General features: G+C 72.7%; 210 protein-coding genes, 1 tRNA gene, 2 pseudogenes and 1 riboswitch (1 of these 214 cut by a window edge). Of the genes and pseudogenes, 111 read left to right on the top strand and 102 right to left on the bottom strand.

What is annotated here, in order from left to right:
• The 3 genes from NQU55_RS05290 to NQU55_RS05280 form a co-directional block, all read right to left on the bottom strand.
• Nucleotides 1-2918, bottom strand: the 5' portion of a protein-coding gene (locus tag NQU55_RS05290; protein WP_256789897.1) for a type VII secretion EssC family protein. It extends 1549 nt beyond the left edge of the window; only the first 2918 of its 4467 coding nucleotides appear in the window; its start codon is at nt 2916-2918; its stop codon lies off the left edge, out of view.
• A gap of 112 nt (nt 2919-3030) precedes the next feature.
• Nucleotides 3031-3897 (bottom strand): alpha/beta fold hydrolase, encoded by an 867-nt coding sequence (locus NQU55_RS05285; protein ID WP_256789896.1) that lies wholly within the window; start codon nt 3895-3897, stop codon nt 3031-3033.
• Between the two features lie 511 nt (nt 3898-4408).
• Nucleotides 4409-5101 carry an iron-dependent transcriptional repressor DtxR gene (locus tag NQU55_RS05280; RefSeq protein WP_030369085.1) on the bottom strand — a complete coding sequence of 231 codons (693 nt, stop codon included), beginning with the start codon at nt 5099-5101 and terminating at the stop codon, nt 4409-4411.
• A gap of 195 nt (nt 5102-5296) precedes the next feature.
• On the opposite strand from NQU55_RS05280, the gene NQU55_RS05275 reads away from it, so the two are divergent.
• Nucleotides 5297-6052 (top strand): SIS domain-containing protein, encoded by a 756-nt coding sequence (locus NQU55_RS05275; RefSeq protein WP_168090706.1) that lies wholly within the window; start codon nt 5297-5299, stop codon nt 6050-6052.
• Between the two features lie 34 nt (nt 6053-6086).
• On the opposite strand, the gene NQU55_RS05270 is transcribed toward NQU55_RS05275, so the two are convergent.
• Entirely contained in the window at nt 6087-7478 is a 1392-nt protein-coding gene (locus tag NQU55_RS05270) for a PAS domain-containing protein (RefSeq protein ID WP_372504631.1), read from the bottom strand.
• 411 nt (nt 7479-7889) lie between these two features.
• On the bottom strand, nt 7890-8600 hold the full coding sequence (gene pdxH / locus NQU55_RS05265; RefSeq protein WP_168090704.1) for a pyridoxamine 5'-phosphate oxidase: 711 nt from the start codon (nt 8598-8600) through the stop codon (nt 7890-7892).
• Between the two features lie 363 nt (nt 8601-8963).
• Between pdxH and NQU55_RS05260 the strand changes: the two genes are divergently transcribed.
• Entirely contained in the window at nt 8964-10082 is a 1119-nt protein-coding gene (locus NQU55_RS05260) for a citrate synthase 2 (RefSeq protein WP_058045831.1), read from the top strand.
• A 132-nt stretch (nt 10083-10214) separates the two neighbouring features.
• On the opposite strand, the gene NQU55_RS05255 is transcribed toward NQU55_RS05260, so the two are convergent.
• From NQU55_RS05255 to NQU55_RS05225, 7 genes are all read right to left on the bottom strand, one after another.
• Nucleotides 10215-10814: a TetR/AcrR family transcriptional regulator gene (locus NQU55_RS05255; RefSeq protein ID WP_168090703.1), complete on the bottom strand. Its 600-nt coding sequence runs from the start codon at nt 10812-10814 to the stop codon at nt 10215-10217.
• The gene (locus NQU55_RS05250) at nt 10802-11530 is read right to left on the bottom strand and encodes an enoyl-CoA hydratase family protein (protein WP_168090702.1); all 729 of its coding nucleotides are present in this window, start codon (nt 11528-11530) and stop codon (nt 10802-10804) included. The genes NQU55_RS05255 and NQU55_RS05250 overlap by 13 nt, the downstream gene beginning before the upstream one ends.
• A 14-nt stretch (nt 11531-11544) precedes the next feature.
• A complete protein-coding gene (locus tag NQU55_RS05245; protein WP_168090701.1) occupies nt 11545-12702 on the bottom strand; it encodes an acyl-CoA dehydrogenase family protein in 1158 nt (385 codons plus the stop codon).
• Complete coding sequence (locus tag NQU55_RS05240; protein WP_168090700.1) at nt 12699-14903, bottom strand: acetyl/propionyl/methylcrotonyl-CoA carboxylase subunit alpha; 2205 nt, start codon at nt 14901-14903, stop codon at nt 12699-12701. The genes NQU55_RS05245 and NQU55_RS05240 overlap by 4 nt, the downstream gene beginning before the upstream one ends.
• A 31-nt stretch (nt 14904-14934) precedes the next feature.
• The gene (locus tag NQU55_RS05235) at nt 14935-16533 is read right to left on the bottom strand and encodes an acyl-CoA carboxylase subunit beta (protein ID WP_168090699.1); all 1599 of its coding nucleotides are present in this window, start codon (nt 16531-16533) and stop codon (nt 14935-14937) included.
• A complete protein-coding gene (locus NQU55_RS05230) occupies nt 16530-18236 on the bottom strand; it encodes an acyclic terpene utilization AtuA family protein (RefSeq protein WP_168090698.1) in 1707 nt (568 codons plus the stop codon). The genes NQU55_RS05235 and NQU55_RS05230 overlap by 4 nt, the downstream gene beginning before the upstream one ends.
• 90 nt (nt 18237-18326) lie before the next feature.
• On the bottom strand, nt 18327-21500 hold the full coding sequence (locus NQU55_RS05225) for an FAD-binding and (Fe-S)-binding domain-containing protein (protein WP_372504640.1): 3174 nt from the start codon (nt 21498-21500) through the stop codon (nt 18327-18329).
• A gap of 263 nt (nt 21501-21763) precedes the next feature.
• On the opposite strand from NQU55_RS05225, the gene serC reads away from it, so the two are divergent.
• Entirely contained in the window at nt 21764-22882 is a 1119-nt protein-coding gene (gene serC, locus NQU55_RS05220; RefSeq protein WP_168090696.1) for a phosphoserine transaminase, read from the top strand.
• Nucleotides 22883-22949: 67 nt separating this feature from the next.
• Here the strand turns inward: serC and NQU55_RS05215 are convergent, their stop codons facing one another.
• Nucleotides 22950-24005, bottom strand: a complete 1056-nt coding sequence (locus NQU55_RS05215; RefSeq protein ID WP_168090695.1) for an esterase-like activity of phytase family protein — start codon at nt 24003-24005, stop codon at nt 22950-22952.
• A gap of 328 nt (nt 24006-24333) precedes the next feature.
• On the opposite strand from NQU55_RS05215, the gene NQU55_RS05210 reads away from it, so the two are divergent.
• The 3 genes from NQU55_RS05210 to NQU55_RS05200 all read left to right on the top strand — a co-directional run bounded on the left by NQU55_RS05210 (nt 24334) and on the right by NQU55_RS05200 (nt 26659).
• On the top strand, nt 24334-24645 hold the full coding sequence (locus tag NQU55_RS05210; RefSeq protein ID WP_240976063.1) for a hypothetical protein: 312 nt from the start codon (nt 24334-24336) through the stop codon (nt 24643-24645).
• A 222-nt stretch (nt 24646-24867) separates the two neighbouring features.
• Nucleotides 24868-25557 (top strand): GDSL-type esterase/lipase family protein, encoded by a 690-nt coding sequence (locus NQU55_RS05205; protein ID WP_240976062.1) that lies wholly within the window; start codon nt 24868-24870, stop codon nt 25555-25557.
• Between the two features lie 106 nt (nt 25558-25663).
• Nucleotides 25664-26659: an aldo/keto reductase gene (locus NQU55_RS05200; RefSeq protein WP_168090694.1), complete on the top strand. Its 996-nt coding sequence runs from the start codon at nt 25664-25666 to the stop codon at nt 26657-26659.
• A 292-nt stretch (nt 26660-26951) separates the two neighbouring features.
• On the opposite strand, the gene thpR is transcribed toward NQU55_RS05200, so the two are convergent.
• The 3 genes from thpR to NQU55_RS05185 form a co-directional block, all read right to left on the bottom strand.
• Nucleotides 26952-27515 (bottom strand): RNA 2',3'-cyclic phosphodiesterase, encoded by a 564-nt coding sequence (thpR, locus tag NQU55_RS05195; protein ID WP_168090693.1) that lies wholly within the window; start codon nt 27513-27515, stop codon nt 26952-26954.
• A gap of 119 nt (nt 27516-27634) precedes the next feature.
• A complete protein-coding gene (locus tag NQU55_RS05190; RefSeq protein WP_168090692.1) occupies nt 27635-29032 on the bottom strand; it encodes an MFS transporter in 1398 nt (465 codons plus the stop codon).
• 27 nt (nt 29033-29059) lie between these two features.
• On the bottom strand, nt 29060-29497 hold the full coding sequence (locus NQU55_RS05185) for a MarR family winged helix-turn-helix transcriptional regulator (RefSeq protein WP_168090691.1): 438 nt from the start codon (nt 29495-29497) through the stop codon (nt 29060-29062).
• Nucleotides 29498-29677: 180 nt separating this feature from the next.
• Here NQU55_RS05185 and NQU55_RS05180 point away from each other — a divergent pair, with 180 nt between their 5' ends.
• The 3 genes from NQU55_RS05180 to NQU55_RS05170 all read left to right on the top strand — a co-directional run bounded on the left by NQU55_RS05180 (nt 29678) and on the right by NQU55_RS05170 (nt 31825).
• Entirely contained in the window at nt 29678-30628 is a 951-nt protein-coding gene (locus NQU55_RS05180; RefSeq protein ID WP_240976061.1) for a ferritin-like domain-containing protein, read from the top strand.
• A gap of 175 nt (nt 30629-30803) precedes the next feature.
• On the top strand, nt 30804-31526 hold the full coding sequence (locus NQU55_RS05175) for a VC0807 family protein (protein WP_168090690.1): 723 nt from the start codon (nt 30804-30806) through the stop codon (nt 31524-31526).
• 107 nt (nt 31527-31633) lie between these two features.
• On the top strand, nt 31634-31825 hold the full coding sequence (locus NQU55_RS05170; RefSeq protein ID WP_168090689.1) for a DUF1059 domain-containing protein: 192 nt from the start codon (nt 31634-31636) through the stop codon (nt 31823-31825).
• Between the two features lie 42 nt (nt 31826-31867).
• Here the strand turns inward: NQU55_RS05170 and NQU55_RS05165 are convergent, their stop codons facing one another.
• Nucleotides 31868-34276 (bottom strand): HAD-IC family P-type ATPase, encoded by a 2409-nt coding sequence (locus tag NQU55_RS05165; protein WP_168090688.1) that lies wholly within the window; start codon nt 34274-34276, stop codon nt 31868-31870.
• A 113-nt stretch (nt 34277-34389) separates the two neighbouring features.
• On the bottom strand, nt 34390-34665 hold the full coding sequence (locus NQU55_RS05160) for a DUF2530 domain-containing protein (RefSeq protein ID WP_168090687.1): 276 nt from the start codon (nt 34663-34665) through the stop codon (nt 34390-34392).
• Nucleotides 34666-34966: 301 nt separating this feature from the next.
• Here NQU55_RS05160 and NQU55_RS05155 point away from each other — a divergent pair, with 301 nt between their 5' ends.
• Together NQU55_RS05155 and NQU55_RS05150 are read left to right on the top strand one after the other, a co-directional pair.
• Nucleotides 34967-36439 carry an NCS2 family permease gene (locus NQU55_RS05155; protein ID WP_168090686.1) on the top strand — a complete coding sequence of 491 codons (1473 nt, stop codon included), beginning with the start codon at nt 34967-34969 and terminating at the stop codon, nt 36437-36439.
• Nucleotides 36440-36547: 108 nt separating this feature from the next.
• Entirely contained in the window at nt 36548-37732 is a 1185-nt protein-coding gene (locus NQU55_RS05150; protein WP_168090685.1) for a DUF5937 family protein, read from the top strand.
• An 89-nt stretch (nt 37733-37821) separates the two neighbouring features.
• Here the strand turns inward: NQU55_RS05150 and NQU55_RS05145 are convergent, their stop codons facing one another.
• Complete coding sequence (locus NQU55_RS05145) at nt 37822-39099, bottom strand: DUF418 domain-containing protein (protein ID WP_168090684.1); 1278 nt, start codon at nt 39097-39099, stop codon at nt 37822-37824.
• A 194-nt stretch (nt 39100-39293) separates the two neighbouring features.
• On the opposite strand from NQU55_RS05145, the gene NQU55_RS05140 reads away from it, so the two are divergent.
• Both NQU55_RS05140 and NQU55_RS05135 read left to right on the top strand, forming a co-directional pair.
• Nucleotides 39294-39437 carry a hypothetical protein gene (locus NQU55_RS05140; protein ID WP_168090683.1) on the top strand — a complete coding sequence of 48 codons (144 nt, stop codon included), beginning with the start codon at nt 39294-39296 and terminating at the stop codon, nt 39435-39437.
• On the top strand, nt 39434-40195 hold the full coding sequence (locus tag NQU55_RS05135) for a 4'-phosphopantetheinyl transferase family protein (RefSeq protein ID WP_168090682.1): 762 nt from the start codon (nt 39434-39436) through the stop codon (nt 40193-40195). Before NQU55_RS05140 ends, NQU55_RS05135 begins: the two co-directional genes overlap by 4 nt.
• A gap of 82 nt (nt 40196-40277) precedes the next feature.
• On the opposite strand, the gene NQU55_RS37050 is transcribed toward NQU55_RS05135, so the two are convergent.
• Complete coding sequence (locus tag NQU55_RS37050; protein WP_372504629.1) at nt 40278-40520, bottom strand: DUF6255 family natural product biosynthesis protein; 243 nt, start codon at nt 40518-40520, stop codon at nt 40278-40280.
• Between the two features lie 469 nt (nt 40521-40989).
• Between NQU55_RS37050 and NQU55_RS05130 the strand changes: the two genes are divergently transcribed.
• The 4 genes from NQU55_RS05130 to NQU55_RS05115 all read left to right on the top strand — a co-directional run bounded on the left by NQU55_RS05130 (nt 40990) and on the right by NQU55_RS05115 (nt 44095).
• Nucleotides 40990-41763 (top strand): GntR family transcriptional regulator, encoded by a 774-nt coding sequence (locus tag NQU55_RS05130; protein WP_168090681.1) that lies wholly within the window; start codon nt 40990-40992, stop codon nt 41761-41763.
• Between the two features lie 33 nt (nt 41764-41796).
• Nucleotides 41797-42342 (top strand): GntR family transcriptional regulator, encoded by a 546-nt coding sequence (locus NQU55_RS05125; RefSeq protein ID WP_372504628.1) that lies wholly within the window; start codon nt 41797-41799, stop codon nt 42340-42342.
• A gap of 101 nt (nt 42343-42443) precedes the next feature.
• Nucleotides 42444-42968, top strand: a complete 525-nt coding sequence (locus NQU55_RS05120; protein WP_168090679.1) for a YceI family protein — start codon at nt 42444-42446, stop codon at nt 42966-42968.
• A 125-nt stretch (nt 42969-43093) separates the two neighbouring features.
• A complete protein-coding gene (locus NQU55_RS05115) occupies nt 43094-44095 on the top strand; it encodes a hypothetical protein (RefSeq protein ID WP_168090678.1) in 1002 nt (333 codons plus the stop codon).
• A 44-nt stretch (nt 44096-44139) separates the two neighbouring features.
• Here the strand turns inward: NQU55_RS05115 and NQU55_RS05110 are convergent, their stop codons facing one another.
• The 4 genes from NQU55_RS05110 to NQU55_RS05095 all read right to left on the bottom strand — a co-directional run bounded on the left by NQU55_RS05110 (nt 44140) and on the right by NQU55_RS05095 (nt 48264).
• Nucleotides 44140-45129, bottom strand: coding sequence for an ABC transporter substrate-binding protein (locus NQU55_RS05110; RefSeq protein ID WP_168090677.1), 990 nt, complete (start codon nt 45127-45129; stop codon nt 44140-44142).
• Nucleotides 45130-45179: 50 nt separating this feature from the next.
• A complete protein-coding gene (locus tag NQU55_RS05105) occupies nt 45180-46034 on the bottom strand; it encodes an ABC transporter ATP-binding protein (RefSeq protein ID WP_168090708.1) in 855 nt (284 codons plus the stop codon).
• Between the two features lie 92 nt (nt 46035-46126).
• A complete protein-coding gene (locus NQU55_RS05100; RefSeq protein WP_168090676.1) occupies nt 46127-47233 on the bottom strand; it encodes a FecCD family ABC transporter permease in 1107 nt (368 codons plus the stop codon).
• Nucleotides 47230-48264 carry a FecCD family ABC transporter permease gene (locus NQU55_RS05095; RefSeq protein WP_168090675.1) on the bottom strand — a complete coding sequence of 345 codons (1035 nt, stop codon included), beginning with the start codon at nt 48262-48264 and terminating at the stop codon, nt 47230-47232. Before NQU55_RS05095 ends, NQU55_RS05100 begins: the two co-directional genes overlap by 4 nt.
• A 139-nt stretch (nt 48265-48403) precedes the next feature.
• Between NQU55_RS05095 and NQU55_RS05090 the strand changes: the two genes are divergently transcribed.
• Entirely contained in the window at nt 48404-49063 is a 660-nt protein-coding gene (locus tag NQU55_RS05090; protein ID WP_240976060.1) for an HAD family hydrolase, read from the top strand.
• On the opposite strand, the gene NQU55_RS05085 is transcribed toward NQU55_RS05090, so the two are convergent.
• Entirely contained in the window at nt 49018-49278 is a 261-nt protein-coding gene (locus NQU55_RS05085; protein WP_168090673.1) for a hypothetical protein, read from the bottom strand. The genes NQU55_RS05090 and NQU55_RS05085 overlap by 46 nt on opposite strands.
• 212 nt (nt 49279-49490) lie before the next feature.
• On the opposite strand from NQU55_RS05085, the gene NQU55_RS36400 reads away from it, so the two are divergent.
• Nucleotides 49491-49874 carry a cold-shock protein gene (locus NQU55_RS36400; protein WP_168090672.1) on the top strand — a complete coding sequence of 128 codons (384 nt, stop codon included), beginning with the start codon at nt 49491-49493 and terminating at the stop codon, nt 49872-49874.
• A 46-nt stretch (nt 49875-49920) separates the two neighbouring features.
• On the opposite strand, the gene NQU55_RS05075 is transcribed toward NQU55_RS36400, so the two are convergent.
• Genes NQU55_RS05075 through NQU55_RS05060 form a run of 4 tightly spaced genes read right to left on the bottom strand, consistent with a single transcriptional unit; the run spans nt 49921 to nt 53582 of the window.
• A complete protein-coding gene (locus NQU55_RS05075; RefSeq protein WP_168090671.1) occupies nt 49921-50772 on the bottom strand; it encodes a 1,4-dihydroxy-6-naphtoate synthase in 852 nt (283 codons plus the stop codon).
• A gap of 26 nt (nt 50773-50798) precedes the next feature.
• A complete protein-coding gene (locus NQU55_RS05070; protein ID WP_168090670.1) occupies nt 50799-51593 on the bottom strand; it encodes a futalosine hydrolase in 795 nt (264 codons plus the stop codon).
• Between the two features lie 19 nt (nt 51594-51612).
• The gene (locus tag NQU55_RS05065; RefSeq protein WP_168090669.1) at nt 51613-52080 is read right to left on the bottom strand and encodes a DUF2771 domain-containing protein; all 468 of its coding nucleotides are present in this window, start codon (nt 52078-52080) and stop codon (nt 51613-51615) included.
• Between the two features lie 26 nt (nt 52081-52106).
• Nucleotides 52107-53582 (bottom strand): MFS transporter, encoded by a 1476-nt coding sequence (locus NQU55_RS05060; protein WP_168090668.1) that lies wholly within the window; start codon nt 53580-53582, stop codon nt 52107-52109.
• A gap of 350 nt (nt 53583-53932) precedes the next feature.
• On the opposite strand from NQU55_RS05060, the gene NQU55_RS05055 reads away from it, so the two are divergent.
• Both NQU55_RS05055 and NQU55_RS05050 read left to right on the top strand, forming a co-directional pair.
• Nucleotides 53933-54823 (top strand): DUF3027 domain-containing protein, encoded by an 891-nt coding sequence (locus NQU55_RS05055; protein WP_168090667.1) that lies wholly within the window; start codon nt 53933-53935, stop codon nt 54821-54823.
• A gap of 321 nt (nt 54824-55144) precedes the next feature.
• Complete coding sequence (locus NQU55_RS05050) at nt 55145-58441, top strand: sacsin N-terminal ATP-binding-like domain-containing protein (protein ID WP_256789967.1); 3297 nt, start codon at nt 55145-55147, stop codon at nt 58439-58441.
• A 51-nt stretch (nt 58442-58492) separates the two neighbouring features.
• Here the strand turns inward: NQU55_RS05050 and NQU55_RS05045 are convergent, their stop codons facing one another.
• The gene (locus tag NQU55_RS05045; protein WP_168095231.1) at nt 58493-58762 is read right to left on the bottom strand and encodes a hypothetical protein; all 270 of its coding nucleotides are present in this window, start codon (nt 58760-58762) and stop codon (nt 58493-58495) included.
• Between the two features lie 285 nt (nt 58763-59047).
• The gene (locus tag NQU55_RS05040) at nt 59048-59440 is read right to left on the bottom strand and encodes a DUF6415 family natural product biosynthesis protein (protein ID WP_168095232.1); all 393 of its coding nucleotides are present in this window, start codon (nt 59438-59440) and stop codon (nt 59048-59050) included.
• 275 nt (nt 59441-59715) lie between these two features.
• Here NQU55_RS05040 and NQU55_RS05035 point away from each other — a divergent pair, with 275 nt between their 5' ends.
• Genes NQU55_RS05035 through NQU55_RS05025 form a run of 3 tightly spaced genes read left to right on the top strand, consistent with a single transcriptional unit; the run spans nt 59716 to nt 61656 of the window.
• Entirely contained in the window at nt 59716-60594 is an 879-nt protein-coding gene (locus NQU55_RS05035) for a helix-turn-helix domain-containing protein (protein WP_168095233.1), read from the top strand.
• A complete protein-coding gene (locus NQU55_RS05030) occupies nt 60587-60799 on the top strand; it encodes a DUF397 domain-containing protein (RefSeq protein ID WP_168095234.1) in 213 nt (70 codons plus the stop codon). The genes NQU55_RS05035 and NQU55_RS05030 overlap by 8 nt, the downstream gene beginning before the upstream one ends.
• Before the next feature lie 41 nt (nt 60800-60840).
• Entirely contained in the window at nt 60841-61656 is an 816-nt protein-coding gene (locus tag NQU55_RS05025; protein WP_168095235.1) for a class I SAM-dependent methyltransferase, read from the top strand.
• Nucleotides 61657-61708: 52 nt separating this feature from the next.
• Here NQU55_RS05025 and NQU55_RS05020 read toward each other — a convergent pair whose 3' ends face one another.
• From NQU55_RS05020 to NQU55_RS05010, 3 genes are read right to left on the bottom strand one after another with little or no spacing between them, the layout of a single operon-like run.
• The gene (locus NQU55_RS05020; RefSeq protein WP_168095236.1) at nt 61709-62554 is read right to left on the bottom strand and encodes a helix-turn-helix domain-containing protein; all 846 of its coding nucleotides are present in this window, start codon (nt 62552-62554) and stop codon (nt 61709-61711) included.
• A gap of 7 nt (nt 62555-62561) precedes the next feature.
• Nucleotides 62562-63086 (bottom strand): DUF6879 family protein, encoded by a 525-nt coding sequence (locus NQU55_RS05015; protein WP_168095237.1) that lies wholly within the window; start codon nt 63084-63086, stop codon nt 62562-62564.
• Entirely contained in the window at nt 63058-63465 is a 408-nt protein-coding gene (locus NQU55_RS05010) for a hypothetical protein (protein ID WP_168095238.1), read from the bottom strand. The genes NQU55_RS05015 and NQU55_RS05010 overlap by 29 nt, the downstream gene beginning before the upstream one ends.
• 173 nt (nt 63466-63638) lie before the next feature.
• Here NQU55_RS05010 and NQU55_RS05005 point away from each other — a divergent pair, with 173 nt between their 5' ends.
• Both NQU55_RS05005 and NQU55_RS05000 read left to right on the top strand, forming a co-directional pair.
• A complete protein-coding gene (locus NQU55_RS05005; RefSeq protein WP_240976814.1) occupies nt 63639-64163 on the top strand; it encodes a glycine-rich domain-containing protein in 525 nt (174 codons plus the stop codon).
• 47 nt (nt 64164-64210) lie between these two features.
• Nucleotides 64211-64600 (top strand): hypothetical protein, encoded by a 390-nt coding sequence (locus NQU55_RS05000; RefSeq protein WP_168095239.1) that lies wholly within the window; start codon nt 64211-64213, stop codon nt 64598-64600.
• A 292-nt stretch (nt 64601-64892) separates the two neighbouring features.
• Here NQU55_RS05000 and NQU55_RS04995 read toward each other — a convergent pair whose 3' ends face one another.
• On the bottom strand, nt 64893-65420 hold the full coding sequence (locus tag NQU55_RS04995; RefSeq protein ID WP_168097144.1) for a DUF6879 family protein: 528 nt from the start codon (nt 65418-65420) through the stop codon (nt 64893-64895).
• A 399-nt stretch (nt 65421-65819) separates the two neighbouring features.
• Between NQU55_RS04995 and NQU55_RS04990 the strand changes: the two genes are divergently transcribed.
• The gene (locus tag NQU55_RS04990; protein WP_256789879.1) at nt 65820-68324 is read left to right on the top strand and encodes a helicase-associated domain-containing protein; all 2505 of its coding nucleotides are present in this window, start codon (nt 65820-65822) and stop codon (nt 68322-68324) included.
• Nucleotides 68325-68420: 96 nt separating this feature from the next.
• The gene (locus tag NQU55_RS04985) at nt 68421-70067 is read left to right on the top strand and encodes a DNA repair helicase XPB (protein ID WP_256789877.1); all 1647 of its coding nucleotides are present in this window, start codon (nt 68421-68423) and stop codon (nt 70065-70067) included.
• A gap of 82 nt (nt 70068-70149) precedes the next feature.
• Here the strand turns inward: NQU55_RS04985 and NQU55_RS04980 are convergent, their stop codons facing one another.
• Nucleotides 70150-70290, bottom strand: coding sequence for a hypothetical protein (locus NQU55_RS04980; protein ID WP_168096290.1), 141 nt, complete (start codon nt 70288-70290; stop codon nt 70150-70152).
• 364 nt (nt 70291-70654) lie between these two features.
• On the opposite strand from NQU55_RS04980, the gene NQU55_RS04975 reads away from it, so the two are divergent.
• Nucleotides 70655-72718, top strand: coding sequence for a HelD family protein (locus NQU55_RS04975; RefSeq protein WP_256789875.1), 2064 nt, complete (start codon nt 70655-70657; stop codon nt 72716-72718).
• Between the two features lie 55 nt (nt 72719-72773).
• Here NQU55_RS04975 and NQU55_RS04970 read toward each other — a convergent pair whose 3' ends face one another.
• Nucleotides 72774-73103 carry an ArsR/SmtB family transcription factor gene (locus NQU55_RS04970; protein WP_168091639.1) on the bottom strand — a complete coding sequence of 110 codons (330 nt, stop codon included), beginning with the start codon at nt 73101-73103 and terminating at the stop codon, nt 72774-72776.
• 97 nt (nt 73104-73200) lie between these two features.
• Here NQU55_RS04970 and NQU55_RS04965 point away from each other — a divergent pair, with 97 nt between their 5' ends.
• Nucleotides 73201-74409, top strand: a complete 1209-nt coding sequence (locus tag NQU55_RS04965) for an MFS transporter (protein WP_168091638.1) — start codon at nt 73201-73203, stop codon at nt 74407-74409.
• 87 nt (nt 74410-74496) lie between these two features.
• On the opposite strand, the gene NQU55_RS04960 is transcribed toward NQU55_RS04965, so the two are convergent.
• On the bottom strand, nt 74497-75195 hold the full coding sequence (locus NQU55_RS04960; protein WP_168091637.1) for a copper homeostasis protein CutC: 699 nt from the start codon (nt 75193-75195) through the stop codon (nt 74497-74499).
• 59 nt (nt 75196-75254) lie between these two features.
• On the opposite strand from NQU55_RS04960, the gene NQU55_RS04955 reads away from it, so the two are divergent.
• The gene (locus NQU55_RS04955) at nt 75255-75917 is read left to right on the top strand and encodes an HD domain-containing protein (protein WP_168091636.1); all 663 of its coding nucleotides are present in this window, start codon (nt 75255-75257) and stop codon (nt 75915-75917) included.
• Between the two features lie 89 nt (nt 75918-76006).
• Here NQU55_RS04955 and NQU55_RS04950 read toward each other — a convergent pair whose 3' ends face one another.
• Both NQU55_RS04950 and NQU55_RS04945 read right to left on the bottom strand, forming a co-directional pair.
• Complete coding sequence (locus NQU55_RS04950) at nt 76007-76273, bottom strand: DUF4031 domain-containing protein (protein WP_168091635.1); 267 nt, start codon at nt 76271-76273, stop codon at nt 76007-76009.
• A 10-nt stretch (nt 76274-76283) separates the two neighbouring features.
• The gene (locus tag NQU55_RS04945) at nt 76284-76652 is read right to left on the bottom strand and encodes a DUF8819 family protein (protein ID WP_168091641.1); all 369 of its coding nucleotides are present in this window, start codon (nt 76650-76652) and stop codon (nt 76284-76286) included.
• Between the two features lie 54 nt (nt 76653-76706).
• Here NQU55_RS04945 and NQU55_RS04940 point away from each other — a divergent pair, with 54 nt between their 5' ends.
• Genes NQU55_RS04940 through NQU55_RS04930 form a run of 3 tightly spaced genes read left to right on the top strand, consistent with a single transcriptional unit; the run spans nt 76707 to nt 80315 of the window.
• Entirely contained in the window at nt 76707-77675 is a 969-nt protein-coding gene (locus NQU55_RS04940) for a MurR/RpiR family transcriptional regulator (protein WP_168091634.1), read from the top strand.
• Nucleotides 77676-77719: 44 nt separating this feature from the next.
• Nucleotides 77720-78775, top strand: a complete 1056-nt coding sequence (gene murQ, locus NQU55_RS04935) for an N-acetylmuramic acid 6-phosphate etherase (protein WP_168091633.1) — start codon at nt 77720-77722, stop codon at nt 78773-78775.
• Between the two features lie 7 nt (nt 78776-78782).
• Entirely contained in the window at nt 78783-80315 is a 1533-nt protein-coding gene (locus NQU55_RS04930; protein ID WP_168091640.1) for a PTS transporter subunit EIIC, read from the top strand.
• A gap of 106 nt (nt 80316-80421) precedes the next feature.
• Here NQU55_RS04930 and groL read toward each other — a convergent pair whose 3' ends face one another.
• From groL to thrC, 4 genes are all read right to left on the bottom strand, one after another.
• Complete coding sequence (gene groL, locus NQU55_RS04925; RefSeq protein ID WP_058045776.1) at nt 80422-82044, bottom strand: chaperonin GroEL; 1623 nt, start codon at nt 82042-82044, stop codon at nt 80422-80424.
• Nucleotides 82045-82390: 346 nt separating this feature from the next.
• Nucleotides 82391-82597, bottom strand: coding sequence for a cold-shock protein (locus tag NQU55_RS04920; protein ID WP_030367227.1), 207 nt, complete (start codon nt 82595-82597; stop codon nt 82391-82393).
• A gap of 423 nt (nt 82598-83020) precedes the next feature.
• A complete protein-coding gene (locus tag NQU55_RS04915) occupies nt 83021-83296 on the bottom strand; it encodes a ubiquitin-like small modifier protein 1 (RefSeq protein ID WP_168091632.1) in 276 nt (91 codons plus the stop codon).
• Nucleotides 83297-83373: 77 nt separating this feature from the next.
• Nucleotides 83374-84657 (bottom strand): threonine synthase, encoded by a 1284-nt coding sequence (gene thrC / locus NQU55_RS04910; protein ID WP_206329035.1) that lies wholly within the window; start codon nt 84655-84657, stop codon nt 83374-83376.
• Between the two features lie 17 nt (nt 84658-84674).
• Nucleotides 84675-84818, bottom strand: a riboswitch (SAM riboswitch).
• Nucleotides 84819-84994: 176 nt separating this feature from the next.
• On the opposite strand from thrC, the gene NQU55_RS04905 reads away from it, so the two are divergent.
• From NQU55_RS04905 to NQU55_RS36750, 3 genes are all read left to right on the top strand, one after another.
• On the top strand, nt 84995-85942 hold the full coding sequence (locus tag NQU55_RS04905; RefSeq protein ID WP_168091630.1) for a glucosyl-3-phosphoglycerate synthase: 948 nt from the start codon (nt 84995-84997) through the stop codon (nt 85940-85942).
• A 41-nt stretch (nt 85943-85983) separates the two neighbouring features.
• Nucleotides 85984-87465, top strand: a complete 1482-nt coding sequence (locus tag NQU55_RS04900; RefSeq protein ID WP_168091629.1) for an alpha,alpha-trehalose-phosphate synthase (UDP-forming) — start codon at nt 85984-85986, stop codon at nt 87463-87465.
• Nucleotides 87466-87564: 99 nt separating this feature from the next.
• Nucleotides 87565-88482 (top strand): hypothetical protein, encoded by a 918-nt coding sequence (locus NQU55_RS36750; RefSeq protein WP_308402197.1) that lies wholly within the window; start codon nt 87565-87567, stop codon nt 88480-88482.
• 39 nt (nt 88483-88521) lie between these two features.
• On the opposite strand, the gene otsB is transcribed toward NQU55_RS36750, so the two are convergent.
• Genes otsB through NQU55_RS04880 form a run of 3 tightly spaced genes read right to left on the bottom strand, consistent with a single transcriptional unit; the run spans nt 88522 to nt 91016 of the window.
• A complete protein-coding gene (otsB, locus tag NQU55_RS04890) occupies nt 88522-89373 on the bottom strand; it encodes a trehalose-phosphatase (protein ID WP_168091628.1) in 852 nt (283 codons plus the stop codon).
• A gap of 31 nt (nt 89374-89404) precedes the next feature.
• Nucleotides 89405-89722 (bottom strand): DUF3263 domain-containing protein, encoded by a 318-nt coding sequence (locus NQU55_RS04885; RefSeq protein ID WP_168091627.1) that lies wholly within the window; start codon nt 89720-89722, stop codon nt 89405-89407.
• Nucleotides 89723-89732: 10 nt separating this feature from the next.
• Nucleotides 89733-91016, bottom strand: a complete 1284-nt coding sequence (locus NQU55_RS04880) for an extracellular solute-binding protein (protein ID WP_372504627.1) — start codon at nt 91014-91016, stop codon at nt 89733-89735.
• A 186-nt stretch (nt 91017-91202) separates the two neighbouring features.
• On the opposite strand from NQU55_RS04880, the gene NQU55_RS04875 reads away from it, so the two are divergent.
• From NQU55_RS04875 to NQU55_RS04855, 5 genes are all read left to right on the top strand, one after another.
• Nucleotides 91203-92174: an SIS domain-containing protein gene (locus tag NQU55_RS04875; protein WP_168091625.1), complete on the top strand. Its 972-nt coding sequence runs from the start codon at nt 91203-91205 to the stop codon at nt 92172-92174.
• Between the two features lie 317 nt (nt 92175-92491).
• Nucleotides 92492-93439, top strand: a complete 948-nt coding sequence (locus NQU55_RS04870; RefSeq protein ID WP_168091624.1) for an ROK family protein — start codon at nt 92492-92494, stop codon at nt 93437-93439.
• The gene (gene nagA, locus NQU55_RS04865) at nt 93439-94584 is read left to right on the top strand and encodes an N-acetylglucosamine-6-phosphate deacetylase (protein WP_168091623.1); all 1146 of its coding nucleotides are present in this window, start codon (nt 93439-93441) and stop codon (nt 94582-94584) included. Before NQU55_RS04870 ends, nagA begins: the two co-directional genes overlap by 1 nt.
• Before the next feature lie 148 nt (nt 94585-94732).
• The gene (locus NQU55_RS04860; protein ID WP_168091622.1) at nt 94733-95665 is read left to right on the top strand and encodes a 1-phosphofructokinase family hexose kinase; all 933 of its coding nucleotides are present in this window, start codon (nt 94733-94735) and stop codon (nt 95663-95665) included.
• 44 nt (nt 95666-95709) lie between these two features.
• Complete coding sequence (locus NQU55_RS04855) at nt 95710-96537, top strand: class II fructose-bisphosphate aldolase (protein WP_168091621.1); 828 nt, start codon at nt 95710-95712, stop codon at nt 96535-96537.
• A 2-nt stretch (nt 96538-96539) separates the two neighbouring features.
• On the opposite strand, the gene NQU55_RS04850 is transcribed toward NQU55_RS04855, so the two are convergent.
• Together NQU55_RS04850 and cdgB are read right to left on the bottom strand one after the other, a co-directional pair.
• Nucleotides 96540-97490 (bottom strand): carbohydrate-binding protein, encoded by a 951-nt coding sequence (locus tag NQU55_RS04850; protein WP_168091620.1) that lies wholly within the window; start codon nt 97488-97490, stop codon nt 96540-96542.
• A gap of 128 nt (nt 97491-97618) precedes the next feature.
• Nucleotides 97619-99430, bottom strand: a complete 1812-nt coding sequence (gene cdgB, locus NQU55_RS04845; protein ID WP_168091619.1) for a diguanylate cyclase CdgB — start codon at nt 99428-99430, stop codon at nt 97619-97621.
• A 340-nt stretch (nt 99431-99770) separates the two neighbouring features.
• Here cdgB and NQU55_RS04840 point away from each other — a divergent pair, with 340 nt between their 5' ends.
• Nucleotides 99771-100322, top strand: a complete 552-nt coding sequence (locus tag NQU55_RS04840) for a flavin reductase family protein (protein WP_256789860.1) — start codon at nt 99771-99773, stop codon at nt 100320-100322.
• 76 nt (nt 100323-100398) lie between these two features.
• Here NQU55_RS04840 and arfB read toward each other — a convergent pair whose 3' ends face one another.
• A complete protein-coding gene (gene arfB / locus NQU55_RS04835; protein WP_168091617.1) occupies nt 100399-100836 on the bottom strand; it encodes an alternative ribosome rescue aminoacyl-tRNA hydrolase ArfB in 438 nt (145 codons plus the stop codon).
• Nucleotides 100837-101032: 196 nt separating this feature from the next.
• Here arfB and NQU55_RS04830 point away from each other — a divergent pair, with 196 nt between their 5' ends.
• Entirely contained in the window at nt 101033-101608 is a 576-nt protein-coding gene (locus NQU55_RS04830; RefSeq protein WP_256789855.1) for a TerD family protein, read from the top strand.
• Between the two features lie 92 nt (nt 101609-101700).
• Here the strand turns inward: NQU55_RS04830 and NQU55_RS04825 are convergent, their stop codons facing one another.
• The gene (locus NQU55_RS04825; RefSeq protein WP_256789853.1) at nt 101701-102627 is read right to left on the bottom strand and encodes an FG-GAP repeat domain-containing protein; all 927 of its coding nucleotides are present in this window, start codon (nt 102625-102627) and stop codon (nt 101701-101703) included.
• A gap of 402 nt (nt 102628-103029) precedes the next feature.
• Between NQU55_RS04825 and NQU55_RS04820 the strand changes: the two genes are divergently transcribed.
• Together NQU55_RS04820 and NQU55_RS04815 are read left to right on the top strand one after the other, a co-directional pair.
• The gene (locus NQU55_RS04820; protein WP_168095827.1) at nt 103030-103230 is read left to right on the top strand and encodes a hypothetical protein; all 201 of its coding nucleotides are present in this window, start codon (nt 103030-103032) and stop codon (nt 103228-103230) included.
• Between the two features lie 405 nt (nt 103231-103635).
• Complete coding sequence (locus NQU55_RS04815; RefSeq protein WP_168095828.1) at nt 103636-103839, top strand: antitoxin; 204 nt, start codon at nt 103636-103638, stop codon at nt 103837-103839.
• 6 nt (nt 103840-103845) lie between these two features.
• On the opposite strand, the gene NQU55_RS04810 is transcribed toward NQU55_RS04815, so the two are convergent.
• Together NQU55_RS04810 and NQU55_RS04805 are read right to left on the bottom strand one after the other, a co-directional pair.
• The gene (locus NQU55_RS04810; RefSeq protein ID WP_256789849.1) at nt 103846-104460 is read right to left on the bottom strand and encodes a GNAT family N-acetyltransferase; all 615 of its coding nucleotides are present in this window, start codon (nt 104458-104460) and stop codon (nt 103846-103848) included.
• Between the two features lie 51 nt (nt 104461-104511).
• The gene (locus NQU55_RS04805; protein WP_168095829.1) at nt 104512-105069 is read right to left on the bottom strand and encodes a GlcG/HbpS family heme-binding protein; all 558 of its coding nucleotides are present in this window, start codon (nt 105067-105069) and stop codon (nt 104512-104514) included.
• Nucleotides 105070-105329: 260 nt separating this feature from the next.
• Here NQU55_RS04805 and NQU55_RS04800 point away from each other — a divergent pair, with 260 nt between their 5' ends.
• From NQU55_RS04800 to NQU55_RS04785, 4 genes are all read left to right on the top strand, one after another.
• Nucleotides 105330-106502, top strand: coding sequence for a sensor histidine kinase (locus NQU55_RS04800; protein WP_168095832.1), 1173 nt, complete (start codon nt 105330-105332; stop codon nt 106500-106502).
• Nucleotides 106499-107242 carry a response regulator gene (locus tag NQU55_RS04795; protein WP_168095830.1) on the top strand — a complete coding sequence of 248 codons (744 nt, stop codon included), beginning with the start codon at nt 106499-106501 and terminating at the stop codon, nt 107240-107242. The genes NQU55_RS04800 and NQU55_RS04795 overlap by 4 nt, the downstream gene beginning before the upstream one ends.
• A gap of 379 nt (nt 107243-107621) precedes the next feature.
• Nucleotides 107622-109244, top strand: coding sequence for a M4 family metallopeptidase (locus NQU55_RS04790; RefSeq protein ID WP_372504625.1), 1623 nt, complete (start codon nt 107622-107624; stop codon nt 109242-109244).
• Nucleotides 109245-109347: 103 nt separating this feature from the next.
• A complete protein-coding gene (locus NQU55_RS04785; protein WP_168095664.1) occupies nt 109348-109845 on the top strand; it encodes a hypothetical protein in 498 nt (165 codons plus the stop codon).
• A gap of 66 nt (nt 109846-109911) precedes the next feature.
• Here the strand turns inward: NQU55_RS04785 and NQU55_RS04780 are convergent, their stop codons facing one another.
• On the bottom strand, nt 109912-110604 hold the full coding sequence (locus NQU55_RS04780; RefSeq protein ID WP_240976882.1) for a pentapeptide repeat-containing protein: 693 nt from the start codon (nt 110602-110604) through the stop codon (nt 109912-109914).
• A gap of 167 nt (nt 110605-110771) precedes the next feature.
• Here NQU55_RS04780 and NQU55_RS04775 point away from each other — a divergent pair, with 167 nt between their 5' ends.
• Nucleotides 110772-111779, top strand: coding sequence for a zinc-binding dehydrogenase (locus tag NQU55_RS04775; protein ID WP_168095662.1), 1008 nt, complete (start codon nt 110772-110774; stop codon nt 111777-111779).
• Nucleotides 111780-112004: 225 nt separating this feature from the next.
• Nucleotides 112005-113672 (top strand): MFS transporter, encoded by a 1668-nt coding sequence (locus NQU55_RS04770; protein WP_168095661.1) that lies wholly within the window; start codon nt 112005-112007, stop codon nt 113670-113672.
• Nucleotides 113673-113739: 67 nt separating this feature from the next.
• Here NQU55_RS04770 and NQU55_RS04765 read toward each other — a convergent pair whose 3' ends face one another.
• Nucleotides 113740-114885: an aminopeptidase P family protein gene (locus NQU55_RS04765; protein ID WP_256789841.1), complete on the bottom strand. Its 1146-nt coding sequence runs from the start codon at nt 114883-114885 to the stop codon at nt 113740-113742.
• Nucleotides 114886-115101: 216 nt separating this feature from the next.
• Here NQU55_RS04765 and NQU55_RS04760 point away from each other — a divergent pair, with 216 nt between their 5' ends.
• A complete protein-coding gene (locus tag NQU55_RS04760) occupies nt 115102-117270 on the top strand; it encodes an MMPL family transporter (RefSeq protein ID WP_256789840.1) in 2169 nt (722 codons plus the stop codon).
• Between the two features lie 87 nt (nt 117271-117357).
• Here NQU55_RS04760 and NQU55_RS04755 read toward each other — a convergent pair.
• Nucleotides 117358-117431 (bottom strand) — tRNA-Thr (locus NQU55_RS04755).
• Between the two features lie 194 nt (nt 117432-117625).
• Here NQU55_RS04755 and NQU55_RS04750 point away from each other — a divergent pair.
• The 4 genes from NQU55_RS04750 to NQU55_RS04735 all read left to right on the top strand — a co-directional run bounded on the left by NQU55_RS04750 (nt 117626) and on the right by NQU55_RS04735 (nt 121812).
• The gene (locus tag NQU55_RS04750; RefSeq protein WP_206329821.1) at nt 117626-118900 is read left to right on the top strand and encodes an RNA-guided endonuclease InsQ/TnpB family protein; all 1275 of its coding nucleotides are present in this window, start codon (nt 117626-117628) and stop codon (nt 118898-118900) included.
• Between the two features lie 327 nt (nt 118901-119227).
• Nucleotides 119228-120361, top strand: a complete 1134-nt coding sequence (locus tag NQU55_RS04745) for an ABC transporter ATP-binding protein (RefSeq protein ID WP_168095066.1) — start codon at nt 119228-119230, stop codon at nt 120359-120361.
• A 239-nt stretch (nt 120362-120600) separates the two neighbouring features.
• Nucleotides 120601-121008 carry a hypothetical protein gene (locus NQU55_RS04740; protein WP_058045744.1) on the top strand — a complete coding sequence of 136 codons (408 nt, stop codon included), beginning with the start codon at nt 120601-120603 and terminating at the stop codon, nt 121006-121008.
• A 69-nt stretch (nt 121009-121077) separates the two neighbouring features.
• Complete coding sequence (locus NQU55_RS04735; RefSeq protein ID WP_168095065.1) at nt 121078-121812, top strand: nucleotidyltransferase family protein; 735 nt, start codon at nt 121078-121080, stop codon at nt 121810-121812.
• 107 nt (nt 121813-121919) lie between these two features.
• Here NQU55_RS04735 and NQU55_RS04730 read toward each other — a convergent pair whose 3' ends face one another.
• The 3 genes from NQU55_RS04730 to cysS all read right to left on the bottom strand — a co-directional run bounded on the left by NQU55_RS04730 (nt 121920) and on the right by cysS (nt 126180).
• Nucleotides 121920-123560 carry a DoxX family protein gene (locus NQU55_RS04730; protein WP_256789834.1) on the bottom strand — a complete coding sequence of 547 codons (1641 nt, stop codon included), beginning with the start codon at nt 123558-123560 and terminating at the stop codon, nt 121920-121922.
• Nucleotides 123561-123700: 140 nt separating this feature from the next.
• Entirely contained in the window at nt 123701-124654 is a 954-nt protein-coding gene (gene rlmB / locus NQU55_RS04725; RefSeq protein ID WP_168096036.1) for a 23S rRNA (guanosine(2251)-2'-O)-methyltransferase RlmB, read from the bottom strand.
• Nucleotides 124655-124782: 128 nt separating this feature from the next.
• Nucleotides 124783-126180: a cysteine--tRNA ligase gene (gene cysS / locus NQU55_RS04720; protein WP_168096037.1), complete on the bottom strand. Its 1398-nt coding sequence runs from the start codon at nt 126178-126180 to the stop codon at nt 124783-124785.
• Between the two features lie 178 nt (nt 126181-126358).
• Here cysS and NQU55_RS04715 point away from each other — a divergent pair, with 178 nt between their 5' ends.
• From NQU55_RS04715 to NQU55_RS04705, 3 genes are all read left to right on the top strand, one after another.
• Nucleotides 126359-127489 (top strand): acyltransferase family protein, encoded by a 1131-nt coding sequence (locus NQU55_RS04715; RefSeq protein ID WP_168096038.1) that lies wholly within the window; start codon nt 126359-126361, stop codon nt 127487-127489.
• Nucleotides 127490-127685: 196 nt separating this feature from the next.
• On the top strand, nt 127686-128999 hold the full coding sequence (locus tag NQU55_RS04710) for an acyltransferase family protein (RefSeq protein ID WP_168097026.1): 1314 nt from the start codon (nt 127686-127688) through the stop codon (nt 128997-128999).
• Between the two features lie 223 nt (nt 129000-129222).
• The gene (locus NQU55_RS04705; RefSeq protein ID WP_168096969.1) at nt 129223-129630 is read left to right on the top strand and encodes a TIGR03618 family F420-dependent PPOX class oxidoreductase; all 408 of its coding nucleotides are present in this window, start codon (nt 129223-129225) and stop codon (nt 129628-129630) included.
• A 24-nt stretch (nt 129631-129654) separates the two neighbouring features.
• Here the strand turns inward: NQU55_RS04705 and ispF are convergent, their stop codons facing one another.
• The 3 genes from ispF to NQU55_RS04690 form a co-directional block, all read right to left on the bottom strand.
• Complete coding sequence (gene ispF, locus NQU55_RS04700; protein WP_058045737.1) at nt 129655-130155, bottom strand: 2-C-methyl-D-erythritol 2,4-cyclodiphosphate synthase; 501 nt, start codon at nt 130153-130155, stop codon at nt 129655-129657.
• Nucleotides 130145-130918 carry a 2-C-methyl-D-erythritol 4-phosphate cytidylyltransferase gene (gene ispD, locus NQU55_RS04695; protein WP_058045736.1) on the bottom strand — a complete coding sequence of 258 codons (774 nt, stop codon included), beginning with the start codon at nt 130916-130918 and terminating at the stop codon, nt 130145-130147. Before ispD ends, ispF begins: the two co-directional genes overlap by 11 nt.
• A 299-nt stretch (nt 130919-131217) precedes the next feature.
• Nucleotides 131218-131700, bottom strand: a complete 483-nt coding sequence (locus NQU55_RS04690) for a CarD family transcriptional regulator (RefSeq protein WP_003953493.1) — start codon at nt 131698-131700, stop codon at nt 131218-131220.
• 545 nt (nt 131701-132245) lie between these two features.
• Here NQU55_RS04690 and NQU55_RS04685 point away from each other — a divergent pair.
• On the top strand, nt 132246-132959 hold the full coding sequence (locus NQU55_RS04685; protein WP_168095294.1) for a DUF461 domain-containing protein: 714 nt from the start codon (nt 132246-132248) through the stop codon (nt 132957-132959).
• A gap of 118 nt (nt 132960-133077) precedes the next feature.
• Here NQU55_RS04685 and phoP read toward each other — a convergent pair whose 3' ends face one another.
• Together phoP and phoR are read right to left on the bottom strand one after the other, a co-directional pair.
• The gene (gene phoP / locus NQU55_RS04680) at nt 133078-133749 is read right to left on the bottom strand and encodes a two-component system response regulator PhoP (protein WP_465269372.1); all 672 of its coding nucleotides are present in this window, start codon (nt 133747-133749) and stop codon (nt 133078-133080) included.
• 55 nt (nt 133750-133804) lie between these two features.
• A complete protein-coding gene (gene phoR / locus NQU55_RS04675; RefSeq protein WP_058045734.1) occupies nt 133805-135025 on the bottom strand; it encodes a two-component system sensor histidine kinase PhoR in 1221 nt (406 codons plus the stop codon).
• A 202-nt stretch (nt 135026-135227) separates the two neighbouring features.
• Between phoR and phoU the strand changes: the two genes are divergently transcribed.
• A complete protein-coding gene (gene phoU / locus NQU55_RS04670) occupies nt 135228-135917 on the top strand; it encodes a phosphate signaling complex protein PhoU (RefSeq protein ID WP_168095295.1) in 690 nt (229 codons plus the stop codon).
• A gap of 562 nt (nt 135918-136479) precedes the next feature.
• On the opposite strand, the pseudogene NQU55_RS04665 reads toward phoU, so the two are convergent.
• A pseudogene (locus tag NQU55_RS04665) lies at nt 136480-137148 on the bottom strand (class F sortase); the annotation flags it as partial.
• 181 nt (nt 137149-137329) lie between these two features.
• On the opposite strand from NQU55_RS04665, the gene NQU55_RS04660 reads away from it, so the two are divergent.
• Complete coding sequence (locus NQU55_RS04660; RefSeq protein WP_256789813.1) at nt 137330-137938, top strand: hypothetical protein; 609 nt, start codon at nt 137330-137332, stop codon at nt 137936-137938.
• Between the two features lie 192 nt (nt 137939-138130).
• Here NQU55_RS04660 and NQU55_RS04655 read toward each other — a convergent pair whose 3' ends face one another.
• Complete coding sequence (locus NQU55_RS04655; RefSeq protein WP_058047075.1) at nt 138131-138892, bottom strand: phosphoglyceromutase; 762 nt, start codon at nt 138890-138892, stop codon at nt 138131-138133.
• Nucleotides 138893-139046: 154 nt separating this feature from the next.
• On the opposite strand from NQU55_RS04655, the gene NQU55_RS04650 reads away from it, so the two are divergent.
• The gene (locus NQU55_RS04650; protein ID WP_168096171.1) at nt 139047-140360 is read left to right on the top strand and encodes an MDR family MFS transporter; all 1314 of its coding nucleotides are present in this window, start codon (nt 139047-139049) and stop codon (nt 140358-140360) included.
• Between the two features lie 53 nt (nt 140361-140413).
• On the opposite strand, the pseudogene NQU55_RS04645 reads toward NQU55_RS04650, so the two are convergent.
• Both NQU55_RS04645 and mshA read right to left on the bottom strand, forming a co-directional pair.
• A pseudogene (locus NQU55_RS04645) lies at nt 140414-140887 on the bottom strand (type III secretion system chaperone family protein); the annotation flags it as partial.
• A complete protein-coding gene (gene mshA, locus NQU55_RS04640) occupies nt 140880-142241 on the bottom strand; it encodes a D-inositol-3-phosphate glycosyltransferase (RefSeq protein ID WP_256789807.1) in 1362 nt (453 codons plus the stop codon). The gene mshA and the pseudogene NQU55_RS04645, both read right to left, overlap by 8 nt.
• Before the next feature lie 174 nt (nt 142242-142415).
• On the opposite strand from mshA, the gene NQU55_RS04635 reads away from it, so the two are divergent.
• Nucleotides 142416-143225 (top strand): class I SAM-dependent methyltransferase, encoded by an 810-nt coding sequence (locus tag NQU55_RS04635; protein ID WP_168096806.1) that lies wholly within the window; start codon nt 142416-142418, stop codon nt 143223-143225.
• On the opposite strand, the gene NQU55_RS04630 is transcribed toward NQU55_RS04635, so the two are convergent.
• From NQU55_RS04630 to NQU55_RS04610, 5 genes are all read right to left on the bottom strand, one after another.
• Nucleotides 143188-143625 carry an NUDIX hydrolase gene (locus NQU55_RS04630; RefSeq protein WP_168096807.1) on the bottom strand — a complete coding sequence of 146 codons (438 nt, stop codon included), beginning with the start codon at nt 143623-143625 and terminating at the stop codon, nt 143188-143190. The genes NQU55_RS04635 and NQU55_RS04630 overlap by 38 nt on opposite strands.
• On the bottom strand, nt 143622-144713 hold the full coding sequence (locus tag NQU55_RS04625) for a CHAD domain-containing protein (RefSeq protein ID WP_256789804.1): 1092 nt from the start codon (nt 144711-144713) through the stop codon (nt 143622-143624). The genes NQU55_RS04630 and NQU55_RS04625 overlap by 4 nt, the downstream gene beginning before the upstream one ends.
• Nucleotides 144714-144873: 160 nt before the next feature.
• Complete coding sequence (locus NQU55_RS04620) at nt 144874-147222, bottom strand: RNA degradosome polyphosphate kinase (RefSeq protein WP_240976742.1); 2349 nt, start codon at nt 147220-147222, stop codon at nt 144874-144876.
• Nucleotides 147223-147453: 231 nt separating this feature from the next.
• Nucleotides 147454-148446, bottom strand: a complete 993-nt coding sequence (locus NQU55_RS04615) for an ABC transporter ATP-binding protein (RefSeq protein ID WP_240976743.1) — start codon at nt 148444-148446, stop codon at nt 147454-147456.
• Nucleotides 148443-148850 (bottom strand): GntR family transcriptional regulator, encoded by a 408-nt coding sequence (locus NQU55_RS04610; RefSeq protein ID WP_256789801.1) that lies wholly within the window; start codon nt 148848-148850, stop codon nt 148443-148445. The genes NQU55_RS04615 and NQU55_RS04610 overlap by 4 nt, the downstream gene beginning before the upstream one ends.
• A 185-nt stretch (nt 148851-149035) precedes the next feature.
• Here NQU55_RS04610 and NQU55_RS04605 point away from each other — a divergent pair, with 185 nt between their 5' ends.
• The 3 genes from NQU55_RS04605 (at nt 149036) to NQU55_RS04595 (ending at nt 153300) form a co-directional block, all read left to right on the top strand.
• On the top strand, nt 149036-150124 hold the full coding sequence (locus NQU55_RS04605) for a Rieske 2Fe-2S domain-containing protein (RefSeq protein WP_168094830.1): 1089 nt from the start codon (nt 149036-149038) through the stop codon (nt 150122-150124).
• Nucleotides 150125-150387: 263 nt separating this feature from the next.
• Complete coding sequence (locus NQU55_RS04600) at nt 150388-151020, top strand: TetR/AcrR family transcriptional regulator (RefSeq protein WP_168094831.1); 633 nt, start codon at nt 150388-150390, stop codon at nt 151018-151020.
• Nucleotides 151021-151134: 114 nt separating this feature from the next.
• Nucleotides 151135-153300 carry an MMPL family transporter gene (locus tag NQU55_RS04595; RefSeq protein ID WP_256789797.1) on the top strand — a complete coding sequence of 722 codons (2166 nt, stop codon included), beginning with the start codon at nt 151135-151137 and terminating at the stop codon, nt 153298-153300.
• Nucleotides 153301-154569: 1269 nt separating this feature from the next.
• Here NQU55_RS04595 and NQU55_RS04590 read toward each other — a convergent pair.
• Together NQU55_RS04590 and NQU55_RS04585 are read right to left on the bottom strand one after the other, a co-directional pair.
• Complete coding sequence (locus NQU55_RS04590) at nt 154570-155124, bottom strand: flavoprotein (protein WP_168092801.1); 555 nt, start codon at nt 155122-155124, stop codon at nt 154570-154572.
• Complete coding sequence (locus NQU55_RS04585) at nt 155121-156458, bottom strand: hypothetical protein (RefSeq protein WP_168092800.1); 1338 nt, start codon at nt 156456-156458, stop codon at nt 155121-155123. Before NQU55_RS04585 ends, NQU55_RS04590 begins: the two co-directional genes overlap by 4 nt.
• Before the next feature lie 138 nt (nt 156459-156596).
• Between NQU55_RS04585 and NQU55_RS04580 the strand changes: the two genes are divergently transcribed.
• A complete protein-coding gene (locus NQU55_RS04580) occupies nt 156597-157103 on the top strand; it encodes a hypothetical protein (RefSeq protein ID WP_168092799.1) in 507 nt (168 codons plus the stop codon).
• On the opposite strand, the gene mshD is transcribed toward NQU55_RS04580, so the two are convergent.
• Nucleotides 157100-158023: a mycothiol synthase gene (gene mshD / locus NQU55_RS04575; protein ID WP_168092798.1), complete on the bottom strand. Its 924-nt coding sequence runs from the start codon at nt 158021-158023 to the stop codon at nt 157100-157102. The two genes, NQU55_RS04580 and mshD, sit on opposite strands and share 4 nt — an antisense overlap.
• Nucleotides 158024-158155: 132 nt before the next feature.
• On the opposite strand from mshD, the gene NQU55_RS04570 reads away from it, so the two are divergent.
• Nucleotides 158156-159961 carry a bifunctional metallophosphatase/5'-nucleotidase gene (locus NQU55_RS04570; protein ID WP_168092797.1) on the top strand — a complete coding sequence of 602 codons (1806 nt, stop codon included), beginning with the start codon at nt 158156-158158 and terminating at the stop codon, nt 159959-159961.
• 143 nt (nt 159962-160104) lie between these two features.
• Here NQU55_RS04570 and NQU55_RS04565 read toward each other — a convergent pair whose 3' ends face one another.
• Nucleotides 160105-160515 carry a YidB family protein gene (locus NQU55_RS04565; RefSeq protein WP_168092796.1) on the bottom strand — a complete coding sequence of 137 codons (411 nt, stop codon included), beginning with the start codon at nt 160513-160515 and terminating at the stop codon, nt 160105-160107.
• 85 nt (nt 160516-160600) lie between these two features.
• Complete coding sequence (locus tag NQU55_RS04560; protein WP_168092795.1) at nt 160601-161461, bottom strand: helix-turn-helix domain-containing protein; 861 nt, start codon at nt 161459-161461, stop codon at nt 160601-160603.
• A gap of 136 nt (nt 161462-161597) precedes the next feature.
• On the opposite strand from NQU55_RS04560, the gene NQU55_RS04555 reads away from it, so the two are divergent.
• Together NQU55_RS04555 and NQU55_RS04550 are read left to right on the top strand one after the other, a co-directional pair.
• Nucleotides 161598-162068, top strand: coding sequence for a hypothetical protein (locus NQU55_RS04555; RefSeq protein WP_168092794.1), 471 nt, complete (start codon nt 161598-161600; stop codon nt 162066-162068).
• Between the two features lie 162 nt (nt 162069-162230).
• Nucleotides 162231-163154 (top strand): ATP-grasp domain-containing protein, encoded by a 924-nt coding sequence (locus tag NQU55_RS04550; RefSeq protein ID WP_168092793.1) that lies wholly within the window; start codon nt 162231-162233, stop codon nt 163152-163154.
• Nucleotides 163155-163246: 92 nt separating this feature from the next.
• On the opposite strand, the gene NQU55_RS04545 is transcribed toward NQU55_RS04550, so the two are convergent.
• The 5 genes from NQU55_RS04545 to NQU55_RS04525 form a co-directional block, all read right to left on the bottom strand.
• The gene (locus NQU55_RS04545; protein WP_168092792.1) at nt 163247-164638 is read right to left on the bottom strand and encodes a sensor histidine kinase; all 1392 of its coding nucleotides are present in this window, start codon (nt 164636-164638) and stop codon (nt 163247-163249) included.
• A complete protein-coding gene (locus tag NQU55_RS04540; protein ID WP_168092791.1) occupies nt 164635-165360 on the bottom strand; it encodes a response regulator transcription factor in 726 nt (241 codons plus the stop codon). Before NQU55_RS04540 ends, NQU55_RS04545 begins: the two co-directional genes overlap by 4 nt.
• A 59-nt stretch (nt 165361-165419) precedes the next feature.
• Nucleotides 165420-166529, bottom strand: a complete 1110-nt coding sequence (locus tag NQU55_RS04535) for a S1C family serine protease (RefSeq protein WP_168092790.1) — start codon at nt 166527-166529, stop codon at nt 165420-165422.
• A 241-nt stretch (nt 166530-166770) separates the two neighbouring features.
• Entirely contained in the window at nt 166771-167298 is a 528-nt protein-coding gene (locus NQU55_RS04530; RefSeq protein WP_168092789.1) for a hypothetical protein, read from the bottom strand.
• Nucleotides 167299-167377: 79 nt separating this feature from the next.
• On the bottom strand, nt 167378-168445 hold the full coding sequence (locus tag NQU55_RS04525) for a helix-turn-helix transcriptional regulator (protein ID WP_240976347.1): 1068 nt from the start codon (nt 168443-168445) through the stop codon (nt 167378-167380).
• A gap of 129 nt (nt 168446-168574) precedes the next feature.
• On the opposite strand from NQU55_RS04525, the gene NQU55_RS04520 reads away from it, so the two are divergent.
• Together NQU55_RS04520 and NQU55_RS04515 are read left to right on the top strand one after the other, a co-directional pair.
• Nucleotides 168575-168805, top strand: a complete 231-nt coding sequence (locus tag NQU55_RS04520) for a hypothetical protein (RefSeq protein ID WP_168092788.1) — start codon at nt 168575-168577, stop codon at nt 168803-168805.
• Between the two features lie 58 nt (nt 168806-168863).
• Nucleotides 168864-169088 (top strand): response regulator transcription factor, encoded by a 225-nt coding sequence (locus NQU55_RS04515; RefSeq protein ID WP_168092787.1) that lies wholly within the window; start codon nt 168864-168866, stop codon nt 169086-169088.
• 31 nt (nt 169089-169119) lie between these two features.
• On the opposite strand, the gene NQU55_RS04510 is transcribed toward NQU55_RS04515, so the two are convergent.
• Together NQU55_RS04510 and NQU55_RS04505 are read right to left on the bottom strand one after the other, a co-directional pair.
• Nucleotides 169120-170145: a LacI family DNA-binding transcriptional regulator gene (locus NQU55_RS04510; RefSeq protein ID WP_168092786.1), complete on the bottom strand. Its 1026-nt coding sequence runs from the start codon at nt 170143-170145 to the stop codon at nt 169120-169122.
• A 24-nt stretch (nt 170146-170169) separates the two neighbouring features.
• The gene (locus NQU55_RS04505; protein WP_168092785.1) at nt 170170-170946 is read right to left on the bottom strand and encodes a response regulator transcription factor; all 777 of its coding nucleotides are present in this window, start codon (nt 170944-170946) and stop codon (nt 170170-170172) included.
• A 241-nt stretch (nt 170947-171187) separates the two neighbouring features.
• On the opposite strand from NQU55_RS04505, the gene NQU55_RS04500 reads away from it, so the two are divergent.
• Nucleotides 171188-172051, top strand: coding sequence for an alpha/beta hydrolase family protein (locus NQU55_RS04500; protein WP_168092784.1), 864 nt, complete (start codon nt 171188-171190; stop codon nt 172049-172051).
• A gap of 180 nt (nt 172052-172231) precedes the next feature.
• On the opposite strand, the gene NQU55_RS04495 is transcribed toward NQU55_RS04500, so the two are convergent.
• Entirely contained in the window at nt 172232-174133 is a 1902-nt protein-coding gene (locus NQU55_RS04495) for an ABC transporter ATP-binding protein (RefSeq protein WP_256789962.1), read from the bottom strand.
• 179 nt (nt 174134-174312) lie between these two features.
• Nucleotides 174313-176046, bottom strand: a complete 1734-nt coding sequence (locus NQU55_RS04490) for an ABC transporter ATP-binding protein (RefSeq protein ID WP_168096185.1) — start codon at nt 176044-176046, stop codon at nt 174313-174315.
• 184 nt (nt 176047-176230) lie between these two features.
• On the opposite strand from NQU55_RS04490, the gene NQU55_RS04485 reads away from it, so the two are divergent.
• The 7 genes from NQU55_RS04485 to NQU55_RS04460 all read left to right on the top strand — a co-directional run bounded on the left by NQU55_RS04485 (nt 176231) and on the right by NQU55_RS04460 (nt 180638).
• Nucleotides 176231-176476: a MoaD/ThiS family protein gene (locus NQU55_RS04485; protein WP_058047069.1), complete on the top strand. Its 246-nt coding sequence runs from the start codon at nt 176231-176233 to the stop codon at nt 176474-176476.
• A gap of 10 nt (nt 176477-176486) precedes the next feature.
• On the top strand, nt 176487-177830 hold the full coding sequence (locus tag NQU55_RS04480) for a chromosomal replication initiator protein DnaA (protein ID WP_256789792.1): 1344 nt from the start codon (nt 176487-176489) through the stop codon (nt 177828-177830).
• Nucleotides 177831-177927: 97 nt separating this feature from the next.
• Nucleotides 177928-178641, top strand: coding sequence for an LmeA family phospholipid-binding protein (locus NQU55_RS04475; protein WP_168096105.1), 714 nt, complete (start codon nt 177928-177930; stop codon nt 178639-178641).
• 218 nt (nt 178642-178859) lie between these two features.
• On the top strand, nt 178860-178940 hold the full coding sequence (locus NQU55_RS37045) for a putative leader peptide (protein WP_359104787.1): 81 nt from the start codon (nt 178860-178862) through the stop codon (nt 178938-178940).
• A gap of 141 nt (nt 178941-179081) precedes the next feature.
• Nucleotides 179082-179924, top strand: a complete 843-nt coding sequence (locus tag NQU55_RS04470; protein ID WP_168096106.1) for a sulfurtransferase — start codon at nt 179082-179084, stop codon at nt 179922-179924.
• A 45-nt stretch (nt 179925-179969) separates the two neighbouring features.
• The gene (locus NQU55_RS04465) at nt 179970-180257 is read left to right on the top strand and encodes a DUF1416 domain-containing protein (RefSeq protein WP_058045696.1); all 288 of its coding nucleotides are present in this window, start codon (nt 179970-179972) and stop codon (nt 180255-180257) included.
• A gap of 123 nt (nt 180258-180380) precedes the next feature.
• Nucleotides 180381-180638, top strand: coding sequence for a DUF3099 domain-containing protein (locus tag NQU55_RS04460; protein WP_168096107.1), 258 nt, complete (start codon nt 180381-180383; stop codon nt 180636-180638).
• A 22-nt stretch (nt 180639-180660) separates the two neighbouring features.
• Here the strand turns inward: NQU55_RS04460 and NQU55_RS04455 are convergent, their stop codons facing one another.
• Nucleotides 180661-181026 (bottom strand): DsrE family protein, encoded by a 366-nt coding sequence (locus NQU55_RS04455; protein WP_168096108.1) that lies wholly within the window; start codon nt 181024-181026, stop codon nt 180661-180663.
• A gap of 289 nt (nt 181027-181315) precedes the next feature.
• Here NQU55_RS04455 and NQU55_RS04450 point away from each other — a divergent pair, with 289 nt between their 5' ends.
• From NQU55_RS04450 to ygfZ, 6 genes are all read left to right on the top strand, one after another.
• Complete coding sequence (locus NQU55_RS04450; RefSeq protein WP_256789781.1) at nt 181316-181912, top strand: heme-binding beta-barrel domain-containing protein; 597 nt, start codon at nt 181316-181318, stop codon at nt 181910-181912.
• A gap of 359 nt (nt 181913-182271) precedes the next feature.
• The gene (locus NQU55_RS04445; RefSeq protein ID WP_168096015.1) at nt 182272-183300 is read left to right on the top strand and encodes a FecCD family ABC transporter permease; all 1029 of its coding nucleotides are present in this window, start codon (nt 182272-182274) and stop codon (nt 183298-183300) included.
• On the top strand, nt 183300-184088 hold the full coding sequence (locus NQU55_RS04440; protein WP_206330038.1) for an ABC transporter ATP-binding protein: 789 nt from the start codon (nt 183300-183302) through the stop codon (nt 184086-184088). Before NQU55_RS04445 ends, NQU55_RS04440 begins: the two co-directional genes overlap by 1 nt.
• Nucleotides 184089-184114: 26 nt before the next feature.
• The gene (locus NQU55_RS04435) at nt 184115-185161 is read left to right on the top strand and encodes an ABC transporter substrate-binding protein (protein WP_168096012.1); all 1047 of its coding nucleotides are present in this window, start codon (nt 184115-184117) and stop codon (nt 185159-185161) included.
• Between the two features lie 41 nt (nt 185162-185202).
• Entirely contained in the window at nt 185203-185652 is a 450-nt protein-coding gene (locus tag NQU55_RS04430) for a Fur family transcriptional regulator (protein WP_168096013.1), read from the top strand.
• Between the two features lie 10 nt (nt 185653-185662).
• Nucleotides 185663-186646: a CAF17-like 4Fe-4S cluster assembly/insertion protein YgfZ gene (gene ygfZ / locus NQU55_RS04425; protein ID WP_256789779.1), complete on the top strand. Its 984-nt coding sequence runs from the start codon at nt 185663-185665 to the stop codon at nt 186644-186646.
• Between the two features lie 45 nt (nt 186647-186691).
• On the opposite strand, the gene dtd is transcribed toward ygfZ, so the two are convergent.
• Nucleotides 186692-187117, bottom strand: a complete 426-nt coding sequence (dtd, locus tag NQU55_RS04420) for a D-aminoacyl-tRNA deacylase (protein WP_168096719.1) — start codon at nt 187115-187117, stop codon at nt 186692-186694.
• 152 nt (nt 187118-187269) lie between these two features.
• Between dtd and NQU55_RS04415 the strand changes: the two genes are divergently transcribed.
• From NQU55_RS04415 to NQU55_RS04385, 7 genes are all read left to right on the top strand, one after another.
• Nucleotides 187270-187860 carry an RsiG family protein gene (locus NQU55_RS04415; RefSeq protein ID WP_240977054.1) on the top strand — a complete coding sequence of 197 codons (591 nt, stop codon included), beginning with the start codon at nt 187270-187272 and terminating at the stop codon, nt 187858-187860.
• A gap of 147 nt (nt 187861-188007) precedes the next feature.
• Nucleotides 188008-189249 (top strand): GNAT family N-acetyltransferase, encoded by a 1242-nt coding sequence (locus NQU55_RS04410; protein ID WP_256789777.1) that lies wholly within the window; start codon nt 188008-188010, stop codon nt 189247-189249.
• Between the two features lie 230 nt (nt 189250-189479).
• Nucleotides 189480-190073, top strand: coding sequence for an NADPH-dependent FMN reductase (locus NQU55_RS04405; protein WP_168095161.1), 594 nt, complete (start codon nt 189480-189482; stop codon nt 190071-190073).
• A 269-nt stretch (nt 190074-190342) separates the two neighbouring features.
• Nucleotides 190343-190684 carry a winged helix-turn-helix transcriptional regulator gene (locus tag NQU55_RS04400; protein WP_168095162.1) on the top strand — a complete coding sequence of 114 codons (342 nt, stop codon included), beginning with the start codon at nt 190343-190345 and terminating at the stop codon, nt 190682-190684.
• Nucleotides 190685-190856: 172 nt separating this feature from the next.
• A complete protein-coding gene (locus NQU55_RS04395; protein WP_058045683.1) occupies nt 190857-191234 on the top strand; it encodes a helix-turn-helix domain-containing protein in 378 nt (125 codons plus the stop codon).
• A 17-nt stretch (nt 191235-191251) separates the two neighbouring features.
• Entirely contained in the window at nt 191252-191851 is a 600-nt protein-coding gene (locus tag NQU55_RS04390) for a hypothetical protein (RefSeq protein WP_168095163.1), read from the top strand.
• A 113-nt stretch (nt 191852-191964) separates the two neighbouring features.
• Entirely contained in the window at nt 191965-192312 is a 348-nt protein-coding gene (locus tag NQU55_RS04385; protein WP_168095164.1) for a DUF2516 family protein, read from the top strand.
• A 10-nt stretch (nt 192313-192322) separates the two neighbouring features.
• On the opposite strand, the gene NQU55_RS04380 is transcribed toward NQU55_RS04385, so the two are convergent.
• Both NQU55_RS04380 and NQU55_RS04375 read right to left on the bottom strand, forming a co-directional pair.
• Entirely contained in the window at nt 192323-193642 is a 1320-nt protein-coding gene (locus NQU55_RS04380) for a PP2C family protein-serine/threonine phosphatase (RefSeq protein WP_168095165.1), read from the bottom strand.
• A gap of 258 nt (nt 193643-193900) precedes the next feature.
• Nucleotides 193901-194974 (bottom strand): C40 family peptidase, encoded by a 1074-nt coding sequence (locus tag NQU55_RS04375; protein WP_168095166.1) that lies wholly within the window; start codon nt 194972-194974, stop codon nt 193901-193903.
• 355 nt (nt 194975-195329) lie between these two features.
• On the opposite strand from NQU55_RS04375, the gene pstS reads away from it, so the two are divergent.
• From pstS to pstB, 4 genes are all read left to right on the top strand, one after another.
• Nucleotides 195330-196460 carry a phosphate ABC transporter substrate-binding protein PstS gene (pstS, locus tag NQU55_RS04370; RefSeq protein WP_256789776.1) on the top strand — a complete coding sequence of 377 codons (1131 nt, stop codon included), beginning with the start codon at nt 195330-195332 and terminating at the stop codon, nt 196458-196460.
• Nucleotides 196461-196570: 110 nt separating this feature from the next.
• Nucleotides 196571-197551: a phosphate ABC transporter permease subunit PstC gene (gene pstC / locus NQU55_RS04365; RefSeq protein WP_168092822.1), complete on the top strand. Its 981-nt coding sequence runs from the start codon at nt 196571-196573 to the stop codon at nt 197549-197551.
• The gene (pstA, locus tag NQU55_RS04360) at nt 197548-198633 is read left to right on the top strand and encodes a phosphate ABC transporter permease PstA (RefSeq protein WP_168092823.1); all 1086 of its coding nucleotides are present in this window, start codon (nt 197548-197550) and stop codon (nt 198631-198633) included. The genes pstC and pstA overlap by 4 nt, the downstream gene beginning before the upstream one ends.
• Before the next feature lie 32 nt (nt 198634-198665).
• Complete coding sequence (gene pstB, locus NQU55_RS04355; RefSeq protein ID WP_168092824.1) at nt 198666-199445, top strand: phosphate ABC transporter ATP-binding protein PstB; 780 nt, start codon at nt 198666-198668, stop codon at nt 199443-199445.
• 238 nt (nt 199446-199683) lie between these two features.
• Here the strand turns inward: pstB and NQU55_RS04350 are convergent, their stop codons facing one another.
• Together NQU55_RS04350 and NQU55_RS04345 are read right to left on the bottom strand one after the other, a co-directional pair.
• Entirely contained in the window at nt 199684-200682 is a 999-nt protein-coding gene (locus NQU55_RS04350) for an inorganic phosphate transporter (RefSeq protein ID WP_168092825.1), read from the bottom strand.
• A gap of 6 nt (nt 200683-200688) precedes the next feature.
• Complete coding sequence (locus NQU55_RS04345; protein ID WP_106674591.1) at nt 200689-201309, bottom strand: DUF47 domain-containing protein; 621 nt, start codon at nt 201307-201309, stop codon at nt 200689-200691.
• A 239-nt stretch (nt 201310-201548) separates the two neighbouring features.
• Between NQU55_RS04345 and NQU55_RS04340 the strand changes: the two genes are divergently transcribed.
• Nucleotides 201549-201932, top strand: a complete 384-nt coding sequence (locus NQU55_RS04340; protein WP_168092835.1) for a metal-sensitive transcriptional regulator — start codon at nt 201549-201551, stop codon at nt 201930-201932.
• A gap of 87 nt (nt 201933-202019) precedes the next feature.
• Here the strand turns inward: NQU55_RS04340 and NQU55_RS04335 are convergent, their stop codons facing one another.
• Nucleotides 202020-202193, bottom strand: a complete 174-nt coding sequence (locus tag NQU55_RS04335; protein ID WP_168092826.1) for a hypothetical protein — start codon at nt 202191-202193, stop codon at nt 202020-202022.
• 135 nt (nt 202194-202328) lie between these two features.
• Nucleotides 202329-203282: an SCO4651 family lipoprotein gene (locus NQU55_RS04330; RefSeq protein ID WP_168092827.1), complete on the bottom strand. Its 954-nt coding sequence runs from the start codon at nt 203280-203282 to the stop codon at nt 202329-202331.
• 93 nt (nt 203283-203375) lie between these two features.
• On the opposite strand from NQU55_RS04330, the gene NQU55_RS04325 reads away from it, so the two are divergent.
• Both NQU55_RS04325 and NQU55_RS04320 read left to right on the top strand, forming a co-directional pair.
• Nucleotides 203376-203549 carry a hypothetical protein gene (locus NQU55_RS04325; RefSeq protein ID WP_168092828.1) on the top strand — a complete coding sequence of 58 codons (174 nt, stop codon included), beginning with the start codon at nt 203376-203378 and terminating at the stop codon, nt 203547-203549.
• A gap of 122 nt (nt 203550-203671) precedes the next feature.
• The gene (locus tag NQU55_RS04320; protein ID WP_168092829.1) at nt 203672-205348 is read left to right on the top strand and encodes an FAD-binding oxidoreductase; all 1677 of its coding nucleotides are present in this window, start codon (nt 203672-203674) and stop codon (nt 205346-205348) included.
• 50 nt (nt 205349-205398) lie between these two features.
• Here NQU55_RS04320 and NQU55_RS04315 read toward each other — a convergent pair whose 3' ends face one another.
• Both NQU55_RS04315 and NQU55_RS04310 read right to left on the bottom strand, forming a co-directional pair.
• Nucleotides 205399-206139 carry a phosphatase PAP2 family protein gene (locus tag NQU55_RS04315; protein ID WP_168092830.1) on the bottom strand — a complete coding sequence of 247 codons (741 nt, stop codon included), beginning with the start codon at nt 206137-206139 and terminating at the stop codon, nt 205399-205401.
• A 204-nt stretch (nt 206140-206343) separates the two neighbouring features.
• Nucleotides 206344-207354: a C40 family peptidase gene (locus tag NQU55_RS04310; protein WP_308402196.1), complete on the bottom strand. Its 1011-nt coding sequence runs from the start codon at nt 207352-207354 to the stop codon at nt 206344-206346.
• Between the two features lie 142 nt (nt 207355-207496).
• Here NQU55_RS04310 and NQU55_RS04305 point away from each other — a divergent pair, with 142 nt between their 5' ends.
• The gene (locus NQU55_RS04305) at nt 207497-207706 is read left to right on the top strand and encodes a DUF397 domain-containing protein (protein WP_168092832.1); all 210 of its coding nucleotides are present in this window, start codon (nt 207497-207499) and stop codon (nt 207704-207706) included.
• 43 nt (nt 207707-207749) lie between these two features.
• Here NQU55_RS04305 and NQU55_RS04300 read toward each other — a convergent pair whose 3' ends face one another.
• On the bottom strand, nt 207750-209237 hold the full coding sequence (locus tag NQU55_RS04300; protein WP_168092833.1) for a serine/threonine-protein kinase: 1488 nt from the start codon (nt 209235-209237) through the stop codon (nt 207750-207752).
• A gap of 375 nt (nt 209238-209612) precedes the next feature.
• Between NQU55_RS04300 and NQU55_RS04295 the strand changes: the two genes are divergently transcribed.
• The 7 genes from NQU55_RS04295 (at nt 209613) to NQU55_RS36745 (ending at nt 218411) form a co-directional block, all read left to right on the top strand.
• Nucleotides 209613-209921: a DUF8827 family protein gene (locus NQU55_RS04295; RefSeq protein ID WP_030367101.1), complete on the top strand. Its 309-nt coding sequence runs from the start codon at nt 209613-209615 to the stop codon at nt 209919-209921.
• 246 nt (nt 209922-210167) lie between these two features.
• Complete coding sequence (locus NQU55_RS04290) at nt 210168-211016, top strand: DUF8175 domain-containg protein (RefSeq protein ID WP_168092836.1); 849 nt, start codon at nt 210168-210170, stop codon at nt 211014-211016.
• Entirely contained in the window at nt 211006-212328 is a 1323-nt protein-coding gene (locus NQU55_RS04285; RefSeq protein ID WP_168092834.1) for a hypothetical protein, read from the top strand. Before NQU55_RS04290 ends, NQU55_RS04285 begins: the two co-directional genes overlap by 11 nt.
• Before the next feature lie 2 nt (nt 212329-212330).
• Nucleotides 212331-213884: an SCO6880 family protein gene (locus NQU55_RS04280; protein WP_058047063.1), complete on the top strand. Its 1554-nt coding sequence runs from the start codon at nt 212331-212333 to the stop codon at nt 213882-213884.
• 10 nt (nt 213885-213894) lie between these two features.
• Nucleotides 213895-215322 (top strand): ATP-binding protein, encoded by a 1428-nt coding sequence (locus NQU55_RS04275; protein ID WP_256789769.1) that lies wholly within the window; start codon nt 213895-213897, stop codon nt 215320-215322.
• Nucleotides 215323-215362: 40 nt separating this feature from the next.
• Nucleotides 215363-217000 (top strand): type VI secretion protein, encoded by a 1638-nt coding sequence (locus tag NQU55_RS04270; RefSeq protein WP_168094602.1) that lies wholly within the window; start codon nt 215363-215365, stop codon nt 216998-217000.
• Between the two features lie 127 nt (nt 217001-217127).
• Nucleotides 217128-218411: an amidohydrolase family protein gene (locus NQU55_RS36745; RefSeq protein WP_168094601.1), complete on the top strand. Its 1284-nt coding sequence runs from the start codon at nt 217128-217130 to the stop codon at nt 218409-218411.
• Between the two features lie 81 nt (nt 218412-218492).
• Here NQU55_RS36745 and NQU55_RS04260 read toward each other — a convergent pair whose 3' ends face one another.
• The 4 genes from NQU55_RS04260 to NQU55_RS04245 form a co-directional block, all read right to left on the bottom strand.
• Nucleotides 218493-219734, bottom strand: a complete 1242-nt coding sequence (locus tag NQU55_RS04260) for a serine hydrolase domain-containing protein (RefSeq protein WP_168094600.1) — start codon at nt 219732-219734, stop codon at nt 218493-218495.
• A gap of 209 nt (nt 219735-219943) precedes the next feature.
• Nucleotides 219944-220597, bottom strand: a complete 654-nt coding sequence (locus NQU55_RS04255) for a response regulator (RefSeq protein ID WP_168094599.1) — start codon at nt 220595-220597, stop codon at nt 219944-219946.
• Nucleotides 220594-221838 (bottom strand): sensor histidine kinase, encoded by a 1245-nt coding sequence (locus tag NQU55_RS04250; RefSeq protein ID WP_168094598.1) that lies wholly within the window; start codon nt 221836-221838, stop codon nt 220594-220596. The genes NQU55_RS04255 and NQU55_RS04250 overlap by 4 nt, the downstream gene beginning before the upstream one ends.
• Nucleotides 221839-221851: 13 nt before the next feature.
• Nucleotides 221852-222418 carry a GNAT family N-acetyltransferase gene (locus NQU55_RS04245; protein WP_168094597.1) on the bottom strand — a complete coding sequence of 189 codons (567 nt, stop codon included), beginning with the start codon at nt 222416-222418 and terminating at the stop codon, nt 221852-221854.
• Nucleotides 222419-222493: 75 nt separating this feature from the next.
• On the opposite strand from NQU55_RS04245, the gene NQU55_RS04240 reads away from it, so the two are divergent.
• Complete coding sequence (locus NQU55_RS04240; RefSeq protein WP_240976685.1) at nt 222494-223525, top strand: hydroxyacid dehydrogenase; 1032 nt, start codon at nt 222494-222496, stop codon at nt 223523-223525.
• The last annotated feature ends 18 nt before the right edge of the window (nt 223526-223543 follow it).

Raw genomic sequence — 223543 nt, 5'->3', positions numbered from 1 at the left:
AGCTCGGCCAGGGACACCTGCGCCGGCAGGGGCGGCAGCCACGGGCTGCGGGGTTCGCCGAAGCCCATCCTGGCCGAGCCGTCACGGACGGCGTCGACCAGGACGGCCAGGTCGGTGACCATCGTCCCGTCGTCGTCCGCGCCGGACTGCTTGGCCAGGGGGCGGCCGTACGTGCTCCCGGCCAGCAGGGCCAGGGTCGCCTTGGGGCCGGAGCGCCCGTCGCTCGGGCGTCTGCCTCCGATCCGCGCCGACTGCACGCCCACCAGCGACTGCGCCCCGGAACGGACGTACGCCCGGCCCGGGGTCGCCTTCGAGATGGCTCCGGCGTCCGCGGCGTCGATGACGTCGAGGGACTCGGAGGCGTCGGTGACGCGGAGGGCGATCCTCAGGTTGGTGTTGGCCCGGATGTCGGCGCTGACGACGCCTGCGGGGCGCTGGGTGGCGAGCACCAGGTGGACGCCGAGGGAGCGGCCCCGGCGGGCGATGTCGACGAGGCCGGCGATGAAGTCGGGGAGCTCGGCGACGAGGGAGGCGAACTCGTCGATGACGAGGACGAGCCGGGGCATCGGTTCGAGGTCGGGGCGCAGGGCCCGGGTGTCGTTGTAGTCCTCGATGTCCTTGGTGCCGGTGGCGAAGAGGATCTCCTCGCGGCGTTTGAGTTCGGCGGCGAGGGAGGCGAGGGCGCGTTCGGTGAGGTGGGCGTCGAGGTCGCTGACCATGCCGACGGTGTGCGGGAGGCGGGCGCAGTCCATGAAGGCGCTGCCGCCCTTGTAGTCGATGAGGACGAAGTTGAGGGCGTCGGGGCGGTTGGCGACGGCCAGGGAGGCGATCAGCGTCTGGAGGAGCTCGGACTTGCCCGCGCCGGTGGTGCCCGCGACGAGCGCGTGGGGGCCGTCCCGGCGGATGTCGAGGAGGAACGGGCCGTCCGCGGCGATGCCGATCGGTGCTTCGGTGGTCGATCCACCGGCGCGCCAGACACGCTCGATGTGATCGCCGGTGGGGTCCGGCATGCCGAGGAGGGTGAGGAGGCGGGCGGCGGTGGGCAGGGCGCTGTCGGCGTCGTCGCGGCTGACGTCGCGGACGGGGGCTAGCGAGCGGGCGACGAGTTCGCACCAGTCGGCGCCGACCTGGTCGACGAGGACCTCGCCGAGGGACTCGAGGCCGGAGCCGCGCACGTGGGCGCGGGCGCCCGGCTGGGGCGGCCAGCAGACGGCGGCCCGGCACTCCTCGGGCAGCAGGCGCTCGTCCTCGTCGAGGCAGAGGGCGAAGATGCCGTGGCGGGGGCCTTCCTGGAGCAGCTGGGGCACGCCGGGGACGCGGCGCAGCAGGCGGGCTCCGTCCAGGACGACGAGGACGGAGGGGTCGGGGCGCAGGGCGGTGCCCGTGCGGATGCGTTCGGCCGTGGCCTTGCGCCGCTCCAGTTCGTTCAGGAGTTCGTTGACGCGGCGCGCGATGGTCTCGGCGTCGGTGCCGAGCAGTGCGACGCAGTCCTGCCCCTGCTGGGGGGCGGTGTGCGGGAGCCAGTGGGCCCAGGACCAGGCGGCGGCCGCCTCGGGGGTGGCCGAGAGCAGGACGAGGGAGAGGTCGCGGGGGCTGTGCAGGGCTGCGGCCTGGGCGGCGAGCCAGCGCGCGGTGGCGGTCGTACGGGCGCGGTCGCCGGATATGCCGACGACGCCGAGCTCCGCGTAGGAGAGCGTCGCGGGGACGTCGGGCAGCACGGGCGGGGCGGGGGGCTCCTCCCCGTACAGACCGCCCTGGGCGGGGAGGATCTCGATGTCGGCGGGCAGGTTGCCCATGCCCAGGCGCAGCTGCATCGCGTCGGGGTCGGTGTTCCTGCGCTCCCACAGCCTGCGGCGCGGGCCGGTGGCGAAGAGGAGGATCTCCGCCGGGTCGGGGCAGGCGTTCCTGCGGGCGCGCTGGTCCTCGGCGCAGAGGGCGGCCAGCTCGGCCTCGTAGGCGGCCTTCTCTTTCTTGTACTGCTTCATCGACTTGCGGTGCTTCTGGCGGCCCTCGCGGAGGTCGCTGAGCCACTGACCCAGCATCATCATCGGGCTCATCAGGCAGAACAGCAGGGTGTAGAGCTGCTTGGTGACGAAGTACATCCCCAGGCCGAAGAGGAGGGGGATGAGCGAGGCGATGAGGTGGAGGCGGGCGCGTTCCCCGCGGCGCGGCTCGCCCGGCACGGCGATCCGGGGGCGGGGGCGCAGCGGGGAGAGGCGGGGCGGCCGGTTGTAGGCAAGGCCGCCTTCGCCGGTGGGGGCGAGGTGGGCGTCGGGTTCGCTGGGGAGGCCGAGGACGAAGAGCGACGCGCCGGCCTTCAGGAGCGCGCCCGCCGGCCAGTCCTGCTGCCCGGTCACGGGCTTGTCGGCCAGAACGGCCTGTACGCCTTCCTGCGGCGTTACGGTGACCTTCCCCGCCACGTCGGCGGTGACGCGGAAGGCGAGGGGCGGCAGCTGCGGGTCGGCAACGGCCAGCCCGCACGTGGGGGCCGAACCGACCGTCAGGGCGCCGGCTCCCAGCCGGATCACGCGGCCGGCTCCCGGCCCGCCCGCGACGCGCAGTTCGAGGCGGCCGACGGGCTCGCCGGTGCGCAGGAACGGGCCGAGGGCGTCGTCGACGGTCAGCCGCATGCCGTCGCGCAGGAGGCCGGTGGCCGGGGCGTGCGGCTCGCAGCGCATGCCGTCGGCCCACAGGCTGGGCGCGCCCGCACCGGCCGCGGGCTTGCCGAAGGGGCCGCGGAGGGGGATGACGACCCCGGCTCCCGGCCCGGCGGCCGGCGGAGGCGCGGACGCGGGGCGCGAACCGAGCGCCTCGGCCAGCGCCTGCGCCACATCGGCGGCGGTGGCCGCGTCGTCCACGTCCACCATCACATCCTGCGGCTCGGCCCCCTCCCGAACAGCCGTCACCAGGACTCGCATGACTGGCTTCCTCCCCCTCGTCCCCGGACGCCGGCCCGAACAGATTTTCTGGCGCGTCGAGGCTATCTCGCCGGGGGCGGGGCGGTACGGGGACGGTGGCGCCGGCCGCTCCTCAGCGCAGCGCCGCCTCCAGGAACCCCTCCACCGCCTGCCGCCAGCCCTCCGGCTGGTCGTAGTGGACCAAGTGGCCCGCGTCCTGGATTTCGGCGTAGGTGCCGCGGGGCAGGACGCGGACCATCTCCTGGGCTTCGGCGCGGCCCAGTTCGCCGTCGGGGCCGCGGACGACGAGGGTGGGGCACCGGACGAGGGCGAGTTCTTCCCAGTGGGCGTCGTGGGCGTAGGTCTCGCGGGCCTGGAGCATCTGGCGGCGGGAGAAGGCGGGGCGCCAGCCGTCGGCGCGCTCGGCCATGATCTCGGCGTAGTAGTCCCCGCGGGCCGGGCGGGGGCGCTCCAGGGTGGGGTCGCCCTCGGCGAACCACTTGCGGACGTCGGCGAGGGTGGCGAAGGGGACCGGCCAGGACCTGAACCACTCGCCCCACTCCCGCTGCGTGGCGGCTCCCAGGGCGGAGGCCCGCATGTCGCAGATGACCAGGGCCCGGACGAGGTCGGGGCGGCGGGCCGCGAGCTGCCAGGCGGTCAGGGCGCCCATGGCGTGGCCGATGAGGACGGCGGGCGCCAGGTCCAGGCTCTCGATCGCGGCCTGGGCGTCGGCGATGTAGGCGTCGCGGGTGTAGGGGCCGTCGGCGGGGCGCTCGCTGCGGCCGTGGCCCCGCTGGTCGAGGGCGACCGCGCGGTGGCGGCCGGAGAGCCAGCGGGCGGTCTCCGCCCAGTGCGCGGCGCGGCCCATCAGGCCGTGGAGCAGCAGCACCGCGCCGGGAACGCCCGCCCCCTCCCGGCAGGGATGCTTGGGCGGATCGGCGAACTCCCAGGCCGCGAGCCGCACTCCGCCGCTCCCACTCACGTCGATACGCCGAACCATGAGCCCTGGCACCCCCTACTCTCCCCCGAGCAGCTTCACGATATAGAACTTACATTCGAATGCATGCTCATCGCGCGCAACACCCCTCGTTCGAGTGACCTCGGGGAAGGGTTGGCCGGCGGCACCCAGGGGATTAATCGACCTGGGCGCGGACCGCTCGGGGAAGAAGGTCCGCGGGGCGGACCCTGAGAGCTCGGGGCTCCGGGTCGCCACGGGGGTATATGGGGAGGCAGGGCCCCGGCTGCCCGGAAGGGCGCCGGGGCCCTTGTCACGCCCCACCGGCCTCATCGCGCTCTCCCTCCCCGGGACGGCGGCGTGCCGCGCATATGCGCGCCAGCGCCAGCGTGGCACGGCCGGGCCGCCCGCGGGTCCGTTACGCGGACTCCAGCCAGATTCAAGGGAGTTGACGCAGCACAAGGCGACCGGCACAGCAGGACGCCCCGCCGCGGGCCGCGGAGGCGGCCGTGTGCGACGGGGCGTCAGGCGAAACGGGGAGCCGGGCCGGGAGACCTCAGCGCTTGGCGACGAAGACGTGCGCCGCGATGTCCGGCTCCAGCTCGGTGGCCTCGCCGCTGCTGCCGACGATCACACCGCCCGCCGAATCCGTCACGCTGACCACCGCACCGGGCTGAACGCCCGCGCGCCGCAGCGAATACATCAGCTGGGCGTCCGTCTGGATCGGCTCGCCGATCCGGCGTACGACCACCGTCTTGCCGTCGGACCCGGCGTCCAGGTCCATCAGGCTGACCATGTCCTCATTGAGCAGCGGGTCCGGCTCGGCCTTCTCGCCCAGCTCCTCCAGGCCCGGGATGGGGTTGCCGTACGGCGACTCGGTGGGGTGGCGCAGCAGCTCCAGCACACGGCGCTCCACCGCCTCGCTCATCACGTGCTCCCAGCGGCAGGCCTCGGCGTGGACCTGCTCCCACTCCAGGCCGATCACGTCCACCAGCAGGCACTCGGCGAGGCGGTGCTTGCGCATCACGCGCGTGGCCAGCCGGCGGCCCTCCTCGGTGAGCTCCAAGTGCCGGTCGCCCGCGACGGACACCAGGCCGTCGCGCTCCATGCGGGCCACGGTCTGGCTGACCGTCGGCCCGCTCTGGTCGAGCCGCTCGGCGATGCGGGCACGCATGGGGACCACACCCTCCTCCTCCAGCTCGAGAATGGTGCGGAGATACATCTCCGTGGTGTCGATCAGTCCGGACATGCGTGCCCCTCGATAAGTCGTGCGCTGGCCCCTGAACCCAATTCTGACGCATACCGCCGACAACGGTGCCGCGTACGGCCGCTGCCCGCCCGCCGTATTGACAGGGCCCTGGTCCAGACCGCAACGTGATCCGCGCCACGAGCGTACGCCAGACCGTACGCGCCACCGGATCCCTATCTAAGGAGCCCCGCAGCGATGAGCGAGAACAAGCTGGCCGGGCAGTTCTTCGACGCCGCGATCGGGCTGCTGCAGCGGGTGCGCGACGAGGAGGCCGGGAACATCACGGCCGCCGGGTCCCTGCTCGCCGACACCGTGGCGGACGGCGGCCGGATCTTCGTCTTCGGCGCCGGCCACTCCTCGCTCCCCGCCCAGGACGTCGTCTACCGCGCGGGCGGCCTGGCCCTGATCAACCTCCTCGCCGTCCCCGGCGTCGTCGGCCTCGACGTCATGCCGGCCACGCTCGGCAGCGCCCTGGAGCGGGTCAACGGCCTGGCGGGCGCGGTCCTGGACACCAGCCCCGTCCAGGCCGGCGACGTCCTGATCGTCATCTCCCTCTCCGGACGGAACCCCCTGCCCGTGGAGATGGCCATGAACGCCCGCGCGCTGGGCGTCCGCGTCATCGGCGTCACCTCGCTCGCCTACGCCGAGCACACCCGCTCCCGCCACTCCTCCGGCACGTTCCTGAAGGACCACTGCGACCTCGTCATCGACAGCAAGATCGACATCGGGGACGCGGAGCTCACGGCGGACGGCATCGCGGCCCCCTTCGCCCCCGCCTCGACGGTCGTCACCAGCGCCCTGATGCAGGCGGTCGTCGCGGCCGCCGCGGGCGAGCTGGCCGCCCGCGGCATCGACCCGCCGATGCTGCGCTCGGGCAACGTGGACGGCGGGCACGAGTGGAACGGGCGGCTGCTGCGCGAGTACGGGGACCGGATCTTCTTCCGTCACTAGGCGCGCCCGCCCACCACCCGGCCGCCGGAGGCACCTAGGGCGTCGGCCCCGCCAAGTCCATCGACGCCAAGTCGATGGACGCCGCCACCCGGCACGCGATGTCCTCCGCGTACGTCGCGTCCGAGCGGTCGAAGGGGCGGCGCGACGGCCCGCGCAGGAACGTCACCACGCCGAGCGTCCGCCCGCGGCTGCGCAGCACCGTGGCCAGCGCGTGCACGGTGCCCTCGGGCCACTTGCGCGCCGTGGCCCAGGTCTCGGTGCAGTCGGAGGCCGCGCGGACGGAGCCGCAGCGCTCGACGGCCTGCAGGGCGGGGTGCCCGTCCGGATACGGCACCGGCAGGCCGCCGCGGCCCATGGCCGGGCAGGGCCCCGGGGTGCCGGCCGGCGTGGCGGTGGCTCTGACGAGCCGGACCGGGGGCTCGGGGGCCGGGAGCGGCTCGGGGAGCAGGTCGATCAGGGCGTGGTCGGCGAAGCCCGCGAGGGCGAAGTCCATGTAGAGGGAGGCCGCTTCCATGGGGTCCTCGCACTCGGCGACGGCGCGGCCGGCCCGGTGCAGCTGGCTGGCGCGGAACCGCAGCCGGGCGCTGTCCTGTTCGGTGAGCCGGGCGGCCGTGACGTCCAGGAACAGCCAGGCGACCCCCAGCGGCACCGGCTCCTCGGCCAGCGGCGACGCCAGCCGCAGGAAGCCGCTGCGCCAGCAGCGGCGCTCGGGCGGGGCGCCGCCCTGGTCGCGCAGGGTCACCCACAGGTCGGTGGGGGCGGGCGGGGCACCTGCAGCGAGGACGTGCTGGAGGGCGCCTTCGACCTCCTCCACGCCCTGGTCCAGCAGCTCGCCGAGCGGACGGCCGAGGAGGGCGGTGCGGCCGGTGCGCAGGGCGCGCGCGGCGTGGGCGTTGGCGAGGGCCGGGCGCAGGTCGGCGTCGACGAGCACGACGCCCCAGGACGCGTCCCCGAAGAGGGCCTCGCTGAGCGCGATGGAGCGCTCCAGGTCGATCTGCGTGTGCACTTCGCTGAACGCGCAGTAGACCCCGGCGGGCCGGCCGCCCGCGCCGGGCAGGGCCGACAGCTGGGTGCGCACCAGCACCCGCCCGCCGTCCTTGGTGAGCAGCGCGAACTCGTGCACGTGGCGGCCGGGCGACGCCATGGCCGCGTCCAGCCGGGCCGCGACCTCCGCGGCGTCGGCGGGCCGCACCGCCCAGCCGGCCAGCCCCTGCCGCCCGACGGCCTCGGCCGCCGTCCAGCCCAGTATCCGTTCGGCCTCGCGGTTCCAGTGGGTGACCGTGCCCTCGGCGTCGAAGGCGCACAGCGCGGTGTCCATGCCGTCGAGGAGCGCCGCCAGGAGGCCGGAGTCGTCGCTCTCGGCGGCTTCCACCGAAGCGGGCGCGGCGGCCGGGCGGGCCGGGCCTGACGTGTGTGGTGCGGTCACGAGGTACCCCCAGCTGGACGCGTCTGCATGTCCTGCACGACGGGTCATTCAACTCGACCGTGATGGGCACCACACCGACTTCGGGGAAATCGTTGCCCACCGGAAATTCGGTTGTCGCTCACACGCGCGCTTCCTAGGGTGGTGCGCACACGAGAAGGGAGGTGGTTCGGGACATGGTTTCATTCCGGACGCGTGAGGTGACTGCGGGCTAGCGCCCGTCGTCGCGCCAAGCGCAACGCCGGGGCCTCCCAGCTGCAGCTGAGGGGATGCGCCGGTCAATCCCGAGCAGTCACCCGATCCGTGGGCCGCCGAGTCGTCCGCTCGGCACCGCCGCGCCGCAGGGCGCGGCGGTAGCCGGCCCACGGATCGTCTGCGTTTTCCCGGCCGTTGCGGCCGGGTGCCGCGCACCGCCTACGGAGCGAGCCGCTCCACGCGCCAGGCGGCAGCCTCTCCGCCGGGCGCCTCCCGCACGTACCGCAGCCGGTCGTGCAGCCGGTTCTCGCGTCCCTGCCAGAACTCCACGCTCTCCGCGGTCACGCGGTAGCCGCCCCAGCCCGTCGGCACGGGCACCGGCTCCCCCTCGGGATAGCGGGCGAGCAGCCGCTCGTACGCGTCGTCGATCTCCTCGCGCGACGCGACGACCGCCGACTGCGCGCTCGCCCACGCGCCCAGCTGCGAGCCGCGCGGCCGCGAGTGGAAGTAGACGGCCGTCTCCGACGGGTCCACTCGCTCGGCCCGGCCGGCGACGATGACCTGACGGCCGATCGGGTGCCAGGGGAAGAGCAGCGAGACGTACGGATTGCCCGCCAGGTCCGCGGCCTTGCGCGAGCCGTAGTTGGTGTAGAAGACGAAGCCCCGCTGGTCGTAGCCCTTGAGGAGCACGGTCCGCGAGCCGGGCCGGCCCTCGGCACCGACCGTGGAGACCACCATGGCGTTGGGCTCCCGCAGCCCCGCTGCGAACACCTGCGCGAACCAGATCGCGAACTGCTCGTACGGATCGGGGGCGAGGTCCGCTTCCAGGAGGCCCTGGGAGCGGTACTGCTCGCGCATGGCGGCGGCATCCAGCGCACCGCCGTGGAACTCGGGAGCGGGGAACTCGTCGGCGTGGGTCACGCGGCCCATCCTGTCAGCAAAGGCCCGCGAAACGCCCCGGGGCAGCAGATGAACCTGCCCTCAACCGGCCCTTCGTAACCCTCCCGTGGGTAAAACCCCCACTGTGCCGGACATCACCTTTCGCCGCATGTGGCGAACCCCCCAAAATCGCAGGGCGGGAAGCTGTGGAACCCGCACATCACCGGCTATCGTTTCCGGCCGGAATCCGGAACGAGCCCGCCCGTCAGGGGTCCGGGCGCGGAACCGGGTGAAGGCCCCCTCCGCACGGGGCATGACCCGGATGACCGGTGACGGACCACGAGTCGCACCGAGCAGCCGCGCCCGACCGGGCCCGGCGCCCCAGCTGTCGCACACATCATGAGGAGCCGCCTGATGTCCGACTTCGTACCCGGACTCGAAGGAGTCGTCGCGTTCGAGACGGAGATCGCCGAACCCGACAAGGAAGGCGGCTCCCTGCGCTACCGAGGCGTCGACATCGAGGACCTGGTCGGCCAGGTGTCGTTCGGCAACGTCTGGGGCCTGCTGGTCGACGGCTCGTTCAACCCCGGCCTGCCGCCCGCCGAGCCGTTCCCGATCCCCGTCCACTCGGGGGACATCCGCGTCGACGTCCAGTCCGCGCTCGCGATGCTCGCCCCCGTGTGGGGCCTGAAGCCCCTCCTCGACATCGACGAGGCCACGGCCCGCGACAACCTGGCCCGCGCCGCCGTCATGGCCCTGTCCTACGTGGCCCAGTCGGCGCGCGGCCAGGGCCTGCCGATGGTCCCGCAGCGCGAGATCGACAAGGCGGAGACCGTGGTCGAGCGCTTCATGAAGCGCTGGCGCGGCGAGCCCGACCCCAAGCACGTCAAGGCCGTCGACGCCTACTGGACGTCCGCCGCCGAGCACGGCATGAACGCCTCCACCTTCACGGCCCGCGTCATCGCCTCGACGGGCGCCGACGTGGCCGCGGCGCTGTCGGGCGCGGTCGGCGCCATGTCCGGCCCGCTGCACGGCGGCGCGCCCTCCCGCGTCCTCGGCATGATCGAGGAGATCGAGCGCACGGGCGACGCCACGGCCTACGTCAAGCAGGCCCTGGACCGCGGCGAGCGCCTCATGGGCTTCGGCCACCGCGTCTACCGGGCGGAGGACCCGCGCGCCCGCGTCCTGCGCCGCACGGCCCGCGAGCTGGCCGCCCCGCGCTACGAGGTCGCCGAGGCCCTGGAGAAGGCGGCCCTGGAGGAGCTCCACAATCGCCGCCCCGACCGGGTCCTGGCCACGAACGTCGAGTTCTGGGCGGCCATCGTCCTGGACTTCGCGGAGGTCCCGGCGCACATGTTCACGTCGATGTTCACCTGCGCGCGCACGGCTGGCTGGAGCGCACACATCCTGGAGCAGAAGCGCACCGGCCGCCTGGTCCGCCCCTCCGCCCGCTACATCGGCCCGGGCCCGCGCGACCCGCGCGAGGTCGACGGCTTCGCGGACATCACGGGTACGGCGGCGGTAGCGGGCTGACGCCGCTTCCCCCTGATCGCCGAAGGCGGTTGCGCGGACCCCACCGGCCGGCGCAGCTGCCCGCACGGCCGGGCGGCCCCGGGATCCGGGGCCGCCCGGCCCTCGTCCGTCGCCACCGGGGGCGCGGCTGCCTCACAGCAGGTCGCTGAGGACGCCCGTCCAGTGGCGGATCACGCGGTCGCGTCTGGCGCTGTCGTCGGTGAGCAGGGTCGCGAGGCCCAGGCCCCGGCACATGTCCAGGAAGCCCTGGACCGTTTCACGCACGCCCGCGCGGCGTTCGTCGGCGCCGAGGAGCTCCAGCGCCATCCGGTGGACCTCCCGGCCGACCCGCGCCTCCAGTTCGGTGACCCGGGCCCGCAGCGCGTCGTCGTGGGCGGCGGCGACCCACAGTTGCAGGGCGGCGCGGAACAGCGGGCCCGTGAAGAGGTCCACGAGCTGGCCGACGGCCAGGTACGTACGGGCCGGCCCGATGATCAGCTGCACCTGGGGCAGCAGGCCGCGCACGGCGGCCGAGCGCTGCTCGGCCACGTACTCCACCGCGGCCGTGAACAGGTCCTCCCTGGTGCGGAAGTGATGCTGGGCGGCCCCCCGCGAGACGCCCGCGCGCTCGGCGACGACGGAGACGGTCGAGCCGGCCCAGCCGTGCTCGGCGAGGCAGGCGATGGCCGCTTCGAGGAGCCTTTGGCGCGTGGCGCGGCTGCGGTCCTGCTTGGGGAGGCTCAGCGCGTCCATTCCGGCTCCCTGCGCTCAAGGAAGGCGGTCATGCCCTCGCGGGCCTCGGCGGAGCCGAAGAGCCGGGCGGACAGCTCGGTCAGCCGGGCCGTGTCGCGGTCGAAGGCCCGCCGCACGTCCGCCGTGACCAGGGCCTTGGACTCGGCGAGCCCCTGGGGCGAGCCGCGCCGCAGCCCGTCCAGGACCGGTCCGAGGTCCTGCTCCCCCGCCGTGACCAGCCCGATCCGTACGGCCTCCGCCGCCCCGAACCGCTCGCCGGTCAGGTAGTAGCGGGCCGCCGCCCGCGCGTCCAGCCGCGGCAGCAGCGGCAGGGATATGACGGCCGGCGCGAGCCCCAGCCGGGCCTCGGTGAAGGCGAAGGAGGACGCCTCCCCCGCCACGGAGATGTCACAGGACCCCAGCAGCCCCAGCCCGCCGGCGCGCACATGGCCGTTCACCCGGGCCACCACCGGCTTGGGCAGCTCCACCACCGCGCGCATCAGCCGTACGAGGGCCTGCGGCCCGTCCGTGCCCGTCTCCCTCAGATCGGCGCCCGAACAGAAGGTGTTGCCCGCATGGGTCAGCAGGACCGCACGCGTACCGGCGTCCTCCGCGGCCTCCGCCAGGCCCTCCAGCAGCTCGGCGACCAGCCGGGAGGACAGGGCGTTGCGGTTGTGCGGCGAGTCCAGGGTCAGCGTGGTGATGCCTTGCTCCGAGGAGCGGTGGACCAGTTTCACGTATGCCGCCTTTCTCAGTACGACTTGGGCAGGCCGAGCGTGTGGTGCGACACGTAGTTGAGGATCATCTCGCGGCTGACCGGGGCGATCCGCGCCACCCTCGACGCCGTGAGCAGCTGGGCGAGCCCGTACTCGGAGGCGAGGCCGTTGCCGCCGAGGGTGTGCACGGCCTGGTCGACGGCGCGGACGGCGGCTTCGGCCGCGGCGTACTTGGCCATGTTGGCGGCCTCGCCCGCCCCCATGTCATCACCGGAATCGTAGAGATGGGCCGCCTTCAGCATCATCAGCCGGGCGAGCTCGACCTCGATGTGCGACCGGGCCAGCGGGTGCGCGACGGCCTGGTGCGCGCCGATGGGCTCGCGCCACACCGTCCGCGTACGGGCGTAGCCGACCGCCCGGCCCAGGGCGTAGCGGCCCATGCCGATGGCGAAGGCGGCGGTCATGATGCGCTCGGGGTTGAGACCGGCGAAGAGCTGCAGCAGGCCGGCGTCCTCGTCGCCGACCAGGGCGCCGGCGGGCAGCCGCACGTCGTCGAGCGTGAGCTCGAACTGCTTCTCCGGAGCGGCGAGTTCCATGGCGATGGGGGTCCTCACGAACCCGGGGGCGTCCCTGTCCACGATGAACAGGCACGGCTTGAGCTTCCCCGTCCGCGCGTCCTCCGTGCGGCCCACGATCAGCGTCGCGTCGGCGACGTCCACGCCGGAGATGAAGACCTTGCGGCCATTCAAGATCCATCCGCCGTCCGTACGGCGGGCCGTCGTCCTGATGCGGTGCGAGTTCGATCCGGCGTCGGGCTCGGTGATGCCGAACGCCATCTTCGTCGTCCCTGCGGCGATCCCGGGCAGCCAGTGCCGCTTCTGCTCCTCCGTGCCGAAGCGGGCGATCACCGTGCCGCAGATGGCGGGCGAGACGACCATGAGCAGCAGGGGGCAGCCGGCGGCGCCCAGCTCCTCCAGGACGATGGCGAGCTCGACCATGCCGCGGCCGCCGCCCCCGTACTCCTCCGGGAGGTTGACGCCCAGATAGCCGAGCTTGCCGGCCTCCTCCCACAGCTCGTCGGTGTGCTTGCCGTCGCGGACGGCGGCGGTGACGTACTCCCTCCCGTACCGCTTCCCGAGGGCGGTGACGGCGGCGCGCAGATCCTGGTGTTCCCGGGTCTCGACGAGACTCATGACAACGGCTCCTTCGGATCCTCGATGACGACGGCGAGCAGGGCGCCGACCTCGACCTGGCGGCCGGGGGCGGCGTGCAGGGCGGTGAGCGTGCCGGTGGACGGAGCGACGATGCGGTGCTCCATCTTCATGGCCTCCAGCCAGAGCAGCGGCTGGCCCCGCTCGACCGCGCACCCCTCGTCGACCCCGTCCGCGAGGCGGACCACCGTGCCCGGCATGGGAGCCAGGAGGGAACCGGGAGCCGCGGGCACGGCGCCGGGGTCGGGGAAGCGGGGCAGGGGGGTGAACGCGTGGGCGCCCGACGGTGCGTCCACGTGGACGCGGTCGCCGTATGCGGACACGGCGTACGGGGTGCGCAGGCCGTTCACCTCCAGGACCACGTGGCCGCGGTCCGCCTCGACCAGCCGGATGCCGTTGGCGCCTTCGGCCTCCAGGCCGTGCCGGGTGAGGCGGTAGCGCACGGTGTGCACGGTGCCGTCCGGCTCCGAGCGATAGCGCTTCTCCTGCGGCCGGGAAGGGAGATTGCGCCAGCCGCCGAAACGGGAGCGGCCTTGCGCGTCCGCTACGGCCGCGGCGAGGGCGGCGACTTCGGCGCCCTCACCCCGCCGTGCCGTCAGTTCGGCCAAGTGCCGTTCATAGAAAGAGGTATCCATACCCCCGGCGGCGAATTCCTCGTGCCGAAGCGACCGCACGAGGAGCTCGCGATTGGTGACCGGCCCATGAATACGGGCGCGCTCCAGCGCGTGCGCCAGCAGCCGGACGGCCTCCGGCCGGGTGGGAGCCCAGGCGATCACCTTCGCGAGCAGCGGGTCGTAATACGGGGTGACCGTGTCACCTGCTGTGACCCCCGCGTCGACCCGAAGCCACCCCGCGCCTGCGGCGCGGCTTTCGGCCCACCCGCCCACCCGTTGAGGTATGGCGGATTGAGAAGTGCCCACGCCAAGGCCATCGGGATCGCCGGCCGTTGGTGGGATGCGGCGGGAGGGGGTGGGGGCGCAGGGGTGGGGGTCCGGGGCGCTGACGTGTATTTGCGGGCCCGATGCGGCAGGGAGTTCCGCTGCGTCGCCGGGCACGGGCCCGTAAATATACGGCCCCGGACCCCCACCCCGGAGCCCCCGCACCCGGCCCCGAAACGCACCCGCACCCACCCCCGTACCCGTACCCGCACCCACCCTCACCGACAGCTCCCGCACCACCCCCGTCTGCGGCCGCCACCCCGCCCCCGGATCCTCCGCGTACAGCCGGGCCTCCACCGCGTGCCCCGACGGCTCCGGCGGTTCGGCGTCCAGCGCCGCCCCCTCCGCCACCCGGATCTGCAGTGCCACCAGGTCCAGCCCGTACACCGCCTCCGTCACCGGATGCTCCACCTGCAGACGCGTGTTCATCTCCAGGAAGAACGCCTGCCCGTCCTTCACCAGGAACTCCACCGTCCCGGCCCCCACGTACCCGACGGCCCGCGCCGCAGCCGCCGCAGCCTCCCCGAGCACCCCCCGCAGCTGTTCCGGGAGCCCCGGTGCCGGCGCTTCCTCGATCACCTTCTGGTGCCGCCGCTGCAGCGAGCAGTCGCGCGTCCCCAGCACCCGTACGCACCCGTGCGCATCGGCCAGGACCTGCACTTCCACGTGCCGCCCGCCTTCCACGTACGGCTCGACGAAGACTTCGTCGTCGCCGAAGGCGGCCATGGCCTCCGCCCGTGCGGAGGCGAGCTCGGACTCCAGCAGGGCGGGGTCGCGTACGACGCGCATCCCGCGCCCGCCCCCGCCCGCCGCGGCCTTAATGATCAGCGGCGCCTCCCCGGCGGACGCCGCCGGCACCGGCACCCCCGCCTCCGCCATGATCCGCTTGGCGCGCGTCTTCGAGGCCATCGCCTCGATCGCCCCGGGCGGCGGCCCGATCCACACCAGCCCCGCCCGCTCCACGTCCCGGGCGAACTCCGCGCTCTCGGAGAGGAACCCGTACCCCGGATGCACGGCGTCCGCGCCCGCGGCGAGCGCGGCCCGCACCACGGCGTCCCCCCGCAGATAGGTGTCCGCGGCGGCGACCCCGGGCAGCCGCACCCCCGCATCGGCTTCCCGTACGTGCAACGCGCCGGCGTCGGCGTCCGAGTACACGGCGACGGTACGAATGCCCAGCTCCCGGCACGTGCGGAAGACCCGGCAGGCGATCTCACCGCGATTGGCGACAAGCAGTGACCCGATCACGCGATCATCCCCCTCACCCTCACTCTCACCCTCACATCCGAAAGACCCCGAACCCACCCCGCACGCCCTCGACCGGCGCCGTATGGATCGCCGACAGGCACATCCCCAGCACGGTCCGCGTGTCCCGCGGGTCGATGACGCCGTCGTCGTAGAGCCGCCCGGAGAGGAACGCGGGCAGGGACTCCGACTCGATCTGCTGCTCGACCATGGCCCGCAGCGCGGCGTCGGCTTCTTCGTCGTACGCCAGCCCCTTGGCCTGCGCCGACGTGCGGGCGACGATCGACAGGACCCCGGCGAGCTGCTGCGGTCCCATGACGGCGGCCTTGGCGCTGGGCCACGCGAAGAGGAACCGGGGGTCGAAGGCCCGGCCGCACATGCCGTAGTGCCCGGCCCCGTAGGAGGCCCCCATGAGCACCGACAGGTGGGGAACCCTGGAGTTCGCCACCGCATTGATCATCATCGCGCCGTGTTTGATGATGCCGCCCTGCTCGTAGGCCTGCCCGACCATGTACCCGGTGGTGTTGTGCAGGAAGACGAGCGGCACGTCGCGCTGATTGGCCAGCTGGATGAACTGCGCGGCCTTCTGCGACTCCTCGCTGAAGAGAACACCTTGCGCATTGGCGAGGATCCCCACGGGATACCCGTGAAGACGAGCCCACCCGGTGACCAGGCTGCTCCCGTACCGCGCCTTGAACTCGTCGAAGTCCGACCCGTCCACCACGCGGGCGATGACTTCGCGGGGATCGAAGGGCACCTTCAGATCACCCGGCACGATGCCGAGCAGCTCCTCCTCGTTATAAAGAGGCGGCTCGCCGACGCCCGGATCAGCGTGCGCCTTGCGCCAGTTGAGCCGCGAAACCACACGCCGCGCCGAACGCAACGCGTCGAGCTCGTCGACGGCGAAGTGGTCGGCGAGACCGGACACGCGCGCGTGCATCTCCGCACCGCCCAGCGACTCGTCGTCGCTCTCCTCCCCCGTGGCCATCTTCACCAGCGGCGGCCCGCCGAGGAACACCTTCGACCGCCCCTCCACCATGATCACGTGATCCGACATGCCGGGGACGTACGCGCCCCCGGCCGTCGAATTGCCGAACACCACGGCCACGGTGGGGATCCCGGCGGCCGACAGCCGGGTCAGGTCCCGGAACAGCCCGCCTCCGGGGATGAAGATCTCCTTCTGGCTCGGCAGGTCGGCGCCGCCGGACTCGACGAGCGAGACGACGGGCAGCCGGTTGGCGAACGCGATCTCGTTCGCCCGCAGGGCCTTCTTCAGGGTCCAGGGGTTGCTGGCCCCGCCGCGCACGGTGGGGTCGTTGGCCGTGATGACGCATTCGACGCCCTCGACCACCCCGATGCCGGTGACGAGCGAGGCGCCCACCGTGTGGTCGCTCCCCCACCCGGCCAGGGGCGAGAGCTCCAGGAACGGCGTGTCCGGGTCGATGAGCAGCTCCACCCGTTCGCGTGCGAGGAGCTTGCCCCGCGCCCGGTGCCGGGCGACGTACTTCTCCCCGCCCCCGGCCAGGGCCCGCGCGTGCTCCGCCGCGAGCGCGTCGAGCCGTTCCAGCATCGCCGTCCGGTGGGCGGCGTACTCCTCGCCCGACGTGTCGAGCCGAGAGACCAGCGCCGTCACAGCAGCACCTCCGGTATGTCCATGTGCCGGGCGCGCAGCCACTCGCCCAGGGCCTTGGCCTGCGGGTCGAAGCGGGCCTGGGAGGCGACGCCGGCGCCGAGGAGCCCGCCGACGGTGAAGTTGAGGGCGCGCAGGCCCGGGTAGACGTGGCGGGTGACGGGGAGCCGGGCGGTCTCCGGCAGGAGCCGGCGGAACCGCGCTCCGGTGAGCTCGTGGGCCAGCCAGCGCCACGCCGCGTCCGTGCGCACCCACACGCCCACGTTGGCCGAGCCGCCCTTGTCGCCGCTGCGCGCCCCGGCGACGAGGCCGAGCGGGGCGCGCCGGACGGGACCGCGCGGCAGCGGCTCGGGCAGCACGGGGGGCTCGGGCGGGGGCTCCCCCTCCGCGGCCGCGGGTACGGCGGGCACCCGCAGCCGCGTCCCGTCCGGCAGCACCGCCGTGTGCCGGACGGCGTACGCGTCGACCGCCGCGGCCTCGAACACGCCGTACGGGGAGCCGCGGCCCGGCGGCGCCGTGACGTGGAAGCCGGGGTAGCTGGCCAGGGCCAGCTCGACGGCCGCGCCGCTGACGGCGCGGCCGACCGCCTCGGGGTCGGGGTCGCGCACGACGAGCCGCAGCAGGGCGCTCGCCTCCTCCTGCACCTCCGCATCGGCGTGGTCCGTGCGCGCGAGGGTCCACCGGACCTCGGCGGGCGGGCGCTCGCCCAGCGCGTCCTCCATCTGCGCCCGTACGAGGGCGGCCTTGGCCTCCACGTCGAGGCCCGTCAGCACGAACACGACCTCGTTGCGCCAGCCGCCCACGCGCGTGAGCCCGACCTTGAGCGTGGCCGGCGGGGCCTCGCCGCGCACGCCGCTGATCCGTACGCGGTCCGGGCCGTCCTGCGCCAGCCGGACGGTGTCCAGGCGGGCGGTCACGTCGGGGCCCAGGTAGCGCGGGCCGCCCGTCTCGTACAGGAGCTGGGCGGTGACCGTGCCCACGGTGACGGCGCCGCCCGTGCCAGGGTGCTTGGTGATGACGGCCGAGCCGTCGGCGTGGATCTCGGCGAGCGGGAAGCCGGGGCGGCGGACGTCGTGCTCGGTGAAGAAGGAGTAGTTGCCGCCCGTGGCCTGCGTGCCGCACTCCAGGACGTGCCCGGCGACGACCGCGCCGGCCAGCCGGTCCAGGTCCCCGGCGAGCCAGCCGAAGTGGGCGGCGGCGGGGCCGGTGACGAGCGCGGCGTCGGTGACGCGGCCGGTGACGACGATGTCCGCGCCCGCGCGCAGGCAGGCGGCGATGCCGGCGCCGCCGAGGTAGGCGTTGGCCGTGAGGACGTCCGGGCCCCACTCCCGCTCCTGCAGCAGGTCGTCGCCCTCGACGTGGGCGACGCGCACGTCGGCGCCGACGCGGCGGGCGAGGGCGCGGATCTCGCGGGCGAGGCCGCCGGGGTTGAGTCCGCCCGCATTGGCGACGATCTTCACGCTGCGGTCGGCGGCGAGGCCGAGGCTCTCCTCGAGCTGGCGGAGGAAGGTCCCGGCGTAGCCGCGGGCGGGGTCCTTGAGGCGGTCGCGGCCGAGGATGAGCATGGTCAGCTCGGCCAGGTAGTCGCCGGTGAGGACGTCGAGGGGGCCGCCGGTCAGCATCTCGCGGAGGGCGCCGAAGCGGTCGCCGTAGAAGCCGGAGGCGTTGCCGATCCGCAGCGGGCGTAAGGGTTCGGGGTCTGTCACTGTGTGCCGCTCCCTCGGGAGTTCGTCAGGACGGACAGAGCGTGACAGCGCCCGGGAAAACAATCAAGCGTGCTTGCCTTTATTTTTCGGTCAGTTGTGCGGACGGGCGGTGGTGAGGGCCTCGGCGAGCACCTCGGCCAGGTGGCGGGCGCGCGTGCCGTCGCCGCCCGCGAGCTGGGTGATCTGCGTACGGCAGGAGAACCCGTCGGCCAGGACCTCCACCTGTGCGTCCTGGCCGGCGGCCTGCCGCAGAGCGGGCAGCAACTGCTCTTCCGCGCACGCCACGGACACCTCGTAATGGCCCGCTTCGAACCCGAAGTTCCCGGCCAGGCCGCAGCATCCGCCGCTCAGCGCGCCCACGAGTCCGGCGCGCACGCGGAGGCGGCGTTCGGCGGCGTCGCCGAGGACCGCGTGCTGGTGGCAGTGGGTCTGGCCGGCCACGTGGCGGTCCAGGCGGGGCGGCCGCCAGTGCGGGGCGAGCTCTTCGAGGGTCTGCGCGAAGGTGCGGATGGACGCCGCCAGTCGGCGCGCCCGCGGGTCGCCGGGAAGCAGCTCGGGGAGGTCCGTACGGAGCGAGGCGGCGCAGCTGGGCTCCAGCACGGTGACGGGCAGGCCGGCGGCGAGCGCCGGAGCCATGAGGCCGAGGGTACGGCGCATCTCCTTGCGGGCACGGTCGAGTTGTCCGGTGGAGACCCAGGTGAGGCCGCAACAGGGCGCCTTCGGTGGGACGGCGACACGCAGCCCGGCGCTCTCCAGGACCGCCACGGCGGCGCGGCCGACCTCCGGGGAGAGGAAGTTGGTGAACGTGTCGGGCCAGAGCACGAGATCCGCGCCCGCGGCGCGGTACTCCTCCCGCCCGCCCACCGGTTCCCCGGAACCGGACCGGTTACCGCCGGGGCCGTTGCCGGGCGCCCGGGCACCGCCGGGAGAAGCGGAGCCCGGACCGGCGGCGCCGGAGCCAGGCCCGGAGCCGAAGCCACGGCCGGAGCCGAAGCCAGGGCCAGGCCCGGAGCCAGGGCCAGGGCCGGAGCCGAAGCCAGGCCCGGAGCCAGAGCCAGGCCCGGAGCCAGAGCCAGGGCCGGAGCCAGGGCCAGGGCCGGTAGCTGTGCCTGCGGCCGCGTCGTCGCCCGTGCCGGGACCGGCAGCCGGCAGCCCGGCGGCCGAAGACGCAACCCCGCCGACCGGTCCGCCGCCGGGGCCCTCGCCCGACCCGGCACCCGGGCCACGAGCCCACCCGTCGCACCGCACATCCCCCCGCCCCCGCCACCACCGCGTGAACGGCTCCCCCGCAAGCTGCGGAAGATCCCGTTCCCGGGCGAGCCCTCCGAGCCGCTTCGCCGCCGCGGCGACCGGCGCCGTCCCCGCCAGCCGGTTGGCCGCCCCGGTCGCCCGGAGCGCCGTCACCCCCCGGAGCCACACCGGCAGCCACCCCATCGCGTAGTGGGCGGCGGGCCGCACCCGTCCCGCGTAGTGGTGGTGGAGGAACTCCGCCTTGTACGTGGCCATGTCGACGCCCACCGGGCAGTCGCTGCGGCATCCCTTGCACGCCAGGCACAGGTCGAGCGCCTCGCGGACCTCCTCCGAGCGCCAGCCGTCCGTGACGACCTCGCCCGCCAGCATCTCGTGCAGCAGGCGGGCCCGGCCGCGCGTGGAGTGCTGCTCCTCGCGCGTCACCCGGTAGGAGGGGCACATCACGCCCGCCGCGCCCGGAACCACCTCCGTCTCACGGCACTTGGCGACGCCGACGCACCGCCGCACGGCCCCCGCGAAGTCGCCGCCGCCCTCGCCGTCCGCGGGGTAGGCGAAGACGACCGGCACCGGGCGGCCCGGGAGCGCGTCGAAGCGGAGGTTCTCGTCCAGTTTGCGGGGGCGGGCGAGGATGCCGGGGTTGAGGCCGCCGTCGGGGTCCCAGAGGTCCTTGAAGCGTTCGAAGAGGCGGACGACCTCGGGTCCGTACATCTTCGGCAGGAGTTCCGCCCGCGCCTGCCCGTCGCCGTGCTCGCCGGACAGGGAGCCGCCGTGCGCGACGACCAGGTCGGCGGCGTCGCCGGAGAAGTCGCGGAAGCGCCGCACGCCGTCCGGGCGGGTCAGGCCGAAGTCGATGCGCACGTGGATGCAGCCGTCGCCGAAGTGGCCGTAGGGCGCGCCGTGCAGCCCGTAGCGGCGCAGGAGGGCGCGGAAGTCGCGCAGGTAGGCGCCGAGCCGGGCGGGCGGGACCGCGCAGTCCTCCCAGCCGGGCCACGCCTCGGTGCCGTCGGGCAGGCGGGTGGCGGTGCCGGCGGCGTCGTCGCGGATGCGCCACAGGGCGCGCTGCCCGGCCGCGTCCGCGACGATCGTGCGGCCGGTGGCGGCGGGGGCGGCCGCCCGGGCGATCTCCTCGGCGCGCGCCCGGGCCTCGGCGGCCGTGTCGCCGCCGGTCTCGACGAACAGCCAGGCCGTGCCCCGGGGCAGACCGGCCGCCGAGGCGGGGCCGACCAGGTCGGCGGCCATGCCCTCGACCGTCAACGGGCGGTGCGGCAGCAGCAGATGGGCGGCGTCGGCGGCGTCGCTCTCGTCGGCGTACCCCAGCACCGCCAGGACGCGCGCCCGCGGCGCCTCGACCAGCCGTACGGCGGCCTCCGTCAGCACCCCGAGCGTGCCTTCGCTGCCGGTGAAGGCGCGGGCCACGTCGGCGCCCCGTTCCGGAAGCAGGGCGTCCAGCGCGTATCCGGAGATGCGCCGCGGAAGGTCGGGGAACCTGGTGCGCAGCAGCGCGAGTTCGCTCTCGGCCAGGCCGCGCAGACCCGCGGCGAGCCGGGGCGACAGGCCGTCGTACCCGCGGGAGAGCCGCGCCCGCTCCCCGCTGTACGTCAGCACGTCCAGCTCGCGGACGTTGTCGGCGGTCGTCCCCCAGGCCACGGAGTGCGCCCCGCACGCGTTGTTGCCGATCATGCCGCCGAGGGTGCACCGGCCGTGCGTGGACGGGTCGGGGCCGAACGTCAGCCCGTGCGCGCCCGCCGCGGAGCGGAGCGCGTCGAGGACGACGCCCGGCTGGACGACGGCCGTACGGGTCTCCGGGTCGATCGCCGTGATCGCGTTCATGTGGCGGGTGAAGTCCAGCACCACGCCGGTGCCCGTCGCCTGCCCGGCGATCGAGGTGCCCCCGCCGCGGGCGACGACCGGCACGCCGTGCTCGCGGCAGACGGCGAGGGCGGCCGCGACGTCGGCGGCGTCGCGCGGGGCCACGACGCCGAGGGGCACGCGGCGGTAGTTCGAGGCGTCCATGGTCATCAGCGCGCGGGCGCCGGCGCCGAAGCGGACCTCGCCCCGCACGGCCTTGCGGAGGGCTTCCTTCAGCGCTCCGGGCACGTCTTCGTGCAGTGCTTCGTGCAGCTCGCCATTCGGCTCTTCGTCCGGCTCTTCGTGGTCAGCATCACTCTCCACAAGATCAGCCATACCCCCCATAGTGCCCCGGAGCCCCTGGTTCCACCGTCTCACCGAACGGACGTTTTACTGATCGCGAACACCGCACGCACTAGGCTGCCCACGTGGCTGATATCCAGATTCCCGCTGACATCAAGCCCGCCGACGGTCGCTTCGGCGCGGGCCCGTCCAAGGTGCGTACGGAAGCGCTCGCCGCGCTGGCTGCCACCGGAACCTCTCTGCTCGGCACGTCCCACCGCCAGGCACCGGTCAAGAACCTGGTCGGCCAGGTGCGCGACGGCGTGCGCGAACTCTTCTCCCTGCCCGAGGGCTACGAGGTGATCCTGGGCAACGGCGGCTCCACCGCCTTCTGGGACGTCGCGACGCACGGCCTCATCGAGACCAGGTCGCAGCACCTCGTCTTCGGCGAGTTCTCCTCCAAGTTCGCCAAGGCCGCGAAGCTCGCGCCGTGGCTGGAGGAGCCGACCGTCATCTCGTCCGAGCCCGGCACGCACCCGGAGCCGAAGGCGGAGGCGGGCGTCGACGCCTACGCCTTCACCCACAACGAGACCTCCACCGGTGTGGCCGCGCCCCTCAAGCGCGTCGAGGGAGCCGACGAGGGCGCACTCGTCCTGGTGGACGCCACGTCAGGCGCGGGCGGCCTGCCCGTCGACATCGCCGAGACCGACGTCTACTACTTCGCCCCGCAGAAGTCCTTCGCCTCCGAGGGCGGCCTGTGGATCGCCGTCTTCTCGCCCGCGGCCCTGGAGCGGGCGGCGCGCGTGCACGCCTCCGGGCGGCACATCCCCGAGTTCTTCTCCCTGCCGACCGCGATCGACAACTCCCTGAAGAACCAGACGTACAACACCCCGGCCCTCTCCACCCTCTTCCTGCTCGACCAGCAGCTGAAGTGGATCAACGGCCAGGGCGGCCTGGACTGGGCGGTGCGCCGCACCGCGACGTCGGCCCGCACGCTGTACGGCTGGGCCGAGGCCTCCGACCACGCGACGCCGTTCGTGACCGACCCGGCCAAGCGGTCGGCCGTCATCGGCACGATCGACTTCTCCGAGGACGTGGACGCGGCGGCCGTCGCCAAGGTCCTGCGCGCCAACGGCATCGTGGACACCGAGCCGTACCGCAAGCTGGGCCGCAACCAGCTGCGCGTCGCGATGTTCCCGGCGATCGACCCGGCGGACGTGGCGGCCCTGACGGCCTGCGTCGACTACGTGATCGAGCGCCTCTGACGAGGAGGGGCCGCCCGCCCGGGGCGGGCGGCCCCGTCACCCGCCTTCCCTCTCCCGCCCGCGCGCCTCACCGCCGCCGGACCACCCTCCGCACCCCCAGGACGAGGACCGCCGCCACGGCGAGCGTGCCCGCGCCGAGGGCGATGGTGCGGGTCCGGTCGTCGCCGTCGCCGCCGTCCGGGCCGCCGCGGGAGGCGCCGCCGCCCTTCGCGTCGTCCCGCTGCTTCGCCGCCGCGTCCGGCAGGAGGTCGCCCTGCAGGACGACCGGTTGCACGGAACTGCGCTTGCCCTCCGTCCCGTACATGAGGGTCCGGCCGTCCGGGGCGAAGGTGACGGACTCCCCCTGGCGCTGCAGCGGCACGCTCGGGCGGCCGATCTCCTCGGGGCGGCCGTCGCGCCAGCGGTACTCGATCGCGTCGAAGTAGCCGCGGACGACAAGCCGGGTCCCGTCCGGGGAGAAGGCGCCGTCCGTGGCCCACGTGTCGATGTCCGCGGTCTTCCGGAAGACGTTGACGCCGGAGGCGGACAGCTTCTCCGGGGCCGCGTACAGGGCGCCCGGGCCCGAGCGCTTCTTGCTGACGATGTAGACGCGCCCGGTCTTCGGATGCACCATCAGCGACTCGGCGTCGCGCGGCCCGTCCTCGTAGCGGACGGTGTAGCGGGTGGGGGTGACGGTGGTGTCCTTGAGGGTCTTCGGCTCGGCGAAGCGGTAGATCCACACTTCCTTCCAGCGTCCGCCGAAGTTGTCCCCGATGTCGCCGACGTAGAGGGAGCCGTCCGGGCCGAGGGAGATGGCCTCCACGTCGCGGGTCTCGATCCCGGAGAGGGTGACGGTGGCGACGGTGCGGCCGGTGCGGCTGTCCACGGCGTAGACGTACGGGCCGTCGTCGCTGTCGTTGTGCGTCCAGTACACGCCGGGGTGGGTGCGGCTGGCCGCCAGCCCGCTGGACTCCTTTATCCGCGGGTCCTCGATGGTGAAGGCGGCCGCGCCGTCGGCGGCGGCCCGCTGCGCGGTGGCGGCCCGCTGTGCGGCGGCGTCGTCGCCGTCGGCCAGGGCCGGCGCGGCGGGCAGCACGGCGAGCGCGGCGGCGGCGAGAGCGGCGAGGATCGGGCGTGGACGCATGGCTCCAAGCCTGCCATCCGGCCGCGTGCGACGGGGTCGGGCGACGCCGACGCGGTCGCGGCGAGCGCGGTACTGGGCGGCCCCGCCGGGGCGCCGGTACGACCGGCGCGCGCCACCCGCCCGGAACGCGACACCCCCGCTTTCCCGCGCGCCGCCCTGATCTGCGCCCCGTCCCCGACACCTCTGCAAACACGGTGAATATTCGCCAGACCCGCGGCCGAAAAGCACCAACCAATAAGAACTCATTGGCGAATTACCGCACTGCCGTTCGCGCGATCTCCCGTTAGGTTCTCGTTCGAACGGCAATCAGTTCCAGGGAGGGAAGTCTATGAAGCGCATCAAGCGCCGCCTGGCCTACGCAGCCGTGGGTTCGATCATGGCGGCCGGCACCGGTCTGGTGGGGGCCTCGGCCGCTTCGGCAGCACCGGCGCCGCACGTCTCGTCCTGTGACAACTACAGGAACACCGGGACCGTGTGGACGGCCAACTGTCGCGTCGACTACGGCCAGTCCCAGTCGTGGACCCGGTGTTCCGACGGCACCTACCTGTACGGCGCCTGGGTGGGCAAGGGCTACTGGATCTTCAGAGGCGACTGCTCCGGCCACGGCCGGGTCGTGAGCTACGGCCACACGGACCGCTGATCCGGCGCGAGCCGGTGAGGTGACACCCTGACGGATTCCGCCCCGCCCGTTGTTCGGCGGGGCGGATTCCGCCTTCCCGCCTCCGGGCCGCACCACCACGTTTTATTTTATACAAAAAATAATTCACTTTGATTTGCCGGAGAAAAGCCCTGCTCGGGCGGGCGCGCCCCGCACACGCACCTCGTGTGTCCCACCCGCCCCACGATCCGCGATGATGTACCCATGCGGATCATGTTCGTCGGCGACTCGATGACCATCGGTAGCGCCGGTGACCACACATGGCGCTACCGCATGTGGCAGCACCTCAACGCGACCCACGGCGGCCCGTACAAGATCGTCGGCCCGCGCCGCGAGCTGTACGACCCGGCCGCCGACGCGCCCGTCTCGCACTCCTACGGCGCACCCGGCTTCCCCGAGCGCGCCCGTGCGCACCTCGCCGGCTGGGGCGAGGGCTGGCTGCACATGGCCCCGCTCATCGGCGACGCCGTACGGGCCGGCCGCGCCGACACCCTCCTCGTCTCGCTCGGCCTGATCGACCTGGGTTTCTACACCGACGCCGGGCAGACGGCCGAGAACGTGCACCGCTTCGTCACCGAGGCGCGGGCGGCCAACCCGCGGATACGGGCGGTGCTGCTGCCCGTCATCCGCAACGTCCGCGCCCTGGGCGACCCGGCCTTCGCCGACGAGTGCGAGCGCTTCAACGAGCTGCTCGGCAAGGCCGTCGCCGAACTCGGCACGCCCGGCTCGCCGCTGCTCCTCGCCTCCCGCCCGGAGGGCTGGGACATCGACCGCGACACCTACGACGGCACGCACCCCAACGCGGCCGGCGAACACCTGCTGGCCGGCGCCTTCGCCGACGCGATGCACCAGGCGTGGGGCGTGGGCGCGCCGTACAGCCCGGCGCAGGACTGACGCCCGGCGGCCCCTCCCCATCGCCTGACGCGCCACCGGGCGGGACACGCCGTCCGACGCCCGCCCTCTTGATTGGAGTGCGCTCCAGGGCGTTGGCTGGTCCGCTATGGAGTACACGCAGCTCGGACGCACGGGACTCAAGGTCAGCCGGATCGTCCTCGGGACGATGAACTTCGGCCCCCAGACGGACGAGGCCGACAGCCACGCCATCATGGACGCCGCGCTCGACGCGGGCGTCAACTTCTTCGACACCGCCAACGTCTATGGCTGGGGCGACGACAAGGGCCGCACCGAGGAGATCATCGGCACCTGGTTCGCCAAGGGCGGCGGCCGCCGCGAGAAGGTCGTCATCGGCACCAAGGTCTTCGGCAACATGGGCCCGGACGGCGCCGACTGGCCGAACCACGACCGTCTGTCCGCCGTCAACATCCGCCGTGCCGTCGAGGGCAGCCTGCGGAGGCTGCAGACGGACCACATCGACCTGTACCAGTTCCACCACGTCGACCGGGCCACGCCGTGGGAGGAGATCTGGCAGGCGGTCGACGTCCTCGTCCAGCAGGGCAAGATCGTCTACGCGGGCTCCTCCAACCACGCCGGCTGGCACATCGCCCAGGCCAACGAGACCGCGCGGCGCCGCGGCTCGCTCGGGCTGGTCAGCGAGCAGTGCCTGTACAACCTCGCCGAGCGGCGCGCCGAGATGGAGGTCGTCCCGGCCGCGCAGGCGTACGGGCTCGGGGTGATCCCCTGGTCGCCGCTGCACGGCGGGCTGCTCGGCGGCGTCATCCGCAAGGAACGGGAGGGCGGCAGCGCCCGCGCCGCGTCCGGCCGCTCGGCCGACGCGCTCGCCAGCACCAAGGTCCGCGAGCAGGTCCAGGCGTACGAGAACCTGCTCGACAAGCACGGCCTGGCACCCGGGGAGGTGGCCCTGGCCTGGCTCCTCACCCGCCCGGGCGTGACCGGCCCCATCGTCGGCCCGCGCACGGCCGACCAGCTCGCGTCCGCCCTGCGCGCGGCCGAGCTGGAGCTGTCCGGCGAGCTGCTCGCGCAGCTGGACGAGATCTTCCCGGGTCCGGGCCCGTCGCCGGAGGCGTTCGCCTGGTAGGCCCGGGACCGGGGCCCGGGACCGCGGTCAGTGCGGTCAGGCCGGGCGGGCGCGGCGTCGTGGCGCCGGCCCGGCCCCCGGGAAGCCGCCGCGCCGGGTGAACCCCCGAAGGCCCCCGCGGGAGCCTTCGCGCACCGCTTACGGGGTCACTTCACCGCCGCCACCACGGCGACGACGACGAGCATCGCGGCGAGCGCGGCGGTCATGATGCGGTTTCTGGTCTTCGGGTCCACGCATCGAGCGTAACGGGCGGCGGGTGGTGGCCCGGCCGCCGGGGCTCGCCCGCCGGCCGCTACCCGCCCAGCTCCCAGGCGGCCACCGTCTCGTAACGGGGGCGCTCCCCGGGAACGCCGCCGCCCGGAAGCCGGCTCCGCATGAGCTCCAGCCGCTCCACGGTCCAGGGCGTGCCGCTGAAGCCGGCCAGGCTCTCGGCGTACGGCCGGAGGTTCACCGGGCCCGCGGCGCGGGCGAGGGTGAGGTGGGGCCGGAAGTCGTGCGTGGTGTCGACGGCGACGCCCGCCCGGCGCGCCCCGGCCGCGGCCGAGCGGGCCAGATCGCGCAGGATCGTCCGCTCGCCGTCGGCCCCGACCCACAGCACCCGGTCCCCGAACCGCCCGCCGCCGGCGAAGCGCAGTTCGTGCGGCGCGTGGCGGTGGGCGGCGCGCCCCAGCCGCTCGGTGAGCTCCGGCAGCAGCTCCGGATCGACCTCGCCGAGGAAGGCGAGCGTGAAGTGCCAGCCGGACGGTTCGGTCCAGCGCAGCCCCTCCGCACCGGGCAGCCCGCGCAGGGACGCGGTGGCGTCCGTCAGCTCGACGACGGCCGCCTCGGGCGGCAGGACAGCGGCGAAGAGTCGCATAGGACCAGTCTCCCCTTTGGGCAGGGGTTTACGGATGCGGTGCCCGGGGGGCCGGACGGGACGGGCCCCGCCCCCGGCCTGAGCCGGGGGCAGCGGCAGGGGCCCCCAGGGGTCCCCGGCTACGCCGCCGTCGCCAGCCCCTCCGCCGGTGCCGGCTCGCGGGGGACAAAGGCGACGTGCGGGTGGCCGCGCCGTAGGTCGATCTTCAGGCGCAGGCCGCCGACCCGGGCCAGGGCCAGGCCCACCCCGGCCGCCGCGAGCGTGGCGACCGCGCCGCCGGCGAGGAAGCCGACGCGGGCGCCGTAGGCGTCGGTCACCCAGCCGACCAGCGGGGCGCCGAGGGGCGTGCCGCCCATGAACACCATCATGAACAGGCTCATGACACGCCCGCGCATCGCGGGATCCGTGGCCAGCTGCACGCTGGAGTTGGCGGTCACGTTGATCGTCAGGCCGAACATCCCGATCGGTGCGAGGAGCGCCGCGAAGACCCAGAACGAGGGCGCGAGGGCCGCCGTGATCTCCAGCAGGCCGAAGAGCAGGGCGGCGCCGACGAGGAGCCGCAGCCGCGAGCTGCCCCGGCGCGCGGCGAGCAGGGCGCCCACCAGGGAGCCGGCCGCCATCAGGGTGTTGAGCAGGCCGTAGGTGCCGGCGCCGCCGTGGAAGACGTCGTTGACGAAGGCCGTGAGCCAGATCGGGAAGTTGAAGCCGAAGGTGCCGATGAAGCCGACGAGGACGATCGGCCAGACGAGGTCCGGCCGCCCGGCCACGTAGCGCAGGCCCTCTCTGAGCTGGCCCTTGCCGCGCGGCGCGGGCTCGACCTTGTGGAGCTCGGAGGTGCGCATCAGCAGCAGTCCGGCGACGGGCGCGACGAAGGACAGGCCGTTGAGGAGGAATGCCCAGCCGCTGCCCACGGCGGTGATCAGCACACCGGCGACGGCGGGGCCGACCAGGCGCGCGGACTGGAAGTTGGCGGAGTTGAGGCTGACGGCGTTGCGCAGGTCGGCGGGGCCGACCATCTCCACGACGAAGGCCTGGCGGGCGGGGTTGTCCACCACGGTGACGAGGCCGAGCGCGAACGCGGTCAGGTACACGTGCCAGACCTGCACGTGCCCGGAGAGGGTGAGGACGGCGAGCGCGAGGCCGGTGACGCCCATGGCCGTCTGGGTGGCGATCAGCAGCCTGCGCTTGGGGTAGCGGTCGGCGATGACGCCGCCGTAGAGCCCGAGGAACAGCATGGGCAGGAACTGCAGGGCCGTGGTGATGCCGACGGCGGCGGACGAGCCGGTGAGGCTGAGGACCAGCCAGTCCTGCGCGATGCGCTGCATCCAGGTGCCGGTGTTGGAGACGACCTGGCCGGTGGCGAAGAGGCGGTAGTTGCGGATTCCGAGGGAACTGAAGGTGCCGCCCTTGCGCCCCGGACTCGTCGTCCGGCCGGGCTTGTTCAGGGCGGCGCTGCGTGTGGCGTCGTCGTGGCTGTTCGGTGCGGGTGCGGAGTCTGCTCCGTGTCCCGTACTCAAAGTGGGTTCGCCTCCTCCTGGCGCGTATTACAGGTGCGCGAGTTTCTCGAGGACGGGCGCGGCGGCGCGCAGCGTCGCCCACTCGTCCTCGTCGAGCCGGCCCACGAGCTCGGTGAGCCAGACGTTCCGCTTGCGGCGGCTCTCTTCGAGCATGGCCTCGGCCCGCTCGGTCTGGGTGACCACCTTCTGGCGGCGGTCCTCGGGGTGCGGCTCCAGCCGGACCAGGCCCTTGGCTTCGAGCAGGGCGACGATGCGGGTCATCGACGGGGGCTGCACGTGCTCCTTGCGGGCGAGCTCGCCCGGCGTGGCGCTGCCACAGCCGGCGAGGGTGCCCAGCACCGACATCTCCGTGGGGCTGAGCGATTCGTCGACCCGCTGGTGCTTGAGCCGACGCGACAGGCGCATGACACCGGAGCGCAGGGAGTTCACTGCTGCGGTATCGACTTGGGGGTCCCGGTCCGACATGTTCTTTAGCTTAACTCATTACCCGGACTAAATAAAGCCGGTTTACCAGGGCGCCCGGCGGCACCGCCCGCAGCACCGGAAGCACGGCGGGGAGGCGGGGTGACCCCGTCCACCCCTTGCGTGCGCGGGGGCAAAACATATGATCACCGGACTATTGCGGCGAATCATCGGGGGACCGCCATGAGCACGAACGCGAACGCGAGCACGCACGCGAGCACGAACACGGCCACAGACGCGAACGCGGCCACAGGCAGGAACACGGCCACAGGCAGGAACACGACGGCAGAGCCGGGCGCGGTTGCACAGCCGACGCAGCCCGCACAACCGGCGCAGCCCGTACAACCGGCGCAGCCGGCAGAGCCGACACAGCCGGTCACCTTCGCCGACTGGGTGCAGCACTTCACCGACGAGGCCGAGCGGCGCCGGCAAGCCGGCGACCCGGACTGGACGCAGGACGTCCGCCTGCCCCGCGCCGTCCGCAGCAGCCTCCAGCGCTTCCAGGTCGGCGAGAGCGGCGACGGCGCGAACCTGATCGGCAAGGCGGACCGGGCGGGCGACCCCGACTACGCCGCCGCCGTCCGCCTGTTCGTCGCCGAGGAGCAGAACCACGCGCGCCTGCTCGCCCGGCTGCTCGCCGCCGACGGCGCGCCGCTCCTCGACGGCCACTGGAGCGACGCGATCTTCGTCCGGGTCCGGCGGCTGTTCGGGCTGCGCCTGGAACTGATGGTCCTCACCATCGCCGAACTCGTCGCCGTCCCCTACTACCGGGCGGTCCGCGACGGCGTCGGGCAGGCGCTGCCGTCCGACGTCGCGGCCCGCATCCTGGCGGACGAACAGCGCCACATCCCCTTCCACTGCCTGCGCCTGCGCCAGTCGGTGGGCACTCTGCCCCGGCCGCTGCGCCGCCCCGCGATGGCCGGCTGGCGGGCGCTGCTCTGCGCCGCCGCCGTCTTCGTCGCCGTGGACCACGGGGCGGCGCTGCGCCGGCTCGGGGTGCGGCGGGGGCGGTTCGTCGCCCAGGTGACGGGCCTGGCGGGCGCGGTCGTGGCGGACGTCCTCGGCACGGGCCCCGGCCGTACGGACGGAGGCGGCCGAGCCCGCCGACGCCTGCCTGTCATGTCCGGTCGCTGACAAAAGTCATGGCCGACCGTGGATCAACGGCACTGCCGGAGGCACCGGGCGGACCGCGAAGGTAGAGGTACGCCCGGAAGCCGCACGGCTTACGGGGCACACACCGCAGACCCGGGGGCCTCCGACCATGAGCAACACGTCCTTCACCGCACCGCCGGCAACCACCACGCCGTATATGACTGACGTCACGTCAGCGACCGGGGTCCCGTCGGCACCTGATGTACCGTCAACGGCCCCCGTCCCGCGGGGGCGGGCCCTCTGGGAGAGCTTCGCGCCGCTGGTGGTGGACGCCGTCCTGCCGATGGCCGCGTACTACGCGCTCAGCAAGGGGTTCGGCATGGGCACGGTCGCGTCCCTGGGCTGGAGCAGCGCGCTGCCCGCCGCGCGGACGGTCTGGGGCCTGGTGAAGGACCGCCGGCTCAACGGGCTCGCCGCGCTCATCCTCGTCGTCAACATCGTGGGGCTGCTGCTCAGCACGGTCAGCGGGGACGCCCGGCTGATGCTGGCCAAGGACAGCGCCGTGAGCAGCGTCATCGGCCTCGTCGTGCTGGCCTCCGCGTTCGGGCGGCGGCCGCTGATGACCACCGGGCTCAAGCCGTGGGTGGTCAAGGGCGACCCCGTGCGGCTGGCCGCCTGGGACCGGCTGTCGGCCGGCGACGCGCGGTTCCGGCGCACCGAGCGGACGTTCTCCCTGGTGTGGGGGACGGCGCTGCTGGCCGAGTGCGTCGCCAGGGTCGTGGGCGCGTACACCCTGCCGGTCGACACGATGGTGTGGCTGGGGAACGTGATCCTGGGCGTCGCGGTCATCGCCGCGATGCTGGTCGGCGGCGGGCTGGCCGCCGATCCGATGGAGAAGACGGTCGACGCGGAGGTCCGGAAGGGCGCGGAAGCCGCCTAGGGCGCGGAGGTCACGGAAGTCGCAGCGTAGGCGGTGGGGGGCGGACGGCCGTCCCCACCGCCTACGCTGGAAGTGCGGCCCACTGAACGAACCCCCGGGAGGCCGTCATGACCAGGAAAGTCGCCGACTGCCGCCGGTTCCCCAGCGAGACGGACTGCTCGCTGACCATCACCGGTGAGGAGGACGAGGTCATCCGCGCCGCCAGCGAACACGCCGTCTCCGTGCACAAGCACCAGGACAGCCCGGCGCTGCGCGAGCAGATCCGCGAAATGCTGGAGGACGAGAAGGCCAGCGCCTGACACCGCGCGCACCCGTCCGCGCACCCGCCCCGCACCCGTGGCTCACGCGGGGAAGCGCCGGTCCACCCAGCGCCACGCCGACTCCAGCGCCCCGGCGGCCGTCGCCGCGATGGCGACGGCCGCCCAGGGCATGGTCGTGCCCACGAGCTTCAGGGCGAAGAAGTGCTGCAGCCAGGGCGTGACGAGCACGACGAGGAAGCCCGCGCCCATGGCCAGGACGAGGCCGATCCGCCACCACGTGTACGGGCGCGCGATGATCGCGAGCACCCACAGGGAGATCAGGAAGAGCGTCAGCGTCGCCGCGCTGGTCTCCGCGTCGAGGGCGCCGGGGCCCGCGTAGTGGTGCCGCGCCAGCAGGTACGCGGCGAAGGTCGCGGCCGCCGCGATGATCCCGGCCGGGATGGCGTACCGCATCACCCGGCGCACGAAGTGCGGCTTGGCGCGCTCCTTGTTCGGCGCGAGGGCCAGGAAGAAGGCGGGCACGCCGATGGTGAGCGTGGAGAGCAGCGTCAGGTGGCGCGGCAGGAACGGATACGGCACCTGCCAGCAGACCACGAGGATCGCCAGCAGCACCGAGTAGACGGTCTTCGTCAGGAACAGCGTCGCCACGCGCGTGATGTTGCCGATGACGCGGCGTCCCTCCGCCACCACCGACGGCAGCGTGGCGAAGCTGTTGTTCAGCAGCACGATCTGGGCGACGGCCCGGGTCGCCTCGGAGCCCGAACCCATCGAGACGCCGATGTCCGCGTCCTTCAGCGCGAGGACGTCGTTGACGCCGTCGCCCGTCATGGCGACGGTGTGCCCCCGGGCCTGCAGCGCGCCGACCATGTCCCGCTTCTGCTGCGGGGTGACGCGCCCGAAGACCGCGCCCTCGTCCAGGGCGGCGCCCATCTCCTCCCGGCCGGCGGGCAGCCGCCGCGCGTCGACCGGCCCCTCGGCGCCGGTCAGGCCCAGCTTGGCGGCCACGGCGCCGACCGAGACCGCGTTGTCGCCCGAGATGACCTTGGCGGAGACGTTCTGCTCGGCGAAGTAGCGCAGGGTGTCGCCCGCGTCCGGGCGCAGCCGCTGTTCCAGGACGACCAGGCCCGTGGGCCGGACGCCGTCGGTGACGCGCGGGTCGTCCAGCTCGCGCGCGGCGCGGGCGAGCAGCAGCACCCGCAGCCCGCGGGCGTTGAGCTCCTCGACCTGGGCGAGCGCCGGGGCCTCCGGGGCCAGCAGCACGTCGGGCGCGCCGAGCAGCCACGTGCCGCTCTCGCCGTCGGGGGTGCTCAGCGCGGCGCCGCTGTACTTCCGGGCGGAGGAGAAGGGCAGCGACTCGGTGCAGCGCCAGCGCGCCGGCGCCGGATAGGCGTCGATGATCGCCTGGAGGCTGGCGTTGGGCCGGGGGTCGGCCTCGCCGAGGGCGCCGAGCACCTGGCGCACGTGGGCCTCGCTCGCCCCGTCCGTCCTGTCACCCACCGCGCCGTCCAGCAGGCGCAGCTCGCTGACGTCCATGCCGCCCTCGGTGAGCGTGCCCGTCTTGTCCAGGCAGACGACGTCGACGCGGGCCAGGCCCTCGATCGCGGGCAGCTCCTGCACCAGGCACTGCTTGCGCCCCAGCCGGATCACACCGATCGCGAAGGCCACGGAGGTGAGCAGCACCAGCCCCTCGGGCACCATGGGCACGATCCCCGCGACCATCCGCCGGACCGCTTCCCGCCAGTCGTGGTCCTGGACGATCCACTGGCTGACGATCAGGCCGACGGCCGTCGGGATCATCATCCACGTCACGTACTTGAGGATCCGGCTGATGCCGGTGCGCAGCTCGGAGTGGACGAGCGTGAAGCGGGACGCCTCCTCGGCGAGCTGGGCCGCGTACGCCTCGCGCCCGACCTTGGTGGCGGTGAAGGCGCCGCCGCCCGCCACGACGAAGGACCCGGACATGACGGGGTCCCCGGCCCGCTTCAGCACCGGGTCGGCCTCGCCGGTCAGCAGCGACTCGTCGATCTCCAGCCCGTCCGCCTCCAGGACCCGGCCGTCCACGACGCACTTGTCGCCCGGCCCGAGCTCGATCACGTCGTCGAGGACGATCTCCCCGGTCGGGATCGCGCAAGGCGCGCCGTCGCGGCGCACGGTCGGCTTCGCCTCGCCGATGACGGCGAGCGAGTCGAGGGTCTTCTTGGCCCGCAGCTCCTGGACGATGCCGATCGCGGTGTTGGCGACGATCACGAAGCCGAAGAGGCCGTCCTGGATCGGGCCCACGACCAGGATGATCAGGAAGAGGACGCCGATGATGGCGTTGAACCGGGTGAAGACGTTGGCCCGGACGATCTCCGTGGTGGAGCGCGAGGAGCGGACGGGTACGTCGTTGACCTCGCCCCGGGCCACCCGCTCGGCGACCTCGGGCCCGCTCAGGCCCGGGTGCGGCGCCGGCAGGTGTTCCTCGGTCGCGGTCTGCGCCGGATCGCTCATGAGTCCGACGGTAAGGGGGCGCTGGGCGCCGTGCCTTCCGAACGGCGGGATGGCGTACGTCCCGACGGCTCGTAACCGACGAAAAGGCGAGCCTCTTCGGACGGGCTCCGGGCCTAGCGGGCCGTGCTCCCCGCCGCTTCGCCGCGATCGGCGGCGCGGCGGATCGCCGCGTCCCGCTTGCGGACGTACCAGACGCCGATCAGGCCGAGCCCGCCGCCGGCCAGGCACGTCCACACCCACCACAGGTGCCCGTGGTCCCGGAACCAGCCGTAGAAGGGGATCTGGACGAGGAAGAGGACGAACCAGATGACGGTGCCGCCGGTGATGGTGGCGACGACGTTGCCCTCCAGGGGCTCCGGCGCTTCGTGCCTGGGTGTCCACTTCGTCATGGGCGCAAGCGTAGTCCGTGGGGGCCGAGGGCCCGCGCGAGCCCCGGTGGGAGTCCCGGTGGAGTCCCGCGCGAGCCCCGGCGGGAGTGCGGTACAGCCGTCAAGGGGTCCGCGCCCGGACGCGGACCCCTTGGCGCATAAGGGTCTACGCGCGGAGATAGCAATCGCGGGCTTGTTTATTCATACTGAATCGAACGGAAAATGACTGGCTGGTTTCGTCTGATCATACAGTTCATGATCCATTCGCGTGTCCCCCCGCCGCCTACGTCCCCCGCGCAGGCCCATCCGACTGAGGTCCCGTATGCCCACCTCGGCCACTTCCCCGGTCGACGCCCAGCAGCCGTCCACGCCGCCGTCCCCGCCCAAGGGCGCCCTCGACCGGTACTTCCGGATCACCGAGCGCGGCTCCTCCGTCTCCCGGGAGCTCCGCGGCGGCCTGGCCACCTTCTTTGCGATGGCCTACATCGTCGTCCTGAACCCGATCATCCTCGGGGCCGGTCAGGACAAGTTCGGTCACCAGCTGGACAACGCCCAGCTGGTCACGGCCACCGCCCTGATGGCCGGGCTCAGCACCGTCCTCATGGGCGTCATCGGCAACGTGCCGATCGCCTGCGCCGCCGGCCTCGGCATCAACGCCGTCGTCTCGCTCCAGCTCGCACCCAAGATGAGCTGGCCGGACGCGATGGGCATGGTCGTCCTGGCGGGCCTGGTGCTGATGGTGCTCGTCGTCTCCGGTCTGCGGCAGCGCGTCATGGACGCCATCCCGGGCGGGCTGCGGCGCGCCATCGCGATCGGCATCGGCCTGTTCATCTCGCTGATCGGCCTGGTCGACTCCGGCTTCGTCACCCGCAACCCGGACGCCGCCCACACCACCGTGCCGCTGGGCCTCGGCCAGGGCGGCCAGCTGCAGGGCTGGCCCGTGCTGGTCTTCGTCGTCGGCCTCGCCCTGACCTTCATCCTCGTCGTACGGAAGACGCGCGGCGCGATCCTCATCGGCATCGTCGCGATGACGCTCGTCGCCATCGTGATCAACTCGATCGCCGGGATACCCGGCGCGAGCTGGGGCCTGTCCGTCCCCGAGGTGCCGGACAAGATCGTGGGCGCCCCCGACTTCGGCCTCATCGGTGACATCAGCCTCTTCGGCGGTTTCCAGGAGGTCGGGCTGCTGACCGGCTGCCTGTTCGTCTTCACCGTGCTGCTCTCGGGCTTCTTCGACGCGATGGGCACGATCATCGGCGTCGGCGAGGAGGCCGGGCTCACCGACGAGAACGGCCAGCTGCCCAACATGGGCAGGATCCTGATGGTCGACGGCGTCGCCGTCGCCGCCGGCGGCCTGGGCTCGGCCTCGGCCAACACCTGCTTCGTGGAGTCCACGGCGGGCGTCGGCGAAGGCGCCCGCACCGGCCTCGCCAACCTGATGACCGGCGGCCTCTTCCTCCTCACCCTGGTCTTCACCCCGCTCGCCACGGTCGTCCCCTCGCAGGCCGCCACGCCCGCGCTGCTCGTCGTCGGCTTCCTGATCATGGCGGCCAACGTCAAGGAGATCGACTGGAGCGACTTCACCATCGCGGTGCCGGCGTTCCTGACGATCATCGCGATGCCGTTCACGTACTCGATCACCAACGGCATCGGGATCGGCGTGCTCGCCTTCATCCTGCTGCGGATCGCCGACCGGCGGGGCCGCCAGATCCCGTGGCTGCTCAACGTCGTCGGGCTCTGCTTCCTCGTGTACTTCTTCCTCGACCCGATCGAGCAGATGCTGGGCGTGAAGTAACGCCCCCGCGGCCTTCCGCCCTCGCTCGGCCCCCGGTGACCTCGGCCACCGGGGGCTTCGCGTTCCCCGCCCGCACTGCTCTCCCGGCGGGAACGGCACACTGAAGCGGTGAGCGTGGTGATCGATGTCTCGGGCGTACCGCTGGACCGTGTGTCCTTCGCGGTGTCGCCGCTCGCCGAGCTGGGAGCGGCGCTGCACGTCCTGGCCGAGCCGTCCCACCATCCCGGCCTCCTCGACTGGGCCGCCCGGACCAGGGCGCAGCTCCCTCCGGACCTCGCCGACAGGCTCCACGAGGCGGACATCCTCTGGCGCTCCACGCGTTCGGACCTGTTCCTGCCCGGCGGCACGGCGCCCGGCCCTGTCGCGACCCCCGGCCCTCTCGCGACCCCCGGCCCTCTCGCGGCCCCCGGCCTTGTCGCGGCGCCCGGCCCTGGAGCGAGCGGCCTCGAAGCGGCCGGCCTCACAGAGGAGCTTGACGCATGGGACCGGCTGGACGACGACGCCTTCGTCGTCGCCGCGGTGGAGATCTCCTGCGCCACCTCCTTCGCCCACTCCAGCCCGTCCCCGCTGCGCCGCGCCGAGGACCGCCGGCGGGCCCGGGAGCTCGCCGCGGCGCGCGGGCCGCGCCAGGCCGCGTTCGCCGACCGGCTGCTGGAGGACCCGCAGAAGGTACGCGCCTGGCTCCGCCGGCTCCTGGAGGACTGCGAGCAGCACTTCTTCGGCGAGGTCTGGCAGCAGGTCCGCCCCCGGCTGGCCGCCGACGCCCGCCACAAGAACGAACTGCTCAAGCGCCGCGGCCTGGCGCACGCCGTCGCCGCGGCCTCCTCCGCCATCACTCTGGACACCGAACGCCACCTCCTGGTGATCGACAAACTGCAGGACGGCCGGGTGCGGGCCCCCTCCGCCGGGCTGGTCCTCCTGCCCACGGCCTTCGGATGGCCGCACCTCGTCGTCCGGGACGCCCACGGCGACCGGCCGGTCCTCCAGTACCCCGTCGCCGTGCCCGAACTGCCGCCGGCGCTTTCGCTGGCGGTGGTCCGGCAGCGCCTGGATGCCGTCGCCCACCCCCTCCGGCTCCGCCTGTGCCGGACCCTGGCCCGGGGACCCCACTCGACCACGGAACTGGCGGACGCCAACGGCCTCACGGCCCCGGAGGTGTCCCGGCACCTCGGCGTCCTGAAGAAGGCCGGTCTCACCCGCACCCGCCGGCAAGGGCGGTACGTCTTCCACGAGCTCGACATCGAGCTCGTCGGCCGCCTCGGTGCGGACTTGCTGGGGAACGCCTTGCGCTAGGTTCCGCCAACAGACCCAGCGAATCCGGCGGATCCGGCAAGCCGTGCGGACCGTGCGGATCGAGCGGACCGTGCGGACCGAGCGGCCCGCTACCGGTACATCAGCCGTCGCAGCACCACCTCCACCGGCCCCCGCCGGCCCCGGCGTTCCAGCGCGTACGCCCCGGCCACCGTCACCAGCCACACTCCCACCGCGAACAGGGCCATCGTGGCGCTGGTGAGGCGGGCGCCCATGCCCAGCCCCCAGGCCGCGAGCAGCGGGGCGAAGAGCAGCGAGTGGGCGAGATAGCAGGACAGGGACCGCTTGCCCACGGCGGCCACGGCCGTGACGGCCACTGCGGCCTTCGCCTTGCCCCGTGCCGCCCGCCCGCTCCACCAGTGGACGAACAACGCCACCACCGCGACGTAGCCGAGCCCGGCCCCGTACCCGGTGATCTCCCGGAGCACCGTCAGCGCCCCGGACTCGCTCTGCGCGTCGTCCGGCACCCGGAGCGCCCCGACGTGTGCGAGGGCCGCGGGCAGCGCGCCGAGCCAGCCGACCGCGATGCCGAGGACCGCCGTGCGGCGCAGCAGCGGCAGGTGGCGGCCCGGCTCCTCCAGGATGCGGCGGCGCGCGGCCCAAAAGCCGAGCAGGAAGAGGACGTAGCCTCCGCCGATCAGGGAGAAGGGCGGAGCGGTGAAGGTGACGAAGAGGCCCGTGGTCAGCCGGGTCCCGGCGGCTGCGAACCAGCTCTCCTCGCCCGCCCCGTAGGCCGCGGCCCCCGGTTCCGCACTCGCGTCCCCCAGTGACCCCAGCTCTCCCCGGAGCAGTGCCGATATGACCGGCTGCGCGGACACGAGCACCAGCTGGGCGGCGGCGATCGCGATCCACCACTTCAGGGCGCGCTCGCTGCGCCGGAGGAAGAGCGGGGCGAGGGCGAGGCTCAGCAGCCCGTAGTAGCCGACGATGTCGCCCGCCATGAGGAGGGTGGAGTGGGCGAGCCCGATGACTATCAGGAGCAGGCTGCGCCTGCGCAGGATCCTGACCGCGTCGCGTTCGCCGGCCCCGCCGGCGGTCAGGCGCAGGAAGAGCTGCATCATGCCGTAGCCGAAGAGGAAGGCGAAGAGCGGATAGACCCGCAGGTCGAGCGCCGTGATCATCGCGAACTGGACCGCGTGGTCCAGCCCTCCCCCGGTCACGGGCTGCCAGCCCGAGGGCCCGTACGCGGACCGCCACAGGTGGAACGCGGTGTTGGACAGCACGATGAACAGCAGCATCATCCCGCGTGCGAAATCGGGTGCGAGGGCCCGCTCGGCGGACCGCACGCCGCCGAGGCGCGGGGCCGGGGCCGGGCTGCTGGTGGCCTCGGCCGTGGTGTCGGTCGTCATGCCTCGACGCTAGGGAGGCGCCGGGTGGCCGGGCGTCCCTCTTCCGTCTATGAGCGCCACACCTTCGTCTAAGAACGCACCATCTTTCGTCCGGGAGCGCGCATGCGGGCCACGGCCCGACGGGGGGCTCCGCCCGCCGGCCGGCCCGGCCCGGCCCCACGCTCCCTCCCTCTCTCCTGGACGAAGAGCACCCTTTGGTCGCGGTGCTGAACATCTTCGCCTCCGGCATCACGGACGCTCTCGAAAGCGCGGAGCCGGAGCGGGAAGGGGAGGACGACAGACGCTTCATTCCCTACGACGCGGTGGCCCGGCGCCTGGCACAACTGGGGCTGTCATGAGCGCGACGACCGGGCCGGGTCGGCCGCCGGAGAGCCTCTTCCTCGCCTGCGACCTGCAGGAGCCGGGGGCCGAGGCGGCGGCCCGGGCGACACTCCGCCGCCTTTCCGCGCACGACCGGGAGCGGGTGGCGCGCCTGCACCGATCCACCGACCGGACGCGCTCGGTGCTGGCCCGCCGGCTGGCCCTCCAGGCCGCGGGCCGCCTCCTCGGCATCCCGTGGACCGGACTCCGGCTCGGACGTCACCACCAGGGGCGCCCGTACGTGACGACGCACCCGCGCCTGTCCCTGAGCATGGCGCACAGCGGTCGCTACGCGGTGGCGGCCGCGGCGCTCGGCGCGTGCGTGGGTGTGGACGTGGAGGAGATCTCGCGCGTCTCCGCGCTGCCGGACAGCGCCTTCCTCACTCCCGCCGAGATCACCTCTCTGCCCCCGGCAGGAGCCGCCGCGGAACACAGGGCGGCGCTGTGGGCCTTGAAGGAAGCCGCGACGAAACTGACGGGCGAGGGCATGCGTGCCGGCATGAAGCGCGTCGCCTTCCGCCGGGAGGGTGCCCACGCTCCCTTCACGGCGGAAACGCCCTACACCGACGGCGGGTTCACCGCGTGCCGGCTCCCCGGAGGATACGTCTGCGCAGTGGGAGTCTCGGCAGGCACACCACCCGCGGTGCCGACGCTCCTGACCGTCGGCACCGCGCCACAACAGGCCGAACCGGCCGCGGAAGAGTCCGCACCGCACATCTGGCTCAGTGTCAACTGAGCACGGCCAAAGGCCCCCTGAGGCCGGTCAGAGCGAGCGTCCAGTCGCTCTGACCACACCGCCCCGACGGCTTGCGCGGTCGTCATACGCCGCCCGGCACGAAAGGCATGCGCGCGGGAACCCCCGCCCTTCGCCGCATGCCACCCCGGGCAGAACGAACGCGCAGGCCGTCGGGGCCCACGGATGCCGTGGTCGCTTGCGGGAGGCCCGGCGGCCTGAGGGCGGCGTACTCGGTGAAGCGGACGGTTCCGCAATCGCGGCAGCGGGCCTCGCCCCGCGTGCGGGCCGACCATCCGCCGCGGTGCGTACAGGTCACCCGCACCATCACACACCCCCCATGTGCACGGTCCGCCAGTGACGGCGCTGGAGCACCAGCGCGTCCCCCGTCGCAAGGGGATCGCCCCCGGCCGCGGCCTCCTTGTAGGCGGCCGCCAGCTGCGCACACTCACCGCACCCGTACATCGGCCGAGACCCGGCCGACAACAACCCGGCAGCCTCCCGGTCACCCCGGGTGGCAAGCCGAAGAGAGGCGGACGGCGCCTCCCACTCGAGCCCACCGCCAGGACGGCGCAGGGTCACACGACTCCCTGCACCCCCGATCACCTGCGCGACCCGCCCCTCCCGCGTGTCCACCACGAACGCACCGATCCTGTACGTCATCGCTACGCACCTCCCGAGGCGTGACAGTATCGCTATTCGCGAATAGCAGCAAGGTTGCGAGGCGGTCACAATCCCCGCCAAGTCGCATACGGTGGGGGGCAGTAAGGACGGAAGGGTCGACAGGCGGAGGACACGTGGGCCACAGCGAGGCGGGCGCGGCAGACCGTCGCTCACTGCACGAGCGGATCGCCGCGGACCTGCGCGACGAGATCATGAGCGGTGACCTGACACCCGGCGACAACCTGCCGAGCACCACACAGCTCAAGGCGAGGTTCGACGCCTCCAGCGCCACGGTGCAGAAGGCGCTGCAACTGCTCAAGGAAGAGCGCCTGGTCATCGGACGCCCGGGCGCTGCCGTCACCGTGCGTCCCCGTCGGCAGCGGACCATGTACCCCGCCGCCTACATGGCCCCGGCAGCCACCGGCGCTCCGTACCGCTGGCTCACCGAGGCGTCGAAGCAGGGTGGGCAGGCGAGCACCAAATTGCTTGAGGTCGCGGAGACCGTTCCCCCGGCGGACGTCGCCGCCGCGCTGAACCTCGCCGAAGGCGAGGTAGCGCTGCTCCGCCGTCAGCTCCTGCTCATCGATGACGAGCCGGTCGAACTGGTCAAGTGTTACTACCCCTTGGGCGTCGCCCGCGGAACGGCCCTCATGGAGCGCCGCAGGATCAAGGGCGGCACTCCGACGCTTCTGGCCGGGCTGGGATTTCCACCGCGCCTGAGCGTGGACAAGGTTGCGGCCCGCGTGCCCACCCAAGAGGAGTACAGCGCCCTGCAGCTGCCGAGCGGCCTGCCTGTTCTCCGGACGTTCCGGGTACTCCGCACCGACAACGATCAGCCGGTCGAGGTCGCGGTCATGGCCAAGGCCGGCCATCTGTACGAGCTGCAGTACGAGTTCACCGCCGAGTAGCCGGATAGCCGTACATCCGGACAGGAGATGCACATGCAGGGTGACGCCCGCTGGGTCAGCAGTTCTCTGCCCTACCTCACCGCCCGGCCGGACGGGAGTCCCGACGCCTGGAGTGCGGAAACCGCCGCGCAGGGGCGTCGCGGGCGGCAGACGATCGTCCATGCCGGTGAAGTGCCCGCCCCTGACGCCGTCGCCGGGCTGCTCGGCGTCCGCCCCGGTGAGGCCGTCGTCGTGCGGCGGCGGCTGATGATCCTGGACGACCGGCCGAGCGAGCTCACGGACACCTACTACCCCGTCCGCATCGCCCGCGGCACCGCGCTCGCCGGGACCGCGAAGATTCCCGGCGGGGCCGTCACCCTGCTGGCGCGACTGGGGTACGCGGGGGCGACCGTCCGTGAGGACGTCGTCGCGCGGATGCCCGACGACAGCGAGCGGCAGGCGCTCGGCACCGCGCCCGACGAACCCGTCATCCAGCTCACCCGGCTCACCCTCGACGGCGCCGGCGAGCCCCTTCAGGCGGACGTCATGGTCATGCCCGCCCACCGTCAGCGCCTCCGCTACGAGATCACCTTGCCGTAGGGGCCCGACGGGTCCTCGGTTTACCGTTCGAGCGGACAAGAAGCCCGATACCGTACCGGCTAGGGACCGTTGCACCGGCACCGGCGGGAGGGGACCGCTCCATGGGCATCCAGGGCGCAGACCGACAGAACGGGCCCTTACCGGGCGTCTATCGCATCGACCCCGAGGCGTCGGAGATCCGGTTCCGGATGCGGGCGTTGTTCGGGCTGTTTCCCATCAAGGGGACCCTCTCCGTCGCGCACGGGCGCATCGCCGTCGAGGAGCCCGAATCCGCCTCCACCGTGGAGGCCGTGATCCCCGTCGACAGCTTCTCCAGCGGGCACGCCCAGCGCGACCGGCATGTCCGCTCGGCCGACTATCTCGACTCGGCGCTCCACCCCGAGATCCGGTTCCACGGCGGTGACGTGCGCAGGGCGGATGCCGGGGTGACGGTGCACGGCGAGTTGACGGTGCGCGGTGTCGCCCGGCCGGTGGTGCTGACCGTAGGTCAGGTCGTGGCGGACGGTTCGCGCTTGAGCCTGCAGGCCACGGCCGTCGTCGACCGCTACGCCTTCGGCGTCACCCACGCCAAAGGGATGACGGGCCGCCGGCTGCGGATCGCGCTCGACGTGGTGGCCGTGCGCTGACGCACCGGGCGCCGACGCCCCCGTGCGCTCCGGCCGCCCCTTCCGTTCCCCCTGTCGTCCTCCCGGAGAACCGGTACCTTCGGGGGAAAAGCGGCTGGTGGTCTTGGGCGGCCTTAGGGGATTCGGTGGGGATCGAGAGCGATCAGCTTGTGTACGACTATCTGAGCCGGGTCGGCGACATCGCCCAGCGGCGGGCGGACCTCACCTCCGCCGACCGGATGCGCCTGGTCTCCCGGCTGCGGACGGAGATCGAGCGCCGCAGGGCCAGCGAGGGCGCCGACACGCCCTCCGCCGTGCAGCGCATCCTCACCGGCCTCGGCAGCCCGGACGAGGCGGTCGACGACGCCGGGGCCGCGGGCTCGAACTCCGGTTCCGGTTCCGGTTCCGGCTCTGCAGGCAGGGTCCCGTCGCCGCGCCGCGAAGGCGAACCCGCCCGCGCGGCCGTCCCCGCCGGGCCGCCCTCGTACGCCGCGCCGGAGAGCCCCGCGACCCCGGCGGGCGCCGGTGCCGATGAGATGCCGGACTGGTGGCGCACCGACGCCTCCCCGTACACGGGCGGGGAGGGCGCCCACGGCGCGGCGCGCGGCACGGTCCACGGGTTCACCGGCGGCATCGAGATCCCCGACATACTGAAGCCACCCCCGCTCCCCGGCGACCGGGAGCCCTCGGACGGCTCCCCCGGGCCGGGCGGCCGGCAGGGCGAGCACGGCACGGAAGGCCCGGAAGGCGTGGACGAGTACGCGGAGGAGGACGGCGCACAGCGCGCGACCCTGTTCCGGCGCGCCGACGGCGCCCCCGTCCCCCCGCTGCTGCTGCTCGTCGCCCTGATCCTGCTCGTGGGCGCCGTGCTCGGCAACTGGATCGTCCTGGCGGTCGGCTGGGGCCTGGCCTATCTGACCCGCAAGCTCTCGCACAGCGAGTCCAAGTGGGCGGTGATGGGCGTGCCCGGGCTGGTCGTGGCGGCCGGGATCGTCTGGCTGTGGGGGCGCACGGAGGGCCGCTGGGGCGACCCGGTGCCGGAGGGCGGCCTGGGCGCGGCGATGTCGGACACGTGGCCGTGGGTGCTGCGGGCCGCGGCCGTCGGCTCCGCGATGTTCGTGGTGTGGCGTTCGCGGCGGCCGGGCTGACACAGGGGCCAGCCGACATAGGGGCCGACACAGCACGCTCCACGTCAGTCCGCCAGGTGTGCCCGTAGTTCGTCCAGGATCCGGTGCGCCGCCGTGTAGCCGATGCCCTGGATCCACAGCCGGTCGTCGACCTTGAACGTCCGTCCCTCCCGTACGGCCTTCATGCCCTTCCACAGCGCGCTGCCGGTCGTGCGCGGCACCCGGGCGCGGTCGGGGTTCCCGTAGACCGAGGTGAAGAGGGCGTCCGCGTCGGCCCGGTCGATCTGTTCGGGTCCCACGTCGTACGAGAAGCCGTCCTTGGCCCGGTCCACGACGTCGGGCCGGCCCACGCCCGCGTCCTGCAGCACGGTGCCGATGAAGTTCTTCCGGCCGTAGATGCGGATGGCGGCGCCCTCCACGAACCGGACGACGTTCACCTTCAGCGCCGCGGCCCGCTCCGTGCCGCCGAGCGCCCCGGTGACCTCGCGGGCGTGGGTCTCGTACGCCGCGACGGCCTTGCGCGCCTCGGACGTCTTGCCGAGCGCCTCGGCGTGGGTGCGGAAGTTGTCCTTCCAGGGGTAGCCCGTCGCGGCCGTCATCACCGTGGGGGCGATCTTCGACAGCTGGTCGTAGCGCTGTGCGTCGCGGTCCTTGTTGGTGAGGATGAGGTCCGGCTTCAGGGCGGCGACGGCCTCCAGGTCCGGGGCGCCGATCCTGCCGACGTCCGCGGTGCCGCGGACGCTCTCCGCCGGCAGGTGCTCGGGGAAGCCGTTGGCGGTGTCGGCGCGGGTGGCGCCGACCGGCCGTATGCCGAGGGTGACGGCGGAGTCGAGCTCGGCGGTGTCCAGGACGACCACGCGCTGCGGGTGCTTCTTGACCTTCACCTCGCCCATGGCCGTGCGCACCAGGTGCGTGCCGCCGCCCGGGCCGTCCCCGGAGCCGGAGGTGCAGGCGGACAGGGAGGGCCCGAGCGCGACGGCGGCCACCACCAGAGCGGCGGCCGGAAGAGAGCGTCGGGGACGGCGTCGGGGACCGCGTCGGGAGTTCCGGTTCATGTCCCGGCCTGCCTTTCGTGGGGTGGAGCCCCCGCGGAAGGACGGGGAGCTCAGACGGCCGTGCTGCTGCCGGCCTGCGCGCCGGCCGCCGGTCCGGCCTCCCACGGCCGCCCCGGCACCACCAGAGGACTGCCCGTCACGGGGTCCGGAACCACCACCGACTCCAGTCCGAAGACCTCCCGCACCAGATCCGCCGTGACGACCTCCGCCGGGCGGCCCTGCGCGACGATCCGGCCCGCCTTCATCGCCACCAGGTGGTCGGCGTAGCGCGCCGCCTGGTTGAGGTCGTGCAGCACGGCGACGACCGTGCGGCCGCGCTCGCGGTTCAGGCGCCGTACGAGGTCGAGGACCTCGACCTGGTGGGCGATGTCGAGGTACGTCGTGGGCTCGTCCAGGAGCAGCAGGTCGGTCTCCTGGGCGAGCGCCATCGCGATCCACACGCGCTGCCGCTGGCCGCCCGAGAGCTCGTCCACGGCCCGCTCGGCGAGGGCGGTCGTGTCCGTGCGGGCCATGGCGTCCGCGACGGCCCGCTCGTCCGCCTCCGACCACTGCTGCCACCAGCGCTGGTGCGGCTGGCGGCCGCGGGCGACGAGGTCCGCGACGGTGATGGCCTCGGGCGCGACGGGCGTCTGCGGCAGCAGGCCGAGCGACTTGGCGATCGTGCGGGTGGGTATCCGGGCGAGCTCCTCGCCGTCGAGCAGCACCGTGCCGCGGACGGGCTTCAGCAGCCGGCCGAGCGCGCGCAGCAGCGTGGACTTCCCGCACGCGTTGGGGCCGATGACGATGGTGACCTCGCCGTCGGGGACGGACAGGTCGAGGCCGTCGACGACGGTGCGGTCCTCGTAGGCGAGGGTCAGGTCGCGGGCGGCGAGGCGGCTGCCCGCAGCCGCCGGTCCGCCCTGCACGCTGCCTGCCGGGCCGCCCTGCACGCTGCCCGCCGGTCCGTCCTGCACGCTGCTCTCCGGGCCGCTCACCGAACCGTCCTTCACGCTCTTCGTCACGCTGTTCCTCCGGTGCGGCGGGTGCTGTGGCCCTTGACGATGAGCCAGATCAGGTAGGGGGCGCCGACGGCTGCGGTCAGCACGCCCACGGGCAGCTGCGTCGGCTCCAGGACCTTGCGGCCGAGCAGGTCCGCGACGACCACGATGACCGCGCCCGTCAGCGCCGAGGAGAGCAGCGGGATCTGCGCGGTGCGCGTCATGCGGCGGGCCAGCTGCGGGGCGAGCAGCGCCACGAAGTCGACGGGCCCGGCCGCGCCCGTGGCGATCGACGCGAGGACGACGCCGAGGAGGGCGAGCCCGCAGCGCACCCGGTTCAGCCGCACGCCCAGCGCGGTCGCCGTGTCGTCGTCCATGGAGACGGTGCGCTGCGCCCGGGCGGCCCAGCACACGAAGGGCGCGAGCACGAGGAGCGCGAGGGCCAGGGGCGCGGCCTCGTCCCAGCCGGGGCCGTTGAGCGAGCCCGTCATCCACACCTGCGCCCGCTGGGCGACGAGGTAGTCGCCCTTGGTCATGAACAGGTGGGTGACGGAGCGCAGGGCGACGGCGAAGCCGATGCCGATGAGGACGAAGCGGGTGGCGTGCAGGCCGCCGCGCCAGGCGAAGGCGTAGACGAGGACGGCGGCGAGGAGGCCGCCGGCGACGGACACGTAGGGCAGGGCGGCGTACGAGGTGACGCCGAACGTCATGGCGCCGACGGTCAGGGCGCTCGCGCCCTGGGTGACGCCGATGATGTCGGGGCTGGCGAGCGGGTTGCGGGCGACGGTCTGGATGAGCGCGCCGGAGACGCCGAAGGCGAGGCCCACCAGGATGCCCACCGTCATCCGCGGCAGCCGCAGCGTGCCGACGACGAGTTCGTCGCGCGAGGGTTCGCCGAGGAGGACCTTCAGCACCTCGCCGGGCGCCGTGAAGGACTTTCCGGTGCACAGGTACGCCAGGCACGCGGCGGCCAGCAGGACGATCAGGCCGGCGGCGACGGCGGTGGCCCGCCGGTGGACGAGGAAGGAGCCGCGGCCGGCCCGGACGAGGGCGTAGCCGGCCGGGCGGGCGCCGCGGCCGTCGGCGGTGGCGCCGCCGTTGACGCTGCCGTTGACGGTGGTGCTCATGCGGCGGCCACCCGCTTCCGGCGGACGAGGGCGATGAGGAAGGGGACGCCGATCAGGGCGGTCATGACGCCTGCCGGGACCTCGCCCGGCGGGAAGAACACGCGGCCCGCGGTGTCGGCGGACAGCAGGACGGCCGGGCCGAGGAGGGCGGACAGGGGCAGCAGCCAGCGGTGGTCGCCGCCGACGAGCGCGCGGGCGATGTGCGGCACGGCCAGGCCGACGAAGGCGATGGGCCCGGCGGCGGCCACGCCGGCGCCGGTCAGCACGGTGGCGCCCAGCCCGCCGGTGATCCGGACGGCGGCGACGTTCTGCCCGAGGCCCTTCGCGACGTCCTCGCCGAGGGCCAGCGCGTCCAGGCCGCGGGCCACGGACAGCACCAGGACCGCCCCGGCCAGCAGGAACGGCCAGATCCGGCCCGCCAGCTCCGCGTCGCTCGCGGAGAGCGAGCCGACCTGCCAGAAGCGGAACTTGTCCAGGACGGACGCCTGCGTGGTGAGCACGGCCGTGGTCACGGAGACGAGCAGGGCGTTGATCGCGGCGCCGGCCAGGGCGAGCTTGACCGGCGAGGCGCCGCCGCGGCCGCGCGAGGCGATGGCGTAGACGGCGACGGAGGCGACGCCCGCGCCCGCGAACGCCCACCACACGTAGCCCGTGAGGGTCTCCACCCCGGCGAGCATGATCGCCAGGACGACGCCGACGGCCGCGCCGTGGCTGATGCCGAGGACGCCGGGGTCGGCGATGGGGTTGCGGGTGATGCCCTGCAGGGCCGTGCCCGCGAGGGCCAGGGCGGCGCCGACCATCAGGCCGACGAGGGTCCGCGGCAGCCGCATCTCGCGGACGACGACGGCGTCCCTGCCGTCGCCGCCGTGCAGCAGGGCGTCGAGGACGCGGTCGGGGGCGACCGGGCGGGCGCCCACCGCCAGGCTGAGGAGCACCGCGACCAGCAGGACGGCGGCCGCGGCCGCCGTCCAGCCGATGCGGCGCCGGACCAGAGAGGATCCGGGACTGCTGATCGGGACGGCGGCTGACATCGCTTCCACGGGTGGTTCGGGCGGCCGGAAGGCCGGAACGGGGCGGTTAGGGCAGGCTAAGTGTACGTAGGGGGCCGGGCCGGGAGGCCGGGGGCGGCCGCTCCCGGGAGGCTTGGGGCCACCCTGCACAATGGGGCCCATGAGTTCCGCCGCGCGCACGCCCCGCTTCACGGTCGGCTTCGATCTGGACCTCACCCTGGTCGACTCCCGACCGGGCATCCGGGCCGCGTACGCCTCGCTGGTCGCCGCCACCGGCACGGCCATCGACATCGACCTCGTCGTCAGCCGGATCGGGCCGCCGCTGGAGCAGGAGCTGGCCCACTGGTTCCCCGAGGAGCGCGTCGCCGAGGCCGCCGCCCTCTACGTGGCCGCGTACCCGGAGCACGGCATCACGCCCTCGCCCGCGCTGCCGGGCGCCCGCGAGGCCGTGGCCGCGGTGCGCGAACTGGGCGGCCGGGCCGTCGTCGTCACCGCCAAGAACGCCCGCAACGCCCGTCTCCACCTCGACCACCTGGGCATCGAGCCGGACGTCCTCGTCGGCTCGCTGTGGGCGGAGGCCAAGGCGGGGGCGCTGCGCGAGCACGGCGCGGACGTCTACGTCGGCGACCACGTCGGGGACGTCCGCGGCGCGCGGGCGGCCGGCGCGCTGTCGGTGGCCGTGACGACCGGGCCCTGCGGGGCGGAGGAGCTGCGGGCGGCCGGCGCGGACGTCGTCCTGCCCGGGCTCGCGGACTTCCCCGGGTGGCTGCGCGGCTACCTGGCCGCGGCGGGGCCCGCGGCGGAGGAGGCCCGCGCCTGACGCCGCTGCTCGGCGATCGACCGCAGCACCCCGGCGCCCGCGATGAGGAATCCCACCCCCATCAGCATGCAGACGAAGTACGCTGCGGGAGGCAGCGGGTCGGCGCCCAGGAACAGCGGGGCGACCGTCGCCAGGGTGGCCACCGCGCCGACGAGGAAGACGATGGCGCCGATGCGTACCAGCAGATCCCCGGCCCGGGGCGTTTCGCTACTCACTCCACCAGGGTAGATGCCTGGGCGTGGGGTGGGGCCGGGGACATCTTGTCACCGGGCCCGGGACCATTAGCCTTGGGGGGTAGCGGGTCTTGCGACCCGCTGTAGTGCTATCAAGAGCTGTTTTTCTGCCGATTGCCGTCGATGACCGACGGTTTCCGGCGGTCTCCCCTTCAATTCCCCATTTCCGACGAGATACGAGGACGAGGACAGACGTGCCTACCGGCAAGGTCAAGTGGTTCAACAGCGAGAAGGGCTTCGGCTTTCTCTCCCGCGACGACGGCGGAGACGTCTTCGTGCACTCCTCGGTGCTCCCGGACGGGGTCGATTCCCTCAAGCCCGGACAGCGGGTGGAATTCGGTGTCGTGGCCGGCCAGCGGGGCGACCAGGCGCTGTCGGTGACGCTGCTCGATCCCACGCCCTCGGTCGCGGCCGCCCAGCGCCGCAAGCCCGACGAGCTGGCGTCGATCGTCCAGGACCTCACCACCCTCCTGGAGAACGTCACCCAGCAGCTCGAGCGCGGCCGTTACCCCGACAAGGCCCACGGCGGCAAGATCGCCGGCATGCTGCGCGCGGTCGCCGACCAGCTGGACGTCTGACCGGCCCGCAGCACCTGACGAATCCGCAGAAACCGAAGGGGCGCGCTCAGACGAAGGCGAGCGCGTCCGGGCCGAGGGGCGGTACGAGCCCCTCGGCCGCGGCCCGGGTGAGCAGCCCGCGGACCGCCGCATAGCCGTTCTCCCCGAGCCCGGCCGTGAATTCGTTGACGTAGAGCCCGATGTGCTGGTCGGCGACCTTGGGATCCATCTCCTGCGCGTGCTCCAGCACGTACGGCCGCGACGCCTCCGGGTCGTCCCACGCCATCCGCACGGACGTCCGTGCGGCCTCCGCCAGTTCGCGCAGCCGCTCCGCGCCCAGCGAGCGCTTGGCGATGATCGCCCCCAGCGGGATGGGCAGGCCGGTGGTGTTCTCCCAGTGCTCGCCCATGTCGGCCAGGCAGTGCAGGCCGTAGTTCCCGTACGTGAAGCGCGCCTCGTGGATGACCAGGCCCGCGTCCACCTTGCCGTCCCGGACGGCCGGCATGATCTCGTGGAACGGCAGGACGACGACCTCGCCGACGCCGCCCGGCACCTCCGCGGCGGCCCACAGCCGGAAGAGCAGGTACGCGGTCGAGCGCTCGCTCGGCACCGCCACCGTCTTCCCCGCCAGGGACGCGGGGCTGCCCGCCTCCCGCGTGAGCACGAGCGGCCCGCAGCCGCGGCCCAGGGCGCCGCCGGCCGGCAGCAGGGCGTACTCGTCCAGCACCCACGGCAGGACCGCGTAGGAGACCTTCAGGACGTCGAACTCGCCGCGCTCGGCCATCCCGTTGGTGACGTCGATGTCGGCGAACGTGACGTCCAGGGCGGGGGCACCGGGGACCCGGCCGTGCGCCCAGGCGTCGAAGACGAACGTGTCGTTCGGGCAGGGCGAGTAGGCGATCTTCAGGGGCTCGCTCATGAGGTGCTCCAGGTCTCGGAGGTGCTTCAGGTCTCGGAGGTGCTCCACGACTCGGAGGCGCTCCACGACTCGGGTGGAGCCGCCCGCAGCGCTTCCCGCAGGGCGGCGGAGGCGCCGGAGAGGGCCTCCAGGGCGTCGCCGATGCGCCACGCGGCACGGTCGCGCGGACCGACGGGGTTGGAGACGGCACGGATCTCCAGGGCGGGCACGCCGTGCGCGGCCGCCGCCTCGGCCACGCCGAAGCCCTCCATGGCCTCGGCGAGCGCGGAGGGCCGCGCGGCCACCAGGGCCGCGGCCCGCTCGGCGGTGCCGGTCACGGTCGAGACCGTCAGCACGTCGCCGCGCTGCGCCCCGGCCGCCTCGGCCACGGCGCGCACCAGCGCCGCGGGCGGCCGGTGCTCCACCGTGCCGAAGCCGAGGTCCGTCACGGGGACGAAGCCGGCGGATGTCTCGGCGCCCAGGTCCGCCGCCACGATCGCGTCGGAGACGACGACGGACCCCACGGCCGCGCTGCGCCCGGGGGTCGTGAAGCCGCCGCCGATGCCCGCGGAGACCACCAGGCCGTAGGGGCTGCCGGAGAGCGCCGCGGCCGTGAGGGCCGTGGCCGCTCCGGCCGCCGCGGCGGCCGGTCCCACACCGGCGGCCAGCGCGTCGATCACGAGCGGCTCCGGGGCCGGGGCGGGCCGGCGCAGCACGAAGCCCGGCACGGCGAACTCGACCGGACCGGCCGGATCGCCCGTGCCTGCGGGAACGGTCGCCGAGGCGCCGCGCACGATCGCGTCGCGCTCGGCGTCCACGGCGGTGACGACGAGGACGCGCATCAGCGGGACCGCCGGTCCGTCAGCTCTTGTCCAGTTCGAGCTTGACGTTCCACACGCCGTCCTTGGTGATGACCGACAGCACCACGGACTTCTCCAGGCGCTGCGCCATCCGGTTGACGAAGAGCTGCTCGCCGTCGAGGGAGGTGTAGGTCTGCTTCAGCTGGTTGGTCTGCTGCTGGCCGTTGCCCACCACGATCCAGCCCTGCTCGGCCATGTCCGGCTCGACGCCCACGCGGACCTTGTCGCCCGGCTGGACCTTGACGGACTTGATGGACTTGTCGGCCATGCACTTGTCGAGGGCGCCGCGGTCGAGCTCCTTGCCCTTCTCGAAGCAGGCGGCCTCGGTCGTCACGGTGGTCGAGCCGACGGTCACCGTCGCCAGCGGCGTCGGCTTGTCGCAGGCGGAAAGGGCGACGAGCCCGAAGGCCACGGCGCCGACAGCGGCAGCGGCGCGGCGGCGCTTGCCCCGGAAAATCGCAGCGGTCATGCGGGCAGGCTATCGGGCCGCCCAGGTCAGGCCACGCGGGGGTGCGGTGAGCCACGCCGTGCCGCGGCCAGCAGACCCCGTACGGCTGTCGCGGCGCCCAGCGCGAGGACCCCGGCGGCGACCGCCATGCCCAGGGTGCCGTTCAGCGGCAGGACGATGCCGACGGCCCCTCCGACCACCCAGCACATCTGCAGCAGCGTCTCGGAACGGGCGAACGCCGAGGTGCGCACCTCCTCCGGCACGTCGCGCTGGATGAGGGAGTCCAGCGACTGCTTCCCCAGCGCCTGGGAGATGCCGGCGACGGCCGCCACGACCACCACGAAGAAGGCCCCGAAGAGCACGGCCGCGGCCACGGTCGTGCCCAGCGACACCGTCAGCACCAGCGCGATCGTCTTCTCCGGGCCGCGCGAGCGCAGCAGCGCCCCTATGGCCGTGCCCAGGGCGTTCCCGGCGCCCGCGGCGACGGCGACGACGCCGAGCGAGAAGGCCGGGCTCAGGTCGCCGAGGGGGTGGACGCGCAGCAGGAAGGCGAGGAAGAAGGTGAGGAAGCCCGAGAGCATGCGCATGGCGCTGTTGGCCTGCAGGGCGTGCAGGACGGAGCTTCCGACGGTACGGAGGCCGGGCGGCCGGGGAGGCTTGCTCCTCTTGCTGCCGTTCCTGTTCCCGTTCCTGCTGCCGTTCCTGTTGTTTCTGCCGATCCATCCCTTCCTGCCGTTTTTGCCGCTCTTCGCCCTGCGCATCCGCCGGGGGCGGTGCGGGAGGTGCTCCCCGGAGACCAGGCGCGCCCGCGCCTCGCCCTTCGCCGAGTCGACCTTGTGCGGGAGCGAGAAGGACAGCGCCGTACCGAGGACGAACACGACGAAGGCCCCGTAGAGCGGATATTCCGGTCCCAGCCGATGCAGCCCCGCGCCCAGCGGGGCCGCCACTCCCGTGGCCAGCAGCCCACCGAGGGTCACCCGGGAATTGGCCTTCACCAGCGAGATCCGCGGTGGCAGCAGCCGCGGCACGACCGCCGAACGCACCACCCCGTACGCCTTCGACGCCACCAGGACGCCGAGCGCCGCCGGATACAGCTCCAGGCCGCCGCTCGCCACCGCCCCCGACATCGTCAGGGCGAGCAGCGCCCGCGTCAGCATCGCGCCCGCCATGGCCGCCCGGCGGCCGTGCGGGAGCCGGTCGAGCAGCGGCCCGATCACCGGGGCCAGGAGGGTGAACGGCGCCATCGTGATCGCCAGGTAGAGGGCCACGCGGCCGCGCGCCTGGTCCGTGGGGACCGAGAAGAACACCGTGGACGCCAGTGCGACGGTGATCAGCATGTCGCCCGCCGAATTCACGGCGTGCAGCTCGATCAGCTTGCCCAGGCCCGACTCGCCCGCGCCGTGCGCGTGTGTCGCTCTGCGCACGCCCCGCGCGGCAGCCGCGAACGGGGCGCGCAGCACGCGGCCGGCGCCCCGGGCCGTACGGCGCAGCGGCCCGCCCTCGACCGACCGGATGGCTCCCACCACGCCATACTGCCCCAACTCGCACCGGGCAGGGCACTTTCGCCGCCGCCGCGGGCCCCACGGGGCCCGGCGCGGCCCCTTCACGGGCGGGCGGACGCGGGGCTCGCCGCGGCCCGGCTATCCCCGGTGGCGCCGAGCGGGGTAGCGTGCGTAGCGCGCCACCGGCGGTCGTTCTTGGCCGCGCTCCGAGTCTCGATCCCGCAGAATGGGAGTGACTAGGTGTGCCCGAGGCCGTTCGGGCGCGGACGTCGACGCGGTCCTGAGGTCCGCTCCGTCCGCCGACCCGGCCGATCGGTTGGCGCACTCGTGAGACGGCGTGGAAGAGAGAATCGATTCTTGTGAGTGCTGCGATGCGAAGCCGTACCCCGGACCGCCTGTGCGCCGAGGCGGTCGACCTGGCCCGTGCTGCGGCCGAGGAGGCCGCGCTGCCCGGCACGGTCGGCGAGCATGTCCAGGCCGTCGCCGACGGGGACCGCGTCGTCACCCACTCCTTCCTCTGCCTGGACCCGGCCTACCGCGGCTGGCGCTGGGCCGTCACCGTCGCCCGCGCCTCCCGCGCCAAGAACGTCACCCTCGACGAGACGGTCCTGCTGCCCGGCCCCGACGCCCTCATGGCCCCCGAGTGGGTCCCCTGGAGCGAGCGCCTGCGCCCCGGCGACATGGGCCCGGGCGACCTCCTGCCCACCGACGCCGAGGACCTGCGGCTCGTGCCCGGCTGGAGCGGCGAGGACGTCCCGCCGCCGAACTCCGCCGTCTCCGAGGAGATGGACCGCCTCGCCGAGGCCGAGGACGCCGACGTCGTCCCCGGCTCCCCCGCCGCCCAGCCGGCCGTCCCGGCGCGCGGCACGATCGCGGCCGTCGCCGAGGAGCTCGGGATGCGGCGCGCCCGCGTCCTGTCCCGCTACGGGCTGCACACCGCCGCCGACCGCTGGGACGAGACCCACGGCGCGAAGACCCCGATGGCGCAGGCCGCCCCGGCCTCGTGCGTCAGCTGCGGCTTCCTGGTGCCGATCGGAGGCTCCCTCGGACAGGCGTTCGGCGTCTGCGCCAACGAGTTCGGCCCGGCGGACGGGCACCTGGTGTCCCTGTCGTACGGCTGCGGCGGGCACTCCGAGGCCGCGGTCATGCCGAAGCCGCCGCGGCCGGCGCCGCCGGTGATCGACGAGACGCTCGTCGACCCCCTGCCGCTGCGTTCCGAGCCGGCCGACGACGAGGAGGACGAGGAGCTCGGGCACTCCTGAGGCGCCCGGGGTTCGCGCCCGGGGGCGCTCGTCCTCAGACGCCGGACGGGCTGGTTTTGGGCTGGGCGGGGCCTCCCGCGCCTGCCTGCACGGGCGAGCCCGGCCTCCGTCAAGCAAGCCCGGCGGCTTTCGTCGGCGAGCCCACCGCAATCCAGCCCGTCCGGCGTCTGAGGACGAGCGCCCCTTGGGCGCGATACGGCCCCTCTCCGCGGTGCGGCCGGGCCCACGGGTAGGGCGCCACCGGCCTGTCACCCCCGCGCGGTACGTTCTGCCGTAGGAACACCCACCGGCGGCAGGAGACGACACGTGAGCGGCACGGCAATGGTGCGAGGCGCGGCCGAAGGCGCGGATCCGTTCGGGACCGCCCGCCTGCGGCGCGGCGTGCTGGACGCCTGGGCGGCGTCGCCGGCCCGCTTCCGGGAGGACGCCAACGCCGAGGAGGACCTCGCCCTCGGCGGCTACCGCGACCGCCTCGTCGTGGAGCTCGCCCAGAACGCCGCCGACGCCGCGGCCCGAGCCGGGGTCCCCGGCCGCCTGCGGCTGACCCTGCACGCGGCCTCCGGCAGCCGCCCGGCCGTGCTGGCCGCGGCGAACACCGGGGCGCCCCTGGACGCGGCGGGCGTCGAGTCCCTGGCCACCCTGCGCGCCTCCGCCAAGCGCGACGAGGAGAAGGGCGCCGCCCCGGGCGGCGGCCACGGCAGCGTCGGCCGGTTCGGCGTCGGCTTCTCCGCGGTGCTGGCCGTCAGTGACGAGCCGGCCGTCGTCGGCCGCTCCGGCGGCGTCCGCTGGTCGCTGGCCGAGGCGAGAGCGCTGGCGGCGCGCGAGGCCGTCGCGGCCCCCGCCCTGGAGGAGGAGATCCGCCGCCGCGAGGGCCACGTGCCGCTGCTGAGGCTCCCGCTGCCCGCCGAGGGCTCCGCCCCGGCCGGCTACGACACGGTGGTCGTGCTGCCCCTGCGCGACGGCGCCGCCGAGGACCTGACCGCCCGTCTGCTGGCCGGCGTCGACGACGCGCTGCTGCTGACGCTGCCCGGCCTGTCCGAGGTCGTCGTCGAGACGGACGGGGTCGTACGGACCCTGACGCGCCGCCAGGAGGGCCCGTACGTCCTCGTGGAGGACTCCGCGCGCGGCACCACGGCCCGGTGGCGCGTCGAGCGGGCGGCCGGGGCGCTGGACTCCGCGCTGCTCGCCGACCGGCCCGTGGAGGAGCGCCTGCGCCCGCACTGGTCGGTCATGTGGGCCGTTCCGGTGGGCGAGGACGGCGCGCCCGTACGCCCCGGCACCGCGCCCGTCGTGCACGCGCCGACGCCGACGGACGAGCCGCTGGGCGTCCCGGCGCTGCTCGTCGCCACGTTCCCGCTGGAGCCCACGCGCCGCCACGCCGCGCCGGGCGCCCTCACGGACTTCCTGACCGAGCGCGCGGCCGAGGCGTACGCGCAGCTGCTGCGCGACTGGCACCCGGTCGGCCCGGGCACGCTCGACCTCGTGCCGTCCCCGCTGGCGCAGGGCGCGCTGGACGCGGAGCTGCGCCGGCAGGTCCTGGACCGGCTGCCGGGCGTCGCGTTCCTGCCGAGCGCGGCCGGGGGCCCCGCCCAGGAGCCGGCCGCGCCGCGGGGCGGCGGCGTGGAGGGGATCCCGTGGACCGAGGGCCCGGACGCGGCCCGGCAGACGCCGGAGCCGGCCGCCGCCCCGGCCGCCCCGCCGGCCGCCGACACCTGGGACGATCCGTTCGCGCGGAGCGGCCCCGGCGGCGAGGCGTACGCGCTGCGGCCCCTCGACGCCGAGGTCGTCGAGGGCGCGGGCGCCGAGACCGTCGCCGTCCTCGGCGAGCTCTTCCCGAACCTGCTGCCCGCCGGCCTGGAGCGCCGCCCCGAGCTGCGCGCCCTCGGCGTCGCGCGCGCCCCGCTCGGCGAGGTCGTCGACCGGCTCGCCGGCGTCGAGCGCGCCCCGTCCTGGTGGCAGCGGCTCTACGACAGCCTCGCCGGCATCGACCCGGACCGGCTCACCGGCCTGCCCGTGCCGCTCGCGGACGGCCGGACGGCCGTCGGCCCGCGGCAGGTGCTGCTCCCGCCGCCGGACGGCACGGACTCGGAGCGGCTCTCCCGCCTGGGGCTGAAGGTCGCCCACCCCGACGCCGCGCACCCGCTCCTGGAGAAGCTCGGCGCCACCCCGTCCTCGCCCCGGGCCGTCCTGACCACCCCGCAGGTGCGGGCCGCGGTGGCCGCCTCCCTGGACGCCGACGAGGTGTGGGACGAGGACGCGCTCGACGCGGACGCCCTCGCCGAGCTCGTCCTCGGCCTCGTGCGCGACGCCGACCTCGCGCCCGGCGACGAGCCCTGGCTCGGCGCCCTCGCCCTGCCCGACGAGGACGGCGAGCTCGCCCCCGCGGGCGAACTCGTCCTGCCCGGCAGCGCCTTCGAACGCGTGATCCGGCCCGGTGAGCTCGCCGCGTGCGACGCCGCCCTCGCCGAGCGGTGGGGCGAGCAGCCGCTGACCGCCGTCGGCGTCATGGCCGGCTTCGCGCTCGTGCGCGCCACGGACGTCGTCCTCGACCCCGACGAGCTCGAACCGCGCGACGGCGACTTCGCAGAGCCCGACGACGCCGGACTGCTCGACGCGGTCGACGTGTGGTGCGAGGACGTCCTCGACCGGCTGCCCGACACGCCCGTGCCGCCCGTCGCGACGGAGATCGTGGCCGTCCGCGACCTCGACCTCGTCGCCGACGACGCCTGGCCCGAAGCCCTGGCCCTGCTCGCCGAGCCGCCGCTGCGCGACGCCCTCACCACGCCCGTGCGCATCCTGCTGCCCGACGGCACGACGGAGTCCGTCCGCCCGTACACCGCCTGGTGGCTGCGCGGCCACCCCGTCCTCGACGGCCGCCGCCCCGCCGGCCTGCGCGTCGCGGGCGGCGACCCGCTCCTGCACGGCCTGTACGAGCCGGCGGACGCGGGCGACCTCGCCGACGAGCAGGTGCTGCGCGCCCTGGGCGTCCGCACGTCCGCGGCCGCACTGCTCGACGAGCCGGGCGGCGCGGCGGAACTCCTCTCCCGCCTGGCCGACGAGGACCTCCCGGTGGCCCCGGCCCAGCTGCACGGCCTCTACAGCGCACTGGCGGACCTGGACCCGGACGACGTCACGGTGCCCGACGACGTCCGGGCCGTGGTCGACGGCGACGTGCAGGTAGGGGACGCGACGGACGCCCTGGTCGCCGACGCCCCCGACCTGATGCCCTTCGCCGAGGGCCACCCGCTCCTGCCCGTACGCCCCGACCGGGCCGCCGCCCTCTCCGAACTGCTGCAGGTACGACGCCTGAGCGAGGTCTTCCCGGTGACCGTCCCCGCGGGCGACGGAGAGCTCCGCGAGGTCCCCGAAGGCGTCCGCGTGCTGCTCCCGGGCGCGCCCTCCACGTACGTCGAACACGAGGAACTGGTCGTCGGCGGCGTGGAACTGGACTGGCGCCTCGACCCCGAGGACGGCGTCCTCCACGCGGCCACCCTGGAGGGCCTGGCCGCGGGCCTGGCCTGGGCCGCGGGCTCCTGGTCCCGCCGCTTCGAAGCGGCGGCCCTCCTGGAGGACCCGGACCGCACGGGGGAACTGGCCCGGGCACGCTGGTTCGACTGAGCGGAAGGGGTGGGGGCGGCCCGTCAGGACCGCCCCCCTTACGCCCCCTCCTTAGGGGTGTGTCTGCTCAATGAGCCGCAGGTTGCACCGGGCATGCCCTTTGCCGTTCTTCGGCAGAATCCAGAAGGACCCGTCACTGTCCTGCCCCACGATGCACTGCGTCTTCTTGAGGCAGTCGGGCCGGTGGCGCTTGGCCACCTTGCGCAACTCCTCCAGCGCCTGATCCCGGGACTTGTTCCCGCTCAGGGAGCGAAGGACCCGCTGATGCGGAGCCGCCCCCTCGGCGATGACCGTCTCCTCCATGACCAACCACTTGGGCATCGGGCGTCTCCAAAGTCCGCAACGGGCGTGACTGCCTGGACCGTGCGAGACATGAACGACCGGCCTACGCCCGCCGTTCCCCGTCGGCAAAGGCCCCACAGGTGCAGCGCGACAGCTGCTTGAGCGCGGGCGGGCCACCCGTGTGGGGGACGGCCACCACCGTGCCGCGCAGGGCCCCGTCAGTGGCGGCCCAGGCCCGCCGACGGCTCGGCCACAAAGCTCGTACCGGGCGGGAGAACTGCCCGTGCAGGCACCACCACACCCACAGGCGCACAGCCGCCCGCTTCACCGCTCGCCTTCCCGCTGCAGCCGCCGCTGCTGATGCATCAGGTCCCCCGCGGCCTTGCCCAGGCCGCGCGCAAAGGTGATCGCGGACGCATACCCGTTGCCGGGCCCGACCCCGGACCGGTGGCGGGCTTCCTCCACCGCGGCGAACGCGGACCGGCGGACCGGACACTCCGCAGGCCGACGGCTCGCGGCCGCCTCCACGGCCGGGCCGGTCTCCCGGATGTAGCCGAGGAGCCGCTCGGTGACCTCGCCCAGCCGCGACGGGGCGGGCAACCACGTCTCCATGGCGGTGGCCTCGCGGAGCGCCTGCCCGATCGAGACGGGGGACGGCTCAGAAGGGGTGAGCGTGACCCCTCCGCCGGTCCGGGCGGTGTGGGGGAACGGAGGCATGGCGGCTCCTTCGAGCGGTACGGGGGCATCGCCCCGACCTGCGACTCGGTACGGGAACCACCCTGCCGGGTGGTGAAGTTGCGATTCAAGCGAAAACTCATCAAGGCCACGCTAGCCTCCGAAATGGCACATGCCGCGACGGCAACACCGCGACACCTGGCGGCACTTGAAGGCAGCGCCGCGGCATCAGGTGCACTCACGACAAGGACGGCGGGGTACGCAGCGTGAACGCACGGTGCCAGACTCAGTCATTAGGCAAGCGGCCACGGAAGGCGATGAGCGTGGGAGCTCGGATCGGACCAACAGCCCGACGGATCGAACTGGGAATCGAGCTGCGCCGCATGCGCAACGAGGCCGGGTTAACCCTCGAACAAGCAGTGAAAGGACTGGGGTTCAGCGAGGCGAAGCTTCAGCGCGTCGAGACCGGGAACATCCCTCTGAAGCAAGCAGGCCAGTTGCGTGCGCTCCTGAAGCGGTACGGCGTAGCGGACGAGGACCTCGTTGCCGGGCTCGTCCAGTTGCACCGCGAATCCGGAAGCCAGGAGTGGACGTCCTTCGCCACCATGGTGCACCCCTCGACACGCACGTTCGTGGGGGTCGAGTCCCTGGCACACACCATCAAGGCGTGGCACCCGACCCTCGTCCTGGGCCTGCTCCAGACGAAGAGGTACGCGACCGGGGTCTACGAGATGGAGAAGATGCACGACGAGTACACGAGCGAGTTCATCGACCAGAGCGTTCGCCTGCGCATGATGCGCAAGGAGCTTCTGACCCGAACAGAGGATCCCGTACAGCTCTGGGCGATCCTGGGGGAAGCCGCGTTGCACCACATCGTCGGTAGCGCCAATGTCATGCGCGAGCAGCTCGCAGAGATCGCCGCGCTGTCGGAACTGGACAACGTGACGGTTCAGATCCTGCGCACGCATGAGACCGGCTATCGGTACGCCAGCGACTTCACCATCGTCGACCTCGGCGGGGCATTGCCGTCAACAGTCCAGATCGACACGCCCTGGGGAACCGTATCCATGTCGGACAAGCCACGAGAGGTCGGGCGATTCTCCCGAAAGTTCGACTCCCTTCGTGCCGCCGCGATGGCCCCTGACAAGACCGCAGGCTTCCTGCAGCAACTAACGAGAGAACTCATCGATGCCTGAGATACCCGCCATCAAGTCCGCTCCCTGGAGGAAATCCTCCTACAGCAATGCGGGAGGAAACTGCGTCGAGGTCGCCGGCCTAACCCAGAACTCCCCTGCCCGGATCGGCATCCGCGACTCCAAGGACACAAGCATCCCGTCACTCCACGTACACCCGTCGGCCTGGACCTCGTTCCTCCACGAGGTCCGGTCCGGTCGATTGTGACCGCTGGACATGTCGACCGGTCACGGTAGAGCATCCCCGTCATGACGAGCCCCCAAGTGGACCCGGAGATCCTCGACTTCTACACCGACACCTTCGACGAGGCCACCCGGCTGACGGCAACAGCGGACGGCATGCTGGAGATGGCCCGCACCCAAGAGCTGCTCCGGCGCCACCTCCCTCCCGCCCCCGCCGCGATTCTCGACGTGGGCGGCGGCCCGGGAGCCCACGCGCGGTGGCTCGCCGCGGACGGCTACCGGGTCCACCTCGTGGACCCGGTAGCCAGGCACGTGACGCAGGCCGCCGAAACCGGATGCACGGCCGAACTCGGCGACGCGCGTCACCTCACCGCCGACGACGGCTCCTACGACACCACGCTCCTCCTCGGCCCGCTTTACCACCTGCTCGACCGCGCCGACCGCGACCAAGCGCTAGCCGAGGCACGTCGCGTCACCGCATCCGACGGCTTGGTGGCCGCCGCGGCCATCAACCGGTACGCATCCCTCTTCGAGCACACCGCCACCACGTGGCTGGACCGCGAAAGCGTGCGCGATGCCGTGACCGACATCCTCGCCACGGGCGTGCACGAGCCGGGCAGAAAGGGATTCACGGCGGCCTATTTCCACACCGCGCCGGAACTGGCGGAAGAAATGCGGGCCGCCGGCCTGCGTGACGTGCGCGTCTACGCGATCGAAGGGCCCACGTGGTCGCTGCTCAAGGCCGCCGAGCAGCACACAAAACAACCGCTGCCCCTCAACTCGCCACTCTTCCGAGCCGCCCTCGCCGCCGCCCGAGCCGCGGAACCGTACCCGGACCTCCTGGCCGCCAGCTCACACCTGCTGGCCACGGGCCGGTGCTGAACGGGCGCTCCACGTGTAGCCAGCGGCGTGGACCTCGGCACCCCCTCGCCCCCTATCGCCCGACGTAATGCTGCATCGCTTGCATGATGAGAGCTCGAGCTCTGTCGCCGTAGACGGCTGAGGCTTTAAGGAGCATGAAGGCCTTGGCATAGAGAGCAATCTCCCTCGGCTGGGTCACCGAAAACTCGGCCGAGTACGTCTCGACCAGCACCAGCCTGTCGTCGAACATCGAGAATGAGTTGCCGGGCCAGATGTGCAGCGGCGCAGAGCGGGGGATGACGCCGAGACTCAGCCGCGGCAGACCGATGATCGCAAGAAGGCGGTCCAACTGGCCGAGCATCACGTCCGGACCGCCGAAGTTGCTGTAGAGAGCCTGCTCGGCAAGCAGCACGTTGAAGATTCGGTCACCCTGATGCAGGTACTTCTGCCGTTCCAGCCGCTTCGCCACGGCGGCCGCCATATCGTCCGGAATCCCGTAGTAGTTGATCACCTGTTTGAAGGTCTCCGCGGCGTAATCCGCTGTCTGGAGCCCTCCCCAGATCAGCGTGGGGTGCCAGATACGGAACACCTTGGTCTTGGAGTAGACCGGGATGGCCTTCTGCTGTCGCAGCGCGGCTCCTGAGGCGAGCTGACGGCGCCACTCAAGCCATAGTTCGTCGATGTGGCGGACCGTGGCGATAAGGTCAGCGATCTGGTCCTCGGCATCGGTCTTCTCGCACCACGTGCGGATGTCGTCTTCGCTGGCGTTCTGCCGACCGTTCTCGATCCGAGAGACCTTGGACTCCTGCCACCCCGTCGCGGCGGCGAACGCCCGGCCACTCTTGAACCCCGCATCCTTGCGGAGCCCTCGTAGACGGGCGCCCAGGGCCTCTCGCTGCGCCTGTGCTTCAGTGCTCACCGATGGTTCAGGGCTTGTACTCACGGTGCGGGACCGCGACGGACCAGAGAAGGTCCCGCACCCGGATGCACTCAGCCACGGTCTCGGCGTCTTCGATCAGCTCCGAGCCGAGAACCCTCCCACTCTCGTCGAAGTGGCCCACGGCAAGGAGACGGTCGTCGAACAGCCACCAATCATTGCCGTCCACGGGGAACGTGATGCCCTCCGGCAGCCGACTCCTCGGCAGCCACCGGATGTCTTCGCCCATCTCCAGGTTCAACCGGGTCAGCGAGTGCTCCCACCCGACGTACCGAGAGTGCGGCTCCGTGACGACCCGCACTCGCCGGACCCTCCTGCCGGCCCCGGTCACACCCTTCATGAGGGTTGTCCACGGTTCCAGCCAGGCGTAGTCGTCGGGTTCGCCTTTCTGCCAACGGGCGTAGGGAGTGTCCTCGACAGGCGACCCGTAGTGGTCCTTCAGTTCCAGATGAAACGCGTCCCGCTCCAGGCTGCGGAACAGCTCGTCACGCTGTGCGGGGGTGATCAGGTTCACCGCTCTCCTCCAGTAGGGCCACGATCGAGGGCTTGGGGACCTCGATGCAGGTCTCGTAGCCGGGCATGCGCATCTGGCTCAGAGCCTCAGGGTCATGCATCTCCGGCCCTTGAACGATGCATGTCCCTTGAGCGGTGACAAGCATGATCGGCGCCGAGAAGTTCTTCACCTGCCCAGACGGCAGGCCGTCCTTGGACAGGTGCTCGAACAGTTCGATCGGCACCTCAACGACGGTGTGGCCGTCGGGTACATCGAGCCTCATCAGTAGGTCATTTGCGTAGACCCTCCAGCCCTGGACGACGTAGCTGTCCCGGTCGCTGGCGTACAGAGTGGGACTGTCTCCAGGCGTGGAGTTCTTGCCGAGGAACCGCAGCTTCATGGCTGGTCTCCTGCCCTCTGCCTTGCGTGGCTTTGCGCGACAAGTCGATGGTGGGTCAGGTATCTGGACTGGTCAACCGGGTTGCTGCAAACTCGCGCAATCTCCTTGGGGGTTGGATGGCCAACGCCCTACGTTCGTCACAATCCCGGACGTCGCGAGATCGAGGAGATGCCATGAGTGCAACAAGCACGATGCCTGCCGAGCAGCTGGGACTCTCGCATGAACACGCTGCCGATCCCGTATTGATCACCATCGCTGCTCCGACCGTCGCACGATCCGGCCGCTCACTCGTCGATGACGAGCTGTTCGGCCGCCTGGTGGCCTTCCTCGTGGTGCACGAGAAGAGGCCCCGGCCCGTGGCCGAACGCATCATGGACCAGGCCCTCGCCTTCCTCTGGATGAGCGGCCACCGTCAGGACTCGCCCCTCTCGCCTTCGGCCGATGTCGATCCGGGCTGGCACACCTTCATGCTCCATACCCGCGAGTACGCCGACTGGTGCCAGGAACAGTTCGGCCGATTCCTGCACCACAACCCGTTCAAAGGTCCTCTCCGCCCACGTGACGCCCTCGCCGCCAAGCGCACCGTCGCCGCGATCGAGGCAGCCGGATTCACCGTGGACCACGAGCTGTGGGGCGCGGCAGCCGAGTGCAACCCTCCTGCTTGCTGCGGTGACGGTGGTGGTTGCGGCGGCAACTAGCCCCAGACCCACACCTCCGCTCCCAGACGACGGAACGGACCGCGTCCATGTCCGGCAAGAGGATCACCGTCGAACTGTCCGGCACGAGCCGCGTCACCGTATTCCCGCTCAAAGGCCACACCATCGCCTACACCAACCGGTCCTCCGACAGCCGCGGGTTGGGAGACATCGCTGTGATTGGAGTCACCGACCCGCAGGGGACCGGAGAGGCCCTGTGGAGGATGGCGCGGGAATTCTGCCGTGCCAAGGATCTATCCGATGACCACGCTCGGTGGATCATCACCCAGGCCTTCCGCGTCCGCATGACCGGCTCGTACGAACCGCCCGGCACGTGGACCGCCACGATCAGCAGGCGCTATGAGCTACCCGGTCTGTTCTCCAACCACGATGTGTTGCTGACCGGAGTCATCAAGCTGCACCGCCCTGCCACCGCATAGCTCCCCACAGTGGGACCGCGCCTGGCCAGACCACCGGCGTCAGCGGGAAGGACGGCGGGAGGGGACGGGGGCGCAGGGGTGGGGGTCCGGGGCGCTGACGTGTATTTGTGGGCCCAATCTCCGGACACGCACGACATCAGGGGCACCGGGCCCGTAAATATACGGCCCCGGACCCCCACCCCGGAGCCCCCGGCACCGGCACCCCCACGCCCCCGCAACCCCCTGGCCTGCGGCGCTCGACCCGGTACCGCAAACAGAATGACCACACCGCGGGAGACAGGCAGTTCTGTGGTCACTCGGTAGAAGGCACCTGATCCTTGAACTTGTCGTAGGGAACGGCGTGGTGCCATGCCGCGTCGCGGACCTGGCAGGCGCGCGCGACCTCCACGGGGTCCGTGACGAGTTCAATGCCGGTCATCCGGTCGGCGTCGTCGAAATGAAGCCGCGCGATGACGCGCGAATCGAAGAGCCAGAAGTCTTCCTCCGGAAGTTTCAGCCGCTCCGCGTCGCCCCTCCACAGGTTCCGGATGTCTTCGCCCACGGCACTGTTCCGGCGGGCGTTGTCGAGAAGGTACTGCTGGCCCGGAGTCGCCGGGTCGTCCACCACGCGGACGCGCTCGAACCGCTTGCCCAGGGCCGACTGTTCACGCCGGGAGACACACCACGGGTCGTTCAGGTCCCATCCGGCGTCCTCACCCCGAGCGAAGCGGCGGTATGTGTCCGTTTCCTCGTCCGACTGGTAGCGGCGACGGGTCTCCAGGCGCCAGGCGGTGTGCTCGAACGTCCGGAACATCCGTCCGAACTCGTCGAAGTCGATCATCACGGCCACCCTGTCAGCCTCCCTAGGAGCGAAGTCCGCCAGATGGGACCGCCCAAGAGGTTCTGTCCGGCGTGATTCTCGATTATTCGCGTGGAGGCCACACGCCAAAGCCCCCTTGCCGGCCACAGCGGGCAGGCGAGAGCAGCACACAGGCGGGCCTGAGCTGTGTCACCGGCGGGAGGGGACGGGGGCGCAGGGGTGGGGGTCCGGGGCGCTGACGTGTATTTGTGGGCCCAATCTCCGGACACGCACGACATCAGGGGCACCGGGCCCGTAAATATACGGCCCCGGACCCCCACCCCGGAGCCCCCGGCACCGGCACCCCCACGCACCGGGAGCGCCCCCGCGGCCCCCCGCAACCCCCTGGCCTGCGGCGGTCGACCCGGTACCGTAAACAGAATGACCACACCGCGGGAGACAGGCAGTAGCGGCGGGGCCGCGCGCGGCGGGCCGCGGACGCTGGCCGAGGAGTTGCGGGCGCGGCCCGACGAGGCGCTCGCGGGGCTGCTGCGGGCCCGGCCCGATCTCCTCAACCCCGTGCCGGGCGACCTGACCCAGCTGGCGACCCGCGCGGGCACGCGCGCCTCCGTCCTGCGCGCCCTGGAGCGCCTGGACCGCTTCGCCCTGCAGGCGGCCGAGGCCCTCGCCGTGGCCCCGGACCCGTGCCCGTACGGCACCCTCTCTGCCCTGATGACGGGGGACGCCCCCGGCGACCCGCGCGTCGCCGAGGCCCTGCCCCGCGCCCTGGCCACCCTGCGGGAGCAGGCCCTGGTCTGGGGCGGCGAGGACCGGCTGCGCCTGGTGCGCACCGTCCGCGAGCTGCTGGCGCCGAGCCCGGCGCACCCTTCCCCCACCGGCCTGGGCCCGACCGTGGCGGAGGCGACGGCGGGCATGTCGCCGGGCCGGCTGCAGCAGATCATCGCGGCGGCGGGGCTGCCGGGCACGCACGACCCGGTGTCGGCGGTCGCCGCGCTGACGGCCCTGTTCGAGGACCGCACCCGGATGGCGGAGCTGCTGGCGGGGGCGCCGGCGGAGGCCACGGCCGTGCTGGGCAGGCTCCTGTGGGGCCCGCCCTACGGCACGGTCACCGCCGATCCGGCCCCGCACCTGCGCTGGCTGCTGGACCGCGGCCTGCTGCTGCCGGCCTCGCCAGGGAACGTGGTCCTGCCCCGGGAGGCGGCCCTGCACCTGCGCGGCGGCCTGGCGCACCGTACGCCCGAGCCGGTGGCGCCCGAGCTGGCGCCCGCCGTCGCGCACTCGGCCCGCACGGTGGACGCGACGGCCGCCGGCCAGGCGTTCACGGCCCTGGGGACGGTGGAGGAGCTGCTCGCCGCCTGGGAGTCGGACGGCCCGCTCGTGCTGCGCGCGGGCGGTCTGAGCGTGCGCGACCTGAAGCGCGCCGCGGCGGTCCTCGACACCACCGAGGAGGGGGCCGCGTTCTGGATCGAGCTGGCGTACGCGGCGGGGCTGCTGGCCTCGGACGGCGAGGTGGACGAGCGCTACGCCCCGACGCCCGCCTCCGACGACTGGCTGCACCTGCCCACGGAGCAGCGCTGGGCGCGCCTGGCGACGGCGTGGCTGGCGGCCACCCGCACCCCGGGCCTGGTGGGCAGCCGGGACGCCAAGGGCCGCCCGCTCAACGTCCTCGGCGCGGAGCTGGACCGCTCGCCCGCGCCGGAGGTCCGCCACCGCGTGCTCGCGCTCCTGGCCACGCTGCCGCCCGGCACCTCGGTCTCCGTGGACACGCTGCTGGACCGCATGCACTGGGAGCGCCCCCCGCGGACGCCCGCGGAGCCCGGTACGGAGGACCTGCGCACCCGTCTGGCCCGCTGGGCGCTGGCGGAGGCCGAGCTGCTGGGCGTGACCAACCGCGGCGCCCTGTCCGCCCCGGGCCGCGCCCTGCTGGGGCCGGAGGGCACGGAGCCCGTCTTCCCGCTGAACGACGCCGAGGCGGGTGCCTGCACCGTACGGGCGGCCGCCCTGCTGGCCCCGCTGCTGCCGGAGCCGCTGGACCACATCCTGCTCCAGGCCGACCTGACGGCCGTCGCCCCGGGCCCGCTGAAGCGGCCGCTCGCCCAGACGCTCGGGGTCCTCGCGGACGTCGAGTCGAAGGGCGGCGCCACGGTCTACCGCTTCACGCCCGCGTCGGTGCGCCGCGCGCTGGACGCGGGGCAGACCGCGGCCGACCTGAAGGCGTTCCTCACGGAGCACTCCCGTACGCCCGTGCCGCAGCCGCTGGCCTACCTGATCGACGACGTGTCCCGCCGCCACGGCCGGCTGCGCGTCGGCGCCGCCTCCTCGTACCTGCGCTGCGACGACGAGGCGATGCTCGCGGAGATCCTCGCCGACCGCCGCTCGGCGCCGCTGCGGCTGCGCCGCCTCGCTCCCACGGTGCTCGCGGCGCAGGCCGCGCCGGACGACCTCCTCGGGGGCCTGCGGGCCATGGGGTACGCCCCGGCGGCGGAGTCCGCCGAGGGGGACGTCGTCGTCACCCGCGCCGACGCCCGCCGCACTCCGCCGCGCACCGCCCCGGCGCCCGTCCCGGAGGGCCCGCCGGTGCCCGGCGAGACGCTGCTGGGCGCCGCGGTGCGGGCGATCCGCGCGGGCGACCTGGCGTCCACGGCCGAGCGCAAGCCGGTCGCCGCCCCGGCCCCGGCCGACGGCGGCCTGCCCCGCACCACCTCCGCGGACACCCTCGCCACGATGCAGGCCGCGGTGCTCACGGGCGCCGCGGTGTGGATCGGGTACGTGAACGCGGAGGGCGCCGCGAGTCAGCGCGTCATCGCCCCGGTGCGCGTCGAGGGCGGTTTCGTGACCGGCTACGACCACACGGCGGACGAGGTCCGCACGTACCCCCTGCACCGGATCACGGGCGTGGCGGAACTGGCGGACGAGCACGCCTGAGCCGGCCCGCGCAGAAGCAACCCGCCTCCACGTTCGAGCAAGTAGACTCAATAGTTTGGCGCGATGGGTCGGCCGGGCCCGGTTGTGGAGGTACGAGTGTCCTGCTTGATCGTCCAGAGCGACAAGACGCTGCTCCTGGAGGTGGACCACGAGCAGGCCGACGCATGCCGTCGCGCCATCGCCCCCTTCGCCGAGCTGGAGCGCGCGCCGGAGCACATCCACACCTACCGGGTCACCCCGCTGGGCCTGTGGAACGCCCGGGCGGCCGGGCACGACGCCGAGCAGGTCGTCGACGCCCTCGTCACGTACTCGCGCTACCCCGTCCCGCACTCCCTCCTCGTGGACATCGCGGAGACGATGGACCGCTACGGGCGGCTGCGGCTGGTCAAGCACCCCACACACGGGCTGGTCCTGGAGTCGACGGACCGCCCCGTCCTGGAGGAGATCCTCCGCTCGAAGAAGATCCAGCCGCTGGTGGGCGCCCGGATCGACCCGGACACGGTCGCCGTGCACCCCTCCGAGCGCGGGCAGATCAAGCAGACGCTGCTGAAGCTGGGCTGGCCGGCGGAGGACCTGGCCGGGTACGTGGACGGCGAGGCGCATCCGATCGAGCTGGCGGAGGACGGCTGGGCGCTGCGCCCGTACCAGCAGCAGGCCGTCGAGGGGTTCTGGCACGGCGGTTCGGGCGTGGTCGTGCTGCCCTGCGGCGCGGGCAAGACGCTCGTGGGCGCGGGTGCGATGGCCAAGGCCAAGGCGACCACGCTGATCCTGGTCACGAACACGGTCTCGGCGCGGCAGTGGAAGCACGAGCTGGTGAAGCGCACGTCGCTGACCGAGGACGAGATCGGCGAGTACAGCGGTACGAAGAAGGAGATCCGGCCGGTCACGATCGCCACGTACCAGGTCCTCACGACCAAGCGGAAGGGCATCTACCCGCACCTGGAGCTGTTCGACTCCCGTGACTGGGGCCTGGTCGTCTACGACGAGGTGCACCTGCTGCCGGCGCCGGTCTTCAAGTTCACGGCCGATCTGCAGGCGCGGCGGCGGCTCGGCCTGACGGCGACGCTCGTGCGCGAGGACGGGCGCGAGTCCGACGTCTTCTCCCTCATCGGCCCGAAGCGCTTCGACGCGCCGTGGAAGGAGATCGAGGCGCAGGGCTACATCGCGCCGGCCGACTGCGTGGAGGTGCGCGTCAACCTCACGGACTCCGAGCGGCTCGCCTACGCGACGGCCGAGACGGAGGAGAAGTACCGCTACTGCGCGACGACCGCCACGAAGCGGCGCGTCACGGAGGCGCTGGTGGCCCGGCACAAGGGCGAGCAGACGCTGGTCATCGGGCAGTACATCGACCAGCTCGACGAGCTCGGCGAGCACCTCGACGCGCCCGTGATCAAGGGCGAGACCAGCAACGCCCAGCGCGAGAAGCTCTTCGACGCCTTCCGGCAGGGCGAGCTCTCGGTGCTCGTGGTCTCGAAGGTCGCGAACTTCTCCATCGACCTTCCGGAGGCGACGGTCGCCATCCAGGTGTCGGGCACGTTCGGGTCCCGGCAGGAGGAGGCGCAGCGGCTCGGCCGGGTGCTGCGCCCGAAGGCGGACGGGCACGAGGCGCGCTTCTACTCGGTGGTCGCCCGGGACACCGTCGACCAGGACTTCGCGGCGCATAGGCAGCGGTTCCTGGCCGAGCAGGGTTACGCGTACCGCATCGTGGACGCGGACTCACTGCTCGCGGGCGAGGAGGCGTAAGCCGTACGGGAAGGCGTAGGCCGTACGGGAAGGCGTAAGCCGTACGGAAGGCGTAGGCCGTACGGAAGGCGTAGGGCCGGGGTCAGGCCCTGCGGTCGTCCGCGTACTGGCCGAGGACGACGACGCTGACGGCCGCGCCGGCGAAGGCCTTGATCGCACGGAGGGCGTGTGCGAAGGGGGATTCGTCGGTGGCGGGGTCCGGGTTCACGGCTGCTGTGTTCATGTCTCCATGATGGTTGCCCGCGGCGCCCCGGACATCGGCCTGCCGGTGTAAAAGGGCAGGCCCGCGCGTACGACCCGAGGATCATGGCGTCCTACGGGAGGTGGAGGCCGACCCTGAGGACGACCCTGGGGACGCCTCCGGGGAGGGCCTCGGGGACGCTCCCGGGAGGGACCTGGAGCGACCCGCGGGCGACCTGCGAGCGACCCGGGGCGCGGGAAAATCGCTCGCGCGCCCCCGGCCCGCTGACTAGAATCTCCCCTTCCCGCCCGCCTCCCGCAGCGTCCGCCGCCGCACGGAGCGCGGCCGCCGACCGGACGGAAACCGGCGGCTCCCGATCGTCCCCCGTACGTCTGGAGGCTCTGCCGTGCCCGCGCCGCAAGTGACCACCCACGCGAACGACCCCCTGGAGCGGGAGCGCACGCACCTCTCCTCGTCCCGCGCCGCCCTGCGCGCGATGCGGGAGGACGTCGAGGCCCTGGACATCAAGGACGTCACCGCGAACTGGGTCAACGCCGCCGTCCTGGAGCGGCAGATCGAGGACCGCATCACGGCGCTGGCCGACCTGGCGCACACCCCGCTGTTCTTCGGGCGCCTGGACTACACGCACGCGCCGGGCGCGGAGCAGGCCGAGGGGGCCGAGGGCGAGCAGTTCTACATCGGCCGCCGGCACGTGCACGACGCGGACGGCGACCCGATGGTGATCGACTGGCGCGCGCCCGTCTCGCAGCCGTTCTACCGGGCCTCCAAGAAGGAGCCGATGGACGTGCGGATGCGCCGCCGCTTCGGCTACACGGGCGGCGAACTCACCGCGTACGAGGACGAGGACCTCACCGACACGTCCGCGGCCGACCAGGCCAGCAAGCTCCTGCAGGCGGAGATCGAGCGGCCGCGCGTGGGCCCCATGCGGGACATCGTGGCCACCATCCAGCCGGAGCAGGACGAGATCGTCCGTGCGGGGATCGGCGGCACGGTGTGCGTGCAGGGGGCTCCGGGCACAGGGAAGACGGCGGTCGGCCTGCACCGCGTGGCCTATCTGCTCTACGCGCACCGCGAGCGCCTCGCCCGCACGGGCACGCTGGTCATCGGCCCGAACCGGTCGTTCCTGCACTACATCGAGCAAGTCCTGCCCGCGCTCGGCGAGTTGAACGTGGCGCAGGCGACGGTCGACGACCTCGTCGCGCACGTGGAGGTGCGCGGCGCGGACCGCGCGGAGGCGGCCCGCATCAAGGGCGACGCCCGCATGGCGGAGGTGCTGCGGCGCGCGGTGCGCTCCGGGGTGAGGATGCCGGAGGAGTCCGTGGTCGTCGTGCGCGGCTCGCGGCGGTGGCGGGTGCCCGCGTACGAGATCGAGGAGATCGTCCGCGAGCTGCTGGGCCGCGACATCCGCTACGGCGCCGCCCGTGAGGCCCTGCCGCAGCGGATCGCGCACGCCGTGCTCGTCCGCATGGAGCAGGCGGGCGAGGCGCCGGACGACCGGGTGCAGGACGCGGTCGCGCGCAACGCCGCCGTGAAGGCGGCCGTCAAGGCGGTGTGGCCCGCGGTCGATCCGGTGAAGCTGGTGCTGCGGCTGCTGTCCGACGCGGAGTTCCTGGCGGAGCACGCGGACGGGGTGCTCTCGGCGGAGGAGCAGGCGGAGATCCTGTGGGCGAAGCCGGCGCGCGGCGTGAAGTCGGCGAAGTGGTCGGCGGCGGACGCGGTCCTGATCGACGAGGCGGCGGACCTGGTGGCGCGGACGCCGTCGCTGGGCCACGTGGTCCTGGACGAGGCCCAGGACCTCTCCCCCATGCAGTACCGCGCGGTGGGCCGGCGCTGCACGACCGGTTCCGCGACGATCCTGGGCGACATCGCGCAGGGCACGACGCCGTGGGCGACCGCCAGCTGGCAGGAGGCGCTCACGCACCTCGGCAAGCCGGAGGCCGCCGTGGAGGAGCTCACGCAGGGCTTCCGTGTGCCGCGCGAAGTGATCGCCTACGCGTCGCGGCTGCTGCCCGCCATCGCCCCCGGCCTGGCCGAGGCGACGTCCGTCCGTGAGGCGGCGGGCGACTTCGCGGTGCGCGCGGTGCCCGGCGGGGAGCTGGACGCGGCAGTCGTGGCCGCGTGCCGGGAGTCGCTGGAGCGGGAGGGGTCGATCGGCCTGATCGCGGCGGACGCGCGGATCGGGGTGCTGGGCGCGCTGCTGGCGGAGGCGGGCCTGCCGTACCTGGCCCCGGGCGAGGAGACGACGGCGGAGGCCCGCCTGACGCTGGTGCCGGCCTCGCTGGCGAAGGGCCTGGAGTACGACTACGTGGTCCTGGACGAGCCGGCGGCGGTCGTCGCGGGCGAGCCGGACGAGCGGACGGGGCTGCGGCGGCTGTACGTGGCGCTGACGCGAGCGGTGTCGGGGCTGACGGTGCTTCACGCGGAGCCGCTGCCGGGGCAGTTGGGGTGACTTCCGCCGCGTGGAGGAACCCCCCTCCGCGCAGAGGACCCGTGCCCGGGAGGCCTTACGGGGCCTCCCCTTCCAGCCCCCTGAGCAGGGCGTCGAGCAGCCCGGGGAACCGCTTGTCGAGATCCCCCCGCCGCAGCTGCACGAAGCGGTTGCGGCCGGAGACGCGCGTCGAGGTCACCCCCGCCTCGCGCAGGACCTTCATGTGGTGCGACACCGTGGACTTGTGCAGGTGGTCGAGGCCGAGCCCGCTCAGGTCGCAGGCGAACTCCTGCCCCCTCAAGTACACCGACAGCAGCTGCAGGCGCACCGGGTCGCCGAGCGCGTGCAGCACCCTCACCAGCTGGATGTCCTCGGTTGCGGGCTGCGGCAGCCACTCGTCCGGCATGTGCTCTTCCCTCCTCACCCCCGACAACTGTTTGACAATTATCCACCCGTCCCCAATTGTTTGACGAGCATCCAACGATTGATCTCGGGGGGATCCTGTGCGTCTGCGACTACTCCTGCTCGCCCTCGGCACCTTCGCCGTGGGCACCGACACCATGGTCATGGCCGGCATCCTCGGCCGGGTCGCCGACGACCTCGGCGTGTCCGTCCTGGCAGCCGGCCAGGTGGTGACGGTCTTCGCGCTCGCGTACGCGCTGCTCGCCCCGGTCCTCGCCGCCGCGACCGCCCGCTGGCCGCGCCGCCGCCTGCTGCTGACGGCACTCGCCGTGTTCACCGCCGCGAACGCCGTGAGCGCCCTCGCGCCCGACTACCCGACGCTCCTCGCGACCCGCGTCCTGGCCGCCGCCGGAGCCGCCCTCTACAGCCCGAACGCCAGCGCGGCGGCCACCACCCTCGTCCCGCCGGAGCGGCGCGGCCGGGCCATCGCGACCGTGCTCGGCGGGATGACCGTGGCCACGGCCCTGGGCGTGCCGCTCGGCACCTACGTCGGCCGCGCGGACTGGCGGCTGACCATGTGGCTCGTCACCGCGCTCGGCGCCGTGGCCCTGCTGGGACTGGCCGCCTTCCTCCGCGAACTGCCCGCACCCGCCCAGGCGGTGGGGCTGCGGGAACGGCTCGCCCCGCTGCGCGACGGGCGCGTCCTGGCCGCCGCGGCGACGACGTTCGCCTTCTTCATGGCGTTCCAGTCCGTCTACATCTACCTGGGCACGGCCGTCCACCCGGCGACCGGCGGCGACGCGGACCGGCTCAGCACCATCCTGCTGGCGACGGGCGTCGCCTCAGTCGCGGGCAGCTGGCTCGGCGGCCACGTCGTGGACCGCTGGGGCGTCCGCAAGGTCCTGCTGACCGGCAGCGTGGTCTCGGCGGTGTTCTTCGCGGCGCTGCCGTGGCTGGGCCGGACGATGACGGGCGCACTCGTCTACGCGCTCGCGGTGCCGCTCGCGGGCTGGTCGATCTCGGTGGCCCAGCCCCACCGCCTGGCCTCCCTGCGCCCCGCCGACGCACCGCTGCTGCTCTCCCTCAACAGCAGCGCGCTGTACCTGGGCATGGCCGCGGGCGGCGGAACGGGCAGCCTGGCGATGGCGCTCCTGGGAGAGCGCTGGTTCCCGCTGGGGGCGTCGGCGCTGGCGCTGGTGGCGCTGGGGATGGCGGCGGGGACGACGAGGCCGGCGGCTCCTGCTCCCGCATCCGGGGGCCGGGCCGCCCGGCAGGAGTCAAGCCTGCCCGAGGCCGCCTCCCGGCGTTAGCCGGGTGAGCCCGGGGACCGGGGCCGCCTCCCGGCGTTAGCCGGTTGAGCCCGGGGGCCTGGGCCCGCGGCGGAGCCCCGGAACGCCCTACGCGTCCAGCGCCTCCCGCCACGTCCGCACGGCACCGGCGTCCACCGGCCCGCCCCACCCGTCCGGCCGAGCCGCACCGCCGATGTGGAAGGCGGAGATCCCGGCCCCGCGCAGCACCGGCAGGTGCTTGAGCTGCAGCCCGCCGCCGACCATGATCCGCGGCTCGTAGCCGGGGTCGTCGGCCCGCCCCGCCTCCGCGACGAGCGTGGCGAGGCCGTCGTCGACCCCGGAGGCGGACCCGGCGGTCAGGTAGGTGTCGAGGCCGGGCAGGTCGGCGAGCTGCTTGCGCAGGGCGTCGCGGTCGGCCGCCCGGTCGATGGCGCGGTGGAACGTCCAGCGCGCCCGCGGCCCGATCGCGTCGGCGAGCGCGGCGACGGCCGTGAGGTCGGCGCGGCCGTCGTCGGTGAGGAAGCCGAAGACGAACTCGGCGGCACCTTCCGCGGCCAGCGCGCGGGCCCGGTCGCACAGGGCGTCCAGGGCCGCGGCGTCCCCCGCGGAGAAGCCGTCGGCGGCGCGCAGCATGACGCGCACGGGGATGCGGACGGCGTCCCGCACGGCGGTGAAGGTCTCCAGGGGCGGGGTGAGCCCGTCCGCGGCCATGTCGGTGACCAGTTCGAGGCGGTCCGCCCCGCCGTCCTGCGCCGCCACCGCGTCCCGCGGGCCGAGCGCGATCACCTCAAGAATTGGTCTAGACATATTGCACAGCCTGCCATACGGGGACCCCGTGCCAAAAGCGGTGCCCCACAATTGGCCCCATGGCAGCCACGACCGAGCACCCGTCCGGGCCCGCCCTGCGCATCCGCTGGCAGGAGACCGTCGACCGCGCCCGCGGCGGCGCGACCTCCCCGGACCCCGGCCCGTACGCCGACGACCTGCTGCGCCGCTGGTCGGAGCCGCAGCGCCGCTACCACACCGTCGACCACCTGGTGGCGGTCCTGGACCGGGTCGAGGAGCTGGCCGCCCACGCCGACGACCCGGACGCCGTACGCCTCGCCGCCTGGTTCCACGACGCGGTCTACCGCCCCGACCGCTCCGAGAACGAGGAGCGCAGCGCCCATCTGGCCGAGCGCGCCCTGCCCGAGCTGGGCATCGGCGCCGCCCGTACGGCCGAGGTCGCCCGGCTCGTACGGATGACAGTCGGCCACGCCCCGGGGACCGGCGACCGGGACGGCGAAGTGCTCTCCGACGCCGACCTGGCCGTGCTCGCGGGCTCCCCGCAGGAGTACGCGGCCTACGCCGCCGCCGTCCGCGAGGAGTACGCCTTCGTGCCCGACGCGGCCTTCCGCGAGGGGCGCTCGGCCGTGCTGCGGCAGCTCCTGGGCCTGCCGCGGCTCTTCCGCACGCCGCTGGGCTACGACCGCTGGGAGGCGGTCGCGCGCCACAACCTCACCACCGAACTGGACCTGCTGGCCGGCTGAACCGGCCGGCCGCGCACCTGCACGGACTACGGCCGCACGGATGACGGCCTCACGGACTGCGGCCGCACGGATGACGGCCGCACGGAGGACTACGGCCGCTCGTGCTTCGGCCGCCGCAACCCCGCGCCCACCAGCAGCCGCACCAGCTCCTTGCTGCTCGCCTCCACCGCGCCCAGCCGCACGGCGTCCCCGTAGGACGTCGACGGCACGTCGTAGTGATCGCGGTCGAACGCGCGCGCGGGCGCGCCGAGCCGCGCGGCGAACGCGTGCAGCTCGTCGTACGACACATCGCTGATCAGGTGTGACCACATGCGGCCGTGCCCGGGCCAGACGGGCGGGTCGATGTAGAGCGTCATCGGCGGCGCCTCATCGCAGGGCGCCGGCGAGCGAGCCGACGGGTGCGACCAGGACCGTCTGCTTGGTGCAGGCCCAGTGCGGGTCGGGCCCCAGCTCCGGCTCGACCTCCAGGGCGTGCAGGTCACCGGATCGGGTGCAGAGCGGGCACAGCGGCCAGCGGCCGTACCGCTCCAGCAGGGCGTCCTGGACGTCCTGGGCTATGAGCCCGACCACGAACCCGGCGCCTTCCGGCCATTGCTCGACCCACCAGCGCCGCTGCGCCACCGCGTCCTCGACGAGCGAGACGACGTCGGCCTCCGCCACATCGCCCGCGACCAGGTCGGCGAGGATCAGGGCACGCGCCGTGTGCAGCGTTTGTTCGAGCTCCATACGGTCCATTGTCCCGGACAGGGGCGGTTGACGGCTCACCACCCTGAAAATACCTTTCAAAAGGTGAGCAGCAAACTGAAAGAAACTACCGGCGGCGACCGCGCGGTCCCCGCACCGGCCGACGCCCCCACCGCGCCGCCCGCCCGCGGCGCCCCCGCCCCGGGCGCCCTCGCCGCCAAGGTCCGCACGCTCGCCCCCTCCATGACCCGCTCGATGCAGCGCGTCGCCGAGACCGTCGCGAGCGACCCCGCGGGCTCCGCCGCCCTCACCGTCACCGGTCTCGCGGAGCGCACCGGCACGAGCGAGGCCACCGTGGTGCGCACCGCCCGCATCCTCGGCTATCCGGGCTACCGCGACCTGCGCCTCGCCCTCGCCGCGCTCGCCGCGGAGCAGGCGGCCGGCCGCGCCCCGGCCGTCACCGCCGACATCGCGGTCGACGACCCGCTGCCCGCCGTCGTCGCCAAGCTCGCCCAGGAGGAGGCGCAGTGCCTGGCGGACACCGCCGCCGCCCTCGACACCGCGCAGCTGGAGGCCGCGGTCGCGGCGCTCGCCGGCGCCCGGCGCATCGACGTCTACGGCATCGGCGCCTCCAACCTCGTCGGCCAGGACCTCGTCCAGAAGCTGCTCCGCATCGGCCTGATCGCCCACGCCCCCGCCGACCCGCACCTGGCCGTCACCAACGCCGTCCAGCTGCGCGCGGGCGACGTCGCCGTCGCCATCACCCACTCCGGCCGCACCACCGACGTCATCGAGCCGCTGCGGGTCGCCTTCGAGCACGGCGCGACGACGCTCGCGATCACCGGCCGCCCGGAGGGCGAGATCGCCCAGTACGCGGACCATGTGCTCACCACCTCCTCCGCCCGGGAGAGCGAGCTGCGCCCCGCGGCCATGTCGAGCCGCACCAGTCAGCTCCTCGTGGTGGACTGCCTGTTCATCGGCGTCGCCCAGCGGACGTACGAGTCCGCGGCGCCGGCCCTGTCCGCCTCGTACGAAGCGCTCGCCCACCGCCACGCCCCGCGCTCCCCGCGCTGACCGAAGCCGGCCCGCCCGGCACGCATGGAAAGAGCCGTCCGCCCATGGCCTCTTCTTCTGCTTCGTCATCCGCATCAGCCGCGGCAGCGGGCTCGGCCGCTTCCCCCGCGCCGTCCGACCCGCCCGCCCCGCCGGACGCGTCCACGCCGGCCGGCGCCTCGCCGGCCCCCTCCGCACAGGCGCGCGGCACGCTCCGCGCCGAGCTCGCCGCCCTCACCACCGAGGCCTTCCGCCCGGACCTCGCGGACATCGACCGGCTGCCCACCCTCGACATCGCCCGGATCATGAACGGCGAGGACGCCGGCGTCCCCGCCGCCGTCGCCGCCCGGCTGCCCGAGATCGCCGCCGCCATCGACGCCACGGCCGCCCGCATGGCCCGCGGCGGCCGGCTCGTCTACGCGGGCGCGGGCACCGCCGGCCGCCTCGGCGTGCTCGACGCCAGCGAGTGCCCGCCGACCTTCAACACCGACCCCTCGCAGGTCACAGGCGTGATCGCGGGCGGCGCGGCGGCGCTCGTCACCGCCGTCGAAGGCGCCGAGGACAGCAAGGAGCTGGCCGCGGGCGACCTGGCCGCCCTGGGTGTCGGCCCGGCCGACACCGTCGTCGGCGTCTCCGCCTCCGGCCGCACCCCCTACGCGGTCGGGGCCGTCGAGCACGCCCGCGCCGCCGGGGCGCTGACCATCGGCGTGTCCTGCAACGCCGGTTCGCCGCTCGGCCGGGCCGCCGACCACGCCGTCGAGGTCGTCGTCGGCCCCGAGCTGCTCACCGGCTCGACCCGGCTGAAGGCCGGCACCGCCCAGAAGCTCGTCCTCAACATGCTCTCGACGATCACCATGATCCGGCTCGGCAAGACGTACGGGAATTTGATGGTCGACGTGCGGGCCACCAACGACAAGCTGCGCGCCCGCTCCCGGCAGATCGTCGCCCTGGCCACGGGCGCCTCCGAGCAGGAGATAGAGGCCGCGCTGACGGAGACCGGCGGAGAGGTGAAGCACGCCATCCTCGTCGTCCTGGGCGGCGTCGACGGGCGCACGGCCGCGCGCCTCCTGGACGAGTCGGGCGGTCACCTGCGCACGGCCCTCCGCACGGCACATGGGTAGCCGCACCATGGCGCCGGACCCTCCGGACGCACCCGACGACGGCCCGAGAGGGGAGGGCGGCCGCGGCGCCGGCGCAGCCGCCCTCCTGCCCCTCCTCGGCGGCGCCGGCAACCTCACGTCCGTCACGAACTGCATGACGCGGCTGCGGGTGACCGTCCGGGACCCGTCGGCCGTCCGCCGCGACGAACTGCGGGCCCTTCCCGGGGTGCTGGGCATCGTCGGGGACGGCACGGCCCTGCAGATCGTGCTCGGCCCGGGCGCGGTGGCCAAGGTCGCGCCGGAGCTCGCGCGGCACGTGGAAGCGGCCACCGCGGCAGGTGCCACCCCGAGAACCGCCACCCCGGAGACCGTCACCGCGGAGACCGTCACTCCGGAGCACGTCACCGCGGAAGCGCTGGCCGAGCGCGGCGCCGCGCTCCGGGCCGAGCGCAAGGCCCGCAACGCCACCCCGGTCAAGGAGTTCCTGCGCCGGATCGCCCAGATCTTCGTCCCGCTGATCCCCGCCCTGATCGGCTGCGGCATCGTGGCGGGCCTGGCCGGGCTCCTCTCCAACCTCCACTGGCTGCCCGCCCTGGCCCCCGCGCTGACCGCGTGCGCGTCCGGCTTCATGTCCCTGATCGCCGTCTTCGTCGGCTACAACACGGCGAAGGAGTTCGGCGGCACCCCCGTCCTGGGCGGGGCCGTCGCGGCGATCATCGTGTTCCCGGGCGTGGACCGGGTGAGCGCGTTCGGCGAGAAGCTCGTGCCCGGCCAAGGCGGGGTGCTCGGCGCGCTGGCCGCGGCCCTGCTCGCCGCGCACGTCGAACGGTGGTGCCGCCGCCGCGTCCCCGAGGCCCTGGACGTGCTGGTCACCCCGACGGTAACGGTCCTGGTCGCGGGCCTGGTCACGCTGTACGGGCTGATGTACGCGGCGGGCGCGGTCGCCACGGCCGTCGGCCGCTTCGCCGACTGGCTGCTCGCGAACGGCGGGGCGGCGGCGGGATTCGTCCTCGGCGGGCTGTTCCTGCCCCTGGTGATGCTGGGCCTGCACCAGGCCCTCATCCCCATCCACACGACCCTGATCCAGCAGCAGGGCTCCACGGTGCTGCTGCCGATCCTCGCGATGGCGGGCGCCGGCCAGGTGGGCGCGGCCCTCGCCCTCTACGTCCGCCTGTCGCACAACACCTCGGTGCGCCGGACGATCCGGTCCGCGATGCCGGCCGGCCTCCTGGGCATCGGCGAGCCCCTGATCTACGGCGTCTCCCTGCCGCTGGGCCGCCCGTTCGCCACCGCCTGCGTCGGCGGCGCGTTCGGAGGGGCGTTCGTGGGGCTGCTGGCGCAGCTGGGCGACACGGTCGGCTCGACGGCCATCGGCCCGTCGGGCTGGGCCCTCTTCCCGCTGCTGCAGGGCGGCCACGGCCCGGTCCGGGCGGTGGCGGTCTACGGAATGGGCCTGCTGGTGGGCTACGCGGCGGGATTCGTGGCGACGTACGCGTTCGGGCTGAGCCGCCGGTCGCTGCGCGAGCTGAACGCAGACCACCCCGCGGAGAACTCCGGATAGAACAGCGGGTGGCACAGCCGATGGCACAACGGCCCGAGGGCGGCACCCCCTGGTGGGGGTACCGCCCTCGGGCGCGTACAGCGTCAGGACAGGTGATCCGTCAGGATCAGAAGTCCATGTCACCGCCGGGCATGCCGCCCGGAGCGGCCGCGGCGGCCTTCTCCGGCTTGTCGGCGATGACGGCCTCGGTGGTGAGGAAGAGCGCAGCGATGGACGCGGCGTTCTGCAGGGCGGAGCGGGTGACCTTGGCCGGGTCGATGATGCCCTCGGCGACCAGGTCGACGTACTCGCCCGTGGCGGCGTTGAGACCGTGGCCCGGGGTCAGGTTGCGCACCTTCTCCACGACGACGCCGCCCTCGAGACCGGCGTTGACCGCGATCTGCTTGAGCGGGGCCTCCAGGGCCAGCTTGACGGCGGCGGCACCGGTGGCCTCGTCGCCCTCGAGCTCCAGCTTCTCGAACACCTGGGAGGCCTGCAGCAGGGCCACGCCACCACCGGCGACGATGCCCTCCTCGACGGCCGCCTTCGCGTTGCGAACGGCGTCCTCGATGCGGTGCTTGCGCTCCTTGAGCTCGACCTCGGTCGCGGCACCGGCCTTGATGACGGCCACGCCGCCGGCCAGCTTCGCGAGGCGCTCCTGGAGCTTCTCGCGGTCGTAGTCCGAGTCGCTGTTCTCGATCTCGGCGCGGATCTGGTTGACGCGGCCCTGGACCTGGTCGCTGTCACCGGCACCGTCGACGATGGTCGTCTCGTCCTTGGTGATGACGACCTTGCGGGCGCGGCCGAGCAGGTCGAGACCGGCGTTCTCCAGCTTGAGGCCGACCTCCTCGGAGATGACGGTGCCACCGGTGAGGATGGCGATGTCACCGAGCATGGCCTTGCGGCGGTCGCCGAAGCCCGGGGCCTTGACGGCGACGGACTTGAAGGTGCCGCGGATCTTGTTCACGACGAGCGTGGACAGGGCCTCGCCCTCGACGTCCTCGGCGATGATCAGCAGCGGCTTGCCGGACTGCATGACCTTCTCCAGGAGCGGCAGCAGGTCCTTGACCGAGCCGATCTTGGAGTTGACGATCAGGATGTACGGGTCGTCGAGGGACGCCTCCATACGCTCCATGTCGGTGGCGAAGTACGCCGAGATGTAGCCCTTGTCGAAGCGCATACCCTCGGTGAGCTCCAGCTCCAGACCGAAGGTCTGGGACTCCTCGACGGTGATGACGCCTTCCTTGCCGACCTTGTCCATGGCCTCGGCGATGAGCTCGCCGATCTGGGTGTCGGCGGCGGAGATGGAGGCGGTGGAGGCGATCTGCTCCTTGGTCTCCACGTCCTTGGCCTGCTCGAGCAGGGCACCGGAGACGGCCTCGACGGCCTTCTCGATACCGCGCTTCAGCGCCATCGGGTTGGCACCGGCGGCGACGTTGCGCAGGCCCTCGCGGACCAGGGCCTGGGCCAGGACGGTCGCGGTCGTCGTGCCGTCACCGGCGACGTCGTCCGTCTTCTTCGCGACCTCCTTGACCAGCTCGGCGCCGATCTTCTCGTACGGGTCCTCGAGCTCGATCTCCTTGGCGATGGAGACACCATCGTTGGTGATCGTGGGGGCGCCCCACTTCTTCTCGAGGACGACGTTGCGGCCCTTGGGGCCGAGGGTGACCTTGACGGCGTCGGCGAGCTGGTTCATCCCGCGCTCGAGACCGCGCCGTGCCTCCTCGTCGAACGCGATGATCTTGGCCATGTGAAGTGGTCCTCCCAGGACGGGGTGGAGACTGCTCCGGACCGCACTGGCGCCCGCGACGGACGGCCTGCGTACCCTGCGGTTCCTTGCCCCGCCTGGCATGCGGACCTCACCGACGGTCCAAATCTGTCACTCTCACTCGGAGAGTGCTAAGCCCAATGATTAGCACTCGACCAGGGAGAGTGCAAGCGCCCCGGGGGGACAGTCACGCCCACGGGGCGCCCGGAGCAGGGGCCCCAGGCAGCCGTACCCACCCCACGCGCCCCGCACACGCGCGAGGGGCCCGCACCCCGTCGGGTGCGAGCCCCTCTGCAAACCGAGCGAGCCGGTGGTCGATGCGCCGCGATCAGACCTGCTGCAGCTTCACCATGTCCGCCTGCGGCCCCTTCTGGCCCTGCGAGATCTCGAACTCGACCCGCTGACCCTCCTCGAGGGTGCGGTAACCGTCCATCTGAATCGCGCTGTAGTGGACGAATACATCCGCACCACCGTCGACCGCGATGAAGCCGTAGCCCTTCTCCGCGTTGAACCACTTGACGGTGCCCTGAGCCATGCCTAACTCCCCTATTACTGGCCCTTGCGCAGGACCGCACTTCGCGGACCCGGGTCAGACCTCACCCCCTGGCAGCCCAGTGGGTGTGCGCCGGAACGCGTCGACCGCGGCTGAATGTATCTGCACGGATGCCGTCTGCAACAGGTCACTCGGACGAGAATTCCGGGCATGGCCGATCGAGGAAATCGGCTGAACTCCGGGTATTTCAGGGCAAGTCGGGCCGGGTATAACGCAACCAACCCGGCATTTCGTGCACACACTTCGCGCACAACTTGACGGGTTCTCATATGCGTTCGGCACTGACGCCGGGCGGGGATCGCCCCAACTGTATCGCGCTCAACAGGCGGAATCGCCCCGTCCGCTTTACGGACGAGGCGATTCCGGGTACGTCGTGCGGCAATAACGGAGGAACCCTGTGAAACCTCAGCCGCCGGCGACGGCCGGGATGACGGAGACGGCGGAGCCGTCGGGGGTGGGCGTCTGCAGCCCCTGCTCGAAGCGGACGTCGTCGTCGTTGACGTAGACGTTGACGAACCGGCGCAGCTTGCCGGCCTCGTCGAGCACGCGGGCGGCGATGCCGGTGTGGTTCTCCTCCAGGGACCGGAGGACATCGGCGAGGGTCGCGCCCTCGGCGGAGACCTCGGCCTTCCCGCCGGTGTAGGTACGGAGGATGGTGGGGATGCGAACGGTGACGCTCATGGGGAAGCTCCCTCGAAACGAGTTGTGGGCAGGCGTTCCGCAGGGCGGAACAGGTGGGCGCAACCGGCCCGCAGATGTCAGACGGCGGCAAGACCAGCGGCGCGGAACGCCTCCAGCGACGGCCGGATCGTCGCCGTCGGCCCCGCCGCGACCGCGTCGAGCGTCTTGAGCCCGTCCCCGGTGTTGAGCACGACGGTCGTGAGCGACGGATCCAACCGACCGCTCTCGATCAGCTTCCGCGTCACCCCGACCGTCACCCCGCCCGCCGTCTCGGCGAAGATCCCCTCGGTCCGGGCGAGCAGCCGGATCGCGTCCACGATCTGCTCGTCGGTGACGTCCTCCACCGCCCCACCCGTCCGCCGCGCGATGTCCAGCACGTACGGCCCGTCGGCCGGGTTGCCGATGGCGAGGGACTTCGCGATCGTGTCCGGCTTCACCGGCCGCACCACGTCGTGCCCGTCCTTGAACGCGCGGGCGACCGGCGAGCAGCCCTCCGCCTGCGCTCCGAAGATCTTGTACGGGCGGTCCTCGACCAGGCCCAGCGCGACGAGTTCCTTCAGCCCCTTGTCGATCTTCGTGAGCTGTGAGCCCGAGGCGATCGGCACGACGATCTGGTCCGGCAGCCGCCAGCCCAGCTGCTCGCAGATCTCGTAGGCGAGGGTCTTGGACCCTTCCCCGTAGTACGGCCGGAGGTTGACGTTGACGAAGCCCCAGCCCTCCCCCAGCGGGTCGCCGATCAGTTCGCTGCAGAAGCGGTTGACGTCGTCGTACGTGCCCTCGATGCCGACGAGGTCGCCGCCGTAGACCGCGGCCATGACGACCTTCCCGGCCTCCAGGTCGTGCGGGATGAAGACGCACGACTTGAACCCGGCCCGGGCGGCCGCGGCGCCGACCGCACCCGCCAGGTTCCCGGTCGAGGAGCACGACAGCGTCGTGAAGCCGAAGGCGCGGGCGGCCTCGACCGCGATCGCCACGACCCGGTCCTTGAAGGAGTGCGTCGGGTTGCCGGAGTCGTCCTTGACGTACAGGCCGCCCGTCACGCCCAGCGCGCGGGCGAGGTTGTCGGCCTTGACGAGCTTGGTCAGACCGGGGTTGAGGCTGGGCTTGCCCGCGACGTCGGCGGGGACGGGCAGCAGGGGGGCGTAGCGCCAGATGTTCGCGGGGCCGGCCTCGATGCGCTCGCGCAGGGTCCCGGGGTCGCCGGCGGGCAGTTCGTAGGCGACTTCGAGGGGACCGAAGCACAGGGCGCAGGCGAAGATGGGACCGAGGTCGAAGCGCTCTCCGCACTCGCGGCAGGAGAGTGCCGCGGCGGGTCCGAGGTCCACAGAAGTGGTAGAGGGTTCAACAGACTGCACAGCCATGGAGGCGAGGCCCTTTCTCCTCATCTTCCTCGCGGCGAACGTCACCACGAGACGGAATTGGCACCTTCCCCGCCGGGAGCCTCGCCTTGTGAACGGTGAGACCGGCTGGAGGGTTGCCGGGGCTTCAACGGGCCGTGTCCCTCTGCCCCTCTGGATGAGCGGTATGGCACTGGGCGGGGCCCAGGCGTTTGTGCACGCGGCGACCCCCGACATAGGACGGCGGTCCGCGTTGTTCAAGACTGTAACGGAAGGGACGGCCCGTTGAGAGGGGCGTCCGCACCGCGAGATGCGTCACAGAACGCGTCGCAGAACGTCCGTGAGACAGGGAGTCGTACACGTGCTGGAAGAGGTGGAGCGCTGGCTGGCCGAGCGGTCCTGGTCCGCTGCTGATCGTCCGCTCGACGTGCTTCTGGCCGCCAAGCGGGCCTCCGGCACCACGGTGAGCGTCGTCCTGCCGGCGCTGAACGAGGAGCCGACGGTCGGCACCATCGTGGCGACGATCCGCCGCGAGCTGATGTCGGAGGCGGTGCCGCTGGTGGACGAGCTGGTGGTGGTCGACTCGGGCTCCACGGACCGCACGGCCGAGGTCGCCGCGGCGGCCGGGGCGCGCGTGGTGCACCGGGACGAGGTGCTGCCGAGCCTGCCCGCGCTGCCGGGCAAGGGCGAGGTGCTCTGGCGCTCGCTGCTGGCGACGACCGGCGACATCGTCTGCTTCGTGGACGCCGACCTGCGCGAGTTCTCGGCGGACTTCGTGTCGGGGATCGTGGGGCCGCTGCTGACCGACCCCGGCGTGCACTTCGTCAAGGCGATGTACGACCGCCCGCTGGGCGAGGCAGCCGGCCAGGGCGGCCGGGTGACCGAGCTCGTGGCCCGCCCCCTGCTGAATCTGCACTGGCCGCAGCTGGCCGGTTTCGTACAGCCGCTCGGCGGCGAGTACGCGGCCCGCCGGTCCCTGCTGGAGCAGCTGCCGTTCCCCGTCGGCTACGGCGTGGAGCTGGGCCTTCTGGTGGACGCGCTGCACACGGTCGGGCTGGGGGCGCTGGCCCAGGTGGACGTGGGCGTGCGCAAGCACCGCCACCAGGACGGGCGGGCGCTGGGCCGGATGGCCGCCGCCATCTACCGCACCGCGCAGCTCCGGCTGGCCCGGGGGCACCTGGTGCGACCTGCGCTGACGCAGTTCGAACGCACCCCGGAGGGCTTCGTTCCGCGGACGTACGCGGTGGACACGGAGGAGCGTCCGCCGATGGCCGGAATACCCGAGTACGCGCAGCGGCACGCCGCGTAAGCGTACGTTTGAGCGGTTCTTCCCGCGGCAAGGCTGGCCACATGGTCGCTGAGCACGTGCACCCCGCATCGATCGCCGCCGCGCCGATCGTCGTCGCCTCCAACCGCGGCCCGGTCTCGTACCGGCGCGGTGAGGACGGCACCCTCGTGGCCGGGCGCGGCGGCGGCGGGCTCGTCTCCGGGCTCAGCTCGATACAGCGCGACGCCGAGGGCGGGGCCGCGGTGTGGGTGTGCGCGGCCCTGGGCGAGGGCGACCGCGAGGCGGCCCGCGCCGCCGGCCGAAGACTCGCCACGGCCGACACCGGCGGCCACCACGTGCGGATGCTCGACATCCCGCCGGACACCTTCGCCGCCGCGTACAACGGCATCGCCAACTCGGTGCTGTGGTTCGTGCACCACATGCTCTACCAGACGCCCCTGGAGCCCACCTTCGACCGGGAGTTCCGGGCCCGGTGGGCGGCCTACGAGGAGTACAACGCGGCGTTCGCCGACGCCGTCGCCGAGGAGGCCGCGCAGGGCGCCGCGGTGCTCGTCCAGGACTACCACCTGGCGCTCGTGCCGGGCCTGCTCCGGGCCCGCCGCCCCGACCTGCGCATCGGCCACTTCTCGCATACCCCCTGGGCCCCGCCGGACTACTTCCGGATGCTGCCGGACGACGTGGCCGGGCAGCTGCTGCGCGGCGTCCTCGGCGGCGACCGGGCCGGCTTCCTGACCCGGCGCTGGGCCGAGGCGTTCGCCGCGTGCTGCGCGGACGTGCTGGGCGCGGAGGTCGTGCGCGACGGCGAGGGGCGCGCCGACGGGGTGCGCTTCGAGGGGCGGACGACGCGGCTGGGCGTGCACGGTCTGGGCGCCGACGGCGACTTCCTGCGCGAGCGGGCGCACCGGGCGGACGTCGAGGAGCGCATGGCGGCGCTCAGGTCGCAGATCGGCCCGGGCCGCAGGGCGATCGTGCGCGTGGACCGCACGGAGCTGTCCAAGAACATCGTGCGCGGGCTGTACGCGTACCGGCGGCTGCTGGAGGAGCACCCGCAGTGGCGCGAGCGGGTCGTGCACGTCGCGTTCGCCTACCCCTCCCGGCAGGACCTCGCCGTCTACCGCGACTACACCGCCGAGGTCGAGCGGGTGGCCCGCGGGATCAACGCCGAGTTCGGCACGGAGGGCTGGGAGCCGGTCGCCCTGCACGTCAAGGACGACTTCGCGCGCTCGCTGGCCGCCTACCGGCTCGCGGACGTGGCGCTGGTCAACCCCATCCGGGACGGGATGAACCTCGTCGCCAAGGAGGTGCCCGTGGTCTCCGACCACGGCTGCGCGCTGGTGCTCTCGCGCGAGGCGGGGGCGGCGGCCGAGCTGGGCGACGAGGCGATCACCGTCAATCCGTACGACGTGGAGGCCACGGCCCGCGCGCTGCACCTGGCGCTGCTGATGGACCCCGGGGAGCGGGCGGAGCGCACCAAGCGGCTGGCCGCGGCGGCGACGGCGCTGCCGCCGGCCCGGTGGTTCACGGACCAGCTGCGGGCGCTGTGACGCGCCGGAGTGCGGTCCGCACCCTTCCGGGCCCCGTCTGAGCGGCCCGCGCTTCGGCGCCCCGGGCTGCCCGCATCCGGGCACGGGTAGCCATGGCGCATGCCAAATGTCCCACGTTGGGCCGTGCTTGCCACGGCGTGCGCCGCCGCCCTGACCGCGGTCGCCGGCTGCTCCTCGGACTCCTCCAAGAACGACGACGACAAGCAGGCCAAGGGGGCGGCGGGGGCCTCCGCGACGCCGTCCGGCTCCTCGGCCGGCTCCTCGGCGAACCCGTCGGCCAACTCGTCGGCCAACCCATCGGGCTCCTCCGCGGCCTCCGGCGGTGCGCCCTCGGGGACGCCGCGCACCGGTTCGCCGCCCGCCCGCTCGGCACCGGCAGGCTCGGCGCCGGCAGGTTCGGCACCGGCCCGTTCGGCGCCCGCCGGTTCCCCGCCCCCGGCCCCGCCGAGCGGATCCATACCGGTCGGCCCCGGGCCGCAGCCGTCCTACGCCGTCCAGCAGCAGCCCGCCGCCGGCAGCTGCCACTACCGCTTCACCCCGGCCAAGGAGCCGCTCCCCGACCCCGCGTGCACCCCCGGCGCGACCAACCCGAAGGTCACCCAGGCCACCCTCAAGACGACGATCTGCCGCAGCGGCTACACCGCCGGCATCCGGCCGCCCACGAGCGTCACCAGCCGCCAGAAGACCGCCAACGCCGCCGCGTACGGCTACAAGGGGCCGCTGGGCGACGCCGAGTACAGCCACCTGATCGGCCTGCAGCTCGGGGGCGATCCCAACGACGCGCGCAACCTGTGGGTCGTGCCGCCCTCCCCCGCCCGCAAGGAGGCGAAGGGACCCGGCAACGCCAAGGACGTGGTGGAGACCCAGCTCAAGAACGCCGTCTGCTCGGGCAAGGCCGACCTGGTCAAGGCCCAGCAGGCCGTCGCACGCGACTGGACGACGGCGCTGGACGTCCTCGGCGTCCCGGGCAAGGCCGCCAAGGGCGGGACGGCGAGCCTTTCGGACGAGGACGGCTGAACGGACGAGGGCCGGGCGGACGACGGCCGGGCAAGCGCGTCACCCGGCCGCGGGGCCGAGGCGGTCGGCGAGGGCCGTGAGCAGCTCCACGACTCCGCCCGGGCCGTCGACGACCAGGTCCGCGCGGTCCGCGAGCTCGGTGACCTCGGAGCTCCCGCTGCACACCAGCAGGCCCGGCAGGCCTTCGGCGCGCAGCTCCTCCACGGCCGCGAAGGCGGCCAGGTCGCCGAGGTCGTCCCCGGCGTAGAGGACACAGCCCGCGCCGCTCTCGCGCACGTACGAGGCGAGGGCGGCGCCCTTGTCGACGCCCGGCGGCCGCAGCTCCAGGACGAGCCTGCCGGGCTCGACGATCAGCCCGTGGCGCTCGGCGAGGGCGGACAGGGGCTCGCGCAGGGCGTCGAAGGCGGCCTGCGGGTGGGCGGTGCGCCGGGTGTGGACGGCGACGGCCCGGCCCTTGTCCTCGATCCAGGTGCCCCGGCCGAAGCCCGAGCCCGCCACGATCCCCGGCAGCTCCGCCCGGGCGGCCGCGACGCCGGGGGGCGGGGCGTCGGCGGTCACGGCGCCGGTCGTCGCGTCCCAGCGCTCGGCGCCGTAGTGCCCGAGGACCACGAGGCGCTCCAGGCCCGCGGCCCCGGCGAAGCCGCCGTAGCGCACCGCGACCTCGGCCGGGCGGCCGGTGATCACGGCGACCGAGCCGAGCCGGGGGGCGAGCCGCGCCAGCGCGGGCACGGCGCCCGGGTGCGCCCGGGCCTGCTCGGGGTCGGGGACGATCCCGGCGAGCGTCCCGTCGAAGTCGAGCGCGACGACCGCGCGCCGCGGGCCGGCCAGGAGGGCGGCGAGGCCGTCGCGGCCGGCGGGGGTGACGGGGACGGGGAGGGAGGGGCTGCCCATGGGGCCGACCCTACTGGCTGGGCGCCCCCGGCTACCGGCGTTCGCGGCGTGCGTCCCGGATGCGCCGGAGCCGGTTGACGGTGACCGGGTCGTGGGCGAGGGCCCGCGGGTCGTCCAGGAGGGCGTTGAGGAGCTGGTAGTAGCGGGTCGGGGTCATCCCGAGCCGCTCCCGCACGGCGCGCTCCTTGGCGCCGGGCCCGGAGAAGGCCCGGCGTTCCAGGGCGAGCACGGCGAGGTCGAGCTCGGAGAGCCCGCGCTCGGGGAGCGCCTGCTCGGGGAGACCCTCTTCGCGGGGCTCCCGCTCGGGGAGGTCCCCCTCGGAGGGCTCGCCGGGCTGTTCGTCGCTCACGCCGGCCAGCCTACTTGCCGTGGCCGGCCAGCTCCGTGGCGTCGGCCTCGCGCTGGATCTCGCCGAGGACGCTCGCGGCGTCGCCGCCCTTGACGACCACCGAGCCCATCTTCTCCTTGAGGGCCTTGCTGACCTTCGCCCAGGAGGTCTTGTCGACGGGGTAGAACTCGGCGTTCTCCAGCTGCGCCAGGAACGGCTGGAGGTGCTTCTTGCGGCTGTCGCCGGCCATCTTCTCGGAGGCGCTGGTGGTCACCGGCAGCAGGTCGTACTGGTTGGTGAAGGCCAGGACGTTCTTGGTGCTGTAGACGAAGTCGAGGAAGCGGCCGATCTCCTCGCGGTTGCCGCCGGCCTTGAACGCCATGATCCAGTCGGCGACGCCCATGGTCGCCTTGGCCTTGCCCTTCTTGCCCGGCAGCGGCGCGGTCCCGTACTTGATGCCCTTGGCCTCGGCCTGCTTCATCAGCGTGGGGTGACCGTTGAGCATGCCGACCTCGCCGCGGCAGAAGGCGTCGAAGACGTTCTGGCGGTTGGTGCGGGAGGGGTCCATGGAGCCGGTGAGGCCCTTGCCGACGAGCTCGTCGCGCAGCCAGGTGAACGTCTCGACGTTCTCGGTGGACTGGATGGTGTACGTGCCGTTGTGGTCGGTGTAGCCGCTGCCGCCGCTGAGCATCCACATCATGGTCTCGGCGGGCGCCTCCTCGGGACCGAGGGGCAGCCCGTAGGGAACCTTGACCCCCGCGGTCTGGAGCTTCTTGGCCGCGGCCTGGAGCTCGTCCCAGCTCTCGGGGGCCTTGACTATGCCGGCCTTGGCGAAGAGCGTCTTGTTGTAGAAGAGCAGCCGGGTGCTGGAGACGAACGGCAGGCCGTACTGCACGCGGGCCACCTCGCCGGCGCGGGCGATCGGGGCGATGATGTCGGCCTGGGTGGGGATGGTCAGCAGCTGGTCGGCGCTGTAGAGCTTGCCGGCCGCGGCGAAGTCGGCGTACGCGCCGATCTGCGCGATGTCCGGGGCCTTGCCGGCCGCGACCATGTCGGCGACCTTCTTGTCGACCTCGGTCCAGCTCAGGACCTGGACGTCGATCTTGACGCCCTTGTTCTCGGCCTCGAAGTCGCGGGCGAGGGCGTCCCAGTACTTCTTGGAGCTGTTCGCCTCGCTGTCGCCGTAGTCGGCCGCGACGACGCGCAGCGTCTTGCTGCCGGAGCCACCGTCGCTCCCGCACGCCGTCAGTGCGGGCGCCAACGCCGCCGTGGCGGCACCTGCCGCCGTCAGACCCAAGAACCGCCGCCGCTGCACTACTGCTTCCCACCTTCGTGGTTTGTGATCGTCCTGATCGTCCGCTGAAGACCGTAAGAACCGTGAGTTTCCCCCGCGGGCCACCATACGGTCCAGCCGACTCCGGTTTCGCTTCGGTATCGCCCTTCCCGCGCGGGGCGGGGGCTGCTATGCACGGAGATCACCGGTGGAAGGAGAAGAAAGCGCATGTCCGAGCCCTCTCTCACCCCCTCTCTCGCTCCCTCTCTCATCCCCTCTCTCACCTCTGCGGAGATCACCACTCAGCCCGCGTGCTGGCGGCGCGCGGCGGAGACCGCGGCTGCGGCCGCGGCCGCCGGCACGACCGGCCTGCCACGCCCCGGGGAGCGGGTGGCCGTGACCGGCTGCGGCACCTCGTGGTTCATGGCCCAGGCGTACGCGGCGCTGCGGGAGGCGTCGGGGCAGGGGGAGACGGACGCCTTCCCGGCGTCGGAGTTCCCCGTGATGCGGACGTACGACCGGCTCGTGGTGATCACGCGGTCGGGGACGACGACCGAGGTGCTCGATCTGATCGAGGAGGTGCGCGAGCGCTGGGAAGTCTTCGCGCTGACGGCCGACCCGGCGTCGCCGGTGGTGCGCGGGGCCGACGGGACGGCGGTGCTGGACTGGGCGGACGAGGAATCGGTGGTCCAGACCCGCTTCGCGACGACGGCGCTGGCGTACCTGCGGGCGGGCCTGGAGGCGAGCGGTGCGCTGCCGGCGGGAGTGAAGGGGATGGCGGAGGCGGCGGCGGACGCCGAGGCGGCACTGAAGGACCCGCTGCCCGCGGAGGTACTGGCGGCCGGCCAGTGGACCTTCCTGGGCGCGGGCTGGGCGTACGGTCTCGCGCAGGAGGCGGCACTGAAGATGCGGGAGGCGGCGGGGGCGTGGACGGAGGCGTACCCGGCGATGGAGTACCGCCACGGCCCGATCGCGATCACGGCCCCGGGCCGCGTGGCCTGGCTCCTGGGCACCGCCCCGGCGGGCCTGGAGACGGACATCTCCCGCACGGGCGGCACCCTCGTGGCGGACGGCGCCCGCCTGGACCCGATGGCGGACCTGATCCGCGCCCAGCGCCTGGCGGTGGCGGTGGCGCAGTCCCGCGGCCTGAACCCGGACACCCCGAAAAACCTGACAAGAAGCGTAATCCTGAACGCCTGACCTGACCTGCCCTGCCTTGCTCCGGCCCTGACCTGACCCTGACCTGCCGGGCGGCCCCCTCCCCTCCGCCGCGACGGCGCCCCGCCACCGACAACCTGGTCGGCGGTGCCGAGCCGCCCCGAGGCGCCCGGCACCGCCGACCAGGTCCGTATGGGCGGCGCACCGCCGCGTCGGACTCCCGCGGCCCCGCGCGTACGTCGTCACGTTCCGCCTCGTGAGTGGACCGGCGGGCGCGGAAGCCCGCCGGAGGCGGGGAAACACCCACCCACGGGCGAGTGGACTAGACCTTTCGTGTGCGGACACGCGACACTGTCCCCGTGAGACACGTCATCGCGCTCGACGTAGGCGGCACCGCCATCAAGGCCGCCCTGATCGGCCCGGACCACGAACTGCTGCACGAGGCCCGCCGCCCGACCGGCCGCGACCGGGGCCCGGACGCCGTCATAACCGGCATCCTGGACTTCGCCGCCGAGCTCGCGGCCACCGGCGAGGCCGCCTTCGGCGAGCCCGCGGCCGCGGCGGGCATCGCCGTGCCCGGCATCGTGGACGCCGCGGTCGGCACCGCCGTCTACGCCGCCAACCTCGGCTGGCGCGACGCCCCCCTGCGCGATCTGCTGAGCCGCCGCCTGGGCAGCACCCCCGTGGCCCTCGGCCACGACGTCCGCACCGGCGGCCTCGCCGAGGGCCGCATCGGCGCGGGCGAGGGCACGGACCGCTTCCTGTTCGTCGCCCTCGGCACCGGCATCGCCGGCGCCATCGGCGTCGAGGGCCGCATCGAGGCCGGCGCCCACGGCGGCGCGGGCGAGATCGGCCACATCCGCGTACGCCCCGGCCCGGACGCCCGGCCGTGCGGCTGCGGCGGCCGCGGCTGCCTGGAGACCCTCGCGTCGGCCGCCGCGGTCAGCCGCGCCTGGGCGGAGGCGAGCGGCGACCCGGACGCCGACGCCGCGGACTGCGCGCGCGCCGTCGACGCCGGCGACCTGCGCGCCCGCGCCGTCTGGCAGGAGGCCGTCGACGCCCTCGCGGACGGCCTCGTCGTCGCCCACACCCTGCTGGACCCGCGCACGCTGATCGTCGGCGGCGGCCTCGCCGAGGCCGGTGAGACCCTCTTCGCCCCGCTGCGCGCGGCGATCGCGGAGCGCATCACGTTCCAGCAGCTCCCCCGCATCGTCCCGGCGGCCCTCGGCGACGCCGCCGGCTGCCTGGGTGCGGGCCTGCTCGCCTGGGACCTGCTCACCACCCACCTCACGGAGGTTTCCGCCTGATGGTCGAACGAACGGTTCTCGCCGGTGCCCGCGTGGTGCTGCCGACCGGTGTGGTCGAGGACGGGCGGGTGACGGTCGAGGGCCGGCGGATCGCCGCGAACGAGAGCGGCGATCAGGCCGTGCTCGACCTCCCGGGCCACTGGATCGTCCCCGGCTTCGTGGACATGCACGTCCACGGCGGCGGCGGCGCGTCCTTCTCCGCGGGCGACCCCGAGGAGGCCCTGACCGCGATCCGTACGCACCGCGCGCACGGCACCACGACCATGGTCGCCTCCACCGTCACCGGCGACCTGGACGACCTCGCCCGGCAGGCGGCCGTCCTCTCCGAGCTGACCGAACAGGGCGACCTGGCGGGCATCCACTTCGAGGGCCCGTTCATCTCCCCGCACCGCTGCGGCGCCCACCAGCCGGAGCTGCTGCGCGACCCGCAGCCGGCGGACGTCCGCAAGCTGGTCGACGCGGCGCGCGGCGCGGCGCGGATGATGACGCTGGCCCCGGAGCTGGCGGGCGGCCTCGACTCCGTCCGGCTCCTCGCCGACCACGGCGTCGTCGCCGCCGTCGGCCACACGGACTCCTCCTACGAGGCGACCCTGGACGCCATCGAGGCGGGCGCGACCGTCGCCACCCACCTCTTCAACGCGATGCCGTCCCTGATGCACCGCGCGCCCGGCCCGATCGCGGCCCTCCTGGAGGACGAGCGGGTCACCGTCGAGCTGATCAACGACGGCACGCACCTGCACCCCGCCGTCCTGGAGCTGGCGTTCGCCCGCGCCGGCGCGGACCGGGTCGCGTTCATCACCGACGCGATGGGCGCGGCCGGCATGAGCGACGGCATGTACCCGCTCGGCCCGATGAGCGTGGAGGTCAAGGACGGCGTGGCCCGTATCGCCGACGGCCCGACGGCCGGTTCGATCGCGGGCTCGACGCTGACCCTGGACACGGCGTTCAAGCGCGCGGTGACGATCGACGAGCTGACGGTGGACCAGGCGGTACGGGCCCTGTCGGCGAACCCGGCGCGGCTGCTGGGCGTGGCCGACCGGGTCGGCTCCCTGGAGCCCGGCAAGGATGCGGATCTGGTCGTTCTCGACGCCTCGTACGACCTGGTGGGCGTCATGCGCAAGGGCGAATGGGTGGTCAGGCCCTAAGTGCACTGATTTCTGCCGCCCTTGACGGGCGGTCGCACTCCGGCCGGAACAGCGGCGGCAGTCCCGAGGTCTGGGCCTGCCGCCGCTGTTTTGGCATGATCGCTCGCGGTCGACGGTCCGGTTCATTGGTCAAGGGAGGGAGACGCCGGTGATCCTCACGGTCACGCTCAACGCCGCGCTCGATCTGACCTATCGCGTGCCGCGGCTGCAGCCGCACGCGTCGCACCACGTCACGGCCGCAGCCGAACGGCCCGGCGGCAAGGGCGTCAACGTGGCCCGCGTCCTCGCCGCCCTCGGCCACACCACGGTGGTCACGGGCTTCGCGGGCGGCACGACGGGCGAGACCCTGCGCCGCCACCTCGCCGAGGACGTCCCCGGCGGCGGGGCGGAGCTCGTCGACTCCCTCGTCCCCATCCTCGGCACCACGCGCCGCACGGTCGCCGTCGTGGACGCCTCCACCGGCGACACCACCCAGCTCAACGAGACCGGACCGGACGTCACCGCCGAGGAGTGGGCGGCGTTCACGGACGTCTACGCGCGCCTGCTGCGCGAGGCCCGCGCCGTCGCCCTGTGCGGGAGCCTGCCGCCGGGCGTGCCGGTCGGGGCGTACGCCCACCTCGTCCGGCAGGCGCGCGCCGCCCGCGTCCCCGTCCTGCTGGACACCAGCGGCGAACCGCTGCGCCGCGGCATCGCCGCCCGACCCGACCTGGTCACCCCCAACACGGCCGAACTCGCGGCCCTCACCGGCTCCACGGAGCCCCTCCGCGCGGCCCTGGACGCCCGCCGCCGCGGCGCCCACGCCATCGCCGCGACGCTCGGCCCGGAGGGCGTGCTCGCCGTGACCCCCGACGGCCGCTGGCGCGCGGCCCCGCCCCGCCGCCTCGCCGGCAACCCGACCGGCGCCGGCGACTCCGCCGCGGCCGGCCTCCTGTCGGCCCTCGTCGAGGGCCTCCCCTGGCCGGACCGCCTGACCCGGGCCGTGGCCCTGGCCGCGGCCACCGTGAAGGCCCCCACGGCAGGCGAATTCGACCCCGCGACGTACGAGGACGTGCTGCCGCACGTGAAGGTCACGGCGGCCTGAACCCGCCCCCTCCGAGGGGCGCCCCGACGGAAGGACCACCGGCCATGCCACTCGTCCACACCAGGGAACTCATCACCGCAGGCCGCGCCCTGTGCGCTTTCAACGTCATCACGGTCGAACACGCGGAGGCCGTCGCGGCGGGCGCGGAATCCGCCGGCCGCCCGGCCGTCCTCCAGATCTCGGAGAACGCCGTGAAGTTCCACGGCGGCCGCCTGGGCCCCATCGCCGCCGCGACCGCGGCGGTGGCGACCGCCTCGTCGGCGCGCCTGTCCCTCCACCTGGACCACGTGGAGGACGAGGCCCTCCTGCGCCGGGCGCATGCCCACGGCTTCAGCTCGGTGATGTTCGACGCCTCGAAACTCCCTTACGGAGACAACGTCAAAGCGACGGCGGAAGCGGTCCGTTGGGGCCACGAGCGCGACATCTGGGTGGAGGCGGAACTGGGCCGCGTCGGCGGAAAGGCGGGCGACGCCCACACCCCGGGCGTACGAACGGACCCTGCGGAAGCGGCCACTTACGTGGCCGACACATCAGTCGACGCCCTGGCAGTAGCTGTAGGCAGCACCCACGCGATGACGGTCCGCACGGCAACCCTGGACCACACCCTCATCACCGCCCTCCGCGAGGCGGTCCCCGTCCCCCTGGTCCTCCACGGCTCGTCAGGCGTCCCGGACGCGGAACTCCGCAGGGCGGTGGCCGCCGGAATGACGAAAATCAACGTGGGCACGGCATTGAACAAGGCCTTCACAGGCACGATCCGCGCCTTCCTGGAGGCCCACCCCTCCACAACGGACCCGCGCAAGTACCTGGCTCCCGCACGGGCCGCGGTGACGGAGACGGTCGCGGGATTCCTCCGGACCGTCTCCGGGTGAGGTCACGCGCCGCCGGGCTGCAGCCAGACCTGGTCGAGGTGCACGTCGCACTTGTTGCCGGGCTCGCAGGAGAGCTTGATGGTGTTCTTGCCCTCCTTGAGGGTGACCTGCGTCCAGGTGTTCACCCAGAAGTTCACCCACTCACCGGGCTTGGCATTGCCGTAGTTCTTCATCCCTATGGGACGGTCGCTCTTGCTGCTGTTCGTGGTCACCGAGAGCGCATTGTCCGTGCCCGGCACGCCGTAATTGGCATACAGGCGGTAGTCACCGGCGGACTTGACGTTCACTTCCCATTCGACGCCCGCGCCCTCTTGGTTGATGACGACGTAAGCGCCGTTCGCGGCCTTCGCGCCGGGGGTGTCCTTCTCCGTGGTCGCCGCCCCGCTCAGCTTCAGGGTCGACGCGTCCCGCTTGAGCTTCCCGGCCGCCGAAGGGTTCTTCGGCTCGGTCTTCTTCTCCGGCTCCTTGGAATTCTTCTTCTCGTCCTGATCCGGCGCCGGCTTCTCGCCGCCCGAAGAGGCCTGGTTGCTCTTGTCGTCCGACGTGCCGCTGTTGTTCATCATCGCGACGCCGATGCCGCCCGCCACCACCGCGACGACGGCTATGGCCGCCACCAGCAGGCCGGTCCGCTTCGGACGGGAGGCGCCGCCGTGGCCGCCGTGACCGCCGTGGGACGCCGGCTGGCGCGGGACGCCGCCCGCCAGGGTCTCCGGGGCCGCGTAGTGCGGCGACGGCTGCTGAGCGTACGGCGGCTGTGGCTGCGACTGCGGCTGGCGCGGGCCGTACTGGCGTGAACCGACCGTCCGTACCTGGTTGTACGAAGTGCGGGGGACGCCCGGCTGCGGCGCGGCCGGGGCGCTGTCGTGAGGCCCCTCGCCGCCCTCCGAGCGGTACAGGTGCGCGAACGGGTCGTCGTTCTCCGGCGTACCCGTGCCGTTATTACCGGCCGTCATCCCCTGTCACTCCCAACCTGTGGGCCCATCGCCCACTGGCCAAATCTTTGCGTTCGATTTCACGGTAGGCGGCGGTGCCGCGTTGGCGCAGCCTACCGCGACGCGGCGACACCTCGCGGTGCGTGGCCTCAGCCCGCCCGCCGACCTGCCTTGGCGCGTGACCGTTTTTCGACGTACATGCGCTGGTCGGCGGAGTGCAGCACCTCGTCGGCGGACATTCCGCAGCCTGCCCAGCCGATGCCGAAACTCGCGCCTACCCTCACCGCCCGGCCGTCAACCCTTATCGGCGGGACGATGGCGCTGCGCAGCCGTACGGCCAGGTCCTCGGCGTCGGCCTGGGCGAGGCCGTCCGCGAGGACGACGAATTCGTCGCCGCCGAGGCGGGCGACCGTGTCGCCCTCGCGGACGCCGTTGCTGAGCCGGCGGGCGACCTCTATGAGGACGGCGTCACCCGTGTGGTGCCCGAAGCGGTCGTTGATCGCCTTGAAGCCGTCGAGGTCGCAGAAGAGGACCGCCAGGCCCTTGGTCCCGTCGTCCTGCCCGTCCTCCGCCGGAGCTATGGCGTGGACATGCCCGGGGTAGGCCCCGTCGTGCTCGCCGCCGCCGATCTCGTCGGGGGCGTAGTCGGGCCCGCAGTCCGGCGCGTGCTCGGGGCCGAGCTCGGAGCCGAAGCCGTGCGCGTACGGCCCGGCCTGCCCGGACCCGTACGCACCGCCCGCGGCCGTCCCGGCGGTCCCGGCGGCGCCCACACCCGCACCCGCGGCCGCCGCCCCGTCGACGCCCTCCACCTCGGCGAAGCCGTCCAGACACCCGTAGGGCGCGGCCACGGCGGCCGCGTGGGGCTCGCTGCCGGGCGCGCGGTTGCACAGCCGGCTGCTGAGCCGGGCCCGCAGCTCGGCGCTGTTGGGCAGGCCGGTCAGCGAGTCGTGGCTGGCGCGGTGGGCGAGCTGCAGCTCGTGCCGCTTGCGCTCCTCGATGTCCTCGACGTGGGTGAGCAGGAAGCGCGGCCCGTCGGCGGCGTCGGCCACGACGGAGTTGCGCAGCGAGACCCACACGTAGGTGCCGTCGCGGCGGGCGAGCCGCAGCTCGGCGCGGCCGCCCTCGGCGGAGGTGCGCAGGAGCGTGCCGATGTCCTCGGGGTGGACGAGGTCGGAGAACGAATAGCGGCGCATCTGGGACGCGGAGCGGCCGAGGAGGCGGCACAGGGCGTCGTTGGTGCGGTGCAGGCGGCCGTGCTGGTCGCCGCCCATCTCGGCGATGGCCATGCCGCTGGGCGCGTACTCGAAGGCCTGACGGAAGCTTTCCTCACTGGCCCGCAGGGCCTGCTGCTCCCGCTCCAGGCGGACGAGGGCCCGCTGCATGTTGGCCCGCAGGCGGGCGTTGCTGATGGCGATGGCGGCCTGGAAGGCGTACATCTGCAGCGCCTCGCGGCCCCAGGCGCCGGGCCGGCGGCCGTTGCGCGGCTTGTCGACGGAGATCACGCCGAGGAGCTCCCCGCCCGCCGTGCCCGCGGTGTACATGGGGGCGAAGAGGCGGTCCATGGGGTGCCACTCGTCCGGGAAGCGCGGCGCCGGGCCGGCGGTGTGCCACTGGGGCACGTCGTCGTTGTCGAGGACCCAGCCCTCGGTGTACGGGATGAAGCGCAGCGAGCCCCACTGATCGGCCATGGCCAGCCGCCGCTCCCACGACACGCGCGAGCCGACCCGCCCGGCCAGCAGCGCTTCCGCGCCGGCGCTGCCGGCGACGGCGGCCACGACGAGGTCACCGTCGGGCCGTACGAGATTGACGGCCGAGAGCTCGTACCCGAGCCCGGTGACGATGCCGTCCGCGACGGTCTGCAAGGTGTCCGCGAGACTTCGCGCCGTGTTCAGATCGGCCACCACCTGATGCAGCCCGCGCAAGGTGGCCAGGCGGACATACGGCTCCGACTCGGTCTCCATCTTCGCTCTCCCCCGAGACCTCGACAGCAACTCCAGGCTTCTTGTCGTCCGTTTACCACGGCCACTGAATCACAGCGAGCTGACCACTCGGTACACAGGGTCAACAATTACAGCCCTCTGTGACTCATGTCACAATGCGTGATGAGGTCCCGCTACTGGCGGGGTTAGAAGCTCTTATGCTTCCTGAACGCAAATCCGGAACCGTGTGAACACTCATCCGGACGCCTTCCCGAACCGATGCGGACAACTTTCGGAACCGTTCCGGCACCCTTCCGACCTAGGACCCGCCTGGTCCTGCAGCCCGATGCGAGGGCGCTACGGGCGGGCTAGCGTGCACAGCGTGTTGCAGACGACCCCGTCCTACGAGACCGCCATAGCCCATTCTGAAGGGGTGAGCGCCGATGAGTTCCGTGCCGCCCTCGCCCGCCTCGCCGCCGGCGTGGTGCTGGTGACCGCACACGACCCGGAGCACGGTCCGCGCGGCGAGGACGTCGGAATGACGGCGACCGCCTTCCTGTCCGTCTCGCTCGAACCGCCTCTCGTCATGGTGAGCGTTCGCAACGATTCCCGTATGGACGACCTCCTGGAGCGGCAGCCGCTGTGGGCGGTGTCCGTCCTCTCCGAGAGCCAGCGGCACATCGCCGGACGCTTCGCGATGAAGGGACGGATCAGCGACCGCCTGCTCTTCGAGGACATCCCCTACGCGTCCGGGGCGGCGACCGGCGCGCCGCTCGTACGAGGCGCGCTGTCGACTCTGGAGTGCCGGACGGAGCAGCGGGTGACGGCCGGGGATCACACGCTGGTGATCGGCAGGGTGCTCACGGCGACGGCGCCGACGACGGAGAGCGGTCCGCTGACGTACTTCAAGGGGAAGTACCGGCAGCTGGGGTGAGGCGGGGCGCCTCCCGGCCCGGCCCTCGGGCCCGGCCCTCGGCCCGCCTCTTGGGCCCGGCCCTTGGACCCGGCCCTCAGGTCCAGTCCTTGCCGGTGCGCCCGCGCTTGGTCTCGGCGCGCTGCTTCTTCTGCCGCAGCCGCCGCTCGTTGATGCCGCGCGGGATCTTCGTGGCGCGCCGCGGGCGGGGCGGCGGGGCGCTCGCCTCGGCCAGCAGCGAGGCGAGCCGGACGGCGGCGGTCTCGCGGTTGCGCCACTGCGAGCGGTGCTCCGAGGCGCGCACGACCACGACGCCGCCGACGAGGCGGCCGGCGAGCTTGGCCAGTGCGCGTTCCTTCCAGACCTCGGGCAGCGCTTCCGTGCGGGCGAGGTCGAACCGCAGCTCGACCTGGCTGTCGCTCGTGTTGACGTGCTGGCCGCCGGGGCCGGAGGAGCGGGAGAAACGCCACTGGAGCTCGGCCTCCGGCAGGGAGACCGAGCCGCGGATGACGTAGGGGCCGGACATGCCCCCCATGATCCCGCCTGGCACGGGCGGGCGTCACCTCGTTTTGCGCCGCCTTCGGCACCCGCCGGCATCAGGGATTGGCAAAGAAAGTAAAAGCTGGTGGAACCCTGGGGTCCCCCGAGGACGTTAACAAGGGTGACGGTGACCCGCGGGCCGCGGTGCGCTGCAGAACCGACCCAGACTTGACCAGAAAGGGACAATTCCCATGGCTGTAAGCCTGTCCAAGGGCGGCAACGTCTCCCTCACCAAGGAGGCCCCGGGCCTGACGGCCGTCACGGTCGGCCTCGGCTGGGACGTCCGCACCACCACCGGCACGGACTTCGACCTCGACGCGAGCGCGATCGCCGTGAACCCCACGGGCAAGGTCTACTCCGACGCCCACTTCGTCTTCTTCAACAACAAGTCGACGCCGGACCAGTCGATCGTCCACACCGGTGACAACGTCACGGGCGCCGGCGAGGGCGACGACGAGCAGATCAACGTCAACCTGGCCGCCCTCCCGGCCGACATCGACAAGATCGTCTTCCCGGTCTCGATCTACGACGCGGTGTCCCGCAGCCAGAACTTCGGCCAGGTCCGTAACGCCTACATCCGCATCATCAACCAGGCCGGCGGCGCCGAGCTCGCCCGCTACGACCTGAGCGAGGACGCCGCCACCGAGACCGCCATGGTCTTCGGCGAGCTCTACCGCAACGGCTCGGACTGGAAGTTCCGCGCGGTCGGCCAGGGCTACGCCTCGGGCCTGCAGGGCATCGCGCAGGACTTCGGCGTCAACGTCTGACGAAGGCCGCGGTGAGGGGCCGCCCCGGGTTACGGGGCGGCCCTGCCGGAGCCGGGCGCGGGCGCACTCGCCCCGGCCCGGCCCGGCCCGGCTCAGCCGAAGCGCCCGGTCCCCGAAAGCTTCCAGTCACGGTTGCACTCGGGGCCGCACCGCCACGACAGCGGCGGATTGCCGGTCACATTGCGGTTGCCGTCGAGCAGCCACGTCCCCACCTCGCCGCTCACCTTGTTGTGCCAGAGCAGGTCGGTCCTGCCGTCGGCGTTGAAGTCGCCGGTGCCGGAAAGCTTCCAGTCGCGGTTGCATTCCGGGCCGCACCGCCACGACAGCGCCGGATTGCCGGTCACATTGCGGCTGCCGTCGAGCAGCCACGTACCGACCTCACCCGTGGTCACGTTGTGCCACAGCAGGTCGGTGTTGCCGTCACCGTTGAAATCCCCGGTCCCGGAAAGCTTCCAGTCACGGTTGCATTCCGGGCCGCACCGCCAGGACAACGGCGGATTAGCGGTCACGTTGAACCGGCCGTCGAGCAACCACGTCCCCACTTCACCCGTGGTCGTGTTGTGCCACAGCAGGTCGGTCTTGCCGTCGCGGTTGAAGTCGCCGGTGCCGGAAAGCTTCCAGTCGCGGTTGCATTCCGGGCCGCACCGCCACGACAGCGCCGGATTGCCGGTCACATTGCGGCTGCCGTCGAGCAGCCACGTACCGACCTCACCCGTGGTCACGTTGTGCCACAGCAGGTCGGTGTTGCCGTCACCGTTGAAATCCCCGGCCCCGGAAAGCTTCCAGTCACGGTTGCATTCGGGACCGCACCGCCACGACAACGGCGGATTGGCGATGACGTTGCGGTTGCCGTCGAGCAACCACGTCCCCACCTCACCGGTGGTCGTGTTGTGCCACAACACATCGGTGGTGTTCCCGACCGCGCCTGCAGGCGCGCTCGTCGCAACGACGTTGAGGGCCAGCGCGGCCAGCCCCGCCGCCACCAGCGCCCCGAGTCTTCGGAACAGCCCCGCTTCCATGGACGAACCTCCTGGTTGAAGAACCACGGGATCCACACGAACACCGGAGCGCACGACGCCGCCCCGGCAGCAGTGCCTGGTGCCTGGTGCCTGGTGCCTGCATGAGGATGGCGCGGACCGGGTCAGTGGGCCAGTCCCGTGACAAGAAGGTCAGGTGACAAGCGGGGGTGGGTGAGTGGGTGGGCTGAGTTCTGGGGCGCCACAGGCGCGCCACGCAACCGGACGTACGGCTGGCAGGCCCCTCAAGCTGGGTAGAACCAAGGGGAAGCGGCCCGCCATACCACACAGCCGACCGGTTGCGCACGCTCCGTAACCAGCGGCTGAGCAGCGGAGTTGGGGTTCACCGGGGCGGGTACGTAGTTACCCAAGGAGGGGCACCCGTGGAGACAGGACACACGCACCATGGACGACGGCGACTCACTCGAACGCATTCTCGCCGCAGTGATCGGCGACCGGGACCGCGAGCCCGAGCTGTGCCCGGAGTGCGGGCGCCCGCTGCGGGTGATCGTCGTGGCGGAGAACCCCGGCGACGCCACGTCGCCGGCGATCGTGCGAGGGGTCTGCCCCGCCTGCCCCAAGGGGCTGGGCGCCGCGGCCCCCTGAAGCATCTGGCGCTGGCCTGCCCCAACTGCCAGAACATGATGCAGCAGATGGGAAACGGCGTGTACAAGTGCTGGAGCTGCGGATACACGAGCACCGGCTGAGCTCCGGTTCAAGCCCCGGCCGCGTCTCGGCCGAGCCCCGGTTCAAGCTCCGGTTCAAGCCCCGGCCGCGTCTCGGCCGAGCCCCGGTTCAAGCCCCGGTTCAAGCCCCGGCCGGGCCGGGCCGATCGGGCGCGGGCAGGCCCCGCCGGGCGGCGCACGGCCCCTCCACCCGGTCCGGCGGGCCGCGGACCCGTGCGCCGTCCGGTGGCCCCTGCGCGCCGCCCGCCGCGGGGCGGGGCGAGGATGCGGGGCCGGTGGATTGCGGAGATGCTGGTTGCGTCAGCGTTCCGTGAGGAGGACGGCCATGTCCATGCTCGACAAGCTCAAGGGCCTGCTCAAGGGCCACGAGGACACCGCTCGGCAGGGTGTCGAAAAGGCGGGCGACGCGTTCGACGCCAAGACTCAGAACAAGTACCAGAGCCAGGTCGACACCGCCCAGCAGAAGCTCAACGAGCAGCTGGGGGCGCAGGAGCGGCGGCCGGGGGACGAGCGCCCGCCGACTCCCTGAGGGCGGTCACCACAGCCGGTCGACCTCCCCCGGGTAGAGCCCGATGCGGCTGCTCTCGAAGGCGGCCGCATCGCGTTGCGCCCGCGCCGTGAAGAACGCCGCCATGGTGACCTTGTCGAAGCCCGGCCGGTCGCTGGGGAACGGGTCCTGCGGCGTGCCGCCGACCAGGACGGTGCCGGGCAGGGCGGTCCAGCCGGCGCTCTCGTAGAACGCCTGCAGCGGGCGGTCGCACGTGAACAGTCCCACGTCCACGGCGCCGCCGTCGGCGATCAGCTCACGGGCGGCGGCCACCAGCCGCCGCCCGTATCCCTTGCCGCGGTGTGCCACGTCCGTGACGACCGCGCTCAGGCCCGAGGCCCGGTAGCTCCTGCCCCGGTGGATGATCTCCTTGGAGAGGATGTCCAGCGCGGCCCGTACGCCGCCGTCCGGGGCGAGGAGCAGAACGGCCACGGGGCCCAGGGCCGGGTCGTGGGGGCCGCCGCCGGGCCAGGCCTGCTCCTGCAGGGCCTCGATCTGCGCGCGCAGCTCCGGCGGGAGGTCCGGCCACGCCATGGTGACGATCCGCAGGTCTCCCATACGTCCGACCCGGCCCACGCGCCCCACGCCTGCCACGCGCCCCACGCGCCCCTCCCCCCGTTCGGCCGCACCCCTCGCGAGCCGTGGCTTCGCAGGCTAGCCCAGCGCCGCCGCGCCCGCCTTCGCGAACTTCTCGTCGAGGTCGCCGCTCGGCGCGCCCGCAACACCGATGCCGGCGACCGGCGCGCCCTTGGCCTGGACCGGGGTGCCGCCCGGCAGGAACAGGGTGCCGGGGATGTCCTTGAGGTTCGGGGCGCTCTGGAGGCGCTTGACGAGCTCCGAGGTGGGGGCGTTCCAGGAGACGGCGGTGAAGCCCTTCCGCACGGCCGACTCGTAGGACTGCGGGCCCGCGCCGTCGCCGCGCAGCGTCACCAGCGTGTTGCCGTTGCGGTCGACGACCGCGACGGACACCTTCTGGCCCTCCTTCTTCGCGGCGGCGAGCGCGGCCTGGGCGGCGCGCGTGGCGGCGTCCACCGACAGGTGCGTCGACTCGGTCAGGCCGTTGCCGGCCGCGGACACCGGAGCCTGGCGCTCCGCCGCGGGCGAGGCCGTCGCCGTGACCGCCCCGAACGTACCGGCCGCGACGACGGCGGCACCGGCCGCACCCACGAGCACACGGCTCCGGACGGAGAGCTTCCCGAGCGCAGACTTCATTTTCGGCTCCTCAACAGGCCGGCGGATCGCCGGCGGCTTGGCAGCGGTCTGCCAGTGACCCGGCAGCGGTTCGCCGGTGGCTTGGCAGTGGTTTCCTTGCGCTCTCCATCCTTCGGGCCGTCCGCGCCGCGGGCATCGGCGTCCCGGCTGTCCGCCGGGTCAACCGATCGGCTGATGCGGCGGCCCTCCGCACCGGTTAGGAACAGGGGGTGACCTTTACCGACGATGACGAACCCGGCGCCCGCCGCCTCGCCCTCGTCATGCACGCCGCCTTCTTCCTGCTCCTCTCCGCCTCCTTCGCGCGCTTCCTGATCCGGCACCCCGGCGAGCCCCGCACGCCGTGGATCGTCGCCCTCAGCGTGCTGCTCGCCCTGCTGTACGTCCTGCCCTACGCCCTGCCCCACGCCCTGAGCCCGGCGCCGGCCACCCGCCCGCCGCGGCAGCTGCTGTGGCTGGCCGCCGTCGTGGCGACCTGGGTCGTGCTCGTCGTCCTCGCGCCGAGCTTCGCGTGGTGTTCGGTCCCCCTGCTCTACACGGGCCTGCGCACGCTCCCCACGCGCGCCGCGCTCCTCCTGGTCACCTTCCTCACGGGCCTGGTCGTCGTGGCGCAGCTCCGCCTCTCCCACGGCTTCGACCCCACCCTCGTGCTCGCCCCGCCCGCCGTGGCCGCCGTCGCCACGGCCGTCTTCGTCCACACCCAGCGCCAGACGGACCGGCAGCGCGCCCTGATCGAGGACCTGGTCCGCACGCGCCGCGAACTGGCGGCCACCGAGCGGCGCGAGGGCGCCCTCGCCGAGCGGCAGCGGCTGTCGATGGAGATCCACGACACCCTGGCCCAGGGCCTGTCCAGCCAGCGGATGCTGCTGCAGGCCGCGGACCGCACCTGGGAGTCGGACCCGGAGGCGGCGCGCCGGCACGTGCGGACCGCCGCGGACGTCGCGGCCCGCGGCCTGGCCGAAACCCGGCGGTTCGTCGACGACCTGGCGCCGCCGCAGTTCGACGGCGGCGCGCGGCTGGAGGACGCGCTGCGCGCGCTGGCTGCCTCCGGCGCGGCGGAGGGGACCGGGGTACCGGTGCTCTTCCACGTCGACGGCGTGCCGGTCCCGCTGCCGGACGGAGTGCGGGCCGCGCTGCTGCGCATCGCCCAGGGCGCCCTGGCGAACGTGCGCGAGCACGCCGGGGCCGCCACGGCCGCGCTCACCCTGAGCTACCTCGGCGACCAGGTCGTCCTCGACGTCGCGGACGACGGCCGGGGGTTCGCGCCGGGTGCGCCGGGCGGACCGGGTGCGCCGCCCGGCCCGGCCGGCGGGCGCGGCCACGGGCTGCCGGCGATGCGGGCCCGGGTGCGGCAGCTCGGCGGCTCCCTGACCATCGAGTCGGCGCCCGGCGAGGGCACCGTCGTCTCCGCCTGTATTCCCCTGGAGCCCCAGTGACCGACCCCGGCCCCCTCCGCCCCGGCCCCGCCGACCCCGGCCGTCCCTCCCGCCCCTCCAGCCCCATCCGCATCCTGCTCTGCGACGACCACGCCGTCGTACGGGCCGGGCTGCTGGCGCTGCTGTCCAGCGCGCCCGGCATCGAGGTCGTCGGCGAGGCGGGCGGCGGCGAGGAGGCGGTCGTGCTGGCCGCCCGGCTGCGGCCCGACGTCGTCCTGATGGATCTTCAGCTGGGCCCGGGGATGGACGGGATCGAGGCCACACGGCGCATCGTGGCCGACGCCGCCGCCGGCACCGGCACCCCCACCGGCAGCGGCAGCGGCGGCAGCGGCAGCAGCGGCGGCCCCTACGTCCTCGTCCTGACCACCTACGACACGGACGCCGACATCACGCGGGCCATCGACGCCGGGGCGACGGGATACCTGCTGAAGGCCGAGCGTCCGGAGGAGCTGTTCTCGGCCATCCGGGCGGCCGCGGAAGGCCGTACGGCCCTGTCGCCACCCGTCGCGGGCCGCGTCATGGCGAGGATGCGCGGCTCGGTGCGGCCGGCGCTCACCGACCGCGAGCGGGACATCCTGGGGCAGCTCGCCCGCGGGCTGGGCAACCGCGAGATCGCACGCGCCCTGTTCATCAGCGAGGCGACCGTGAAGACCCACCTGGGGCGGATCTACGACAAGTTGGGTGTGGACACCCGGTCCGGCGCCGTCGCCGTGGCGAAAGAACAGCGTCTTTTGCCGTGACTTCACACCGCCTTGATGCCACCGGCCCTAGCCTGGCCGCGCCGGCCTCGTAGCGGAAGCGGTACCACCGCCTCAGCTCCGGCGGATTGCATGCAATCTCATCCGATCGCATGCAATCACTGTCCTCGCACTGAGATGCGACCGGTTTCAAGTCCGGACCAGCCCTGTGCAGTTCACCGCATAGCGGAACAGAACAACCGCGTTTCGGAGAACGACAGATCAAATCCTTGTTGCGCCCCTGTCAATGTCGCTCAGGGGATGGCACTCTCTCCTCAATCCACTCATGCACCACTCCTGCACCACCGGGCGGCCGTAACCCGTGCTGCCCGAACCCCCCTCAAAGGGACGTGACTTCACGGCCCGCACATAGGAGACAGAGTTGAGAAGCGTCACCTCCACCTCCCGCAAGAACTCCCTGCGCGCCGCCGCGCTCGTCGCCTCCGCCGCCATGGTCGTCGTGGCCGTGCAGACCGGCTCCGCGAGCGCCACCGCCGACAAGGCGAGCGAGGCTTCGCCCCTCGCCGTGTCCGCAGGGCAGCGGGTCGCCGCGATCAAGGACGCGCAGTCCGCGGCCCCCTCCACCGCCTCGAAGCTCGGCCTCGGCGGCAAGGAGAAGCTCGTCGTCCGTGACGTGATCAAGGACGCGAACGGCACGGTCCACACCCGCTACGAGCGCACCTTCGACGGTCTGCCGGTGCTCGGCGGCGACCTCGTCGTGCACGAGGCGAAGAGCGGCTCGCGCAGCGTCGACAAGGCGACCGACGCCGAGATATCCGTGCCCAGCACCACCCCCGCCCAGGCCCCGGCCGCCGCGAAGAAGAGCGCCCTCAGCGCCGCCGCGGAGGAGAAGAAGACCGAGAAGGCCGGTGCCGAGCGGGCGCCGCGCAAGGTCGTCTGGGCGGCCTCCGGCAAGCCCGTCCTGGCCTACGAGACCGTGGTCACCGGCGTGCAGAAGGACGGGACGCCCAGCAAGCTGCACGTGATCACCGACGCCGACACCGGCAAGAAGCTCTTCCAGCGCGAGGCCATCGAGACCGGCTCGGGCACCAGCACCTACAGCGGCACCGTCCCGCTGAGCACCACCAAGGGCGGCTCGGGCTACCAGCTCGTCGACGGCGAGCGCGGCGGCCACAAGACCTACAACCTGGCCCAGGGCACCGACGGCACCGGCGACCTGTTCACCAACTCCAGCGACAGCTGGGGCGCCGGCGACCAGAAGGCGGGCGTCGACGCGCACTACGGCGCAGCCGTGACCTGGGACTTCTACAAGAACGTGCTCGGCCGCAGCGGCATCAAGAACGACGGCGTCGCCGCGTACTCGCGCGTCCACTACGGCGACAACTACGTCAACGCCTTCTGGGACGACGAGTGCTTCTGCATGACCTACGGCGACGGTGAGGGCAACAAGAACCCGCTGACCTCGCTCGACGTGGCCGCGCACGAGATGAGCCACGGCGTCACCTCCGCCACGGCCGGCCTGGTCTACAGCGGCGAGTCCGGCGGCCTCAACGAGGCCACCTCGGACATCTTCGGCACCGCCGCCGAGTTCTACGCCAACAACAGCACCGACAAGGGCGACTACCTCATCGGTGAGGCCATCAACATCCGCGGCGACGGCTCCCCGCTGCGCTACATGGACAAGCCCAGCAAGGACGGCGCGTCCAAGGACTACTGGTCCTCCTCGCTCGGCCGCCTGGACGTCCACTACTCCTCGGGCCCGGCCAACCACTTCTTCTACCTGCTGTCCGAGGGCAGCGGCTCGAAGACGATCAACGGTGTGACGTACAACAGCCCGACCTACAATAACTCCAAGGTCGCGGGCATCGGCCGGGACAAGGCCACCAAGATCTGGTACAAGGCCCTGACCACGTACTTCACCTCCACCACCAACTACAAGGCGGCCCGCACCGGCACCCTGAAGGCCACCGCGGACCTCTACGGCTCCTCGAGCGCGGAGTACAAGGCGGTCGCCGCCGCCTGGACCGCGATCAACGTGAAGTAACCACGGCGACGACGTGAGCCGGGAGCGCCCCGCCGCCGACGCGGGGCGCCTCCGGCTCGCACACGTTTACGCGTCCGCCCCTCCGCCGTGACACCATCGAAGCGTGATCGACCTCGGCTACTCGCTCTCGCGCCGCTTCCCCGACCCTCCGCAGACGGACTACCGCACGGCGGACGTGCGGGCCCTCCGGCACGACCTGTTCTGCGGGGACGTCTACATCGCGGACGTGAAGAAGGACCGCGAGCTGTCCACAGCCTGGGGATGGGTGCCGGTGCTCGACTTCGCGTGGGCGCTGTGCGACATCATGGAGCAGATCGACCGCGACCCGCGGGGCAGGCGCTCGGCGACCACCCAGTTCGCCGAGCTGGACTTCACCGAATCCACCGACTGCATGCTCTTCGAGCGGCGCTTCGGCTGGGTCGAGGTCTCCGCCGACTGGATGCCGGCCGACGAACCCGCGCTCACCTTCGACCACCGCGCCCTGCGCCGCGAGGCCCGCGACTTCCTGCACGACCTGATCGCGGACCTGTCCGACATGCACGAGGGCCTCGCCGACAACCCGGTGATCTGGGACCTGCAGAGCCGCTTCCCGCGCGTGTAGCCCCCCGGCCCCCGCGCCCGTGCCCTCGCAGCCCTCAGCCTCCTCCCACCCCGGTTCCTCGGCTCCTCAGTCCTCCGCGGCCTCCACCCGTACGCCCAGCTGCGCCGCGAAAGCCGGAGCAAGATCCAGGAGTTGGGACGGGCTGATCAGCGCTCCCGCCAGGTGCTCGATGCCGCGGGCGACGTCGATCTCCGCCGCCGCCCGCAGGTCCACGTCCGTCATCCGGGCCCCCGTGAAGTCGGCACGGCGCAGCACACAGCCGCGGAAGGCGACGCGCTCCAGCCGGGCCCCGCCGAAGTCGGCCTCGGAGAGGACGACGCCCTCGAACGTGACGTCCTTCAGCACCGCCCCGCGCAGATTCAGATAGTCGATCTTGCCGCCGCGGACGACGACCCGCTCCAGCACCGCGCCGTGCAGCTGGGTCCCGCCGAGCCGGGCGTCCCGGACCTCCACGTCCCGCAGGCCCGCCTTCGACAGGTCGGTGCCCACGCCGCGGATCCCCTCCAGCACGCAGTCCGTGAAGCGCGCGGCGACCAGCTCCGTCTCGTCCAGCACGCAGGCGTACAGGCCGCAGTCCAGGAAGCGCGCGCCTATCCCCGACTGCCCCGCGAAGTCGGCGTCCGTGAACGCGAGGCCGTCGTAGTCCCCCTCGGGCTCCAGCTCCGCGCCGTCGTAGGGCCGCAGCCCGGGCAGCCGCACCTCAGGGACCCTCACCGCGGGGCGCTTCGCACCGGCCCGCTTCCTGCCGTCCGTCGTCATGCCGACCACCGTGACACACGCCACTGACAACGCCCCCCGACCGCGGCCCCACCACGCCTTGACCTCAACCATGCCTGAGGTTGAAAACTCAAGGGCATCACCGCACGACACGCACGACACTCGCGACACGCACGACACTCGCGACGCGACACCGCTGGGAGACCGCCATGCACGCCGTACGACTGCACGACTTCGGCCCCGCCGAGAACCTCACCTACGAGCGCACCGAGGACCCCGTCCCCGGCCCCGGGCAGCTGCGGATAGCCGTCGCCGCCGCCGGCGTGCACCTCCTTGACACCGCCCTGCGCTCCGGTGTCACCAGCCCCGTCCACCCCGCCCCCGAACTGCCGACCATCCCCGGACGCGAGGTCGCCGGAACGGTCGACGCCGTCGGCGAAGGCGTCGGCGAGCACTGGCTCGGCCGCCGCGTCGTCGCCCACCTGGGCATGGTCCCCGGCGGCTACGCCGAACTCGCCGTCGTCGCCGCCGACAAGGTGCACGAGCTGCCCGACGGGCTCGACGAAGCGGAGGCCATCGCCATGATCGGCACCGGCCGCACCACCCTGGCCGTCCTCGGCTTCACGGTGCTCACCGGCAAGGACGTCGTCGTGGTGCCGGGCGCGGCCGGCGGCATCGGCGCCCTGCTCGTGCAGTACGCCAAGAACGCGGGCGCCACCGTCGTCGGCCTCGCCGGCGGCCCCGCCAAGACCGAGCGCGTCCGCGCCCTGGGCGCCGACATCGCCCTCGACTACAACGACCCCGCCTGGCCGGCCGCCGCCCGCGAGGCCCTGGGCGAGCGCTCGGCCTCCGTCGTCTTCGACGGGGTCGGCGGCGAGGCGGCACGCGCCTGCGTCGACCTGCTCGGGCCCGGCGGCAGCCACTTCGTCTTCGGCTGGTCCGCGGACGGCGTCACCAGCGGCGGCCCCTCCTTCGCCCCGGGCGAGGAGGAGCTCGCGGCCCGCTCCCTCACCTCCCGCAACGTCCTCGGCCCGGCGATGATGGAGCGCATCGGCGGCCCCGAGGGCCTGCGCCGCCTGGAGGCCACCGCCCTGGCCGACGCCGCCTCCGGCCGCGTCACCCCCCTGGTCACCCGCTTCCCCCTCGCCGAGGCCGCCGCCGCACACGAGGCCCTGGAGACGCGCCGGACGGTGGGAAAGGTCGTCCTGGTGCCGTAGGGATGAACCTGGTGCCGTAAGGACGAAGGGGCAGGGCGCCGCCCCGGGACCACCGGGCACGGGAGCGCCGGGCACTGGACCACCGCGCCCCCGTCCCGACAGGCGCCCCTCACCCGGCAGGCCTACGCTGGATTGCGGATTCTGCGCACCACGCGCACCACGTGCACCACGCGCGCGCCACGCGCACCGCGCACCGCGCACGCCACGGCCGCGAGAGCAGGTCCCATGAGTCCCACGAACAAGGGCCCCATACCCTCCGGAGCCCCCGGAACCCCCGCCACGACCGCACCCGCCCCCGGATCCGCACCCGCACCCGACCCCCGCCGCTGGTGGGGCCTGGTCGTCATCGCCATCGCGCAGCTGATGGTCGTCCTCGACGCGACCATCGTGAACATCGCCCTGCCGTCCGCACAGCGCGACCTCCACATGTCGGACGGCAACCGGCAATGGGTGATCACCGCCTACACCCTGGCCTTCGGCGGCCTCCTCCTGCTCGGCGGCCGCATCGCCGACCTCGTCGGCCGCAAGCTGACCTTCATGACCGGCCTCGTCGGCTTCGCCGCCGCGTCCGCCCTCGGCGGTGCCGCCCACACCTCCGGCATGCTGTTCGTCGCCCGCGCCCTCCAGGGCGCCTTCGGCGCGCTCCTGGCCCCCTCCGCGCTCTCCCTGCTCACCACCACCTTCACCGACGGCAAGGAACGCGCGAAGGCCTTCGGCATCTACGGCGCCATCGCCGGCGGCGGCGCCGCGATCGGCCTCATCGCCGGCGGCCTGCTCACCGAGTACCTCGACTGGCGCTGGTGCCTCTACGTGAACGTGCCCATCGCCCTGATCGCCCTGCTCGGCGCCCTGGTCTTCCTCCACGACGACCGGCGCCGCCACGGGCAACGCCCCCGCCTGGACATCCCCGGCGTCGTCCTGGGCTGCGGCGGCCTCGTCGCCATCGTCTACGGCTGCAGCGAGGCCCAGCCGCGCGGCTGGGACGACCCGCTCGTCCTCGGCCTGCTGTGCGGCGGCGCGGCGCTCCTGGCCGCCTTCACGTGGTGGCAGGGACGCGCCCCGCACCCCCTGCTCCCCCTGCACATCATCCGCGACCGCAACCGCGCCGGAGCCTTCCTGGTGATGGGCCTGGCCGTCATCGCCATGTTCGGCATGTTCCTGTTCATGACCTACTACCTGCAGGTCGTCCTCGGCTACTCGCCCGTGAAGACCGGCCTGGCCTTCCTCCCGATGACCGCGGCCATCATCGTCGGCTCCACCCAGATCTCCGCCCGCCTCATGACCCGCGTGCCCCCGCGCACCCTGATGGTGCCCGGCACGCTCCTCGCCGCCGGCGGGCTGTTCCTGCTGACCTTCCTGCCCGTCGAACCCGCGTTCGTCAGCCACGTCCTGCCCGCCGAGCTCCTCGTCGGCCTCGGCATGGGCCTGATCTTCATGCCCGTCATGGCCACCGCAACCGCAGGCGTCGCCCCGCAGGACGCCGGCGTCACCTCCGCCACGGTCAACACCGCACAGCAGGTGGGCGGCTCCATCGGCACCGCCCTCCTCAACACCATCGCCACGTCCGCGAGCACCGCCTACATCACCACGCACCTGAAGACGGCGGCCGCCGGCGGAGCCCTCACGCCCGCCGTCCGGGCCGGCGTCGTGAAGACCGGCATCGTCCACGGCTTCCAGATCGCCATCGCCTGGGGCGCGGGCATCATGCTCCTCGCCGGCGTCACCGGCTGGTTCATGGTCACCGCCCGCGCGCCGAAACACGCGGCCCCTCCCGGCGGCGCCCCGACGGACGCCGTCACCACCGGCGCCGCCCCCGCGGAAACCCGGGCCGCCGCCGAAGCCGAGGAACGGCACCACATGCGCGCACCCGAACCCGGAGACGGCCCCTGGTAAACCGGTACGAGCCCCGGCACGGGCCTGTCGCAAGCCCCGGCGCAACCGCGGTGCGTGTAAGGGCCTTTCAGGCCACCACCCGCATCCCGTGCGACGTATTGTTCAGCCGCCGCCCACCCGAGTCCGTGCACACCACAATGTCCTCGATGCGCACCCCGAAACGACCCGGAAGATAAATCCCCGGCTCGATCGAGAAACACATCCCCGGAACCAGCGGCAGGTGCTCGCCCTCCACCAGGTACGGCGGCTCGTGCGTCGTCACCCCGATCCCGTGACCCGTACGGTGAATGAAGTATTCCCCGTAGCCCGCGCCACGGATGACCTGCCGCGCCACCCGGTCGATCTCCTGGCACGCCACACCGGGACGCACCGCCTCGAACGCCGCCTGCTGCGCCTCGCGCACCACGTCGTGCACCTTGCGCTCCTCGGCCGTCGGCTCGCCCACGTGCACCGTGCGCGTGGTGTCCGAGCCGTAGCCGTCCTTCAGGCCGCCGAAGTCCATGACGACCATGTCACCGAGCTCGATGACCCGGTCGCCCGCGTCGTGATGCGGATTCGCACCGTTCGGACCAGAACCGACAATCGTGAAATCGACCTGGCTGTGGCCGTGTTCGCGCAGCAGCCGCGCCAGGTCCGCCGCCACCTCGCACTCGCGCCGCCCCGCGAACCGCAGCCCCACCACCTGCTCGTACGCCGCGTCCGCCGCGGCGCCCGCAGCCGCCAGCCGCTCCACCTCGTAGGCGTCCTTCACCGCCCGCAGCATCGGCATGACCTCGGTGAACGCCCCGTACGACACGCCCGGGCAGGTGCGTTGCAGCGCGAGCACGTGCAGCGCCCACGCGTTGTCCGAGACGCCGTAGCGGCCCTTCGGGTCGAGCAGCGGGGCCAGCGCCGCGTACGGATCCCGGCCGTCGCTCCAGCCGGTGACGGACAAGGCCGAGGCGGCGGGGGCCCGTTCAGCGTCCGGGCGCTCCAGAGCGGGCACCAGCAGCCGCGGCCGGGTGCCCGGCGCGATCAGCAGGGCGGTCAACCGCTCGGTCACGGGCGGGCGGTAGCCCGTCAGCCAGTCCAAGTCCGGGCCCGGTGTGACGATCAGACCGGCGAGACCGGAGTCTGCGGCCGCCACGGCGGCGCGCTCCAGGCGGGCGGCATAGGCGGGCCCGCCCTTCGGTCCGCCGGGCGGGGTGGGGGCGGAGGCGGCAGCATCGCTCATGGGGGCAGAGTAATCCGGACGAAGGTGGTCGGCGATGCGATTCTCTACCTCACGGGTGATGCCCCCTCATCCGGCCGGATGAGAGTTACCCCGACCCAGGGCCGATTTCCCCCCGATTCCGTTGTGGGGAAATTCGGGGATGTCTAGCGTGTTCATGCCTGTAGTTCACACCTGCAGCCTCCTGCTGCAGTTCATGCTCGCCTAGCTAGGAGCACCATGTTCCGACGAGTCGGGCGGTTCGCCGTCCACCGACCTTGGCTCACCATCGCCGGCTGGATCATCGCCGCGGTGGCCCTCAGCCTGCTGGCCCCCGGGCTGAAGTCCACGACCGATGAAACGGAATTCCTTCCTTCACATTACGAATCCGTACAGGCGGGCAAGCTCCAGGAAAAGGCCTTCCCCAAAACCGAACAGCCCTCCGCCATCGTCGTCTTCCAGCGCTCCGACGGCGGGAAGCTCACCGCAGCCGACCGCGCCGACGTCGCCAAGGTGACCGGCGGGCTGCACGACAAGCACCGCAAGGGCATCGCCCGCATCGAGACGAACCCCCAGGCCGTCTCCCCCAACGGCGAGATCGCCCTGGCCAACGTCATCGCCGTCAACAAGAACTCGCAGGACCAAACCCTGCCCGACGCCGTCAAGGACCTCCGTCAGGACGCCAAGGGCCTGCTGAACGGCACCCACTTGAAGGCCGGCTTCACCGGCCAGGCGGCCACCGCCCTGGACGCCCAGGAATCCTCCGGCGACACCGACGCGATGATCATGTCGGCCACGCTCCTCCTGATCATCATCCTGCTGCTGGTCATCTTCCGCAGCCCGCTGATAGCGCTGATGCCCGTCATCATCATCGCCCTCGTCTTCGCCGTCGCCCTCGGCCTCATCGGCACCGCCGCCGAACTCGGCGGACTCAAGGCGGACAACTCCATCTCCGCCATCCTCATCGTCGTCCTCTTCGGCGTCGGCACCGACTACATCCTCTTCCTCCTCTTCCGCTACCGCGAAGAGCTGCGCGACGGGCAGCAGCCCAAGGAGGCCCTCACCAACGCCGTCGCCCGCGTCGGCGAAACCATCGCCTCCGCCGCCGGCGCCGTCATCGTCGCCTTCCTCGCCCTCCTCCTGTCCACCATGGGCATGATGCGGGCGATGGGCCCCTCGCTCGCCATCGCCGTCGGCGTGACCCTCATCGCCGCGCTCACCCTCGTGCCGGCCGTCTTCTCCCTCCTCGGCACCAAGGCCTTCTGGCCCTCCAAGGCCTGGAAGAAGCGCTCCCGCAGCCGCCTCTCCGACGGCCTCGGCGCGCTCGTCGCCCGCCGCCCCGCCGCCATCGCCGTGCTCTCCGCCGCCTTCCTGGCCGTCCTCGCCCTCGGCGCCGTCAGCTTCAAGGCCGAATTCGACACCGACAGCCAGCTGCCGCAGAAGCTCGAATCCGTCCAGGCGATGAAGGACCTGCAGCGCGGCTTCTCCGCCGGCCAGTCCGACCCCGCCATGGTCTACGTCGAGTCCCGCAGCGGCACCCTCGACAAGGGCGCCCTCGGCACGTACAAGAAGGACCTCGCCGGCATCGAAGGCGTCGGCGCCGTCTCCGACCCCGTCGTCAACCCCGACGGCACCGTCGCCCAGTACAGCGTCGTCCTCAAGTACCGCCCCACCGAGGACAAGGCCATCGACCTCGCCGGCGGCACCCTGCGCACCACCGCCCACAAGGCCGCGCCCGACGGCACCAAGGCCTACGTCGGCGGCACCTCCGCCGTCCTCGCCGACGTGGAGAAGGCCGTCAGCCACGACTACAAGCTGGTCTTCCCCATCGCCGGACTCGCGATCATGATCATCCTGGGCCTGCTGCTCCGCAGCATCGTCGCCCCGCTCTACCTGATGATCTCCGTCGCCCTGGGCTTCGGCGCCACGCTCGGCTCCACCGTCTGGCTCTTCCAGGACCTCCAGCACAAGAACGGCCTGCTGTTCATGCTGCCGGTCATCGTCTACCTCTTCGTCGTCGCCATCGGCACCGACTACAACATCCTCATGGTCGCCCGCCTGCGCGAGGAGGTCCGGCGCGGCGTCCCCGCCCGTGAGGCCATCCACACCGCCGTCGCCCGCTCGGCGCCCACCATCGCCTCCGCCGCGATAATCCTCGCCGGCACCTTCGGCGTCCTCCTGCTGGCCGACAACTCCATGCTCCAGCAGATGGGCTTCGCGGTCGCCTTCGGCATCCTGCTCACGGCCTTCGTGATGGCCATGCTCCTCGTCCCGACCGTCACGTCCCTCCTGGGCCACAAGGCCTGGTGGCCCGGCCACCAGGACGCCCCGCGCCCGGACCCGGCGACGGGCGCCCTCCCGTACACGGAGAACCGCCGCCTGGACGCGGGCGAGGAGGTACGACGCTGAGGCGTTAGCTGTACGCGATTGCAAACACCAACGGCCCTCCGTGATCTTTCACGGAGGGCCGCTGGCGTGCTGAGCTGCGCTTTCTTGAGCCGCCTGTCGGAATCGAACCGACGACATCCGGGTTACAAAGCCGGTGCTCTAGCCAACTGAGCTAAGGCGGCCTGACGTGCGCGAACACTGCCCGCGAACGCGGCACCACTCTACACAGCGGCCCGTTCGGCCATCCACAGGCTTGCTAGCCGCACCCCCACAAGCCATACCCAGAAGGTGACATAAAGAAATATTGGTGACCTTTTCGAATGGGAGTCGTTGAGACTGGTGTGCTGGTCCGGTCACCAGCACAGGGGGAGGGGCAATGAAGGGCCGCGCCAAGGAGGCGGGGACGCGCGAGCGCACCTACCGCTTCCGCTTCTACCCGACCGCTCAGCAGGCCGAGCAGCTGTCCAAGACTTTCGGCGCGTGCCGCTGGGTCTACAACCAGGGCCTCGAACTGCGGAACCACAGCTGGGAGCAGCGCCGGATCTCGATCGGATACGCGGAGACGTGCCGGGCGCTGACGGGCTGGCGGCGGGCGGAGGAGACGTCGTGGTTACGGGAGGTGTCGTCGGCCGTGCTGCAGCAGTCGTTACGGCATCTGGATACGGCGTTCTCCCGCTTCTTCCGGGGCGGGGCGCGCCATCCGAAACGGAAGAAGAAGGGCCGGGCGAAGGATTCCGCGACGTACGTCCGTACCGGGTTCCGGTGGTTCGAGGATCCGGAGTGCCCCGGCACCGGGCTGATCCATCTGGCCAAGCAAGCCGAGCCGCTGAATGTCCGCTGGTCACGCGCTCTGCCTGCGGGGACTCTTCCAGTCAAGGTGACAGTAACACGGGACAGGGCGGGCCGTTACTTCCTCCTCGTTCTGGTGAAGGAGTGCATAGCCCCTTTGCCGCCGGCCGTGACGCCTACGTTGAAGGCCGTCGGACTTGATTTGGGCATAGCCCACCTGGTCACGCTCGACGACGGCAGCAAGATCGACCACCCACGCCTCCTGCGCCGCTACCGGGCTCGTCTGGTCAGCCTGCAAAGGCAGTTGCACCACAAGAAGAGGGGGTCGAGCAACAGAAACAAGGTCAGACTGGCGATAGCCCGGCTGTATGCGCGCATCCGTGACGTCCGCAAGAACATGCTCGACCAGCTCACCACCCGCCTCGTGCGCGAGAACCAAGTGCTCGTGGTGGAGGATCTGGATATCGCGGGCATGAAGCGTGACCGGTCCGGCATGCAGGCCCGCAGGAGGGCCCGGCTCAATGAAGCGATCTCGGACGGCGGGTGGGGAGAACTGCTGCAGCAGCTCACCTATAAGGCGGAGTGGTACGGCCGCACGCTCGTCGTTGTGAACCGCCACTTTCCCTCCACCCTGCGCTGCTCCGCATGCCACACCAACGGTGGTCCGAAGGATCTGTCCGTGCGGGTCTGGGCCTGCGCCATGTGCGGCGCAGAACATGATCGGGATGTGAATGCGGCGGTCAACCTCCGCGAAGAAGGGCTGCGGCTGTACAAGCTGGTGGTGGGGGCACTACCACGCGGCAAGACGCCCCCTTCCCTGATCCGGGCTGCCGAAATCGAGGGATACCCAGCAGTGACTTGATGCAGTACGTGCCGACGGGCCGTCGGTCGTAAGGCCTGTGGAGCCGTGTAAGACCAGCCGGTGGCGCCCTCAGGGCACTACTTGGCGCTGGCAACAGGCGAAGCCCGCCCCACATCGGGCGGAGGAAGCAGGAACCTCTCCTCCGGAGAGTCAGGCCAAAAGTGCGATGCTCTGCCCGCACCCACCCAAGAAATCTTCCCCCTCCCGTTACTGACAGGAGGTCTTAGCCCAGGTACCGTCACCAGCAGCCCGGTTCGATTGGACTGGACCACTCCCTCTACAACGGATCGTCCGGCACGTTCCTGCCGGTGAAGGGACTGCATCACCATGGCCACGGTCACGTACGACAAGGCGACCCGGATCTACCCGGGGGCCGACAAGCCCGCCGTCGATCAGCTCGACATCTCCATCGAGGACGGTGAGTTCCTCGTCCTGGTCGGCCCGTCCGGGTGCGGGAAGTCGACCTCGCTGCGGATGCTCGCGGGGCTCGAGGACGTCAACGGAGGGGCGATCCGGATCGGTGACCGGGACGTCACCCATCTGCCGCCGAAGGACCGGGACATCGCCATGGTGTTCCAGAACTACGCGCTCTACCCGCACATGACGGTCGCCGACAACATGGGCTTCGCGCTGAAGATCGCGGGCGTGCCCAAGTCGGAGATCCGCCAGAAGGTGGAGGACGCGGCGAAGATCCTGGACCTCACCGAGTACCTGGGGCGCAAGCCCAAGGCGCTCTCCGGCGGTCAGCGGCAGCGCGTGGCGATGGGGCGGGCGATCGTGCGCGAGCCCCAGGTGTTCCTCATGGACGAGCCGCTGTCGAACCTGGACGCGAAGCTGCGCGTGCAGACGCGCACGCAGATCGCCGGGCTGCAGCGCCGCCTGGGCATCACCACGGTCTACGTCACCCACGACCAGGTCGAGGCCATGACCATGGGCGACCGCGTGGCGGTGCTCAAGGACGGCCTGCTGCAGCAGATCGACTCGCCGCGGAACATGTACGACCGGCCGGCCAACCTCTTCGTCGCGGGCTTCATCGGCTCGCCGGCGATGAACCTGGTCGAGGTGCCGGTCACCGACGGCGGCGTGAAGTTCGGCAACAGCGTCGTCCCGGTGTCGCGCGAGGCCCTCGCGGGCACGGGCGAGGGTGACCGGACCGTCACCGTGGGTGTCCGCCCGGAGCACTTCGACGTGGTCGAACAGAACGGCGGGACGGCGACGTCGCTCGGCAAGGAGTCGAAGGACGCCCCGGCCGGCCTGGCGGTCACCGTCAACGTGGTGGAGGAGCTGGGCGCCGACGGATACGTGTACGGCACGGCCGAGGTCGGCGGCGAGCAGAAGGACCTCGTCGTGCGCGTCAACGGCCGCCGCGTGCCCGAGAAGGGTTCGATCCTGCACGTCGTCCCGCGCCCGGGTGAGCTGCACGTCTTCTCGACCTCCTCGGGCGAGCGACTGAGCGACTGAGCGACCGCGCGCGTGGTGCGGCCGCGGTCCGCGCCGCACGAACCCCGCCCCCGTGCCGTCCGAATGGCCCGGGGGCGGGTGTTTTTCGCCCTGAAGCAGCATCAGTTGCTGTTTTCCCTGCCAGATCGCTCTTTTCGAGCTCTGTGCGTCAACCCTGCGACCATCCGCACCACCAGACGCATCCCTCGACCGGGTGACTAGATGTCGCGGCGTCATTACCCCTCGCTACCATCTGCGGCATGAACCAGGCCGCCCGCCACATCGGCAGAACTCTTGCCTTCGTACTCCCCGTCGTCCTCGTCCTCTCGGGGACGCTCGCGGTGACCCGTGTCCCGTGGGCCGCGCCTGCCGATTCGCAGGTGCTCACCGCGTCCTCCGACAACGCCTCCACCCAAGCCCGGATCCGCGCGCCGCACGAGGTGCTGCACGACAAGCTCCTGACCGAGCTGCAGGAGAAGAACCCGGGGGTCGCCCTCAGCCACCTCCAGGAGGCCACCAACGGCCGTCCCTCGCTCGCCCGGCACTGCGTCGAGATCGCGCGGAGCCTCGGGCGCGCGGCGGTCGCCAAGTACGGCCCCCGGCAGGCCCAGCGCTACGCCCGTCCGGTCTGCGACACGTCGTACGCCTCCGGCGTCCAGAGCCGCTGACCGCCGCAAGGGGGCACGGCGCCGCCACCGCCGGTCCGTCCGCGGACGGCACCGCATATCGTGCGGTGCATGACCGGCACGCACGCGTATCCGTACCCCACCCAAGCCGTGATCCTGGCCGGCGGCCAGGGGTCGCGGCTGCGCCCGTACACCGACGACCGCCCCAAGCCGATGGTCGAGATTCCCGGCACCGGGACCCCGATCATCGGCCACCAACTGGCCTGGCTGGCCGCCGAGGGCGTCACCGACGCCGTGGTCTCGTGCGGCCATCTGGCGGAGGTCCTGCAGGAGTGGCTCGTGTCGGCCGACCTGCCGCTGCGGGTGACGACGGTCGTCGAGCAGGAGCCGCTCGGCCGGGGCGGCGGCCTGAAGTTCGCGGCGGCCTCCCTGCCGCACCCCGACCGCCCCTGGTACGCCACCAACGGCGACATCTGGACCCGCTTCTCGCTGCGCGAGATGGCCGCCTTCCACCACGAGCGTGACGCGGCGGCCACCCTGGCCCTGGCCCGGCCCCGGATCCCCTGGGGGGCCGTCGAGACCGACGAGTTCGGGCACGTCCTGGACTTCATCGAGTCCCCGCCCTCCCCGTATCTGATCAACGCGGGCGTCTACGTCTTCTCCGCCGCCTTCACGGAGCTGCTGCCGGAGCACGGCGACCACGAGCGCACCACGTTCCCCCGGCTGGCGCGCGAGCGGCGCCTCGCGGGCTACCCCCTGCCGCACGGGGCGTACTGGCGGGCCATCGACACGGCCAAGGACCTCACGGAGGCCGCGCGGGAGCTCGCGCGGGGCGGCGCGGCCTAGCCGCCCGCCGGACTCCGGCCCGGGTACGCCGGACTCCGGCCCGGGTACACACGACGGCCCCCGCACCTTCCCGGTGCGGGGGCCGTGTGCTGCGTGGAGCGCCCTGCTCAGCCGAGGAGGCCGCCGAGCGCTCCTCCCGTGCGGGTGCCGCCCGTCGAACCGCCGGAGGAGCTGCCTCCGGTGTTGTTCGTGGTGCTGCTCGTGCCGCTGGAGGCCGAGGAGCCGCCGGAGGGGCTGCGGGGCGCCGCGGGCGCGGCCGGCTGCCGCGGCGTCTGCGGGGCCGGGCGGACGCCCTGGCTGGCGCCGGGGTGTCCGGTGCCGCCGGCCGCCGCGCCGGTGGGGGTGCGGGCGGCGCCGGGCGCGGCCGGGGCCGTGGCGGAGGGGGTCGCCGTGTGGGTGCCGGGGGCCGTGGGCCGGGGGGTGCCGACGGCGGAGGGGCTGCGGGGGCCGCGGGGGGTGGAGGTGCCCGGGCTCTGGGGGTAGGGCGAGCCGGGGAGGTTGTTGACGGGCGGGTCGCTGGGGCCGGGGACCTTGACGGTCTGGGAGGAGCGGACGGCGCCGCCGAGGGTGGAGCCGACCAGCAGGGTGAGGCCGATGAGGACGGTGGCCATGATCGTGCCGCGGCGCAGGACGCGCTGCCGGAGCTCCCACAGCTCGGCGCGGGGGCCGAGGCGGCGCCAGGCCTCGCCGGCGAGGCGTCCGTCGACGGAGTAGAAGGGGGCCCCGGCGATCACGAGGGGGCTCCAGGCGGCGAGGTAGATGATGTCGGGCGCGTCGTAGACGGGGGCGCTGCGCCAGCTGACGGTGACGAGGAGGACGGCGGACAGCAGGACGCCGACGGTGGCGGCGAGGCGCTGCCAGAGGCCGAAGATGGTGAGGACGCCGACGACGACCTGGAGGAAGGCGACGGTGAGGCCGGCGCCGACGGGGTGGGCGAGGGCGAGGTCGCGCAGGGGTTCGGCGGCGGCCCAGGGGTGCAGGGCGGTGAGCCAGGCGACCATGGAGCCGCGCTTGCCGCCGTCGAAGTAGACGGGGTCGCAGAGCTTGCCCATGCCGGCGTAGATGGAGATGAAGCCGAGGAAGATCCGCAGGGGCAGCAGGACGACGCCGAGGTTCATCCGGCGGCCGGGGTAGTAGGCGTGCCGGACGGAGTCGCTGTTGCGCTTGGCGGCGGCGCTCTCGTCCTCGCCGTCCTCGTCGTCGTAGTCGGCGTCGGGGCCGTCGAACTGCGGGTAGCGGTACTGATCTTCGTCGTAGGCGCTGTCCGTGGGGCGGACGCCGTGCAGGAGCCGGGTGCCGGGCGCGGCGGGGCCGGCGGCGTCGACGAGCTCGCCGGGGGCGGTGCGCTCGGAGTGGCTGCGGGGGCCCACGACGGAGGGGTGCTGGTCGTCGACGCGGATGCGGGGCAGCACCTGGGTGGAGCCCGCGTCGGTGACGGCGGAGTCCCGTACGGCCTGGAGGAGTTCGGTGGGCGCCGCGTCGCCGGGGGCGGCCCGCCCGCTCCACACCACGGGAGCGCGCCGTTTGGGCGCGCTCTTGACGGTGGGCAGCTGCGCCGTGTCGGCGATGCCCGCGAACTGGCGGGCGACGCGCGGGGGCCGGGCGAGCTGCACGCGGAAACTCACGTGGTTGACGGCGATCTGCGCCGGGTCGGACGGAACCTTCACCGTACTCAGCGCGGGCTGGTCGTCGTACCCGGAAGAGCTTCCCCCCGTGGGTGTGCGGGGTGTTCTGGTGTCCACACTCATCTAACCGAGTGACTTCTGATTAGGACACTGCCTTGACCGAGTCGAACTGTCCGGGTCGCGTCAACGGAGCCCGTCGATCCAGCCCTTAAGCGCAGGACGGGCCGGTGAACCGGCCCGTCCTGCGCTCAAGGAGAGTTTCTTCAGGCGCGGCGGCGCGCGGCCTCGTAGAGCACGACGCCCGCGGCGACACCGGCGTTGAGCGACTCGGCGCCGCCCGGCATCGGGATGCGCACGCGGAAGTCGCAGGTCTCGCCGACGAGGCGGGACAGGCCCTTGCCCTCGCTGCCGACGACGATGACGACCGGGCCTTCGAGGGCTTCGAGCTCGTGGAGCTCGACGTCGCCGTCGGCGGCGAGGCCGACGACGATCAGACCTTCCTTCTGGTACGACTCCAGCATCCGCGTCATGTTGGTGGCGCGGGCGACGGGCGTCCGGGCGGCGGTGCCGGCGGAGGTCTTCCAGGCGCTGGCGGTCATACCGGCCGCGCGGCGCTCGGGGACGACGACGCCGTGGCCGCCGAAGGCGGAGACGGAGCGGACGACGGCGCCGAGGTTGCGCGGGTCGGTGATGCCGTCGAGGGCGACGATCAGCGGGTCCTCGCCGTCGTCGAAAGCGGCGGCGGAGAGGTCCTCGGGGTGGGCGTACTCGTAGGGCGGGACCGAGAGGACGAGGCCCTGGTGGTTGAGGCCGTTGGTCATCCGGTCGAGCTCGGGACGGGGAGCCTCCATGAGGTTGAGGCCCTTGTCCGTGGCGAGCTGGAGGGCCTCGCGGACGCGCTCGTCGTTGTCGAGGTACTGCTGGACGTAGAGCGTCTTGGCGGGCACGCCCTCGCGCAGCGCCTCGACGACGGAGTTGCGGCCGACGACGAGCTCGTTGGGGCCCTTGGGGCCGCCGCGGCGGGGGGCGGGGCGGCGGGCCGCCGCCTGCTTGGCCTGCGCGTTGGCGAGACGGTTCTTCTTGTGTCCCTTGCGCATGGACGCGGGCGGGGTCGGGCCCTTGCCCTCCAGGCCTCGGCGCCGCTGGCCGCCGCTGCCGACCGTCGCGCCCTTCTTGTTGGACGTGCGGCGGTTCCTGCGCTGGCTGTTGCCGGCCATGGGGTCACCTGACTTCTGTTTCTCTGCCGCCTCCGCGCCGCTCGGCCCTGGCGGGCCTCACGGGCTTCGGACGGCTGCGCCGGACTGCGCCCGGCGGTTGCCTACTACGTACGTACGAAAAGTGTCCCTCAGGACAGCGACCAGCGCGGTCCGGACGGGGTGTCCTCGATGGCGAGGCCCGCGTGCTGGAGCTGGTCGCGGATGGCGTCGGCGGCGGCCCAGTCCTTGCGGGCGCGGGCGGCCTGCCGCTGGTCGAGGACGAGGCGGACGAGGGAGTCCACCACGCCGTGGAGGTCGTCGCCGCGGCCGGCGGAGGCGCCGGCCCACTGCTCGTCCAGCGGGTCGAGGCCGAGGACGCCGAGCATGGCGCGGACCTCTGCCAGGCGGGCGACGGCGGATTCCTTGTCGTCCGCGGTCAGGGCGGAATTGCCCTGGCGGACGGTGGTGTGCACGATCGCGAGGGCCTGCGGGACGCCCAGGTCGTCGTCCATGGCCTCGGCGAAGGCGGGCGGGACCTCGGCGGCGGGCTCGACGGTCTTGCCGGCCATCTCGCAGACGCGCTGCATGAAGCCCTCGATCCGCGCGAACCCGGCCTCGGCCTCGCGCAGGGCCTCCTCGCTGTACTCGATCATCGAGCGGTAGTGCGGGGTGCCGAGGTAGTAGCGCAGGACGATGGGGCGCCAGTGCTTGACCATCTCGGCGACGAGGACGGAGTTGCCGAGGGACTTCGACATCTTCTCGCCGCTCATGGTGACCCAGGCGTTGTGCACCCAGTACGAGGCGAAGGCGTCGCCGAAGGCCTTGGCCTGGGCGATCTCGTTCTCGTGGTGGGGGAAGATCAGGTCGAGGCCGCCGCCGTGGATGTCGAAGGCCTCGCCGAGGTACTTGTGGGCCATGGCGGAGCACTCCAGGTGCCAGCCGGGGCGGCCGCGGCCCCAGGGGGTCTCCCAGGAGGGCTCGCCGGGCTTGGCGGCCTTCCACATGGCGAAGTCGCGGGGGTCGCGCTTGCCGGTCTCGCCCTCGCCGGAGGGCTGGAGGAGGTTGTCCAGCTCCTGGTTGGAGAGCTGGAGGTAGCCGGGGAAGGAGCGGACGTCGAAGTAGACGTTGCCGTCGGCCTCGTAGGCGTGGCCGCGCTCGATGAGACCGCGCATCATCTCGACCATCTCGGTGACGTGGCCGGTGGCGCGGGGCTCGACGGTCGGCGGCAGGCAGCCGAGGGCGTCGTAGGCGCTGTTGAAGGCGCGCTCGTTCTCGTAGCCGATGGACCACCAGGGGCGGCCCTGGTCCGCCGCCTTCGTGATGATCTTGTCGTCGATGTCCGTGACGTTGCGGACGAAGGTCACGTCGTAGCCGCGGTAGGCGAACCAGCGACGCATGATGTCGAAGTTCAGGCCCGACCGGATGTGGCCGATGTGCGGGGCGGCCTGCACGGTCGCGCCACACAGGTAGATCGAGACGCAGCCCGGAGTGAGCGGGGAGAAGTCGCGGATCTGCCGGGCGCTGGTGTCGTACAGGCGAATGGTCACGCAACCAGAGTAGTGGGCGTTCGGCAGTGCCCCCGGCAATCCGGCCCGTGAACTGGCGGATCGAAGGGTTCCATGGCGGGATGGCACGCATTGCCCGTTATGTAGTTAATGCGGAAAAACTACAGATTTACGTGATAGCTTCCCCGGCACTGCCTCACCTTCCTCACCTGGAGGGGCGTTGCACCCCACTCTGCCGGTACAGCAGGAGCACGCGGAGCCCCCCGAGACCCCCGGAAGCCCGGACGGCAGCGACGGGCGCGCCCGGCTGGCCGCGCTGGACGGCCTGCGGCTGCTCGCGGCGCTGATGGTGGTGGCGTACCACTACGTGGCGTTCGGCAGCGGCGCCTGGGGCGGGCCGCCGGCGGCGGTCTTCCCCACCGCCCACCTGCCGGCGTCCTACGGCTGGCTGGGCGTGCAGCTGTTCTTCCTGATCAGTGGCTTCGTGATCTGCATGAGCTGCTGGGGCAGGGGGGTCGGCCGGTTCGCCGCCTCGCGCGTCACCCGGCTCTTCCCCGCGTACTGGTTCTCGGTACTCGCCGTGGCACTCGTCGTCCGTTTGTGGCCGGTGCCGGGCGAAACCCCCCGCGCGCGGGACGTCGCCGTCAACCTGACCATGCTCCACTCCCCCCTCGGGGTGGACCCCGTCGACGGCGTGTACTGGACGCTGTGGGTCGAGATGCGCTTCTACCTGCTCTTCGCGCTGGTCGTCGCCGGGAAGGGGCTGACGTACGCGCGGGCGGTGGGCTTCTGCGTGGTGTGGGGCTTCGCGGCGGCCGTCGCGGCGGCGGTGGACGAGCCCGTGCTCGACCAGGTGCTGATGCCGGAGGACTGCTGGTACTTCATCGCGGGCATCGCCTTCTACCTCATGCACCGCTACCGCCCCAACCTCGTGCTGTGGCTGATCGTCGCCGCCTGCTTCCTCGTCGCCCAGCACGACCTGGTGGCGGCCCAGACGCGGGCCGAGGGGTACATGGGCCACCGCGTGCCCCACTGGCCGACGGCGGTGCTGCTCGCGCTGTTCTTCCTCGCCGTGGGGGCGGTCGCGCTCGGCCGGACGCACCGCCTCGGCCACCCCTGGCTGACCGCCGCCGGGGCGCTGACCTATCCCCTCTATCTGCTCCACGAGCGCGTGGGCTGGCTGGTCATCCGGCGGACGGCCGGCGGCCTGCCTCCGGCCGTCCTGCTGATCGTGCTGGTGACGGGCATGCTGCTGACGGCGTGGCTGGTGCACCGCCTGGTGGAGCGGCCGCTGGCGGGGGCGCTGGGGCGCGGGCTGCGGCGGGCCGCGGCGGAGATCCGGGCCGGATAGCGGGTCCGCGGCGAGCCGGGCGGCGAGCCCACCACAAGATCATCACAAGATCACCCCGGAGCCGTTTCCAGGCAGGGGTTGGAATTACGGCAGAGACAGGAGATAACTGTCACGGCGGGCCGGGGGGTCCTTGTGTCAGCATGCGCGCGGACGGCCCTCGTAGGATGAGCCGATCTGAGCCGATGGAGAGGACGACATGCGTTTCGCCAGACGAGGTGACCTCGATGGCGGCCTGGCAGCCGGGCAGCGGACCACCGCTCCCAAGCCCAGGCTCTACGTCCTGGACGCGCTGCGGCTGCTCGCGGCCCTCATGGTCGTCTTCTTCCACTACGTGGCGCTGCGCGGCGGCTGGGGCGAGGACCCCGAGCACATCTTCCCCAACCTGTGGAAGTTCGCGCAGTACGGCTGGACCGGCGTCGAGATCTTCTTCCTCATCAGCGGCTTCGTGATCTGCATGAGCACGTGGGGCCGCTCGCTGGGCGACTTCGTGGTCTCCCGGGTGTCGCGGGTCTACCCCGCGTACTGGGTCGGGATCCTCCTGACGGCGGCCGTCATCTCGCTGTGGCCGCAGGTGCGGCAGATCAACGGCGGATTCAACAGCGTCCTCACGAACCTGACCATGCTCCAGACGGGCTTCGGAGTCTGGGACGTCGACGGCGTCTACTGGACGCTCTTCATCGAGCTGAAGTTCTACGTACTCTTCGCGATCGTCGTGGCCACGGGCGTGACGTACCGCAAGTGCGTGCTCTTCTGCTCGCTGTGGACGGTCGTCGCGATGGCCTCGGTCCAGGCGGACATCAAGCTCCTCGACCAGTGGGCGATGCCGCTCTACCAGCCGTACTTCGTCGCCGGCATCGCCTTCTACCTCATGTACCGCTACCGTCCCACCGCGCTGCTGTGGGGCATCGTCGCCCTGTCGCTGCTCCTCGCCGAGCACCAGATCGCGCGGCGCGTCGCGGACAACACCACGCACAACGTCCCCGCCTGGCCCGCCCGGCTGATCGTCTTCGTCGCGTTCGTGCTGATGGCGCTGATCGCGTGCGGCGCGTTCAACCGGATCCAGTGGCGCTGGCTGTCCACGGCGGGCGCCCTCACCTACCCGCTGTACCTGCTCCACCAGTACATCGGCATGACGCTGATCTACGCCCTGCGCGACCGCGTCCCCCGGCACCTGCTGGTCATCGGCCTGGTCCTGGTGATGCTCGGCGCGGCGTGGCTGATGCACCGGTTCGTGGAGAAGCCGCTGGGCACCTGGCTGCGCAACGTGATGCGCTCCAGCATGGAGGAGGTGCGGCAGCACTCGCCCCGCCCGAAGGCGGCGGCGCACGCCGCCAAGGGCGCCGGTGCGCCCGCCAAGGCGGCCGTGCCGTCGGCCGTGCCCGAGCAGCACGCCGGGCGCGAGGAGGTCCGCGAGGGCGCGGTGGCGCAGCGGCTGCGGGCGTACGAGACGGGTCCGTACGAGCAGGCGGCGGCCGACCGCGTGGGCGCGGGCCGGCCGGACGGGGCCTGACGGAGGCGCCTGGCGGAGGCGGGGCCCGGCGGAGGCCGGGCCGATCCTTCCGGGTCGCCGGGCCACGGGGTCACTGGGCCACGGGCTCACTGGGCCACTGGGCCACTGGGCCACTGCGGGCGCGTTCCGGCTTGTCCCGGCTTGTACGCGCCCGTTTCCCACGCGTGCGGCATACGGTGAGCGCGACCGCGCACGCGCACGCCCCCCAGGGAAGGAACACGCCGTGGCCGCCTTGCTCTCCGACGACCTGAAGAAGCTCCTCGACGACTCCCCCGTCTTCGCGACGGTCGCGACGATCCAGCCCGACGGCAGCCCCCAGGTCACGGTCACGTGGGTCAAGCACGACGGCGACGACCTGCTGATCTCCACGACCGTCGGGCGGCGCAAGGAGAAGAACCTGCGCCGCGACCCGCGCGTCACGGTGATGATCAACCCGCACAACGCGCCGTACACCTACGCAGAGGTCCGCGGCACGGCCGAGATCACCACCGAGGGCGGCCAGGAGCTGATCAACGAGCTCTCGCGGAAGTACACCGGCAAGGACTACGCGGACTTCAACCCGGCGGCGAAGGACGACGCGGAGAGGGTCGTCGTACGGGTCACGCCGCGGAAGGTCGTGGGGTCGATCTGACCCCACGGCGCGGTCCGGCGGGGCTCAGTACGCGTCGGCGCGGACCACCAGGGCCGTCGCCACGGCCGTGAGGCCCTCCTCGCGGCCCGGGAAGCCCAGGCCGTCCGTCGTGGCCCCGGAGACCGTCACCGGCGCGCCGACGGCCTCGGAGAGGACCTTCTGCGCCTCTTCGCGGCGCTTGCCGATCCGGGGGCGGACGCCGACGACCTGGACGGCGACGTTGCCGATGAGGAAGCCGGCCTCGCGGACGATGCGGGCGGCCTCGGTCAGCAGCGTGACCCCGGAGGCGCCGGCCCACTCGGGGCGGCCGGTGCCGAAGTGCGCGCCGAGGTCGCCGAGGCCGGCGGCGGAGAAGAGGGCGTTGCAGGCGGCGTGGGCGACGACGTCGGCGTCGGAGTGGCCGGCGAGGCCCGTCTCACCGGGCCACAGGAGGCCGCCGCACCACAGCTCGCGGCCCTCCTCGAAGGCGTGGGTGTCGGTGCCGATGCCCACCTGGGGCAGGGCGGGGATCCGGTCAGAAGCCATCGTTGGCCCTCCTGCGGGCGAGTACGGCCTCGGCGAGGACGAGGTCCAGGGGGCGGGTCACCTTGAAGGCCTCCTCGTGGCCGGGCACGAGGACGACGGGGGCGCCGAGGCGCTCGACCATGCCGGCGTCGTCCGTGGCGCCCTCGCCCTCCTGGGCGGCGAACTTCTCGTGGGCGGCGTCCAGGGTGCGCCGGTCGAAGCCCTGGGGTGTCTGGACGGCGCGCAGCAGGGACCGCTCGGGGGTGCCGGTGACGAGCTCGGGCTCGCCCGCGGCGGCGCCGGTGCGCGGCTCGACCTGCTTGACGGTGTCGGCGAGCGGCAGGGCCGGGACGACGGCGGGGGCGCCCTCGCGGACGGCGGTGATCACGGCGTCGACCGTGTCGACGGGCACCAGGGGGCGCGCGGCGTCGTGCACGAGGACGGTGGTGACGTCGGCGGGGAGGGCCGCGAGGCCGAGGCGTACGGACTCCTGGCGGGTCTCCCCGCCGGGGACGACGAGGACCTCGGCGCGGTCGTGGCCGGTGAGGGGGTGGTCGTCGAGGAGGGCGCGGACCTCGGCCGCGCCGTCCGGCGGGGCGACCACGACGACCAGGGAGACGGCGCGGGAGGCGGCCATCGCCCGGACGGCGTGGACGAGCATCGGGGTGCCGCCCAGGGCGCGCAGGGCCTTGGGGGCGCCCGGGCCGAGCCGGACCCCCCGGCCGGCCGCGGGGATCACCGCGGCGGTGCGCGCGGGAGTGACGGCAGGGGCTCGATCAGACATTGCGTTCACGTTCAGGTTTGCTTCCTCGGCCGGATTGGGTATGGCCTGGGGGTACCCCCTGCTCGGAGAGCGGGGGGAGTGCCGGGCAAGCCCCGACCAGCCCCTTCCGTGACAGCTGGTCGGGCCGGCTGCCCGGGCCCGGCACACCGAGTCGTGTACGGCGCGTGCGCCGGTGTCCTCCGGTCACCGGCGTCACCGGAACGAGAGATGCCGCAGCGCCCGGCGGATGACTTGCGTCACCGCGCGGGCACCGCGGCACTTCTTTACGTCCGGCACCTGTGGTGTGTCCGGCATTCGCGTCAGGACGCGAGAACCTCGTCGAGCAGGGCCTCGGCCTTGTCCTCGTTGGTGTTCTCGGCGAGGGCCAGCTCGCTCACCAGGATCTGGCGCGCCTTGGCCAGCATGCGCTTCTCACCGGCGGACAGACCGCGCTCGCGCTCGCGGCGCCACAGGTCGCGCACGACCTCGGCGACCTTGATCACGTCACCGGACGCGAGCTTCTCGAGATTTGCCTTGTAGCGACGGGACCAGTTCGTCGGCTCTTCCGCATAGGGTGCGCGGAGCACCTCGAAGACCCGGTCCAGCCCATCCTGGCCGACCACATCGCGCACACCGACGAACTCCGCATTGTCCGCCGGCACCCGAACCGTCAGGTCACCCTGGGCGACCTTCAGCACCAAGTAGGTCTTGTCCACGCCTTTGATCTGGCGAGTTTCGATGGCCTCGATCAGCGCGGCCCCGTGATGGGGATAGACCACGGTGTCGCCAACCTTGAACGTCATGTGACAGGTACCCCTTCCGTGGCTATCCAGTCTAACACGGGAACTCCCCGTTCTGAATGGCGTTTTCGCAGGTCAGGGCATATCTCAGGGCTTGACAACAGCAACCGCGTCGTGCTGCGGGAGGGTTCCGGAAGCGGGTATTCGCAGGTGGGAGCGGTTCTTCGGGCAAGGCGAAACGGGCACGTTACACGCGTGGAGAGGCGCTCGCGAGCGGTCGAACGTCCCGTTTTGCCGGGGTCCGCTCGGCCGACTTCCGCTACTCCGTTCGGGGCGGGGCCGGCCTTCACCGACCGGAATCGGGAATTGATCACCGCGAACTTGATCAATTCAGGAACGCGTTCCGCACGCCCGCGCATTCCGCACCGATAATCCACACCGGCGCCCGCCGGACATCCGCACGGCCGCCCGGCGGCGATATTCGGCCGTGGGCCGGACAGGGGGCGAAGTTGACCATGGGGGCGGGTCGGGTGCGGGGCCGTCCGAGGGGGTCGGTAACCTAAGCGCGCTGACACACCCTTTACCTCGTCCAAGGAGATGCCGCCGCCGTGAGCAGCAGCCTTCGACGCGGCGCTCTCGCCGCTACCGCCCTCGTGCTCTCGATCGCCTCGCTCACCGCCTGCGCGGCGGGCAACAGCGCGCAGACGCTCGAGGTGAAGCCGGACAACGCCGCCACCTCGGTCGGTGACATCAAGCTGCAGAACCTGAACGTGATCACGCAGCCCGACCTGAACGCCAAGGGCCCGGCCGTGATCACCGGCCAGGTCTTCAACAACGGCCGCAAGGACCAGACCCTCCGCACGATCACCCTGGCCGGCAAGAACGGCGCCAAGGCGAAGCTCAGCCCGGCCAAGGGCTCCGGCGACGTCGTCGTGCCGGCCGGCGGCTCGGTGCTCCTGGGCGGCAAGGGCAACGCCTCGGCCGTCCTGCCGGAGGGGCGCGAGGCCCTGAAGGACGGCGAGCAGCAGGAGCTGGCGTTCGACTTCAGCGAGACGGGCGAGGTGCGCATCGGCGCCTTCGTCGTCCCCGCGACGAGCTACTTCAAGGACTGGGGCCCCTCCGAGGCCGCGCCGACCCCGGCCGCGAAGCCGGGCGGCACCAAGCCGAGCGGCCAGCCCGGCGGTCAGCCGAGCGGCCAGCCGGGCGAGCCCTCCACGGCTCCGTCGGGCGCCGCGTCCGGCGCTCCGGCCGGTGCCGCCGGGAAGCCGAGCCCGGCCACGGGCCAGGCCTCCCAGGGCGCGCAGCAGCCCGCCGGCCGCTGATCCGGCGGCCGCACCGGACACGACGAGGGCCCGGAAGCATCACGCTTCCGGGCCCTTCGCTCGTACGGGTGACGCCCGGGGCGGCGCCGGGGCGCCGTCCCCGTCCGCCGGAAGGGGTCTACGGCTCGAACTTGTAGCCCAGGCCCCGCACCGTCACCAGGTAGCGCGGTGCGCCCGGGTCCGGCTCGATCTTGGCGCGCAGGCGCTTGACGTGGACGTCGAGGGTCTTGGTGTCGCCGACGTAGTCCGCGCCCCAGACCCGGTCGATCAGCTGCATGCGGGTGAGCACCCGGCCCGCGTTGCGCAGCAGCATCTCCAGGAGGTCGAACTCCTTCAGCGGCAGGTCGACCTTGGCGCCGGAGACCGTGACGACGTGCCGGTCGACGTCCATGCGGACCGGGCCGGCCTCCAGGGCGGCCGGCGCCACCTCCTCCGGCTCGCCGCGGCGGCGCAGGACCGCTCTGATGCGGGCCACGAGCTCGCGGGAGGAGAAGGGCTTGGTGACGTAGTCGTCCGCTCCTATTTCCAGGCCGACGACCTTGTCGATCTCACTGTCCTTGGCGGTCACCATGATGACCGGCACGTTGGAGCGGCCGCGCAGCTGCCGGCAGACCTCGGTGCCGGGCAGGCCGGGCAGCATCAGGTCGAGCAGGACGAGGTCGGCGCCGTTGCGCTCGAATTCGTCCAGCCCATCGGGCCCGGTGGCCGCGACCGCGACCTCGAACCCCTCCTTGCGCAGCATGTAGGACAACGCGTCGCTGAAGGACTCCTCGTCCTCTACGACGAGCACTCGAGTCACGGGTTGACCTCCGGTCGGGTCTCAGAGCCAATCACGAGCACTCGGGTCACGGAAGGACCTCCGGGGCGGGAAGGTGTTCGACAACGGGATGGTGAGGGTTGCGGTCGCGGTCACGGACCGCGCCCGCCTCGGGAAGTCGCAGGGTGAAGGTGGAGCCCTGGCCCTCGGCGCTCCAGACCGTGACCTCCCCGCCGTGCGAGGCGGCCACGTGTTTGACGATGGCGAGGCCGAGGCCGGTCCCGCCGGTGGCGCGCGAGCGCGCCGGGTCCACGCGGTAGAAGCGCTCGAAGATCCGCTCGCGGTCCTTCTCGGAGATGCCGATGCCCTGGTCGGTGACGGCGATCTCGATCAGGTCGCCGCCGGGCGCCGTGATGTGCCGGGCGGCGATGCCGACGCGGGTGCGGGCGGGGCTGTAGTTGACGGCGTTCTCGACGAGGTTGCCGAGGGCGGCGGCGAGCTGGCCGCGGTTGCCCCAGACGTGCAGGTCGGCGGTGCCTCCGGAGGCCATGGTGATCTGCTTGGTGCCGGCCTGGTGGCGGCAGCGGTCGATGGCCTCGGCGACGAGCTCGTCGACGCGCACGGGCTCGGAGTCCTCCAGCGGGTCGTCGTTCTGCACCCGGGAGAGGTCGATGAGCTCCTGGACGAGGTTGGTGAGCCGGGTGGCCTCGATCTGCATGCGGCCGGCGAAGCGGTTGACGGCCTCGGGGTCCTCCGCGGCGTCCATGACGGCCTCGGAGAGCAGGGACAGGGCGCCGACCGGCGTCTTGAGCTCGTGGCTGACGTTGGCGACGAAGTCGCGGCGGACGGCCTCGATGCGGCGGGCCTCGGTGAGGTCCTCCACCAGCAGCAGGACCAGCCGGGAGCCGAGCGGGGCGACGCGCGCGGAGACCGCGAGGGCCTCGCCGCGGCCGGTGCCGCGCCGCGGGAGGTCGAGCTCGACCTGGCGTATCTCGCCGTCGCGGCGGGTGTCGCGGGCCATCTGCAGCATGGGCTCGACGGAGAGCTTCCCGCCGCGCACGAGCCCGAGGGCGTAGGCGGCGGAGCTGGCCTTGACCACGGCGTCGGCCTCGTCCAGGACGACGGCCGAGGAGCGCAGGACCGACAGGACGGTGTCGACGCCGGGCGGGAGCACGGCGTCGGTGTGCAGGGAGCTGCGGGTGGGGCGGGCCTGGTCGCGCTCGCTCCAGCGGAACGCGAGCATGGCGATCACGCCGGTGCACAGTCCGGCGAGCGCTGCCGCTGCGGCGAGGGCCGCGTCCACGTTCATGAGTCCAGGTTATGCGGCTGCCGCGGCCCATCCACAGCCAAATGGGTGCCGCCTCGAACACACGTTGCCGAGAGTTCACCTCGGCGTCGGTACCGGTTCACTCCAGGGCGCCGCAGCCGTCGCGTTCCGGCCAGAACGTGGGAGTGTGGGCGGCCATACGGCTCCGGCCCACTGTTTCACTCGGCAGAGAGAAGGTCAGGCAATGCGGGACGCGTACCACGAGGAGCTGGATTCGATCGGCGAGGGCCTGGTGGAGATGGCCCGGCTCGTCGGGTCCGCGATCGGGCGCGCCACCACGGCGATCCTCGACGCGGACCTCAAGCTCGCGGAGTCCGTGATCGCGGCGGACGCCAAGGTGGACGACCTCCAGCGGGACCTGGAGGAGCGGGCCGTCGCCCTGCTCGCGCGCCAGCAGCCGGTCGCCACCGATCTGCGGATCGTGGTCACCTCGCTGCGCATGAGCGCCGATCTGGAGCGCTCCGGCGACCTCGCCCAGCATGTGGCCAAGCTGGCGCGGCTGCGCTTCCCGGACACGGCGGTGCCGCGCGACCTGCACGCCACGATCCTGGAGATGGGGCAGCTGGCGCAGCGGCTGATGGCCAAGGCCGGCGAGGTGATCATCACCAAGGACGTCGACCTGGCGCTCCAGCTGGAGCAGGACGACGACGCGATGGACCTGCTGCACCGGACGCTCTTCCAGCACCTGATGGACGACCGCTGGAAGCACGGCATCGAGACGGCCGTCGACGTGACGCTGCTGGGCCGCTACTACGAGCGGTTCGCGGACCACGCGGTCTCGGTCGCGAAGCGGGTGGTCTACCTGGTCACGGGCGAGCACGCGGACGAGCTGACGCACTCCGAGGGCCGTACGGGCGGGGACGCGAACGCCTGAGCCGGGCCCGGGTCACGGGGCGGAGGACACCGGACGAGGGCGCGTGCAAGAGGGCGCGCGGCCCGGTCCGTGTGCTTCTACGCGCCCTCGATGCGCCCGTACATGCGTACGCGAGGGGCATTGACGGACGCATCGGGCGGTCCTTGACTGGGGGCAGGCAACCACCCTTCGAGGAGGTACCCGCACATGACCCAGACCCCTCCCGCACGCACTCAGGCAGGCTGCACGTGCGGCCCCGGCTGCTCCTGCGGATGCCAGAGCGGCGGATCGTGCCAGTGCGGCGGCGGCTGCGGTTAGCCCCGCTCCACCTACGTCACCCACGGGACGGACCCCCGGTCGATGCTGCGGCCGGGGGTCTTCTCGCTGTGCGGGTCTGCGTGACTCTGCGCGACTCTTCGGGTCACTCTTCTTCGACGTCGGCGTCGTTCTCGTCCGCCTCGTCGCCGCCGGGGCCCGCGGGAGTGGGGGTCACCGGTGCGGCCGGTGTGGCCGGCGCTCCCGTGCCCGGCTGCTGGGCCGGCTCCTGCGGCTGCTGGGGCTGCGGCTTCTGCGGCGGCCGCTTCGCCGGTGCCGCGCCGGTCAGGTACGAGGTGACGACGATGTTGGCGCTGTAGAGGTGCTTCTTGCGGTCGTACTCGCCGCCGCAGGTGATCAGGCGGAGTTCGGCGCGGTCGGTGTCGAGCGGCCCGTAGACCTTGTCGGCGTCGAAGGGCTCGTTGGGGACGACGGTGATGTCCTCGACGGTGAACTCGGCGACGATGCCGTCCGCACGGGTGACGTGGATCTTCGCGCCGCGTTTGAGGACGCTGAGGCCGGCGAAGACGGCCGGGGCCTTCTCGGTGTCGACGTGGCCGACGATGACGGAGGGGCCGAGGCTGCCGGGCGTGGGGCCGTCCTTGTACCAGGCGACGGCGTTGGCCCGCTCGTACGGGGGCAGTTCGACGCCCCCCAGCTTGTCGAGGCCGTGGCTCTCGACGGGGGCCTTGAGCCCCAGGATCTTGATCTCCAGGCTCTGGGGGCCCGCCCCCGGCAACGGTTCGTGTGCCGGGGGCAGACCGTGCGCGCGGGGGTGGCTCTTGGCGGCGACGCCGCCGCGGCCCGTCGCCTGGGTTTCCGGCTCCTCGGCGGCACCGCCGCCACCGGCCAGGCACAGGGCGAGCAGCAAGGCTGCCCAGGCCACCCTCGTCAGCAGGCGGTTGCGTTTCCGGCCACCTGCGCGCGCTTCTGACATGACGCCCGTTCGCTCCCCGTCACTGCTTGACGGCGCCGGCGGCCCGGCGGCGGTACCAGATCATGCCGCCGATGAGACCTGCGGTCGCGGTACCGGCCAGGATGAGGACCGGGGCGTCGGCACCCGTCGTCTCCGCGGACGAGGCGAGCGCCGTGGCGCCGCCACCCGCGTGCGAGGAGTGGTGCGGGCGACCGTGGTCGTGGTCGCCGCGGCCGTGGTCGTCGTGGCGACCGTGGTCACCGCGGCCGTGGTCGTCGTGGCGACCGTGGTCACCGCGACCGTGGTCGTGGTCGTGACGACCGTGGTCGTCGTGACGCCCGTGGTCGTCGTGGTCGTGGCGCCCGTGGTCACCGCGACCGTGGTCGTGGTCGTGACGACCGTGGTCGTCGTGACGCCCGTGGTCGTCGTGGTCGTGACGCCCGTGGTCACCGCGACCGTGGTCGTGGTCGTGACGACCGTCGTGGTCGTGCCGGCCATCGTGGTCGTGACGACCGTCGTGGTCGTGACGGCCATCGTGGTCGCCCCAGCCATCGTGGTCGTGACGGCCGTCGTGGTGGCCCCAGCCGTCGTGGTCGTGGTGACCGTCATGGTCGTGGCGACCGTGGCCGTGGCCGTGGTCGTCGTCGCAGTCCTCGTGGCTGTCGTGACGGCCGTGGCCGGGGCCGTCCGTGTTGGGGACGGCCTCGCCGATGGTCGGGGCGATGCTGCCCCCGAAGGCGTAGGCGGGGGCGACGGGGGCCGCGACGACGGCGACGACGGTGGCTGCACCGCATATGGCGGAGCGGATTGAATGCATGGTGTTACCTCCTTGCTTTCGAGGCTCACCTGAAGACCCATCGGCCGCATCCGCACCGTGGTCAACTTGCTCCATTCGGTGACCGCATGACCCGTTCGCCACAACAAGAAGCCCCCCACCAGCGCTTTCGCGCCGGCAGGGGGCCCGCAGCCGTGCTGCTCGCTGCTGCTTACTGCTGCTTGCTGCTTACTTCTTCTTGCCCTGGTTCTTCACGGCCTCGATGGCGGCCTTGGCGGCCTCCGGGTCGAGGTAGGTGCCGCCGGGGGTGACCGGGCGGAAGTCGGCGTCGAGCTCGTAGGCGAGCGGGATGCCGGTCGGGATGTTCAGGCCCGCGATGTCCGCGTCGGAGATCCCGTCCAGGTGCTTGACCAGCGCGCGGAGGGAGTTGCCGTGCGCGGCGACCAGGACCGTGCGGCCGGCCAGCAGGTCGGGGACGATGCCGTCGTACCAGTACGGCAGCATGCGGACGACGACGTCCTTGAGGCACTCGGTGCGCGGGCGCAGCTCCGGCGGGATGGAGGCGTAGCGCGGGTCCTCGCTCTGGGAGAACTCGGTGCCGTCCTCGAGGGCGGGCGGCGGGGTGTCGTAGGAGCGGCGCCAGAGCATGAACTGCTCCTCGCCGAACTCGGCCAGGGTCTGGGCCTTGTCCTTGCCCTGGAGAGCGCCGTAGTGGCGCTCGTTCAGCCGCCAGGAGCGGTGAACCGGAATCCAGTGGCGGTCGGCGGACTCCAGGGCGAGCTGCGCGGTGCGGATCGCGCGCTTCTGCAGGGAGGTGTGGACCACATCGGGGAGCAGACCGGCGTCCTTGAGCAGCTCGCCGCCCCGGACCGCCTCCTTCTCGCCCTTCTCGTTCAGGTTGACGTCCACCCAGCCGGTGAACAGGTTCTTCGCATTCCACTCGCTCTCGCCGTGGCGGAGGAGGATCAGCTTGTACGGTGCGTCGGCCATGCCCATGAGCGTAATCGACGGCGCGGGCCCGCCCGTGCGCGCTGCCCGGGAGGGCGTCGATTGACGGCGGGCGGCAATCCGATGGCCTGTGGACCGCCGCTGTGTGTAAGTTGCGCCTACCGAGTTCGGCACTTACACATCGGGGGGATCCGGAATGTCCGTCGCGAGCGTCAGACGAGCCGCGAAGGAGAGTGTCTCGGGCCTGCCCCGGGCGTTCTGGTGGCTGTGGGCCTCCACTCTCGTCAACCGCCTGGGGGCCTTCGTCTCCATCTTCCTGGCCATGTTCCTCACGGCCGACCAGGGGCACTCGGCCTCGTTCGCGGGGCTCGTCGGCGCGCTGCTCGGGCTGGGCAGCGTCATCTCGTCGATCGGCGCCGGGGTGATGACCGACCGGCTGGGGCGCAGGCCCACGCTGCTGATCGCGCAGGCCTCGACCGCGGTGTCCGTGGCCGTGCTGGGCTTCATGACCGATCCCGTGGCGATCTCGGTCGTCGCGTTCGTCGTCGGCATGGCGAGCAACGCCTCGCGGCCGGCGGTGCAGGCGATGATGGCGGACATCGTGGCGCCCGAGGACCGGGTGCGGGCCTTCGCCCTGAACTACTGGGCGATCAACCTGGGCTTCGCGATCTCGTCCGTCGCAGCGGGCTTCGTCGCCGAGTACAGCTATCTGATCGGCTTCCTGGGCGAAGCGGTCATGACGCTGGCGTGCGCGATCCTGGTCTTCGTGAAGCTGCCCGAGTCGCGGCCGGACGCGGACGCGGCCGCGGGCAAGGGCGACGAGCCGACGGTCAGCATGGGCACCGTGCTGCGCGACGGCCGCTACATGGCCGTGGTCGGCCTGTCCTTCCTCCTCGCCGTGGTCTTCCTGCAGTCGCAGGTGGCCCTGCCGGTGGCGATGGCGGACGGCGGGTTCTCCACCAAGGACTACGGCATGGCCATCGCGGTCAACGGCGTCCTGATCGTCGCCGTGCAGATCCCCGTCACCCGCTTCCTGGAGCACCGGGACCCGCGGCTGCTGCTGGTCCTCGCGGCGCTCCTCGGCGGCTACGGCTTCGGGCTGACCGCCTTCGCCGGCTCGCTCGCGGTCTACATGCTGACCGTGTGCGTGTGGACGCTGGCGGAGATCATCAACTCACCCATCCAGATGGGTCTGGTCGCCCGGCTCTCCCCCACCCACGGCCGCGGCCGCTACCAGGGCATGTACACCCTGTCGTGGGCGGCGGCGTCACTGGTCGCGCCCGTGGCGGGCGGTACGGTCATCGACCGGTTCGGCGCGGACGCGCTGTGGGCGGGCTGCGCCGTGGTGGGCACGGTGACGGCCGTCGGCTACTGGCTGCTGATGCGGCGCCTGCCGGCCGGTGAGGGTGAGCCCCGGGGCGAGCAGGAGACGGCCCCGGCGGAGCAGGCGGCTCAGGACGGGTCCGCGCCGCGGCCCGCGTCCCGCGCGTCGGTGGCGGATCCGGCCTGACCCCCCGTCGGCCCGCCGGCCGGCTCCCCGGCCCCGCCGGGCTCCTGAGCCGACGTCAGCCTCGCGAACGCCTCCAGGTTGCGCGTGGACTCCCCGCGCGCGGTGCGCCACGCGTACTCCTTGCGGATGGCGGTCGCGAAGCCCATCTCCAGCAGGGTGTTGAAGCTGCCGTCGGCGTTCTCCAGGACCGTGCCGAGGAGCCGGTCGACCTCGTCCGGGGTCACGGCGGCCAGCGGCAGCCGGCCGACGAGGTAGACGTCGCCCAGCCGGTCGAGGGCGTAACCCAGTCCGTACAGCCGGGTGTTGCGCTCCAGCAGCCAGCGGTGCACCGCCTCGTGGTTCTCGTCGGGCCGGCGCACGACGAAGGCGTTGACGGACAGCGAGTGCTTGCCGACGACCAGGGACACGGTCGTGGACAGCTTGCGGGTGCCCGGCAGCTTCACGACGTAGGTGCCGTCGGCCGGGCTCTCCCACTCGAGCCCGGCCTCACTGAACGTCTGTTCGAGAACGGTTTTCGCGTCAGCCATGCGACGAGCGTAGGCGACGCCGCCGCTCGGTGATCGCCTCGGAGTACACCTCGGCGGTGGCGGCCGCGGCCGTGCCCCAGCCGAAGTGGCGCGCGTGGCGGGCCGCCGCGTCACCCATCCGGCCCGCGAGGGAGGGGTCGTCGGCGAAGCGGCCCAGCGCGGCGGCGTAGTCGGCCGGGTCGTGCCCCTCGACGAGGAAGCCGCTCTCGCCGTCCCGCACGGCCACCGGCAGGCCGCCGACGGCCGCCGCGACCACGGGCGTGGCGCAGGCCTGGGCCTCCGCGGCGACCAGGCCGAAGGACTCGCTGTACGACGGCATGACCAGCACGGACGCGGCCCGGTACCAGTCGGCGAGCTGCTCCTGGCCGACCGGCGGGCGGAAGCGGACGACGTCGGCGATGCCGAGCCGCGCGGCGAGCTTCTGCAGCCCCTCGGGCTTGGCCAGGCCGCTGCCGCTGGGCCCGCCCACGACCGGCACCACGATGCGCGTGCGCAGTTCGGGCCGCTCGTCGAGGAGCACCGCGACCGCGCGCAGCAGGATGTCGGGGGCCTTCAGCGGCTGGATGCGGCCCGCGAAGAGGGGCACGAGGGCGTCGGCGGGCAGGCCGAGCCGCTCCCGGGCCGCGGCGCGGGAGTCGCCGGGGGTGAAGCGGTCGAGGTTGACGCCGGGGTGGACGACGGCGACCTTGCCGGGGTCGGCGTCGTAGTGGTGGACGAGCTCCCGGGCCTCGCCGTCGGTGTTGGCGATCAGGCGGTCGGCGGCGCGCACGATCTGGGTCTCGCCGATGACGCGCGTCTCCGGCTCGGGGGTGTCGCCGGCGGCCAGCGCCGCGTTCTTGACCTTGGCCATGGTGTGCATGGCGTGGACGAGGGGGACGCCCCAGCGCTCGGCGGCGAGCCAGCCGACGTGGCCGGAGAGCCAGTAGTGGGAGTGGACCAGGTCGTAGTGGCCGGGCCGGTGGCCGGCCCAGGCCTGCATCACGCCGTGCGTGAAGGCGCACAGCTGTGCGGGCAGCTCCTCCTTGGCCAGGCCCTCGTACGGGCCCGCGTCGATGTGGCGGACCAGCACGCCGGGGGCCAGCTCGACGGCGGGCGGCAGGGCGCCGGTGGTGGCGCGGGTGAAGATCTCGACCTCGATGTTGATCGCGGCGAGCCGCTTGGCCAGCTCCACGATGTAGACGTTCATGCCGCCCGCGTCACCGGTCCCGGGCTGGTGGAGCGGCGAGGTGTGAACGCTGAGCATCGCGATGCGGCGGGGCCTGCGGGGGGCGCCGAGGCGCCGGAGGGGGGTGCCCGCGAGGGTGCCGAGCGCGCGGCCGCGGCGGGCGCCGAGCCTGGATGCGTACTGGCTCACCGTGCGTGTCCTCCGTCAGCGTGAGGGTGGGTGGGGGCGTGCGTCACCTTGTCAACGGTGCAACGCCGCGGGCACGGAGCCGCATTTCCTCTTTGCCAAAGAGTGACCCAGCCCTCTTCCCGTCCTTCCCCGGCACGGCACGGACGGCCCTGAGCAGCGCTTACGCTCGAAGGCATGGCCGCTCGCACCCCTCCTCCGCCCAGCCGTCCCGTCGGTGCGGTGACCCGGGGTACGACCAATCCGAACCGGCTGCGCCGCATGGACCGCTGGATCGCCGACGCCCACGGGCCCGCGCTGCGCCGCAGCGCCGACCCCGTCGCCGTCGACCTCGGCTACGGCGCGGCCCCCTGGACGGCGGTCGAGCTGCTCGCGCGGCTGCGCACGGTGAGGGCGGACGCCGAGGTCGTGGGGGTCGAGATCGAGCCCGCGCGCGTCGCGGGCGCCCAGCCGTACGCGCGCGACGGGCTGTCCTTCCGGCACGGCGGCTTCGAAGTGCCGCTGGACGGCGGGCGGCGGCCGGCGCTCATCCGCGCGGCGAACGTGCTGCGCCAGTACGACGAGGCCGAGGTCGCCGCGGTCTGGGCCCGGCTGTGCGCGCGGCTCGCGCCGGACGGGCTGCTCGTGGAGGGCACGTGCGACGAGATCGGGCGGCGGCACGTCTGGGTGGCGCTCGGCCCCGAAGGGCCCCGCACGGTCACCTTCGCCACCCGCCTCGGCTCCCTGGACACCCCCTCCGACCTGGCCGAACGCCTGCCCAAGGCGCTCATCCACCGCAATGTGCCGGGCGAGCCGGTGCACGCGTTCCTGCGCGACTTCGACCGGGCGTGGGCCGCGGCGGCGCCGTACGCGTCGCTTAGCGCGCGCCAGCGGTGGATCCGTACGGTGACCTCGCTGCGGGCGGACTGGCCCGTGACGGACGGCCCGCGCAGGTGGCGCCAGGGCGAGGTCACCCTGCGCTGGGAGGCCCTGGCTCCGCCCGGCTGATCATCGCCAGCAGCGCGTCCACCAGCTCCCTGTCCCTGTCCTCCGTCAGGCGTTCCCTCGCCTCGCGCGGCGGCAGCCACAGCAGCCGGTCCACCTCGTTGTTCGGCACGAAGGTGCCCTCCGTGGCGCGGGCGGCCCAGTAGCGGACCTCCTTGGGGCGGCCGGCGACGGCGTACCGGGCGGTGGGCAGCACCCCGCCTGGCTCGCACTCCATGCCCGTCTCCTCGCGGACCTCGCGCAGCGCGCCCCACAGGGCGTCCTCGCCCCGCTTGAGCTTGCCCTTCGGATGGGACCAATCGTCATATTTAGGCCTGTGAACGAGGGCGATCTCCAGGGCCCCGTCCCGCCCCCGCCGCCACAGCACGCAGCCCGCCGCGCGCAGCGGTGCCTCCGCCGTCACGACGCCCCCGCCCCCGCCGCCCCCGCCGTCGCCCGCTGCCAGATCCGGCCGAACGCGAACCGCGCCGCCTCGACCTCGTGGCGCTGGTCGGCGTGGAGGATGCCGAGGGCGTAGGCCGTGGCCGGGGCGATGCGGGGGGTGCGGGCGGCCGCGGCGGCGGCCGCCGCGGCCTCCGCGGCGTCGCGGTGGCGGTCGAGGGCCTGGCCGGCACCGAGGAGGCGGACGGACAGGGACGGCTCGACCTCGCCCTGCTCGTGCTCGTCGAGCACCTCCTGCGCGTACCGCCGCAGGCGTACGAGCCGCCGCACCTGGTGCCAGGGCGCGTCCTGGCGCCCTTCGGCGGGCGGGCCGTCGGGGGCGGGGGCGGCGGCGAGGCCGTGGGCGAGCGCCTCGGCGTTGTACGGGTGCCCGGCGACGGCCAGCGGCAGCGCCTCCGCCGCCTCGGCCAGCCGCTGCTGCGCCTGCTCGGCGAGGTGGGGCAGGGCCTCACGGGCCGGGAGGCCGCGCGCGCCGGGGTCGAGGGGCACCTCGGAGGCGAGCAGGGCGGCGGCGTCGGCGACGGCGTGGAAGCGGGAGGTGCCGAGCGCCTGGAGCGCCGCGGAGTGGGCGCGCGTCCGCGCGAGCGTCAGCTGGCGCTCCAGCAGGGCCCCCGCCCGGGCCGCCCCGACGGTCAGACCGCCGCCCCCGCCGCCCTCCGCGCCGGAGAGCCGGTGCAGCGCGCCCCGCAGCCGGGCGAGCCGCGCCGCGTAGGCGTGCTCGCGGCCCAGCACGTCCGACAGCCACACGAGCTCGGTGCGCAGCTGGTCGGTCCAGTCGGTGTCCGTCAGCGGGCGGTAGACGTACAGGGCCCCGGCGATGCGCCGGGCGGACCGGCGCAGCAGGCGGGCCGCCTCCCCCGCCTCGTCGGCGTCGGCGCCGCTCTCGCCGTGCAGCCGCAGGCTGCGCAGGAACTCCACGGCCTGGGTCTGCAGGTATCCGGCCAGGACGTCGCCGGCGGTGGCCGCGCCCGCGAGGCCGGCCGGGCCGGCGGCGGTGCGCACGGCCGGGTACTTCGTCGTCATCGTGTCCTGCCCCCCGGCAGTGTCCATGAGCACGTCCGTAAGCACGTCTGTGAGCGGGTCTGTGAGCTGGTCTGTGGGCTGGTCCCTGCGTGCGTCGCTGCGTGCATCCGTGCGTGCATCCGTGCGTGCGTCCGTGCGTGCGTCCTCGGGCGCGCCTGTAAGCGCGGCGGTGTCCGTACCTGCCGGGTCATGGGGTCGCTGAGCCACGCCGGCGCCTCCGGGCGTCGATGAGCATCTCCTGGACGTTCCGCAGCGGCTGTCCGTCGGCGTCGGTCGCGTGCCGCGTCCAGCCGCCGTCCGGGCCGAGGTGCCAGGAGGCGGTGGAGTCGGACATGCCGGTTTCGAGCAGCCTGCTGAGGGAGGCCCGGTGCGCGGGGTCGGTGACGCGCACGAGGGTCTCGATGCGGCGGTCGAGGTTGCGGTGCATCATGTCGGCGCTGCCGAGCCACACCTCGGGCTCGCCGCCGTTGCCGAACGCGAAGACCCGCGAGTGCTCCAGGAAGCGGCCGAGGACGCTGCGGACGCGGATGTTCTCGGAGAGGCCGGGGACGCCGGGCCGCAGCGCGCAGATGCCGCGCACCCACACGTCGACCGGGACGCCGGCGCGGGCGGCGTGGTAGAGGGCGTCGATGACCGTCTCGTCGACCATCGAGTTGACCTTGATGCGGATGGAGGCGGGCCGCCCGGAGCGGTGGTGCGCGACCTCCTTGGCGATCCGGGCGACGAGCCCGTCCCGCAGGGATCTGGGGGCGACGAGCAGGCGCCGGTAGGTCTCGCGGCGCGAGTAGCCGGAGAGCCGGTTGAAGAGGTCGGAGAGGTCGGCGCCGACCTGCGGGTCGGCGGTGAGCAGCCCGAGGTCCTCGTACAGCCGGGCGGTCTTGGGGTGGTAGTTGCCGGTGCCCACGTGCGAGTAGCGGCGCAGGGTGTCGCCCTCCTGCCGGACCACCAGGGAGAGCTTGCAGTGCGTCTTGAGGCCCACCAGCCCGTAGACGACGTGGCAGCCCGCCTCCTCCAGCTTGCGCGCCCATTTGATGTTGGCCTGCTCGTCGAAGCGGGCCTTGATCTCGACGAGGACGAGCACCTGCTTGCCCGACTCGGCCGCGTCTATCAGGGCGTCGACGATGGGCGAGTCGCCGGAGGTCCGGTAGAGGGTCTGCTTGATGGCGAGGACGTCGGGGTCGGTCGCCGCCTGCTCCAGGAACGCCTGCACGGAGGTGGAGAACGAGTCGTACGGGTGGTGCAGCAGGACGTCGCGCTCGCGCAGGGCGGCGAAGATGTCTGGCGCGGAGGCCGACTCGACCTCGGCGAGGTCACGGTGCGTGCCGGCCACGAACTTGGGGTACTTGAGCTCGGGCCGGTCGAGGGAGGCGATGCGGAAGAGCGCGGTGAGGTCGAGCGGGCCGGGCAGCGGGTAGACCTCGGCGTCGGAGATCTTCAGCTCGCGGACCAGCAGGTCGAGGACGTACGGGTCGATGGACTCCTCGACCTCCAGCCGCACGGGCGGGCCGAAGCGGCGGCGCATGAGCTCCTTCTCCAGCGCCTGCAGCAGGTTCTCCGCGTCGTCCTCCTCGACCTCCAGGTCCTCGTTGCGCGTCACGCGGAACATGTGGTGCGCGAGCACCTCCATGCCGGGGAAGAGCTCTTCGAGGTGCGCGGCGATGACGTCCTCCAGGGGGACGTAGCGCTGCGGGGAGGACTCCAGGAAGCGGGAGAGGATCGGCGGGACCTTGACCCGGGCGAAGTGGTCGTGCCCGCTGACGGGGTTGCGGACGACGACGGCGAGGTTGAGGGAGAGCCCCGAGATGTACGGGAACGGGTGCGCGGGGTCGACCGCCAGCGGGGTCAGCACGGGGAAGATCTGCTGCCGGAAGAGGGTGAAGAGCCGGCCCTGCTCCTTGTCGGTCAGCTCGTGCCAGCGGATGAGGTGGATGCCCTCCTCGGCCAGCTCGGGGGCGACGTCCTGCTGGTAGCAGGCGGCGTGCCGGGCCATGAGCTCGCGGGAGCGGGTCCAGATCAGCTCCAGCACCTCGCGGGGCTGCAGGCCGGAGGCGGAGCGGGTGGCGACGCCGGTGGCGATGCGGCGCTTGAGGCCGGCCACGCGGACCATGAAGAACTCGTCCAGGTTGCTCGCGAAGATCGCGAGGAAGTTGGCCCGCTCCAGCAGGGGCGTCGCCGGGTCCTCGGCCAGCTCCAGGACGCGTTCGTTGAAGGCCAGCCAGCTGCGCTCGCGGTCCAGGAAGCGGCCCTGCGGGAGCGGCCCGTCGCCGTAGGGGTCGTCGTCCTCGCCGTCGCGGCCGGGGGCGTAGGCCGGGCCGTGACCGTACGCGTCGTGGTCGTAGCCGTGCGCGTACGGGCCGAGGTCGGCGTCCAGGTCGGGCTCCAGGCCGGGCGAGGCGGCGGGGGAGGCCACCGCGAAGGGCCGGTGCGCGGCGATGGACCCGACGGAGGGCTGCGGGTTGCCGTACCCCTCGCCGTAGCGGTCGCTGCGGTCGCCGTGCGGCTGGTCGTGGGCCTGTGCGCGGGACGACTGGGTCATGTTCCCATGGTGCCGCGCCGGGGGCGGGCCGGGCGCGCCGAAGGAGGGCGCGGCGGGGGCGGCGCGGAGCCTTCGAGCGGGTACGGGGGGCACAGCGGGCTGCATTCCGCAAGGCTCGCAACCGCTGTTGAATCACGGGTAACGCCCACATGGCGCGCAGGAAAGCGGCGCCCCACTCCGCCGTGCCGCGGCGGAGCGGGAGGGCGCCGCCGCGGGTGCCGTCCGCCGGGCCTACGCGACCGCCCGCGGCTCCTGTGACGGGCCCTGCGCGCGCGGCCGGTGGGGCGTGCGCGGCTCCGCGCTGGGGGCGAGGAGCGCGGGGGCGCCGGGAGCCCGCAGGTGGGCCAGGAGGAGCTCCTCCAGGGACGGTTCGGCGACCCGCCACCGCTCGGGGACGGGGCCGTCGGGCCGGATCAGGGCGGTCAGCTGCCGCCCCGTGGCGCGGGCCTCCACGACGGTGTGGGTGGCGAACTCCCGTGGCAGGCCGGGGCCTTCGTGCCGGCCGACGAGGAGGGCGTGCGCGGCGAGCAGGTCCTCGACCTCGCCCGCGAGCCGGACGCGGCCGTCGGCCACCAGCAGCAGGTAGTCGCAGATCCCGTCGAGCTCGGCGAGGACGTGGGAGGCGATCACGACGGTGGTGGCGTGCTCGGCGGCCTGGCCCATGAGGGCGGCCGTCAGCTCGTGCCGCGCGAGCGGGTCGAGGTCGGCCATCGGCTCGTCGAGCAGCAGGAGTTCGGGCCGCTTGCCGAAGGCCAGGGCGAGGGCCACGCGGGTGCGCTGGCCGCCCGAGAGGTCGCCGACGCGGGCCGTGGACGACAGCCCGCCCTCGGCGACCATCCGCTCGGCCGCGGCCCGGTCCCAGCGGCCGGGGTTGAGCTCGCGCCCCATGCGGAGGGTGTCGGCGATCGTGAACTGCGGGTAGAGCGGCTTGTCCTGGGAGAGGTAGGCGATGCGGGGGCGGACGTCCGCGGCGCCCGGGCGGCCGCCGAAGACGGTGAGGGAGCCCGCGGTGGGGCGGCGCAGCCCGGCGGCGAGCGCCAGCAGCGTGGACTTGCCCGCGCCGTTGGGCCCCACGAGCGCGCAGACCCGGCCCGCGGGGATGCGGAAGGAACAGTCCTCCAGCGCACGGCGGCGCCGGTACTTCACCCCGAGGCCCACCGCCTCCAGGGCGGTCCGCCCGGGCTGGAACGTCATCCCGGTGATGGTGTCGGTCGTGCCGGTCATCCACTCCCCCTGTTCGTCTCGGGCCCGTCGTACCCCTCCTCGAGGACGGAGGCGAGCAGCGCCGCCACGTCCTCCCGGTCCAGGCCGGCCTCGCGGGCGCGGTGCATCCAGCCGGTCAGTTCGGCGCGCAGGGGCGAGTCGGCGGCGGCCTGCGGGCGGGCCAGCGAGCGCCGTACGAACGTCCCGAGCCCGGGGCGCGCCTCGACCAGGCCCTCGCGGTCGAGCTCGCGGTAGGCCTTGAGGACGGTGTTGGGGTTGATGGCCGTGGCCGCGACGACCTCCCTGGCCGTGGGCAGCTTGTCGCCGGGCGCGAGCAGGCCCAGGCGGAGGGCCTGTTTGACCTGCTGGACGATCTGCAGGTACGTGGCGACCCCGCTGCGCCGGTCGATGCGGAACTCGACCACGCGGGCCCCTTTCACTACTTGACTAGTGAAAGGGTGCGGGATGGGGCCGCGGACTGTCAAACGGGGGCCGGTGCCGTTCCGGCGCGGGCCTGCGCCATCAGCCATCGGTCAGTGGCCTGTCAGTGAGCCGGGCCACAGTGGCCTTGACGTGTGCGCCAGGCAGAGCGAACTCCAGGGGGACAGACGTGATACCCAACCAGTGGTACGCGATCCTGCGGTCGCAGGACGTGAGGACCGACCGGCCGACCGGCGCCCGCCGATTAGGGAAGGAGCTGGTCGCCTGGCGGAACCGCGCGGGGCGCGTGGTGCTGCAGGACGCGCGCTGCCCCCACAAGGGCGCCAGCCTCGCCCGCGGGCGGCTGTACGGCGACTCCATAGGCTGCCCGTACCACGACTTCCGCTTCGGCGCCGACGGCGCGTGCGAGCTCGCGCCGTGCCTGGGGCCCGGCGCCCGCATTCCCCGGTCGATGCGCATCGGCACCCACCCCGTGCGCGAGCAGAACGGGCTGGTGTGGATGTGGTGGGGGCAGGACCTGGACGTCCTGCCGGAGGTGCAGGTGCCGCCGGAAGTGGCCGGCAAGGCCGCGCTGTACGCGACCTCCACCTGGAGCCAGCCCGTCCACTACACCCGCTACATCGAAAGCCTCCTCGACTTCTACCACGTGCCCGTCGTCCACCGGGACCACTGGTTCAACTACGCGGACTACATGGGCTGGGGCGGGACGCTGAGGAAGCTCGGCCTCGACGGCCGCAGGCGCTACATCGCCATGACGAAGGTCGAGAAGAGCCGTCTGGAGGTCGACGGGACGACCCTGCGGCACTACTTCGAGCTGTGCCAGCACGACGATCCCGCCAACCGCAACTTCCTCAGGGTGACGTTCACCTTCCCCGGCATGGTCCACATCCACGCGCTGCCCTTCGACGTGACGATCTGGATGACGCCGATCGACGAGGGCAGCACCCAGGTGCTCTTCCGCTGGTACGAGGACGAGCGGATGAAGGACGTCCTGCGCTTCCCGGCGGCGCGGCGGATCGTGCCGAGGCTGGCCCTCTTCGCGCAGAAGCGCGTGCAGGAGGTCCAGGACATGAACGTCGTCAAGAGCATCGAGCCGCGCGCCACCGGCCGCGGCGTGAACCGGTTCGTCGCGGCCGACGAGCTGAACGCGAAGTACGTGGTGATGCGGGACCAGCTGAAGAGGGAGGCCGCCGCGGCGATGGCCGGGGAGCGGCCGCCCGTCGAGCTCGTCGCCGACGGGGCCACGGCCGCCGAGTGAGCTCCCGCCCGTGCGGCTCCGGGAGGGTGTGCGGAGCAGATGCGCGCGCCCAAAGGCGCCCCTTCACGCCGGGACTTACGGCAGAAACTTCCGGCCCGGGGGTGACATGCGAGGTGTCGACGGTCTTACCGTGGGTACGCATAGGGCGAACGCCCAAGGCAATCGCCCAAGTTGACCGACGCGGCTGAACGACGCGGCTGACCGGCCCTGCCGGCCGAGCCGGTCGGACGGACGGACGGGGAGACGGACGGGGAGACGGCACGGTGACACCCACCTCGGCGGAACGCGGCCAGGAGACCCGGGCACGGCTGCTCGGCGCCGCAGCGCGGCTGGTCGTGGACGAGGGGTGGGGAGCGGTGACCACGCGGAAGGTGGCCGCGGCCGCGGGGCTGCGCCCCGGGCTCGTGCACTACCACTTCGACACGGTCACCGACCTGCTGGTCGAAGCGTCCCTGGAAGCCTCCCGGCGGGAGATCGACAAGGTGATCGCCCTGCTGGAGCAGGCCGCGGAGGGCCCCGCGGGGACGCCGGAGGCCCTGGCCGCCCTCGCCGAGTACCCCAGTGACGCCTCCACGGCCGTCCTCGCCGGCGAAATGGTGCTGGCGGCCACCCGCAACAAGAAGATGCGCGACGGACTGGCGGAGCTCACCGGCCGCTGGCGCACCGCCGTCGCCGCATGGCTGCGGGCGCACGGCAACACGGCCGACCCCGAGGGCACCGCCCTGGTCCTCGGTGCGGCCGTCGACGGCCTGCTGCTCCAGCGCCTGATCGAGCCCGCCCTCGCCGCCGTGCCGCTGGACGGCCCGCTGGCGCGGCTCACCGGTATCACCTGCACCACCGAGACACCCGAGCATGCCGACGGATCAGAGGGCTCGGACGGCTCGGACACCACCTGAGTCACCGTGTGCGCCGTGGCCCTCCCCCGCCCGCGGCGCACACGGTCCCTGCCCGTCGCCCTCCGGTCGCCGCCGCCCCTCAGCCGACCAGGAACAGGAAGAGGCACCAGGACCATGCCAGAAGACGTCCTCCACCCGTCCGGGGAACGCACCGGTCCCGCCCCCGGCCACAACGGCCGCGACGGGTTCCGCAGGTTCCGCAAGGGGTTGCCGATCGGCCTGATCACCGGCCGCCGGTCCAAGTACGGGGTGATCGTCGCCTGGCTGATCGTGCTCGTCGTCGCGGCGGGGTTCGCGGGCAAGCTCTCCAGCGTGGAGAAGAACGACGTCAAGTCGTCCCTGCCGAACAGCGCCGAGTCCACGCGGGTCTTCGACACGCAGGCGAAGTTCGGCTCCCCGTACACCGTCCCGGCGGTGGTGGTCTACGAACGGTCCTCGGGCCTGACGGAGGCGGACAAGCGGAAGGCGGCGGCCGACGCGAAGGTGTTCGGCGGGCGCAAGGACCTGGAGGGCCCGGTCACCGGCCCCGAGATCTCCGAGGACGGCAAGGCGGCGCAGACCACCGTGCCGCTGAACCTGGGCCCCGACTACTTCGGCAAGGTCGGCGACCGCGTCAAGGAGATGCGCGAGACCGCACGGGACGGCGCCCAGGGCATGGCGGTCCACATCGCCGGCCCCGCGGGCAACACCGGTGACCTCAGCAAGGCCGTCAGCGGCATCGACACCACGCTCCTGGCCGCCACGCTGCTCGTGGTGATCGTGATCCTGCTGTTCACCTACCGCAGCCCCGTGCTGTGGCTGATGCCGATCGTCTGCGCCGGGGTGTCGCTCCAGATCGCCGAAGCGGTCATCTACTTCCTCGCCAAACACGGCGGGCTGACGGTCAGCGCCGACGGCGCGGGCATCCTCACCATCCTCGTCTTCGGCGCGACCACCGACTACTCGCTGCTGCTCATCGCCCGCTACCGCGAGGAACTGCGCCGGCACGAGGACCGGCACGCGGCCATGGAAGAGGCCCTGCGCCGCTCGGGCCCGGCCGTCATCGCCAGCGCCGCGACGGTCGCGGTCGGCATGATCTGCCTGATGCTGGCCGACATGAACTCCACGCGGGGGCTCGGCCCGGTCTTCGCGGTCGGCATCGTCGTCGGCGCCGCGGTGATGCTCACGCTCTTCCCCGCGCTGATGGTCACGGTGGGACGGTGGATCTTCTGGCCGGCCAAGCCCGGGTACGGCTCCGGAAACCCGATCGACACCGGCCGCTGGGTCGCCGTCGGCAACCGCATCGCCCGCAGGCCCCGGACGACCTGGGTCGTCACCGCCCTGATCCTGGCCGCGGCCGCCGCCGGCATGGTGCAGCTGAACTCCCACGGCCTGACCGACCAGCAGGCGTTCACCACGCACCAGGACTCGGTCGCCGGCGAGAAGATCATCGACCGGCACTTCGACGCGGGCCTCGGCAGCCCCGTCTTCGTCACCGCCAGGGCCGACCGGGCCGAGGCCGTGCGCACCGCCCTGATGTCCGTACCCGGCATCGACCGCGGGTCGGTCAGCCCGCCCATGACCAAGGGCGGCGACGCCCTGCTCTACGCCACCCTCACCGACGCGCCCGACAGCAAGGCCGCGTTCCGCACGGTCGAACGCGCCCGCACGGAACTCCACGCCGTCCCCGGGGCACAGGCCCGGGTCGGCGGGAACACGGCACTGAACCTCGACGTCAAGCAGGCCACCAAGGACGACCGTGCCCTGATCGCCCCCATCGTGCTCCTGGTCGTCCTGGTGATCCTGGTCCTGCTGCTGCGCGCCGTCGTGGCATCACTGCTGCTCATCGCCACCGTCGTGCTCTCCTGCGCCACGACGATCGGCGTCAGCGCCCTCGTCTTCCGCCACGTCTTCGGCTTCGGGGCGGAGGACAACTCCTTCCCGCTCTACGTGTTCGTCTTCCTGATCGCGCTCGGCATCGACTACAACATCTTCCTCATGACCCGCATCCGGGAAGAGGCCCTCAAACACGGCACCCGCCCGGCCACCCTCACCGGCCTGGCCGCGACGGGCGGCGTCATCACCTCCGCGGGCGTCGTCCTGGCCGGCACCTTCGCCGTCCTGGCCACCCTCCCCCTGACCCAATTCGCCGAACTGGGCTTCGCCGTGGCCTTCGGCATCCTCCTGGACACGTTCATCGTCCGCTCGGTCATGGTCACGGCCCTCAACCTGGACGTGGGCCGCCACATCTGGTGGCCCAGCCCCCTGACGAAGAAGGAGGACTCGCCCCCGGCCCCGTGAGGCGGACGTCCCCGCCCCGGGCGAAGCCATCCAAACCGTCACCCCGACTCGCCACGCAAGGCCGCCCGGACCGCGCCCGCTCCCCTGAATGCCGCCGACACCGAGCCGGGGACAGTCGCACGGTCACGGGTACCTGCCATGGCCCGGCAGCATTCCCAGCACAGCGCCTCGTCCGCCACCGGCCGGAACAGCCGTGGCTGGACGTGGTCCCCCCGGCACTCCCTCATATCGGCCACACGGGAGGACACCGCGCTGCCGGGCACGCCTTGGGGTTCTGACGCTCGCTGCTCCGCAAAGGTGGGGGCCAGCGGCATCTTACGGAGCAACCGGTCCCGGACCAGACCCGCCGGGTGGTGGACGACCCCTGGGAGGTGGGCGGTCAGGGCCTCGCGGAATTCCGCCATCGGCGCACCCCGCAGAAACCACTCCCCGGCCAGTGGCGCCAGCCTGGCCACATCCGGCGCCGACAGTCGCAGCCGCCGCTCACTACGGGATACCACTGCCAGCGCCTGAGCTCCGCGCTCGACCAGGGACGCAGGCGGCTCAGGCAGTGCCTCAGCCGCCGGGGAGGGAGGGTGGAGGTTGTTCTCACCGTTGTTGTCTTCGGGGGAACGGCCGACGGACCGGCCCGTCGGCTCACCGGTGGCCGGAATCCCGCCCGTCGGCCGCCCGTCCGGCACGCGGCCGTCCCACACAGCAATCGCCTCCGCCGCGGACAGGGGCACGCTGGACACCATCTGGGTCGTCGCCCACCGTCCGGTCGCTCCCTGACGCCGCCACTCGTGCAGGTAACCCTCGGCCAGGAGTTGGCGCTTCGCCCGAATGAACGCAACTTTCTTGATCCCTGCCCGCTCCGCCGTCTTCGAAAGTGCTTCGTTCGCACCGTCCGGAAGCGATAGCTGCCAGGTCAGCAGGCGGACGGCGTCGGATGACAGACGCGGGTGGCGAAGAATCTCATTGGAGACCTGCGTGAAGAAGGACGCAGGAGGGATAGCATGCCTGAGCATTCCTGAGGAGCGCTTTCTCCTTGCGGGTGCAGACCCCCGGGCCCGGTGTTGCTGCACCGCCGGGGGTCGCCTCGTTTCCCTACGAAGCAACCCGATGCGCGCACCGTAGCCCGAGAACGCAGACAGGCACGCCACGCGGTCCAAGTCCCTTCCCCACGGGGTGAATCGCGCGACTTGACGGCTGGCTCGCCTGCTCCTGTGCTCTATGCTGCCATCCCGCCGCTCCAGGTCGACCTGCCTTGATCTCAGCCCTCGACTACGGTCAGGGCGCCAGACCCTCCACGGCGTCCAGGGCAAGGTGCCACGGATACGACGGGCGCCGTTCCTCACCCGTACCTGGCGCGTGGGGTGTCCACTCGCCTTCTCCGTGCAGCACTCGGACGCCGGTGCCGCGCAGCGTTTCCACGGCACGTCGCGTGGCGGGGTGGGAATCCAGGGCCGTCGACCAGAAGGGAAGGGCGACCACGGGCAGTCCCAGTCCGACAGCCTCGGCGACCAGGCCGAGGGCGTACGTGTCGGCGATGCCGGCGGCCCATTTGTTGGCGGTGTTCATCGTCATCGGCGCCACGACGACGGCATCCGCCGGGGGGTTGCGTTTCTCCTCGCCGGTTCGGCGCCAAGCGCTGCGCACGGGCCGACCCGTAGCGGCCTCCAGAGCAGGCCGGTCGATGAAGCCACCGTCGGCGGCGGCCGGAGTGGCGATCACGCACACGTCCCAGCCGCGGTCCCTGGCCGCGTCCACCAAACGCACGGCGTCCACGGCGGGGCCCGCCGCACAGATGATCAGGTACAGCACCCGGCATGGACTCGTACTCATACCGCCACCTGTGCCCTCGCTGCCAGGGACCGCAGCACGGGGACCCGGCCGCCCCGGTCCCGCATCAGCAAGTCTCCGATCAGCTCCCGGACCACGGGGCGGGACCGAACCTCCTCCGGGGCCTCCTTCTCGGCTGCGAGCAGGGCGGACGTGGCCTTCTCGACTCTCCCGCAGGCGCGCAGGGCACGAGCGACGTCCGTCCAGAAGACAGCACGCCGTTCCGCGACAGCCAGTGCCCTGACATCCACCTTCCGCGCCTCTGCAAGCGCTCGACCGGCATCCCCGAGGGTGAGGGCGATGGAAACCCTGTGCAGGAGCACATTGTTCGGCCCGAACGCGGTCCCCTGCAGGTTCGACTCCTCCAGGAGACCGGCCGCCCTCCCGGCCTCGTCCAAGAGCGCCTCGGCCATATCGCGGTCGTCGGCCACCGAGGCGGCCCACGCCCCTCGGAGCAGCAAGGCGCCGAAGACGGCGACCGTGCCGGGGCTGGACCGGGACACTCCACCGGAGATCTCGTCCGTCCCCCGGACGGCAACGCCGACTCCTTGCCGATGGTGGCCGACCGCAGTTACCGCGTGGGTCAGAATGCGCGAAGCCGAAGCGACGGCCGCCGCGTCCTCGGTCCGACGAGCCGCCGCCATGGACCGCTCGGCAGCGACCCACGCAGATGGGGCATCGTCGTTCTTCAACAGAAGTGAAGCGGCTACGTGATAGGCCTCGACTGCGACGCGATCGATCTTGCGCCGCTCTTCGCCTGATCCGCGCCGGGGTTCGAGCGCGACGAGCAGGTCCGGCAAGCTCCTGGCCACGCTGGAATAGCGGCACCGCTGAATCTGCCGCTTCGCCGAAGCGGACGCCCATGCCAGAGCCTCGGTGGTGCTGGGCTCTGCCCGGCAGCCCGCAGCGCCTGTGAGGACGGTCCGCAACCGGTCCAATGGATCGGCCCTGGTCCGGGCAAGGACCTCCTCAGGAGAGGACGGAACACTCACCGCACCGACCGCGGCAAGCGAGCAGGCCACGAAGTCGCGTCTCTTCACAGGGCCATCGTGCGGCCGGCCCGCCGCAGCGGTCTGCCCGGCATTCCGAACCGGCCGGGCGAACCCCAGCTCTTCAGCGGACTTCCGGAGGAGGGCCTGGAGAACCATCCGCGCAGAGGGATGGGGCCAGCCCGGCTTCCGCGATTCCCAGCGGCGGACCTGCCGGACCGAGACCGTCAGCTTGAAACCCAGCTCGCGAGCCATGCCCTCGAACGCTTCGGCGAACTCCTCCTGCGTGTGCAGCCCCTGAGCAACTCTGGCCCGTACGAACAACGGGTTCCCCGGCATGTCCGCCACGGCCGCCTCCCCAGTGCGTCACTGCTCAAGGTAGTCCGCTGACCGCTGCGCCACTGGGAGAATGTCCTGCGATATGTCCGCGCAAGCGTCCGCGGATCCGGCCTGGTCCGTGGCCTCGCCGAGCGATGTTCTGTTGGCATGAGAACTCCAGTCGTCGAAGAGCCGATCCCGTCCGTCTCCCACCGGCACGCCGAGGACGACCCCATGGCCGCCGTCTCCCGGTGGCTGTCCCGTGCGTCGTACGACCCTGCCACCACCCTCGCCCTCTGGTCGGCCGGCGAGACGGCTCCCCTGCTGGTCGGGTGGGAGTGGAGGCTCGTCCGGATCGACTTCACTCCGGCGACCGCCGCCGTCACCGGGCTCAGGGCCCGTGGGCGCCACATCGGCCCCTACCTGATGGGCGGCGCGGAACATGCCATGTGGTGGCTGCTTCCGCTCGGTGAGGGCGGCGTCCGCTTCGCCGGTACCCCCGGTGTCACCCCGTACCCCAAGGGCTCCGAGCTCTTCGTGCCGCCGCCGGGCACATACCGCGGCGGCCGCGTCTGGGTCCTCCCCGATCCCGCAGAGGATCGGTGGAGCACCCTGACCGCGACTGCGGACCTCCGCGAGGCCCTGGGAGCCGCCCGCGCAGCCAGGACCGCCTAGCTCTCCGTGCGGTACATCAAGTCCGTTTCGTGGATCTGGAAGCCCAGGCCCTCGTAGACCGCCACCGCCGCCGCGTTGTCGGCGTCCACGTAGAGCATGGCCGTGGGGAGGCCCTGGCCGGCCAGGTGGCGGAGGCCGATGGCGGTGAGGGACTTGCCGAGGCCGCCGCCCTGGGCGCCCGGGGCCACGCCGAGGACGTAGACCTCGCCGAGGCCCTCCTCGGCGTGGACCTTCGTCCAGTGGAAGGCGACGATCCGGCCGTCCTTCTCGGCGAGGAAGAAGCCCTTGGGGTCGAACCAGCCGGCGGCCTTGCGGTCGTCGAGGTCGCGCTGGACGAGCGAGCCCTGCTCGGGGTGGTGGGCGAAGGCCGCCGCGTTCACCGCGAGCCACTCCGTGTCGTCCTCGCCCGGGCGGAAGGTCCGCACGGTCACCCCGGGGGGCAGCACCGGGTCGGGGAGGTCGAGGTCGTGCAGGGGGCGCCGCATCTGACGGAGTTCGCGGAAGAGGCTCAGGCCGAGCACCTGAGCCAGGTGCCGTGCCGCGGGGTGGCCGCCGTGCGCCCAGATCCGCAGCCGCTTGCCGGACTCGTGCAGCAGCGCCGAGCCGAGCGCCCGCCCGTGCCCGCGCCCCCGGCAGGAGGGGTGGACCACGAGCTCGCCGGCGGGCGCCTCGACCGGGTCGCTGTCCTCCAGCTGCCCGTAGCCCACGAGCTCCCCGCCGCCCGTGCGGAGCAGCACGTGCCGCACGCCCGCCCGCCGGCCCTTCAGCTGCAGCCGTCCCTGCTCGGAGACGGCCGGCTGCCCGTCGACCGCCGCGGCCTCCGTCACCAGCCGCAGCACGTCCTGCGCCACCTCGGGCGGGAGTTCCTCCAGCACCTCGACCGACCGCTGTCCGTTCGCGTTGTTCGTGACGTCGCTCATGGTGCGAGCCTACGACGCGGGTGACGCCGAATCGTCACAGCCAACCCTGCTGACGTTCTACGCGGGTTGATCTAGGCTGCCGCAGACCATTCCACCCACCTCTCACTCGCAAACATGCATAAAGGGGAACACATGCACGCGACGCCGCCACGCAAGCGCATGGCGAGACGGCTGACCGCGACCGCAGCCGCGCTCGCCGCCACCGCCGGTGTCCTGGCCACGGCCGCTCCGGCCGACGCCCTCTCCTACGGCCGTACGGGCCGCACCGTCGACGTACAGCTGCTCTCCTTCAACGACCTCCACGGCAACCTGGAGCCCCCGCAGGGCTCCTCGGGCACCGTGACGGAGGCCCAGCCGGACGGCACGTCGAAGGCGATACCCGCCGGCGGCATCGAGTACCTCGCCAACTCGCTGCGCTCCGCCCGCAAGGGCCACGAGTACTCGATCACCGCGGCGGCCGGCGACATGGTCGGCGCGAGCCCGCTGATGACCGGCCTCTTCCACGACGAGCCGACCATCGAGGCGCTCAACAAGATCAAGCTGGACGCCACCTCCGTCGGCAACCACGAGTTCGACGAGGGCCGTGCCGAGCTGCTGCGCATGCAGAAGGGCGGCTGCCACCCGAAGGAGGGCTGCTTCGAGAAGGGCAAGACCTTCCAGGGCGCGGACTTCCCCTACCTGGCGGCCAACGTCACCGACGAGAAGTCCGGCAAGCAGATCCTCAAGCCCTACACGGTGTGGAAGCACAAGGGCGTGAAGATCGGCATCATCGGCCTCACCCTGGAGGGCACGCCGGACGTCGTCACGGCCGAGGGCGTCAAGGGCCTGAAGTTCGCCGACGAGGTCGAGACGATCAACAAGTACGCCAAGGAGCTCGACCGCCAGGGCGTGAAGTCGATCGTCACGCTCATCCACGAGGGCGGCATGCCGGCCTCGGGCGCGTACAACTACGACTGCGACACCCCGGGCGCGGGCGCGGGCATCTCCGGCGCGATCGTGGACATCGCGAAGAAGGTCACGCCGAAGGTGGACGCCCTGGTCACGGGCCACACCCACCAGGCCTACGCCTGCACCATCCCCGACCCGTCGGGTGCCCCGCGCACGGTGACCTCGGCCGCCTCCTTCGGCCGCGTGTTCACCGACACGACGCTGACGTACGACCGCCGCACCAAGGACATCGTCCGCACGACGGTCAAGAGCCCGCGGGCGAAGAACCACGTCGTCAACCGTGAGCAGCCCAAGGCCGCGGACATGACCAAGCTCATCGACCGCTGGAAGACCCTGGCGGCGCCGGTGGCCAACAAGCCCGTCGGCTACATCACCGCCGACATCAACGGCCGCGGCTCCGAGGCCTACGAGAAGCCGCTCGGCGACGTCATCGCCGACGCCCAGCTGGAGGCCCTGGCCCCGGCCGACAAGGGCGGCGCCCAGATCGCCTTCATGAACCCCGGCGGCATCCGCTCCGACCTCGCCTTCAAGGCGTCGGGCGGCGAGGGCGACGGCGTCGTGACGTACGGCGAGGCGTTCACCGTCCAGCCGTTCACGAACATGATGCAGACGAAGACCCTCACCGGTGCGCAGGTCATCGCGGCGCTCCAGCAGCAGGTCAGCGGCCCGAACGAGGCCCAGCCGAAGATCCTGCAGATCAGCAAGGGCCTGACCTACACCCTGGACCTGACGAAGAAGGGCGCCGACCGCGTCCCGGCCGCGTCGGTCAAGCTGAACGGCACCGCGGTCGACCCGGCGAAGAGCTACCGCGTCGCGGGCAACGAGTTCCTGATGGGCGGCGGCGACGGCTTCCCCGCCTTCAAGGAGGGCACCGACAAGCGCGTCGGCGCGTCCGACCTGGACGTCTTCAACGCCTACCTGACGGCCCACTCGTCGAAGGGCGCCCCGCTGGCCCCGCCGGCGGCGGACCGCATCACGGTCATCAAGTAACGCCTCAGGCACACCGCCCGAGCGGACGGCCCCGGAGTACGCCGGGGCCGTCCGCTCTCTCACGGCTGCTCCCTTACGGCTGCTCCCTTACGACTGCTGCCTTACGACTGCTGCCTTACGACTGCTGCCTTACGACTGCTCTCTTACGACTGCTGCCGGATCAGGTCCTCCAGCGACCCCTCCGGCACCTCGCCGGCCGGGGTCAGCTTGTCGACCGCCTGCGGCAGGGTCCGGGCGATCTCGTCGGCCGCCTCCTCGGGGGTGACGCCCGCCTGCTGCGCCACGTGGTCGAGCGCCTGGTACGGCAGGGCCTGGGCCACCTCGGGGCCGCTGACCTCCTGGTTCGCCCCGTTGCCGACCCACGAGTCGGTCTTCGCCGCCAAGCCGCCCTCCTTGAGCGTGTCCAGCAGGGCGCCGAGGGGGTTGCTGCCCGCGCCGTGCGTGCCGGCTCCGCCGAGCGAGGTGAGCAGCGAGGCCAGCAGGTTGCCGCCCTTGCCGCCCCCGCTGCCGCCGCCGAGCAGCCCGCCCAGCAGGTCCCCCAGCTCGTTGCTCATCGCTGCCGCCTCCTCGATCGCCTCATGACGAGAGCCTTACCCCCGGAGGTCCGTCCCAGGGTCCGGGTTCTGCAGATTCACCCGTTCACCTGCCCTCCAGGGCGCGGACGATGTCCAGGATCAGGTCCCGGGACCTCCGCTCGCCCAGGGCGACGGACTCCATGCGGTCGAGCACCATCCGGTAGCGGTCCAATTGCGCCGCCGCGTCGACCAGTTCCGAGCCGTGCTCGCGGTCGACGTGCACGGTGTCCAGCTGGGGCACCGGGCCGACCGCGAACAGCGTGGACTGCCCCGAGCCGGGGAACGCCCCGGCGTCGAAGGGGATCACCAGCACCCTGATGTGCTCGCGCTCGCTCATGGCGAGGATGTGCCGCAGCTGCGGCCCCGCGACGGGCGGGCCGCCGAAGCGCATGCGCAGGGCGGCCTCGTGGACGATCGCCGTGTACGGGGTGGGGTCGTCGCGGTAGAGGACGGCCTGCCGCTTGATGCGGTGCGAGACCCGGTGCTCCACCTCGGGCGGGGACAGGGGCGGCACGACCTGGCGGAAGATCTCGCGGCAGTGCTCGGCCGTCTGCAGCAGGCCGGGCAGGTGGGCGACGTACGAGGCGCGCAGGGCCACCGCGTGGTGTTCGAGCTCGGCCAGGTCCAGCAGCCCGGCGGGGAGGATCTCGCGGTACTCCTCCCACCAGCCGCGCTTGCGCTCCCCGGCCATCTCGATCAGGGCCGCGACCAGCGCTTCGTCGGAGCAGGAGTAGTTGCGCGCCAGGGCGCGCAGGCGCTCGGCGCTCACCCCGTAGCGGCTGGCCTCGATGTTGCTGATCTGCGCCTGGTTGGTGCCCAGGAGCCGCCCGGCCTCGGTGGACGTCAGGCCCGCGCGCTCGCGCAGCTTGCGCAGTTCGGCACCGAGGCGGAGTTGACGCGCCGTCGGGCTGCTCCTCACCGGCATCTCTCGCCTCTCCCGCACGTCACCCACATGGGTGCTTACCGAAGTAGTTCTGCCGACGCCGCTAAATACCTTTGGCCGGGCGGCGTACGGTGGTGGGCAGCGCCACTCACCTGCTCGCCTCGTCAGAGGAGCCAGCATGGCCACGGTATCGCCGCAGACCCCCTGGTCGTACGCCCTCGACCTGCCCCACGACCCGCGGTCCGCCCGCGCAGCGCGCTCCGTAGCGCATTCCACCGTCCGCACCGTCCTGGAGGCGTACGGACTGGACGAACTGACCGATGAAGCCGGGAGGTTGACGGAGGAACTGCTCACCTCAGGCTACCGGGGCCCGCACCCCGCCACGTCGCTCCGGCTCACCCATCTGCCGCCGCTGGGGGTCGGGATCACCGTGTCGTACGGCCGGGGGCGGGAGGTGGCGGCGGTCGCGTGGTCGTCCCGGTTGCGAGGATCGCGTGACATGCCGGTCACGCTAGACGGCGCGGTCGGTCCGGCAGGTGCGGAGCGTCCGGGATCCGCCGGAAATGGTGGTGACCGCACCGGTATTGACGGGCAGGGCCACGCAATCGTGCGTTCATCTGCGCTTCACGCAGCACAACCCCAAAAGTGAAGGTTGGAAAAACCATCTGCCTTGCAAACAGATGACAGAGGGGCAAATCACACCCTGGTCAATTGAACAGACCACGCGGTATGTGTTTGTGTGGAGTCATGGCTGCCGTGCCGCGGAGGGGAGCACGGCGGCCCTTCCCCGGCCAGAAATGAGACCGGCATCGTGGCCGATCACATCGTCATCGTCGAAGCACTCACCGGCGGCAGCGGCCTGCGCCTCGTCGAGGACGCGGTCCGCAGGGCCGGCCGCGTCACGTTCGTCACCCGCGACAAGGGCCGCTACGCCCACGACCCGCTCCGCCACCTGCTGGAGTCCGGACCGGTCGCGGTCCGCGTCCGCGAGACCCGGTCCGCAAAGGAGCTGGCCGGGCTCTTCCAGGAGCTGCGCGACGGTGGCGAGTTCACACTGATCGCCCCCGACGAGCAGTACCTGCTGCCCGCCGCCACCGCCGCCGAGGAGCTGGGCATCCCCTTCCTGCCCACCGCGTCCGTGCGGCTCACCCGGGACAAGCACGCCTTCCGGCAGGCCTGCGCCGCCGGATCCGTCCCGGCCCCGCGCAGCACCGCCGCGCCGGACCTCGCCGGCGCCCTCGCCGCCGCGGAGGCCACCGGCTACCCGGTCGTCCTCAAGCCGTCCATCGGGTCGGGCGGTTACGGCGTCGTCTCCGCGGCCGACGCCGACGAGCTGCGCTGGCACTTCGCCGAGGTGCTGGACGAGTGCGACGGGACGGGCGGCGTGCCGCTCGTCGAGGAGTTCCTCGTGGGCCCCGCCGTCAGCGCCGAGGTGCTCTACTCCGGCGGCACCCCGCAGCTCCTCGGCATCAGCGACCGCACCATGAGCGAGCTCCCGTACTTCATGGAGCTCGCGATCCGCTCCCCCGCCGACCTCTCCCCCCGGGTCCACCGGCGGATCGAGCGGATCTGCGCCGACCTGGCCCGGCTGCTGGCCTACGAGAACGGGCCCGCGCACATCGAGTTCGCGCTCACGGCCGAGGGGCCGAAGGTCGTGGAGTTCACCCCGGGCTTCGCCGGGCGGGAGCCGGCCGGCCGGGCGCCCGGGCTGCGCGACTTCCGGATCACCGCGTAACTCCCGGATCACGCGCAGCCGGGCGACGTCCTGACGGGCGCGAAACGCCCGGCCCCTGCCTGCCCGCCCGGCCTCTGCCTGCCCGCCCGCCCCTACAGCGCGGGCGGCGCCACAGGCGCCCCCGGCAGCCGCACCGAGGCGACCGTCCCGCCGCCCTCCGCCGGCCGCAGGGCCACCTCGCCGCCCGCCTGCTGCACCGTGCGGGCCACGATGGACAGGCCCAGGCCGCTGCCCGGCATGCTGCGGGCGGACGGCGAGCGCCAGAAGCGGTCGAAGACGTGCGGGAGTTCGTCGGGGGCGATGCCCGGGCCGTGGTCGCGCACGGTGAGCTCGCCGGCGGGCGACAGGGTCACCTCCACGACGCCGCCCGGCGGGCTGAACTTGACCGCGTTGTCGAGCAGGTTGACCAGGGCCCTTTCCAGGGCGGCCGGTTCGGCGCGCACGTACCAGCTCTCCAGGTGCACCCGGAAGGTCAGCCCGGAGCCGCGCAGCCGGGCCCGTTCCACGGCCCGCCCGGCCGCCTCGTGCAGGGCGATCACCTGGACGGGGCCGCTGCCGGGGTCGGCGTCGGGGCGGGAGAGCTCCTGCAGGTCGCCGATGAGCGCGGCCAGTTCGGTCATCTGCGCGCGGACGCTGGCGAGCAGTTCCTTGCGGTCCTCGGGCGGGATCGCGCGCCCGGTCTCCTCGCTGCGCACCAGCAGGTCGATGTTGGTGCGCAGGGAGGTGAGGGGGGTGCGAAGTTCGTGCCCGGCGTCGGCGATGAGCTGCTGCTGCCGGTCGCGGGAGGAGGCGAGGGCGGCGGTCATGGCGTTGAAGGAGCGCGAGAGGCGGGCGATCTCGTCCTCGCCCTCGACGGGGATGCGGACGGCCAGGTCCTCGGTGCGGGCGATGTGCTCGACGGCGCCGGTGAGCCGGTCGACGGGGCGCAGCCCGGCCCGGGCGATCCACGCGCCCGCGGTGGCGGCGAGGAGGACGCCCACGCCCGCGGTGACGGCGAGGACGGCGGCGAGCGCGTTCAGGGGCCGGTCGATCTCGCTGACCGGCTGGGCGATGGAGACGGCGGTGCCGGGCACGGGCCCGGGCGAGGTCGCGACCCGCATCTCCGTGCCGTCCTCGGCCTGCGCGTCGTGCAGGGTCCGGCCCTCCCGCCCCTGGGCGACGAGGAGGTCGCCGGCCTCCACCTTGATGGGGGACTTGCCGACCGTGCTGCAGACGAAGCCCTCGCCGGTGATGATCTGCACGGTGTAGGGGCGGAAGAGGGTGGACGGGCCGGTGGGGACGGAGCCGCAGTTGCGCAGCAGCGTCTTGACCGTGGCGTCGTCCGCGCGGACGCTCGTCAGGGTCGTGTCCCGCTGGTGCTCCAGCTCCTGCCGGGTGACCAGCCAGCACGCGGCGGCCGCGGCGGCCACGGCGACGGCGACGGCGGCCGCGGTCAGCAGCGCCAGCCGGGAGCGCAGCGGCAGCCGCTGGAATCTCGCGATCATTCGGCGCCGTCCGCCCTGAGGACGTAGCCCACTCCGCGCACGGTGTGCACGAGGCGCGCCTCGCCGCCGGCCTCGGTCTTGCGGCGCAGGTACATCACGTACACGTCCAGGGAGTTGGACGACGGCTCGAACTCGAAGCCCCAGACGGCCTTGAGGATCTGCTCGCGGGTGAGGACCTGCCGGGGGTGGGCGAGGAAGAGCTCCAGCAGCGTGAACTCCGTGCGGGTCAGTTCCACGGGCCGGTCGCCGCGGGTGACCTCGCGGGTGTCGAGGTTCATCCGCAGGTCGGCGAAGGTGAGCGTGGCGGAGGCGGCGGGGGCGGTCGTCGCGTAGGCGCTGCGGCGCAGCAGGGCGCGGATGCGGGCCAGCAGCTCGTCGAGCTCGAAGGGTTTGACGAGGTAGTCGTCGGCGCCGGCGTCGAGGCCGGTGACGCGGTCGCCCACGGTGTCGCGGGCGGTCAGCATGAGGACGGGCACGGTGACGCCGGAGGCGCGCAGGCGGCGGGCGGCGGTGAGGCCGTCCATGCGCGGCATGAGGACGTCGAGCACGATCAGCTCCGGGTCGAAGGCGGTGACCTTGGCGAGCGCGTCGAGCCCGTCGACGGCCTGCTCGGTGGCGTACCCCTCGAAGGCGAGGCTGCGGCGCAGGGCCTCGCGGACGGCGGGCTCGTCGTCCACGATCAGGATGCGGGCGGGCTGGTCGCCGTGGTCGGCGGGGCTCATCGGCTTTACCTCACGGATGCGGGGGTCGGGGTGCTTCTCAGCCTCGCACGGCCGTGCGCTCAGCTGTCGCCGCCACCCGCCCGGAGCTTGGCCAGGTCCGCCTTGACGGTGTCGACGGGGATGGCGAAGCCGAGGCCGACGCTGCCCGCGGAGTCGCCGGAGCCGGTGGCGGAACTCGGGGCGTACATGGCCGAGTTGATGCCGATGATCTCGCCGTTCATGTTGATGAGCGCGCCGCCGGAGTTGCCGGGGTTGAGGGAGGCGTCGGTCTGGATGGCCTTGTACGTGGTCTTGGAGGAGCCGGTGTCGCCGTTGTACTGGTTGCCGCCGAACTCGAAGGGCCACTGCGGGCCGCCGCGGCGCTGCCGCTCCTGCCCCTGGCCCTGCTCCTTGGAGACGGTCACGTCGCGGTTCAGGGCGGAGACTATGCCGCTGGTGACGGTGCCGGTGAGGCCCTCGGGGGAGCCGATGGCGACGACCTCGTCGCCGACCCCGACCTTGCCGGAGTCGCCGAGCTTGGCGGCCTTCAGCCCGCTCGCCCCCTGCACCTTGATCAGGGCGAGGTCCTTGCCGGGGTCGGTGCCGACGACCTTGGCGGCCTTGGTGCTGCCGTCGCTGAGGACGACCTGCACCGTGTCGGCGCCCGCGACGACGTGGTTGTTGGTGACGATCTCGCCGTCGCCCGTGATGATCACGCCGGAGCCGGTGGACTGCCCGCCGGCCGTCGAGGCCTTGATCTCCACGATGCTCGGGCTCACGGCCTTGGCGACGGCGGCCACCCCGCCGTTGCTCCTGGAGGAGGCGTTCTGGACGGGCGTGGACTGGCTGACGTGGTCGGCGCGGCTGGTGAGCTCGCCGACGAGGGCGGCCGAGCCGCCGCCGACGACCGCGGCGACGATCGCCACGGCGGCGAGCAGCGCCACGGGCTTGCGGGCGCGGTGGCCACGGGGGGCCGGGGGCTGCGGGGCGGGCTCGGCGAACCCGGCGTACGGGGCCCGGCCGCCGCCCCCGCCGTGGCCCGCGCCGTCACCGGGCCAGACGGTCACCCCACTGGCGGTGGTGACCGGCTGCTGCGGCGGGTACGCGGGGTACTCCGGGTACCCGGGGTACCCGGGGTGCGAGGAGTGCTGCGGGTCCTGGGCGCCGTGGGGGCGAGTGCTGTCCGTCATGGGCACGACTCTGCTGCCCGCAGATGAGAACTGTCTGAGGGAGCACTGAAAACGGGCCGAGAAGTCCGTTCGTTCCGTATAAGGGTCCCGCGGTCCGTATAAGGGTCCGCGGTCCGTATAAGGCTCCGCGGCGGGGACCGGGCCGATCGCCCCGCGCCCGCCGCACAGCGCGAGGCGGCTCTGGGGGGTTCGCCGCCTCGCGCTCGCTCCATCCTGGGGCGGGCCCGGTGTGCCGCGAAAGTCACGTGTTCGCGGTTCCCGGCCGGCGGTACCGGCCGTCGGGGAGCACGTGCGGGCCCAGGGCGAGCCGGACGTCGCGGGATTCCCGGGCGGGCCGGGAGCGCGTCGCGTACCCGGCGGGCACGTAGAGCACCTCTCCGGCGCGCAGCCGCAGCTCCTGCCCGGCGCCGCACTCGGCCGTGACCGCGGCGGGCCGGTCCGGGGGCCGGAGCTGCCACCCGCTGCTCCCCTCCTGCTGGAGGACCAGCAGGTCGTAGGGCGCGGCAGCCGGTTCGGCGGCCGGGCGGGCGGGGGCGGGCAGTGCCGCCACGGGGTGGCCGAGCCGCAGGGCGAGCGCGTCGGCCAGTTCACCGGGCGGGTGGTGCCGGCCGTCCGGCCCGGTGTGCTCCGGCCACAGCAGCCCGGGCCGTCCGGGCCGCTGGTGGACGCGGACGAAGAGGACCAGCTCGGACAGCAGACGGGCGTCCGCCTGCGAGCGCCGCGGGCCGTGCGCGGCGTGTGGTTCACCCGGGGTGAGCAGGCCCGTCATGGTGTTCCTCCCTCTGCCGCGGACGCGGGTGCCGCGGCGGCGCCGAGAACACTGCCGAGGCGTCAGAGGGGCGGGAAAGTCACGGCTTTGCGCCACAGGGCGGGGCCGTCGGCGCGGCCGCGTCCTCCAGCAGCCCCTGCCGGGCCGCGGCGACGCCGGCCTGGAAGCGGCTCTCGGCGGACAGCTGGTCCATGATGTCGGCGATGTGGCGGCGCGTGGTGCGCAGGGCCATGCCCAGCCGGCGGGCGACCGCCTCGTCCTTCAGCCCCGCGGCCAGCAGCTGCAGGATGGTGCGGTCGAGTTCGCCGGAGACCTTGGCGAGGCCGTCGTCGGCGGCGTTGGAGAACGGGGTGGCGGCTTCCCAGGTCTGGTCGAACAGCCGGCACAGGTAGGCGACGGTGTTGGGCTCGCGCAGGACGACCGCGCCCCAGGAGCCGTCGGCGGTCGGCAGGAACGCGGTCTCCCGGTCGAAGACGATGATGCGCCCGAAGAGCTCGTGGCTGGTGCGGTACTCGCCGCCCAGGGCGGAGGCGGCCGCCACGTAGGCCTGGCTGGGGCCGTGGAACCGCGCCGTGTGGTGGTACAACGTGCGCAGCCGCACGCCCCGTTCGAGCAGCGCCCGGTCCCGCAGCAGGGCCTCCTCCATCGCCTCCGGCACCCGGGAGCCGCCGCCGGGCTGGCTGGCCAGCACCTCTTCGCGGCAGTGGCCGGACATCCGGGTCAGGAGCGTGCGGACCTCCGGCAGGGTCGGGATCACCTCCAGGCCGCCGGCGCCCCCCGCGCCGCTCCGGTAGGCGGACGCGAAGCGCTCCGCGTCCGCCCGGATCCTGGCGACCTGGAGCTGCTGCTCGCGGATGCGGGCCTCCAGCGCGGCGATCCGGGGCCCCGCGGCCGCCTCCGGGGCCACGGCGCGCTCCCCCGACGGGTCGCCGGCGGCGGGCTGTATCAGCCCGGCCGCGCGCAGCCGGGCCAGCGCCGCCTCGGTCCGCTCCGGGCTCAGACCCAGGGCGCCGGCGGCGGCCGGGACGTCGACGCGCTGGTGCTCCAGCACCCAGGCGTACAGCGCCAGGTCCGCCTCGTCGGCGTCCGGCTCCGCACGACAAGCTTCACTTTGCCGGGTTTCTCCCATGACGCCCCCCTGCTTCATGCTGCCATGCAACTTGGTGAGGTATGTGATCGCTTGTGGCCAGGATACGGACCGAAGAGTCTGTTTCCTGTCACCGAAACCGCACTGACCTGCAAGGGTCAACCGCCCCTGCCCCCCTGGGAGATCACCGTGAAGCGCACCTTGCTGACCGCCGCCGTCGCCCCGCTGCTCGCCTTCGCGGCCCTCGCGCCCGGCGCGGCCTCCGCCGCCCCCGCCCCGGCGCAGGAGCGGCCGGTGGTGTCCGCGGCGCAGGACGAGCCCCGCCCCCCGGTCCTCACCCTGCCGACGACCCAGCGCTGCACCAACTGCGGCGGCCCGACCGACACGTCCTGGGGCGGCACGACGGGCCGGCAGAAGTGACCCCGCCGCGCCGCACCCGTATCCCGTCCAGGCCCGCCACCACCGCAGGGAGAGCCGCATGAACCCCGAAGCACCCGCCCTCACCGGCCGCGAGCGACAGGTGCTCCGCCTGCTCAGCAGCGGCGACACCATCTCCTCCATCGCCCGCCAGCTGCGCCTGAGCCCGCACACGGTCGACACCTACCTGCGCCGCCTGCGCACCAAGACGGGCGCCGCGAACCGCACCCAGCTCGCGGTCTACGCGGTCCGGAACGGGATCGCGGGTCACCTGGCGCAGTCCTGAGCGCGGCGCGCCGCGCTCCGGCCTCGCGCCGTCAGTCGCCGCAGCCGCAGGAGCGCCGGATCACCAGCGCCGACGGGAACTGCTTCAGCCGCTCGCGGCGCGTGCCCATCACCCGCAGCGAGTCGTCCAGGACGAGGTCCACCGCGGCGCGCGCCATGGCCTGGCGGTCGGAGGCGACCGTGGTCAGCGGTGGGTCGGTGAGGGCGGCTTCCTTGACGTCGTCGAAGCCGGCCACGGCGAGCTCGCCGGGCACGTCGATGCGCAGCTCCCGCGCCGCCCGCAGCACGCCGATCGCCTGGTCGTCCGTGGCGCAGAGCAGCGCCGGCGGGCGGTCGGGCCCGGAGAGCAGCTCCAGGGCGACCTTGTAGGCCTCGTAGCGGTTGTACGGGGCGGGGAAGAGCCGGCCCTCCAGGGACTTCCCGGCCTCCCGCATGGCGCGGCGCCAGCCCTCGACGTGGTCGGTGACGGGGTCGCCGATGGTGGGGGTGCGCTCCGTGCCGCCGAGGCAGGCCACGTAGGGGTGGCCGTGCTCCAGCAGGTGGCGGGTGGCCAGCTGGGCGCCGCCGACGTCGTCCGTGACGACGGCCACGTCGTCGATGGCGTCGGGGCGGCGGTGCATCAGGACCACCCGGGCGTCCCAGGCGTCGATCTCCGCGGCCGCGTGCTCGCTCGGGCCCTGGCTGATGAGGATCAGGCCGGAGACCCGCATGCCCAGGAAGGCGCGCAGGTAGTGCACCTCGCGCTCGTCGAGGTAGTCGGAGTTGCCGACGAGCACCATCTTGCCGCGCTCGGCCGCGGCCTGTTCGACCGCGTGCGCCATCTCCGCGAAGAAGGGCTGGCGGGCGTCCGGGATGATCAGGCCTATGAGGTCCGTGCGGCGGGACGCCATGGCCTGGGCGACCCGGTCCGGCCGGTACCCCAGCTCCTTGATCGCGGCCAGCACGCGCTCGCGCGTGGCCGGTGCCACCGGCCTCGGTCCGTTGTTGATGACATAGCTGACCACCGCGGTCGACGTCCCCGCCAGTCTCGCCACATCGTCCCGCGTCACCTTGGCCACGCGCGGAAGTCTACGCGGGTCCACTCACCGTTCGGCCGGGCGAGCGGCCCCGCTCTTCGCGGCCTCCGGCTCCTCCGCCCGCTGCGCCTTGGCGGAGTCCTTCGCCTTGCCCTCGCCGGGATTGTCGATCTTCTCGGGCACAACGAACCGATAACCGACATTCCGCACGGTGCCGATGAGCGACTCGTGCTCGGGACCGAGCTTCGCCCGCAGCCGCCGCACGTGCACGTCGACCGTGCGGGTGCCGCCGAAGTAGTCGTAGCCCCAGACCTCCTGCAGCAGCTGGGCGCGCGTGAAGACCCGGCCCGGGTGCTGGGCGAGGTACTTCAGCAGCTCGAACTCCTTGAAGGTGAGATCCAGCACCCGCCCCTTGAGCTTGGCGCTGTACGTGGCCTCGTCGACGGAGAGGTCGCCGGTGCGGATCTCCATGGGGCTGTCGTCCGTCGTGATCTGCTGGCGGCCCATCGCCAGTCGCAGCCGCGCCTCGACCTCGGCCGGGCCCGCGGTGTCGAGCAGGACGTCGTCCACGCCCCAGTCGGCGGTGACGGCCGCGAGGCCGCCCTCGGTGACGACGAGGATCAGCGGGCAGCCCGGGCCCGTGGAGCGCAGGAGCTGGCAGAGGCTGCGCACGTGCGGAAGGTCACGCCGGCCGTCGATCAGTATGACGTCGGCGCCGGGGGTGTCCACGAGGGCCGGGCCCTCGGCGGGGGCCACCCGCACGCTGTGCAGGAGCAGGCCGAGCGCCGGGAGCACCTCCGTGGAGGGCTGGAGGGCATTGGTCAGGAGCAGCAGGGAACTCATCGGCTGCCACCCGCCTCACTGGTCGTACGGTCCTTGCGGACCCGCGCGCTTCGCTCGCCCATGACGTCGGTTCCTCCTCGGTCCCTGCGAAGGGGTACCACCCAGGGCCTTGCTCTGGGGGAGAGTGCGGCACTGCTTCGTACGGTTGCGTGCGTCCCAGCACTTGTCTCAGCACATGAATGCACAAAAGGACCCGGGGGCTACTCTGCCCGGATCCTCTCTGCCTAGCAGAATAACCCACATGACTTTCCGAGGTCCGGACGATTTTGCACGACCTTGTGTTTCGTCGATCACTTCGAGTGGTCATCGCATCGCGCTCTTGACAGCCGACGGTGTCCGCGTGGAGGCGGCGTACCAACCCTGCACGGGAGCGCGGACGCCCCCGCCGGACACCCCCGCGGTGGTGCTCGCGCACGGCTTCACCGGAGCCCTCGACCGGCCCGGGCTGCGCCGGGCTGCGCAGGTATTCGCCCAGCGTGCGGCCGTGATCACGTTCTCCTTCCGGGGGCACGGCGGCTCGGGCGGCCACTCCTCGGTCGGCGACCGCGAAGTGCTCGACCTGGCCGCGGCGGTGCGCTGGGCGCGCTCGCTCGGGCACGAGCGGGTGGCCACGGTGGGCTTCTCGATGGGCGGCTCGGTGGTGCTGCGGCACGCCGCGCTCTACGGCCCGGAACGGCGCGCGGAGTACGGGGAGCACACGGGGCGCACGGACGCACACGCCGACACGGTCGTGGCGGTAAGTGCGCCGTCGCGTTGGTATTACCGCGGTACCGCACCCATGCGGCGGCTGCATTGGGCGATCTCACGGCCCGCGGGGCGGCTGATCGCGCGCTACGGGCTGGGGACGCGGGTCCAGGCGGAGGACTGGGACCCGGTCCCGCTCTCCCCGGTGGAGGCGGTCCCGATGATCGCGCCCCGGCCGCTGCTGATCGTCCACGGCGACCGGGACGCGTACTTCCCGCTGGACCACCCGTACGCCCTCGCCGGCGCGGGCGATCCACAGTTCACGGAACTGTGGATCGAACGGGGCTTCGGCCATGCGGAGAACGCTGCGCGCGGCGAGCTCCTGGAACGGATCGCCCGCTGGGCGTGCGCTCACGCCTGACGGCGGGTCCGGCACCGCCGGGTCCCCGCGTCGTGGCGGCGCGCCGCCGCGGCGGCAAGGCTCTGAGAGGCCCGGCCTCTCAGGACCGCCGCCGCGGCGAGCCACCACCGCGGCGCGGGTCCGGCGGAATGCGGAGCCGCCGCAAGCGGCAAGCCCCGATCCGCCGGACGGCGCTCCGCGCTAGGCCTGCTCGGCGACCGGTTCCGCGAACTGTGCCTCGTACAGGCGCGCGTACGCGCCCTGCGCAGCCAGCAGCCCGTCGTGCGTGCCCTGTTCCACGATCCGGCCGGACTCCATCACGAGGATGACGTCCGCGTCGCGGATCGTGGACAGGCGGTGGGCGATCACGAAGCTCGTGCGGCCCGTGCGCAACCGGCCCATGGCCTGCTGGATGAGCACCTCCGTGCGGGTGTCGACGGAGCTCGTCGCCTCGTCCAGGACGAGGATCTCCGGCTCGGCCAGGAACGCCCGGGCGATGGTGATCAGCTGCTTCTCGCCGACGCTGACGTTGGAGCCCTCGTCGTCGATGACCGTGTCGTAGCCGTCCGGCAGGGTGCGCACGAAGCGGTCGACGTGCGTGGCCCGCGCCGCCTCGACGATCCTGTCCATGGAGGTGCCGGCGGGCGCCCCGTAGGAGATGTTCTCCGCGATCGTGCCGCCGAAGAGCCAGGTGTCCTGCAGGACCATGCCGATGTGGGAGCGCAGCTCCTCGCGCGACATGGCGGCGATGTCGGTGCCGTCGAGGGTGATGCGGCCGCCGCCCACCTCGTAGAAGCGCATGAGCAGGTTGACCAGCGTGGTCTTGCCGGCGCCGGTGGGGCCGACGATGGCGACGGTCTGGCCCGGCCGGACGGTCAGCGACAGGCCGTCGATGAGCGGCTTGTCGGCCTCGTAGCGGAAGGAGACCTCTTCGAAGGCCACCTCGCCGCGCACGCGGCCGGGCTTCGGGGCGTCCGCCGCGTCCGGGGACTGCTCCTCGGCGTCGAGCAGCTCGAAGACGCGCTCGGCGGAGGCGACGCCGGACTGCACGAGGCTGGCCATGGAGGCCACCTGGGTGAGGGGCTGGCTGAACTGGCGCGAGTACTGGACGAAGGCCTGCACGTCACCGATGGACAGCGCCCCGGAGGCGACCCGCAGTCCGCCGACGACGGCGACGAGCACGTAGTTCAGGTTGCCGATGAACATCATCGCGGGCTGGATGACGCCCGAGATGAACTGGGCCTTGAACCCGGCCTGGAAGAGGTCCTCGTTCTCCTTGCGGAAGATCTCCGCGGACTCCTTCTCGCGGCCGAAGACCTTCACCAGCGCGTGCCCGGTGTACATCTCCTCGATGTGGGCGTTGAGCGTGCCGGTGGTCTTCCACTGGGCGACGAACTGCGGCTGCGCCCGCTTGCCGATCTTCGTGGCGACGACGACGGACACCGGGACGGTGATCAGCGCCACCAGGGCCAGCAGCCAGGAGATCCAGAACATCACGGCCAGCACGCCGGTGATCGTCAGCAGCGAGGTGACGATCTGGCTCATCGTCTGCTGGAGGGTCTGCGCGATGTTGTCGATGTCGTTGGTGGCGCGGGAGAGCACCTCGCCGCGGGCCTGCCTGTCGAAGTAGCTCAGCGGCAGCCGGCCGAGCTTCTCCTCGACCTGCCGGCGCAGCCGGAAGACGGCGCGCTGGACGACGGTGGTGGCGATGCGCGCCTGGACGAGGCCGAACAGGGACGCGCCGACGTAGATCAGCAGGACCCAGAACAGCACGTTGCCCACGGCGTCGAAGTCGATGCCGCGGCCGGGGGTGAAGTCGACCGAGCCCAGCAGGTCGGCGACGGTGCCGTCGCCCTGCTGACGCGTCCGCTCGACGGCCTCGGCCTTGCTGATGCCGTCGGGGAACTTGTCCCCGACGACGCCCGCGAAGATCAGGTCGGTGGCCCGGCCGAGGATCTTCGGTCCGATGACGGACAGGGCGACGCTCGCCACGCACAGGGCGAGCGCGACGGATATCAGGGCCCGCTCGGGTCTGAGGGTGCCCAGCAGCCGCTTGCTCGAACCGGCGAAGTCCATGGACCGCTCGGTGGGCTGGCCGCCCATGAAGCGGGCGATGCCGGTGGCGGGGGCGGGCCCGCGCCGGGCGGGTGCGGCCTTGCCCTCGGCTGCCTTGCCCTCCGCGGCCTTGCCCTCCGCGGGCCCGGCCTCGGTGGACCCGGCCTCGGTGGCTTGGGCCCCCGCGGCCTCGTCCCCGGCCGGGGAAGCCGGTTTCTCCGGGGTCGTCACGCCGCCTCCTCCTCGGTGAGCTGGGAGAGCACGATCTCCCGGTAGGTCTCGTTGCCGGCCATCAGCTCGGCGTGGGTGCCGGTGCCGACGACGCGGCCCTCGTCCAGGACGACGATGCGGTCGGCGTCGCGGATCGTGGACACGCGCTGGGCGACGATGACGACGGTCGCGTCCCCGGTCTCGCGGGCCAGCGCGGCCCGCAGCCGGGCGTCGGTGGCGTAGTCGAGGGCGGAGAAGGAGTCGTCGAAGAGATAGATGTCCGGCTTGCGGACCAGGGCGCGGGCGATGGCCAGGCGCTGGCGCTGCCCGCCGGAGACGTTCGTGCCGCCCTGGGCGATGGGCGCCTCCAGGCCGGCCTCCATGCTCTCGACGAAGTCACGGGCCTGCGCCGTCTCCAGCGCCGCCCACAGCTCCTCGTCGGTCGCGTCGGGGCGTCCGTAGCGCAGGTTGGAGGCGACGGTGCCGGTGAAGAGGTACGGCTTCTGCGGGACGAGGCCGACGGCCTCGGAGGAGCGGGCGGGGTCGAGCTCGCGGACGTCCACGCCGCCCACCCGCACCGTGCCGGCGGTCGCGTCGAACAGCCGCGGGATCAGGCCGAGCAGCGTGGACTTGCCGCTGCCCGTGGAGCCGATGACGGCCGTGATCTCGCCGGGCCGGGCGACGAGCGAGACGTCCCGCAGGACGGGCTCCTCCGCGCCGGGGTAGCGGAACTCGACGCCGTCGAGCTCCAGGTGACCGCCGCTGCGCAGCTCGGTGACCGGGCGCGCCGGGGGCACCACGCTGGAGTCGGTGGCCAGGACCTCCTGGACGCGCTCGGCGCAGACCTCCGCGCGCGGCACCATCATGAACATGAAGGTGGCCATCATGACGGCCATCAGGATCTGCATGAGGTAGCTGAGGAACGCCGTCAGCGCGCCGATCTCCATGTCGCCGCTCTCGATGCGGTGGCCGCCGAACCACAGGACGGCGATGGAGGAGAGGTTCACGACCAGCATCACGGACGGGAACATCAGCGACATCAGCCGGCCGGCCTTGAGGGAGACGTCCATCAGATCGGCGTTCGCGCCGTCGAAACGTTCCCTCTCGTGCGCGTCGCGCACGAAGGCGCGGATGACGCGGATGCCGGTGATCTGCTCGCGCAGCACCCGGTTGACGGTGTCGATCTTGTCCTGCACCCCGCGGAAAATCGGTCGCATCCGCCAGATGATCAGCGAGACGATCACGCCGAGGACGGGGACGATGACGAGCAGCAGAGCGGACAGCGGCACGTCCTGCTCGAGCGCCATCAGGATGCCGCCCACGCACATGATGGGCGCGGAGACCATCAGCGTGAACGCCATGAGCACCAGCAGCTGGATCTGCTGGACGTCGTTGGTGGTGCGGGTGATCAGGGAGGGTGCGCCGAAGTGCCCCATCTCCCGTGCGGAGAAGGACTGCACCCGGTCGAAGACGGCGGCGCGCAGATCGCGGCCGACCGCCATGGCGGTACGGGCCCCGTAGTAGACCGCGCCGATCGCGCAGACGATCTGGACGAGGGTGACCGCGAGCATCCCGCCGCCGAGGGCGAGGATGTAACCGGTGTCACCCTTGACGACACCGTTGTCGACGATGTCGGCGTTGAGCGAGGGTAGGTAGAGCGTGGCAAGCGTCTGGACGAGCTGCAGGAGCACGATCAGCGCGATCGATGTGGAGTAGGGCCTCAGATACGCCCGTGATAGTCGGACCAGCACACCGGGCAGCGTAAGCGAGCGCCTCGCCGTGCGGCCTCCGTATTTACGGCGGCGGACGGCCTGTCGCCCGGTACCCGTCATCATGGGAGGCGGCAGAAGAAGGAAAGGGGTCGCCGTGGCGACGACAGAACCGGCACAACCGGTGAAACCGGCCCTGCCGGGGCAGCCGGGACCGGTGGGCACCATGCGGTACTGGGCCGCGGCGAAGGCCGCCACCGGTACGGCCGAGGAGCCGTACGCGGCGCGGACGCTCGCGGAGGCGCTGGACGCGGCCCGCCGGCGGCACGCGGGATCCCCCGAGTTCGCCCGGGTGCTGGTGCGCTGTTCGTTCCTGGTGGACGGCGCCCCGGTCGGCACCCGCGACCACGCATCGGTCCAACTGGCCGAGGGCGGCACCGTCGAGGTGCTCCCGCCCTTCGCAGGAGGGTGACCCCGGCAGCATGAGCAATCAGCCGCACCATACGTACGATCCGCAGGACCCGTACGACCCGTACAACGACGCCCGCACGCGGCGCTACGACGCGCAGTCCTACGACCAGGGCGGCGCCTACGGCTCGTACGACCAGCAGCAGCCGCAGCAGCAGGCACAGCAGCAGCACCATCAGCAGGGGCAGGGAGCGTACGGCGAGACGTACGGCTCCTACGACGCGTACGCGCAGCAGCCCCAGCACCCCCAGCAGCAGCAACCGCAGCAGTACCAGTGGCCGACCAACGGCGGCCAGGGCTACCCCGCGCAGCAGGAGGAGCCGGTCACCCAGACCTGGCAGACGCCCACCTGGGACACCGGCACGTGGCAGCAGCCGGCCGTCCCCGCCGAGGACCACGGCTACGACGCGTCCTGGCCCGGCGGCCCGCTCCCCCAGCAGCCCGCCGAGCCGTACGCGGCCGGCCGTCAGGCGCTCCCCGAGGAGCGCCCCGCGGGCGTCGTCTCCGGCCCGGTCCCCGGGGCCGCGCCCGTTCCGCACGAGCCGGGCCGGGTGCCGGAGCCGGTGCGCGAGCCCGTGCCGGGCGAGGTCGCCGACCGGCCGATGACGGCCGCGGAGAAGGCGAAGGCCGAGGGCCGCCCGCAGATCCTCTCGCCGGGCCTCAAGCCCGCCCTGATCACGACGGCGCTCGCCGCGCTGCTGGCGCTGACCGCGCCGCTCGGCCAGTTCGCGCTGGCGGTGCCGCTGGTGCTGCTGCAGGCCGTGACGGCCGCGGGCTGGTTCCGCCTGAACGGCATGTGGCCCGCCCGGCAGGGCATCGCGCTGGCGTTCATGGGCGGCGTGGCCGCCGACATCGGGATGCTGGCCACGGACTCCGTGCAGGCGCCGACCGTCGTCATCGGCACGCTCGGCGTGTGGATGCTGCTGGTCCTCGTCCTGCAGCTGCGCAGCCACGCCTCCCCGGACGAGCGGCTGTACGGGCTGACGGCGGCCGCCGCCGCGTCGGCCGTCACCGTCATCGCGGCCGGTCACCTGGCGGCCTCCTCGGACGCCGTCGTGGTCGGCGCCGCGGCCGTGGCCGCCGCCGCCCTGGCCCGGGCGCTGCCGCTGCCGTCCCTCGCCGCGCCCGTCGTGGCGCTGCTCGCGGCCGCGGGCTCGGGCGTGGCCACCGGCGGCCTGACGGACCTGGGCACGTCCGCCGCCCTGCTGGGCCTCGCCGCGGGCGCCTGCGCCCTGGTCGGCCTGCGCGTGGCGAGCTACGACTACCCGTCGCGGTTCGTGCACATGACGGCGGGCGTGGCCCTGCCGCTGGCGGCCGCGGCCCCGGCGGTCTACGTGCTCGGCCGCGTCCTGGGCTGATCGCCCGTCCCTCCCGCCGCAGCGGTCCGGTTAGGCTCCACGCATTGCAAGGGCAGTGCAGGAGCCTGACCGAGACCGGGGGAGCTGGAGAGACCGAATGCGCGCGATACGCATAACCCTGATCATCGCGGTGATACTGGGGGCCCTTTTCGTGGGCGCCGACCGCATCGCCGTCTACTTCGCCGAGGAGCAGGCGGCGGAGAAGATCCGCAGCAGTCAGGGGCTGACCGGCACCCCCGAGGTCTCCATCAAGGGATTCCCCTTCCTCACGCAGATCGCCGGCTCCTCGCTGGAGGAGGTCGAGGTCAAGCTCGACGGGGCGACCGCGAGCTCGGGCGGGCAGTCGATCCGGGTGTCGGGCTTCGACGCCAGGCTGCAGGACGTGAAGATCGACAGCAGCTTCTCCTCCGCCGTCGCGAGCCGGGCGACGGGCACGGCGCACCTGTCGTACGAGGACCTCAGCAAGGCCACCAACGACCCCACGGTGAAGGTCGGCTTCGGCGGGCAGGGCGCCGCCGGCAAGAGCCAGGTGAAGGTCACCGGCAAGGTGCAGCTCGCGGGGCTGCCCATCGAGCGCAGCGTCATCTCCACGGTCACGATCGTCAACGGCGACACCGTCCGGGTGCGGGCGGACCAGATCCCCGACGAGGCCCAGGCCTTCCCCGGCCTGGAGCGGGCGATCCGCCAGAAGACGGACTTCGACCGGCGCATCAGCGGCCTGCCGAAGGGCATCAAGCTGGACAAGGTCGTGGCGACGCAGGACGGTGTGGACATCACGCTGACCGGTTCGAACGTCAACCTGGCCGGCTGACCGGCCCGCTCCCCGGCCGGTTCCCGCCGGCTCCGTCCACGCTGCGAGACGCGGCCGTCCGGAGGGCAGACCTCCTGACGGCGCGGAGGCCCGGGGGCGCGGCACGGACGCCCTGCGGCGCCCTTCCGGCCCTCCAGTGTCCCGCTATCCGGAAGATCCCGTCTCACTATCCAACACACCGGTGACAGGCCCCGCCCCTCGTCCCTACGATCGGCTGCATGAAGCGACAGGCGGACCTCACGAAGCGGCGGGCAGTCGACCTGTGCCGCGTCGCCGCCATGCTCTGTCGTCATGTCTGACGGGAAACGTTCCCCTCATTTAGGGGAAGCCTTCCCCCGTCTCGTCTCCCATCCCACCCGCTGCGCAGCGCCGCGCGCTCCCCTCGCCGCGCGCCCAGCAAGCGTTTGCGCACATCCGCAACTGCCCCGGAGGAGAACAGCATGAGCCGCAGTGACGTCCTGGTGGACGCCGACTGGGTACAGGCCCGCATCGACGCAGGCGACCCGAAGACCGTCATCGTGGAGGTCGACGAGGACACGTCCGCGTACGACAAGAACCACATCAAGAGCGCCGTCCGGATCGACTGGAAGAGCGACCTGCAGGACCCCGTCCGCCGTGACTTCGTGGACCAGGCCGGCTTCGAGGAGCTGCTCTCCTCGAAGGGCATCGCCAACGACGACACCGTCGTCCTCTACGGCGGCAACAACAACTGGTTCGCCGCGTACGCCTACTGGTACTTCAAGCTCTACGGCCACCAGGACGTGAAGCTCCTCGACGGCGGCCGCAAGAAGTGGGAGCTGGACTCGCGCGACCTGGTCGCCGAAGTCCCGCAGCGCCCCCGCACCGCCTACGCGGCGAAGCCCCAGGACGCCTCCATCCGCGCCTTCCGCGACGACGTCGTGGCGGCCATCGGCTCGCTCAACCTGGTCGACGTCCGCTCCCCCGACGAGTTCAGCGGCAAGCTGCTCGCCCCGGCGCACCTCCCGCAGGAGCAGTCGCAGCGCCCCGGCCACGTGCCGACCGCGCGCAACATCCCGTGGTCGAAGTCGGCCAACGACGACGGCACCTTCAAGTCCGACGAGGAGCTGACGGCGCTCTACGAGGGCGAGGGCGTGGACCTGTCGAAGGACACCATCGCCTACTGCCGGATCGGTGAGCGCTCCGCGCACACGTGGTTCGTGCTGCACGAGCTGCTCGGTCAGCAGAACGTCAGGAACTACGACGGCTCCTGGACCGAGTACGGCTCCCTGGTCGGCGTGCCGATCGAGCTCGGCGCCAACTGACACGTCTCCCCCTGCATCAGGCAACAGGCAACAGAAGGAACGCTTATGTGTGGAGCAAAGGCCGGCGGCCCCGACGCCTCGACCGCCAAGCCCGGTGAGACCACGATCCAGGGCTCGGTGACCCGTGACGGCCAGCCCGTCACCGGCTACGTGCGCCTGCTGGACGCGACCGGCGAGTTCACCGCCGAGGTGCCCACGTCCGCGACCGGGCAGTTCCGCTTCTACGCGGCGGAGGGCACGTGGACGCTGCGCGCGCTGGTGCCCGGCGCGACGGCCGACCGCAAGGTCGTGGCGCAGCAGGGCGGCCTGACCGAGGTCGCCATCGCCGTCTGACGGCGGGCACCGCGCGACGCCACCGACGGCCGGAGGGCCGCACCCCGGGGTTGGACGCCTGGGGGGTGCGGCCCTCCACGCCGTCGGCTTACTGCCGCGGGCCCACCGCCGTACCGTGGATACATGTACGCGCGGCGGCGCCATCTGTACTTCGCCATGATGGGCACCTGCCTCGGGCTGTTCGTCCTGGCCTGGGCCGTCGTGCGCCTGTGGTCCGTGCCCGCCGCGGTCGGCATGTGCCTGTTCGCCATGCTCATCCCGCCGGTGGCCGCCATCGTCGCCAACCGGCGCGGGCCCGACGACCGCTGGTGGGACGACCCTTCCGGCGACCCGAAGTCGGACGAGTGGTGGGACGAGCTCGACGGCAAGAAGCGGCACTAGCCTCCGGACCGGCCTCCGGCGCCTAGTAGACGAGCGCCTGCACGCCGTCCGCCATTGCCTCCTGGACGAAGACCTGCGCGCCGGCGATGCGCGCGCCCTCGATCAGGTCCTTCTCCTCGATGTCGCGGCGCGCCGCGCACTGCGTGCACACCGTGATCATGCCGCCGCCGAGGCGGATGCCCTCGATGAGGTCCGGCAGGGGCGCCGCGTGCGGCAGCTCGAACTCCGCCGCGCGCCCCGGCAGGGCGAACCACGACGACTCACCGGTCAGCCACAGCGACACCTCGACGCCGCTCGCGACGGCGACGGCCGCCACCGTGAACGCCTGGGAGCACCGCTCGGGCGCGTCCGCGCCCGCCGTCACCTTGATCACCAGCTTCTTGGCCATGCCAGGCACTCTAGCCCCGCGGCCGCAAGGCCGGGCGGGCACGATCCACCTCACAGCGCCGCCGGAACGGGGGCCGACTAGACTCGTGACCGGTCCGTACACCCGTGACCGGTCCGTACACCCTCACTCCCGACGAGGAGCGCGCTCGTGCTTGAGGCAGTCTTCACCACCCTGCTCGTCCTGGTCGCCGTCGGCGTTCTCGCGTTCGCCGGCCTGACCTGGAAGAAGCTGTACCAGGGCCAGCGCTGACCCGCCCCGTTGTCCGCTCTCGCACAGATCGTCTGAGCCCATGATCGAGATTCCGTCCGACCTCCACCCGGACCTCGTCCCCCTCGCCTTCCTCCTCGGTAAGTGGGAGGGTGCGGGCGTCGCCGACTTCCCGGGTGCCGAGAAGTGCAACTTCGGGCAGGAGGTCGTCTTCAGCCACGACGGCCGTGACTTCCTGGAGTACACGTCGCACAGCTGGGTGCTCGACGCCGAGGGCAAGATGGTGCGCCCGCTGGAGAGCGAGACCGGCTTCTGGCGGATCGACAAGGACCGCAAGGTCGAGATCGTCATGGTCCGCGACCAGGGCGTCGCCGAGGTCTGGTACGGCGAGCTGGCCGACCAGAAGCCGCAGATCGACCTGGCCACGGACGCGGTCGCGCGGACGGAGGCGTCGGGCCCGTACAGCGGCGGCAAGCGCCTGTACGGCTATGTCAAGGGCGACCTGATGTGGGTCGGCGAGAAGGCCACCCCCGAGGTGCCGCTGCGCCCCTACATGTCGGCACACCTGAAGAAGATCGCCGACCAGAAGAGCCTCCAGGAGTGGGCGGCAAGCCTGCCCGAGGACGCCCCCGACGGCGTCTCCTTCTACAACCCGGACGGCACGCCCTACACCGGCTGAGCCGCAGGGCCCACAACTTCACAGCGCCCCGTGGGGGAAGTCCGGTCGAATTCCGGCGCTGACCCGCAACGGTGGACGGAAGGCCCTTCGGGGCCTTTTCCGTAAGCCCGATCACCCACGGCGGCGCACGCTCCCCGCACAACTCGCCGTGGACTGCGAGGGGACCACCCGGGCACCCGCACGACCGCCTTCGCCTCGGGCCGCTCCTCCGTACGTAGGGACGCGGCCCGAGGCGAAGGCGTACCCACCCCGTGTCAACAGATCTCCCGGCCGTCTGCCCCAAGGGCTCGAAGGAGCCCGGGCCCGGGCCCGCGCCCGCGCCCGGCGCACCGCCGGGCCCCGCCGCCCCGCCCCGGCGGCTGCCGCTGCCCCCGCTGCTGGCCGGCCTGGCCGCGGCCCTGCTGCTCTCGGTGCTCTGCGGCACCGGCCTCGGCGCCGCGGGCGTCACCTGGGGCGAGACGCTGCGCTTCCTGCGGGCGGGGCTCACCGGCGGGAGCATCTCCCCCGGCGAGGTCTCGGCCTACACCATCGTGTGGGAGCTGCGCTTCCCGCGCGCCCTGCTGGCCGCGGTCGTCGGCGCGGGCCTGTCCGCCGTCGGCGTGGCCGTGCAGGCCATGGTCCGCAACGCCCTCGCCGACCCCTTCGTGCTGGGCATCTCCTCGGGCGCCGCGATCGGCGCCAACGCCGTGCTGCTCTTCGGCGCGCTGGGCGCGCTGGGCGTGTGGGCGCTGTCCGGGGCGGCGTTCGTCTCGGCGCTCGCCGCGATGGTGCTGGTCTACCTGGCGGCCCGCACCCCGCAGGGCCTCACGCCGCTGCGACTGGTCCTCACCGGTTCGGCGATGTACTACGGGTTCTCCGCCGTCACCACCCTGATGATCTTCAGTGCGGACCGCGGCGAGGCCTCCCGCTCGGCCATGATGTGGCTGCTCGGCAGCCTGGGCGGCGCCACCTGGGCGTCCGTGCCGATCGCGGCGGCCGTCGTGCTGGCCGGGATCGGCGCCCTGCTGTGGACGGCGCGCAGCCTGAACGCCCTGGCCATGGGCGACGAGACGGCGGCCGCGCTGGGCGTGGACCCCGACCGGCTGCGGCGCGGACTGTTCGTCCTGGCGGCGGCCGTCACCGGCGCCGTGGTGGCCGTCAGCGGCGCGATCGGCTTCGTCGGCCTGATGGTCCCGCACGTGACCCGCATGCTCGTGGGCGCCGACCACCGCCGCGTCCTGGCCGTCGCCCCGCTGCTGGGCGCCGTGCTGCTGGTGTGGGTGGACATCGCCTCCCGGCTGCTGCTCGCGCCCGTGGAGCTGCCCGTCGGCGTCATCACCGCCCTCATCGGCGTGCCCTGCTTCGTCCTGCTGATGCGGCGCCGCCGCTACACCTTCGGGGGTGCCTGATGCGGGTCGACATCGAGGACCTGTCGATCGAGGTCGCGGGCGCCCGGCTGGTGTCGGACGTCGCGCTGCGCGCCGGGAGCGGGCAGTTCGTGGGGCTCGTGGGCCCCAACGGCAGCGGCAAGTCGACGCTGCTGCGCTGCGCCTACCGGGCGCTGCGGCCCGCCAGGGGCACCGTCCGCCTCGACGGCGACGACTTCCACGCCCTCGGCGCCCGCGAGGGGGCGCGCAGGCTGGCGGCGCTGCCGCAGGAGTCGGCGAGCGAGTTCGACTTCACCGTGGCCGAGGTCGTCGCGATGGGCCGCCTGCCGCACCAGAGCTCCGCCGGCCGGGTCACGGCCCGCGACACCGAGGTGTGCGCGGCGGCGCTGGAGCGCGTGGGCGCGGGCCACCTGGCCGGCCGGAGCTTCCCGACGCTGTCCGGCGGCGAGAAGCAGCGCGTCCTGATCGCCCGCGCCCTGGCCCAGGAGCCGGAGGTGCTGGTCCTGGACGAGCCCACCAACCACCTGGACATCGCCCAGCAGCTGGAGGTGCTGGCGCTCGTGCGCGACGCGGGCCCGACCGTCCTGGCCGCACTGCACGACCTCGACCTGGCCGCCGCGCACTGCGACGTGCTCTACGTGATCCGGGGCGGCCGCATCGTCGCCTCCGGGCCGCCGGACGAGGTGCTGACCGCCGGGCTGCTCGCCGACGTCTTCGGCGTCCGGGCGCACCGCGTGCCGCACCCCGAGACCGGCGCGATCCGCCTGATCTTCGACCGCCTGCCCGCTCCCCGCCCGCCCGCTCCGTGACTCCGCACCCCCGTAAGGACGCCCCCATGGCCGCCCGTACCGCCCGCAGCGCCCGCACCGCGCTCGCCCTCCTGTCCGCCCTCGCCCTGGCCACCGGCTGCGGGGCGAAGGTCATCCACGGCGGCGACGCGCCGAAGGACGAAGGTGCCGCGGGCGCCTCCGGCCGCCACCCCGTGACCGTCGAGAACTGCGGGGTGAGGACGACGTACGACAAGGTGCCGCAGCGCGTGGTCACCAACGACGTCGGCATCGCCGAGATCATGTTCGCGCTGGGCCTGGAGGACCGCATGGCCGGCTACGTGGCCCCGGACTACCGCGCCGACCGCGAGTCGGTGCCGTGGAAGGACGGCTACGAGAAGGTGAAGTGGCTGTCCAAGAAGGAGATCACCAAGGAGCTCGTCCTGGACGCGAAGGCCGACATGGTCTTCGCCGGCTGGAACTACGGCTTCAACGAGGGCAACGGCTTCACCCCGGAGGCCCTGAAGAAGCTCGGCGTCGGCTCGTACGTGCTCACCGAGTCCTGCCGCAACGGCGGCGCGGGCAAGGCGCGCGGCGTGATGCCGCCCCTGGAGGCCCTCTACACGGACCTCACCACGCTCGGGAAGATCTTCGGGGTGGAGGACCGGGCGGCGAAGCTCGTCACGGACTTCAAGAAGAAGGTCGCCGACGCCCAGGCGACCGTGCCGCGGGACGGCAAGCGGCCCACGGTCTTCCTCTACGACGACGGCCGCGACAAGGCCATCACCTCCGGCGCCTTCGCCGGCCCGCACGACATCATCACCAAGGCCGGCGGCGACCACGTGATGAAGGACCTCAAGGACAGCTGGCCCAGCGTCGGCTGGGAGACCGTCGTCGAGCGCAACCCCGACGTCATCGTCATCAACAACTACGGCGACGTGACCGCCGAGCAGAAGAAGGAGTTCCTCAAGTCCTACCCGCCGCTCGCGGACGTCTCCGCCGTCAAGAACGACCGGATTTTCGTCCTCGACTACGTCGACCTCGTCGAGAGCCCCCGCAACCCGGCGGCCATCGCCGCCCTCGCCCGCTACCTGAAGGAGGTCCGGGAGGCGTGACGAGGGGGGCCGGAAGGGCCGGTGCTGCCTAGACTGGGAGGGTGGTGGACACCGACTGGCAGAGCAACCTCCGTAGGCGCGGGTACCGGCTGACGCCGCAGCGCCAGCTCGTCCTGGAGGCGGTCGACCGGCTGGAGCACGCGACACCGGACGACATCCTCACCGAGGTCCGGCGCACCGCGGGCGGCGTGAACATCTCCACCGTCTACCGGACCCTGGAGCTGCTGGAGGAGCTGGGCCTGGTCAGCCACGCCCACCTCGGGCACGGCGCCCCCACCTACCACCTCGCCGACCGGCACCACCACATACACCTCGTCTGCCGGGACTGCACGGAGGTCATCGAGGCCGACCTCTCGGTGGCCGCCGCCTTCACGGAGAAGCTGCGCGCGGACTTCGGCTTCGAGACGGACATGAAGCACTTCGCGATCTTCGGCCGGTGCGCGGACTGCTCCGCCGGGCTCTCCTCGGAGGAGCCTCCGGCCGCGCCGTAGGCTTGGCCGCATGCCGCGTGAATCGAATGCCAGCCCGCTGCTGTCACTGCCCGGCGCCGTCGCCGCCGAGGCCCCGGACGAGGGCGTCGCCGCGCACTACGGCGACCTCTTCCGCGAACAGCGCGCGCTCGCCGGCGGGACCGGATTCGTCGACCTCTCGCACCGCGGGGTCATCACCGTCACCGGGCCCGACCGGCTGAGCTGGCTGCACCTCCTGCTCACCCAGCACGTCAGCGCGCTCCCGCCCGGCGAGGCCACCGAGGCGCTCGTGCTCTCCGCCAACGGGCACATCGAGCACGCCCTGTCCCTCGTGGACGACGGCGAGACCACCTGGGCCCACGTCGAGCCCGGCACCCAGGACGCGCTCCTCGCGTACCTGGAGAGCATGAAGTTCTTCTACCAGGTCGAGGTCGCCGACCGTACGGACGACTTCGCCGTGGTGCACCTGCCCGCGGGTTCGATCGCGGAAGCACCCGAGGGAGTGCAGGCGCGCGAGACGGCGCACGGCCGGGAGCTCTTCCTGCCGCGCGCGACGCTGGAGACCTTCGCGGCGGCGCACGGCCCCGCCGCCGGCGTCCTCGCCTACGAGGCGCTCCGCGTGGAGGCGCACCGCCCGCGGCTCGGCCTGGAGACCGACCACCGCACGATCCCGCACGAGCTCGGCCTGATCGGCGTCGCCGTCCACCTGCAGAAGGGCTGCTACCGCGGCCAGGAGACGGTCGCGCGCGTCCACAACCTGGGGAAGCCGCCGCGCCGCCTCGTCTTCCTGCACCTCGACGGCAGCGAGGTCTCCCTGCCCCCGCACGGGGCCCCCGTGCGGCTCGCCTCGGACGGCCCCGAGGGCCGCCAGCTGGGCTTCGTGACGACGTCGGCCCGCCACCACGAGCTGGGCCCGATCGCCCTGGCCCTGGTCAAGCGGAACGTCGCGGTGGACGCGCCGCTGCTGGTGGGCGAGAAGACGGCGGCGTCCCAGGAGACCGTGGTCGAGCCGTAACGCCGCCCGGCCCCGCCGGAGGCGACCGGCGGGGCGGGACCCGCCTCAGACCTCGACCAGGACCGTGAACGGGCCGTTGTTCGTCAGCGAGACCTTCATGTCCGCGCCGAAGCGGCCCGTCTCCACCTGCGCCCCCAGCGCCCGCAGCCGGGCGACGACCTCGTCCACCAGGGGCTCCGCGACCGGACCCGGCGCGGCCGCGTTCCACGTGGGGCGCCGCCCCTTCCGGGCGTCACCGTAGAGAGTGAACTGGGAGATCACGAGCAGCGGCGCCCCCACGTCCGAACACGACTTCTCGTCCTCGAGGATCCGTACGGACCACAGCTTGCGGGCGAGCTGCTCCGCCTTCTGCGGGGTGTCGTCGTGCGTCACTCCGACAAGGACGCACAACCCCTGTCCGATGATCTCCCCGACGGTCTCGCCGTCCACGACGACCCGCGCTCCGTCCACCCTCTGCACCACTGCACGCATACGGACCATGATGCCCTGCGTCCATCCAGGTCCGTTCGGGTGCGGAGACCCTGCGCCCGGACCTCACCCAGTGGCACGATGCGTGCAGGCGGTGCCTTGTGCGGGCAAACGTGATGCGGTCGCACACCGCCCGAGGGGAACGGAAGACGCGCATGACCACACCCATTGAGGACGGCCCCATGCTCAAGGCAGCCGACAGCCTGCAGCCCCGGCCGCCGAGCCAGCGCTCCGGCCGGCAGGCGGACGCCCCCGGCCGCGGCCTCGGTGAGCTGAGCCTGGTGGAGCTGCGCGCCCGGCGCGGGGACGCCCGGCGGGACGAGGCCGACCTCAGCTACGTGCGGCGGCTGCTCCAGGGCCGCGTCGACATCCTCCGGGCCGAGCTGGCCCGCCGCTCCTCCCCGGGCGCCCCGGTCATGGCCCGCCTGGTCGTGGACCGGCTGTCGGAGATCCTCGCGGACGGCCCCTCGGACCACCGCTCGTCCGCCCGCCACGTGACGGTGGGCACGCCGCACAGCGAGGAGTTCCGGCGGCTGGCCGAGGACATGCTGTCGGAGGTCGAGCTGTCGGACCTGGGCGCGCGTACGGACGCCGAGCTGCACGAGGCGATGGGCCGCCTGGCGTCGTACGAACGGCAGGTGTCGGTGCGGCGCCAGCTGCTGCAGCGGACGGCGGACGACTGCAGTGCCGAAATCGCCCGCAGGTACCGTGAAGGGGAAGCACAAGTGGACGACCTCCTCGCATGACGCACCGACGCGGCGACGCTCGAGCGCGCTGACGCACGAGCGCGCTGACGTCCTGACTCACAGGCGCACCGGGGCCGGTCCGCAGCCCGCTCGGGCCGGGAGAAATCCGCGTGCGAGCGCCGCGGGCGGGCCCCTAGCGTCGCGGCCATGAGCCTCGACATCCGTACGATCACCGACGCCGACCTGCCGGACTGGGCCCGGGCCCGCCGCACCGGCTACCTCCTCCCGCCCTCCGTGAGCAAGACCGAGCTCGCCTTCCGCCGCGAGCTCATGGACCTCGAACGCACCCAGGGCGCGTTCGACGACGGCCGCTGCGTGGCCACCTACCGCAGCTTCACGCAGCGGCTCAGCGTCCCCGGCGGCGCCTCGGTGACCGCGAACGCCGTCAGCAACGTGAGCGTCTCGGCCACGCACCGCCGCCGCGGGCTGCTCAGCCGCATGACGGACCGCGACCTGCGGGAGGCCAAGGAGCGCGGCGACGCCGCGGCGACGCTGATCGCCGCCGAGTACCCGATCTACGGCCGCTTCGGCTTCGGCCCCGCCGCCCGGGTCACGGAGTGGGAGGTGGACGTGGCCCGCACCGGCCTGGACCCGCGCCACTCGGGCCCCGGGGACGGCGGCCGGGTCGACTACGTGGACGCCGCCGAGGTCCGCGAGCACGGGCCCGCGCTGTACGAGCGGGTACGGGCCGTGCGGCACGGCCTCGTCGACCGTCCGGACGTGTGGTGGCGGCGCAACACCGGCGCGCTCCCGGTGGACGACGGCCCGTGGGCCGAGCCGTTCTTCGTGCTCCACCGGTCGGCGGAGGGCAGCGTCGACGGGCTCCTTGTCTTCACGTCCGACGACCGGTGGGAGGCCAAGCTGCCGCACCAGACGGCGACCGTCCTGGACCTCGTCGCGGTCACCCCCGCCGCCGAGCGCGCCCTGTGGCTGTTCCTGCTGTCGGCCGACTGGATCACCCGCGTCCGCACCGGCCACCGCGCGCCGGACGACATCCTGCCGCTGCTGCTGCCGGACCCGCGGGCCGCGCGCGTGGTCACGCACGCCGACTTCCTGTGGGTGCGCCCCCTGGATGTACCGGAGTTGCTGCGGGCGCGCACGTACCCCGTCGCCGGATCACTCGTCATCGACGTCACCGACCGCTCCGGACTGGCCGGCGGGCGCTTCCTGCTGGAGGCCGGCCCCGGCGGCGCCTCCTGCGCCCCCACGCGCCGCCCGGCCGATCTCACCCTGTCCGTCGCGGAGTTGGGGAGCCTCCTGCTCGGCGACGAGTCGGCCGTACGGCTCGCGGCGCTGGGCCGCGTGGACGAGGAGACCCCGGGCACCCTGGCCCGCGCGGACGCTCTGCTGCGCACGGGGCGGCGGCCGTGGTGCGCCGACGTGTTCTGATCCGGTGGCGGCGCGCGGGCGGCTCTCAGGCGGCTCTCAGGCGGCTCTCAGGCGGCTCTCGGGCGGCTCTCGGGCGGCGGAAAAAGTGACATTCAATTTCGCCACTTTCCCCGGCAAACCACCCAGGCCGTCCCACCACCCTTGACCTCAACCGGACTTGAGATTCCAGACTTCTGGTCAACGGCTCACGGGCCGCCACTCACCCGCCCCGTCTCCCAGAAGGGCCCATCGTGTCCGAGAGCACCTTCCGACTCGCCGTCATCGTCGGCTCCACCCGCGACGGGCGCTTCGGCCCCACCGTCGCCAAGTGGTTCGCCGAGCAGGCCGCCCGGCACGGTGACATCGAGGTCGACCTGGTCGACCTCGCCCTCCACCCCCTGCCGATGCGCCTCAGCCCCGAGCCCACCGCCGAGGACGCCGCCGCGCTCGCCGAGGTGACGCCGCGCCTGGAGCAGGCCGACGCGTTCGTCGTCCTGACGCCCGAGTACAACCACAGCTACCCGGCGTCCCTGAAGAACCTCATCGACTGGCACTACACCCAGTGGCAGGCCAAGCCGGTCGGCTTCGTCTCGTACGGCGGCCTCTCCGGCGGCCTGCGCGCGGTCGAGCACCTGCGCCCGGTCTTCACCGAGCTGCACGCGGTCACCATCCGCGAGCAGGTCAGCTTCCACAACCCCTGGGGCAAGTTCGACGACGACGGCCGCCACCTGGACGCGGAGGCCGGCGAGCAGGCCGCCGGCGCGGCCAAGGTCATGATCGACCAGCTGACCTGGTGGGCCCTGTCGCTGCGGGAGGCGCGCGCCGCCCGCCCCTACGGCGCCTGACCGGACCCCCGGTCCGCCGGTCCCCCCGGCCGGACCCGTCCACGCGGCGCACACGAACTCCTGCCCCCGGCCCTACCCCCGTTGGGGCCGGTGGCAGGCACATCGTGCCGAGCGGGCAACGCCTCATCACCCTCCTCCGACCGAGTGCCCGTCAGATACCCCCGGATGGGGTTGATTTGGCGAACTGTGCCGGGCGGGCCGCCGCATAGGCTGGTAAGGGGTCGGCCGCACTCGGTCCGGCGTCCCGTGAGCCGGCCAGGGGAGGACTCGTGAAGCAACTTCCGTACCAGTGCGGGATCGACGCCGCCATCGACGTCGTCGACGGCAAGTGGAAGGTCCTGATCCTCTGGGCGCTGGACGAACGCGCGCGCCGCTTCGGCGAGACCAGGCGGCTGCTGCCGGGCATCAGCGAGAAGGTGCTGGCCCAGCAGCTCCGCGAGCTGGAGGCCGACGGCATCGTCCACCGCGAGGTCTACGACCAGGTGCCCCCGAAGGTCGAGTACTCCCTCACGGAGCAGGGCCGGTCCCTGAACGCCGCCCTGGCCCCCCTGGGCGCCTGGGGCAAGGAGCGCCTGGCCCGCCTCGCGGCGGAAGAGGCCCCGGCGGCGTGACCGCGGCGTCGGCGACCGCCTTCCGGTCCGCCGGCGTCGTGGTGGTCGTGAACGGCAACCCGGTGTCCGCCATGGCCTTCACCGTCACCCTGGACCGCTGCCCCCCCCGCCGCTCCCAAACTTTTGCAAGCACTTGCTTGCAAAAGTTAGCAGCGTGGGGCAGCCTGGGCGCATGGCATCACTCAACGTCGGCAATCTCGGCGAGTACCTGCGCGAGCAGCGGCGCAACGCGCAGCTCACCTTGCGGCAGCTCGCCGATGCCGCCGGAGTGTCCAACCCGTATCTCAGCCAGATCGAGCGCGGCCTGCGCAAGCCGAGCGCCGAGATCCTGCAGCAGCTCGCCAAGGCGCTGCGGATCTCCGCCGAGACCTTGTACGTGCAGGCCGGGATCCTCGACGAGCGGGACCGGGACGAGGCGGAGGTCCGCAGTGTGATCCTCGCCGACCCCTCGATCAACGAGCAGCAGAAGCAGGTGCTGCTCCAGATCTACGAGTCCTTCCGCAAGGAGAACGGGCTCGCGACGGACGACGCCAGCAAACCCTCCAGCTGATCCGGGAGACCAACGCCATGGCCATCACCACGCAGGACATCCGCAACGCGGCGACCGACACGGCCTACGCCGCCGCGGGTGCCGCGGACCTCACCGCGGAGAAGCTCGGGCAGCTGATCACCGAGGCGCCCGAGCGCATCGAGCAGCTGAAGAAGACCGACCCCAAGGCGGTGCAGGAGCGGGTCGCGCGGCAGGCCAAGGAGGCCCAGGCCACGCTGACCGCGAAGTTCACCGAGATCGTCGGCTCGCTCGACAGCGACGTGAAGAACCTGGGGCAGACCGCGCAGGACCTGGCGCTCAAGGGCGTCGGGCAGGCCGTCGGGTACGCGGCGGCGGCCGGCGAGCAGTTCGAGAAGCTGGCCGAGCGCGGCCGTACGGCCGTGAAGCAGTGGCGCGGCGATGTCGCCGACGAGTTCCAGGACATCGCCGTGGCCATCGAGCCGGAGGCGGGGACGAAGACGGAGACGGCCGGGCCGGAGGCCGGGAAGACCGCCGAGGACAAGGCGGCCGCCGACGCCGACGCCTCGGAGGACGCCGGGGACAAGCCCGCCGCCCGCAAGGCCCCGGCCAAGAAGACGGCCGCCGCGAAGAAGGCCGACGCCAAGACCGGCGAGTAACCGGCTCACGGCAGCGTGCCGCGTACGGTCCGGGCACATTTCGCGTGCCCGGACCGTTCTCCGGGTACGGTGGCGGTCAGGACGGACCGAACGAGACGGGCAAGGTGAGCGACGTGCTTCTGCAAGCCTTCGGCGAAGTCATGTACTGGGTGTCGATCGGCCTGCTCGTGTTCAGCCTGTTCGCGTTCGTCAACGCCGCCGTGCACCGCGAGGACGCCTATCGCGCCGCGGACAAGCAGTCCAAGGCGTTCTGGCTGATCATCCTCGGCGTCGCCGTCGCCGTGAACCTCTTCATGGGGATCATGAGCTTTCTGCCGGTCCTCGGCCTGATCGCCACGATCGTCTACATCGTGGACGTCCGGCCGGCGCTCAAGCAGGTCTCGGGCGGCCGCGGCCCGCGCCGCCGCGGCGGCGGCTCCAGCTCGGACGGCCCCTACGGGCCGTACAACGGCCGCCGCTGACGCCCGGCGCCTACGTCCGTACCGGCGGCACGGCCGCCCGCCCCGCGGGCCAGTGGGGCCGGTCGCCCTCCGCGGGAGCCCGGCCGCCCCGGTCGAGCAGCAGCACCGCGAGGTCGTCGGTCAGCTCCCCGCCGTTGAGGTCCTGCACCTCGGCGACCGCCGCGTCCAGGAGCTCCTGGCCGCGCAGCCCTTCCGCGAGCCGGCGGCCGATCAGTTCGATCATGCCCTCCTGGCCCAGGCGCCGCGTCCCGGCCCCGACCCGGCCCTCGATCAGGCCGTCGGTGTACATCAGCAGGCTCCAGAGGCCACCGAGTTCGACCTGGCGGCGCGGCCAGCGGGCGCGCCGGAGCAGGCCGAGCGCCGGGCCGCCGTCCTCCTGCGGCAGCAGGTGCGGGGCCGCGCCGGGGCGTACGAGCAGCGGGGCGGGGTGGCCGGCGAGGCTGAGGCCCGCCCGGCGCCCGTCCGCCGATATGTCGACGGTGCACAGCGTCGCGAAGGTCTCGTCGTCCGCGCGCTCGTGCTCCAGGACCTGCTGGAGGGTGGCGAGGAGCTCGTCGCCGCAGAGCCCGGCGAAGGTCAGCGCACGCCAGGCGATGCGCAGTTCGACGCCGAGGGCGGCCTCGTCGGGGCCGTGGCCGCTGACGTCGCCGATCATCGCGTGGACGGTGCCGTCGGGCGTGCGGACCATGTCGTAGAAGTCGCCGCCGAGCAGGGCGCGGCTGCGGCCGGGCCGGTAGCGGGCGGCGAAGCGCAGGCCGGAGCCGGCGAGCAGCGGGGTGGGCAGCAGACCGCGTTCGAGACGGGCGTTCTCCTGGGCGCGCAGCCGGGACTCGGTGAGCTGCCGCTGGGCGAGGTCGGCGCGCTTGCGCTCGACGGCGTAGCGAATGGCCCGGCTGAGGACGCGCCCGTCGAGCTCGTCGCGGGAGAGGTAGTCCTGGGCGCCGACGCGTACGGCCTCGGCGGCCCGGTCGGTGTCCGCCTCGGCGGTCAGGGCGAGCACGGCGTGGTGCGGGGCGAGCTCCAGCACCTGGCGCAGGGTGTCCAGCTCGTCGGGGCGGCCGGGCCCGCCGCCCGGGGTGCCCGCGGCCGCGCCGGCGTCCGCCAGGTCGAGGAGGATGCAGTGGACGTCGTCGGTGAGGAGCCGCTCGGCCTCGGTGAGGTTGCGGGCGGTGCGGATGCGGACCGGCTTGCCCTCGGCCCCCGACATCTCGGTGATGTCCGGCATCGACAGCGGCCCGGCGGGGTCGCCTTCGATCACCAGGAGGTTCAGCCCGGCGTCGGGTGCCGGTGCGGCAGCCTGCTCCGGGGCCCTCGGCGCGGGTACGGACATGGTCACGGTTTCCTTCCTCCTCCGGCGACCGCCGGAGGTGCCTCCGCCCCCCTGAAGGCATGGCACCCCGCCGACCGGCGGGTGCCGAACGCGACCATAGCGGCAGGGCACTGTCCAACGGAATGGAGCGGAGCCACTCGCCGCTGTCATATGCCCCAGCCAGGGCGGCTTTTGGTGCGTGCGGGGAGGAACCCGCGATGACATACATCACCCCGGCGGGGGGCGCTCCGCGCGACGCGCGTCACACCCGGGCGGGCGCTATCCGGGCCGTACGACCCCCAGCACCGGCATCGACCCCGCTCCCGCCATCGTGACCTGCCGGCCGGGCCGCGGCGCGTGCACGATCGCGCCGTCGCCCACGTACACGCCCACGTGGCTCGCGTCGGCGAAGTAGATGATCAGGTCGCCCGGCCGCATGTCCTTGAGGCCGATCTTCGGCAGCTGCCGCCACTGGTCCTGCGAGGTGCGCGGGATCACCCGGCCGGCGGCCGCCCACGCCTTGAGCGTCAGCCCGGAGCAGTCGTACGTGTCCGGGCCCTCGGCGCCCCACACGTAGTTCTTGCCGATCTGGGCCGCGGCGAAGTCGACCGCGCGCCTGCCCTCGGCCGTCGCCGCGCCCGAGCCCTTGAGGGCGGCGCCCTTGACCGCGTCCGAGGCGAGCCACTTCTGCTGGGACTGGCGCGCCCGCTCCTCCTCCAGCTGCCGCAGCCGTTCCTTCTCCTTCTCCTCCAGCTTCGACTCCAGCTCCTTGGCGGCCGCGAGCTTCGCCTCGACCTGCTTCTTCGCTCCCTCCTTCTTGCGGCGCTCGCCGTCGAGGGTCTTCCAGCGCTCGCCGGCGGCCTTGGCGTAGCCGTCGAGGGTCCTCTGGACCGCGGCGACCTCGGTGATCAGCCCGCGCGTGGCGGCCTGCCCCTTGTGCGTGAGGGCCACGCCGTCGAAGAAGCTCTCCGGGGAGCCGGAGAGCAGGAGGCGGGCCTGGGGCGGGAGGGTGCCGTCGCGGTACTGGGCGCGGGCCAGGGAGCCGGCCTGGTTCTTGAGGCGGTTCATCCGCTCCTGGGCCTCGGCCGCGGACTTCGCGATCTCGGTGATCGACTTCTCCTGGCGGCGCTGGGCCTCGTCGGCCGCGTTGTAGGCGTCGGTGGCGGCCTCGGCCTGCCGGTAGAGGCCCTCGACCTCCTTGTGGACGTCCTCCAGGGTGCGCGGCGGCTTCGGTGCCGCAGAGGCCGTGCCGGGCATGGTGACCACCACCCCGGCCACGGCCAGTACGCATATCAATGCGGTCACCGAGATCACGCGCTTGCCTCCGCAGCCCTCGTCCCTGCCGCCCGCCATGCTCCCAGTGTTCGCCGTGCCCGCACTCCAGCCGTTCCGCCCCACAGGCCACCTCCGCGGCTACCGCCCCCACGTCTGACATACCGTCACGCGAGGAAGGGATGCTGCCATGACCTCCCGTAAACCGACAGAGATCTGCATCACACTCGCGAAGATCGGCGGAATGGGGCCGCTCCAAGATCTCGTCGAGGGCCACCACCCTGACGGGTGAGGTTCACCCTCCGTTCACTCCGCCCCATCGACCGCTTCACCTGATCTGCCTAATTTCGCCAATAGAGGGTGCGGGCAGAACCGCCCGCACCGGTCACCTCTCGCACGCCGTCCCCGCGGCGGCTCCCGGAAGGAACACCCGAAAGTGAAGCTTCAGCGCAAGAACCGGCTCCGCGCCGTCGCTCTCGGCGCCATCGCCGTCTCCGGTGCCCTGGTCCTCACGGCGTGCGGCTCCGACGACAACAGCGGTGGTGGTTCCACCGGCGGCGGCTCCACCAAGGCCGCGGGCAACATCAAGTGCGAGGGCAAGGGCCAGCTCCTGGCCTCGGGCTCGTCCGCGCAGAAGAACGCCATGGACCTGTGGGTGAAGAACTTCACGGCGGCCTGCAAGGACATCCAGATCAACTACAAGCCCACCGGTTCGGGCGCGGGCATCCAGGAGTTCCTGCAGGGCAAGACCGCCTTCGCGGGCTCCGACTCGGCGCTCAAGCCGGAGGAGGTCACCAAGTCCAAGGAGGTCGTCAAGGGCGGCCAGGGCATCAACCTGCCCCTGCTCGGCGGCCCGATCGCGATCGGCTACAAGGTGCCCGGCGTGGACAACCTGGTCCTGGACGCCGACACCCTCGCCAAGATCTTCGACTCGAAGATCGAGAAGTGGAACGACGAGGCGATCAAGAAGCTCAACCCGGACGCCAAGCTCCCGGACCTCAAGATCCAGGCGTTCCACCGCTCCGACGAGTCGGGCACCACGGACAACTTCACCAAGTACCTCAAGGCCGCCGCCGACAAGTCGTGGCCGTACGAGGCCGGCAAGGCCTGGAAGGCCAAGGGCGGCCAGGCGGCCGACGGCTCCGCCGGTGTCTCCTCGCAGGTCAAGCAGACCGACGGGGCGATCTCCTACTTCGAGCTGTCCTACGCCACGGCCAACTCGATCAAGACGGTGAAGCTCAACACCGGCGCGTCCGCCCCCGTCGAGGCCACCTCCGACAACGCCTCCAAGGCCATCGCCGAGGCGAAGATCACCGGCACCGGCAAGGACCTCGCCCTCAAGCTCAACTACACCACCAAGGCCGAGGGCGCCTACCCGATCACCCTGGTCACGTACGAGATCGTCGGCGACAAGGGCAACAAGGCGGAGACCCTCCCCGCGGTCAAGTCCTTCCTGACCTACATCGCGAGCGAGGACGGCCAGTCGGTCCTGAAGGACATGGGCTACGCCCCGCTGCCCGCCGAGATCGCCACCAAGGTCCGCGAGACGGTCGCGAGCCTCTCCTGACCCGCGTGTGACCGGGTTCCGCCGCCGGAACCCGGTCACGCCATCCGGTGCACCGCCGCACCAGGGCCGCGTCCCCCGCCGGGAAGCGGCCCCGCAGACCGGAGAACCTCATGGACATAACCCCAGCCACCACAGCCGGACCGCAGCCTCCCCCCGGCAAGGAGCGGCCGTCGGCCGCCACCCGCCCGGGCGACCGGATCTTCCTCGCCCTCTCCCGCGGCTCCGGCCTCCTGCTTCTGGTGATCATGGCCGCCATCGCGGTCTTCCTCACCGTCCGGGCCACCAACGCCCTCTCCCACAACGAAGGCAGCTTCTTCACCACCTTCGAGTGGAACGCCAACGCCACGCCGCCGGTCTTCGGCATCGCCGTCCTGGCCTTCGGCACCGTCGTCAGCTCGCTGATCGCGATGGTCATCGCGGTGCCCGTCGCCATCGGCGTCGCGCTCTTCATCTCGCACTACGCCCCGCGCCGGCTCGCCGCCCCGCTCGCGTACGTGATCGACCTGCTCGCCGCCGTGCCGTCCATCGTCTACGGCCTGTGGGGCGCCCTCTTCCTGGTGCCGCACCTGGGCGGCCTCTACAGCTGGCTGGACGACTACCTCGGCTGGACCGGCATCTTCGCGTACCACGACGGTGCCGCCCGCTCCCTGTTCACCATCGGCATCCTGCTGGCGATCATGATCCTGCCGATCGTCACCAGCGTCAGCCGCGAGGTCTTCCTGCAGGCCCCGAAGATGCACGAGGAGGCCGCGCTCGCGCTCGGCGCCACCCGCTGGGAAGTCATCCGGATGGCCGTCCTCCCCTTCGGCCGCTCCGGCGTCATCAGCGCCTCGATGCTCGGCCTCGGCCGCGCCCTCGGCGAGACGATGGCCGTCGCGACCGTCCTCTCCCCCAGCTTCATCATCGGCACGAGCCTGCTGGACCCGGGCGGCGGCACGTTCGCGCAGAACATCGCGAGCAGCTTCAAGGAGTCCGGTGAGATCGGCAAGGACGCCCTGATCGCCTCCGGCCTCGTCCTCTTCGTCCTGACCCTGCTGGTCAACGGCGCGGCCCGGATGATCATCGCGCGTCGCAAGGAGTACTCGGAATGAGCGACGTGACCATCGACCAGCCGCTGGTCGCCGACAGCGCCCCGCAGCCGCGCCCCGTCTCCCTGCACCAGCCGCGCCTGCCGCGCTGGACCCCGGCCGCCGTCGCCGCCGGCGCCGCCGCCGCGGGCTGCGGCATCGGCCTGGGCGCCGCGCTGAGCAGCCGGATCCAGTGGGGCCTGATAGCCGGCGGACTCTTCGTCCTCGTGATGTACGCGCTCGCGGCCCGCGTCGAGGGCCGCCGGCAGGCGAAGGACCGCCTCGCCACCAGCCTCGTCTGGGTCTGCTTCCTGCTCGCCGTCGTGCCGCTGGTCTCGCTGGTCTGGGAGACCGTCGCCCGCGGCGCGAAGGTCCTCGACGGGAACTTCCTCACCCACTCCATGGGCGGGGTGCTGACCATCCAGCCCGGCGGCGGCGTCTACCACGCGATCATCGGCACCCTGGAGCAGGTCGGCATCGCCACGGCCGTAGCGGCCCCCGTCGGCCTGCTGACGGCGATCTACCTGGTCGAGTACGGCCGGGGCCGGCTGGCCAAGGCCGTGACGTTCTTCGTGGACGTCATGACGGGCATCCCCTCGATCGTCGCGGGCCTGTTCATCCTGAGCTTCTGGATCCTCATGCTCGACTTCGGCTACTCCGGCTTCGCCGGGGCGATGGCCCTGGCGATCCTGATGATGCCGGTCGTGGTCCGCTCGACCGAGGAGATGCTCAAGCTCGTCCCCAACGAGCTGCGCGAGGCCTCGCTGGCCCTGGGCGTGCCCAAGTGGCGCACGATCCTCAAGGTCGTGCTGCCCACGGCGATCGGCGGCATCGCCACCGGCGTCACGCTGGCCATCGCCCGCATCGCCGGCGAGTCCGCCCCGATCGTCCTCCTGGTCTTCGGCTCCCAGGTGATCAACAACAACCCCTTCGAAGGCGCACAGTCCTCCCTGCCGTACTACATCTACGAGCAGTGGGCGGCCGGCAACGACGCCAGCTACGACCGCGCCTGGGCGGCGGCTCTCGTCCTCATCGCCTTCGTCATGATCCTCAACCTGGTGGCCCGCGGCATCGCCCGCTGGAAGGCCCCCAAGACCGGCCGCTGACGCGGTTTTTTCCGAAAGAAGTAGTGATCCCCATGGCCAAGCGAATCGACGTCAGCGGCCTCTCCGCCTACTACGGCGCCCACAAGGCCATCGACGACATCTCCATGACCGTCGAGCCCCGCTCCGTGACCGCCTTCATCGGCCCCTCCGGCTGCGGCAAGTCCACCTTCCTGCGCACCCTGAACCGCATGCACGAGGTCACCCCCGGCGGCCGGGTCGAGGGCAAGGTCATGCTGGACGACGAGAACCTCTACGGCGCCGGCGTCGACCCGGTCTCCGTGCGCCGCACGGTCGGCATGGTCTTCCAGCGGCCGAACCCCTTCCCGACCATGTCGATCTACGAGAACGTGGCCGCGGGCATCCGGCTCAACGGCGGGCGCATCCGCAAGTCCGAGCTGGACGGCGTGGTCGAGAAGTCCCTGCAGGGCGCGAACCTCTGGAAGGAGGTCAAGGACCGGCTGAACAAGCCGGGAGCGGGCCTCTCCGGCGGTCAGCAGCAGCGGCTGTGCATAGCCCGGGCGATCGCGGTGGAGCCGCAGGTCCTGCTGATGGACGAGCCCTGCTCGGCGCTCGACCCGATCTCGACGCTCGCGATCGAGGATCTGATCGGGGAGCTGAAGGAGCGCTTCACGATCGTGATCGTCACGCACAACATGCAGCAGGCTGCGCGCGTCTCGGACCGCACCGCCTTCTTCAACCTGGCGGGCGTAGGCCAGCCGGGCCGTCTCGTCGAGATCGACGAGACGGCACGCATCTTCTCGAACCCGTCGGTCCAGGCGACGGAGGACTACATCTCGGGCCGGTTCGGATAAGGATCACGGGAGGCCGTGGGACGCGCAGGGTCTGGTCCGGGACGTAAAGCGAAGCAGTCCCGGACCAGATCCGGAGCGGCCCGCGGCCGCGCCCGGCAACGGCGCGGCGCCCCGTGAACCGGACAGCGCCGGCCACAAGGCCGTCTCGCGGTGCTGCATGGCGGTGCCACCGCAAGACGAAGGCCCGCCCCCCTGTTCGTACCAGGGGGGCGGGCCCATATGCGTCTGCCGGGTGCGGCTAGCCGAAGGCCAGGTTGACCACCCAGTAGCTGAGCGCAGCGACGGCGGCCGCGGCCGGCATCGTGATGAACCAGCCCAGGATGATGTTCTTGGCGACGCCCCAGCGGACCGCGTTCACCCGCTTGGTCGCACCGACGCCCATGATCGCCGAGGTGATCACATGCGTGGTGGAGATCGGCGCGTGGAACATGAAGGCCGTCGTGAACATGACCGACGCACCGGTGGTCTCGGCCGCGAAGCCCTGCGGCGGGTCCAGCTCGATGATCTTGCGGCCGAGCGTCCGCATGATCCGCCAGCCGCCCGCGTAGGTGCCGAGCGAGAGCATGATCGCGCAGGAGAGCTTGACCCAGACCGGGATGGCGTCGCCCTTGGCCTGCACATCGCCGATGACCAGCGCCATCATCACGATGCCCATGGTCTTCTGGGCGTCCTGCAGACCGTGGCCGAGCGCCATGCCGGCGGCCGAGACCGTCTGGGCGATCCGGAAGCCGCGCTTGGCCTTGTGCGGGTTGGCCCGGCGGAACATCCACATGATCGCGACCATCACCAGATAGCCGAGGATCAGGCCGACGAAGGGCGAGAGGAACATCGGAATGACGATCTTCTCGACGACGCCCGACCAGATGACGCCGGTGCCGCCCGCGAGCGCCGCGCCCACCATGCCGCCGAAGAGGGCGTGCGAGGAGGACGAGGGCAGGCCGAAGTACCAGGTGATCAGGTTCCAGGCGATCGCGCCGATCAGGGCCGCGAAGAGGATGCCCATCCCCTTGTCGCCGGTCGGCGACTCGATCAGGCCTTCGCTGACCGTCTTGGCCACCCCGCTGCCCAGGAAGGCACCGGCGAGGTTCATCACGGCCGCCATCGCGAGGGCCGCGCGCGGGGTCAGCGCCCGCGTGGAGACCGAGGTCGCGATGGCGTTCGCGGAGTCGTGAAAGCCGTTGGTATAGGTGAAGCCGAGCGCGACCCCGATGGTCACGACGAGAGCGAAGGTGTCCACCGGGGGTCAGGACTCCTTGACCGCGATGGTCTCGACCGTGTTGGCGACGTGCTCGAACGCGTCCGCCGCCTCTTCCAGCACATCCACGATCTGCTTGAGCTTCAGCACCTCGATGGCGTCGTACTTGCCGTTGAAGAGCTGGGCCAGGAGCTTGCGGTGGATCTGGTCCGCCTGGTTCTCCAGACGGTTCACCTCGATCCAGTACTCCGTGAGATTGGTCATGGTGCGCAGGTTCGGCATGGCCTCGGCGGTCAGCTCCGCGGCCCGCGCGAGGACCTCGATCTGCTGCTCGACGCCCTTGGGGAGTTCCTCGATCTGGTACAGGACGACCAGGTCGACGGCCTCCTCCATGAAGTCCATGATGTCGTCGAGCGAGCCGGCGAGGGCGTAGATGTCCTCGCGGTCGAACGGCGTGATGAACGAAGAGTTCAGCTGGTGGAAGATCGCGTGCGTCGCATCGTCACCCGCGTGCTCCGCTGCGCGCATCCGCTCGGCGATCTCGGCCCGGGCGGACGTATCCGCTCCGAGCAGTTCCATCAGGAGCTTGGAGCCCGTGACGATGTTGTCCGCGGAGGCGGCGAACATGTCGTAGAAGCTCGTCTCCCTGGGGGTCAGACGAAAGCGCACGTGGGATCCTCGGGGTGCAACGGATTCGGTCTCGTTGATGCTAGGCGCATCACCCAGTCACAGCTAACTGGCATTCCCTCAGTGTCGCCCATCGGGCAGAGTGCTCATGAAGCCAGGTACCGCCGCAGCGGGCAAAATTCTGTACCCTATACCCGCTGGGGGTATACGAGTGGGGTATGCCCGGCAGCAAGGGCGAATCCCGGGCCGCGGGCCCGCCGGACGGCAGGAGGACGGACGCCATGACGACCACGGAAGCCCCCCCGGCCGGCGGCGACGACGCACCGGTGACGGGCACGGCCGCGGCCTGCCACGCCGAGGCCCCCGCCGGAGAGCACTCCGGCCCGCACGGCTACAGCCATCAGAAGGACCAGCACCTCAAGCGCCTGCGCCGGATCGAGGGCCAGATCCGCGGCCTCCAGCGCATGGTCGAGGAAGACGTCTACTGCATCGACATACTCACCCAGGTGTCGGCCGGCACGAAGGCGCTGCAGTCCTTCGCCCTGCAGCTCCTGCAGGAGCACCTGCGGCACTGCGTCGCCCAGGCCGCGGTCAAGGGCGGGGACGAGATCGACGCCAAGGTCGCGGAGGCCAGCGCGGCGATCGCGCGCCTGCTGCGGACCTGAGCGGCTCCGGTGTCCCGCCGGAGCCCGGCGGGACACCGGAGCACTGCACCGAGGGACCGCGCCGCGGCACCGGACCGCCCCGGGCGGTCAGTCCTCGCGCTTGCCCCCTGCGGGAACGACCCGCAAAACCTCGTCGATACGATCGGCGCTCAGCCGATCCTCATCCGCACTGGACGCGGCGATCATCAAATCACCGTAGAGATCGATCTCGATGAGGGCCACGGGATCCGGCCCGCCCGACGAACCGCGTCGCGAAACCACGTGATTCACCTCCTCGGGTCTTTCGCTCGGGTCTGGGTCTTTCGAGGTTTCCTCGCCTTACCAGCGTAGTGATCGGTACACATGGCGCGCATGGCACAGAAGGACCATTTCCATGGCCAACTACGCCCTGCCGCGTCAATTCCGCGGCGATCCGACCTTCCCCGCATAGATATCGGCGGCCTCGGGTAGGTCCACGGCCACATCGGCGCCGAAGTCGTACAACTCGACCGTCGACACCACCGTCATAGGGGCCGGCGGCGCCGACGGACCCGTGCCCTCCACGCTGAAGCGGTGCCGCAGCCGGCGCGGCCTGCCCTGCTCGTCCAGATAGGCGTCGAAGGCCACCGTGCCGCTGGAGAAACCTTTGGCCGCCGTGGCCAGCGGCGCCCGGTCGCGCGCCGGGGCGAAGTGCGCCGCCCGGCCCAGGTCGATGGTGCCCCAGTAGTGCCGCACCCGGACCCCGCCGACCCGCTCGTCCCGCATGTACGTCACCTCGCGGGCGCCGCCCAGCAGTTCGGCCGCGGCGAGCGGGTCGGTGGCGCCGCTGGTCAGGAGGTTCCCGTCGGCGAGCGAGGCCGTGTCGAGCCGCACCCACTTGTCGGCCGGGACCCCGGCGCCGCGGTTCTTCATGAAGAGCTCGCCTGGGGAGAACACCTCCGTGATCGGGCGGTGCTCGGCCGCGCCCGCCGCGTCCTCGGGCACCAGCACCGTCAGCCGCCCGGCGGGCCGCGTGAAGTCGTACCCGCCGGAGCCGTGGATGGTCAGCCGCGTGCCGCCGCTGACCGTCTCCATGGAGGTGCGCACCAGCGCCCGGCCCTCCCGGGCCAGCGTGCGCGCGGCGCCGCGCACCGCGGCGCGCGCCTGCCCGGGGTCGGCGCCGTCACCCGCCTGCCGGGCCTGGCCGCTCAGGCTCTTCAGGCTGTCGTGCAGCTCGGGGGCCTCGCGGGCGGCCGGGCCGTGCAGCGTGCAGCCGGACATCAGGAGGCCCAGGGCGAGGCCGGCCGCCACCGCGCGGCCGACGGCCGCGCCCCTGGCGCGTCCCCGTCTCCCGCGTCGTTCTCCGCCGCTTCTCTCTCTCCGCGCCACCATGCCTTGCCAGCCCCCTGCCACCGACCCGCTGTGGAACCCGTTACTGCCAACGACGGCGTGGGCGCCGCCGTCACGGCCCGGTAGCGTGGTCACGTGTCCGACCGCGCATCCGTGGAGCCCTCCGCGGACCACTTCACGAGCACCAGCGAGCAGGGATCCTTCTGCTCGGCCCGCTGTACGTGCGGCTGGCGCGGCCCCGCCCGCCGCGCCCGTTCCCTGGCCCGCGACGACGCCACGGCCCACGAGGCGGACGCCGGCGCGGCCTGAGCGGCCCGCCTCCACGACGCCTGATCCCGTCCCGCCCGGGTAGGCGGAACCACCCCTGCCCCCGCGCCATCTGTCCGGACGGCGGGGGAAAACCGGCAGCACATCGGGTGACGGGGGCGGGCATGACTGTTGACGAAAACGGGACGAGTGCGGGCGCACAGGGCATAGGCGCGAGCGCAGGCACGAACGCGGACAAGGGCGCACGGGCGGGCGGTGCGCACGGGTTCTTCGGCAGGCGGCAGCTGCTCGCCGCCGGGGCGGGGCTGGCCGCCGCCGGCACCTGGGCGGCCTCCTGCACCGACAGCCGCGGCCAGGAGCGCCCCGGCCGCATGGTCACCTCGGGCCGGGCCGTCCCCGCCGCACCGCGCCCCGATCCGGCGGCCGCCGACTGGACCGCCCTCGGCAAGGGCCTCTCCGGCAGCCTCGTCCGCCCCGGCGACGCCGACTACGCCGCGGCCCGGCAGCTCTACAACACCCGCTTCGACGGCCTGCGCCCGGCGGGGATCGCCTACGTGGCGAACGTCCAGGACGTCCGCGAGTGCCTCGCCTTCGCCCGCCGCCACAGCACCCTCATATCCATACGCAGCGGCGGTCACAGCTACGCCGGCTGGTCCAGCGGCACCGACCGGCTCGTCGTCGACGTCTCCCGGCTGAAGTCCGTCCGCACCCCGGACTCCCGGACCGCCGTGATCGGCGCGGGCGCCAAGCTCATCGACGTCCAGACCGTGCTGGCCGGGCAGGGCGCCACCCTCCCCTCCGGCTCCTGCCCGACGGTCGGCATCTCCGGCCTCGCCCTCGGCGGCGGACACGGCGTCACCTCCCGCGCCCACGGCCTGACCTGCGACAGCCTCACCGGCGCCACCCTCGTCACCGCCGACGGCAAGGTCCTCGATTGCGACGCCGAGCGCAACGCAGACCTCTTCTGGGCCCTGCGCGGCGCCGGCAACGGCAACTTCGGCGTGGTCACCGAACTCCGCTTCCGCACCCGCGCGGCGGCCGACGGCGTCACCGGCTACGTCTCCTGGCCCTGGTCGCGGGCCGCCGACGTGATCCGCGCCTGGCAGGAGTGGGGGCCGAGCCGGCCCGACGAGATCTGGTCCTCCTGCGACCTGTCGGCCGCCGCGGGCGGCTCCCCGCGCGTCTCCGTCTCCGCGTACTCCCTCGGCACCCACGGCGACCTGGAGAACGCCCTCGACCTGCTGGTGAGCAAGGTCGGCGGCGCGTCCAACGGCGTCCGGCTGCGCCGCCGCGCCCACCTCGACATGGTGCGCGCCTACGCGGGCTGCTCCGACAGGTCCCGGGCGCAGTGCCATCTGCCGGGCCGCACGCCCGGCCGCGACACGGCCGGCACCCTGCAGCGCGAGACGTACGGGGCACGCTCCGACTTCTACGACCGCTCGCTGAACGCGGCGGGCATACAGGCCCTCACCGGCCAGGTGGAACGTTTCGGCCGAGGGGGCGGCAGCGGCGGCGTCTCGGTCCAGCTGACGGCGCTGGGCGGTGCCGTCAACCGCGTCCAGCCCCTGGCCACGGCCTTCGTCCACCGCCGCTCGCGCTTCCTCGCCCAGTACCTGTCCCACTGGGCCGCGGGCGGCTCCGGCAGCAGCCAGGCGTCATGGCTGGACGGCACCCACGCCGCGATGCGCCGCCACGCCTCGGGGGCCGCGTACCAGAACTACGCGGACGCGGGCCTGAAGGACTGGCGCAAGGCGTACTACGGCGGCGCGGAGGGCCGCCTGACCAAGCTCAAGCACCAGTACGACCCGAACCGGCTGTTCGCCTTCCCACAGGCACTGTGAGGCCCGCGAAAAGGCGGGGGGAGCCCCTGGCTCCCCCCCGCCTCGCAGGCCTACGCCGCCAGGTCGTTGTCCCGGTGCCGGGGCACGCCCCGCTCGGCGTCGGCGGTTCCGGCGACCGGGGCCTCCGCCGCCGCGAGGGGCGGCGCGAGCGGGCGGTCCGAGCGGACGAGCCAGGCCGCACGCGTCCGCGCGACCGCGCGCGTGAGCGGGGTCAGCAGCATCATCGCCAGCGGCGCCAGGAGGAGCGCGACGGCCGTGCCCAGGGCGAGGCCGCCGATCACGTCCGTCGGGTAGTGCACGCCCATGTAGACGCGGCAGAAGCCCTCGAGGACGGCCAGGCCGATTCCGATCAGGCCGTACTTGCGGTTGGCGACGAAGAGGGCCACGCCGATCGCCATCGTCAGCGTCGCGTGGTCGCTGACGAAGGAGTAGTCGGTCTTGCCCTTGACCAGCACCTCCAGGCCCGGGTGGTCCAGGAAGGGCCGGGGCCGCTTCACGAAGCCGCGGATCGGGATGTTGACGAGGAGGGCGATGCCGGCGGCGAGCGGCGCCCACAGCAGCGCCGCGACGGCGGCCGGCGCGTCCTGCCGGCGGCGCAGGCTCCACCAGGCGAAGAACATGAGGACGGCCAGGCCCAGGATGATCCCGTACTCGCCGATGAACTCCATCGTGCGGTCGAGCCAGCCGGGGGCGCCCTTGGCGAGGCCGTTGATGTCGTACAGCGTGCTGGTGTCGGGGTTCGACCCGCCCCTGGCCTCCGTCATGGGGTACCCCATCGCGAGTCCAGCCATGTGCCGTGGCCCCTTATCTGTCGCCTGTCGCTACGTCCAGCTGCCGACCCCCGTGGTCCGTGCGTCGCTGTAGCCCCCGCCCAGTGGCGCTGCTTTCCCACTCCCATGGAACGCCCCACTCCGGCCGGGCGTTCCACTCTTCTCCCAATGATCACCAGGACGTTATGGAAGGGTGACCCATCGTCGCAGTTCGTCCTGGGGCGTTCATGCGGCGTTGGCCGCGGGCAATGCTTTCGCGCCATCCTGAGTGACCCGGGTCGCCCCGATGTAGTCCGGCATGTCGATCTTGTCGAAGCGGATCACGGCCCCCGTGTAAGGGGCGTTGATCATCTGGCCGCCGCCCACGTAGATCCCCACGTGGTGAATGGAGCGCGGGTCCTTCAAGTCATTGGCGAAGAACACGAGGTCGCCCGGGAGCAGCTCGTTCCGCTTGGGGTGCGGGCCCGCGTTCCACTGGTCGTTGGCGACGCGCGGCAGGGTGATGCCCACCGATTCGTACGCCGCCTTGGTCAGGCCCGAGCAGTCGAACCGGCCGTTGTCCTCGGTCGTGCCGTCGCCGCCCCACAGATACGGGGTGCCGAGCTTCTCCTGCGCGTAGTAGATCGCTCCGGCGGCCTGCTGCGAGGGCGCGACCCTGCCGACGGGCCGGGCGAAGCTCTTCTCCAGCGTGCGGATGGAACGGACGTACCCCTGCGTCTCCTGGTAGGGCGGGATCCCGCGGTGCCGGATCACCGCGTACGAACCGGCGTTGTACGACGCGAGCATGTTGTCCGCGAGGTCGCCGGGGACGTCCTTGACGTACTTCGAGAGCTCGCAGTCGTAGACGGCCGCCGACGGGATGGCGTCCTGCGGATCCCAGATGTCCTTCTTGCCGTCGCGGTTGGCGTCGATGGCGTGGGCGTCCCAGGTGCCCGGGATGAACTGGGCTATCCCGCGCGCGTCCGCCGGACTCACGGCCTTGGGGTTCCAGCCGCTCTCCGAATAGATCTGGGCGGCCAGGATCGCCGGGTTGAGCGCGGGGCAGAGGTTGCCCCACTTCTGCACGAGGGTCTGGTACTGATCCGGCACGGCGCCCTTGGCCAGCCCCACGGAGCCGCCTCCTCCGCCGCCTCCGAGCAGGTTCGACGCGGCGCTGTACACGCCGATCACGAGCAGCCCGATGAAACACAGGCACATCCCGATGCCCACACCCATGCCCACCCAGAGCTTCCGCACCCCGCAATCCTCCCCCAACGACCCGATGCGTATCCGCAATTTCTATCGATCCGTCAACGAGCGTCCAGATCCGGCCCGGTCACGGGGGAAGCGCTACCGTGAGGACGTGACGGGAGTGACACGGGAGTGCCGAGGAGGGCCCATGGCGGAGCTCAACTGGATTCCGGTGACCGAGGGCGACGAGACCGAGTACCTGGAGATCGCCTTCGGTGACGACGGCGACGTCCACCTGCGGACGAACACCGAACCCGAGACCGTGGTGACCACCACCGCGGCCAAGTGGGACGCCTTCGTCCTGGGGGTCAGGGCCGGGGAGTTCGACCACTTCGTGGAGGACGCCGCCGGGGAGTGAGACGGGCCGCCGGAGGGTGATGCCGACGGCGGGGCGACCACGCTCAGTCGTCGTCCTCGTCGGCGTCCCTGCCGTCCTTGCTGTCCCTGCCGTCTTTGCTGTCCCTGCTGTCTTTGCTGTCCGAGGACTTCTTGCGGTCCTTCTTCGGCTTGCGGGAGCCGGACGGCGACGGCCGGACCGACGGCGGAACCGCCTCGGCCGGCACGACCTTCGGCGCTTCGGCACTCCCGCCCGGCGCCCGCTCCGCCGACTCCGACGGCTGCGCCTCGGGCCGCTGCGAGCCCGTCTCGCCGCCCGAGCCGCCGAACACGGACGCGCCGATCAAAGCCGCCACCAGGAACGCCACGACGCCCGCCACGGCACTGAGCAGCACCTTGGGGCTGCGTATGCCGCGTGCGCCCTGGGAGGCCCGTATGCCCGGGCCCAGGCCCGGGCCCGCGCCCTGGGGTCTCCTGCCGCCGCCGGCGCTCCGGCGGCGGCCCGGCGCCGGAGCGGCGGGCGCAGGGGCCGGCACCGGGGCAGGCGCCGGAAAGGCGTGGGGCGGGGCGCTGTAGGACGGAGCACCGTGAGGCGGGGCGCCGTGCGACGGGGGCACGGCCGCGCCGCGTGCCACGGCAGGCTGGACCGAGGGCCGGGGCGGCGCGCTCACCGCACCGGGCCCGGCCGCGGCCAGGGGCGACGACACCGGGGCCGGCATCGGCGTCCGTGCGGGCCGTGGCGGCTCCTCCCACGACGGCCCGGCGAACCAGTCCGCCACCTCCTGCGCCGACGGCCGGTCCTCCGGCTTCTTGGCGAGCATCCGCAGCAGGTACGCCTCGAAGGCGGGCGGCAGGTCCGCCCGGTGCTGACGGGGCGGCACGGGCGGGGTGTCCACATGGAGGTAGAGCAGCGCGGTGGGGCTGTCCGCCCAGAAGGGCGGCTGGCCCGCCAGCAGCTGGTAGATCACACAGCCCAGGGCGTAGACGTCCGAGGCGGGACCGGCGACCTTGCCCAGGGCCCGCTCCGGGGCGAGGTAGGTGCTCGTGCCGACGATCTGGCCGACCCGCGTCAACGCGGCGGACGTCTCGTCCACGAAGCGGGCGATGCCGAAATCGCCGATCTTCAGGGTGTCGTCGGCGTCGAGCATCAGATTGCCGGGCTTGATGTCCCGGTGGACGACGCCCTGGCGGTGCGCCGCGGCCAGGCCCGCCGCGGACTGCGCGGCGATGCGGGCCACGCGGCGCGGCGCGAGCGGGCCGCGCGAGGACAGCTCCTGAGCCAGGCTGGGACCCCTGACCAGCTCCATCACCAGATAGAAGCGCCCGTCCCAGGACCCGAAGTCGTAGACGGCGACGACCTGAGGATGATTCAGGCGCGCGGCGGTCTGCGCCTCCAGCCGGAAGCGGGAGGCGGCGGACTCGTCGCCGTCGTCGCCCAGCAGCAGCTTCACGGCGACCTGACGGCCCAGCACCTCGTCCTGAGCCTGCCAGACTTCGCCCATGCCACCGCGGCCGAGCAGTTCCTCCAGCCGGTAGCGATCGGCAACCAGCACCCGTACCACCCTTGATCTCGATGCCCCCGTAGCGCGCGAGCCGGCCCGACGGCCCCGAGGCGCTGTCGGCACCCGGGCGGCGCTCGGGACAGCGTACCGACCGAACACACAGTCGTCCGAACATCCCCACGCCCCCCTGTTTCACCGATGATTGCCCGCCGCCGACACCCGTGATACACAGAGTCACCTTAGGAGTACCCACTGACATCGCCTTGCGCCGCAGGTCAGGGGCCTACGGGGAGCATGCGTACGAGTTCCGCCAAGAAATGCCGCCAAGTCGACATGCTGGGGCGGGATCTTCGGCAAAGATAGGTCCTGACCTTTACCCAGCGGTGAGAGCGATGACAACAACCCATTAGGGGCGGTGAGTTACACATGTTTTTGGCGGCCGGCAAGGGCGACATCAACACCATTATTGGCGGAATCGCCCCGAACTGGGGGCCGTTCGGTAGCCTGGGCAACGAGGCTCGCGTGATGATCGAGGTCATCATGGCCGTGGCGATCCTGCTCTGCCTCGCCATCGCGATCTGGGGCGCGGCGAAGCAGCGGATCGGCGCGACCGCCCTGCGCGACACCTTCAGCGCCGAGCAGGGCAAGGGTCTGATCGTCGCCGGACTGACCGGCGTCTTCATCATCGGCTCGCTCGGCACCCTCTTCACCATCGTCTACGGCATGGCCGTCTGAGCACGGGGGCGCACGGGCGTCACGCGCCCGGCACCCCCTTCCCGGCCGGGGCCCGTCCCCTGCCACCTGCCCCCTCGCGCATCGTCCCCGCGCAGACCCTCTCGTCCCCGAATCCCCCCGCACCCGAGGCTGCCACCTGATGCCCCCTCACACCCCTTCGTCCCCCTCCCCCGGGATTCCCCTCCCGCCGCTACCGTCATATGCGGGTGCCACTGCGGCGACGACGTATGAGGGGACGTGCGCGCAATGAGTCTCGGCGAGGACGGTTACGACGACAAGGACCACGGCCTGACCCGCACCCGGCTGCCGGAGGGCGAGGGCGATCCGTACGGCCCGCGCCGGGGCCGCGGCGGGGGCCGTGGCGGCCGCGCGGGGTTCTCCAGCCGGAACATGATCACGGTCGTGGGCGTCGTGGTCCTGCTCATCGCGGCCATCGCCTTCGCCAACAGAGGCGGCGGGTCCGACTCGGACGACGCGGAGAAGAGCGGCGACAAGGTCAGCGCGGAGGCGACGGCTCCGTCGGGCGTGAAGCCGGTGGGGGGGAAGAACGGGGGCATCGCTTCCGGTTTCGCCCGCACGGAGCAAGGGGCGCAGTCGGCGGCGGCGAACTTCGCGGTGGCGCTCGGGGGGGACGGGATGTTCCGGCGGGACTCCCGTCGCGAGATCGTGAGCGCCGTGTACGCCCCGGCGGTGGCCGCAGCCAGGCAGGGTGACCTCGACAAGGTCTACTCCGACGAAGGCTTCCTCAAGAAGATCGGGCTCGACGCCGACGGCAACGCTCCCAAGGGCATGACGTTCGTGTCCCGCACGAATCCTGTAGGCACCAAGACCGTCAAGTACGAAGGCGATACGGCGAGCGTAGCCGTCTGGTACTCCGCCCTCTTCGGTATCGCCGGCGAGAGCTCGACGAACCCGGTCGCCGAGAGCTGGTACACCAACACCTTCGAACTGAAGTGGACGGACGGCGACTGGAAGGTCACCGACTTCGCTCAGAAGGACGGCCCGGCCCCGGTGGGCCGCGACCAGGCCGCTTCCACGGCCAAGGAGATGTCGGAAGCCGTACAAGGGTTCGGAGGGTTCACTTATGCCAGGTAGCCGCCATCGCGCGCTCTCCCTGACGGCGATGCTCGTCTCTGCCCAAGTGGCGGTGACGGCGCTGGCCTCGCGTGCCGTAGCAGCCCCCACCCCTCCTCCGTCGCCGTCGACCTCACCCGCTCCGTCGTCCAGCCCCAGCCAAGGCAGCAACGCCGACTGCGAGCTCATCCGCGGTCCGGCAAGGAGCATCTGCCAGGGCGAAAACAAGGCTCCGTCCGCCCCCGACCCCCAAACCGCCCTCGACCCCCTCGCCTCCCTGGCGAAGGGCTGCGCCGACGCCGCCTCCTGGATCGTCAAGAAGCTGTCCGGCGCCGTCGAGGCCACTGGGAACGTGGACTTCACCAACGCCACCTTCCTGCGGCAGTACGCCGTGGTCTTCGCCGCCTCCACCGTGCTCACGCTCGTCCTCTGGCTGCTGGCCGTGGCCAAGCGTGCCGTGCGCGGCGTGCCGTTCACGGAGGCGTTCACGGAGGCCGTCGGATTCCTCTGGCTCACCGTGCTGGCGTCGGCGTTCACCCCGCTCATCCTCTACACGCTCGTGTCCGCCACCGACGGCGTCACGGAGGTCATCGCCACCGGCACGAACGCGAACAACGACGCCTTCTTCGGCACGTTCGCGGACGCCCTGAAGAAGGGCGAGGGCATCGGCGGCGGCCCGATCATGCTGATCGTGGTGTCCTTGGTGTCGGTGCTCGCCGCAGGCGTCCTCTGGCTGGAGCTCGTGATCCGCGCCGCCCTGCTCTACGTGGGCGCGCTGCTGGGCACCGCCGTCTACGCGGGGCTCGTCGACAAGAACATGTGGGGGCACGTCCGCCGCTGGGCGGGCATCATGATCGCGGTGATCCTGGTGAAGCCGATCATCGTGGTCGTGCTGGGTCTCGCCGGAGCCCTGTCCTCCGGCAAGGGGCCGAACTCCTTCTCGGCCGTGGTCTCCGGCCTCGCGATCATCATCCTGGCCATCTTCGCCAGTGCGATGATCTACCGCTTCGTACCCGGCTTCGGCGACGAGATCGCCAGCACCCGCAGCGCGAGCAAGGACGCGGCGTCCCGGCAGGCCGCCGCCGTGATCTCCTCGCCCGCGGCCCTGGTCAAGCAGGGCATCACGACCCACAGCGCCCGCGGCTCGGGCGGCTCCGGCGGCAACGGCCACCAGCCCCGGCCGGCCGACTCCGTGGCGGGCGGCGTCGCCGCCCACAGCACCCGGCCCCCCGCCCGCACCGGCGACAACAGGGGCAACGGAAGCAACAATTCCGCCGCCCGCGCGCCGCGTGCGCAGAATCACAGCAATACGCCAGGAGGTGAGCGGAGTTGACGATCCAGGCCCAGTCCCAGCCGGTCGCGGCCCGCCGTACGTATCTGATCGGCCGCGCGCGTCCGAACGCGGTCGTCGGCAAGAACCGGGAGACCGGGGAGATCGCGCTGATCATCGCCGGGGCCTTCCTCGGCATGATGTGCGGCCTGCTGGTGCCCGTCCTGCCGCTGCGGATCGTCACGCTCACCGGGTTCCCGATGCTGGCGCTGGCCGCCGTGTACGTCCCGTACAAGGGCCGCACGTTCTACAAATGGTTTGAGATCAACCGCTCGTTCAAGCGCACCCTGCGCCGCGGCACCGCCTACCGGTCCGCCGCCATCGAGGCGGGCACGCGCATGGACGGCCGCGAGATCGAGGTCGGCCCGCCCCCGGGCATCGGGCGGATCAACTGGCTCGCGGCGCCCTTCGGCCCCGACGAGATCGCGGTGCTGCTGCACGCCGACCGGCGCACGGTCACCGCGGCGATCGAGATCGAGGGCCCCGGCGTGGGCCTGCGCGACTCCGAGGACCAGGAGGCGCTGGTCGACCGGTTCGGCACGCTCCTCAAGCACGTGGCCAACGGCGACGGCTATGTGACGCGCATCCAGATGCTCGCCCGAACCCTCCCCGCCGACCCGGACGCCCACGCCAAGGACGTCGAGCGCCGCGGCGACGTCAACTCCCCGAAGTGGCTCAAGGACTCCTACGACCAACTGCAGTCGATGGTGTCGACCTCCTCCGAGCAGCACCGCGCCTACCTCGTCGCCTGCATGCACTACACCCGCGAGCTGGCCGCCGAGGCCAACGCCATCGCGCGCGCCTCGCGCCACGACGGCGGCAAGCGGCGCCTGGACCGCGACGGCGGCCTCGCCGTGGTCATGGCGCGCGAGCTGACGGACATCTGCGCCCGGCTCGCCGAGGCCGACATCCGGGTGCGCCAGCCCCTCGGCCAGAGCCGGCTGTCGTCCCTCGTGCACTCCATGTACGACCCGGACCACCCCATCGACCACATCCAGGCCATGACCCAGCGCAACGCCTGGCCCGCCGAGCTGGACGCCATGGAGCCCACCTACCTCCAGGCCAAGACCCGCGAGTCGTCAACGCGCGCACCCTGGTGTCATTCCACCGCATGGGTGAAGGAGTGGCCCATGACGCCGGTGGGCGTCAACTTCCTCGCGCCCCTGCTCGTCCACACCCCGGACGTGATCCGCACGGTCGCGGTCTGCATGGACCTGGAGCCGACCGACGTCGCCATCGAGCGCATGCTGACGGAGAAGACCAACGACGACGCCGACGCCTCCCGCGCCGCCAAGATGAACCGCGTCGTCGACCCGCGCGACGTCGCCCACCACTCCCGCGTCGACCAGCGCGGCGAGGACCTGGCCAGCGGCGCGGCCGGCGTCAACCTCGTCGGGTACATCACGGTGTCGTCGCGCTCGCCGGAGGCGCTCGCACGCGACAAGCGGACCATAAGAGCCTCGGCCGGCAAGAGCTACCTGAAGCTGGAGTGGTGCGACCGCGAGCACCACCGGGCCTTCGTCAACACCCTGCCGTTCGCGACCGGCATCCGACGATAGGGGCTGTGCCGTGCTCGACCCGCTCGCCTCACTGACCGACGCGTTCACCAGCTTCCTCTTCGGGAAGGTGGAGACCACGCGGCTGCCCGTACGGACCTCCACCGGCCAGGCGCAGGCCGTCTACCTGCCGACCGCCGCCCCCGGCCTCGGCGACTCCGGCGTGGTCATCGGGCGCGAGGTCTACTCCGGCAAGGGCTACATCTACGACCCCTTCCAGCTCTACGGCCAGCAGCTGCCCGCGCCGCACTGGCTCGTCCTCGGCGAGTCCGGCAACGGCAAGTCGGCCCTGGAGAAGACCTACGTCCTGCGCCAGCTGCGCTTCCGCGACCGGCAGGTCGTCGTCCTCGACGCCCAGGGCGAGGACGGCGTCGGCGAGTGGAACCTGATCGCCCAGGAGCTGGGGATAACGCCCGTCCGGCTGGACCCGATGGCGGCCCGCGAAGGCGGCATCCGGCTCAACCCGCTCGACCCGTCGATCACCACGACCGGGCAGCTCGCCCTGCTGCGCACGATCATCGAGGTCGCGATGGGCCGCGGGCTCGACGAGCGCTCCGGCTTCGCCCTCAAGGTCGCCCACGCGCACGTGAACGAGACGATCCTCGACCGGCAGCCGGTGCTGACCGACATCGTGGAGCAGCTGCGGCACCCGGAGGCCGAGTCCGCGGAGACGATGAACGTCGACATAGACGACGTCCGTGCCTGGGGCCTGGACGTCGCCCTGGTGCTGGACCGGCTGGTGGACGGTGACCTGCGGGGCATGTTCGACGGGCCGACGACGGCCGGCATCGACCTCGACGCCCCGCTGATCGTCTTCGACCTCTCCCACATCGACCGCAACTCCATCGCCATGCCCATCCTGATGGCGATCGTGGGCGTCTGGCTGGAGCACACCTGGATCAGGCCCGACCGGAAGAAACGGATCTTCCTGGTCGAGGAGGCCTGGCACATCATCAACTCCCCGTTCGTGGCCCAGCTCTTCCAGCGGCTGCTGAAGTTCGGCCGCCGACTCGGCCTGTCGTTCGTGGCGGTGGTCCACCACCTGTCCGACGTCGTCGACGGCGCGGCCGCCCGCGAGGCCGCGGCGATCCTGAAGATGGCCTCCACGCGCACCATCTACGCCCAGAAGGCCGACGAGGCCCGCGCCACGGGCCGGGTGCTCGGCCTGCCCCGCTGGGCCGTCGAGATCATTCCCACGCTCACCCCGGGCATCGCCGTCTGGGACGTCAACGGCAACGTCCAGGTCGTCAAGCACCTCGTCACCGACGTCGAACGCCCGCTCGTCTACACCGACCGGGCCATGACCGAGGACGGCGACTTCGCGCGCGAGCTCGCGGCGGAGGCCGCGGCCGCCGAGCGCGCGGCGGCGGCCCTGGAGGCGGAGTCGGCGGGCGGGCCGTACGGCTCCTCGTCGGCATCGTCCGAGTCGACGGTGGCCTGAGGCGACGGCGGGGCGGGGGCAGAGGCGGGGGGCAGGATCCATGGGCGAAGGACGACCGGAACGCGGCATCCCGGACGGGCTGCTGATGGCGGTCATCGTGCTGCTGCTGAGCATGACGCTGCTGGTGTGGGCGACGACGGGCCTGGCCGCCCTCTTCGCCCACGGCGCCTGGCCGGAGGCGGTCACCCTCACCCGTACGCCCCTGGCCCTGCGGCACCTGGTGACACAGCCGCGCGACCTCCCGGCCGCCTGGCCGGACACCCCGGCGGACAGCCTCTCCGGCTACGGCCTCTTCTGGGGCCTCCTGATCGGCGAACTCCTCGTGCTCGTCGTCCTCGGCATCTTCGTCGTGGGGACGGTGGCGCGGTGGAAGGCGGTACGGGCGCGACGGCGGGCGGACGCCTTGGCCCTGGTGGAGAGTCCTCGTACGGCGCCGGGCGCGGCTTCCGGTGAGGTTTCGGTCCCGGCACCGGGCGCGGCGCCGGGCGCGGTGGCCGGCCAGGAGGGTGCCCCGGCGGCCGGATCGGCGGCCGCTTCGGCGACCGGGCCGGCGACCGGGCCGATGGCCGGTTCGGGGACGGAGCAGGGGGCCGGTTCGGTATCGGCTGCGGCGCCCGGCCCGACCCCGATTCCCAACCCCGCCCCCGCCCCCGCCCCCAGCCCCGCTCCCGTTCCCGTCGCCGTGCCTGCCCCACGCTCGGCCCGGTCCACGGACCCGGTCGGCGCGCCCGCGGCCGGCCCTCTCACCTCCGGCCCCCTCGCCCCCGGCGTCTTCTACGGCGCCGACCGCGGCGACCTCGCCGCACGGGCCGTGCTGGAGGCCGAGGGGCCCGTCCTGGTCACCACCAGCGACCCCGGGCTGTGGTCCGGCACGAAGGACTCCCGCGCCAAGCTCGGCCCCGTGCACGTCTTCGACCCGAGCCATCTCCTCGACACCCCGGACCGCCTGCGCTGGTCCCCCGTCGCGGGCTGCACGGCCCGCGAGACCGCGGCCGCCCGCGCGGCCGCGCTGCTCGCGCCCGTACGCCCGCTCAGTGCCCTCGACTCGGCCACCGCGGACGCCGCGGAGACCCTGCTGCGCTGCTGGCTGCACGCCGCCGCCGTGGACGGCCGGCCGTTCCGCCAGGTGCTGCGCTGGGCACAGGGCACGGCGGCGCACGAGCCCGTGCGGATCCTGCGGACGCACGTCAAGGCGGCGGGCGGCGCGGCCGGCGAGCTGGAGTCTGCGCTCACCGGGCACCCCCAGCGGCGCGAGGTCGCGCAGGAGCTGACGGCACGTGCGCTCGGCGCACTGTCGTCCGTCCACGTCCGCGATGCCTGCAATCCGCATCGGGCCGATTCCCTGGCATGGGAATCATTTGTCGCCGAGGGGGGAACCCTGTACGTGGTGGGTGAGGCGATTGAGGATCCCCGCACCCGCCCGGGTGCGATGCCCCTGCTGACCGCACTCGTCTCAAGCGTGGTCGAGCGCGGCCGGGGCATGGCCGGACGGTCATCTGCCGGTCGCCTCGACCCACCACTGACCCTGGTGCTGGATGACGTGGCCGCCGTGGCGCCCGCGCCCGCCCTCCCGGATCTCGTCGCGGAGGGCACGGCCCAGGGTCTGCCGACGTTCGCGCTCATGCGCTCCGAGGAGCAGGCCAGGGCGCGGTGGCCGCACCGCGCCCTCGTCGGCTAGCCGGCCGGGAGGCGGACGGATGCCGGAGAGACCGAAGGAGCCGGGGGGACCGAAGGAACGTGAGAGGGCGGAGGGGCCGGAGGACGCAGGGGCGTGGGTCCCCGGCAGGCGCCGGTTCCTGGGCGGCGTGGCCGCAGCCGGCGGTACGGCCGCGTTCGGCGGCGCGCTCGCCCTCGGCGGCACGGAGCAGCAGCAAGCCCGCGCGGCGACACCGCACGGCGCCCCGGCTCGCCCCCTCGCGCTCACCCACGCGACGCTGATCGCGGCCCCCGGCGCCCAGCCGCCCCGCCCCGGCATGACGGTCCTCGTCCGCGACGGCCGGATCGAGCTGGTCGGCCCGACCGCGGAGGTCCCGGAGCCCCCGGACGCCCGCGTGGTGGACCTCGACGGCAAGTACGTCGTCCCGGGCCTGATCGCGCTGCGCGTGTCCGGCAGCGGCGCCGGAACGGACGACCCTTCAGGGGAGGCTGCGGCACGGCTGTCCGGGGTGACGACCGTCGCCGGGCCCGGCAGCCCTTCCGTCGACGGCTTGCCCGCCCTGTGGCCGGGATCCGTCGAAGCGCGCGACGAGGCGGCGGCCCGCCGGGCGGTGCGCAGGGCCGTGGCCGGCGGCGCGGCCTTCGTAGGGGTGCACCCGCGGCTGTCGCGGCCGGCGTATCGCGCCCTGGCCGAGGAGGCTCGCATCCGCCGCATCCCGTACGGGGGCCACTGCCCGGACGCGGTGCCGCTCGCGGAGGCGTCCGACGCCGGGCAGCGGATCGTCGAGCACCTCTACGCGCTCCTGCTGGCCGCCTCCACCCGGGACGAGGAGATCCGGCACGGCCTCGCGCGCATAGGCCTCGCGCGCATGGGCCTCGCGCGCATCGGCGCCGGGGCCGCCGGGCATTCCGCACGCCGCAACGCCCACCCCGGCCGGTACCGCGATTGGCTCCGGCAGATCCGGCGCCTGGAGTGGACGGCCGTACGGTCCTACTACCCCGACCGCGCGGACCGCCTCTTCGACCACCTGGCCGCCAACGGCACCTGGGTCGCCCCGTCCCTCACCGCCCACCACTCCCTGGAGGAAGGGGAAACCGACTCCCCGTACCTCCGCGGGATCCGTGCCCACCGCCTCCACCTGGTCGCGGAGCTGCACCGCCGCGGAGTGCCGGTCCTCGCCGGCGGTACGCACGCGGACGGCCTCCACGAGGAGATGGAGCAGCTGGCCGGGGCGGGCCTCGGCGCCGCGGAGGCGCTCCGTGCGGCCACGGCCGGGCCCGCACGGGCCCTGGGCCTCGCGGACGAAACCGGCACGGTCGAGCCGGGCCGGGCGGCGGACCTCGTCGTCCTGGACGCGGATCCGCTGCGCGACATCACGGCCGTCCGCCGGATCGCCGCGGTGGTCGTACGAGGCAGGCTGATCACGAAGTAGGCGGGCAGCGGGCGGAGCCCGAGGCACGGGCCAGGCCGAGGCGCAGGCCAGGCCGAGGCGCAGGCCAGGCCGAGGCGCGGGCTAGGCCGAGGGCTGGGCCTGGGCCGAGGGCTCGCCGAGGCCCGCCATGATGATCCGGCCGATGCGCGAGTCCGGGGCCGTCGCGGCGTCCCCCTTCGCATCGGTGGAGTTCACCGAGTAGACCAGCGACCGCGTCCCGTCCTGCGTGGCCCCGAAGCCGCTGAGGTACCCGTAACGGCTCCCGGACTTGCCCCAGTAGACCGGGCCGTCCTTGACGAGCTGGATGCGCGTGAGGCCGCTGGAGTACGCGGCCGGCCTTGAGCTCCCGTACGTGGGCACGTCGGGCACGGTGAACATCAGCTTCAGCTCCTGCTGCGGCACGACGCGCCCGGCGAAGAGGGCGGAGGTGAAGCGCTCCAGGTCGGCCGTCGTCGTGATGAGGTCGCCGGAGGCCCACGTCTCGGACTGGTCCCACTCGGTCGTGTCCACGAGCCGGGTGCCGCCGTCCGCGTCCTTGATCGCCTCGTAGCCGTGCGTGTGACGACCCTTGATGCGGGGGTCCGCGCCGGGGCTGTAGGTGTCCTTGAGCCCGGCGCGGTCGATCACCCGCGCCCGCAGCTCCTGCTCGTACGTCCGGCCCGTGACCTTCTCGATCAGCAGCCCCAGCACGTTGTAGCCGATGTTGGAGTAGTGCTGCCGGGTGCCGGGGGTGAACTCCATCGGCTTGCCGAAGCCGGCCTGGACGAGCGCGCGGTGGTCCCAGGTGGTGTAGCGGCCCTTGTCCCAGCCGGGGCTCTTCGGCGCCTCGCGGGTGTCCCCGCCCGGCAGGCCGCTCGTGTAGTCGAGCAGCTGCCGGACCTTGACGTCCGGGTAGTGGGCGGGCAGCAGGCCGGGCAGGTAGTGCTGCACCGTGCCGTCGAGGTCCAGCTTCTCCTCGTGGACGAGCTGGAGCGCGACGGCCGCCGTGAAGGTCTTGGTGATGCTGCCCGCGCGGAAGCGCTCGTCGCCCTTGACCGGCCGGTGCGTACACAGGTCGGCCCGGCCCGCCGCCCCGCTCCAGCGCAGGTCCTCGCCCCTGTAGCGGACCTGCGCGGCAGTGGCGTCGGCGGCCGGCAGCCCGTCGATCGCCTTCTGGAGGGCAGCGGCCTTGGTGAGCGCGGCGGTGCGGGCGGTTGTGGAGGCCGGGGCGGCCGCGGAAGCCGGGGCGGCTCCACTGGTGACGGCTGCCGCGGCGGGCCCGGCCGCGGTCACTCCCAGGACGACGACGGTCGCGGCGAGGACGGTAATTCGGTTTCGGCGCACGGTGGTTTCCCCCTGAGGACTGCTGCATCGCTGCAGCGCCGGATCTCTACGACGGAGTCCATCCTCGTGAGCGGCGCAGGTCGGCGGATCGCCGAAGCGAGGGGTATTCGGCACCGCCCGCCTCCGTCGTACGAGGGAGGGAAGGGGGAGAGGGAATGAGAAAAAGGAAGGGGACGAGGAAGCGGAACGGGCCCTGCGGCGGCGCGCGGTCAGCCGCCGGGAGCGATCAGCCCGCTCTCGTACGCACAGATCACCGCCTGGATCCGGTCCCGCAGCCCGAGCTTCGACAGCACGTTGCTGACGTGGGTCTTCACCGTGTGCTCGCTGACCACCAGCTCGGCCGCGATCTCCGCGTTCGACAGCCCGCGCCCGAGGAGGAGCAGCGTCTCGCGCTCGCGCGCGGTCAGCGCCCCCAGCTCCGGCCCGGCCGTGACGGCCTGCCCGCGGCTCGTGAAGTCCGCGACCAGGCGGCGGGCCACGGACGGCGCGAGCAGGGAGTCGCCGGCGACGACGACCCGCACCGCGTGCACGAGGTCGTCGCGCCGCACGTCCTTGAGCAAGAACCCGCTGGCTCCCGCGTGCAGCGCCTCGTAGACGTAGTCGTCCTGGTCGAAGGTGGTGAGCATGACGGCCCGGCAGGCGGTCTCCGCGCAGATCGTGCGGGCCGCCTCGATGCCGTCCATGCGCGGCATGCGGATGTCGAGGAGGACGACGTCGGGCGCGTGCCGCTGCACGGCCGCCACGGCCTCGGCCCCGTCACCGGCCTCCGCCACGACCTCGATGTCCGGCTGGGCGGACAGGATCATCGCGAAGCCGCTGCGCACCAGCTCCTGGTCGTCCGCCACCACCACACGGATCGTCACGCCGGCCCCACCTCCGCAGGCGAGGAGATCATGACGGGCAGCTCCAGGCAAACACGGAAGCCGCGGCCGTCCGGACCGGGCCCGGCCGAGGCGGTGCCACCGTGCGCGGCGGCCCGTTCCCGGATGCCGATCAGGCCCCTTCCGCTGCCCGCGCCACCCGGCCTGAGGACGCCCGTGCCGTCGTCCGTCACGGTGACGGCCAGCCGCCCCTGCCGATCGACAGCATCCCAGGCGAGGCGTACGGACACCGAGCGTGCGTCGGAGTGCTTGAGGACGTTCGTCAGCGCCTCCTGCACCACGCGGTAGACGGTGACCTGCGCGTCGGCGGCGAGCGGCTGCGGATCCCCTTCCGTCAGCAGGACCACGGACAGACCCGCCCGCCGGACCTCCCCGACCAGGGAGTCGAGACCGTCCAGGGTGGGCTGGGGAACCAGCTCCCTCGGGCCTCCCGGTTCCTCCTTCAGCACGCCGAGCATGCGCCGCAGCTGCACCATCGCGTCCCGCCCGGCCCCGGCGATCGCGTCGAACGCCGCCTCCGCCCGGTCGGGATCCGACCGTACGACCAGGGGCCCGGCCTCCGCCTGCACCACCATCAGGCTGACGGCGTGCGACAGGATGTCGTGCATCTCGCGGGCGATCCGCGCCCGTTCCCGCTCGGCGGCCCGCTCAGCCTCCACGACCCGCGCCCGCTCCAGCTCCGCGGCGCGCGCCTCGACGGCCTCGGTGTACGCCTGCCGGGTACGCGCCAGCACGCCGAGCGCGTACACCATGGAGAAGAGGAAGAAGGCGAAGAGGTACTCGCGGGCCGTATTGGTCCGCAGGGCCACCGCGACGGCCACGACCGGCAGCCCGATCCCGACCGTCACCCGCCGCTGCCGCACCCCCGCCTGCGCGGCCACCGTGAAGATGGCCACCAGCGGGCTGTACGGCATGGGCTGCCCCGGCCCGTCCATGGGCAGATAGGCCAACCCCGCCATAGTGATCGCCAGCAGGCACGTCAGGGGCGCCCGGCTGCGCCACAGGAGCGGCAGCACGGACAGCGTGGTCATCCCGTAGAACGCCCAGGTGGCGGGCGGCACGTCCGCCGAGCGGGGCACGACGAAGGGGATGGTCACGGCGGCCTGCACCACGGCCGTGATCAGGGCGTCCACGGCCCAGGGGCTACGGACCCGGAATCGGATACGGATACGGCTGCGGAGTCGGGACCGGATTCGGGAGCGGAGGCCGGTGCAGGACTTCATCAGGTGCGGGGCTTCATCCAGCGGCGGGACGAACGAGCGCGAGCTCGTACTCCTTGGCCTCGGGGTCGCCCTGCATGGGGATGGTGATGCCGGTGGGCTCGAAGCCGGCCTTGCGGTAGACCGTCATGGCGCGGGCGTTGTCCTCGTGGACGAAGAGGCGTATGCGCTCGACGCGCGGCCGGGACAGGGCCCAGGACCACTCGACGGCGGCGTCGAAGAGCGCCTGGATGAGGCCGGCCCCGCGCCGCTCGGGCCGGACGAAGACCCCGACGATGTGCGTCTGCGCTACGGAAGGAGCGCCGCCGAAGACGGTGCCTTCCTCCGCCTCCGGGTCCTCGACGAGGACGGTGACCGTGCCGTCCCAGGTCCCGTCGGGCGCCTCCGCCACGAACGTGGTGACGCGGCACGCCTCGGAGCTCGCCCGCGCCCGCTCCTGCCAATAACTGTCGGGCTGCTCGACGGCCTTGTCGTAGGTGTCGAGGAAAGCGATGTGCGCCATGGGGTCCAAGAGCGCCGTCAGCCGCAGTTCCTTGGACTTCTCCCAATCGCCCGCCTGCACAGGCCTGATGATGTGCTCCATCCTTTGATCGTCACCCCGGGCGGACGGGACGAGCAATGTGTTTTCGCTCTCTGACGGACGGGCAGAGGGGTGCGCATGACGGATGAACGGGCGTGTGGGACGGCCGGGGTCGCGGTGGTCATGGGAGCGGACGAACTGCCGGTCGTCATGCCGCCTGATCTCCGCGCGAGGCTGGGCGAGTTGACGGGACGTGAGGTCCGGGCGATTCCGGTGGACGACGGGCTCGGGCTCCTCGCGGGCCCGGTCGGCCTGGGCGGCGTCGACATCCTCGTCACCGGGTGGGGGTGCCCGCCGCTGACGAAGGCCGTCCTTGAGACTGCATCGCGGCTGAGGGCCGTCATCCACGCGGCGGGCTCAGTCAAGCAACTGGTGACCGAGGCGGTGTGGGAACGGCGGATCGTCGTCTCCTCGGCGGCGGAGGCCAATGCGGGGCCGGTCGCCGACTTCACCCTGGCGGCCATCGGACTCGCGGCGAAGGGCGCCTTGTCCGCGGCCGCCGCATACGCCGACGGCGGCCGTCTGCCGGCCTTCCGCGACCGCCAGGGCGGCGACGGCCGGACCGTCGGTGTCCTCGGTGCTTCCCGCATCGGCCGACGGGTGATCGCAGGCCTACGGGCCGCCACCGCCGGATACCGGGTGCTGCTCTACGACCCGTATGCGACGGACGAGGAAGCCGCACGGCTGGGGACGGAACGGGTGGACCGCCTGGCCGACCTCTGCCGCGCCTCCGACATCGTGACGGTCCACGCTCCCGGGACGCCGGACACGTACCGCCTGCTGGACGCGGAACACCTGGCCCTCATCCCGGACGGCGGCACGGTCATCAACACGGCACGGGGGTCGATCGTCGACACCGAAAGCCTGGAACGGGAGTGCAGGTCGGGACGGTTGAGCGCCTGGCTCGACGTCACGGACCCGGAGCCGCTGAAAAAGGGGCACACGCTGTTCCGGCTGCCGAACGTGCTGGTGACGCCCCATATCGCCGGCGCTCAGGGGAGTGAGGGGAGACGGCTGGGGACGTATGCGGTGGAGGAGGCCGGGCGGTGGGTGAGGGGTGAGCCGCTGCTGGGGGCGGTGGAGAGGGAGAGCCTGGAGCGCTCGGCGTAAGCGAAGTGAATCTGCAGG

This window comes from Streptomyces telluris (genome assembly GCF_024519335.1).
In the GTDB taxonomy this organism is placed as follows: Bacteria; Actinomycetota; Actinomycetes; order Streptomycetales; family Streptomycetaceae; genus Streptomyces; species Streptomyces telluris.
Note: the sequence above shows the minus strand (reverse complement) of the source record. Positions and strands in the feature narration are given on the sequence as shown.

Coding starts and splice junctions, on each gene's coding strand:
- NQU55_RS05225 (WP_372504640.1), bottom strand. CDS start 21,500: ATGGACGCCTCGAACTACCGCCGCGTGCCCCTCGGCGTCGTGGCCCCG.
- NQU55_RS05285 (WP_256789896.1), bottom strand. CDS start 3,897: ATGGTTCGGCGTATCGACGTGAGTGGGAGCGGCGGAGTGCGGCTCGCG.
- arfB (WP_168091617.1), bottom strand. CDS start 100,836: ATGGGGGGCATGTCCGGCCCCTACGTCATCCGCGGCTCGGTCTCCCTG.
- ygfZ (WP_256789779.1), top strand. CDS start 185,663: ATGCCGCGTGAATCGAATGCCAGCCCGCTGCTGTCACTGCCCGGCGCC.
- nagA (WP_168091623.1), top strand. CDS start 93,439: ATGGTCGAACGAACGGTTCTCGCCGGTGCCCGCGTGGTGCTGCCGACC.
- NQU55_RS04850 (WP_168091620.1), bottom strand. CDS start 97,490: ATGACGGCCGGTAATAACGGCACGGGTACGCCGGAGAACGACGACCCG.
- NQU55_RS05245 (WP_168090701.1), bottom strand. CDS start 12,702: ATGAGTCTCGTCGAGACCCGGGAACACCAGGATCTGCGCGCCGCCGTC.
- NQU55_RS04240 (WP_240976685.1), top strand. CDS start 222,494: ATGACGGATGAACGGGCGTGTGGGACGGCCGGGGTCGCGGTGGTCATG.
- NQU55_RS04485 (WP_058047069.1), top strand. CDS start 176,231: ATGCGGTACTGGGCCGCGGCGAAGGCCGCCACCGGTACGGCCGAGGAG.
- NQU55_RS05205 (WP_240976062.1), top strand. CDS start 24,868: ATGCGGATCATGTTCGTCGGCGACTCGATGACCATCGGTAGCGCCGGT.
- NQU55_RS04595 (WP_256789797.1), top strand. CDS start 151,135: ATGCCAGAAGACGTCCTCCACCCGTCCGGGGAACGCACCGGTCCCGCC.
- NQU55_RS04415 (WP_240977054.1), top strand. CDS start 187,270: ATGACCACACCCATTGAGGACGGCCCCATGCTCAAGGCAGCCGACAGC.
- NQU55_RS04555 (WP_168092794.1), top strand. CDS start 161,598: ATGGCCACGGTATCGCCGCAGACCCCCTGGTCGTACGCCCTCGACCTG.
- NQU55_RS05170 (WP_168090689.1), top strand. CDS start 31,634: ATGACCAGGAAAGTCGCCGACTGCCGCCGGTTCCCCAGCGAGACGGAC.
- NQU55_RS05275 (WP_168090706.1), top strand. CDS start 5,297: ATGAGCGAGAACAAGCTGGCCGGGCAGTTCTTCGACGCCGCGATCGGG.
- NQU55_RS04435 (WP_168096012.1), top strand. CDS start 184,115: ATGGCCGCCCGTACCGCCCGCAGCGCCCGCACCGCGCTCGCCCTCCTG.
- NQU55_RS04855 (WP_168091621.1), top strand. CDS start 95,710: ATGCCACTCGTCCACACCAGGGAACTCATCACCGCAGGCCGCGCCCTG.
- NQU55_RS04295 (WP_030367101.1), top strand. CDS start 209,613: ATGTTTTTGGCGGCCGGCAAGGGCGACATCAACACCATTATTGGCGGA.
- NQU55_RS04565 (WP_168092796.1), bottom strand. CDS start 160,515: ATGAGCAACGAGCTGGGGGACCTGCTGGGCGGGCTGCTCGGCGGCGGC.
- NQU55_RS05155 (WP_168090686.1), top strand. CDS start 34,967: ATGCCCACCTCGGCCACTTCCCCGGTCGACGCCCAGCAGCCGTCCACG.
- NQU55_RS05070 (WP_168090670.1), bottom strand. CDS start 51,593: ATGCGCGTCCTCGTCGTCACCGCCGTGGACGCCGAGCGCGACGCGATC.
- NQU55_RS04560 (WP_168092795.1), bottom strand. CDS start 161,461: ATGCCGGTGAGGAGCAGCCCGACGGCGCGTCAACTCCGCCTCGGTGCC.
- NQU55_RS05260 (WP_058045831.1), top strand. CDS start 8,964: ATGTCCGACTTCGTACCCGGACTCGAAGGAGTCGTCGCGTTCGAGACG.
- NQU55_RS04535 (WP_168092790.1), bottom strand. CDS start 166,529: ATGACGGACAGCACTCGCCCCCACGGCGCCCAGGACCCGCAGCACTCC.
- NQU55_RS05210 (WP_240976063.1), top strand. CDS start 24,334: ATGAAGCGCATCAAGCGCCGCCTGGCCTACGCAGCCGTGGGTTCGATC.
- NQU55_RS05255 (WP_168090703.1), bottom strand. CDS start 10,814: ATGGACGCGCTGAGCCTCCCCAAGCAGGACCGCAGCCGCGCCACGCGC.
- ispD (WP_058045736.1), bottom strand. CDS start 130,918: ATGTCTGATCGAGCCCCTGCCGTCACTCCCGCGCGCACCGCCGCGGTG.
- NQU55_RS04480 (WP_256789792.1), top strand. CDS start 176,487: ATGAGCAATCAGCCGCACCATACGTACGATCCGCAGGACCCGTACGAC.
- NQU55_RS04455 (WP_168096108.1), bottom strand. CDS start 181,026: ATGGCCAAGAAGCTGGTGATCAAGGTGACGGCGGGCGCGGACGCGCCC.
- NQU55_RS05005 (WP_240976814.1), top strand. CDS start 63,639: ATGAGTGCAACAAGCACGATGCCTGCCGAGCAGCTGGGACTCTCGCAT.
- NQU55_RS04760 (WP_256789840.1), top strand. CDS start 115,102: ATGTTCCGACGAGTCGGGCGGTTCGCCGTCCACCGACCTTGGCTCACC.
- NQU55_RS04635 (WP_168096806.1), top strand. CDS start 142,416: ATGGCCGCTCGCACCCCTCCTCCGCCCAGCCGTCCCGTCGGTGCGGTG.
- NQU55_RS04245 (WP_168094597.1), bottom strand. CDS start 222,418: ATGGAGCACATCATCAGGCCTGTGCAGGCGGGCGATTGGGAGAAGTCC.
- NQU55_RS05185 (WP_168090691.1), bottom strand. CDS start 29,497: ATGTCGGACCGGGACCCCCAAGTCGATACCGCAGCAGTGAACTCCCTG.
- NQU55_RS04690 (WP_003953493.1), bottom strand. CDS start 131,700: ATGACGTTCAAGGTTGGCGACACCGTGGTCTATCCCCATCACGGGGCC.
- NQU55_RS04875 (WP_168091625.1), top strand. CDS start 91,203: ATGTCCGAGCCCTCTCTCACCCCCTCTCTCGCTCCCTCTCTCATCCCC.
- NQU55_RS05215 (WP_168090695.1), bottom strand. CDS start 24,005: ATGCGTCCACGCCCGATCCTCGCCGCTCTCGCCGCCGCCGCGCTCGCC.
- NQU55_RS04615 (WP_240976743.1), bottom strand. CDS start 148,446: ATGACCGGCACGACCGACACCATCACCGGGATGACGTTCCAGCCCGGG.
- NQU55_RS04815 (WP_168095828.1), top strand. CDS start 103,636: ATGTCCATGCTCGACAAGCTCAAGGGCCTGCTCAAGGGCCACGAGGAC.
- NQU55_RS04380 (WP_168095165.1), bottom strand. CDS start 193,642: ATGTCCGTACCCGCGCCGAGGGCCCCGGAGCAGGCTGCCGCACCGGCA.
- NQU55_RS04540 (WP_168092791.1), bottom strand. CDS start 165,360: ATGAGCCCCGCCGACCACGGCGACCAGCCCGCCCGCATCCTGATCGTG.
- NQU55_RS04270 (WP_168094602.1), top strand. CDS start 215,363: ATGGGCGAAGGACGACCGGAACGCGGCATCCCGGACGGGCTGCTGATG.
- NQU55_RS05030 (WP_168095234.1), top strand. CDS start 60,587: ATGCCTGAGATACCCGCCATCAAGTCCGCTCCCTGGAGGAAATCCTCC.
- NQU55_RS04340 (WP_168092835.1), top strand. CDS start 201,549: ATGACGACCACGGAAGCCCCCCCGGCCGGCGGCGACGACGCACCGGTG.
- NQU55_RS04655 (WP_058047075.1), bottom strand. CDS start 138,892: ATGGCCGACGCACCGTACAAGCTGATCCTCCTCCGCCACGGCGAGAGC.
- NQU55_RS04440 (WP_206330038.1), top strand. CDS start 183,300: ATGCGGGTCGACATCGAGGACCTGTCGATCGAGGTCGCGGGCGCCCGG.
- phoR (WP_058045734.1), bottom strand. CDS start 135,025: ATGAACGTGGACGCGGCCCTCGCCGCAGCGGCAGCGCTCGCCGGACTG.
- NQU55_RS04590 (WP_168092801.1), bottom strand. CDS start 155,124: ATGAGTACGAGTCCATGCCGGGTGCTGTACCTGATCATCTGTGCGGCG.
- NQU55_RS05145 (WP_168090684.1), bottom strand. CDS start 39,099: ATGACGACCGACACCACGGCCGAGGCCACCAGCAGCCCGGCCCCGGCC.
- NQU55_RS05110 (WP_168090677.1), bottom strand. CDS start 45,129: ATGAACCGGAACTCCCGACGCGGTCCCCGACGCCGTCCCCGACGCTCT.
- NQU55_RS04945 (WP_168091641.1), bottom strand. CDS start 76,652: ATGGACCGTATGGAGCTCGAACAAACGCTGCACACGGCGCGTGCCCTG.
- phoU (WP_168095295.1), top strand. CDS start 135,228: ATGCGGGACGCGTACCACGAGGAGCTGGATTCGATCGGCGAGGGCCTG.
- dtd (WP_168096719.1), bottom strand. CDS start 187,117: ATGCGTGCAGTGGTGCAGAGGGTGGACGGAGCGCGGGTCGTCGTGGAC.
- NQU55_RS04625 (WP_256789804.1), bottom strand. CDS start 144,713: ATGGACACTGCCGGGGGGCAGGACACGATGACGACGAAGTACCCGGCC.
- NQU55_RS05180 (WP_240976061.1), top strand. CDS start 29,678: ATGAGCACGAACGCGAACGCGAGCACGCACGCGAGCACGAACACGGCC.
- NQU55_RS04955 (WP_168091636.1), top strand. CDS start 75,255: ATGGCAGCCACGACCGAGCACCCGTCCGGGCCCGCCCTGCGCATCCGC.
- NQU55_RS05090 (WP_240976060.1), top strand. CDS start 48,404: ATGAGTTCCGCCGCGCGCACGCCCCGCTTCACGGTCGGCTTCGATCTG.
- NQU55_RS05160 (WP_168090687.1), bottom strand. CDS start 34,665: ATGACGAAGTGGACACCCAGGCACGAAGCGCCGGAGCCCCTGGAGGGC.
- NQU55_RS04950 (WP_168091635.1), bottom strand. CDS start 76,273: ATGACGCTCTACATCGACCCGCCCGTCTGGCCCGGGCACGGCCGCATG.
- NQU55_RS04290 (WP_168092836.1), top strand. CDS start 210,168: ATGAGTCTCGGCGAGGACGGTTACGACGACAAGGACCACGGCCTGACC.
- ispF (WP_058045737.1), bottom strand. CDS start 130,155: ATGGCTTCTGACCGGATCCCCGCCCTGCCCCAGGTGGGCATCGGCACC.
- murQ (WP_168091633.1), top strand. CDS start 77,720: ATGGCCTCTTCTTCTGCTTCGTCATCCGCATCAGCCGCGGCAGCGGGC.
- NQU55_RS05165 (WP_168090688.1), bottom strand. CDS start 34,276: ATGAGCGATCCGGCGCAGACCGCGACCGAGGAACACCTGCCGGCGCCG.
- NQU55_RS04740 (WP_058045744.1), top strand. CDS start 120,601: ATGAACCAGGCCGCCCGCCACATCGGCAGAACTCTTGCCTTCGTACTC.
- NQU55_RS04995 (WP_168097144.1), bottom strand. CDS start 65,420: ATGATCGACTTCGACGAGTTCGGACGGATGTTCCGGACGTTCGAGCAC.
- pstB (WP_168092824.1), top strand. CDS start 198,666: ATGGCCAAGCGAATCGACGTCAGCGGCCTCTCCGCCTACTACGGCGCC.
- NQU55_RS05100 (WP_168090676.1), bottom strand. CDS start 47,233: ATGAGCACCACCGTCAACGGCAGCGTCAACGGCGGCGCCACCGCCGAC.
- NQU55_RS04395 (WP_058045683.1), top strand. CDS start 190,857: ATGGCATCACTCAACGTCGGCAATCTCGGCGAGTACCTGCGCGAGCAG.
- NQU55_RS04285 (WP_168092834.1), top strand. CDS start 211,006: ATGCCAGGTAGCCGCCATCGCGCGCTCTCCCTGACGGCGATGCTCGTC.
- NQU55_RS05045 (WP_168095231.1), bottom strand. CDS start 58,762: ATGCCCAAGTGGTTGGTCATGGAGGAGACGGTCATCGCCGAGGGGGCG.
- NQU55_RS04735 (WP_168095065.1), top strand. CDS start 121,078: ATGACCGGCACGCACGCGTATCCGTACCCCACCCAAGCCGTGATCCTG.
- NQU55_RS36750 (WP_308402197.1), top strand. CDS start 87,565: ATGCCAAATGTCCCACGTTGGGCCGTGCTTGCCACGGCGTGCGCCGCC.
- NQU55_RS04990 (WP_256789879.1), top strand. CDS start 65,820: ATGACCACACCGCGGGAGACAGGCAGTAGCGGCGGGGCCGCGCGCGGC.
- thrC (WP_206329035.1), bottom strand. CDS start 84,657: ATGGCTGTGCAGTCTGTTGAACCCTCTACCACTTCTGTGGACCTCGGA.
- NQU55_RS04460 (WP_168096107.1), top strand. CDS start 180,381: ATGTACGCGCGGCGGCGCCATCTGTACTTCGCCATGATGGGCACCTGC.
- NQU55_RS04505 (WP_168092785.1), bottom strand. CDS start 170,946: ATGAGTTCCCTGCTGCTCCTGACCAATGCCCTCCAGCCCTCCACGGAG.
- NQU55_RS04390 (WP_168095163.1), top strand. CDS start 191,252: ATGGCCATCACCACGCAGGACATCCGCAACGCGGCGACCGACACGGCC.
- NQU55_RS04980 (WP_168096290.1), bottom strand. CDS start 70,290: ATGAACACAGCAGCCGTGAACCCGGACCCCGCCACCGACGAATCCCCC.
- NQU55_RS04515 (WP_168092787.1), top strand. CDS start 168,864: ATGAACCCCGAAGCACCCGCCCTCACCGGCCGCGAGCGACAGGTGCTC.
- NQU55_RS04920 (WP_030367227.1), bottom strand. CDS start 82,597: ATGGCTCAGGGCACCGTCAAGTGGTTCAACGCGGAGAAGGGCTACGGC.
- NQU55_RS04745 (WP_168095066.1), top strand. CDS start 119,228: ATGGCCACGGTCACGTACGACAAGGCGACCCGGATCTACCCGGGGGCC.
- NQU55_RS04820 (WP_168095827.1), top strand. CDS start 103,030: ATGGACGACGGCGACTCACTCGAACGCATTCTCGCCGCAGTGATCGGC.
- NQU55_RS05010 (WP_168095238.1), bottom strand. CDS start 63,465: ATGAAGCTGCGGTTCCTCGGCAAGAACTCCACGCCTGGAGACAGTCCC.
- NQU55_RS05035 (WP_168095233.1), top strand. CDS start 59,716: ATGAGCGTGGGAGCTCGGATCGGACCAACAGCCCGACGGATCGAACTG.
- otsB (WP_168091628.1), bottom strand. CDS start 89,373: ATGGGCAGCCCCTCCCTCCCCGTCCCCGTCACCCCCGCCGGCCGCGAC.
- NQU55_RS04470 (WP_168096106.1), top strand. CDS start 179,082: ATGAGCCGCAGTGACGTCCTGGTGGACGCCGACTGGGTACAGGCCCGC.
- NQU55_RS05050 (WP_256789967.1), top strand. CDS start 55,145: ATGGTGCGAGGCGCGGCCGAAGGCGCGGATCCGTTCGGGACCGCCCGC.
- NQU55_RS04825 (WP_256789853.1), bottom strand. CDS start 102,627: ATGGAAGCGGGGCTGTTCCGAAGACTCGGGGCGCTGGTGGCGGCGGGG.
- NQU55_RS05125 (WP_372504628.1), top strand. CDS start 41,797: ATGCAGGGTGACGCCCGCTGGGTCAGCAGTTCTCTGCCCTACCTCACC.
- NQU55_RS05280 (WP_030369085.1), bottom strand. CDS start 5,101: ATGTCCGGACTGATCGACACCACGGAGATGTATCTCCGCACCATTCTC.
- NQU55_RS04570 (WP_168092797.1), top strand. CDS start 158,156: ATGCACGCGACGCCGCCACGCAAGCGCATGGCGAGACGGCTGACCGCG.
- NQU55_RS05095 (WP_168090675.1), bottom strand. CDS start 48,264: ATGTCAGCCGCCGTCCCGATCAGCAGTCCCGGATCCTCTCTGGTCCGG.
- NQU55_RS04500 (WP_168092784.1), top strand. CDS start 171,188: ATGACTTTCCGAGGTCCGGACGATTTTGCACGACCTTGTGTTTCGTCG.
- NQU55_RS04465 (WP_058045696.1), top strand. CDS start 179,970: ATGTGTGGAGCAAAGGCCGGCGGCCCCGACGCCTCGACCGCCAAGCCC.
- NQU55_RS04770 (WP_168095661.1), top strand. CDS start 112,005: ATGAGTCCCACGAACAAGGGCCCCATACCCTCCGGAGCCCCCGGAACC.
- NQU55_RS04410 (WP_256789777.1), top strand. CDS start 188,008: ATGAGCCTCGACATCCGTACGATCACCGACGCCGACCTGCCGGACTGG.
- NQU55_RS04315 (WP_168092830.1), bottom strand. CDS start 206,139: ATGGCTGGACTCGCGATGGGGTACCCCATGACGGAGGCCAGGGGCGGG.
- NQU55_RS04710 (WP_168097026.1), top strand. CDS start 127,686: ATGCGTTTCGCCAGACGAGGTGACCTCGATGGCGGCCTGGCAGCCGGG.
- NQU55_RS04525 (WP_240976347.1), bottom strand. CDS start 168,445: ATGAAGCAGGGGGGCGTCATGGGAGAAACCCGGCAAAGTGAAGCTTGT.
- NQU55_RS05120 (WP_168090679.1), top strand. CDS start 42,444: ATGGGCATCCAGGGCGCAGACCGACAGAACGGGCCCTTACCGGGCGTC.
- cdgB (WP_168091619.1), bottom strand. CDS start 99,430: ATGGAGACCGAGTCGGAGCCGTATGTCCGCCTGGCCACCTTGCGCGGG.
- NQU55_RS04475 (WP_168096105.1), top strand. CDS start 177,928: ATGCGCGCGATACGCATAACCCTGATCATCGCGGTGATACTGGGGGCC.
- NQU55_RS04805 (WP_168095829.1), bottom strand. CDS start 105,069: ATGAAGTCTGCGCTCGGGAAGCTCTCCGTCCGGAGCCGTGTGCTCGTG.
- NQU55_RS04650 (WP_168096171.1), top strand. CDS start 139,047: ATGTCCGTCGCGAGCGTCAGACGAGCCGCGAAGGAGAGTGTCTCGGGC.
- NQU55_RS04750 (WP_206329821.1), top strand. CDS start 117,626: ATGAAGGGCCGCGCCAAGGAGGCGGGGACGCGCGAGCGCACCTACCGC.
- NQU55_RS04375 (WP_168095166.1), bottom strand. CDS start 194,974: ATGGCGGGCGGCAGGGACGAGGGCTGCGGAGGCAAGCGCGTGATCTCG.
- NQU55_RS04250 (WP_168094598.1), bottom strand. CDS start 221,838: ATGAAGTCCTGCACCGGCCTCCGCTCCCGAATCCGGTCCCGACTCCGC.
- rlmB (WP_168096036.1), bottom strand. CDS start 124,654: ATGGCCGGCAACAGCCAGCGCAGGAACCGCCGCACGTCCAACAAGAAG.
- NQU55_RS05065 (WP_168090669.1), bottom strand. CDS start 52,080: ATGACCGCTGCGATTTTCCGGGGCAAGCGCCGCCGCGCCGCTGCCGCT.
- NQU55_RS04730 (WP_256789834.1), bottom strand. CDS start 123,560: ATGAGTGTGGACACCAGAACACCCCGCACACCCACGGGGGGAAGCTCT.
- pstC (WP_168092822.1), top strand. CDS start 196,571: ATGGACATAACCCCAGCCACCACAGCCGGACCGCAGCCTCCCCCCGGC.
- pdxH (WP_168090704.1), bottom strand. CDS start 8,600: ATGGGCCGCGTGACCCACGCCGACGAGTTCCCCGCTCCCGAGTTCCAC.
- NQU55_RS04450 (WP_256789781.1), top strand. CDS start 181,316: ATGATCGAGATTCCGTCCGACCTCCACCCGGACCTCGTCCCCCTCGCC.
- NQU55_RS04775 (WP_168095662.1), top strand. CDS start 110,772: ATGCACGCCGTACGACTGCACGACTTCGGCCCCGCCGAGAACCTCACC.
- NQU55_RS04320 (WP_168092829.1), top strand. CDS start 203,672: ATGACTGTTGACGAAAACGGGACGAGTGCGGGCGCACAGGGCATAGGC.
- NQU55_RS05175 (WP_168090690.1), top strand. CDS start 30,804: ATGACTGACGTCACGTCAGCGACCGGGGTCCCGTCGGCACCTGATGTA.
- NQU55_RS37045 (WP_359104787.1), top strand. CDS start 178,860: ATGAAGCGACAGGCGGACCTCACGAAGCGGCGGGCAGTCGACCTGTGC.
- NQU55_RS04800 (WP_168095832.1), top strand. CDS start 105,330: ATGCACGCCGCCTTCTTCCTGCTCCTCTCCGCCTCCTTCGCGCGCTTC.
- NQU55_RS05055 (WP_168090667.1), top strand. CDS start 53,933: ATGCGAAGCCGTACCCCGGACCGCCTGTGCGCCGAGGCGGTCGACCTG.
- NQU55_RS05135 (WP_168090682.1), top strand. CDS start 39,434: ATGAGCGCGACGACCGGGCCGGGTCGGCCGCCGGAGAGCCTCTTCCTC.
- NQU55_RS04780 (WP_240976882.1), bottom strand. CDS start 110,604: ATGACGACGGACGGCAGGAAGCGGGCCGGTGCGAAGCGCCCCGCGGTG.
- NQU55_RS04495 (WP_256789962.1), bottom strand. CDS start 174,133: ATGGGCGGCCAGCCCACCGAGCGGTCCATGGACTTCGCCGGTTCGAGC.
- NQU55_RS04530 (WP_168092789.1), bottom strand. CDS start 167,298: ATGACGGGCCTGCTCACCCCGGGTGAACCACACGCCGCGCACGGCCCG.
- NQU55_RS04915 (WP_168091632.1), bottom strand. CDS start 83,296: ATGAGCGTCACCGTTCGCATCCCCACCATCCTCCGTACCTACACCGGC.
- NQU55_RS05000 (WP_168095239.1), top strand. CDS start 64,211: ATGTCCGGCAAGAGGATCACCGTCGAACTGTCCGGCACGAGCCGCGTC.
- pstA (WP_168092823.1), top strand. CDS start 197,548: ATGAGCGACGTGACCATCGACCAGCCGCTGGTCGCCGACAGCGCCCCG.
- thpR (WP_168090693.1), bottom strand. CDS start 27,515: ATGCGACTCTTCGCCGCTGTCCTGCCGCCCGAGGCGGCCGTCGTCGAG.
- NQU55_RS05200 (WP_168090694.1), top strand. CDS start 25,664: ATGGAGTACACGCAGCTCGGACGCACGGGACTCAAGGTCAGCCGGATC.
- NQU55_RS04620 (WP_240976742.1), bottom strand. CDS start 147,222: ATGACCCAGTCGTCCCGCGCACAGGCCCACGACCAGCCGCACGGCGAC.
- NQU55_RS04930 (WP_168091640.1), top strand. CDS start 78,783: ATGGCGCCGGACCCTCCGGACGCACCCGACGACGGCCCGAGAGGGGAG.
- NQU55_RS04970 (WP_168091639.1), bottom strand. CDS start 73,103: ATGCCGGACGAGTGGCTGCCGCAGCCCGCAACCGAGGACATCCAGCTG.
- NQU55_RS04830 (WP_256789855.1), top strand. CDS start 101,033: ATGGCTGTAAGCCTGTCCAAGGGCGGCAACGTCTCCCTCACCAAGGAG.
- NQU55_RS05075 (WP_168090671.1), bottom strand. CDS start 50,772: ATGAGCGAGCCCCTGAAGATCGCCTACTCGCCCTGCCCGAACGACACG.
- NQU55_RS04960 (WP_168091637.1), bottom strand. CDS start 75,195: ATGTCTAGACCAATTCTTGAGGTGATCGCGCTCGGCCCGCGGGACGCG.
- mshD (WP_168092798.1), bottom strand. CDS start 158,023: ATGAGCGACGTCACGAACAACGCGAACGGACAGCGGTCGGTCGAGGTG.
- NQU55_RS05040 (WP_168095232.1), bottom strand. CDS start 59,440: ATGCCTCCGTTCCCCCACACCGCCCGGACCGGCGGAGGGGTCACGCTC.
- NQU55_RS04305 (WP_168092832.1), top strand. CDS start 207,497: ATGGCGGAGCTCAACTGGATTCCGGTGACCGAGGGCGACGAGACCGAG.
- NQU55_RS04765 (WP_256789841.1), bottom strand. CDS start 114,885: ATGAGCGATGCTGCCGCCTCCGCCCCCACCCCGCCCGGCGGACCGAAG.
- NQU55_RS04580 (WP_168092799.1), top strand. CDS start 156,597: ATGAGAACTCCAGTCGTCGAAGAGCCGATCCCGTCCGTCTCCCACCGG.
- NQU55_RS04330 (WP_168092827.1), bottom strand. CDS start 203,282: ATGGTGGCGCGGAGAGAGAGAAGCGGCGGAGAACGACGCGGGAGACGG.
- NQU55_RS04545 (WP_168092792.1), bottom strand. CDS start 164,638: ATGATCGCGAGATTCCAGCGGCTGCCGCTGCGCTCCCGGCTGGCGCTG.
- NQU55_RS05025 (WP_168095235.1), top strand. CDS start 60,841: ATGACGAGCCCCCAAGTGGACCCGGAGATCCTCGACTTCTACACCGAC.
- groL (WP_058045776.1), bottom strand. CDS start 82,044: ATGGCCAAGATCATCGCGTTCGACGAGGAGGCACGGCGCGGTCTCGAG.
- NQU55_RS04900 (WP_168091629.1), top strand. CDS start 85,984: ATGGTCGCTGAGCACGTGCACCCCGCATCGATCGCCGCCGCGCCGATC.
- NQU55_RS37050 (WP_372504629.1), bottom strand. CDS start 40,520: ATGGTGCGGGTGACCTGTACGCACCGCGGCGGATGGTCGGCCCGCACG.